Source organism: Sorangium sp. So ce145 (genome assembly GCF_051525985.1).
GTDB lineage: Bacteria > Myxococcota_A > Polyangia > Polyangiales > Polyangiaceae > Sorangium > Sorangium cellulosum_B.
Genome location: NZ_CP150315.1, coordinates 4,417,473 through 4,648,158 on the forward strand (window position 1 = coordinate 4,417,473; position 230,686 = coordinate 4,648,158).

Annotated in this window: 117 protein-coding genes (2 of these 117 only partly in view); 51 read left to right on the forward strand and 66 right to left on the reverse strand. The window is 71.1% G+C overall.

Annotated elements, in window-relative coordinates:
- The 10 genes from WMF34_RS16590 to WMF34_RS16635 all read left to right on the forward strand — a co-directional run.
- Positions 1-4,348, forward strand: the 3' portion of a protein-coding gene (locus tag WMF34_RS16590) for an SDR family NAD(P)-dependent oxidoreductase (protein WP_437993860.1). Its footprint begins 15,545 nt before the window's first position; 4,348 of the gene's 19,893 nt are visible here — the last part of the coding sequence; its start codon lies off the left edge, out of view; the stop codon is at positions 4,346-4,348.
- Positions 4,345-15,801: an SDR family NAD(P)-dependent oxidoreductase gene (locus WMF34_RS16595; protein WP_437993861.1), complete on the forward strand. Its 11,457-nt coding sequence runs from the start codon at positions 4,345-4,347 to the stop codon at positions 15,799-15,801. Before WMF34_RS16590 ends, WMF34_RS16595 begins: the two co-directional genes overlap by 4 nt.
- On the forward strand, positions 15,789-26,690 hold the full coding sequence (locus WMF34_RS16600) for an SDR family NAD(P)-dependent oxidoreductase (RefSeq protein WP_437993862.1): 10,902 nt from the start codon (positions 15,789-15,791) through the stop codon (positions 26,688-26,690). Before WMF34_RS16595 ends, WMF34_RS16600 begins: the two co-directional genes overlap by 13 nt.
- An 11-nt stretch (positions 26,691-26,701) precedes the next feature.
- Positions 26,702-41,899, forward strand: a complete 15,198-nt coding sequence (locus WMF34_RS16605; protein ID WP_437993863.1) for an SDR family NAD(P)-dependent oxidoreductase — start codon at positions 26,702-26,704, stop codon at positions 41,897-41,899.
- Entirely contained in the window at positions 41,896-52,632 is a 10,737-nt protein-coding gene (locus tag WMF34_RS16610; protein WP_437993864.1) for an SDR family NAD(P)-dependent oxidoreductase, read from the forward strand. The genes WMF34_RS16605 and WMF34_RS16610 overlap by 4 nt, the downstream gene beginning before the upstream one ends.
- Positions 52,633-52,690: 58 nt before the next feature.
- A complete protein-coding gene (locus WMF34_RS16615; protein ID WP_437993865.1) occupies positions 52,691-70,573 on the forward strand; it encodes an SDR family NAD(P)-dependent oxidoreductase in 17,883 nt (5,960 codons plus the stop codon).
- Positions 70,570-71,946 (forward strand): MATE family efflux transporter, encoded by a 1,377-nt coding sequence (locus WMF34_RS16620; RefSeq protein ID WP_012235825.1) that lies wholly within the window; start codon positions 70,570-70,572, stop codon positions 71,944-71,946. The genes WMF34_RS16615 and WMF34_RS16620 overlap by 4 nt, the downstream gene beginning before the upstream one ends.
- Before the next feature lie 37 nt (positions 71,947-71,983).
- Entirely contained in the window at positions 71,984-74,062 is a 2,079-nt protein-coding gene (fabD, locus tag WMF34_RS16625; RefSeq protein ID WP_080598893.1) for an ACP S-malonyltransferase, read from the forward strand.
- Between the two features lie 314 nt (positions 74,063-74,376).
- A complete protein-coding gene (locus tag WMF34_RS16630) occupies positions 74,377-75,102 on the forward strand; it encodes a hypothetical protein (protein WP_437993866.1) in 726 nt (241 codons plus the stop codon).
- A 620-nt stretch (positions 75,103-75,722) separates the two neighbouring features.
- On the forward strand, positions 75,723-76,838 hold the full coding sequence (locus WMF34_RS16635) for a hypothetical protein (protein ID WP_437993867.1): 1,116 nt from the start codon (positions 75,723-75,725) through the stop codon (positions 76,836-76,838).
- A 232-nt stretch (positions 76,839-77,070) separates the two neighbouring features.
- Here the strand turns inward: WMF34_RS16635 and WMF34_RS16640 are convergent, their stop codons facing one another.
- From WMF34_RS16640 to WMF34_RS16660, 5 genes are all read right to left on the reverse strand, one after another.
- Entirely contained in the window at positions 77,071-78,117 is a 1,047-nt protein-coding gene (locus WMF34_RS16640) for a cytochrome-c peroxidase (protein ID WP_437993868.1), read from the reverse strand.
- The gene (locus WMF34_RS16645; protein ID WP_437993869.1) at positions 78,114-79,019 is read right to left on the reverse strand and encodes an MbnP family protein; all 906 of its coding nucleotides are present in this window, start codon (positions 79,017-79,019) and stop codon (positions 78,114-78,116) included. Before WMF34_RS16645 ends, WMF34_RS16640 begins: the two co-directional genes overlap by 4 nt.
- 582 nt (positions 79,020-79,601) lie before the next feature.
- Positions 79,602-80,594, reverse strand: coding sequence for an alpha/beta fold hydrolase (locus WMF34_RS16650; protein WP_437993870.1), 993 nt, complete (start codon positions 80,592-80,594; stop codon positions 79,602-79,604).
- A gap of 30 nt (positions 80,595-80,624) precedes the next feature.
- Complete coding sequence (locus tag WMF34_RS16655) at positions 80,625-81,233, reverse strand: TetR/AcrR family transcriptional regulator (RefSeq protein WP_012235845.1); 609 nt, start codon at positions 81,231-81,233, stop codon at positions 80,625-80,627.
- Positions 81,234-81,367: 134 nt separating this feature from the next.
- On the reverse strand, positions 81,368-82,141 hold the full coding sequence (locus tag WMF34_RS16660) for an MBL fold metallo-hydrolase (protein ID WP_437993871.1): 774 nt from the start codon (positions 82,139-82,141) through the stop codon (positions 81,368-81,370).
- 536 nt (positions 82,142-82,677) lie between these two features.
- On the opposite strand from WMF34_RS16660, the gene WMF34_RS16665 reads away from it, so the two are divergent.
- The 3 genes from WMF34_RS16665 to WMF34_RS16675 all read left to right on the forward strand — a co-directional run bounded on the left by WMF34_RS16665 (position 82,678) and on the right by WMF34_RS16675 (position 90,395).
- Positions 82,678-84,168: a hypothetical protein gene (locus WMF34_RS16665; RefSeq protein ID WP_437993872.1), complete on the forward strand. Its 1,491-nt coding sequence runs from the start codon at positions 82,678-82,680 to the stop codon at positions 84,166-84,168.
- A 10-nt stretch (positions 84,169-84,178) separates the two neighbouring features.
- Positions 84,179-89,011, forward strand: coding sequence for a sigma 54-interacting transcriptional regulator (locus tag WMF34_RS16670; RefSeq protein ID WP_437993873.1), 4,833 nt, complete (start codon positions 84,179-84,181; stop codon positions 89,009-89,011).
- A gap of 271 nt (positions 89,012-89,282) precedes the next feature.
- Entirely contained in the window at positions 89,283-90,395 is a 1,113-nt protein-coding gene (locus tag WMF34_RS16675; RefSeq protein ID WP_437993874.1) for a hypothetical protein, read from the forward strand.
- Positions 90,396-90,692: 297 nt separating this feature from the next.
- Here WMF34_RS16675 and WMF34_RS16680 read toward each other — a convergent pair whose 3' ends face one another.
- Together WMF34_RS16680 and WMF34_RS16685 are read right to left on the reverse strand one after the other, a co-directional pair.
- Entirely contained in the window at positions 90,693-92,174 is a 1,482-nt protein-coding gene (locus tag WMF34_RS16680; protein ID WP_437993875.1) for a glycosyl hydrolase family 8, read from the reverse strand.
- A 439-nt stretch (positions 92,175-92,613) separates the two neighbouring features.
- Entirely contained in the window at positions 92,614-92,784 is a 171-nt protein-coding gene (locus WMF34_RS16685) for a hypothetical protein (RefSeq protein WP_437993876.1), read from the reverse strand.
- A 432-nt stretch (positions 92,785-93,216) separates the two neighbouring features.
- On the opposite strand from WMF34_RS16685, the gene WMF34_RS16690 reads away from it, so the two are divergent.
- On the forward strand, positions 93,217-97,401 hold the full coding sequence (locus WMF34_RS16690) for a TOMM system kinase/cyclase fusion protein (RefSeq protein ID WP_437993877.1): 4,185 nt from the start codon (positions 93,217-93,219) through the stop codon (positions 97,399-97,401).
- 301 nt (positions 97,402-97,702) lie between these two features.
- Here the strand turns inward: WMF34_RS16690 and WMF34_RS16695 are convergent, their stop codons facing one another.
- On the reverse strand, positions 97,703-98,614 hold the full coding sequence (locus tag WMF34_RS16695) for a LysR family transcriptional regulator (protein ID WP_437993878.1): 912 nt from the start codon (positions 98,612-98,614) through the stop codon (positions 97,703-97,705).
- Between the two features lie 131 nt (positions 98,615-98,745).
- Between WMF34_RS16695 and WMF34_RS16700 the strand changes: the two genes are divergently transcribed.
- Positions 98,746-99,438 (forward strand): O-methyltransferase, encoded by a 693-nt coding sequence (locus tag WMF34_RS16700; protein WP_437993879.1) that lies wholly within the window; start codon positions 98,746-98,748, stop codon positions 99,436-99,438.
- A gap of 81 nt (positions 99,439-99,519) precedes the next feature.
- Here WMF34_RS16700 and WMF34_RS16705 read toward each other — a convergent pair whose 3' ends face one another.
- From WMF34_RS16705 to WMF34_RS16715, 3 genes are all read right to left on the reverse strand, one after another.
- Positions 99,520-100,959: a PLP-dependent aminotransferase family protein gene (locus WMF34_RS16705; RefSeq protein WP_437993880.1), complete on the reverse strand. Its 1,440-nt coding sequence runs from the start codon at positions 100,957-100,959 to the stop codon at positions 99,520-99,522.
- Between the two features lie 3 nt (positions 100,960-100,962).
- The gene (locus tag WMF34_RS16710; RefSeq protein WP_437993881.1) at positions 100,963-101,550 is read right to left on the reverse strand and encodes a LysE family translocator; all 588 of its coding nucleotides are present in this window, start codon (positions 101,548-101,550) and stop codon (positions 100,963-100,965) included.
- A gap of 224 nt (positions 101,551-101,774) precedes the next feature.
- Positions 101,775-102,623 (reverse strand): oxidoreductase, encoded by an 849-nt coding sequence (locus tag WMF34_RS16715; RefSeq protein ID WP_012235856.1) that lies wholly within the window; start codon positions 102,621-102,623, stop codon positions 101,775-101,777.
- 124 nt (positions 102,624-102,747) lie between these two features.
- On the opposite strand from WMF34_RS16715, the gene WMF34_RS16720 reads away from it, so the two are divergent.
- Positions 102,748-103,707, forward strand: coding sequence for a LysR substrate-binding domain-containing protein (locus WMF34_RS16720; protein ID WP_437993882.1), 960 nt, complete (start codon positions 102,748-102,750; stop codon positions 103,705-103,707).
- Here WMF34_RS16720 and WMF34_RS16725 read toward each other — a convergent pair.
- Positions 103,655-105,562, reverse strand: a complete 1,908-nt coding sequence (locus WMF34_RS16725; RefSeq protein WP_437993883.1) for a M6 family metalloprotease domain-containing protein — start codon at positions 105,560-105,562, stop codon at positions 103,655-103,657. The genes WMF34_RS16720 and WMF34_RS16725 overlap by 53 nt on opposite strands.
- Before the next feature lie 315 nt (positions 105,563-105,877).
- Between WMF34_RS16725 and WMF34_RS16730 the strand changes: the two genes are divergently transcribed.
- Together WMF34_RS16730 and WMF34_RS16735 are read left to right on the forward strand one after the other, a co-directional pair.
- Positions 105,878-107,320 (forward strand): sigma 54-interacting transcriptional regulator, encoded by a 1,443-nt coding sequence (locus tag WMF34_RS16730; RefSeq protein WP_437993884.1) that lies wholly within the window; start codon positions 105,878-105,880, stop codon positions 107,318-107,320.
- A gap of 8 nt (positions 107,321-107,328) precedes the next feature.
- On the forward strand, positions 107,329-110,739 hold the full coding sequence (locus WMF34_RS16735; RefSeq protein WP_437993885.1) for a protein kinase domain-containing protein: 3,411 nt from the start codon (positions 107,329-107,331) through the stop codon (positions 110,737-110,739).
- Positions 110,740-110,761: 22 nt separating this feature from the next.
- On the opposite strand, the gene WMF34_RS16740 is transcribed toward WMF34_RS16735, so the two are convergent.
- Positions 110,762-111,655 carry a hypothetical protein gene (locus tag WMF34_RS16740; RefSeq protein WP_437993886.1) on the reverse strand — a complete coding sequence of 298 codons (894 nt, stop codon included), beginning with the start codon at positions 111,653-111,655 and terminating at the stop codon, positions 110,762-110,764.
- Positions 111,656-112,130: 475 nt separating this feature from the next.
- On the opposite strand from WMF34_RS16740, the gene WMF34_RS16745 reads away from it, so the two are divergent.
- The 8 genes from WMF34_RS16745 to WMF34_RS16780 all read left to right on the forward strand — a co-directional run bounded on the left by WMF34_RS16745 (position 112,131) and on the right by WMF34_RS16780 (position 120,812).
- Positions 112,131-112,853: a hypothetical protein gene (locus tag WMF34_RS16745; protein ID WP_437993887.1), complete on the forward strand. Its 723-nt coding sequence runs from the start codon at positions 112,131-112,133 to the stop codon at positions 112,851-112,853.
- Between the two features lie 382 nt (positions 112,854-113,235).
- Positions 113,236-114,093, forward strand: a complete 858-nt coding sequence (locus WMF34_RS16750; protein WP_437993888.1) for a hypothetical protein — start codon at positions 113,236-113,238, stop codon at positions 114,091-114,093.
- Between the two features lie 298 nt (positions 114,094-114,391).
- Positions 114,392-114,550, forward strand: coding sequence for a hypothetical protein (locus WMF34_RS16755; RefSeq protein WP_437993889.1), 159 nt, complete (start codon positions 114,392-114,394; stop codon positions 114,548-114,550).
- A gap of 100 nt (positions 114,551-114,650) precedes the next feature.
- Entirely contained in the window at positions 114,651-114,791 is a 141-nt protein-coding gene (locus tag WMF34_RS16760) for a hypothetical protein (protein WP_437993890.1), read from the forward strand.
- A 21-nt stretch (positions 114,792-114,812) separates the two neighbouring features.
- Positions 114,813-115,076 (forward strand): hypothetical protein, encoded by a 264-nt coding sequence (locus WMF34_RS16765; RefSeq protein WP_437993891.1) that lies wholly within the window; start codon positions 114,813-114,815, stop codon positions 115,074-115,076.
- Positions 115,077-115,367: 291 nt separating this feature from the next.
- A complete protein-coding gene (locus WMF34_RS16770) occupies positions 115,368-118,460 on the forward strand; it encodes a DUF3427 domain-containing protein (protein WP_437993892.1) in 3,093 nt (1,030 codons plus the stop codon).
- 406 nt (positions 118,461-118,866) lie between these two features.
- Entirely contained in the window at positions 118,867-120,102 is a 1,236-nt protein-coding gene (locus WMF34_RS16775) for an AAA family ATPase (protein ID WP_437993893.1), read from the forward strand.
- Positions 120,099-120,812 carry a hypothetical protein gene (locus tag WMF34_RS16780; protein ID WP_437993894.1) on the forward strand — a complete coding sequence of 238 codons (714 nt, stop codon included), beginning with the start codon at positions 120,099-120,101 and terminating at the stop codon, positions 120,810-120,812. The genes WMF34_RS16775 and WMF34_RS16780 overlap by 4 nt, the downstream gene beginning before the upstream one ends.
- A 75-nt stretch (positions 120,813-120,887) precedes the next feature.
- On the opposite strand, the gene drmC is transcribed toward WMF34_RS16780, so the two are convergent.
- From drmC to WMF34_RS16805, 5 genes are read right to left on the reverse strand one after another with little or no spacing between them, the layout of a single operon-like run.
- The gene (drmC, locus tag WMF34_RS16785) at positions 120,888-121,685 is read right to left on the reverse strand and encodes a DISARM system phospholipase D-like protein DrmC (RefSeq protein ID WP_437993895.1); all 798 of its coding nucleotides are present in this window, start codon (positions 121,683-121,685) and stop codon (positions 120,888-120,890) included.
- Positions 121,682-123,562 carry a DrmB family protein gene (gene drmB, locus WMF34_RS16790; protein WP_437993896.1) on the reverse strand — a complete coding sequence of 627 codons (1,881 nt, stop codon included), beginning with the start codon at positions 123,560-123,562 and terminating at the stop codon, positions 121,682-121,684. The genes drmC and drmB overlap by 4 nt, the downstream gene beginning before the upstream one ends.
- The gene (drmA, locus tag WMF34_RS16795) at positions 123,562-126,936 is read right to left on the reverse strand and encodes a DISARM system helicase DrmA (RefSeq protein ID WP_437993897.1); all 3,375 of its coding nucleotides are present in this window, start codon (positions 126,934-126,936) and stop codon (positions 123,562-123,564) included. The genes drmB and drmA overlap by 1 nt, the downstream gene beginning before the upstream one ends.
- A 49-nt stretch (positions 126,937-126,985) precedes the next feature.
- A complete protein-coding gene (locus WMF34_RS16800; protein WP_437993898.1) occupies positions 126,986-127,660 on the reverse strand; it encodes a hypothetical protein in 675 nt (224 codons plus the stop codon).
- Positions 127,657-128,928 (reverse strand): AAA family ATPase, encoded by a 1,272-nt coding sequence (locus WMF34_RS16805; RefSeq protein ID WP_437993899.1) that lies wholly within the window; start codon positions 128,926-128,928, stop codon positions 127,657-127,659. Before WMF34_RS16805 ends, WMF34_RS16800 begins: the two co-directional genes overlap by 4 nt.
- 411 nt (positions 128,929-129,339) lie before the next feature.
- Between WMF34_RS16805 and WMF34_RS16810 the strand changes: the two genes are divergently transcribed.
- Together WMF34_RS16810 and WMF34_RS16815 are read left to right on the forward strand one after the other, a co-directional pair.
- Positions 129,340-130,053, forward strand: a complete 714-nt coding sequence (locus tag WMF34_RS16810) for a hypothetical protein (RefSeq protein ID WP_437993900.1) — start codon at positions 129,340-129,342, stop codon at positions 130,051-130,053.
- A 10-nt stretch (positions 130,054-130,063) separates the two neighbouring features.
- Entirely contained in the window at positions 130,064-130,567 is a 504-nt protein-coding gene (locus WMF34_RS16815; protein ID WP_437993901.1) for a hypothetical protein, read from the forward strand.
- 24 nt (positions 130,568-130,591) lie between these two features.
- On the opposite strand, the gene WMF34_RS16820 is transcribed toward WMF34_RS16815, so the two are convergent.
- From WMF34_RS16820 to WMF34_RS16835, 4 genes are all read right to left on the reverse strand, one after another.
- Complete coding sequence (locus tag WMF34_RS16820; protein ID WP_437993902.1) at positions 130,592-134,788, reverse strand: type IIL restriction-modification enzyme MmeI; 4,197 nt, start codon at positions 134,786-134,788, stop codon at positions 130,592-130,594.
- Positions 134,785-138,429 (reverse strand): DISARM system SNF2-like helicase DrmD, encoded by a 3,645-nt coding sequence (gene drmD, locus WMF34_RS16825; RefSeq protein WP_437993903.1) that lies wholly within the window; start codon positions 138,427-138,429, stop codon positions 134,785-134,787. Before drmD ends, WMF34_RS16820 begins: the two co-directional genes overlap by 4 nt.
- Positions 138,430-138,798: 369 nt before the next feature.
- Positions 138,799-140,583, reverse strand: a complete 1,785-nt coding sequence (locus tag WMF34_RS16830) for a tetratricopeptide repeat protein (protein WP_437993904.1) — start codon at positions 140,581-140,583, stop codon at positions 138,799-138,801.
- A 64-nt stretch (positions 140,584-140,647) separates the two neighbouring features.
- On the reverse strand, positions 140,648-140,812 hold the full coding sequence (locus WMF34_RS16835) for a hypothetical protein (protein ID WP_173427417.1): 165 nt from the start codon (positions 140,810-140,812) through the stop codon (positions 140,648-140,650).
- Positions 140,813-141,858: 1,046 nt separating this feature from the next.
- On the opposite strand from WMF34_RS16835, the gene WMF34_RS16840 reads away from it, so the two are divergent.
- From WMF34_RS16840 to WMF34_RS16855, 4 genes are all read left to right on the forward strand, one after another.
- Positions 141,859-142,578, forward strand: coding sequence for a PD-(D/E)XK nuclease family protein (locus tag WMF34_RS16840; protein WP_437993905.1), 720 nt, complete (start codon positions 141,859-141,861; stop codon positions 142,576-142,578).
- On the forward strand, positions 142,575-143,180 hold the full coding sequence (locus tag WMF34_RS16845) for a hypothetical protein (protein WP_012235878.1): 606 nt from the start codon (positions 142,575-142,577) through the stop codon (positions 143,178-143,180). The genes WMF34_RS16840 and WMF34_RS16845 overlap by 4 nt, the downstream gene beginning before the upstream one ends.
- A 372-nt stretch (positions 143,181-143,552) precedes the next feature.
- Positions 143,553-145,853, forward strand: a complete 2,301-nt coding sequence (locus tag WMF34_RS16850; RefSeq protein WP_437993906.1) for an McrB family protein — start codon at positions 143,553-143,555, stop codon at positions 145,851-145,853.
- Positions 145,850-147,436 carry a DUF2357 domain-containing protein gene (locus WMF34_RS16855; RefSeq protein WP_012235880.1) on the forward strand — a complete coding sequence of 529 codons (1,587 nt, stop codon included), beginning with the start codon at positions 145,850-145,852 and terminating at the stop codon, positions 147,434-147,436. The genes WMF34_RS16850 and WMF34_RS16855 overlap by 4 nt, the downstream gene beginning before the upstream one ends.
- A gap of 182 nt (positions 147,437-147,618) precedes the next feature.
- Here WMF34_RS16855 and WMF34_RS16860 read toward each other — a convergent pair whose 3' ends face one another.
- Entirely contained in the window at positions 147,619-148,641 is a 1,023-nt protein-coding gene (locus WMF34_RS16860; RefSeq protein ID WP_437993907.1) for a zinc-dependent alcohol dehydrogenase family protein, read from the reverse strand.
- A gap of 104 nt (positions 148,642-148,745) precedes the next feature.
- Here WMF34_RS16860 and WMF34_RS16865 point away from each other — a divergent pair, with 104 nt between their 5' ends.
- Positions 148,746-149,681, forward strand: coding sequence for a LysR family transcriptional regulator (locus tag WMF34_RS16865; protein ID WP_437993908.1), 936 nt, complete (start codon positions 148,746-148,748; stop codon positions 149,679-149,681).
- Positions 149,682-149,709: 28 nt separating this feature from the next.
- Here the strand turns inward: WMF34_RS16865 and WMF34_RS16870 are convergent, their stop codons facing one another.
- The 3 genes from WMF34_RS16870 to WMF34_RS16880 form a co-directional block, all read right to left on the reverse strand.
- On the reverse strand, positions 149,710-151,047 hold the full coding sequence (locus tag WMF34_RS16870; RefSeq protein ID WP_012235883.1) for a hypothetical protein: 1,338 nt from the start codon (positions 151,045-151,047) through the stop codon (positions 149,710-149,712).
- A gap of 355 nt (positions 151,048-151,402) precedes the next feature.
- Positions 151,403-151,831: a hypothetical protein gene (locus tag WMF34_RS16875; RefSeq protein ID WP_012235884.1), complete on the reverse strand. Its 429-nt coding sequence runs from the start codon at positions 151,829-151,831 to the stop codon at positions 151,403-151,405.
- Positions 151,832-152,099: 268 nt separating this feature from the next.
- Complete coding sequence (locus WMF34_RS16880) at positions 152,100-152,960, reverse strand: SDR family NAD(P)-dependent oxidoreductase (protein ID WP_012235885.1); 861 nt, start codon at positions 152,958-152,960, stop codon at positions 152,100-152,102.
- A gap of 183 nt (positions 152,961-153,143) precedes the next feature.
- Between WMF34_RS16880 and WMF34_RS16885 the strand changes: the two genes are divergently transcribed.
- On the forward strand, positions 153,144-153,362 hold the full coding sequence (locus WMF34_RS16885) for an MbtH family protein (RefSeq protein ID WP_012235886.1): 219 nt from the start codon (positions 153,144-153,146) through the stop codon (positions 153,360-153,362).
- A 48-nt stretch (positions 153,363-153,410) separates the two neighbouring features.
- Here WMF34_RS16885 and WMF34_RS16890 read toward each other — a convergent pair whose 3' ends face one another.
- The 7 genes from WMF34_RS16890 to WMF34_RS16920 form a co-directional block, all read right to left on the reverse strand.
- Entirely contained in the window at positions 153,411-154,133 is a 723-nt protein-coding gene (locus WMF34_RS16890; RefSeq protein WP_012235887.1) for a hypothetical protein, read from the reverse strand.
- A gap of 7 nt (positions 154,134-154,140) precedes the next feature.
- A complete protein-coding gene (locus WMF34_RS16895) occupies positions 154,141-155,229 on the reverse strand; it encodes a hypothetical protein (RefSeq protein ID WP_437993909.1) in 1,089 nt (362 codons plus the stop codon).
- Positions 155,230-155,231: 2 nt separating this feature from the next.
- Complete coding sequence (locus WMF34_RS16900) at positions 155,232-156,611, reverse strand: hypothetical protein (RefSeq protein ID WP_437993910.1); 1,380 nt, start codon at positions 156,609-156,611, stop codon at positions 155,232-155,234.
- Positions 156,611-159,340: a TonB-dependent receptor domain-containing protein gene (locus WMF34_RS16905; RefSeq protein WP_437993911.1), complete on the reverse strand. Its 2,730-nt coding sequence runs from the start codon at positions 159,338-159,340 to the stop codon at positions 156,611-156,613. The genes WMF34_RS16900 and WMF34_RS16905 overlap by 1 nt, the downstream gene beginning before the upstream one ends.
- Positions 159,341-159,476: 136 nt before the next feature.
- Positions 159,477-160,160, reverse strand: a complete 684-nt coding sequence (locus tag WMF34_RS16910) for a potassium channel family protein (protein WP_012235891.1) — start codon at positions 160,158-160,160, stop codon at positions 159,477-159,479.
- A 126-nt stretch (positions 160,161-160,286) separates the two neighbouring features.
- A complete protein-coding gene (locus WMF34_RS16915) occupies positions 160,287-162,245 on the reverse strand; it encodes a TrkH family potassium uptake protein (protein WP_437993912.1) in 1,959 nt (652 codons plus the stop codon).
- A gap of 132 nt (positions 162,246-162,377) precedes the next feature.
- On the reverse strand, positions 162,378-163,958 hold the full coding sequence (locus tag WMF34_RS16920; protein WP_437993913.1) for a CotH kinase family protein: 1,581 nt from the start codon (positions 163,956-163,958) through the stop codon (positions 162,378-162,380).
- A 249-nt stretch (positions 163,959-164,207) separates the two neighbouring features.
- Between WMF34_RS16920 and WMF34_RS16925 the strand changes: the two genes are divergently transcribed.
- A complete protein-coding gene (locus WMF34_RS16925) occupies positions 164,208-165,491 on the forward strand; it encodes a hypothetical protein (protein WP_437993914.1) in 1,284 nt (427 codons plus the stop codon).
- Between the two features lie 19 nt (positions 165,492-165,510).
- Here WMF34_RS16925 and WMF34_RS16930 read toward each other — a convergent pair whose 3' ends face one another.
- Positions 165,511-165,969: a hypothetical protein gene (locus WMF34_RS16930; protein ID WP_012235898.1), complete on the reverse strand. Its 459-nt coding sequence runs from the start codon at positions 165,967-165,969 to the stop codon at positions 165,511-165,513.
- A gap of 341 nt (positions 165,970-166,310) precedes the next feature.
- Between WMF34_RS16930 and WMF34_RS16935 the strand changes: the two genes are divergently transcribed.
- A complete protein-coding gene (locus WMF34_RS16935) occupies positions 166,311-168,551 on the forward strand; it encodes a bifunctional alpha,alpha-trehalose-phosphate synthase (UDP-forming)/trehalose-phosphatase (RefSeq protein ID WP_437993915.1) in 2,241 nt (746 codons plus the stop codon).
- Between the two features lie 52 nt (positions 168,552-168,603).
- On the opposite strand, the gene nhaA is transcribed toward WMF34_RS16935, so the two are convergent.
- The gene (gene nhaA, locus WMF34_RS16940) at positions 168,604-170,013 is read right to left on the reverse strand and encodes a Na+/H+ antiporter NhaA (RefSeq protein WP_437993916.1); all 1,410 of its coding nucleotides are present in this window, start codon (positions 170,011-170,013) and stop codon (positions 168,604-168,606) included.
- Positions 170,014-170,251: 238 nt separating this feature from the next.
- Here nhaA and WMF34_RS16945 point away from each other — a divergent pair, with 238 nt between their 5' ends.
- Entirely contained in the window at positions 170,252-171,262 is a 1,011-nt protein-coding gene (locus WMF34_RS16945; RefSeq protein WP_012235901.1) for a phosphotransferase family protein, read from the forward strand.
- Here WMF34_RS16945 and WMF34_RS16950 read toward each other — a convergent pair.
- Both WMF34_RS16950 and WMF34_RS16955 read right to left on the reverse strand, forming a co-directional pair.
- Positions 171,231-171,878 carry a histidine phosphatase family protein gene (locus tag WMF34_RS16950; protein WP_437993917.1) on the reverse strand — a complete coding sequence of 216 codons (648 nt, stop codon included), beginning with the start codon at positions 171,876-171,878 and terminating at the stop codon, positions 171,231-171,233. The two genes, WMF34_RS16945 and WMF34_RS16950, sit on opposite strands and share 32 nt — an antisense overlap.
- Positions 171,879-172,549: 671 nt before the next feature.
- Entirely contained in the window at positions 172,550-173,482 is a 933-nt protein-coding gene (locus WMF34_RS16955; RefSeq protein ID WP_437993918.1) for an AraC family transcriptional regulator, read from the reverse strand.
- Positions 173,483-173,634: 152 nt separating this feature from the next.
- On the opposite strand from WMF34_RS16955, the gene WMF34_RS16960 reads away from it, so the two are divergent.
- The 5 genes from WMF34_RS16960 to WMF34_RS16980 all read left to right on the forward strand — a co-directional run bounded on the left by WMF34_RS16960 (position 173,635) and on the right by WMF34_RS16980 (position 180,685).
- Positions 173,635-174,486: an SDR family oxidoreductase gene (locus tag WMF34_RS16960; protein WP_012235904.1), complete on the forward strand. Its 852-nt coding sequence runs from the start codon at positions 173,635-173,637 to the stop codon at positions 174,484-174,486.
- A 534-nt stretch (positions 174,487-175,020) separates the two neighbouring features.
- Complete coding sequence (locus WMF34_RS16965; protein ID WP_437993919.1) at positions 175,021-176,349, forward strand: DUF2403 domain-containing lipoprotein; 1,329 nt, start codon at positions 175,021-175,023, stop codon at positions 176,347-176,349.
- 23 nt (positions 176,350-176,372) lie between these two features.
- The gene (locus WMF34_RS16970; RefSeq protein ID WP_437993920.1) at positions 176,373-177,458 is read left to right on the forward strand and encodes a glycoside hydrolase family protein; all 1,086 of its coding nucleotides are present in this window, start codon (positions 176,373-176,375) and stop codon (positions 177,456-177,458) included.
- A gap of 557 nt (positions 177,459-178,015) precedes the next feature.
- Positions 178,016-179,086, forward strand: a complete 1,071-nt coding sequence (locus WMF34_RS16975; RefSeq protein ID WP_012235907.1) for an alpha/beta hydrolase family esterase — start codon at positions 178,016-178,018, stop codon at positions 179,084-179,086.
- A gap of 228 nt (positions 179,087-179,314) precedes the next feature.
- Complete coding sequence (locus WMF34_RS16980) at positions 179,315-180,685, forward strand: extracellular catalytic domain type 1 short-chain-length polyhydroxyalkanoate depolymerase (RefSeq protein ID WP_012235908.1); 1,371 nt, start codon at positions 179,315-179,317, stop codon at positions 180,683-180,685.
- A 21-nt stretch (positions 180,686-180,706) separates the two neighbouring features.
- Here WMF34_RS16980 and WMF34_RS16985 read toward each other — a convergent pair whose 3' ends face one another.
- From WMF34_RS16985 to norR, 3 genes are all read right to left on the reverse strand, one after another.
- Positions 180,707-182,026 (reverse strand): PQQ-dependent sugar dehydrogenase, encoded by a 1,320-nt coding sequence (locus WMF34_RS16985; protein WP_437994640.1) that lies wholly within the window; start codon positions 182,024-182,026, stop codon positions 180,707-180,709.
- A gap of 195 nt (positions 182,027-182,221) precedes the next feature.
- Entirely contained in the window at positions 182,222-182,632 is a 411-nt protein-coding gene (locus WMF34_RS16990; RefSeq protein WP_437993921.1) for a VOC family protein, read from the reverse strand.
- Between the two features lie 109 nt (positions 182,633-182,741).
- Positions 182,742-184,301 (reverse strand): nitric oxide reductase transcriptional regulator NorR, encoded by a 1,560-nt coding sequence (gene norR / locus WMF34_RS16995; RefSeq protein ID WP_437993922.1) that lies wholly within the window; start codon positions 184,299-184,301, stop codon positions 182,742-182,744.
- A 206-nt stretch (positions 184,302-184,507) separates the two neighbouring features.
- Between norR and WMF34_RS17000 the strand changes: the two genes are divergently transcribed.
- The 3 genes from WMF34_RS17000 (at position 184,508) to WMF34_RS17010 (ending at position 189,588) form a co-directional block, all read left to right on the forward strand.
- Entirely contained in the window at positions 184,508-186,826 is a 2,319-nt protein-coding gene (locus WMF34_RS17000; protein WP_437993923.1) for a nitric-oxide reductase large subunit, read from the forward strand.
- A 156-nt stretch (positions 186,827-186,982) separates the two neighbouring features.
- Positions 186,983-188,497 carry a flavin-containing monooxygenase gene (locus WMF34_RS17005; RefSeq protein WP_012235913.1) on the forward strand — a complete coding sequence of 505 codons (1,515 nt, stop codon included), beginning with the start codon at positions 186,983-186,985 and terminating at the stop codon, positions 188,495-188,497.
- A 227-nt stretch (positions 188,498-188,724) separates the two neighbouring features.
- The gene (locus WMF34_RS17010; protein ID WP_012235914.1) at positions 188,725-189,588 is read left to right on the forward strand and encodes a hypothetical protein; all 864 of its coding nucleotides are present in this window, start codon (positions 188,725-188,727) and stop codon (positions 189,586-189,588) included.
- Between the two features lie 84 nt (positions 189,589-189,672).
- Here the strand turns inward: WMF34_RS17010 and WMF34_RS17015 are convergent, their stop codons facing one another.
- From WMF34_RS17015 to WMF34_RS17040, 6 genes are all read right to left on the reverse strand, one after another.
- Entirely contained in the window at positions 189,673-191,193 is a 1,521-nt protein-coding gene (locus WMF34_RS17015; RefSeq protein ID WP_012235915.1) for a hypothetical protein, read from the reverse strand.
- 123 nt (positions 191,194-191,316) lie between these two features.
- On the reverse strand, positions 191,317-192,234 hold the full coding sequence (locus WMF34_RS17020; RefSeq protein WP_231864887.1) for a fibro-slime domain-containing protein: 918 nt from the start codon (positions 192,232-192,234) through the stop codon (positions 191,317-191,319).
- Between the two features lie 61 nt (positions 192,235-192,295).
- Complete coding sequence (locus WMF34_RS17025; protein WP_044965088.1) at positions 192,296-192,862, reverse strand: hypothetical protein; 567 nt, start codon at positions 192,860-192,862, stop codon at positions 192,296-192,298.
- A 365-nt stretch (positions 192,863-193,227) separates the two neighbouring features.
- Positions 193,228-194,598: a sensor histidine kinase gene (locus tag WMF34_RS17030; protein ID WP_012235918.1), complete on the reverse strand. Its 1,371-nt coding sequence runs from the start codon at positions 194,596-194,598 to the stop codon at positions 193,228-193,230.
- Positions 194,595-195,266: a winged helix-turn-helix domain-containing protein gene (locus WMF34_RS17035; RefSeq protein WP_044965090.1), complete on the reverse strand. Its 672-nt coding sequence runs from the start codon at positions 195,264-195,266 to the stop codon at positions 194,595-194,597. The genes WMF34_RS17030 and WMF34_RS17035 overlap by 4 nt, the downstream gene beginning before the upstream one ends.
- Before the next feature lie 28 nt (positions 195,267-195,294).
- The gene (locus WMF34_RS17040) at positions 195,295-195,897 is read right to left on the reverse strand and encodes a hypothetical protein (RefSeq protein ID WP_012235920.1); all 603 of its coding nucleotides are present in this window, start codon (positions 195,895-195,897) and stop codon (positions 195,295-195,297) included.
- A 202-nt stretch (positions 195,898-196,099) separates the two neighbouring features.
- Here WMF34_RS17040 and WMF34_RS17045 point away from each other — a divergent pair, with 202 nt between their 5' ends.
- On the forward strand, positions 196,100-196,588 hold the full coding sequence (locus WMF34_RS17045) for a hemerythrin domain-containing protein (RefSeq protein ID WP_012235921.1): 489 nt from the start codon (positions 196,100-196,102) through the stop codon (positions 196,586-196,588).
- 42 nt (positions 196,589-196,630) lie between these two features.
- On the opposite strand, the gene WMF34_RS17050 is transcribed toward WMF34_RS17045, so the two are convergent.
- The 5 genes from WMF34_RS17050 to WMF34_RS17070 all read right to left on the reverse strand — a co-directional run bounded on the left by WMF34_RS17050 (position 196,631) and on the right by WMF34_RS17070 (position 204,322).
- A complete protein-coding gene (locus WMF34_RS17050; protein WP_012235922.1) occupies positions 196,631-199,549 on the reverse strand; it encodes a biotin/lipoyl-containing protein in 2,919 nt (972 codons plus the stop codon).
- Positions 199,550-199,551: 2 nt separating this feature from the next.
- Positions 199,552-201,285, reverse strand: coding sequence for an acyl-CoA carboxylase subunit beta (locus WMF34_RS17055; protein WP_012235923.1), 1,734 nt, complete (start codon positions 201,283-201,285; stop codon positions 199,552-199,554).
- Between the two features lie 196 nt (positions 201,286-201,481).
- Positions 201,482-202,828, reverse strand: a complete 1,347-nt coding sequence (locus WMF34_RS17060; RefSeq protein ID WP_012235924.1) for an acetyl-CoA hydrolase/transferase family protein — start codon at positions 202,826-202,828, stop codon at positions 201,482-201,484.
- Positions 202,829-202,928: 100 nt separating this feature from the next.
- Positions 202,929-203,339, reverse strand: a complete 411-nt coding sequence (locus tag WMF34_RS17065; RefSeq protein WP_012235925.1) for a CBS domain-containing protein — start codon at positions 203,337-203,339, stop codon at positions 202,929-202,931.
- Between the two features lie 191 nt (positions 203,340-203,530).
- A complete protein-coding gene (locus tag WMF34_RS17070; RefSeq protein WP_012235926.1) occupies positions 203,531-204,322 on the reverse strand; it encodes a CBS domain-containing protein in 792 nt (263 codons plus the stop codon).
- A 416-nt stretch (positions 204,323-204,738) separates the two neighbouring features.
- Here WMF34_RS17070 and WMF34_RS17075 point away from each other — a divergent pair, with 416 nt between their 5' ends.
- On the forward strand, positions 204,739-205,413 hold the full coding sequence (locus WMF34_RS17075) for a universal stress protein (RefSeq protein WP_012235927.1): 675 nt from the start codon (positions 204,739-204,741) through the stop codon (positions 205,411-205,413).
- 231 nt (positions 205,414-205,644) lie between these two features.
- Entirely contained in the window at positions 205,645-207,006 is a 1,362-nt protein-coding gene (locus tag WMF34_RS17080; protein ID WP_012235928.1) for a sialate O-acetylesterase, read from the forward strand.
- 220 nt (positions 207,007-207,226) lie between these two features.
- Here the strand turns inward: WMF34_RS17080 and WMF34_RS17085 are convergent, their stop codons facing one another.
- Positions 207,227-208,840: a hypothetical protein gene (locus WMF34_RS17085; protein WP_437993924.1), complete on the reverse strand. Its 1,614-nt coding sequence runs from the start codon at positions 208,838-208,840 to the stop codon at positions 207,227-207,229.
- Between the two features lie 861 nt (positions 208,841-209,701).
- Between WMF34_RS17085 and WMF34_RS17090 the strand changes: the two genes are divergently transcribed.
- Together WMF34_RS17090 and WMF34_RS17095 are read left to right on the forward strand one after the other, a co-directional pair.
- Positions 209,702-210,694 (forward strand): hypothetical protein, encoded by a 993-nt coding sequence (locus WMF34_RS17090; protein ID WP_012235930.1) that lies wholly within the window; start codon positions 209,702-209,704, stop codon positions 210,692-210,694.
- A 72-nt stretch (positions 210,695-210,766) separates the two neighbouring features.
- Positions 210,767-211,909 carry an aromatic ring-hydroxylating oxygenase subunit alpha gene (locus tag WMF34_RS17095; protein WP_012235931.1) on the forward strand — a complete coding sequence of 381 codons (1,143 nt, stop codon included), beginning with the start codon at positions 210,767-210,769 and terminating at the stop codon, positions 211,907-211,909.
- Positions 211,910-211,953: 44 nt separating this feature from the next.
- Here the strand turns inward: WMF34_RS17095 and WMF34_RS17100 are convergent, their stop codons facing one another.
- The gene (locus WMF34_RS17100) at positions 211,954-212,865 is read right to left on the reverse strand and encodes an SGNH/GDSL hydrolase family protein (RefSeq protein ID WP_012235932.1); all 912 of its coding nucleotides are present in this window, start codon (positions 212,863-212,865) and stop codon (positions 211,954-211,956) included.
- Positions 212,866-213,394: 529 nt separating this feature from the next.
- Here WMF34_RS17100 and WMF34_RS17105 point away from each other — a divergent pair.
- On the forward strand, positions 213,395-214,213 hold the full coding sequence (locus WMF34_RS17105) for a hypothetical protein (RefSeq protein ID WP_044965097.1): 819 nt from the start codon (positions 213,395-213,397) through the stop codon (positions 214,211-214,213).
- A gap of 36 nt (positions 214,214-214,249) precedes the next feature.
- Here the strand turns inward: WMF34_RS17105 and WMF34_RS17110 are convergent, their stop codons facing one another.
- The 13 genes from WMF34_RS17110 to WMF34_RS17170 all read right to left on the reverse strand — a co-directional run.
- On the reverse strand, positions 214,250-215,410 hold the full coding sequence (locus WMF34_RS17110) for a zinc-binding metallopeptidase family protein (protein WP_012235934.1): 1,161 nt from the start codon (positions 215,408-215,410) through the stop codon (positions 214,250-214,252).
- Between the two features lie 488 nt (positions 215,411-215,898).
- Positions 215,899-218,058: a family 43 glycosylhydrolase gene (locus WMF34_RS17115; protein ID WP_231864888.1), complete on the reverse strand. Its 2,160-nt coding sequence runs from the start codon at positions 218,056-218,058 to the stop codon at positions 215,899-215,901.
- Positions 218,059-218,445: 387 nt separating this feature from the next.
- A complete protein-coding gene (gene yjfF / locus WMF34_RS17120; protein WP_080598898.1) occupies positions 218,446-219,495 on the reverse strand; it encodes a galactofuranose ABC transporter, permease protein YjfF in 1,050 nt (349 codons plus the stop codon).
- Entirely contained in the window at positions 219,492-220,550 is a 1,059-nt protein-coding gene (locus WMF34_RS17125; RefSeq protein ID WP_012235937.1) for an ABC transporter permease, read from the reverse strand. The genes yjfF and WMF34_RS17125 overlap by 4 nt, the downstream gene beginning before the upstream one ends.
- On the reverse strand, positions 220,547-222,070 hold the full coding sequence (locus tag WMF34_RS17130) for a sugar ABC transporter ATP-binding protein (RefSeq protein WP_012235938.1): 1,524 nt from the start codon (positions 222,068-222,070) through the stop codon (positions 220,547-220,549). The genes WMF34_RS17125 and WMF34_RS17130 overlap by 4 nt, the downstream gene beginning before the upstream one ends.
- 46 nt (positions 222,071-222,116) lie before the next feature.
- Positions 222,117-223,088 (reverse strand): ABC transporter substrate-binding protein, encoded by a 972-nt coding sequence (locus tag WMF34_RS17135; RefSeq protein WP_012235939.1) that lies wholly within the window; start codon positions 223,086-223,088, stop codon positions 222,117-222,119.
- An 83-nt stretch (positions 223,089-223,171) separates the two neighbouring features.
- Positions 223,172-223,870, reverse strand: coding sequence for an L-ribulose-5-phosphate 4-epimerase (locus WMF34_RS17140; RefSeq protein ID WP_044965100.1), 699 nt, complete (start codon positions 223,868-223,870; stop codon positions 223,172-223,174).
- Positions 223,871-223,880: 10 nt separating this feature from the next.
- Positions 223,881-225,386 (reverse strand): L-arabinose isomerase, encoded by a 1,506-nt coding sequence (araA, locus tag WMF34_RS17145; RefSeq protein WP_012235941.1) that lies wholly within the window; start codon positions 225,384-225,386, stop codon positions 223,881-223,883.
- A gap of 11 nt (positions 225,387-225,397) precedes the next feature.
- The gene (locus WMF34_RS17150) at positions 225,398-227,092 is read right to left on the reverse strand and encodes a ribulokinase (protein ID WP_437993925.1); all 1,695 of its coding nucleotides are present in this window, start codon (positions 227,090-227,092) and stop codon (positions 225,398-225,400) included.
- Between the two features lie 180 nt (positions 227,093-227,272).
- Positions 227,273-227,428 (reverse strand): hypothetical protein, encoded by a 156-nt coding sequence (locus tag WMF34_RS17155; protein ID WP_157906724.1) that lies wholly within the window; start codon positions 227,426-227,428, stop codon positions 227,273-227,275.
- Positions 227,429-227,500: 72 nt separating this feature from the next.
- A complete protein-coding gene (locus tag WMF34_RS17160; RefSeq protein WP_231864890.1) occupies positions 227,501-227,869 on the reverse strand; it encodes a hypothetical protein in 369 nt (122 codons plus the stop codon).
- Between the two features lie 194 nt (positions 227,870-228,063).
- Positions 228,064-229,488, reverse strand: a complete 1,425-nt coding sequence (locus WMF34_RS17165; RefSeq protein WP_012235945.1) for a M64 family metallopeptidase — start codon at positions 229,486-229,488, stop codon at positions 228,064-228,066.
- A gap of 342 nt (positions 229,489-229,830) precedes the next feature.
- Positions 229,831-230,686, reverse strand: the 3' portion of a protein-coding gene (locus tag WMF34_RS17170; protein WP_012235946.1) for a DUF1552 domain-containing protein. The gene runs 581 nt beyond the window's last position; 856 of the gene's 1,437 nt are visible here — the last part of the coding sequence; its start codon lies beyond the right edge, outside the window; the stop codon is at positions 229,831-229,833.

Below are 230,686 nucleotides of genomic sequence, written 5' to 3' on the forward strand. Positions count from 1 at the left end.
GAAGACCTTCGGTCCGCTATCGAAGACGCTCTTCTTCGAACACCAGGACATCCGGTCGCTGAGCCGGTATTTCGCGGAGGCGCATCGCCGTCGGCTCATCGAGGTGCTCGGCGGCGACGACGAGCCGGCGAAGAGCGCCGCGCGCCGGCCGCAGGAGCCGGCATCGGCGAGCGCTCCGCGCAGGGACCGCCTCGTCACGCAGCCGCGCGGAGGCGCTGTCGCGCGCCCGCTTCGGCCGCACGACATCGCGATCATCGGCGTGAGCGGGAGATACCCCGGCGCCGACGACCTCGAAGCGTTCTGGGAGAACCTCAAGTCCGGCCGGGATTGCATCACCGAGATCCCGGAGGACCGCTGGAGCTTGGAGGAGTTCTTCGATCCGCAGAGGGGGAAGCCGGGGAAGACCTATAGCCGCTGGGGCGGCTTCATCGACGGCGTCGACCGGTTCGATCCGCTCTTCTTCAACATCTCGCCGCGCGAGGCGCAGATCATGGACCCGCAGGAGCGGCTCTTCCTTGAGTGCGCGTACGAGACGATCGAGGACGCCGGCTACACGCGCGACGCGCTGCGCGGGCCTGCGGTGCGTGGCCGTGTAGGGGTGTTCGTCGGCGTGATGTACGAAGAGTACCTGCTCTATGGCCTCCCTTCGCAGGACACGGAGCAGCTGCTGATGCCGAGCGTCAGCCCATCGTCGATCGCGAATCGTGTCTCTTACTTCTGCAACTTCCAGGGGCCGAGCGTGGCAGTGGACACGATGTGCTCGTCGTCGCTCACCGCGATCCACTTCGCCTGCCGCAGCATCCTTGAAGGCGAATGCGAACTGGCGATCGCCGGTGGGGTGAACGTCTCGATTCACCCGAACAAATATCTGGCGCTGAGCCAGGCTCAGTTCGTGTCGAGCCGGGGTCGCTGCGAGAGCTTCGGGGAGGGCGGGGACGGCTACGTGCCGGCCGAAGGCGTCGGGGCGGTGCTGCTCAAGCCGCTGCAGCGGGCGATTGACGACGGCGATCACATCTACGCCGTGGTCAAGGGGACGAGCATCAACCACGGCGGCAAGACGAACGGCTACACCGTGCCGAATCCGGCGGCGCAGAGTGAGGTGATCTCGGCGGTGCTCGAGAGGGCCAACGTCGACGCGCGTGCCGTGAGCTACGTGGAGGCGCATGGGACGGGCACGCCGCTCGGGGATCCCATCGAGCTGGCGGGCCTGACGCAGGCGTTTCGTCGTCGGACGGAGGAGCGAGGGTACTGCGCGATCGGGTCTGTGAAGTCGAACATCGGGCACTGCGAGAGCGCGGCTGGGATAGCGGGTGTGACGAAGGTGGTGCTGCAGATGAAGCACGGGGTGCTGGTCCCATCGCTGCATTCGGAGCGGCTCAACCCGCACATCGACTTCGAGAACAGCCCGTTCTTCGTGCAGCGCGAGCTGTCGGCGTGGCGGCGGCCGGTGGTGAAGGTGGATGGGAAGGAGCGAGAGCATCCGCGCATCGCCGGGGTCTCGTCGTTCGGGGCGGGCGGCGCCAACGCCTCCGTGGTGCTCGAGGAGTACGTGGAGCGCGCGGGCGAGCGGGGTGCGCTCGCGAGCGGAGCAGGACGAGGCGCGGTGGCGGTGGTGCTGTCGGCGCGGAGCGCGGAGGCGCTGCGTCGGCAGGCGAGCCGGCTGAGACGAGCGCTGGAGCGGGGGGAGTACGGGGAAGGGGATCTGGAGGACATCGCGTACACGCTGCAGACGGGGCGAGAGGCGATGGAGCACCGTCTCGGGTTCATCGCCTCCAACCTGGACGAGGTGAAGTCGAAGCTGTCGGCGTACGAGCGCGGCGGAGGCAAGATCGAGGAGCTCTGGCAAGGGGAGGTGAAGCGAGAGAAGGAGGTGCTTTCGCTGCTCGGGTCGGACGAAGAGCTGCAGGAGGCGATCAGCAAGTGGGCATTGCGCGGCAAGTACGCGCGGCTCTTGGAGCTGTGGGTCAAGGGGCTTGCTTTCGACTGGTCGCGAGTGCACGCGGGGCGCAGGGCGAGGCGAGTGTCGCTGCCGACGTATCCGTTCGAGAGGGAGCGATACTGGCTGCCGTCGTCGAGGGGGAGGTCTGGGGCGGCGGGAGCGGGTGCGGGGCGTATTCACCCGCTGGTGCATGCAAACACCTCGAGCCTGTCGGAGGAGCGGTTCACGTCGGAGTTCACGGGGCAAGAGCCGTTCTTCGCGGACCACGTGGTGGATGAGGAGCGGGTGCTGCCTGGGGTCGCGTACCTGGAGATGGCGCGGCGTGCGGTGCAGGAGGCGGTGGGAGGCGAGGGGGAGGTAGGCGAGCACGGGATCGAGCTGCATCACGTGGTGTGGTCGCAGCCGATCGTGCAGCGAGGTGCGGAGGCCGTGCGTGTGCACGTGCAGGTCGAGAGCGCGGAGGGGTCTGAGCCAGCCGAGGGCTGGACGCTGCGCTACGAGATCTACTCTGGGGGAGCGGGCGTGTCGGGCGTGTCGGGCGAGCGTGTGGTGCACTCGCAGGGCTACGCGCGGCTGGTGGAGAAGCAGCCAGCGCCGCGGGTTGACGTGAGCGAGCTGCGTTCGCGGTGCGAGCAAGAGCGGAGCGGTGCGTCGTGTTACGCGGCGTTCGATGCGATGGGCCTGCACTACGGGCCGTCGCATCGAGGGCTGGTGAGCGTGTGGCGCGGGGAGGAGACAGGCGGAGAGCGCTTTGCGCTGGCGCGTGTGCAGCTGCCTGCGAGCGCGGTGTCGGGGCGGGAGGAGTATGTGCTTCACCCGTCGGTGCTGGACAGCGCGCTGCAAGCGACGATAGCGCTGAGCGATGGTCAGACGCTGACGCTGCCGTTTGCGCTGGACGCGGCGCAGGTGTTCGGAGCGAGCCCGCCGTCCGGGTACGTGGTGATCCGCGAGGAGCGTGGAGGCGAGAAGCTGACGCTGGAGCTGTGCGACGACGGGGGTGTTGTGTGCGTGCGGCTGGCCGGCTTCGCGAGCCGGGCGCAGCACCGGAGCGGGGTAGAGCTCTTGCGGCGGCGCTGGCGGCACAGCCCGGTGGAGCATTCGGCGCAGAGCGGGCGTTCTGGGGACGTACAGCGATGGGTGCTGCTGGACAGCGCCTACGGCTCGCAGGTCGCAGCGCTGAGCGAGCGGCTGCCGGGAGCACAGATTACGACGCTGCGCGCCGGCGGCGGCGTGGCGGAGGAGTTCGAGCAGGTCGTCGAGCAGGTGATGACGACGGTGCAGACGATCCTGCGGGAGCGACCCCGGGGTGAGGTGCTGCTGCAGGTGGCGCTGTCGCGGGGTGAGCGAGGCGAGCGGCTCGGTGCGGTGTCCGGGCTGCTGAAGAGCGCGAGCCAGGAAAACCCGAAGCTCGTGGGTCAGGTGCTGGAGCTTGAGGACAGCGCGACGCTGCTGGACAAGCTCGAGGAGAACGCGGCGGCGAGAGGTGATGTAGAGATCCGCTACCAGGGTGGGGAGCGGCAGACGTCGGCGCTGGAACCTGTGGTGGAGTCGCGAGCAGCAGCGGCCGAGGTGCCGTGGAAGCAAGACGGCGTGTACCTGATCACGGGGGGAGCGGGGGGCCTTGGGCTTCTGTTTGCGAAGGAGATCATCGACCGAGCGCCTGGAGCGACGCTGATCCTGACGGGGCGCTCGCGGCTGAGCGGCACGAAGCAAGCGGCGGTGGAGTCGCTGCGCGGTCGAGGTTCGCGCGTGGAGTACATGCAGCTCGACGTGAGCGACGGAGCAGCGGTGTCGCGAGCGGTGGAGCAGCTGCAGTCGGAGCACGGAGGGCTGAACGGGCTAGTGCACGCGGCGGGGGTGCTCCAGGACAGCTTCGTGGTGAACAAGACGGAGGCGCAGTGGCGCAGCGTGCTGGGGCCGAAGGTGCGTGGCCTCGTGCACCTGGATGAGGCGACGAAGCATCTGGCGCTGGACCACATGGTGGTGTTTTCGTCGGTGGCGGGGCTCGTTGGGAATGTGGGGCAGGCGGACTACGCGGCGGCGAACGCGTTCATGGCGCGGTTTGCGGAGCAGCGCAGCGAGCTTGTGCGCGCTGGCCGTCGCCAGGGCCGGACGGTGTCGATCGACTGGCCGCTGTGGGAGAGCGGCGGCATGCAGATGGACGCCTCGACCGTGCAGCGGCTGCGTCAGACGCATGGTGTGATCCCGCTCGCGACCGAGCACGGCATCGCGGCGTTCTACCGGACCATGGCGAGCGGCCTCGCACATGTCGGGGTCTTCGCGACCGAGGCGTCACGAGAAGCGCTCACGGACGCGGACGACGACTCCACGCTTTACATGGAGCTCTTCGAAACGATGGTGGAAGGCGTCCTGTCGGAGGACGAGTTCCGGGAGTGGCTCGTAGCATGACGCAGGGGTCGCACGACGCGGATGCGCGGGACGAGATCGCCGCGCTGTTCTCGCTGATCAAGGAGCAGAAGCTGACGCGCGCGGAGGCGCTGGACCGCCTTCGCGCCGTCCGCGCTCGCCTCCGCTCAGAGCGAGCCGCCGCGCCGGCGGCCGCGCAAATCGCCGCGACGCCCCCGTCAGGCGGTGCAGTCGAGCTCGTCGAGGCCGAGGTCGTCGATTACTTCCGGAAGCAGGTCGCATCGGCGCTCAAGCTGCCGCTCGATCGGGTCGATGCCGACACACCTCTCGAGCGGTACGGGATTGACTCGGTCGTCGTCATGCACCTGACGAGCGCGCTGGAGAAGCACTTCGGCCCGCTGTCGAAGACCCTGTTCTTCGAGTTCGACACGATCGACGCTGTCGCGCGGCACTTCCTCGAGAACCACCGCGCCGCGCTGTCCCGGATCCTCGGGAAAAGCGCTCCTAGCGCGCTCGACCGTCCGGTCAGCGCGCCTCCGCGCAGCGCGCGTCCCCTCGGCCGTCCGGTTGTGGCCGTGCGCAAGGCCGTCTCTGCCAGCGTCGATTCGCCTGTTGCAGCGCCGCCTGTCGCAGCGCCGCCCGTTGCAGCACCGCCCGTTGCAGCGCCGCCTATTGCAGCGCCGCCCGTTGCGGCGCCTCCTGGCGTATCCGCTCGTGGCGCCGGCCCGTATGACATCGCGATCATCGGCGTGAGCGGCCGTTACCCGCAGGCGAACGATCTCGGGGAGTTCTGGGACAACTTGAGGTCGGGCAAGGACTGCATCACCGAGATCCCGCCCGACCGCTGGGACTACCGCGCCTATTTCGACGCGCAGAAAGGGCGGATCGGAAAGAGCTACAGCAAGTGGGGCGGATTTATCGACGGTGTGGACCGGTTCGATCCGCTCTTCTTCCACGTCTCGCCGCGCGAGGCGCAGCTCATCGACCCGCAGGAGCGGCTCTTCCTGCAGTGCGCGTACGAGACGCTCGAGGATGCCGGTTACACGCGCGATTCGCTGAGCGGGCCCGCGGTGCGCGGCCGTGTGGGCGTGTTCGTCGGGGTGATGTACGAGGAATACCAGCTCTACGGCGTCCCTTCACAAGGCGCCGAGCAGCCGCTGGTGCCGAGCGGCCGCCCATCGTCGATCGCGAATCGCGTCTCGTTCTTCTGCAACTTCCACGGGCCGAGCGTGGCGGTGGACACGATGTGCTCGTCGGCGCTCACCGCGATCCACTTCGCCTGCCGCAGCATCCTCGAAGGCGAGTGCGATCTGGCGATCGCCGGCGGGGTGAACGTCTCCGTTCACCCGAACAAATACCTCGCCTTGAGCCAGGGGCAGTTCGTTTCGAGCGCGGGGCGGTGCGAGAGCTTCGGCGAGGGAGGAGACGGCTACGTTCCTAGCGAAGGGGTCGGCGCGGTGCTGCTCAAGCCGCTCTCCCGCGCCATCGCCGACCGCGATCACATCTATGGCGTGATCAAGGGGACCAGCGTCAACCACGGCGGCAGGACGAACGGCTACTCCGTCCCGAACCCGAACGCGCAGAGCGAGGTAATCACCGACGCCCTGCAGAGGGCGGGCATCGATCCGCGCGCGATCAGCTACATCGAGGCGCACGGGACGGGGACGAGCCTCGGCGACCCGATCGAGATCGCCGGCCTGAGCAAGGCGTTCCAGAAGGCCAGCGGCGAGGCGCTCGTGCAAACGTGCGCGATCGGCTCGGTGAAGTCGAACATCGGCCATGGCGAGAGCGCGGCCGGCATCGCCGGCGTGACGAAGGTGCTCCTCCAGCTCGAGCATCGCCAGCTCGCCCCGAGCCTGCACGCGCGGACCTTGAACCCGCACATCGATTTCGACCGCACTCCGTTCCGCGTCCAGCAGGAGCTCGCAGCGTGGCCGCGGCCGCGCCTCCGCATCGACGGCGTCGAGCGCGAAGTCCCGCGGCTCGCGGGGGTGTCGGCGTTCGGCGCGGGTGGCTCGAACGCCCACGTGATCATCGAGGAGTACGTCGCGCGCGACGAGGCGCCGGCGCCGCCGGCCGAGCTACCGGTGGTGATCGTCCTGTCGGCGAAGAGCGAAGCGCAGCTCCGCGCGCAGGCGCGCAACCTCGTCGCGGCGATCCGCCGTGAGGGCTACACCGAAGCCGATCTGCCGTCGATCGCGTACACTCTCCAGGTCGGTCGCGAGCCGATGGAGGAGCGCGCCGCGACCACGGTGGCCAGCCTCGCGGCGCTCGTCGAGCGCCTCGAGATGCTGTGCGCCGAGCCGCCCGATGAACGCGACTGGACAAGAGGGTCGGTCGAGACGAGCAAGGCGGCGATCGCGTTCTTCAAGTCGGACGACGAAGGCCGCGAGCTGCTCGCGAGCTGGGTCTTCAGGCGGCACTACGACCGGATCGCAGGGCTCTGGGTGAAGGGCCTCCCCTTCGACTGGGAGAGGCTCTACCCGGCCGGGGGGCCGGGGCGCGTCCGGCTGCCGAAGTACCCCTTCGCGAACGAGCGCTACTGGGTGGAGACCCGGCCTGCTGCGCGGCCCTCGGGCGCGGCGCGCCTGCACCCGCTCCTGCACGAGAACGTGTCGACGGCGTTCGAGTCGAAGTTCGTCTCGACGTTCACGGGCGACGAGCCTTTCCTCCGCGATCACCGCGTCCGGCGCGACGCGGTGCTGCCCGGCGCCTGCCACCTCGAGATGGCGCTGGCGGCCGCTAAAAGGAGCCTGGACACGGATCGCGCGGTCACGCTCGCGGGCGTCGCGTGGCTCCGGCCGCTGGCCGTGGCCCAGGGGGGTCGCATGGTGCAGATCGACGTGATCGCCAGCAGCGAGACGGAGGCGGAGTTCGAGATCCACAGCGGACCCGGCGACGACGCGGACGTCGTGTACTGCCGCGGCCTCGCGCGCGTCGTCGCTGCCGCACGTCCACCGGCGCTCGACCTCTCGCGCCTGCGCGAGGCGTGCTCGCGCGCCGAGCTCGCGCCCGAGCGCGCGTACGAGGCGCTCGGGGCGGCCGGGCTCGAGTACGGCCCCGCGCATCGTAGCATCGAGGAGCTCCGCGTCGGGAGCGACGCCGCGGGGCGCCCGCAGGTGCTCGCCCGGCTGGCGATCCCGGAGTGCGTCGCCGGCGCGGCGGGGGAGTTCCAGCTCCACCCGAGCATCGTCGACGGCGCGATCCAGGCCGCGGTCGGCCTCGCGCTCCCCGCGGGAGGAGCGAGCGAACGAGCGAGCCGTCCCGCGCTTCCCTCAGGGCTCGCGGCGCTGTCGCTCTACGGCCCGACGCCGCAGCGCGCGTACGCCTGGCTCCGCTTCCGCGACGGGAGCAGCCCCGACGACGACGTCAGGGCGATCGACATCAGCCTATGCGACGAGCTGGGCGAGGTCCGCGCGCAGCTCGATGGGCTGACCCTGCGCGTGATGAGCGACGCGCCGCGCGCAGAGACGATGCTCCTCGAGCCGCGATGGGCCGAGGAGCCCGCGCGCGGCGCGCGTGCCCACGCGGCCATCGCCGACGAGGACCGGAGGCTCTTTGTCGTCGGCGCGCTCGGCTCGGAGCAGCGAGCGGCGCTCGAGCGGCAGCTGCGCGGAGGCGAGCTTCACTTCATCGCGCCGGGCACCGGCTCGCTCGCCGAGAGGTACGAGCGTGTTGCCGCTGCGCTGCTCGGGGTCCTCCGCGCGCTCCTGGTGCGCGCGCCAGCCCGGCGTCGCCTGCTGCAGGTCGTCGTCGCGTCGAGTGACCCCGAGGAAGGCGCGCTCTACGCCGGCCTCAGCGCGATGTTGAAATCGGCGAGCCGGGAGAACCCGCACCTCGTCACACAGCACATCACGATCGGCGAGCCGGCGTCGGCGAACGGGTGGTTCGACGTGCTCGACGACGAGGCAGCGCGCCTCGACGCGGACGAGATCCGGTACCGAGGCGAGCGCCGCGAGGTGCGGCGGCTCGTGGAGCTCGCTCGCCTCGACGCCAGCGACGGGGCGGCTCCCCCCTGGCGCGACGGCGGGGTGTACTGGATCACCGGCGGCCTGGGTGGGCTCGGGCTCGTCGTGGCGACGTCGATCGCGCGCGCGAGCCGCGGCGCGGCGCTGGTCGTCACGGGCCGGTCGCCTGTCGTGGGCTCGGATGGCCAGTCGAAGCTCGCCGAGCTCCGCGCCCTCGGCGCGCGGGTCGAGTACCGGAGCGTCGACGTCGCCGACCGCGCCGCCGTCGAGGATCTCGTCCGCCATGTCCGGGCGACGTACGGCCAGCTCGACGGAGTCGTCCACACCGCCGGCGTCGTCGAGGACAGCTTCCTCGTGCGGAAGACAGACGACGAGCTGCGCCGGGTGTTCGCCGCGAAGGTGGCGGGGATCGCCAACCTCGACGAGGCCACACGAGGCGAGCCCCTCGACTGCTTCGTCTGCTTCTCGTCCGTCGCAGGGGCGATGGGGAACGTTGGCCAGTCCGACTACGCGGCGGCGAACGCTTTCATGGACGCCTACGCGAGGCGTCGCGCCGAGCAGGTGGAGCGGGGCGCCCGCTCGGGCCGAACGATCTCGATCGGCTGGCCGCTGTGGGCCGAGGGCGGGATGCACGTCGACTCCGCCGTCGAGGCCAGGCTCCGGCGCGATGGGCTCACCCCGCTCGGCACCGCCGCCGGGCTCGCAGCGCTGGCGCGATGCATCCGCGATCCCGGGCGCCCGAGCCACGTGGTGGTCCTGTTCGGCGACGCGCGCGCGATCCGCGGCGCGCTCCTCGCCCGCTCCAACCGGCCGTCGCCCGGCGATCTTGCGGCCGCATCGCCGGCGAACGCGTCCACTCCGGCGATCCGCGAAGAGGCGCTGAGGCAGGTGAAGAAGCTCCTCGCCCCGGTGATCAAGCTTCCGGTCGAGCGGATCGACGCGGCGGCGTCGTTCGAGACGTACGGCATCGAATCGGTGATGGCGGTCGAGCTCACGGATCGGCTCGAGGCGGTGTTCGGCCCGCTGTCGAAGACGCTCCTGTTCGAGGCGAAGACGGTCCGCGAGCTGGCGGACTACTTCGTCGAGCACCACGCGGCGACGCTGGGCTCACTGCTCGGCGGGGCGACCGCCCCGGCCGCGCCGGCGACGGCGGTCTCCGCCGGAGCAGGGCCGGCGCGCCGCCGTACGCGCCGCCTCCCGTCGCGCGGCCGCGCTGGCGAGGAGCGCGAGGCGGCCATTGCGATCATTGGCCTGAGCGGCCGCTACCCGCAGGCGAACGATCTCGCGGAGTTCTGGGAGAACCTGAGGTCGGGCAAGGACTGCATTACCGAGATCCCGCGCGACCGGTGGGACCACCGCGCCTATTTCGACGCGGAGCGAGGGAAGCCCGGAAAGAGCTACAGCAAATGGGGTGGCTTCCTGGAGGGGATCGACCAGTTTGATCCGCTCTTCTTCAACATCTCGCCGCGCGAAGCGCAGCTCATGGACCCGCAGGAGCGGCTCTTTCTCCTGTGCGCGTACCAGACGCTCGAGGACGCGGGCTACACGCGCGAAGCGCTGAGCGGGCCCGCGGTCCGCGGCCGCGTGGGCGTGTTCGCCGGCGTGATGTACGAGGAGTATCACCTGTACAGCACGCCGTCGGCGGAGGTCGCCCAGCCCTACATCCCCGGCGGCACCTTGTCGTCGATCGCGAACCGCGTCTCGTACTTCTGCGACTTCCACGGGCCGAGCCTGACGTTGAGCACGATGTGCTCGTCGTCGCTCACCGCGATCCACCTCGCCTGCCAGAGCCTCCAGCAGGGCGAATGCGAGCTGGCGCTCGCGGGCGGCGTGAACGCGTCGATTCACCCGAACAAATACCTCGGCCTCAGCCAGGGGCAGTTCGTCTCCAGCACGGGGCGGTGCGAGAGCTTCGGCGCAGGCGGAGACGGCTACGTCCCCGGCGAGGGGGTCGGCGCGGTGCTGCTCAAGCCGCTCTCCCGTGCGATCGCCGACCGCGACCACATCTATGGCGTGATCAAGGGGACCAGCATCAATCACGGCGGCAAGACGAACGGCTACACCGTGCCAAACCCCACGGCGCAGACCGACCTGATCCTCGCAGCGATCGAGAAGGCGCGGGTCGATCCCCGCGCGATCAGCTACGTCGAAGCGCACGGGACGGGGACGAGCCTCGGCGACCCGATCGAGATCGCCGGGCTGAGCAAGGCGTTCCAACGGGCGAGCGGCGAGGCGATCGTGCAGACGTGCGCGATCGGCTCGGTGAAGTCGAACATCGGTCACTGCGAGAGCGCGGCGGGCATCGCTGGCGTGACGAAGGTGCTGCTCCAGCTCAAGCACCGTCAGCTCGTCCCGAGCCTGCACTCGCGAACGCTGAACCCTTACATCGATTTCGGCAGCACTCCGTTCCGCGTGCAGCAAGAGCTCGAAGCGTGGCGGCGGCCGCGCCTGCGCGTCGACGGCGTCGAGCGCGAAGCCCCCCGGATCGCGGCGATCTCTGCATTTGGGGCGGGCGGGTCCAACGCGCACTTGATCATCGAAGAGCACGTCGAGCTCGACGACGCGCCGACGTCCGTCAGCGACGCCCCGGTGGTCATCGTCCTTTCGGCGGCGACCGAGGCGCAGCTCCGCGCGCAGGCGCGCAACCTCCTCGCGGCGATCCGGCGCGAGGGGTACACGCAGCGCGATCTGCCGTCGATCGCGTACACGCTCCAGGTCGGCCGCGAGCCGATGCAGGAGCGGATGGCGACGACGGTGACGACGATGTCGTCGCTCCTCGAGCGCCTCGAGCGCGCGTGCTCGGAGCCGCCCGACCTCGGTGACTGGGTTCGAGGCGTGGCGGAGGGCCGCGGTGAGCTCGTGTCCGTCTTCGCGCAAGACGACGATTTCCGCGGCCTCGTTCGCGCATGGCTCGAGCGAGGGAAGCTCTCCAGGCTCGTCGAGCTCTGGGTCAAGGGGCTCACGTTCGACTGGGACCAGGTGCCGCCGGCCGGCGTCCGGCCGCGACGCGTGAGCCTGCCGCCGTACCCGTTCGCGATGAAGAGGTACTGGGGCCCGTGGCCGGCGCCGAGCGCGGCCCCTCCGGCGACGGCGCCGAGCCGGCCGGCTTCGCCTCCTACCTCGATCGCGCTGGCTGGCGCGGACGCGGCGGTCCGCTCCGACGCGGCGAGCCCGCCGATCGCCCGGAGCGCGCCCAAGGAGCGCGCCGCGGAGATCCGAGCCGACGCGGCGCCGATCTCGCTCGTGGCGCTCGTTCCGCCCGCTGCCATGGACACCGCCGCGTCCTCCGCGGCGCGCAGCGCGCCCGTCGCCATCTCGCTGAGCCCGCTCCGCGCGGAGCCTGCTTCCGCCGCCGTGGCTCGCCGCGCTTCGGACGAGCCGCCTGCGTCCGGCGGAGAGCCGCTGACCGGTCGGTTGCGCGCCAGCCTTGCGCGCGCCCTGTGCACGGACGAAGCGGACCTCGATCAGGACGCTGTCTTCAACGACCTTGGGCTGGACTCGGTCATCGGCGTAGAGTGGGCGCGGTCGATCGAGCGCGAGCTCGATGTCCCCCTCACCGCGTCGACGCTCTACGACCACCCGACGCTCACCCGGCTATCGGCGCACGTGTCGGGCCTGATGACGTCGGCCCGCGCGGACCTGCGAGCCGCGCCCGGGCCAGCGCCTGAGGTCCCCGAAGCGCCCGCGAGCCCGGCGCTGCCCGCGCGTGGCGCCCAGCATGAGATCTCGATCCCTGAGGTCGCGCCGCGCCCGGTGGAGGAGCTGGTGGCGGGGCTGACACAGACGCTCGCCGCCGCGCTGTACGCGGACGCGTCCGACATCGATCCGGACAGGCTCTTCGTCGATCACGGCGTCGACTCCGTCATCAGCGTCGAGTGGGTGCGCCGGATCAACGCGACATTTCACCTGGATCTGAAGGCGACGGTCCTGTTCGACCACCCGACGATTCACCAGCTCGCCGAGCACCTCGCGACGCTCGACGCGACCGCTGTGCGAGCCGCCGTCGACGGTATCTCCGCGGCGGAGCGCGCCGGCGCGCACGAGAGCACGGCGCGGCGTGAACGCGAAGGCGCAGCCGAGCGCGAGGCCGCGGCGCGGCGTGCGCGCGAAGACGCCGCAGAGCGCCAGGTCGCGGCGCGCCATGAGCCCGAGGCCAGCTTCGAGGTCGAAGCGCGCCGCGCGTCCGACGCGGTCGCGTGCGTCGCAGTTCGCGAGCGCGTCATCGCGGCGGGACCGGGCGAGGCCGCGTGCAGGATCGCGGTGATCGGCGCGTCGGGGCGGTACCCGAGAGCCGGAGATCTCGACGAATACTGGAGCAACCTCGCCAGGGGCGTCGACGCCGTGGCAGAGGTGCCCGCCTCGCGATGGAGCGTGGAGCGCTACTACGACCCCGCCGTGCCCTCCACGGGGAAGGTGTACTGCAAGTGGCTCGCGGCGCTCGAGGACGTCGACCGCTTCGATCCGCTGTTCTTCAACATCAGCCCGGCGGAGGCCGATCTGATGGACCCGCAGCACCGCCTGTTCCTCGAAGAGAGCTACAAAGCCTTCGAGGATGCGGGGTATTCGCCGTCGCGCTTGGACGGCGCGCGCTGCGGTGTCTACCTCGGCATCATGGGGAGCGAGTACACGCAGATCGTCGCGCAGAGCGGACGCAGGAGCGCGACCGCGAACAGCGCCGCGATCGGCGCCGGGAGGGTCGCATATCACCTGAACCTGAAGGGACCTGCGATTCCTGTCGATACCGCGTGCTCGTCGTCGCTCGTCGCGATTCACCTGGCCGTCCAGGCGCTGCGGGCGGGGGAGATAGAGATGGCGCTCGCAGGCGGGGTCACCCTCTACCTGACTCCGGACGCCTATATCGCGATGTGCGAGGCCGGAATGCTGTCGCCCGACGGACGTTGCAAGACGTTCGACGAGGCGGCGAACGGCTTCGTTCCAGGCGAGGGCGTCGGCGTCGTCGTGCTCAAGCGCCTTCCGGACGCCGAGCGCGACGGCGACTTCATTCACGGCGTCATCATCGGCTCTGGCGTCAACCAGGACGGCAAGACGAACGGCATCACCGCGCCGAGCGTGCAGAGCCAGACTGCGCTCCTGAAAGACGTCTACGCGCGCTTCGGGATCGATCCCCGGACCATTTCGTACGTGGAGACCCACGGCACCGGCACGAAGCTCGGCGATCCGATCGAGCTCGCGGCGCTGTCGGCCGCCTTCGGAGCGCGCGACGGGCGCCGTTGTGCGCTCGGCTCGGTGAAGAGCAACGTGGGGCACACCACCGCCGCGGCAGGCGTCGCCGGTGTCCACAAGGTGCTCGCCTGCATGCAGCACGGGCGGCTCGTCCCCACGCTGCACTTCACCCGACCCAACAGCCATTTCTCGTTCGAGGATTCGCCATTTTACGTCAACACCGAGGTGAGGCCCTGGGAGCGGGACGGTGCTTCCCCGCGGCGCGCGGCGGTCAGCTCGTTCGGCTTCAGCGGGACGAACGCGCACCTCGTGATTGAGGAGTACGTCGCCCCGACGCGGCGGCCCGGGCGACGCGTCACGCCGAGCAACCCCGCGCTCGTCGTCCTCTCGGCCAAGACCGAGGCGCAGCTCCAGACGCTCGCGGGCCGGCTTCGAGATGCGCTCTCGTCGCCGCGTTGGACCGACGATGACCTCCTGGACATCGCGTACACGCTTCGCGTGGGGCGCGCGCACCTCGAGGAGCGGCTCGGTATCGCCGCCAGCTCGCTGGACGCGCTGCGCAGCGGCCTCCGCGCGTTCCTCGACGGCGGCCCGCTCTCGCCGAACCTGGCGCGCGGGCGGGCGAAGAACGCACGTCCGGTGGGGGCGGCGCGGCGGGAGACAGCGGGCGGCGCCACACCGACGGAGCTTCTCGCGCGCTGGGTCGACGGCGGCGCCTGCGCGTGGAGCGAGCCGTACGGCGACGGAGCCACGCCGCAGCGTGTGCGGCTGCCGACCTATCCGCTCTCGAGGCAGAGGTGCTGGGTCGACAGCGGCGCCGCGCCGGAGGTGGCGCCGCCGGTGCCGGGCCGCGTAACGCCGCTCGAGATGCTCGCGCCGCGCTGGGAGATCGTGGAGCAGGCGCCGGCTCGAGGCGCCGGGCTCGGACCGGAGCGTGGGATCGCCGTCCTCGGCGCCCGGCCCGGCCCGCTCCGAGATGCGCTCGCGGCGCGCGCGCCGCGCGCCCGCTTCGTGGACGCGCCGTGCGACGCGTCGATCGATGAGCTCGTCGAGGCGCTGCGCGCGGCCCCGATCGACACGGTGATCTGGCTGCTCCCGGAGGAGAGCGCGAGCTCCGTCGCGGCGGAGGAGCACATCGCCGCGCAGTCCGCGGGGGCGCTCTTCGGGTTCCGATGGATCAAGGCGCTCCTCGCGCTGGGGTACGGCGGGAGACCGCTCCGGATCGACGTCGTGACCTGGCAGACGCAAGGCGTCCACGGCGAGTTCGTGTACCCCACGCACGCGAGCGTGCACGGCCTGATCGGGTCGCTCGCCAAGGAGCTGCGGAGCTGGTCGGTCCGGCTCGTGGACCTGCCGCTCGCCGTGGACCGGGCGGCCCGCATCCTCATCGACTCACTGCACCTCGAGGCGGACCCCGACGGCGACGCGTCCGCGTGGCGCGACGGCCGATGGTACCGGCAGAGGCTCTTGCCGTTCGAGGTCCCCGCCGAGCAGGCGTCGGCCGCCTTCCGTCGCGGCGGCGTCTACGTGGTGATCGGCGGGGCCGGCGGGCTCGGGGAGGCGCTGACCGAGCACCTCGTCCGCGAGTACCACGCGAACGTGGTGTGGCTCGGCCGCCGCGCCCTCGACGCCACGATCGACGCCAAGGCGGATCGCATCTCCCGGCTCGGCCCCCGGCCGGTGTACATCCAGGCCGACGCGGCCGATGCGTCGGCCCTCGCGCGCGCCCGCCGCGACGTGCTGTCCCGCTTCGACCGGATCCACGGCGTCGTGCACGGTCCGCTCGTCCTGAGCGATCGGAGCCTCGCCCGCATGGAAGAGCGGCAGTTCGAGGCGGGGCTCCGCGCGAAGGTCGATACCGCGGTGCGGCTCGCGCAGACGTTCGGCGAGGACGACCTCGACTTCGTCGCCTTCTTTTCCTCGATGCAGACGTTCGTCAAGGCGCCGGGGCAGAGCAACTACGCGGCTGGCTGCACGTTCAGCGACGCCTTCGCGCAGCGCCTGGGCCAGGCGTGGAAGTGCCCGGTCAAGGTCGTGAACTGGGGCTACTGGGGCAGCACCGGCAGCGTCGCGGACGAGGGACATCGGAGACGAATGGCGGGCGCGGGGATCGGGTCGATCGAACCTGACGAGGGGATGGACGCGGTGGAGACGCTGCTGCGGCTGCCCGTCCGGCAGCTCGCGGTCGTGAAGTGGATCGGGGCGACGGAGCGCTCGGCGGCCGCCGCCGTGGAGACGACGCCGGCGCCGCAGGAGGGGCCGACGATGAGAGCGATGGGGGTCGTGGAGACGACGCTGGCGGCGCAGACGGCGCCCGCCATGGAGGCAATGTGGGCCGAATAACCGTGCTCGCGCCGCCGCTCCCCAGCTCGGAGCAGGACGCGGCGTACGAGGAGATCACGACGCTGCTGCTCGCGATCGTGTGGAGGCAGCTCGACAGGACCGGGCTGCGGCTCACCGGCGACGGCTGGCGCGAGTCGGCGCGCGCCCGCCCGCTGTACGCGCGCTGGCTCGATGAGACCGAGCGCCTCCTCCGTCGCCACGGATACCCGGCCGCGGGAGCGGCCGTCGGCGACCTCGACGCGCTCTGGGCGCGCTGGGAGCGATATCGCACGGAGGGGCGCGTCGAGCAGGCGGGGCTGGTCAAACAAGCGGACCTGGTCCAGGCGACGCTCGAGGCATTGCCGGACATCCTCACCGGGCGGCGCCGCGCGACGGATGTCCTCTTCCCCGGCGCGTCGATGTCGAGGGTCGAGGCGGTCTACAAGAACAACCCGCAGGCCGACTATTTCAATGGCGTGCTCGCGCAGCGCGTCGCGTCGCTGATCGAGGCGCGGCGGGCGTACGGCCACACAGAGCCGCTGCATATCCTGGAGATCGGCGCGGGGACCGGCGGCACCAGCGAGGTCGTCTTCGAGGCGCTCAGACCGCTCCAGGACCTCGTCGGGACGTACACCTACACGGACGTCTCGAAGGCGTTCCTCCTGCACGCCGAGGATGCCTATGGCGCGGGCCGGCCCTACCTCCGGTATCGGCTGCTCGACATCCAGCAGCCGCTCGAGGCCCAGGGGCTCTCGCTTGGGACCTACGATATCGTCATTGCGGCCAACGTCCTGCACGCGACGAAAGACATCCGGACGACGGTGCGCCACACGAAGGCGGCGCTCAAGCGCAACGGCGCGCTGCTGATCAACGAGATCGTGGCAAAGAGCCTGTTCGCCCACCTGACCTTCGGGCTCACCGAGGGGTGGTGGCTGGTCGAGGATCCGGAGCTGCGGATCGAGGGGTGCCCGGCGCTGTCGATCGACGGCTGGAACGCGCTCTTGACCGAGGAAGGGTTCGATCGCGTCCGCTGGCCGGCCGCCGAAGCGTCGGCGCTGGGCCAGCAGATCATCATGGCGCGGAGTGATGGGGTGATCCGCCCAGCGTCGGCGCACGCGAAGAAGATCGCGCCGAGCACGGAGGCGCGCCGCCCCGAGGCGCAGGCGCCGGTGCCGCGGGAGCCGGTCAATGTGGACGACGACGCGCTGGCCGATGAGGTTCGGCGAGCGATCGCCGCGCAGCTTTCGATCAACCTGCGCGTGCCGATCTCCCAGATTGGATATCACGATGCGTTCGGCGATTACGGGGTCGACTCGATCTCGGGCGTGCGGCTGATCCAGCAGCTCAACGGCGCTTTCGGCATCCGCCTCGAGACGACGCACCTCTACGATTTCAGCTCGATCCAGCGCCTAGCCGAGCACATGCTCTCGGCGTGGGGCCCCGAGCTCCGCGCGCGGCGGGCCACGAACGACGGCGGCCGGGCCGCTGCGAGCGAGCCGCGGCGCGCGTCCTCGATGAACGGCGGCGCTGCCATCGCAGCGTTCGCGAGCGCGCCCGACGCGTCCGGGAGCGCGGCGAGCCACGCGCGCGAGCGCGCCGCCGCGTCGACGGTGTCCTCGCAGGGCCACGCGCCGTCACCGGAGCCCGCGTACCGGCGCGAGCCGATCGCAGTCATCGGCATGAGCGGCCGCTTCGCCGAGGCGGATGATCTCGACGCGCTGTGGAGGCACCTCGCGGCCGGCGCCGATCTCGTCCGACCCGTCACGCGCTGGCGGCTGCCGGAGCAGACCGCCACTGGAGAGCCTTTCTGCCGCCACGGCGGGCTCTTGAACGGCATCGACCGATTCGATCCGCTGTTCTTCAATATCTCGGTCACTGAAGCGACGACGATGGATCCGCAGCAGCGCTTCTTCCTCGAGGAGGCGTGGAAGGCCCTCGAAGACGGCGGCTATGCGGGAGACGGCCTGAGCGGGAGCCGCTGCGGGGTCTACGTCGGCTACAACGTGACGGACTACCAGACGCTGCTCGGTGAGGACGCGCCGCCGCAGGCGATGTGGGGCAACGCAGGGTCAATCCTGTCGGCGCGGATCTCGTACTATCTGAACCTGCAAGGGCCGGCGATCACGGTCGATACGGCCTGCTCCAGCGCGCTCGTCGCGACCCACCTCGCCTGTCAGGGGCTCTGGAACCACGAGACGGAGATGGCGCTCGCGGGCGGCGCGTTCCTCCAGACGACGCCCGGGTTCTACCTCCTCGCGGGGCGTGCGGGGATGCTGTCGCCCTCCGGCCGCTGCTACACGTTCGACGCGAGGGCCGACGGCTTCGTCCCCGGCGAGGGCGTGGGCGTCGTCCTCCTCAAGCGGCTGTGCGACGCGATCTCCGACGGCGATCACATCCACGGCGTGATCTGCGGCTCCGGCGTCAACCAGGACGGCAACACGAACGGGATCACCGCGCCGAGCGCCCTGTCCCAGGAGCGGCTCGAGCGGCAGGTGTACGACACGTTCGGCATCCACGCCGAGAGCATCCAGCTCGTCGAGGCGCACGGCACCGGCACGAAGCTCGGCGACCCGGTCGAGTTCCGCGCGCTGACGAGCGCGTTCCGCAAAGACACGTCGAGGACGCGCTTCTGCGCCGTCGACTCGATCAAGACGAACATCGGCCACACGGCGGCTGCGGCAGGGATCGCCGGGCTGCTCAAGGTGCTCCTCGCGCTCCGGCATCGGCAGCTGCCGCCCGCCGTCCACTACGCCCAGCCGAACCCCGCGATCGATTTCGAGGCGAGCCCCTTTTACGTGAACACGACGCTCACCGACTGGGGCTGCGACGCGGGCAAGAAGCGCCGCGCGGCCGTCAGCTCGTTCGGCTTCAGCGGCACGAACGCGCACCTCGTCGTCGAGGAGGCCGACCCGGTGCGCCGCCCGGAGCGCGTCGAGCGTCCCGGCCACCTGCTGGTGCTCTCTGCGCGCACGCAGGAGCAGCTCCGGACCCAGGTGCGCAACCTGCTCGACCACGTGGCGGCGCGCCCGCACGCGGACCTGGGCGACGTGTGTTTTACGCTGATGGTCGGTCGGAAGCGCCTCGCGCACCGCCTGGCGTGCGTCTCGCGGAGCCTCGACGAGCTCGTCGGCGCCCTGGGCCAGTGGATCGAGAGCGAGAGCGCGCCGGGCGTCCTGGCGGGGCACTTCAAGGACAACGAGAGCCGGGAGCGCCCCTCGCTCAGGCGGTATGGCAATCAGTGCATCCTCGAGTGCCGCCGGGGCGAGGTCGCGGGGCGCGACTACATCGAGCGGCTCGAGGTCGTCGGCGACCTGTTCGTCCAGGGGTACGCGCTCGACTACGCGGACCTCTTCGCACCCGGCGCCTACCGGCGCGTGCCGCTCCCGACATACCCGTTCGCTCGCGAGGCGTACTGGGTCAAGGCGCGCGGCCGGGCAGGCGCGGCGTCGGCGCTGGAGGGGGCCACCCAGGCGGAGCGCGCGACGACGCTCCTCGCGCTCCCCGCCTGGAGGGCGCAGCCCGCTGCCGGGGACGGCGCGCGCATGCGCGACGTCGACTTCGCGGCGCACCGGGTGCTCATCGCGGGCGAGCTCCCGGAGGCCGCTCTCCGTGCGCTCCGCGAGCAACTACCGCGCGCGCGCTGCGAGGTCGTGGCGCCGCGGGAGGGCTCGCTCGCGCAGCGGTACGAGCGCGCGGCCGTGGCGGCCCTCCGGAGCGTGCGGCTCGCGCTCGAGGAGGGCGGAGGGCGATCGTCGCTCGTGCAGCTCGTCGTCGCGACCGGCGGTGATCGCCGCGAGGCGTGCTTCGCCGGGCTCTCGGGGCTGCTGAAGACGGCGAGCCGCGAGAACCCGCGGCTCGCGACGCAGACGCTCGAGCTCGGCGACGCAGGCGCGGTCGACGTGCTCCCGCGCGCGCTCCTTGAGGACGCGCGCGACGTCGACGAGCCGGAGCTCCTCTACCGCGACGGCCGCCGGTGGGTGCGGCGGCTCGAGCGGGCCGCGCGTCTCGACGATCCCAGGACGATCCAGGCGCCTTGGCGGGACGGCGGCGTCTACCTGATCACCGGCGGCCTCGGCGGCCTCGGCTACCTCTTCGCCACGGCCATCGCGGAGAGCACGCGAGGTTCCACGCTCGTCCTCGTCCACCGATCCGCGCCGAGCGGCGAGCAGCGAGCCCGCCTCGACGCGCTGCGGTCGCTCGGCGCGCGCGTGGACGACCAGCGACGCGACGTGGGCGACGCGCGGGACGTCGACGGGCTCATCGAGCACGTACGGGCGAGCCACGGCGCGCTCACGGGCGTCCTCCACGCGGCCGGGACGACGCGCGACGCGCTCTTGCCGAGAAAGACGCCGGAGGAGGTGAACGACGTCCTCCGCCCGAAGGTCGCCGGCCTGGTCCACCTCGACGAGGCGACGCGCGACCTTCCGCTCGACCACTTCGTGTGCTTCTCCGCGTTCGCCGGTGTGTACGGCAATCCGGGGCAAGCCGACTACGCCGCGGCGAACGCCTTCATGGACGCCTATGTCGAGTATCGCCGCGGGCTCGTCGAGGAGGGGCGCCGACACGGGACGAGCCTCGCGATCGCCTGGCCGCTGTGGGCCGACGGCGGGATGAAGATGACCGACGCCGGCAAGGCGAGGATGCACGCCGCTGGCCTCCGGGAGCTGGATACGCGCGACGGCCTCGCGGCTTGTTCCGCGGCCGTCGCGCGGAAGAGCCCGCGCGTCGTCGTGCTGACCGGCGACGAGGGCAAGCTCGAGGCGTTCTTCGAGCCCTCCTCGCCGCGCGCGCCGCGCCGACCCGAGCCGACCGGCGGTGTCGCCAGGGAAGGCGCGTCGCTCCTTCATGCGACGCTGGCGCGCCTCAAGGAGCTCCTGGCCGTCGTCACGACGATCGAGGCGGAGCGCATCGACGGCGCCGAGCCGTTCGAGGCGTACGGCCTCGACTCGATCATGATCACCCAGCTCAATCAGCGGCTGGAGGCGATCTTCGGCGCGATCTCGAAGACGCTCTTCTTCGAGCACCGGACGCTCGAGGGCCTGGCGCAGCACCTCGCCGAGGAGCACCGCGAGGCGTGTCAGCGCTGGGCGGGAGGCCCGGGCGACGGCGCGCCGGACGATGTCGCCCGCGCTGAGCCGCGGGGGCCGTCGCGCGCCGCGCAGGAGGCCCGATCCGGCGAGCGCGCGCCGGCGGAGGCGGCGCTGCCTGCGCAGGAGCTCGACGTGGCGATCATCGGGCTGGCCGGCCGCTATCCGCACGCGCGCACCCTCGACGAGTTCTGGGAGAACCTGCGCGCGGGGAAGGACTGCATTACGGAGGTCCCCCCGGACCGCTGGCCGATCGAGGGTTTCTATGACGGCGCGGCCGAGTCGTCGCCGGGGAACGGGAAGAGCTACAGCAAGTGGGGCGGCTTCCTCGAGGGATTCGCGGATTTCGATCCGCTCTTCTTCGGGATCTCTCCGGGCGAAGCGGAGAGCCTGGATCCCCAGGAGCGTAGCTTCCTCGAGATCTGCTGGGAGGTCATCGAGGACGCCGGCTATACGCGGCGCACGCTGCAGTCGCGGCACGGCGGCCGCGTGGGCGTGTATGCGGGGATCACGAAGACCGGGTTCGACCTCTACGGGCCTGCGCTCTGGGCGACGGGAAAGGACGCCTATCCGCACACGTCCTTCAGCTCCCTCGCGAACCGCGTGTCGTACCTCTTCGATCTCCGCGGCCCGAGCATCCCGGTCGACACCATGTGCTCGGCGTCGCTGACGGCGATCCACGAGGCGTGCGAGCACCTGAAGCGCGGCGAGTGCGAGCTCGCGATAGCGGGCGGCGTCAATCTCTACCTGCACCCGTCCAACTACGTGATCCTCTGCAGTCACCGCATGCTGTCGCCTGACGGCAAGTGCAGGAGTTTCGGCGCGGGGGCCAACGGGTACGTGCCCGGGGAGGGGGTGGGCGCTGTGCTGCTCAAGCTCCTTCGGCGGGCCGAGGCGGACGGCGATCACATCTACGGTGTCATCAAGGGGACAGCGATCAACCACGGCGGGCGGACACACGGGTACACCGTGCCCAACCCGAATGCCCAGGCGGAGGTGGTCGCGATGGCGCTGGCCCGCGCCCGGATCGACGCGCGCGCGGTCAGCTATATCGAGGCGCACGGGACCGGCACGGAGCTCGGCGATCCCATCGAGATCACGGGCCTCACCAAGGCATTCCGCGCGAGCGCCGCGGGGCCGCTCACGCGCCGGTGCGCGATCGGCTCGCTCAAGAGCAACATCGGCCATGCCGAGAGCGCCGCGGGCATCGCCGGCGTGACGAAGGTCCTCTTGCAGATGAAGCACGGCCAGCTCGTGCCGAGCTTGCACGCGCGGACGCCGAACCCGAACATCGACTTCGATCGCACGCCCTTCGTGGTGCAGCAGGAGCTCGAGAGCTGGGGGCGTCTCACCCAGGTCGTCGACGGCCGCACCGAGGAGCTCCCGCGGATCGCGGGGATCTCGTCGTTCGGCGCGGGCGGCGCGAACGCACACGTCGTGATCCAGGAGTACGCCCCGGCGCCCGAAGAGCCGTCCGCCGATGGGGAGCAGCCCCCGGCGATCATCGTCCTGTCGGCGCGTACCGAGGCGCAGCTCGCGGAGCAGGCGCGGAACCTCCTGCGCGCGATCCGGGTTCAGCGCCGCACCGACGGCGATCTGGCGAGGATCGCCTGGACGCTGCAGACGGGGCGCGAGGCGATGGAGGAGCGCCTCGCGTGCGTGGCATCGAGCCTCGATGAGCTGGTCGCGACGCTGGGAGCGTTCGTCGCGTCGCCTTCAACCGCGCCGGGGATCTATCGAGGTTCGGCGCGGAAGCGAAAGGACGTATCGGCGTTCGCGGCGAACGAGGAGCTACGCGAGGTCGTATCGAGGTGGATCGAGCGGCGCCGCTACGCGCAGCTCCTCGAGCTGTGGGTCAGCGGGCTGGAGGTGGACTGGGAGCAGCTGTACGGCGAGCGCAAGCCGCGGCGGATCAGCCTGCCGACGTATCCGTTCGAGCGGGAGCGTTACTGGCTGCCGCAGGGCGAGGGCGCGGTCGTTGCGGGAGCTGCGTCGCCGGTCGAGGCGTCGGGCGCAGCGGCGGGCGGCGGACGGCTGGAGCAGGGGCCCGGCACGGCCGAGGTGTCGCGAGTGGAGGCGGGCGAGGCTGCGGAGGTGGTGGAGTACGAGGAGGCCTGGGAGCGGCTGGGGTGGGAAGAGCGAGAGCGGCGCCAGGAAGGCGTGCGCTGGGTGGTGGTCGGCGGAGACGAGGCGTGGCGGGCGTCGGTGGTGGAGGCGCTGAGGAGGGAGGAGCCCGGGAGCGAGGCGCTCGGGGTGAGCGTGGGCGGCGCGTACGGCTGGGAAGGAAGCGCGCGGTGCACGGTGCCCGAGGCGAGCGAGGTCTGGTTCCGGTCGGTGTTCGAGCGGCTAGGGGCGTGGGAGGCGGCGCGTGGTGGTGGGGGCCGGCCGTGCGGCGTGGTGTACGCGTGGGGCAGGGGGCTGGAGCGGCTGCGCGGCGTGCACGCGCTGGTGCGAGGCGCGAAGGGGAGCGGAGCGTTGCTGCGCCGTCTCGTGCTGACGGGTCGTCAGGTCCGGGGCGAGGTGAGCGGGTGCTACGACGCGGCGCTGATCGGGGTCGAGCGGTCGCTGGGCCTCGTTTTGCCGGAGCTGAGCGTCGGTGTGGTGCTGGGGGGCGCGGAGGGGATAGAGGCGGGCGCGCTGGCGCGGGAGGTGTGGAGCGGGGGAGTGATCCGTCACGAGGGAGGAGAGCGTCAGCGGCTCGGTGTCCGTCGAGCGTTGCCCAGCGGGAGGAGCGAGGCGCCGCTGCGGGACGGAGGCGTGTACGTGATCACCGGTGGAGCCGGGGGGCTTGGGCGGCTGTTCGCGGAGCACTTGGCGCGGCGCTGCGCGGGTCGGCTTGCGCTGGTGGGTCGGCGTGGACGTGACGAGCAGATCGAGGGTGTGCTGTCGCGGCTTCGGGGCGCTGGAGCGAGGGAAGCGGAGTACTACGAGGCGGACGTTTCGGACGCGGCGCAGATGCGGTGCGTGGTGGAGGCGCTGGAGTCGAGGTGGGGTTCAATCCACGGCGTTCTGCACGCGGCAGGAGTGGAGTCGGGTGGAGCGTTGTTGGACAAGAGGTGGGAAGAGGTCGAGGAGATAACGCGGCCGAAGATGGAGGGCACGCGTGTGGTGGATGAGGTGACGGCGGGGCATCCGCTGGACTTCATGTGCCTGTTCTCATCGACGGCGGCGGTGCTGGGGGACGGAGGGTCGTGCGACTACGCGAGCGCGAACCGGTTCCAGGTGGCGTACGCGCAGATGCGGCAAGAGCTGAGAGAGAGAGGGGAGCGGAGCGGAGCGACGGTGGCGGTGTGCTGGCCGCTGTGGCGCGCGGGTGGAATGGGCACGGCCGAGCGAGAAGGCATGGCGGTGTACCTGCGGAGCAGCGGTCAGCGTTACCTGGAGAGCGATGAGGGGCTGGGGGCGTGGGAGCGCGCGATGGGCGCGGCCGTCAGCCCGCGGCTCGTGTTCGCGGGGCAGCCGCGCCGCGTGCACGCCTTCCTCTCGCGCATCTACGCCGGCGCGCGCGCAGACGGCGCGTCCACGGACGGCGAGCTCACCCGCGGCGCGCCGCCGCGCAGGGATCTCCCGGCCCGGCCTGCCGGCGCGCCGTCGACGTCCACCGCGGAGCGCGTCCTGCGCGATCTGAAGTCGTGCGTCGAGGCGGTGTTGAAGGTCCCCGCGTCGCGGCTGAGCGAGGACACGAGCTTCGCCGATATTGGCTTCGACTCGATCGGGCTCACGCGCGTCGCGCGCCTTCTTTCGAAGCATTTCGGCTTCGAGATCGTGCCGAGCGTCTTCTTCAGCTACACGACGCTCGAGAAGTTCTGTGGTCATCTGCTCGAGCAGCACCGCGACGCGCTGGAGCGCCTCTATGAATCCGCACTCCCGCCCGACCCGGGCGCCGCCCGCGCGCCGGCGCGCGACGCCCACGGGAGCTCGGACGATTCGGCGGCCGTCGCCGCCGAGCCCGGCCGCGAGCCAGAAGCGCAGCGCCTCCACGGCGCGCGCGCAGCCTCAGCCAGCCGGCCGGCGCTCGCGCCGTCGTCGCCGGACGAGCCCGTGGCGATCATCGGGATGTCGGCGCGCGCCGCGGGGGCCGGCGACGTCGACGAGCTGTGGCAGCTCCTGATCGAGGGCCGCACGCATATCGAAGAGATCCCGGGTGAGCGCTGGGACGCTCGCCCGTACTACGCGGGCCCCGGCGCGCCGGGCAACCGGATCGTCACGAACAAGGGGGGCTTCATCCGGGGGCTCGACCGCTTCGACCCGCTCTTCTTCGAGATCTCCCCGCGCGAGGCGCAGTCGATGGATCCGCGCCAGCGGCTGATGCTCCAGGAGGCGTGGCGCGCGTTCGAGGACGCAGGCTACGCCGGCGACGCGCTGCGCGGCACGCGCGCCGGCGTCTTCGTCGGCGTGGAGGAGGGGGTGAGCGCGCAGGACGGCACGGAGGGGCTCGCGACGAGCCACCACAACGCCATCCTCGCCGCGCGCATCTCCTACGTCCTCGACCTGCGCGGCCCGAACCTGGCGATCAACACGGCTTGCTCCTCCGGGCTCGTCGCGCTGCACACCGCGTGTCAGAGCGTTCGACGCGGCGAGTGCTCGATGGCGCTCGTCGGCGCGGTGAACGTCCTCGCCTCGCCGCTGATGTACGTCGCGCTCAGCCAAGGCGGGATGCTCTCCGCCGACGGCGAGTGCTACGCGTTCGACCAGCGCGCCAACGGGCTCGTGCCCGGCGAGGCCGCCGTTGCCGTGGTCGTGAAGCGGCTCTCTCAGGCCATCACGGACGGCGACACGGTCCTCGGCGTGATCAGGGCCAGCGGCGTGAACTACGACGGCAGGACCAACGGCCTCACCGCGCCGAGCGGCCTCGCCCAGGCGTCGCTCCTCGAGGAGATGTACCGGGACCACGCGATCGACGTCGAGGACATCACCTACATCATCGCGCACGGCACGGGGACCAAGCTCGGCGACCCCGTGGAGGTGAACAGCTTGATGGATGTCTTCGGCCGGCGCACCAGCGCCCGGGGCTTCTGCGCGGTGGGATCGGTCAAGCCCAACTTCGGCCACACGTTCGCCGCCTCCGGCCTCGTGAGCCTCGTCGCGATGCTCATGGCGATGCGGCACCGGCAGATCCCACCGTCGGCCAACCACGCGCAGAACAACGAGTTCATCGACTTCGCGAAGGGGGCCTTCTACGTCAACGACCGTCCGCGCGCGTGGCTGGCGCGCGGAGGGGCGAAGCGGCTCGGCGCGATCAGCGCCTTCGGGATGAGCGGCACGAACGCCCATGTCGTGATCGAGGAGCACGTGCCCGAGGCGGCCGCCGCCGGACACGCGGCCCTGCCCGCCGGGGCCGTCGCGATCGTCCCGCTCTCCGCGCGGAGGGGCGACGACCTCGTTGCGTACGCGGAGAGCCTGCGGGCGTTCCTGGCCGACGGCAGGCGCGCCGGCGCGGAGGCGCCCGACCTCGCGAGCGTCGCTTACACGCTGCAAACAGGGCGCGAGGCGATGCGGCACAGGGCGGTCTTCTGCGTCCGCGATCTCGACGAGCTCGAGAGCAAGCTCCGCGCGTATGCGGCCGCGGGGCCCGGGCGCGGCGCGGACGATCGCGACGCGGACGAGCTGGCCGCCCGGTGGGCGCGCGGGGAGGCGGTCGACTGGCGCGCGATGGTTCCAGGCGCGCGGCCGGTGAAGACGCGGCTCCCGACCTATCCCTTCCACGCCGCGGCCCGCCTCTCGTCCGCGAACGGCTCGCGCGAGCCGCGGCCGCCTGCCGAGCGCGCCGCGCCGACGCCACGCGCTCTCCACCCCCTGGTTCACCGGATCGTGTCGGTATGACGAGCGGCCTCATGGAAAGCAGTCAAACGTTCGAGACCCTGCTGGACGGACGGGAGTTCTTCCTCGATGACCATCGTGTCCTCGGGGAGGCCGTCCTCCCCGGCGCCGCCTATCTCGAGATGGCCAGAGCGGCCACGGTCCACAGCGGGCGCGCTCGCGTGCTCGGCCTGCGGAACGTGGTGTGGCTCGCCCCCGTGGTCGTCAACGGGACCCCCCGTGCCGTGCGGATCGAGATCGCCGCGAAGGCCGGCAAGACGCGCTTCTCGGTGCGCAGCGCGCGCGGCGGAGCGAGCGAGCCGGAGGTCCTCCACGGGCAGGGCGAGGTCGTCACCGCCGAGAGCGGCGGCGCGACCGCACCGGCCTCGCGCGTCGAACTCGACGAGATCCGCGCGCGGTGCGCGTCGACGTTGTCTGGCGCCGACCTGTACGCGCTCTTCGAGCGGCAGGGGCTGACGTACGGGGAGACGTTCCGCTGCATCGAGGAGCTCCGGCGGAGCGACGCGGAGGTGCTCGCGAGGTTCCGCCTGGCTCCGCCGGCGATCCAGGTCGGCGCGCCCTTCGAGCTCCACCCCGGCGTGACCGACGCCGCCCTGCAGTCGACGGTGGGGCTCCTCGTCGGCGATGGGCGCTTGCCAGCAGGCTCCGTGCACGTGCCGTTCTCGCTGAAGGAGCTCGTGCTCCACACGCAAACCCCCGCCGCTGGGTACGTCGTCGCGCGGTGGAGCCCGGGCGCGTCGCCCCGGAGCAACGTCCTGAAGTTCGATATCGACATCGTCGACGAGGCGGGCGTCGTCTGCGTGTCGATGCGCGAGTTCGCGAGCCGGCGGTACGACAAGGCGCCGGCCGCGGGCGTGCTCTTCGGCACGACCACGTGGCTCGCGGAGCCGCTCGCGCCGCCGCGTCCGGCCGAGCGAGGCGCGCCAGCGCGCCGGGACGCGCTCGTCCTCCTCGCTGGCGAGAGCGACGAGCTGGCCGCGCTGGTCTCGGAGCGGGCGCAGACGGTCCGCCTCCCGCGCGTGCTCGACGCCGGGGGCGCCGTCGAGCACGCGCGCGTCGTCGCGGCGGCGCGGCAGGCCCTCGAGGCGATCCAGCGCGTCGTGAGCGGGCGGCCGAGCGGCCCGCGCGAGGTCGTCGCGCTCGCGTCGGTGCGAGATGAGGCGTTCGCGCACGCGCCCCTCGCCGGGTTGCTCAAGACGATGCGCCGCGAGCACCGCGACCTCCGCGGCAAGCTCGTGCTCGTCCCCGCAGAGCTCGGCCCGGAGGCCCGCGCGCGGCTCCTGTCGCTCGAGCTCGATGCCGCGTACGACGACGTCGAGGTCCGGTACGACCGGAGCGAGCGCCGCGAGGTCCGGCGGTTCATCGAGATCGAGCTGGCCGGAGGGGCCGCGCTGCGGCCGACGTTCGAGGCTGGCGGTGTGTACTGGCTGACGGGCGGCCTTGGCGGCCTCGGGCGAATCTTCGCGCGCCACATCGCCGGCACCGCCGGGGCGACGGTCGTCTTGACCGGCCGCTCGCCGCTCTCCGAGGAGAGCCGCGCGTGGCTCGATGCGCTGCGGGCGACGACCGGCGCGACGATCGACTACCTCCCCGCCGACGTCGCCGACGAGCGGAGGCTGCGGACGGTGCTCGCCGACATCAAGGAGCGCCACGGGAGGCTGACCGGAATCCTCCACGGCGCGGGCGTCCTTCGCGACAGCACGATCGCGAAGAAGACCGCCGCTGAGCTCGAGGCCGTCTTCGCCGCCAAGGCGCTCGGCCTCCTCGCGATCGACGAGGCCACGCGGCACGAAGACCTCGACTTCCTGGTCCTGTTCTCGTCGGCGTCGGCGGTGTGGGGCAACGCCGGGCAGGCCGACTACGTCGCGGCCAACGCGCTGCTCGATGAGTTCGCCGTCCACCGGAACGAGCTGGTGAAGGCTGGTCGGCGCTCCGGGCGGACGCTGTCGATCGACTGGCCGCTGTGGCGCTCCGGCGGGATGAAGGTCGACGACGCCAACGAACGGATGGTGGAGCGCGCGTACGGCCTCGTGCCGCTCGACGAGGCGGCCGGGCTCTGGGCGTTCGAGGTCGCGATGCGATCGTCGCTGGCCCAGGTGGTGGTCCTCTCCGGCCAGGCGGAGAAGCTGCGGAGCAAGGTCATCGGGGCGGAGCGCGAGGTCGCCGACGCCGCGGCCCGCGTCGCCGCGGAGCCCGTGGGCGCCACGCCGGCGAGCGAGCAGCCCGCGCCTCTCGCGGACGGTGCAGGCGAGGCGAGCGGCCTCCGCGATCTCGTGGAGCGCACGCTGGTCCGCGCCGTCTCCCGCGTCCTGAAGATCCACGAGGCGGACATCGAGCTCGACGCGGAGCTGAGCGCGTTCGGCTTCGACTCGCTCAGCCTGACGGAGCTCAGCAACCGGCTGAGCGCCGAGCTCGGCGTCGAGCTCCTCCCGACGGTCTTCTTCGAGCACCCGTCGCTGGCCGCGCTCGAGACGTTCCTCCTCGCGACCCACCTCGGCGCGCTGGCGAGGACGTTCCGAGCGGAGGTCGCGGCCCGCGCGCCGCGGCGGGAGCCGGCGCGGCCGCCGATCGAGCGCCCCGCCGCGATCATCGACCAGGCCGGCGCGCACGACGCGCCGGCCGCAGCCGTCGTCGACCGGGCGGACGCGCGCGACGCGCGCCCCGCCGGGACAGCGATCATCGGGATCAGCGGCCGGTTTCCGCGGGCCAGCGACGTCGACGCGTTCTGGAGCAACCTGATCGAGGGGCGCGACTGCATCGAGGTCGTCCCGGAGGATCGCTGGGATTGGCGCGCGATCTACGGGGATCCGCACGCCGAGGCGAACAAGACGAACGTGAAGTGGGGCGGCTTCATCGACGAGCTGGCCTCGTTCGACCCGCAGTTCTTCGGGATCTCGCCGAAGGAGGCGGAGCTCATGGACCCGCAGCACCGCCTGCTCATGGAGCACGTGTGGTCCGCGATGGAGGACGCCGGGTACTCGGCGAAGGCGTTGTCGGGCACGCGCACCGGGGTGTTCCTCGCGATCGGGCCGGGCAGCTATCGCCAGCCGGCATCGCAGCCGATCGAGGCGTACAGCGCGACCGGCGCGGTGCCGTCGATGGCGCCGAACCGGATCTCGTTCTTCCTCAACCTGCGCGGCCCGAGCGAGCCGGTGGAGACGGCGTGCTCGAGCGCGCTGATCGCCGTGCACCGCGCGGTGCAGGCGATCGACGCGGGCGTCTGCGATCAGGCGTTCGTCGGCGCCGTCAACGTGATGTACAGCCCGGAGCTCCACATCTGCTTCAGCAAGGCCGGGATGCTGAGCGTCGACGGCCGGTGCAAGACGTTCTCCCGCCGCGCCGACGGGTACGTGCGGGGCGAGGGCGTGGGCGTGATGCTGCTGAAGCGCCTCCGGCAGGCGCAGGCGGATCGCGACGCCATCTACGGCGTCATCCGGGGAACGAACGTGAACCACGGCGGGCGCGCCGCGTCGCTCACGGCGCCGAACGCGAGCGCGCAGGCCGAGCTCCTCTTCGACGCGTATTCCAGGGCTGGCGTGGATGTCCGCGCGGTGACGTACGTCGAGACCCATGGCACCGGCACTCCGCTCGGCGATCCGGTCGAGATCAACGCGCTGAAGAAGGCGTTCGGCGCCCTGTACGAGAGGCAGGGGGGCGCGATCGAGGCCCAGCGCTGCGCGCTCGGCAGCGTCAAGACGAATGTCGGTCACCTCGAGGTCGCCGCCGGCATCGCGGGGATCTTCAAGGTGCTGATGGCGATGCACCACGGCGAGCTGCCGAAGACGCTGCATTGCGAGGAGACGAACCCGTACATCGAGCTCGAGGGGAGTCCGTTCTTCCTGCTCAAGGAGCGCCGGCCGTGGCTGCGTCCCGCCATGCCGGACGGCGGCGTCGCGCCGCGCCTCGCGGGCATCAGCGGTTTCGGGTTCGGCGGCGCCAACGCGCACGTGATCGTGGAGGAGCACGCGGAGGGCGGAGGGGGCGCGCTCGACGAGATCGCCCGAGAGCGGCCCCTCCAGATCGTTCCGCTCTCGGCGCGCAGCGAGGCGCGCCTCCGCGCCTACGCGGGGCAGCTCCTCGCGTTCCTCCGCGAGGTCACGGCCAGCGCGGGCGCGCAGCCCGGCTCGGTCCCCGATGAGGTCGCGGAGCAGCTGCGGCGCGATCTCGTCGGCGTCGTGGCCGCGACGATGGCGATTCAGGCGTCGGACGTCAGCGCCGACGAGCGCTTCGCGGACTACGGGGCGGATCTCGGACTGCTCGCCAATGAGGCCCACCGCGCGCTCGGGATCCACATCACGGCGCAGGCCATCGGCGAGGCGGGCTCGATCGACGCCCTCGTCCCGTACCTGTTCGAGCGGCACCGGGAGTCGCTGTGCGCGCGCTACCCCGTCGCCAGCCGCGCGGAGAGCGCCGAGACGAGGCGCGCCGGGGCGCCGAAGCGCGTTCGTCCGGGGCCGGCGCTCCTCGTCGACGTCGCGTACACGCTGCAGGTCGGTCGCGACGCGATGGACCACCGGGTCGCCTTCCTGGCGCGTGACGTCGAGGAGCTCGAACGGAAGCTCGAGCGCTTCCTCGCGGGCGCCGAGGAGACGGACGGCGCCTTCACGGGCCAAGTTCGACGCGAGCGCGACAGCATGAAGGTGCTCAACGCCGATGCGAGCGCCAACGAGATGGTCGCGACGTGGATGCGGCAAGGCAAGCTCGCCAGCCTTTGCGAGCTCTGGGTGCGCGGGTTGGAGGTGGACTGGGAGCGGCTGTACGGCGAGCGCAAGCCGCGGCGGATCCACCTGCCGACGTACCCGTTCGAGCGGGAGCGTTACTGGCTGCCGCAGGGCGAGGGCGCGGTCGTGGCGGGAGCTGCGCCGCCGGTCGAGGCGTCGTGCGCAGCGGCGTGCGGCGGACGGCTGGAGCAGGGGTCCGGCACGGCCGAGGTGTCGCGCGTGGAGGCGGGCGAGGCTGCGGAGGTGGTGGAGTACGAGGAGGTCTGGGAGCGGCTGGGGTGGGAAGAGCGTGAGCGGCGCCAGGAAGGCGTGCGCTGGCTGGTGGTCGGCGGAGACGAGGCGTGGCGGGCGTCGGTGGTGGAGGCGCTGAGGAGGGAGGAGCCCGGGAGCGAGGCGCTCGGGGTGAGCGTGGGCGGCGCGTACGGGTGGGAGGGAAGCGCGCGGTGCACGGTGCCCGAGGCGAGCGAGGTCTGGTTCCGGTCGGTGTTCGAGCAGCTCGGGGCGCGGGACGGGGCGCATGGGGGTGGGGGCCGGCCGTGCGGCGTGGTGTACGCGTGGGGCAGGGGGCTGGAGCGGCTGCGCGGCGTGCACGCGCTGGTGCGAGGCGCGAAGGGGAGCGGAGCGTTGCTGCGCCGTCTCGTGCTGACGGGTCGTCAGGTCCGGGGCGAGGTGAGCGGGTGCTACGACGCGGCGCTGATCGGGGTCGAGCGGTCGCTGGGCCTCGTTTTGCCGGAGCTGAGCGTCGGTGTGGTGCTGGGGGGCGCGGAGGGGATAGAGGCGGGCGCGCTGGCGCGGGAGGTGTGGAGCGGGGGAGTGATCCGTCACGAGGGAGGAGAGCGTCAGCGGCTCGGTGTCCGTCGAGCGTTGCCCAGCGGGAGGAGCGAGGCGCCGCTGCGGGACGGAGGCGTGTACGTGATCACCGGTGGAGCCGGGGGGCTTGGGCGGCTGTTCGCGGAGCACTTGGCGCGGCGCTGCGCGGGTCGGCTTGCGCTGGTGGGTCGGCGTGGACGTGACGAGCAGATCGAGGGTGTGCTGTCGCGGCTTCGGGGCGCTGGAGCGAGGGAAGCGGAGTACTACGAGGCGGACGTTTCGGACGCGGCGCAGATGCGGTGCGTGGTGGAGGCGCTGGAGTCGAGGTGGGGTTCAATCCACGGCGTTCTGCACGCGGCAGGAGTGGAGTCGGGTGGAGCGTTGTTGGACAAGAGGTGGGAAGAGGTCGAGGAGATAACGCGGCCGAAGATGGAGGGCACGCGTGTGGTGGATGAGGTGACGGCGGGGCATCCGCTGGACTTCATGTGCCTGTTCTCATCGACGGCGGCGGTGCTGGGGGACGGAGGGTCGTGCGATTACGCGAGCGCGAACCGGTTCCAGGTGGCGTACGCGCAGATGCGGCAAGAGCTGAGAGAGAGAGGGGAGCGGAGCGGAGCGACGGTGGCGGTGTGCTGGCCGCTGTGGCGTGCGGGTGGAATGGGCACGGCCGAGCGAGAAGGCATGGCGATGTACCTGCGGAGCAGCGGTCAGCGTTACCTGGAGAGCGATGAGGGGCTGGGGGCGTGGGAGCGCGCGATGGGCGCGGCCGTCAGCCCGCGGCTCGTGTTCGCGGGGCAGCCGCGCCGCGTGCACGCCTTCCTCTCGCGCATCTACGCTGGCGCACGCGCCTCCGCCGTCAACGGCGCGCCGTCCGGCTCGCGCAGCGCGGTAGCGCCGTCGATCTCGACCGCGGCGGCGCCCGGCCTCCCGAGCGGCGGCGCTCCCGCGCGACACGAGCGAGGCTCGGCGTCGCTTCCGGAGCGTGTCGTGCACGATCTGAAGGTGCACGCCGAGGCGGTCCTGAAGATCCCAGCGGGCAGGATTGACGAGGAGACGAGCTTTGCCGACATCGGATTCGATTCGATCGGGCTTGCGCAGTTCGCCCGTCTTCTCACGACACAACTCGGCTTTGACGTCCTCCCGAATGCCCTCCTCAACCACAGCACGATCAGAAAGCTCGCAGGTCATCTCGTGAGGGAGCATCGCGAGGCGCTGGAGCATCTGTATCGAGCGAACGGCGAGCCAGCGCGGGCTCTCCCAGCTCACCCGGCGCTCGACGACGCGCCTCCCAGCCCTCTCGAGGCGGACCGCGCGGCCCCGCGCGCGGCTGCTCCCTCGCCCGCGCGCGACGAGGTCGCGATCATCGGCATGTCTGCGCGTGTCGCCGGGGCGGATGACGCCGACGCCCTGTGGGCGCTCTTGCTCGAGGGGCGCAAGCAGATCCAGGAGATCCCCTCGGAGCGCTGGGACTTTCACGCCTACTACGAGGGCCCGGGCGCGCCGGGAAACCGGATCACCACGAACAGAGGGGCCTTCCTGCGCGGCCTCGACGAGTTCGATCCGCTCTTCTTCGAGATCTCCCCGCGCGAGGCGCAATGGATGGATCCGCGGCAGCGGCTGATGCTCGAGGCGGCGTGGGCTGCGTTCGAGGACGCGGGCCACGCCGGAGCGCGCCTGCGCGGCACGAATTGCGGGGTCTTCATCGGCGTGGAGGAGATGGCACATACGGGCGACGGCGCGCCCGGGCTCGCGACCAGCCACCACAACGGCATCCTGGCGGCGCGCATCTCCTACGTCCTCGATCTGCACGGCCCGAACCTCGCGCTGAACACCGCGTGCTCGTCGGGCCTCGTGGCGGTGCACTCCGCGTGTCAGAGCCTTCTGCGCGGCGAGTGCTCGATGGCGCTCGCCGGAGGGGTGAACGTCCTCACCTCGCCGCTGACCTACGTCGCGCTCAGCCAGAGCGGAATGCTGTCGGCCGAGGGCGAGTGCTATGCGTTCGACGAGCGAGCGAGCGGAATGGTCCCGGGCGAGGCCGTCGCCGCGGTGGTGCTGAAGCTGCTCTCGCAGGCCATTGCGGACGGCGATCCGATCCACGCCGTCATCAAGGCCAGCGGGGTGAACTACGACGGCAAGACGAACGGGATCACCGCGCCGAGCAGCGTCTCGCAGCAACACCTCGTCGAGAGCGTCCTCCGGCAGGCGGAGCTCCGCCCGGCCGACGTCCAGTACGTTCTCGGGCACAGCGTGGGCTCGCAGCTCGGCGATCCGGTCGAGGTGCAAGCGCTCCGCGACGCCTTCCGCGCCGAGCCGGGTGAGCGGCAATGGTGCGCGCTGGGCTCGATCAAGCCGCTGATCGGCCACACGTTCGCGGCGTCGGGCGTCGTGAGCCTGATCGCGATGTGCCTCGCGATGAAGCATGGGACGATCCCGGCGACGCGCAACTACCGCCGGGCGAACGAGTACATCATCGACATCGCGCGCAGCCCCTTCTTCGTGAGCGACGTCGAGCGGCCCTGGATCGGCTCGGGTCCTGAGCGGCGGCGCCGCGGCCTCGTGGGCGCGACGGGGATGAGCGGGACGAACGCCTTTGCGTTGATCGAGGAGCACGCGCCGAGCCGGGCGACGCCGCTGCCGCGGCGCGCGGCCGGGGCCGCCGATCGCGCCCTGATCGCGCTGTCGGCGAAGAGCGACGGGGCGCTGCGCCAGTACGCGCAGCGTCTCCGCGCCCACCTCGTGAAGCACCCGGCCGTGGACCTCCACGGGCTGGCCTACACGCTCCAGACCGGGCGCGAGGCCATGCCGTGCCGGCTGGCGATCGTCGCCCCGTCGGTGGGCGCGCTCATCGAGCAGCTCGACGTGGTTCTCGACGCCGCCGACGGTCGCGCGCTCTCGGACCGCGCGATCTGGACGAGCGCCTCGAGCGCGGTGCCGGCTCCGAGCGCCGACGGCGACCCGCTGCACGACGCCGCGCGCGCCTGGGCAGCGGGCGGGGTGCTGGACCCCGCCGCGCTCTACCCTGCGGCGAAGCCGACGAGGCTCGCGGGGCTCCCGACGTACCCCTTCGCGAGGCGCTCGGTCTCGCAGGGCGAGCGGGGCGGCGCTCCGGCGGCCCCTGCGCCGCCCGCGCGACCGCAGGACGCAGCGCCCGGCGACAAGGCCGCCGAGTACTACACGTTCGATGCGCAGCGCCGATCGGACGAGTACCGGGAGGAGTACCTGACGTTCTGCCCGTTCGAACGGGAGGTCCCCGGATTCTCGATGACACGTGTCCTCAGCGCGCCCGAAGCATTTCCGGACGAGTACCGGCTCGTGATCGAGAAGCAGCTCGAGATGCGGCGGGTGATCTTCCGGCACGAGCGGCTCGAGTCCGTGCGGAAGGTCCTGGATATCGGGTGCGGTTGCGGGACCGACCTCGTGGAGGTGGCGAAGCGTTGTCCGCACGCCAAGGCGCACGGGTTCACGATCACGCGGGCTCAGGCCGACCTGGCGAACCGGCGGATCGGGCGCCTCGGCCTCGCCGAGCGCGTCCGGGTGTTCCACGCCGACAGCTCGAAGGATCGTTTCCCGGACACGTACGACCTGATCCTCGGCTTCGAGGTCACCTGCCATATCGCGGACAAGACCGGCGTCTTCGGCAATATCTCGTCGGCGCTCTCGCCGCACGGGAGCGTGCTGCTCATGGACTTCGTGTCGAACCTGCGCGGGGCGATCGTCGACGGGAACGTCGATATCGCGATATCGACGCAGGACGAGTGGATCAACGTGCTCACGGCGAGCTCGCTCGTCGTCGACGACATCGTCGACCTGAGCCCGCAGATCGCCAACTACGTCTTCGATCCGGACGTGGAGAAGAACATCGCGCATTTCCCCGAGGCGGCGCGGCGCTCGTCCCGCAACTTCGCCAACATGGCCGTCTCGCTGCGGGAGGAGTGGATCTCCTACTGCCTGCTCCGGTTGACGAAGGCGGGCCCTGGCTGGACGGCGGACCGGCTCCGCGCCCACAACGCGTCGAAAATCGCCAAGAAGACGCCGTACGCCGCGGCGCTCGCCGAGCTCCAAGAGGCGCCCGGGTCTCCGCGCCCTGAGGCGGCCGCGGAGGACGAACGCGCGCCCCGGCAGGGGGCGTCCGTCGATCACGTCCGGCGGCGGCTCGAGCAGATCTTCGAGGAGGCGCTGCAGCTCACGCGCGACGAGCTGGCCGCGGCGACGACGTTCTCGGCGATGGGGGTCGGCTCGCTCATCGCCGTCCGTCTGCTCCAGACGATCAACACCGCGTTCGATCTCCGCGAGCCGACGAGCGTGATGTTCCAGTTCCACGACCTCCAGTCGCTCGCCGAGCACCTGGCCTCGAAGATCGTCGTGGCCGCGCCGCCCGCGCGCGCCACCGCGGCGGCGCTCGCGCCGCCCTCCGCGCGGGTGCAGGAGGCCGCGACAACCCGGCAGCCCGCAGCGCCGGCCGAAGGCATCGCGATCGTCGGGATGTCGTGCCGCTGCGCCGGGGCGCGCGACAAGCGCGAGCTCTGGGACGTGATCGTCGAGGGGCGACAGCACGTCGAGCGCGTCGAGGAGCGATACCCCGAGTGGCGGGAGGCGTGCGTCGAGCAGGGGGTTGACCCGTCATCGCTCCACGCCGGCTTCATCGACGACGCGGATTGTTTCGACTCGCTCTTCTTCGATATCTCTCCGGTCGAGGCGGACCAGATGGACGCTTCGCAGCGCCTCGTCCTCGAGGGGATCCACGCTGCGCTCGAGGACGCGGGCTACGACCCTCGCTCGTTGAGCGGGCGCCGCGTCGGGACGTTCATCGGATCGATGGGCACCGGCGCGCCGCGCGGGACGTCGCACCTCGCGATGCTGGGGAGCGACGGCGCGATCCTGTCGTCGCGCATCGCGTACCACCTGAACTTCGCCGGGCCGGCCATCACGGTCAACTCCGCGTGTTCGTCGTCGCTCGTCGCCGTCGAGCTGGCGTGCCAGAAGCTTCGCAGCGGCGACATCGACATGGCGGTCGCGGGAGGCGTGACCCTGTACTCGCAGCCTGCGTCGTTCGTGATGATGCACAACGCCGGGATGCTCTCGCCCAGCGGGCGGTGCCGCCCCTTCGATGATGGCGCAGATGGCATCGTCGTGGGAGACGGCGTCGGCGTGGTGGTGCTGATGCCGCTCTCGAGGGCGATTGGCGAGGGCGCGCACGTCTACGGGGTCATCCGCGCGATCGGGACGAACCAGGACGGCAAGACGTCCGGGATCACCGCGCCGAGCTTCCTCGCCCAGAGCCGCCTGGAGCGCGAGGTCTACGAGAAGGCCGGGATCTCGCCGGAGCAGCTCCAGGTCGTGGAGGCCCACGGCACGGGGACGAAGCTCGGCGATCCGGTGGAGATCCACGCGCTCACGGAGGCCTTCAGGGCGTCGACCCAGGCGCGCCAGTTCTGCGCGATCGGGTCGCTCAAGGCCAACATCGGCCACACCACGGCCGCGTCCGGTGTGCTCGGGCTGATCAAGGTGCTCCTCGCCATGGAGCACGGCTGCATCCCCCCCGCGATCAACTTCACACGACCCAACCGGCACATCGATCTCGCGGACAGCCCGTTTTACGTGAGCACGCGCCCCGCCCCGTGGCCCGAGAACCCCGGCGGCTCGCGGCTCGCGGCGGTGAGCGCCTTTGGCTTCAGCGGGACCAACGCGCATGTCGTGATCGAAGGGCTCGCCCGGCGCGAAGCGTCCGCGCCGCGGGCGTCCGCGCCGCCGGAGGAGCAGGTCGTGGTGCTCTCGGCGAAGAGGCCGGAGCTGCTCCATGAATACGCCCGACGCCTCCTCGCGTTCACGCCCGCGGCTGGCACATCGCTCGCCGACGTCGCGTGGACGTCGCAGATCGGTCGCGCGGCGATGGATTACCGCTTGGCGATCGTGGCGGCGACGTTCGAGGAGCTGCGGGGGCGACTCTCCGCGTACCTCGCCGGTGCGGAGAGCTCGCAGGGGTGCTTCTCGGGGCACGCGACGGGGCGCCGCGAAGGGCGGCCCGCCGGGAGCACGCCGGCGCAGCTCGCCGCGTTCTGGGCCTCGGGCGGCGCCGTGGACTGGGAGGCCGAGCTTCACCGCCCCGCTGGCGCGCGCAGGCGTGTGCCTCTGCCCACGTACCCGTTCGAGAAGGTTCGTTTCGCGCGTGCCGGGACGGAGGGGCGGCGCGACGCCGCGCCCCGCCCGACGTGCCTGGTGGAGAAGACGTGGCTTCCGGCGCGCGCCCAGGTCGCGACGGCGGAGGTGGACCTCGCCGGGCGCTGCTTCGCGATCCTGGCGACGCCGGGGACGCGAGCCCCGGCCGACGAGCTGCTGCGCAGGCTGCCGCGCTCCGAGATCCTGATGCCCGAGGACGTCCACGCGGCCGTGCGTGGAGGCGCGGCGCCGTGGGACGCCTACGCGGGGTGCGTCGATCTCACCGGGCTCGACCCCGGGCACCGCGACGAGGATCTCGGCTGGATCGAGTGGCTCCAGGAGCTGGTCGGCCGAGCGGACGCGCGTCGCGCCGCGCCGCTCGTCGTCCTCCAGGTGACGTCAGGCCTCGAGCGCTTTCGCGGTGAGCGGGCGCGGCTCGCGGGGGCCAAGCGGGCCGGGCTCTATCGCATGCTCCAGAGCGAGTACAGCAAGGTCCTCTCGCGGCACGTCGACACCGACGCCACGCTCGACGGCGAGCGACGCGATCTCGTCGCGCAGGTGGTCGCCGAGCTCGGCGCTGCCAGCGAGGCGGGCGAGGTCTGCTACCGCGACGGCGTCCGGTACGAGGCCGCGCTGGAGCGTTTGGACGAGGCGGCGCGCGCGCGCGAGCCTGGCGCGCAGCGTCCGGCGCAGTACCCGCCCGCTGAAGTCCTCTGGATCACCGGCGGCACGCGTGGGATCGGCATGCTGTGCGCGAAGCATTTCGTCGACGCGCACGGGGTCCGGAAGCTCGTCCTCATGGGGCGCGAAGCGCTCCCGGAGCGCGATGCGTGGGACGCGTACCTCACGTCCGGCAGCGATGAGATCTGCAAGCGGAAGATCGAGGACATCCTGTACCTAGAGGCGCGCGGCGCGCAGGTGCGCGTGAGCACGACGCCGCTCACCGATGAGGCGCGGATGGCGAGCGAGGTCGCCCGCGTTCGACGCGAGATGGGCGAGGCGCTCGGGGTGGTTCACTGCGCCGGGAACACCGATTTCACGAATCCAGCCTTCGTCCGCAAGACGCGCGCGGGGATCGAGGGCGTCTCCGCGCCGAAGATCCGCGGAGTCGACGTGCTGCGCCAGGTCTTCGCCGACGTGCCGCTGCGCTTCGTCCTGCTCTTCTCGTCGGTCGCCGCGGCGGTGCCGCGCCTGGCCGTCGGCCAGAGCGAATACGCGATGGCGAACGCGTACCTCGACTACGTCGCCGCGGCGGGCTTCGGACCCAAGGTGGCGCATTGCGCGAGCATCCAATGGCCGAGCTGGAAGGACACGGGGATGGGCGCCGCGAGCAGCGCGGCGTACCGGAGCACCGGCCTCCAGACCTGCGCCGACGACGAGGGGCTGCGCTTCCTCGACGAGATCCTCGCGCGGCGCCTCGGCCCCGTCGTCATGCCGCTCGTGATCGACGAGGCGCGCTTCGATACGCGCGCTCTCCTGCGCCGCGCCACGCCCGCGAAGGGGCAGGCCGGCCCCTCACCCGAGCGCTCCGCGGATCCCGTCGGCCACGCCGCCGAGGCGAGCCGCCGCGCGCCTTCGGCTGACGTGGCGCGCGACATGAACGCGCATCACGCCGGTTCCTCGACGGATACCGCTTCTGCCGTAAACGAGTGGCTCCGGCGGCTCGTGAGCCAGGAGCTCAAGGTCAAGTACGCCGACGTCGACGCAGCCCGGTCCTTCGATCAGTACGGCGTCGACTCCATCATGCTGGCGCAGATGATCCGGCAGATCGACGCAGGCCTCCCCGGCATCAAGGTCGATCCCACCGTCGTCATCGAGAACCCCAGCATCGAGCGCCTCGGCGCGTACCTCGTACGCACGTACCGCGATCAGCTCGACCGGCAGTTCGCTTTCGCGAAGGGCGCGGCTGGCCGCGTCACGGAGCGGCAGCTCGACCGGCGCTCCACGGAGGCTCAGGGCGCGGCTGGCCGGGTTACGGAGGGGCGGGCGGACAAGGTGGCGATCGTCGGAATGGCGTGCCACTTCCCGGGGGCGCCCGACATCCAGCAATTCTGGAAGAACCTGTGCGAAGGGAAGGACGCGATTGGCCCCGTCCCGGCGTCGCGGTGGGACGCCGAGCGCTACCACGGCGATCCTGAGCGCGAGCCGGGGCGGAGCGTCAGCAAATGGGGCGGCTTCCTGGAAGACATCGAGTCGTTCGACCCGTCGTATTTCGGGATCCAGGAGTCGATCGCGATCGGCGTCGATCCGCTGGCGCGTCAGTGGCTGGAGGTGTGCGCAGAGGCCCTCGCCGACGCCGGATACGGCAAGACGGACCTGTGGGATCAGCGGGTCGGCGTCTTCTGCGGCACCCGCAGCAGCAACTATGCGAGCAAGCACGGTCAGCTCGACAGCAAGGCTGTCATCGGCGTGGGGCAGAACTTCATCTCCGCCCACCTCTCGCACTCCTACAACTTCGCCGGGCCGAACGTCATCGTCGACACGGCCTGCGCCAGCGCGCTGACCGCCGTGCACATGGCGGTGCAGAGCATCGAGCGCGGCGAGTCGGCGCTCGCGATCGCGGGCGGCGTCGATATCCTCCTGGACGAAGGGCCGTTCGTCCTTCTCAGCAGCGCGAAGATCCTGTCCTCGGAGGGGCGCTGCAAGGCGTTCGACGAGACCGCGGACGGGATCGGCATCGGTGAAGGCTGCGGCGTCGTGATACTGAAGCCGCTCTCGGCCGCCCTGCGCGACGGAGACAAGGTATACGGCGTGATCGACGGCTCGGCGATCAACTGCGATGGCCACACCATGGGGATCACGACGCCGAACCCGCGCCGCCAACAGGAGCTGATCGAGCGCGCCATCGCCGCAGCCGGGGTCGACGCCCGCACGATCAGCTACGTCGAAGCGCACGGCACCGGCACGCTGATCGGCGATCCGATCGAGCTCCGCAGCCTGACGAACGTCCTCGGGAGAGAGTCGCGCCACGTGTGCGGTGTCGGGAGCGTCAAGAGCAACCTCGGACACCTCCTGAGCGCCGCCGGCGCGGCGGGGCTGGTCAAGGTGCTCCTGTCGATCGTCCACCGGCGCCTCCCGCCGACGCTGCATTGCAGCCGGCCGAATCCGCGGTTCGATTTCGAGCAGTCGCCGCTCTATCCCGTGCTCCGGAACGAGGAGTGGGCGGGGGTCGACGGCGTTCATCGCGCCGGCGTCAGCGCGTTCGGCCTGGGCGGCCACAACGCCCATGTCATCGTCAGCGACGAGGGGATACCCGAGGAGCGGCGGGCGACGATGGATCCGCGCGGCGCGCCGGTCGTCTTCGAGCGGAAGCGCTACTGGCCGGACGCGGCGGCTCCGAGGCCGTCGCCCGGCGTGTCGGGCGGCGCGGACAGCGCTTTCGCGGCGCGCGTCACCGCGGACGCCCCGGGCAGCGTGACCGCCCAGAGGGCGATGCCGAAGTACTTTGCCGTCAAGAGGATCGAGCGCGACGTCGCGACGCGCGCTCCGTCGCTCGAAGCCAGCCAATCGAAGAGCCGTCCATGACCGTCCGCGCGAACGAAACATTCGAGATCGAGTTCGACAACGATAACCCCATCGTGCGCGATCATCGCGTCTATGGGGTCCACATCGTCCCCGGCGTCACGCTGATCGACGTGGTGTACAGGCTGGGCGCCCACGTCGTCGGGCACGACCGCTTCGAGCTCGTCAACGTGCTGTTCAAGGTGCCCATCGCCACCACGAGGGAGTTCGCGCGGAGGATCCACGCCTCGTTCACGCCGCTCCAGCAGGGCGAATGGAGGGTCGAGATCTCGAGCGTGCGCGTGTCCAGCGCAGGCGGGGTGTCGGATCGGGTCGACGAGAACGCGGAGTGCCTCCTGAGGTGCACCGACGAGGAGCCGCGGGCCGCGCGGGGCTTCGACTGCGCCGCGTTCATCCGCACGGCGGAGCGGCGCTGGAGCGTCGACGAGATCTACCGCGGCGTCCGCGAGGTGGGGGTCGTCCACGGGCCGTTCATGCAGACGCTGGGCGACGTGTACCAGCGGGGCGACGAGGAGCTGATGCGCCTGTCGCTCGGCGACGAGGCGGAGGCGCTCCGGGAGATGTTCCACGCCCACCCGGCGTTCCTCGACGGCGCGACGTTCGCGGGGAGCTCCTACAAGCTCGCCGGAGGATCAGCGGCCGACTACCGAGACGTTCGGCCGTACATCCCGTTCGCCATCCGGCGCGTGCGCTTGCACCGGCCGTTCTCGTCGCAGATCTTCGTGTACAGCAGGCACGCCGACAAGCTGGACGTCAAGCGCGGCGCCGCGCCGCGCGAGGTCACCGCGTCGGACCTGACGATCTACGGCGAGGACGGGGCGGTCCTCGCGGAGCTCGAACGGCTCTCGTACAAGCGCGTGCGGCAGGAGATCGACGTCGAGAAGCTGATCGCGACGGAGCCCGTCGCCGCGGGCGCCGAAGCGGAGCCGGCAGGCGAAGCGGGGGACGACGCGAAGCTCTTCGCGTCGAGCGTCGCCCGGTTCGTCGAGGAGCAGCTCGTCGGCCTGAAGGGGCCGGGTACGCCGCCGCTCGATCCCGACGCCCTCTTCTTCGACGCCGGGTTGGACTCGACGCACCTCCTCCGCCTGGTGCGCGCGCTGGAGAAGCGGTGCGGGCACGACCTGTATCCGACGTTGCTCTTCGAGTACCAGACGCTGAACGCGCTGATCGGGTACCTGTACGAGCACGAGCGCGCCCACTTCGCGCCCTCGCGCGCGCTCGTCGCGAGACCGAGCGGCGCGGGCGCGCCGGCGGACCCCATCGTTGCGCGGGGCGCCGGCGCGGCGCGCGTGAACGGCGTGGCGCGGAGCGCGCCCGTCGAGGTCACCGGCGCCGGGCGCCCGGGCGCAGCGCTAGGCGACGCCCGGCGCGCCGCGCGCGACATCGCGGTCGTCGGTCTGGCCGGCCGGTACCCCGGCGCTTCGACGCTGGAGGACTTCTGGGATGTCGTGGTCGAGGGGCGGATCTGCACGCGCGAGCTGCCGTCCGAGCACTGGGGGCGCTTCGCGGGCCCCGACGCGGCGCCCGCGCGCGCTGCCGGGGCGCCCTCGCCGCCGTGCTTTGGCGGCGTCCTCGACGACGTCGACGCGTTCGATTCGCTCTTCTTCCAGGTCACGCCCGTCGAGGCTGACGCGCTCGACCCGCAGCTCCGGCTCGTCCTCGAGACCGCCTGGCACGCCATGGAGGACGCCGGCGTCACCGTCGACTCGCTGCAGCGGTCCCGGACCGGCGTTTACGTCGGCGTCATGAACGACGACTACACTTGGATAGCCGCCGAGCGTCTGGCGAGGACGGGCGAATACGCCAGCGCGGGGAGCTATGCGCACGAGCTCGCGAACAGGATCTCGTACCACCTGAACCTGCGCGGCCCGAGCATGACGGTCGAGGCCGCGTGCGCCAGCTCGATGGTCGCCCTCCACCTGGCGCGCGTCGCGCTGGCCCACGGCGAGTGCGACGCGGCGTTCGCGGGGGGGGTCAACCTGAGCCTCCACCGGAGCAAGTACCTGTTGCTCGCCGGCCTCGGCGTCATGTCTCCCGACGGCTCCGAGAAGACGTTCGACGCCGCGGCGAACGGCTACGTTCCGGGCGAGGGGGTCGGCGTCGCGCTGCTGAAGCCGCTGGAGAGGGCGGTGGCCGATGGCGATCGCATCTACGGCGTCATCACCGGCAGCGCGGTCAACCACTCCGGACGCGGCGGCGGGAGGTACAGCCCGAACCTGAACGCCTTGACCGACGTCATCGGGCGCGGCCTCGCCGACGCCGGCGTCGACGCCGAGGCGCTGACGTACGTCGAGGCGCACGGCACCGGCTCTCCGGTGGGGGATCCGATCGAGGTGCAGGCGCTCGCGAAGGCGCTCGGTCGCACCGACGCGGCGGCGCCGCGCTGCGCGCTGGGGTCGAAGGCGAACCTGGGCCACCTCGAGTCCGCGTCGGGTATCTGCTCGCTCACCAAGGTGCTCCTGGCCATCCGGCACGGCCGGATCCCGCCGTGCGCCAACGTGCAGACGATCCACCCGGGCCTGCGCCTGGAGAGCACGCCGTTCGTGATCCCCCGCGAGCCGGTGGGCTGGCCCGCGCCGGAGGGGCGGCGCGTCGCTGGCATCCACTCGTTCGGGATCGGCGGGACGAACGCGTTCATGGTCGTGCGCGGCCACGACGCTGGCGCCGACGCGAGGGCCGCGGCAGCGTCGGCGCCGCGGAGCGAGATCGTCCCGCTCTCAGCGAAGACCAAGTCGGCGCTGGAGCGGTACTGCGCCGACCTCCTCGCGCATCTGGAGAGGGGCGGCGACGAGCACAGCGCCGCCCTCGCGGATCTCGCGTACACGCTCCAGACGGGGCGGACGGCGATGCAGCACCGCGTCGCCTTCGTGGCGGCGAGCGCCGCTGAGCTGCGCGACGCGCTGCGCGACCTCTGCGCGGGCCGCGGCGCGCACGAGGGCGTCTTCTCGGGGAGCGCCGGGCCGGGCGCGGTCGCCGCCGTGGCGCCGCGCGCCGAGGACGTCGGGAGCGCGCGGGCCCTCGGCCGGATCGCCGAGGCGTGGGTCCGAGGCGCCGACGTGGACTGGACGCGATTGCACGAGGGGCGCGCGAGGCGCCGCGTCGCCGCGCCGATGTACCCGTTCGAGCGGAGCCGCCACGCGATCACGACGTCCGGCGAGGCGCGGGAGCTCACCGCGCCCCGCGCCGCCGTGGTCCACGGGACCGCGGCCTGGCGGGAGAAGGCGGCCGCCTCCGTCGCGCCCGAGCGGGCCGAGAGCGCGGCGCATGGGTCGAGCGTGCTCCTGCTGGCGGGGGGGCTGTCGGACGAGGTCGTGGCCGCCGTCGAGCGGTCGATCCCGCTCGCCTCGCGCGAGCGGCTGCCGCGGTCCGAGGGCGGCTCGCTCGCGGAGAGCGCGACCCGCGCCTTCCTGCACGCGCTCGGGATCGTGAAGGACGCGCTGGCGCGACGGGCGCCGGAGGTGCGGCAGCTCGCCGTGATCGTGGACGAGCGCGCGCCGGAGGTGGTGTACGCGCCGCTGTCCGCGCTGCTGAAGTCGGCGAGGCGCGAGAGCCGCGATCTCCGGGTCAAGGTGATCACGATCGCCAGCGCCCTCGACCCCTCGCGCGCCGCTCGCGCCGTGCGAGACGAGCTCGCCTCGAGCGACGACGACGTCGACGTCCGCTACACGAGCGAGGGCCGGCGGGAGGTGCGAGTCCACGAGGAGGTCGAGCCCGGCGCCGTGGAGGGCACCGTGTTTCGACCCGGCGGCGTCTACTGGATCACGGGCGGCCTCGGCGGCCTGGGGAGGCTCTTCGCGCGTTACATCGCGAGCGTCGAGGGCACCACGGTCATCCTGAGCGGACGAACCGCCCCCTCCGAGGCGCAGCGCCGCGAGCTCGAGGCGCTCGGCGCCCCCGCCTCGCGCGTCGAGCTCGTGCCCTGCGACGTGAGCGCCAGGGACGACGTGGAGCGCGCCGCCCGCGCGATCGAGGAGCGCTTCGGGCCGCTGACGGGGGTCCTCCACTGCGCCGGCGTGACCAGGGACGCGCTCCTCCTGCGCAAGACAGTGCGTCAGGCCGAGGAGGTCCTCGCGGCCAAGGTCCTCGGGGCCGAGGCGATCGACGAGGCGACGCGGCGCTCCCCGCTCGAGTTCGTCGCGTTCTTCTCGTCCGTCGCAGCCATCTGGGGGAACGTCGGCCAGGCGGACTACGCGGCGGCGAACGGCTTCCTCGACGCGTACGCGGCGCTCCGCGACGCGCGCGTCGCGCGCGGCGAGCGCCGCGGAAAGACGGTGTCCATCGCGTGGCCTCTGTGGCGTGACGGAGGGATGCGGATCGACGCCCGCGACGAGCTCGTCCTGAAGGAAAAGACGGGCATGATCCCGCTCTCTCGGGGGGACGGGCTGCAGGCGTTCGAGCAGGCGATCCGCGGGGCCGAGAGCCAGCGGATCGTGTGCGCGATCGACGGCGGCCGACAGATATTCGCCCCCCGGCCGGCGGTCCGCGCGGAGAACGCGAGCGCGCCGGCGGCGGTCCGCGCGGCGCCCGACAGAGGCCCGGCCGAGGCGACGCGCGCCGGGGCCGAGCCGCTGAGGCGTCACGCCGTCCGGTACCTGAGCGACGCGCTCTCGCGGGTCTTCCGGCTCCCTCCGGAGCGGCTCGATCCCCGCGCCCCGCTCGACGCGTTCGGGATCGACTCGGCCAACGTCCTGGCGCTGACCGCCGCGCTGGAGGTGGATCTCGGCCCGTTGCCGAAGACGCTCTTCTACGAGTACCGGACGCTCGACGCCTTGGCGGAGTACCTCGTCGCCGAGCACGGCGCCTCGCTGGAGCGCGCGCTGCGCCTCCCCGGGGCGGCCGCGTCCGCAGGGGCGCCGCCCAGCGCGCGCGAGCCGGCGGCGGGCGACGCGGGGGCGGCGGCCTCGGCGCGGAGCGCGCCCCCGCCGGTCCGCGCCGCCGCGGAGAGGCGAGGGGGCAGCGGCCCGCTGGACATCGCCATCATCGGGATGAGCGGCCGGTTCCCGCGCGCGCGCAGCGTCGACGAGTTCTGGGACAACCTGCGCGCCGGGCGCGACTGCATCACCGAGGTCCCGGCGTCTCGCTGGGACGCGGACCGGTACTACGACCCCGACACGTCGGCCGCCGGCAAGGTGCACTGCAAGTGGGGCGGGTTCATCGACGGCGTTGACGAGTTCGATCCGCTCTTCTTCAAGATCTCGCCGCTCGAGGCGGGGATGATGGATCCGCAGGAGCGGCTGTTCCTGCAGGCCGCATGGGAGACGCTGGAAGACGGGGGGTACACGCGCGCCGCGCTCGGCGCGGGGCGGGCCGAGAGCCTGCGCCCCGAGGAGCGCGTCGGCGTCTACGTGGGCGTCATGTACTCGGAGTACCAGCTCTACGGCTTCGAGGTCGAGGAGGACCGTCGCATCTTCGGCGTGGCCGGGAACATCGCCGGCGTCGCGAATCGCGTCTCCTACGTCCTCGATCTCCACGGGCCGAGCATCGCCCTCGACACCATGTGCTCGTCGTCGCTTACGGCGATCCACCTCGCGTGCCGCGCGCTGAGGAGCGGCGAGTGCGGGCTCGCCCTCGCGGGCGGCGTGAACGTCAGCATCCACCCCAACAAGTACGCCGTCCTCAGCCAGGCGCGGATCATCTCGACCCGGGGGCGCTGCGAGAGCTTCGGCAAGGGGGGCGAAGGGTACGTCCCTGGCGAGGGCGTCGGCTGCGTCCTGTTGAAGCCGCTCGAGCGCGCGCGCGCCGACCGCGATCACATCTACGGGGTCATCAAGGGATCGGCGCTGAGCCACGGCGGCAAGGCGAGCGGGTACACGGTCCCGAGCCCGGTCGCGCAGGCGTCGACGATCGCGCTCGCGATCCGCGAGGCGGGCGTCGATCCGCGGGAGATCAGCTACATCGAGGCGCACGGGACAGGCACGAGCCTCGGCGATCCGATCGAGATCGCCGGGCTGGTCCGCGCGTTCGGGCGCGCGAGCGACGACAAGCAGTACTGCGCGATCGGCTCCGCGAAGTCGAACATCGGCCACTGCGAGTCGGCGGCCGGCATCGCCGGCGTTTGCAAGGTGCTCCTCCAGATGAAGCACCGGACGCTCGCCCCCTCGCTGCACGCCGCTGAGCTCAACCCGTACATCGACTTCGCGAGCACGCCGTTCGTCGTGCAGCGCGAGCTCGCCCCGTGGCGGGCCCCGACGATCCACGGCGAGCCGCGCCCGCGCGTCGCCGGCGTCAGCTCCTTCGGCGCTGGCGGCGCGAACGCGCACGTCATCATCGAGGAGTGGACGGAGGACGACGCGCCTCTGGCGGACGCGCGGAGCGCGCGCGGCGCGGCGGTGATCGTCCCGATGTCGGCGCGCACCGAGGAGCGGCTCCACGCGGTCGTCGGCGCGATGCTCGACGTCATCGCGCGCGCGGCGGCGGGAGAGGGATCCGCGATCGAGCTCGCCGACGTGGCGTTCACCCTGCAAACCGGGCGTGAGCCGATGCCGTACCGCGTAGCGTTCGTCGCGGCGGACCTGGGCGGCCTCGCGGCCGAGATGAGGCGCTTTCTCTCGCGGGAACAAGGGGGCTACCGCGCGGGGCACGCGAGCGAGGACGGCCTCGACCTCCTCGCCGACGAGGACGTGAAGGGCGCCGTCGTCGCGAAGTGGATCGGCGCGGGGCGGCTCGACAAGCTGGCGGCGTTCTGGGCCAAGGGGCTCGATCTCGACTGGGATCTCCTGTCCGGCTCGGGGGCGCCTGGTGGGCGCCGGCCGCGCAGGATCTCGCTCCCGACGTACTCGTTTGAGCGAAAGCGATGCGGGCTGCCCGTGCAGCGGCCCGCGAGCCGCGCCGCCGGCCGCGAGGTCGCCGGCGGCCTGCTGCAGCGCATGCTGCCGGCGGCCAGCCTCGGGGAGGCGCCCAGGGTCGTCTTCGAGGCCGAGCTCGAGGCCAGCGACCCGCTCGTCGCGCACCACCGCGTGCAGGGCCGCCGCGTCCTCCCGGGCGTCGCGATGATCGAGATGGCGATGGAGGCCGCGCAGCGCGTGCACGCGGAGCGCCGCGCCGTCCTGAAGGACGTCGTCTGGATGAAGCCGGTGGACGTACCCGACGGCGGGCGGACGCTGCTCGCGCAGCTCGAGCCGCACGGCGGCCAGCTCCGGTTCGAGATCCGCGCCGTCGTGGAGGGAGCGCAGCAGGTCCATGCGCAGGGGCTCGTCGCCTTCGACGAGGTCGACACCGACACGCCGGCGATCGACGTCCAGGCGCTCATGCGCACGCTGACGCCGCGGTGGGGCGACGACGCGGGCCACGACGGCTTCTACGAGAAGCACCGCGCGAACGGCGTCGACTACGGGCCGTACTTCCGCGGGCTCCGTCGCCTCTGGGGCTCCACGAGCGAGAGCCTGGGGCTCGTCGAGCCGCCGCGCGAGGCGCAGGACGACCCGCGGCGGTACGCATGGACGCCGTGCGTCGCCGACGCCGCGCTCCAGAGCGTCGCCGGCATCGCGGCGAGCGATGTCGCGCCGCAGGGGGATGGCGAGGTCTACCTGCCGTACTCCATCGGGCGGGTCGAGCTCCTGGGGCCGATCGAGGGGCGCGCGTTCGTGCACGCGCGCAGGCTCGCGCCCGGGCGGTTCGACATCGTCGTCGTCGACGGCGCTGGCGCGCCGCTCGCGGCGCTGCGCGACTTCGTCGTGCGCCCGGCGAAGGCCGCGCCTCCGCGGCAGCTCACGTACGTCGGGCGATGGCGCCGCAGGGGGCTCGCGCCGGCCGCGCCGGCGCGCGAGGGCGCCCGCGCGCTGATCATCCACCGGCAGAACGGCTTTCGCCTCGAGGACGCCCTGAGCGAGCTCGCGCCGGGCAGCGTCAATGTGTGCCTGGGCGACCGCACGGAGCGGACCGGCGAGCAGGGGTGGATCATCGACGTCCGCGATCCAGGCGCCATCGCGCGCGTCCTGCGCGACGTCGGGCGCGTGGGGCGCGTGTACTTCCTCGCGGCGCTGCTCGGCGACCGTGACTATCGCCTGGACACGGCGTACGTCGAGGAGGAGCAGGAGCGCACGGTCATCCCCTGGCTGCGGACGATCAAGGCGCTCATCGAGCAGGGGTACGACCAGGCCTCGCTGGACGTCACGGTGCTCACGCAGGACGGCGAGTCGCTGCCGCTGCAGGCGGAGCTCAACGCCGGCGGCGGTGCGTTGCCAGGGCTCACACAGTCGCTCGCCCGGGAGTACCCGCACTGGAGCGTGCGCCACGTCGACATCGGCAAGGCGGACATGTCCGGGCCAGGCGCGGCCCGGCAGATCGCGGAGCTGCTCCAGCGCGAGGCGGCGGGCTCGCCGCTCCCGGTCGCGTACAGGGCGGGCGCGCGCTACGAGCGCGAGATCGCGCCGCTGGTCCTGCCGCGCGACGAGCGGCCGGCCTTCACCGAGGGCGGCGTCTACGTCATCGCAGGGGGCGCGGGGGGGCTCGGTCGGGTGATGACCGAGCACCTCGTCCGGCGGTACGGCGCGCACGTCGTCTGGTGGGGGCGGCGGCCGATGGACGAGGCGATCCGCGACCAGCTGAGCCGCCTCGCCGACGGCCCCGGGACGGTCGCGTACGCGACCGTCGACCTCACGAGCCTCTCCGACGTCGCGCGAGCCCGCGACGTCATCAAGGAGAAGCACGGCCGGATTCACGGCGTGATCCACTCGGCGATCGTCCTCCGGGACCGGAGCCTCCGCGAGATGGACGAGCCGCGCTTCCGCGAGGCGCTGGATCCGAAGGTCAAAGGGAGCGCCGTGCTCGGCGAGGCCTTCGGGCGCGAGGACCTCGACTGGATCTGCTTCTACTCGTCGATGCAGTCAGTGTACGCGGGCGCGGGGCAGAGCAACTACGCGGCCGGCTGCACCTTCAAGGACGCGTACGCGCGGGCGCTCTCGATGGCCTGCTCGTTCCCCGTCCACACCATCGACTGGGGGTACTGGGGCACCGTGGGCGTCGTGGCGAACGAGGCCTACCGGAGCCGGATGGCCTCGCTCGGCATCGGATCGCTCGAGCCGCGCGACGGGATACGCGTGCAGGAGGCGGTGATCGCGCACCGGGTCAGCCACGTCCTCGCCGTCGACCTGGCGCCTGCGACGCGCGACGCGCTGGGGATCCGCCCGGACGGAGAGGAGCTGTACGCCGCGACGCAACCCTCGTGCTTCGAGCGGGTCCAGGCGGCGGTCGGCGCGGGCCGAGCGCTGCGCGACGTCGACGCCGCGCAGCTCCGGGAGCTCGACGCCGCGGATGCGTGCCTCAACGAGTACGTCGTCGACCGCCTCCGGGCGGTGATGGGCGCGGCCGGCGTCGGCGATCCGCGGGCAGAGGCGGCTCCGGTCGAGGCGCTCGCGGCGCGCGCCGCGGTCGTGGACAAGCAGCGGCCGCTCTTCGAGGAGATCGTGAGGATCATGCGCAGCGACGCGCCCTCGCCGGGCGCGCCTCGCCGCGCGGAAGACGTGACGTCGCGGTACCCCGAGCTCGCCCCCCACGTGGCGCTCGCCGACGCGTGCCTCGGGTCGCTCCCGCAGGTGTTGCGCGGCGAGGTGCTCGCGACGGAGGTGCTCTTCCCGGGGTCCAGCACGTCGCTCGTCGAGGGCATCTACAAGAAGAACGCCTACGCCGACTTCCTCAACGGCCTCGTCGCCGATGCCGTCGAGGCCGCCGTCACGGCGCGGAGCGAGGCGCCTTCGGGGCCGGCGAAGGTCAGGATCCTGGAGATCGGCGCCGGCACCGGCGGGACGAGCCAGGGCATCTTCGAGCGCCTCGCCGCGCACCGCGATCGCGTCGAGTACGTCTACACCGACGTCTCCAGGAGCTTCCTTGGCCTCGCGCAGGCGAAATACTCCGAGATCGCGCCGTACATGAGGGTCCGGCCCTTCGACGTGGAGCGCGCGCCGGTCGAGCAGGGGATCGAGGAGGGGGGCTTCGATGTCGTCGTCGCCGCCAACGTGCTGCACGCGACGAAGGTCATCGCGAGCACCCTCCGCAACGTGAAGCGCTGCATGAAGCGGAACGGGCTGCTCGTCCTCAACGAGATCGGCGGCAAGCGCCCGTTCACGACGCTGACGTTCGGCCTCCTCGACGGGTGGTGGGCCGCAGAGGACCGCGAGGAGCGGCTCGAGGGCAGCCCCGCGCTCTCGCGCGACCAGTGGACGCGCTGCCTCGCCGAAGAAGGCTTCGGGCGGGCCTGGGCGTCGGCGCCGGCGTCGTCCGCCGCGCAGGAGTTCGTGATCCTCGCGGAGAGCGACGGGCGGGTGCGGCGGGCGGACCCGGGGCCGCGAGCGGCGCCCGCGGCCCCGGCGCGCCCGCCGACGAGAGCGTCGGGCGCGCGCAAGGCGCGCGACACCCAGGGCGATCTGCCGGCGTACGTCGAGGCGCAGGTGCGCAGAGCGGTCGGCGACGTCCTCAAGCTGTCGGACGACGACCTCGATCCCGGCCTCGCGCTGTCGGACCTCGGCGTCGACTCGATCGTCGCGGTCGATCTCGTCCGCCGGATCAACGCATCGCTGGGGCTGTCGCTGAAGACGACCGTCATCTTCGACTTCCCGAACATTCGACGGCTGGCCGCGCATCTGTGCGCCGAACATCCGGACGACCTCGCGCGCCGTCAGGCGGGAACGCAGGCGAACGGAGGCGCCGTCCTCGAGAGGCGCGCCGTCGAGGCGCTCGCCGAGGAGCTGGCCCTGGGGCGGATCTCGCTCGACCAGACCTTGGATCGCCTCAGGGCCTGATCGGCCCGTCGGCGCGCGCATGCCTGAGCATTCTTACGAGCCACGTGGAGAGAGCACAGTGAAGAGCCAAATCGAAGCGCTGCTGCGCGAGTACCAGTCCGGGCTGCTGTCGGAGGCGGAGCTCAGGGCGCGCTACGCGCAGCTCGTCGCCAGCGGCAGCGACGGCGCGCCGGCGCGCCCCGCGGACAGGGCCGGCGCGACGCAGACCGTCCGGCGTCGGAGGGTGGTCCTCGACGGCCCCGGCTCGATCGAGGACATCCGGGTCGTCGAGGACGAGGTCGGCGCGCCGGAGGAGCACGCGATCCACGTCGACACCGTGGCGATCTCGCTCAACTTCGGCGACCTGCTGTGCGTGCAGGGGCTCTATCCCACGATGCCCGCGTACCCGTTCACGCCCGGCTTCGAGGCGTCGGGGATCGTCCGGGCGGTCGGCAGCAAGGTGACCCGCTTCGCGGTCGGCGACGAGGTGATCGTCTCCGCGAGCGTCCGGCTCGGGATTCAATCCACCCTGATCGTGGCGGACGAGTCGCAGCTCGTCGCGAAGCCTGCGCGGCTGTCCTTCGAAGAGGCGGCCTCGTTCCTGACGGTGGGGCTCACGATCGTCGAGGCGTTCCGCCGGCTGCGGCTGGCCAAGGGGGAGACGATCCTCATCCAGAGCGCCACCGGCGGCACCGGGCTCGTGGCCGTGCAGCTCGCGCAGCGCGCCGGCGCGACGATCATCGCGACCGCCAGCTCCGACGAGAAGCTCCGCTACCTGACCGCGATGGGGGTGCCCCACGTCATCGACTACGTCCGCCGCGACTTCGAGGCCGAGGTCATGGCGATCACGAAGGGGAAGGGGGTGGACGCGGTCATCAACACGCTCGCGGGCGAAGCCATCCAGAAGGGGATCAACTGCCTGAGCCCGCGGGGGCGCTACGTCGAGATCGCGATGACCGGGCTCAAATCGGCCCGGAGCATCGATCTCAGCAGGATGTCGAACAACCAGAGTTTCCACAGCCTCGATCTGCGGAAGCTCTTGCTCGACGTCCCCGAGCACGCCGCGGACCTCGGCGAGGAGCTCTTCTCGCTCGTCGAGCGGGGGGAGCTCCGGATCGTGGTCGGCAAGACGTTCGACTTCGACGCCATCGGCGACGCGTACCGGTACCTCGCGGACCGCCGGAACATCGGCAAGGTGGTCGTCACCGTGCCTGGGCCGAAGACGGCGAGCGTGCGCCGGGAGGCGCCAATGCGCGCGCGGCCGGCGGCGCGCCCCGCGGACAGGGCCGGCGCGCGCGGCGAGCAGCCGATCGCGATCGTCGGGATGTCGGGGCGCTTCGGCGCCGCGAAGGACATCGACGAGCTCTGGCGATGCGTCGTGGAGATGAGGGGCCTGATCACCCAGCTGCCCGAAGGGCGGAAGCGTCTGTTCCAATCGCTGGAGCTCCCGGCGGCGCAGCGCGGAGTCGAGATGGACCCGTGGGGGAGCTACCTCGACGACATCGAGTGCTTCGATCCGCTCTTCTTCAGCATCTCGGGCCAGGAGGCGCAGCACATGGACCCGCAGCAGCGGATCTTCCTGCAGGAGAGCTGGAAGGCGCTGGAGGACGCGGGGCTGACGCTGGCGCGCCTCGACGGAAGCCGCACCGGGGTCGTCGCCGGCGTCGTCGACGGCAAGTACGCGAGCTACATCGAGGAGGACAAGGTCGGCCACTCGTTCTGGGGTACGGCGGGCTCGATCCTGCCGGCGCGGATCGCCTATTTCCTCAACCTGAAGGGGCCGGCGATCGCGATCGACACCGCGTGCTCGAGCTCGCTCGTCGCGGTCCACATCGGCTGCCAGAGCCTGTGGAGCCGCGAGACGGACGTGATCCTCGCGGGCGGCGCGTTCATCCAGGCCACGCCGCACTTCGGCGTCGCCGCCGGCCGCGCGCAGATGCTGTCCGCCGACGGCAAGTGCTTCACGTTCGACGACCGCGCGAACGGCATGGTCTCGGGCGAAGCCGTCGCGGTCTTGGTCCTCGAGCGGCTGGACGACGCGATCGCGAACGGCGACCGCATCCACGGCGTCATCGTCGGCAGCGGCATCAACCAGGACGGCGCTACGAACGGGATCACGGCGCCGAGCGCCGCGTCACAGCGTCAGCTCGAGCTCGATGTCTACAATCGCTTCGGGATCGATCCCGGCGTGATTCAGTACGTCGAGGCGCACGGGACGGGGACGAAGCTGGGCGATCCGATCGAGGTGCGCGCGCTCACCGAGGCGTTCCAGCGGTTCACCGATCGGCGCCGGTTCTGCGCGATCGGCTCGGTCAAGCCGAACGTCGGGCACACGGTGACGGTCGCGGGGGTCACCGGCGTCATCAACGTGCTGCTCGCGCTGAGGCACCGCCTCCTGCCTGGCCTTCTCAACTACGGCATCCCGAACCGTCACATCGATTTCGAGAACAGCCCGTTCTACGTCAACACGAGCGCTGTCCCGTGGGTCGTGGAGGGCGGAAAGCGCCGCCGGGCCGCGGTCAGCTCGTTCGGCTTCAGCGGGACGAACGCGCACGTCGTGATCGAGGAGTATGTCCCGCCGTCGCGCGACGGGCACGGCACCGCCGATGACGGGCCATCGCTGCTCCCGATCTCGGCGAGGACCGGCGATCAGCTCCTCCAGTATGTGTCGGATGTCCTCGCGCACGTGAACGCGCTGTCCGCGGCGGAGGCCGACAGGACCACCCGGCACGAGCGGTTGGCCGACCTGGCCTACACGTTCCAGGTGGGGCGCGAGGCGTTCGAGCACCGGCTCGCCGTCATCGCCGACAACCTGGAGTCGCTTGCGAGCCGGCTGAGCGACGTCGTGGCGGGCAAGGAGCGGGTCGAGGGGTGCTTTCGCGGCAAGGTGAAGAAGGCCAAGGCGCCCGAGCGTGCCTCCGGTTCGGACGGGGGCGACGGCGCCGTTGGCGCGCCCGGCGATGCGCTGCGCCGGCTGGCGGAGCGGTGGGTCGAGGGATACGCCGTGGACTGGAGCTCGCTCCACGCGGGCGCGCGGCGGTCCAAGGTGAGCGCGCCGACGTACCCGTTCGCGCGCGACCGGTACTGGAGCGAGGCGACGCCGCGGGCTGCGAGCCGCGAAGAGGCGGGCGACCGCCGCGCGCGGGGCGCAGGGCCGCAGCGGCACGCGGGGGAGCGGGCGCGGGTCGAGATGGCTCCGGCGGAGGCGGCGACCGCGCGTCGCGCGTCCGTGGAGGCGGCAGTGGAGGGGAGCGGAGGCGGCCAGGCGCTGCGGCTGGTGCCGGTATGGGAGCCGGTGGAAGCGCGAGCGGTGGGGCGTGTGGAGGCGCCGCGGGGCGCGGTGTGGGTGGTGGGTGGGAACGAGGAGCAGCGAGCGCTGCTGGGCGCGTCGTGGCTGCCGGTGGCGGGAGGGCACGAGGCGAGCGTCGAGCAGCTGGCGGAGCAGCTCGGCGCGGGCGGCGAGGTGGGGGAGGTGGTGTGGATCGCGCCGCGGAGCCGGTACACGGCGATCGAGGGCGAGAGCGTGCTGGAAGAGCAGCGGGCGGGGGTGGAGAGCTGCTTCCGGCTGGTGAAGGCGCTGCTGGCGCGGGGCTACGGGTCGAGGGAGCTGGCGCTGACGGCGGTGACGGTCAGGGCGCAAGCGGTGAGGAAGGGAGAGGAGATCGACCCGACGCACGCGAGCGTGCACGGTCTTTTGGGCACGGTTGCGAAGGAGTACCCGAGGTGGAAGGTCCGTGTGGCGGATCTGGAGGGCGAGCGGGGAGCGGGCTGGTCGGAGGTGCTGACGCTCGCGCCCGCGGGCGAGGGCGACGCGTGGGCGAACCGAGGGGGTGAGTGGTTCCGGCAGACGCTGCTGCCGTGCGAGGTGTCGCCGTCGAGCGGAGGCCGAGGCTACCGCGAGGGCGGTGTGTACGTGGTGATCGGGGGAGGGGGCGGGATCGGCGAGGTGCTGAGCGAGCACCTGATCCGCCGTTACCGGGCGCAGGTGGTGTGGATAGGCCGGCGGGGGGCGACGGAGGAGCTGGAGTCGAAGCGAAAGCGGCTCGGGGAGCTTGGGCCGAGGCCTGAGTACGAGCAGGCGGATGCGGCGGACCGTGAGGCGCTGGAGCAGGCGTACGCGAGGATCAAGGCGCGGCACGGAGCGATTCACGGGGTGGTGCACTCGGCGGTGGGGACGTTCGACAAGAGCGTGGCGAACACGACGCCGGAGCAGTTCGCGGAGGTGCTGAGGGCGAAGGTGGATGTGAGCGTGCGGCTGGCGCAGGTCTTCGGGAACGAGCCGCTCGACTTCGCGATGTTCTTCTCGAGCCTCAACGCCTTCGCCAAGGGCGCGGGCAAGTGTGGCTATTCGGCCGGCAGCACGTTCGAGGACGCGTACGCGCACCAGCTCGGCAAGAGCCGGCCGTTCGCGGTGAAGACGATGAACTGGGGCTGGTGGGGCGAGGTCGGCTCCGCCGGCGTCGTGCCGCAGTCGTACAAGAACCGCATCGCGCTCGCGGGGATCGGCGTGATCGACGCCGAGGACGCCATGAGCGCGCTCGAGGCGCTCCTCGCCGGCCCGTTCGATCAGCTCGGGCTGACCAAGACCACAGGGGCGCAAGCCCTCGGTCCGAGCGCGCCGGCGACGGACCCCGCGCGGCCGGAGGACCGGCTGCCGCCGGCGATCGCCGCTCGGGGCGAGCCGGAGCGCCTGCCTGCCGAACGCGCGCGCCACGGCGTCGAGGCGGAGGCGGCCGCGCCGGACGAGCAGCTCGACGAGTCGCTCCTCCGCGCCAAGAGCGTGGCGTACCTGCGCGCGTTGGTCAGCCGGACGCTGAGGGTCAACGCGGCGCTCATCGACGTGACGGAGCCGCTAGAGCGCTACGGGATCGACTCGATCCTGGTCATGCAGCTGATCGACGCGCTGAAGGAGGCCATCCCGGACGTCGGCAGCACGCTGTTCTTCGAGCACCAGACGATCGACGCGCTCGCCGATCACCTGGTGAGCACGCACCGCGAGGCGATGCGCCAGCTGACCGGGCTCACGTCGTCCGCGGCCGCGTCAGCTGCCGAGGGGCCTCGAGCGGCGCACGGCGCCGAGGGGCCTGCGCCTCCGAGCCTGGCGAGCGCGCGCAGCGCGCCGCGCGCGAACGGCTCGCCGGCGGCCGGACCGGCGCGCGACGCCCTCGACGACCGCAGGATCGCGATCATCGGCCTGAGCGGGCGGTACCCGCAGGCGCGCACCGTCGATGAGTACTGGGAGAACCTGAAGGCGGGCAAGGACAGCGTCGTCGAGATACCGCCCGAGCGATGGTCGCTGGACGGCTTCTATTGCGATGACGTCGAGGAGGCGGTTACCCGGGGCAAGAGCTATTGCCGGTGGGGCGGCTTCCTCGACGGGTTCACCGAGTTCGATCCGCTCTTCTTCCACATCTCACCGCTCGAGGCGGAGGGGATCGATCCCCAAGAGCGGCTGTTCATGCAGGCGAGCTGGGACGTGCTCGAGGACGCGGGATACACCCGCGAGTCGCTCGCGCGCCGGCACGGCGGGCGGGTCGGCGTGTTCGCCGGGATCACGCGGGGCGGCTTCGAGCTCCACGGCCCCGGGCTCTGGCAGCGCGGCATCGCGGCGTTTCCTCGCACATCGTTCAGCTCGGTGGCCAACCGGGTCTCGTACTTCCTGAACCTGCACGGCCCGAGCATGCCGGTCGACACGATGTGCTCCTCGTCGCTGACGGCGATCCACGAGGCGTGTGAGCACCTCCTCCGCGACGAGTGCGAGCTCGCGATCGCTGGCGGCGTGAACCTGTACGTGCACCCGAGCTCGTACGTGATGCTTTGCCTGGGCAGGATGCTCTCGCCGCGAGGGCGGTGCAGGAGCTTCGGGGTCGACGGAGACGGGATGGTGCCCGGCGAGGGGGTGGGCACGGTGCTGCTCAAGCGCCTGTCGCGCGCGGAGGCCGACGGCGACCACATCTACGGAGTCATCCTCGGCACGAGCATCAACCACGGCGGCAAGACGAACGGGTACACCGTGCCGAACCCGGCGGCGCACAAGGCGCTGATCCTGAGCGCGCTCGGCAAGGCGGGGGTCGACGCCCGCGCAGTGAGCTACGTCGAGGCGCACGGGACGGGGACGGAGCTGGGCGATCCGATCGAGATCGCCGGGCTGACGCAGGCGTTCCGCGCGTCGACGCCAGACGTGCAGTTCTGCGCGATCGCGTCGGCGAAGTCGAACATCGGCCACTGCGAGGCGGCGGCGGGGATCGCGGGGCTGACGAAGGTGCTCCTGCAGATGAAGCACGGCCAGATCGCGCCGAGCCTGCACGTCGACGAGCTGAACCCGCACATCGCGTTCGAGAAGACGCCCTTCGTCGTGCAGCGGCGGCTCGGCGAGTGGAAGCGCCCGACGCTCACGGTGGGCGGCCGCTCCGTGGAGGCGCCGCGGATCGCCGGGATCTCGTCCTTCGGCGCCGGCGGCGCGAACGCGCACGTGATCGTCGCGGAGTACGTCGACGAGCGCGCGGCCCTCGGAAGGGCGAGCGCGGCGTCACCCGCGCCGGTCGCCGTCGTCCTGTCCGCCCGGACCGAGGCGCAGCTCGAGGCGAGGGCCGCGCAGCTCCTCGCCGCCGTGCGCAGCAGCGAGTACGGCGACGCCGAGCTCCCCGACATCGCGTACACGCTGCAGGTGGGGCGCGAGGCGATGGACCACCGCCTCGCGTTCACGGCGGCGTCGGTGAGGGAGCTGTGCGGCAAGCTCGCCCGCTTCGTCGCGGGGGGCGAGCCGAGCGAGGATATCCATCGCGGCGAGATCAAGCGCGCCAAGGACGGGATATCGCTCTTCGCCGAGGACGAGGACCTGCGGCGCGCGGTCGACGCTTGGATCGGCAAGAAGAAGTACGGCCGGCTGCTCGAGCTGTGGGTCAGGGGGCTCTCCATCGACTGGACGAGGCTTCACGAGGGCGGCGCGCCGAGGCGGGTCCCGCTCCCCACGTACCCGTTCGCGCGGGACCGCTACTGGCCCGCGGGCGGCGCGATGGGCGCCGCTTCGGCCCTCCAGGCGAGCGACGGCGCCGTCGCGGCGCTGCACCCGCTCCTTCATCGAAATACGTCGGACTTCGCGGGGCAGCGCTTCACGAGCGAGCTCACGGGGAGCGAGTTCTTCCTGAAGGAGCACGTCGTCCAGGGGAGGGGCGTGCTCCCGGGGGCTGCGTACCTCGAGATGGTGCGCGCGGCGCTCGAGCTCTCGAGCGGGGACGGCGCGGGCGACGTCGCGCTCCACGACGTCGCGTGGCTCCAGCCGTTCACGGTCGTGGACGGGCGGTCGGCGCTTCACGTCTCGCTCGATGTGCCGGACGAGCATGGCGCGTCGCGGTTCGAGGTGTACAGCGAGGGCGAAGGGGGCTCGGAGATCGTCCATTGCCGCGGCGAGGCGGCGCTCGTCGAGAAGAGCGCGCCGCAGCGCCTCGACCTCGGCGAGCTGCGCGCGCGCTGCGCGGCCGGCGAGGTGGACGGCGCCGGGTGCTACGAGGCGTTCGACGCGGCCGGCATCGCGTACGGGGCTGCGTTCCGCGTGCTTCGGCGCGCTCACCTCGGCGCGCGCGAGGCGCTCGTCGAGCTCGAGCTCCCCGAGGAGCAGCGAGCGTCGTCGGCGTTCGTGATCCATCCGAGCGTCCTCGACGGGGCGCTCCAGGGGACCGCCTGTGTGAGCATGGGCGAGCCGGAGGGGCCCGGGGCAGCGGGATCGGCGCCGAAGGCAGCGCTCCTGTTCTCGGTGCGCGACGTCGACGTCGTTCGGGCCAGCGCGCCGCGGATGTGGGCGTGGATCCGCGTGAGCGCGGCCAGCACCGAGCGCGTGCGGCAGTTCGACATCGACGTGTGCGACGAGGAGGGCGTCGTCTGCGCGCGCCTGTCCGGCGTGAGCGCGCGTGTACACGACGGCGCCCCGGCGCGTCGCGCGTCCGTGGAGGCGGCAGTGGAGGGGAGCGGAGGCGGCCAGGCGCTGCGGCTGGTGCCGGTATGGGAGCCGGTGGAAGCGCGAGCGGTGGGGCGTGTGGAGGCGCCGCGGGGCGCGGTGTGGGTGGTGGGTGGGAACGAGGAGCAGCGAGCGCTGCTGGGCGCGTCGTGGCTGCCGGTGGCGGGAGGGCACGAGGCGAGCGTCGAGCAGCTGGCGGAGCAGCTCGGCGCGGGCGGCGAGGTGGGGGAGGTTGTGTGGATCGCGCCGCGGAGCCGGTACACGGCGATCGAGGGCGAGAGCGTGCTGGAGGAGCAGCGGGCGGGAGTGGAGAGCTGCTTCCGGCTGGTGAAGGCGCTGCTGGCGCGGGGCTACGGGTCGAAGGAGCTGGCGCTGACGGCGGTGACGGTCCGGGCGCAAGCGGTGAGGAAGGGAGAGGAGATCGACCCGACGCACGCGAGCGTGCACGGTCTTTTGGGCACGGTTGCGAAGGAGTACCCGAGGTGGAAGGTCCGTGTGGCGGATCTGGAGGGCGAGCGGGGAGCGGGCTGGTCGGAGGTGCTGACGCTCGCGCCCGCGGGCGAGGGCGACGCGTGGGCGAACCGAGGGGGTGAGTGGTTCCGGCAGACGCTGCTGCCGTGCGAGGTGTCGCCGTCGGGCGGAGGCCGAGGCTACCGCGAGGGCGGAGTGTACGTGGTGATCGGGGGAGGGGGCGGGATCGGCGAGGTGCTGAGCGAGCACCTGATCCGCCGTTACCGGGCGCAGGTGGTGTGGATAGGCCGGCGGGGGGCGACGGAGGAGCTGGAGTCGAAGCGAAAGCGGCTCGGGGAGCTTGGGCCGAGGCCTGAGTACGAGCAGGCGGATGCGGCGGACCGTGAGGCGCTGGAGCAGGCGTACGCGAGGATCAAGGCGCGGCACGGAGCGATTCACGGGGTGGTGCACTCGGCGGTGGGGACGTTCGACAAGAGCGTGGCGAACACGACGCCGGAGCAGTTCGCGGAGGTGCTGAGGGCGAAGGTGGATGTGAGCGTGCGGCTGGCGCAGGTCTTCGGGAACGAGCCGCTCGACTTCGCGATGTTCTTCTCAGGGATGAACTCGTTCTCGAAGGACGCGGGCAAGTGCGGCTATTCGGCCGGCGGCACGTTCGAGGACGCGTACGCGCACCAGCTCGGCAAGAGCCGGCCGTTCGCGGTGAAGACGATGAACTGGGGCTGGTGGGGCGAGGTCGGCGCCGCCGGCGTCGTGCCGCAGTCGTACAAGAACCGCATGGCGCTCGCGGGGATCAGCGCGATCGGCGCCGAGGACGCGGCGAGCGCGCTCGAGGCGCTCCTCGCCGGCCCGTTCGATCAGCTCGGGCTGATGAAGTTCGAGAAGCTCGGGCTGAACAAGGTGGCGCGCGCGGGCACGTCGGGCTCGGTCGAGGCGGAGACGCCGTGGCTCGTGGCTCCCCCGCCGCGGGATCCGTCCGTGATCGGCGCCATGTCGCTCCGCGAGGCGCCGCCGCCGGCCCTGGACGCGGACCGCGCCTCGCGGAGGATGTTCGAGCAGCTCGACGAGCACCTGCGCGAGATCCTCTCGATCCATCTGCGCGATCTCGGCCTGCTGGACGAGGGAGGAGCGTCGCTCGTCGAGAAGAGCAGGGCCATCGGCATGCCGCCTCTCTACGACCGGTGGCTCCGCGAGAGCCTCCGGCTCCTCCGCGCTCGCGGCGCGGCGCGGAGCGACGTCGACGCCGCGCAGGCATGGCGGCGCTGGGAGCAGGAGAAGGTGGCGTGGTCGGCCGAGCCCAACCTCCGCGCCCAGGTGCGCCTGGTCGAGGCCACGCTGCGCGCGCTGCCGCGGATCCTCACCGGCGCGATCCCCGCGACCGAGGTGATCTTCCCGCGCTCGTCGATGGCGCTGGTCGAGGACGTCTACAAGAACAACGGCCCGGCCGACTACTTCAACGCGGCGCTCGCCGATCAGGTGCTCGCCTTCGTCGGCGCCCGGATCGCGCGGGACCCCGCGGCGCGCATCCGGATCGTCGAGATCGGCGCCGGCACCGGGAGCGCCAGCGCCCACGTGTTCGAGAGGCTGTGGAGCCGACGCGAGCACGTCGAGGTGTACCGCTACACGGATCTGTCGAAGGCGTTCCTGTTCCACGCCCAGGAGCACTACGCCACGCGCGCGCCGTACCTGAAGTGCCAGATCTTCGACGTCGAGCGCGACCCGTCGGAGCAGTCGATCGAGATCGGCACCTACGACGTCGCGATCGCCGCGAACGTGCTCCACGCGACGAGGAACGTGCGCCGGACGCTGCGCAACGTGAAGGCGATGCTGAAGCCGAACGGCGTCCTCGTGCTGAACGAGATCACCAGCCACGCGCTCCTCGTGCACCTGACGTTCGGGTTGCTCGAGGGCTGGTGGCGGTACGAGGACGACGCGCTGCGGATGCCCGGCACGCCGGGGCTGAGCGCGCAAACCTGGCGACGCGTGCTGGAGGACGAGGGCTTCCGCTCGGTGCTCTTTCCGACCGAGCGCGCCGCGGAGATCGGGCAGCAGGTGATCGCCGCCGAGAGCGACGGCATCGTCCGTCGGCCGCGGCCCCCGGAGCCGATGCCGGCAGCGCAGCCCCTGCCGGCGGCGCAGCCCCCCCGGAGCCCGGCGCGCTCCGGCGCGGAGATCGCGGAGTCACGGCGCGCTCGGCCGACCGAGCGCGCCGCGACGCCCGCGGTCGACGCCACGCCGCCGGCGGCCGGAGGGCGCGAACAGCTCCTCCGCGAGAGGACCGTCGCGCACCTCCTTGGCCTCGTCGGGAAGGCGCTGAAGATCGACGTCGCGCAGCTCGACCCGGCGGAGTCGCTCGAGAGCTACGGGATCGACTCGATCCTGGTCGTGCAGCTCACCGACGCGCTGAAGGAGGCCATCCCGGACATCAGCAGCACGCTGTTCTTCGAGCACCAGACGATCAACGCGCTCGTCGACCACCTCCTGCGAACGAAGCGGGACGTGCTGCGCCGCCTCACGGGCGTCGGCGACGCCGCGGCGGCCGCGCCGTCGACGACGGCGCCCGCGTCGTCGGTCGCGGCGCCGCCGGTGCGCGCGGGGCGGCGCGCCGGCGCGCGCGTCCGGCCGAGCGTGTCGCGCGGAGGGCGCGTCGAGACGGCGGCGGCCGAGCGCGCGGCGGACGATCGCAGGATCGCGATCATCGGCCTGAGCGGGCGGTACCCGCAGGCGCGCACCATCGACGAGTACTGGGAGAACCTGAAGGCGGGCAAGGACAGCGTCGTCGAGATACCGCCCGAGCGGTGGGCGATCGAGGGATTCTACTGCGAGGACCCGCGCGCCGCGGTGGAGGCTGGCAAGAGCTACTGCCGCTGGGGCGGCTTCCTCGACGGGTTCGCCGAGTTCGACCCGATGTTCTTCAACATCTCGCCGCTCGAGGCGGAGGGGATCGACCCCCAGGAGCGGCTGTTCATGCAGGCGAGCTGGGACGTGCTCGAGGACGCGGGGTACACGCGCGAGTCGCTCGCGCGCCGGCACGGCGGGCGGGTCGGCGTCTTCGCCGGCATCACGAAGACGGGGTTCGATCTGTACGGCCCGGAGCTCTGGCGGCGAGGGGCTGCCGCGTTCCCGCACACGTCGTTCAGCTCGGTGGCCAACCGGGTCTCGTATTTCTTGAACATCCGCGGCCCGAGCATGCCGATCGACACGATGTGCTCGTCGTCGCTGACGGCGATCCACGAGGCGTGCGAGCACCTCCTCCGCGGCGAGTGCGAGCTCGCGATCGCCGGCGGCGTGAACCTGTACCTGCACCCGAGCAGCTACGTGCTCCTGTGCATGGCGGGGATGCTCTCCAAGCAGGGGCGCAGCAGGAGCTTCGGCCGCGGGGCCGACGGGATGGTGCCCGGGGAGGCGGTGGGCGCGGTGCTGCTCAAGCCCCTGTCGCGCGCGGAGGCCGACGGCGACCCCATCTATGGCGTGATCCTCGGCACGAGCATCAACCACGGCGGCAAGACGAACGGCTATCTCGTGCCGAACCCTGCGGCGCACCGGGAGCTCATCCTGAGCGCGCTCGCCAGGGCGGGGGTCGACGCCCGCGCGGTGAGCTACGTCGAGGCGCACGGGACGGGGACGGAGCTGGGCGATCCGATCGAGATCGCCGGGCTGACGCAGGCGTTCCGCGCGTCGACGCCGGACGTGCAGTTCTGCGCGATCGCGTCGGCGAAGTCGAACATCGGCCACTGCGAGGCGGCGGCGGGGATCGCGGGGCTGACGAAGGTGCTCCTGCAGATGAAGCACGGCCAGATCGCGCCGAGCCTGCACGTCGAGGAGCTGAACCCGCACATCGCGTTCGAGGAGACGCCCTTCGTGGTGCAGCGGCGGCTCGGCGAGTGGAAGCGCCCGACGCTCACGGTGGGCGGCCGCTCCGTGGAAGCGCCGCGGATCGCCGGGATCTCGTCCTTCGGCGCCGGCGGCGCGAACGCGCACGTGATCGTCGCGGAGTATGCCCAGGCGGAGCGTCGAGACCGCGACGCGAACGCGCCCGCCGCCGCCCCGGTGCTCATCGCGCTGAGCGCGAAATCGAGCGACGCCGTGGTCGAGCGCGCGCGCGATCTCGTCGCCGCCATCCGCTCGCGCGGGCTCACCGACGCGGACCTGCGCGACGTCGCGTACACGCTGCAGGTGGGGCGCGAGGCCATGGATGAGCGCCTCGCGGTGATCGTCGGCAGCGTCGCGGATCTCGAGGAGAAGCTGCGCGCGTTCGTCGCGGGATCGGCGGCGCCGGGCGAGGTGATCCGCGGACGAGCGCGGCTCGAGAAGGACGCGCTCGGCGTCGTCGCGCACGACGACGACTTCGAGGAGACGATCGGCAAGTGGATCCAGCGCGGCAAGCTGCGGAAGCTCGCCGAGCTCTGGGGGCGCGGCCTCGATCTGGACTGGGAGCGGCTCTACGGCGAGCGCAAGCCGCGGCGAATCAGCTTGCCTGCGTACCCGTTCGCGCGGGAGCGGCACTGGCTGCCGCTGGGCGAGGGAGCCGTGACCGCGGCGGCGCCGGCGGTCGAGGCGTCGCCCGAGGCCGCGGCGGTCGTGGAGTACGAGGAGGTGTGGGAGCGGCTCGGAAGGGAGGAGCGCGCCGCGGGCGAGCCGGGGCTGCGCTGGCTGGTGGTCGGAGGGGACGAGCCCTGGCGGGCGTCGGTGGTGGAGGCCCTGGGCAGGCACGAGCCCGGGTGCGAGGCGATCGGGGTGAGCGTGGGGGGCGCGTTCGGGTGGGACGGCGGCGCGCGGAGCGCGGTGCCGGAGGCGAGCGAGGCGTGGTTCCTGTCGCTGTTCGAGGAGATGGAGAGGCGAGACGCCGCGCGGGGAAGCGCGGGTCGAGCGCTCGGTGTGGTGTACGCGTGGGGCCGAGAGCTGGAGCGGCTGCAGGGCGTGCACGGTCTGCTTCGAGGGGCGCGCGGCAGCGGCGCGCCGCTGCGTCGCCTGGTGCTGACGGGTCGTGTTGCCGACGGCGAGGTGAGCGGGTGCTACGACGCGTCGCTGATCGGGGTGGAGCGCTCGGCGGCCTTTGCGCTGCCGGAGCTGAGTGTGGGGGTGGTGCTCGGGGGCGCGGAGGGTGTCGAGGCCGACGCGGTGGCGCGTGAGGCGTGGATGGCGGGGGTGATCCGCTGCGAGGCGGCAGAGCGATACCGCCTGGGGGTCCGGCGCGCGTCGTCGAGCGGCGCGGCGCAGGCGCAGCTCCGGGACGGCGGCGTGTACGTGATCACGGGCGGGGCTGGAGGTCTGGGCCAGGTGTTCGGCGAGCACCTGGCGCGGCGCTGCGCGGGTCGGATAGCGCTGGTGGGACGGCGGAGGCGAGACGAGCGCATCGAGGCGCAGCTAGGGCGGCTGCGCGAGGCGGGTGCGACGGAGGCCGAGTACTTCGAGGCGGACGTGGCGGACGCGGCGCAGATGAGCGGGGCGGTGGCTGCCATCGAGGCGAGGTGGGGAGCGATCCACGGGGTGCTGCACGCGGCGGGGGTTGAGTCGAGCGGCGCGGTGGTGGACAGGAGCTGGGAGCAGGTGGCGGCGGTCGCGCGGCCGAAGGTGGAGGGGACGCGCGTGATCGACGAGGTGACGGCGCGGCAGCCGCTGGACTTCATGTGCCTGTTCTCGTCGACGGCGGCGGTGCTGGGGGACGGCGGGTCGTGCGACTACGCGACCGCGAACCGCTTCCAGGTGGCGTACGCGCAGCACCGCGAGCAGCTGCGGAGGCGCGGGGAGCGGAGCGGGGCGACGGTGGCGGTGTGCTGGCCGCTGTGGCGCGACGGGGGGATGGGAGCGGTGGGCTCCGAGGGGATCGAGATGTACCTGCGGACCAGCGGCCAGCGCTATCTGGAGCGCGCCGAAGGGTTGGCGGCGTGGGAGCGGGCGATGGGCGCGGGGGTGAGCCCGCGGCTCGTGCTGGCGGGGCAGCCGCGGCGCGTGCACGGCTTCCTCTCGCGCATCTACGCGGGCACCAGCGCGGCCCTCCGCTCGCCGCCGAGCGCGGAAGGGGGCGTCGGTGCGTCGATCGCTCGACGAGAGCAGCGGGGCGCCAGCGCTGCGGCCGCGCCGCTGGCCGCCGCTGCGCCTGGGTCGGCCGCCCGGTCGCCGGCGACGCTGCGGGAGCGGGTCGCCGCCGAGGTGAAGGCGCGCGTCGAGGGGGCGCTGAAGCTCCCCGCGGGGCGCCTGGACGAGGACGCGAGCTTCGCCGATATCGGCCTCGACTCGATCGGCCTGGCGCAGCTCGCGCGGCTCCTCACGAGGCATTTCGGCTTCGAGGTGATGCCGAACGTCTTCTTCAGCTACAGCACGATCGAGAAGCTCGCCGCGCACCTCGTCGAGCAACACCGCGACGCGATCGAGGCGGCGTATCAGCGCGCCGACGCGCCCCTTGCGCCCGCGGAGCCGCGCCAGGCGGACGACCGCCGCGGCGCGGCGATCGCGCGCGCCCCGCTCGTGAACGGCGCGCATCATGCCGCGCGACCCGACGTCCCGCGCGAGGGCCCGCGTCGCCTGGGCGCGCGCGTGTCGCCTTCGGTGCAGGAGCCGGTGGCGATCATCGGGATGTCGGTGCGCGCCGCGGGGGCAGACGACGTCGACGATCTGTGGGAGCTGCTCCTGAAGGGCCACAAGCAGATTCAGGAGGTGCCGCAGGAACGCTGGGACTGGCGGCCCTACTACAGCGGTCCTGGCGCGACGGACAATCGGATCGCCAGCAACAGGGGCGCGTTCCTCCGCGGGCTCGACCACTTCGACCCGCTGTTCTTCGAGATCTCGCCGCGCGAGGCAGAGTGGATGGAGCCGCGCCAGCGGCTGATGCTCCAGGAGGCGTGGCGCGCGTTCGAGGACGCGGGGTACGCGGGCGAGCGGCTGCGCGGGACCGATTGCGGCGTCTTCATCGGCGTGGAGGAGGCCCTCCCCGCGCCGGACGCGGCGCCGGGGCCCGCGACGAGCGCTCACAACGGGATCCTGGCCGCGCGGATCTCGTACGTGCTCGACCTGCGCGGGCCCAACCTGGCGCTCAATACGGCGTGCTCTTCCGGGCTCGTCGCGGTGCACACGGCCTGCCAGAGCCTGCTGCACGGCGAGTGCTCGATGGCGCTCGCCGGGGGGGTGAACGTGCTCACGTCGCCGGCGACGTACGTGGCCCTGACCCGGAGCGGCATGCTCTCGGCCGAGGGCGAGTGCTACGCGTTCGACGAGCGGGCCAGCGGCATGGTCCCGGGCGAAGCGGTGGCGGCGGTGGTGCTGAAGCGCCTGTCGCAGGCCGTGGCGGACGGCGACCCGATCCACGCCGTGATCAGGGCGACCGGCGTCAACTACGACGGCAGGACGAACGGGATCACGGCGCCGAGCGGCCTCTCGCAGCAGCGCCTCATCGAGAGCGTCCTGCGCCGCGCGGAGATCGGCCCGGAGCGAATCCAGTACGTGCTCGGGCACAGCGTGGGCTCCGCGCTCGGCGATCCCATCGAGGCGCAGGCGCTGCGCGACGCGTTCGACCAGCGGACCGAGGGGCGCCGGCCCTTCGCCCTCGGATCGATCAAGCCGGTGATCGGACACACCTTCGCCGCGTCCGGGGTCGTCAGCCTGATCGCGATATGCCTGGCCATGAGACACCGCCAGATCCCCGGCACGTCGAACTATCGCCGGCCGAGCGAGTACATCGATCTCGCGACATGCCCGTTCACCATCAGCGACGTCGCGCGGCCGTGGACGGTGTCGGCGGCCGGCGAACGCCGGTGCGGGATGGTCGGGGCGACGGGCATGAGCGGGACGAACGTCTTCGCCGTCGTCGAGGAGCACGAGCCGGAGCGAGCGAGCGCCCACGCGCCGGGCGCGCTGGGCGCCGCCGCGTCCGGGCGCGCCGTGATCGTCCTGTCGGCGAGGAGCGACGCGGCGCTCCGGTCCTATGCGCGGACCCTCCGGGCGCGCCTCGCGAGCACGCCGCTCTCCGACCTGCACGACGTCGCCTTCACCCTGCAAACCGGGCGTGAGGCGATGCCGTGCCGGCTGGCCCTCGTCGCCTCCTCGGTGAGCGCGGCGATCGAGAAGCTCGACGTCTACGCGAGCGCGTCGGGCGACGAGGGCCTCCAGTCGCGATCGATCTTCACCACCGGCCAGGAGCGCACGATCGCGACGGCGGACCCTTCCCGCGCCGCCGAGCTCGCGGAGGCTTGGGTGCGCGGCGCCGCGGTCGACTGGAGCCAGGTGCACGAGCGAGCGCAATCGAGGCGGGTCTCCCTCCCCGCGTATCCGTTCACGGCCGGCGGCCGCTCGCGCGAGGCGGCGTCCGGGGCGCTCGACCCGATCCTCGAGCTCATCGCGGGGTATTCGAAGCGCCCTATCGACGCCATTGACACAGCGCGGCCGCTCGCCGACCTCGGGATTGACTCGCTCCTCTTGATGAACATGATCGGCGCCCTTGAGGATCGGTATTCCATTCATGTGTCGCTGGAGGACGTGACGAGCTGCGCGTCGATCGCCGCGCTCTGCGCGATGTTGCGCGGCAAGGCCGGGGCGCGCGCCGGCGCAGGGACCCTGCCGAGGAGGTACAAGGAGCTCGAGGTGCTCCAGTCCAAGGGGGACCTGCCGCCCGTCTTCTGGTTCCACGGGTCGCTGGGCACCGTCCAGACGTACCTCGGGTTGTCGCGGGGCCTCGGGCCGACGCTGCCGTTCTACGCGGTCCAGTCGAGGGGGGTGAAGGCGAACGAGGAGCCGATCGACGATCTCTCCGAGATGGCGAAGTACTACGCCGAGATCCTGCTCGCCGCTCGGGGCGGCGCGGGCGCCGCGTTTCAGCTCGGCGGGTACTCGGAAGGCGGCTTGATCGCCTACGAGGTGACACGGCACCTCCAGCGAATGGGTCACGACGTGAGGAGCCTCGTGATGATCGACACGCCGTACCTCCACGGCGGGGTTCATCTCTTGAAGGACGAGGACACGCGGAAGCTGCGCTACGCGATGGTCTACGCCAATATCCTGATGATCAACAAGCTGGGCGGCTTCACCGACATCGGTGCCCTGCCGCTCCAGGGAGCGAGCGCCGAAGACGTCTTGCCTCTCCTCGTCCGGCATGGCCTGGAGAGAGGGTTGCCTTACTCGCCTGACGAGCTGCGCGAGACCATCGAGCGCTTCCACCGCATCGCCGAGGCGAATGAGAGGGCCGCGGAATCCTACGAGATCGCGGATCTGCCGCGGCCTGGCGCCGTCGAGTGCCACTACTTCCAGCGGAGGACGGCCGGCGTGTACTTCGATCCCAGCCGCTTCGCCGGGGCCATGGTGGAGCGGACGAACGATTACTTCCGGGACAAGGGGTGCGCCGAGGCGTGGATGCGGCGCCTGCCGCGCTTCTCCCTGCACCTCACCAGCGCGACCGATCACTTCTCGCTGCTCTCCGAGGCGGATCCGTTCGAGAGGATTCGTGATACGTGTCGCCGCCTCTACGGCGTGAGCGCCGAGGGGACGAAGCCGTTCGCCGGAGCCGCGGCGGGCCGAGCTTCCACATCGCTTAGCGAGGAGATCTCATGAAGGACCTGACACAGGGCTCGATAGCCCGTCACATCGTGACGATGGCGGTGCCCATCGCGGTGGGGATGATCTTCCAGACGCTCTACTACATGATCGATCTGTATTTCGTCGGGGAGCTCGGCGATGTGCCGCTCGCCGGCGTCAGCGCGGCGGGTAACGCGACGTTCCTCGTGCTCGCCCTGACACAGGTCCTCGGCGTCGGCACGGTGGCAATGATATCGCAGGCCGTCGGTCGGAAGGACCGCGACGAGGCCAACGTCGTCTTCAATCAGTCGCTCACCCTGGCCGCGGTCAGCGGCCTGGCCGTGCTCGTCCTAGGGTACCTGACGACGACGCCTTACATGCGCTCGGTCGCCGCCGACGCCGCGACGGTCGAGGCCGGACGCACGTACCTGTTCTGGTTCATGCCCGGCCTTGCGCTCCAGTTCGCGCTCGTCGCCATGGGTTCAGCGCTCCGCGGCACCGGTCTCGTCCAGCCGACGCTCGTCGTTCAGCTCCTCACGATCGTCCTCAACGCCATCCTCGCGCCGATCCTCATCGCGGGGTGGGGGACCCACCGCCCGATGGGGGTCGCCGGGGCGGGTCTCGCGAGCACGCTCTCGCTCGTCGTCGCGGTCATCGCGCTGTGGGCCTATTTCCGGCGGCTCGAGCGCTACGTCGGCGTGTCCGCGCCGCTCCTCCGGCCGCGCCTGCCCATCTGGCGGCAGCTCCTCGCGATCGGGCTCCCGTCGGGAGGCGAGTTCGCGCTCATCTTCGTGTACTCCGCGATCGTCTACTGGACGCTCCGCGAGTTCGGCTCGGCGGCGCAAGCCGGCTACGGAGCCGGCTCGCGCCTCATCCAGGGGCTCATCTTGCCGGCGATGGCGGTCTCCTTCGCGGCGGGGCCCATCGCCGGCCAGAACTTCGGCGCGAAGCTGGCCGACCGCGTGCGGAGCACGTTCAGCATCTCGGCGGCGATCATCAGCGCGCTGATGGTCCTTCTGACGCTGTTCGTCGGCTGGCGCGCCGAGGCCCTGATCGGCAGCTTCGCCAAGAACGCGGACTCCATCGCCGTGGGCGCGCAGTTCCTCCGCTTCGCGTGCTGGAATTTCGTCGCGCAGGGGCTCATCTTCACGTGTTCGAGCATCTTCCAGGGGTTGGGCAACACCACACCGTCGTTGCTCAGCTCCGGCGCGCGACTGGTGACGTTCGCCGTGCCCGCGATCTGGCTGTCCACGCTGCCCGGCTTCCGCATCGAGCTCGTCTGGTACCTGTCGATCGCGAGCACGACGCTCCAGGCGATCGCCAGCGTTCTCTTGCTGCGCGCCGAGTTCAAGCAGCGCTTCGTCCCCGGGTTTGTCGCCAGCGGCGCCGGTCTCGGCGCGAATTCTTGAAAGGAGCACGAGCTTGTCGACGCCGAAGTTAGCCTTCATGTTCTCCGGTCAGGGCTCGCATTACTTTCGAATGGGCGAGGGGCTCTACGCCCGGCACCCGACGTTCCGTCGCTGGATGGACCGCCTGGACGTCCTGGTGCGCGATCTCGCGGGGAGCTCGGTCGTCGAGGCGCTCTACCAGGAGGGCCGCGGCAAGGGGGACGTGTTCGATCGGACGCTGCTCACGCACCCGGCGCTCCTCATGATGGAGTACGCGCTCGCGGAGTCGCTGATCGAGGCCGGCGTCGTGCCGGACGTCGTGATCGGCGCCAGCCTGGGGACCGTCGCCGCCGCCTGCGTGGCCGGCTGCCTCGACGTCGAGGCAGCCCTGGAGATGACGATCCGGCACGCGCGGTCCCTGGAGGCCTGCTGCGAGCGAGGGGCCATGATCGCGGTGCTCGGGCCGACGAGCCTGTACGACGACGCCGGCTTGAGCCGTCACGGCGAGCTGGCGGCGGTCAATTTCGACGCGCATTTCGTCGTGGCCGCCACGATGCAGGGAGCAGCGGAGATCGAGAAGATCCTGCGCGTGAAGGACATCGTCTTCCAGCGTTTGGCGGTCTCGTTCGCCTTCCACTCGCGGTGGCTCGACGCCGCGGAGGCGCTCTTCAAGGAGCGATCGAGATCGATGCGCGCCCGTCCGGCGCGCCTGCCGCTGGTCTGCTGCGCGCGCACGAGGGCGATCGACACGTTCACGGCCGACCATGCGTGGTCCGTGGCCCGTGAGCCGATCCGCTTCTTCGAGACGATGAAGCGCCTCGAGGAGAGCGGACCCTATCGCTACGTGGACGTTGGTCCGTCGGGCACGCTGGCGACGTTCATGAAGTACATCCTCTCGAAGGGGGGCTCCCGATCCACGCATCACACGGTGCTGTCCCCGTTCGGCCGCGATTTCGAGCGTTTCACCGCTGCCGCCACCGAGCTCGGCGCGCGCCCCCCGCGTCCCGGCACGGACGAGCGCGCCGAGGCGCCGTCGCCTTCGGGCGCCGCCGCGGACGCGCGTGCCGCCGGGCCGTCGCCTCGGGGCTTCGAGGCGGCCTCGCGCCCTGCGGCGCCTGCGGGTGCGAGCTCGAGCGATCGCGCCGTGGGTTCTGAGCCATCCGGCGCGCCGGCGCGCGCCCCGAGCGACGGGCCGCGGCCGCTCCGCGCGGAGGCGAGCGGCGCGGCCGCCACGAACGGCGTGCACGCTGGCCCGCGGGCGACGGTCGCCTTCATGTTCCCTGGGCAAGGGTCGCAGAAGCGCGGAATGGGCGCGGGGCTCTTCGACTCGGTGCCCGAGTACGCGGCGGTCGAGCGGGAGGTCGACGCGTTGCTCGGCTACTCCATGCGCGCGCTCTGCCACGAGGATCCCGACGGGCGCCTGAAGGAGACACAGTACACGCAGCCCGCGCTCTACGTCGTGAACGCGCTCCACTACTACGACGCGATCGCGCGAGGGCAGCGGCCGGACTACGTGGCCGGCCACAGCCTCGGCGAGTACAACGCCCTGCTCGCGGCGGGCGCCTTCGACCTCTTGACCGGGCTGCGCCTCGTGAAGAAGCGCGGCGAGCTGATGGCGGCGTCCGTGAGCGGAGGCATGGCCGCCGTGATCGGGATGGACGAAGGTCGCATCAAGCAGGTCCTCACGGAGAACGGGCTGGGTACGATCGACGTCGCGAACTTCAACTCTCCCTCGCAGATCGTCATCTCTGGCCCAGTCGCCGACATCGCCCGAGGCCACACGGTGTTCGAGGACGCTGGCGCGCGCACGTACGTGATATTGCCGGTCAGCGCCGCATTTCACTCGCGCTACGTCGAGGAGACGGGGCGCGCCTTCGCCGACTTCATCGCTCCGATGAGGTTCGAGGCACTCCGGATCCCGGTCATCAGCAATGTCTCCGCGAGGCCCTACGAGGCGAAGGACCCATCAGCGACCATCAAGTCGCTGCTCGTCCAGCAGATCACCCGTCCCGTGCAGTGGGTGCAGAGCGTGAGCTTCCTGATGGCGCAGGGGGTGAAAGAGTTCAGGGAGATTGGCCCGGGGAACGTGCTGACGCGCCTCGTCCAGCAGATCGAGCGGCAGCCATCGGGGGCGTGAGCGGGCGGTGACGATCCGGAGACGCCCTGCCCGTTCCACCTGGCCGACGGGAGGACCGTCGCCAGAGGCATCTACCACTGCAAGCTGGAGTTCGGAGAGGATGGATACGTCGAAGTCGCGGACTCCATCACGGTTCATCGCTGCTTCGGGAACCGCTTCGGCAAGCTCGACAAGGCTTCTCGCACTGGGACCGGTGGCTCCTGCGGCTCGCGCTGGCGGAGCCGCGCGGTCTCGATGCGATCGCGTGTGAGCTCCGTGCGCGCGCGGCGAGTCGACGCGTCAGCGGTGAGGCCGCCGAGGCGTTGCTCGCGCAGGTGGTCGACCTGCGTGGCCGGCTCGCGCGCCTCGCGCGAACTCCGGAAGAGGTCCTCGATGCGGCAGAGCGAGCGAGCGGGTGGCTGCTGAAGAAAGCCTGGAAGCGGGTCTGGCATGACGGTCCGAACCGCCGCACGGACGCGATGCGCAACACGCCTCGCCGGCGGCTCGAGGCACACGCGCTCCGGGGGAACTGGCCGCGCTTCCCGGTGTCGCCCGCGCGCTTCGAGCCCGAGCTCCGCCGCGTCGTCGGTGACCACGCGTACTACGATCAGCGCGCCACGGATCTGGTCGCGCACCTCCTCGAGAGCCATGTCGACCTCCTCGCAGCGATGGCAGCCTCGGATCTGGAGCGGCTGGCGCTACATCGGGCGGCGATGACCGTGATCATTGAGATGATGGACCGGGTCGACGACTCCCTCGCCGACATGAGCGAGGTGTTCGCGGCGAGCGAGCGCACGTACCTTGCGCTCGCCCGCGACCATGCCGGGCTCGACGGGATCGTGCGCGACCTCCTCGAGCTCGCCGTGTGGGAGGATTACGGGTTGCTCCGTAGCGTCGGCGACTTCCTGGGGGCGCTCCAGGAGGAGCACGCGAACCTCGCCGTCCGCGAGCTCTCCGGGATTATCGCGGACCTCCGGCGAGAGCGCCTCGATGACCAGCTCGCCCGTGCCCTACGCCAGAAAAGCGAGCACCATCGTCACGTTGGCGATCACCGGCGCTAGAGGTTCGAGTCCCTGTCGACCCACTGAATGATTCCGAGAGGTTAGATGCGAAACCTCCGGAGGAATCGAGGGCGAGGTGGGCAGCGGCGCTGCCCACCCGGGCGTCTGGCGGACGGCGCCCTTGACGGCCGTCCCGCTCAGGTGCGCGTAGCGGTGCGTCGAGGCGATCGCCGTGTGGCCGAGGCGCTCGCGGACCTCCTCCGAGCGTCCTGCGACGGCCCCAGCCGGCGACCAGCGAGCGGATACGTGGGGCCCGCTCCTCGCGCGCGAGCGGCCGGCGTGAGCCGACGCCTGAGCCGAGCCGCACGCTCGAGCGCGACGATCCGCAGTGCGCGCCACGTCGGGACGTCCTCCACGAAGTCGCCGTCGGTGCGTTCGCCTTCTCGCTCTCGGGGTCGCGCTCGCTGACGAGGTGGTGCGCGAACAAGGATGCGAGCTCGCGGCCCCTGGTGCTGCTCGGCCGCGTCGTCCCCGTGCGGCTGTGCGGTGGGGCTGCTCTCGTCATCAACGCACCAAGCGAACGCGAACATCGAAACCCAGGTTGCTCACGACCTCCGCACAGGGAAGCACGTGACGCCGCACAACATCGAGGCGCTCCTCGCTGAGACGACCTGGCACAGATGAGCGAGTACCAATGGTACGAGTTCGTCGCGCTCGATCGTCCCCTCACGCCCAAGCAGATGGCGGAGCTCAGGGACATCTCGACGCGCGCCGACATCACGCCCACGCGCTTCTGGAACGAGTACCAGTGGGGTAACCTCAAGGCCGACCCGGCGAAGCTGCTCGAACGCTACTTCGACGCGCACCTCTACTTCGCCAACTGGGGTACGCGGCGGCTGATGTTCCGGCTGCCGGCGGCGCGCGCCGACGAGAAGCAGCTCCACCCGTACTTCCCCGGCGGCGCCGCGCGCATGACGAAGGCCGGCGAGCACGTCGTGATCGAGCTGGTGAGCGACACCGAGGAGCCCGAGGACGACTTCACGAGCGGCGTGTCGCTCGCGTCGCTGGCACCCGTGCGGAGCGAGCTCCTGCGCGGAGATCTGCGCGCCGCGTACCTCGCCTGGCTCCTCGCAGTCGAGGCGGGCGATGTCGAGGACGACGAGACGGAGCCGCCGCTGCCGCCGGGGCTCCGCGAGCTCTCCGCGCCGCTCGAGGCGATGGTCGGCTTCCTCCGCATCGACGGCGATCTCCTGGCGGCCGCGGCGGAGCCGAGCGGCGCGGAGCCGGAGGATACCGACGCGCTCCGCGCGTGGGTCGGCGTGCTCCCCGCGCGCACCAAGGATCAATGGCTACGGCGCGCGGTGGACGAGCCGGAGCTCGCGCTCGGCGCCGAGCTGCGCCGCGCGTTCCGTGCTCGGGTGAAGGCGAAAACAACCAGGGTTCCACGGACCGTCGCGGAGCTGCGTGCCGCGGCCGAGGCGCGTCGCGAGAAGAGAGAGCGCGCCGAGGCGCTCCGCGCCGAACGGTCGCGCAAGACCGCAGAGGCCGCCCGGACGAAGCGGCTCGACGCGCTCGCCAAGCGGCTCGACGCAGCGTGGAGCGAGCTGGAGGCCCTGGTCGCGAAGAGCGCCTACGACGAGGCGCTGAAGCTGGCGATCGACCTTCGCGACCTGGCCGCCCGAGACGGCACGAACGCAGCGTTCACGGAGAGGTTCAAGGCGATGCGGAAGCGACAGTCGCGGCGCCGCGCCTTCTTCGAGCGCTGGAAGCGGGAAAGCTCGCTAAGGCGATGGTGAAAAGAGACGTTGGCCGAGTGAGGCGCCTGCCGCAGCCAGCGGACCGCCTAGAGGGCCAGTTCGACCTCCTCGGAGCGATGGCAGCCTCGGATCTGGAGCGCCTCGCGCTACATCGGGCGGCGATGACCGTGATCATCGAGATGATGGATCGGGTCGACGACTCCTTCGCCGACATGAGCGCGGTGTTCGCGATGAGCGAGCAGCGCGCGTACCTCGCGCTCGCCCTCGCCGCTCACGGACGGTACCGCGGATCGTCGAGGAAGGCGGGATCGGTCAGCGACCGCAGGAACGCCACCAGATCGGCCTTCTCGTCCGGAGAGAGCCCCAGCTCATCGATCTGCGGATCGGTCGAGAAATGGCCCAGGCCGCCGCGATCGTAATGGTCGACCACCTCCTCCAGGGTCGCCAGCGATCCGTCGTGCATATAGGGGGCGCTCGCCGCGATGTTCCGCAAACCGGGCACCTTGAATTTGCCAAGGTCTCCCGTGCGACCGGTGATTCTCTGCCGCCCGACGTCGCCGCCGTCGAGGTAGGTGCCGTTGTTGAAGAAGCCTTCGTTGGTGAGCATTCCGGACGGGTGGCAATGAAAGCAGCCAGCCCGCTCGGTCAGGAACAGCGCCTCGCCGCGGCGCTCGGCGTCTCCAAAGCTCGTGTCGTCTCCGCGCCGGTGCCGGTCGAATGGGCTGTCGGCGCTGACGATCGAACGGACGAAGCTGGCCAGGGCATGGCGCAAGGGCTCCTCCCCGGGAGGCCCGCCATAGGCATCCTTGAACGCCTTCACGTAGACGTCCTCGCCGGCGACACGGGCGACGGCCTCGGCGAGCGGCAGATCCATCTCATCGGGGTTCTCGATGGGCTTCCCCACCTGCTCTTCCAGGGTGGCCGCGCGGCCATCCCAGAAAAAGCTCTCGCCCCAGGCCAGGTTCACCAGCGCGGGCGCGTTCCGCTGTCCGAGGCGGCCGTCGACCCCCCGGGAGACGGGGTCCGGATCGGCAAAGGCGTACTCCTGGCGGTGGCAGCTCGCGCACGCTACCTCGCCGGTGCGAGAGAGGCGCTTGTCGAAGAAGAGCCTCTTGCCGAGCTGGGCCCTCGCCTCGGTGAGCGCGTTGTCGGCCGGCGCTCTGGCCGCCGCGGTGCGCGCCGGAAAACCGGCGGGGATGGCGTCCGTGACGAGCGGCGGCAAAGGTCCAGCGGCCGCCGGCCCGTCATCGCTGCATCCGCCCGCAAGGAGCAACGCCGCCAGGCTGATCGCCCCGCCACGGTTGGAGCTCGACGTCACGGACCGAAGGAGAACACCGTCAGGTCGGGGAGGCCCCGCCGCAGGCGCTCACCCGCGTAGAGCTCGTCTCCCACGGGGCCGGGCGGCGGGACATACCCGGTCAGGTCGATGTCCGCCGTGGCGCCCGCGAAGACCTCATCGAGGACGACCCGGACGACCTTGCCCGTCGAGCCGCTCGCGGGCACGGACAGGGCGCCTCGTACCTCGACCCTGGGGGCGAGATCCATGGCCAGGTTGCCCCCCATGTGGACCGCGGGCGGAACCGTGGCCGTCTCTCCGTCCGGATCGCCGGAACCACCCTCACCCTCGGCCGGCGGAGCCACGCTGCCCTCGTAGCGCAGGAAGAGGTAGCCGGTGTGCGGCCACGTCATCTGGGAGGCTTCCGACAGAGGCGCGACGTTGGTTTCGGGCCGGGAGGTGTTGCAGGCCTGGTGCAAGCCCCAGACGAAGCTGACGCCTTCATAGCTGCCAGCCGGAGCGCGCAGCCGGAGCGTGGCCGAGCCCGGGTCTTCGGCGTTGTAGAAGTGGACCCCGTAAGGGGTGGCGGCGCCTTCCGGGCCGACGATATCGACGGGCACGAGATCGCCGTCCGCCCCGATCAGCGCCGCGTGCGAGACGTAGAAGCGAACGTTGAGCGGCGTGACCGTGCTGCCGTCCGGCGCGACGTTCGGCTCGCCGAACAGGAACGGCTCACCGCCGAGGACGAGCTCGAACGCGAGCTCGACGATGGCGCCCTCGCTCCTGATGGACGCCGGCTGCTCTGCGCAACCGGCCGGCCAGCCGGCATCGGCCTGGCCGCCGGCACCGCCCGCGCCGCCCTGGCCGCCCGCTCCACCCGTGTTGCCCGCTCCACCGGACCCGTGGAGCTCGCCGCCGCCCGCCCCGCCGGTCCCGGACGCCATTTGCTGCGGCTTCGAGGACGTGCCGCAAGCGGCCGCGGCGCCCAAGAGCAACCCGATCAACGGGAACAAGCCAGGAGATTTCATCGTGGGATCGAGTGTACGCGATGACGCACCACACCGGAACAGATGAGGCATCGCCGGGATCTTGCTGGGCGAGACGCGATCAAGGCGCGAGCGATGGCGTGACGAGCGGTAGCGAAGATTCCGGACGGCTCATGCGGAGGGCAGTACGGCGAGATCGACCAGGATCCGCCGGAGCTCCTCTGTCCGCGCCTTGTCGAGGGGCTGCAGCGGGGCCCGGAGCGGCCCGACCCGCGTGCCCATCAGCTCGAGGGCTGCCGAGATGGCCCGCGGCAGGCCATGCGCGACCCTCTCCCTCCAGGACGTAGAGGATGGTCTCGTAGGTGTGCCCGAGGATTCCCCCGGATCGAGCCATCCAGTCCCGAGTCACCCCGCCCGTTCCGGTCACCACATCCCCTGGTCGAGGCGCCCCAGCACGAGCGCTTCCTGTTCTATCGAGGGCTCGGGAGGCCAGGACGAGCCGGCCGGATCATTCCCACCCGCTCGTGGTCAGCGACCGCGTCACACCGCGCGCCGGCGGTCGCGCTCGAACAGCTCGCGCTCCAGCTCGAACGTCTCGAGCCCTGTCCGGACCGGCCACGGGGTGCCGGTCACGACCTCGACCACCTCGGCGATCACCTCCGGCGCGCGCAGGACGCGCCTGTGGCCGAGGCCGCGGGTCGACATGAGCCGCGCGCCCGGCCAGCGATCGGCGAGCGCCGCGCCTGCCTCGAACGACACCTCGCGATCGTCGCGATCGTGCACGACGAACAGCGGCGCGTTCATCCGCGGGGCCGCAGAGAGCGCGTCGAGGTCCGCGAGCGGCACGCCGTAGCGCGCCTCGAGGCGGGCGACCATGCGGCGCCGGACGGCCTCGTCGATGCCGAGGAGCTTCGCGAAATGCTGGGTGTAGCGGACCGCGCTGATCGGCGGCGCGATGAACACGAGCTTCGGCGCCGGAGCGCCCGCGCGCCGGACGGACGCCGCGCGGGACAGGGCATACGTCGTCGCGGCGCCCCCGAGCGAGTGCGCGACGATGGCGTGGACGGGCCCGACCTCGTCCATCGCGACGGTGACCGCGCGGGCCAGCTCCACGAGCGTGGCCGACCGGCTCGGCCCATCGCCGTGCCCCGGCGCGTCGAAGGTCACCACGCGAAAGCCCAGCTCCACGAGCGGCCTCACGAACGCGCCGAGCTGGCTGCCCCGCCCCTCCCAGCCGTGCACGAGCAGCACGGTCGGCCCGTGCCCCCACGACCACGCGGGCAGCGCCTCCGCGCCCCACGGCAGCGAGAAGCGCGCCGCGCCGGCGAGGATCTCCTCTTCCCAGGCCGGGCGCGCGTGCCGGCGCGGAGAGCGGAACAGCCGTTCGGCCGCCAGGGAGGCCAGATCCGGCGCGGCCTTGTTGAGGAGCTTGAACCCGAACCGAATCCCACCGCGCAGGAGGACCTGCCGCGGATCAGTACGAACGATCGTTCTTTTATTGGGCGACGATTGGACCTGATTGGCTTCCTGCATGGGGGACCTCCTCGGGGGTTGCGAGACGGATCAGGCAGAGCGGCAGGGCGAACGCCGGGCGTCGGTCACGAGCCTCTCGAAGGCGGCGCGGGCCCGGCGCTCCGACGCCGTGTCGCGCATCAAGCGGCCGAGCGCGTGGGAGCCGGACGCGATGGCATAGGCCTCGAAGGCGAACTGCGCCAGGTCGAGGTCCGAGCGGAAGTGGCCCTCTTCGACGGCGATGCGCGCGGCGGTGGCGAGCGTGGCCAGCCAGTCTTTCTGCGACGCGACGAGCGCGTCGCGCGCCGGACCGGGCTTGTCGTCCAGCTCGGCCGCGGCGGCATGGAAGACGCAGCCGCCTGGCATGAAGTCCTGCTCGGTCCAGACGAACCACCGATCGATGAGCGCGCGCACGCGGGGCTCGCCGCGCGGCTCGCGCAGCGCGGGCGCGACCACGAGGTCGACGAAGCGGCGCTTGGCCTCTTCGAGGATGGCGACGTCCAGGTTCTCCTTGGAGCTGAAGTGCGCGAAGAGGCCGCTCTTCGACATCTTCACGCGCTCGGCCAGGGCGCCAACGGTCACGCCCGAGAGCCCGACCTCGCTCGCCAGCGCCAGCGCCTCGGCCAGGATGGCCTGCCGGGTATCTTCACCTTTCGCCACCTCGACTGGATAGAACGACCGTTCTATTTTGTCAAGCGACGGGGCAGCCGACCCAGGTTGGGGTCGACGGGGCAGCCGACCCAGGTTGGGGTTCAAATCCCTGCTCTTTCTGGGGTTTCAACCCGGTTGTCGCACTAGGTGCGCTTCGCCAGGTAGGCATCGACCAGCTCGATCAGCCGTGCCCGGCCGAAGCTGGGGTCGTGGCCTGCATGCACGATCTGCACTGGGAGCTCCCGCAACCGCTTCATGGTGCGGACGTAGGCGGGAATGTCTGCGCCCTCGATCTCATCCAGCAGCGGCCCGTCATAGATCGCATCGCCCGAGAACAAGGTTCCGGTCGCCGCCTCCCACAGACCGATGCTGCCCGGCGAGTGACCGGGCAGGTGCAGCACCTCGAAGTGACGGTCGCCGAGATCCACGATGTCGCCTTCGACGACGACCTCCGTGACCGGCGCGTCCTGCAGGGCGTAGCTTGCCATGTCGTACTCCGCGTAGGGCAGGGCGGTGATCACATCGCCCTCGATCGGATAGCCAGCGTCGCGCAGCGTGCGTATCTCCGCGGCGCTCATCATCGAGGCCAGCAAGGTGCCGCGGTCGGTCGGTGAGCGCAGGTTCGCCGCCTCGAGATCGTGCACCAAGGTGTGCTCGAACTCATGGTGGCTGCCCACATGATCGGTGTGGGTGTGGGTCGCGACCGCCGTCACCGGCTTGTCGATCAGGTGCTTTATGGCCTCCCGCAGGCTGACGATGCCCATACCCGTGTCGATCATCAGGTCGCGATCGCGACCGCGCACATGCCAGATGTTGCAGCGCATCAGCGGCACCACGTGCGGCTCGGTAAGCAGCGTGATGTCATCGCTGACGCGCGTGATCTCGAACCAGCGGTCGGCAATCGGCAAAGTGGCCATGGGTTTCACTCAGCCGCCCGCCTGATTCGCGAGCAGCACCAAGACGAGGCCGATGGCCGGCGTGACGACCATCCGAGGCGCGATCCGCATGCGGCGCACGTTAACACGCGTGTCTGGGTGGTGGCCCAATTTGAACATGAAGGCGGTAAGGCGGGAAGAAAAGATCGATGATCTTCCCGCTTTACCACCTTGATGTGAATCACTCCGGGGCAAATCAGGCCACCACCGGGGACGGGAGCGTTCCTCGTCGTCCGCCTCTGCGAGGGGGACGCCGTCCTCGTCGAGGCGCACAGAGGTGCCGCCGAGCCGAAGAGCGACAGTTGCATGCACGCTTCGAGCGGGGAGAGCTCGGGGACCTCGTTGGAGCGCTCCTCGCTCGGCCGGTCGTCCACGGTTACCAGCTCCTGGTCACCACGCCGTTCCGGTTACCACCTCCTCTGGTAACGGCGTCGGTGCGACGCTCGCAATCCATTGAAATTCAACGGATTGGCGTGATGGCCCGAGAGATGCCTCAAGGCCGGGCAGGAGATCTTGCCATGGTAACCGCACCGACATCCCACCGCCTGACGCTTTCCGTCCTCCTCGCCACCCTGATCGCCGCGTGCTCCGGAACGACCGACAGCGGCAGCTCGACCGGCGGCGTGGCGCCCGATCCGCCCGGTCCAGCGCCTCACGATGGCGTGGCGCCCGATCCGCCCGGTCCAGCGCCTCACGAGGGCGTCCCCTCCGACCAGCAGGCCGCGCCCGCTGTGCCGTCGGCGCCGGATCTCGCGTACCCCGGCAAGGGCTTCATCGTCCACGAATGGGGCACCGACACCGTGGTCGTCGGCTCCGACGGCTCGCTTCAACCGGGGCTGCACCACGAAGAGGAGGACCTCCCTTCCTTCGTCTATGACCGGCTCGAAGCCGGCTCGCTCGATGGCTCGATATCGACGAACGTCAACGTGAAGATGGAGACGCCGGTCACTTACTTCTACGCCGAGGAGCCGCTCACCGCGCACGTCCAGATAGCGTTCCGCAAAGGGATCTTCACGCAGTGGTACCCCGCCGTCCGCGACTTCTACCCGCCCATCATCGCGCCCAACACCGTTGCTGGCGTGACGACGTACGCGGACCCGGCGTTCGACCCCGAGTTCCCCTTTGGCTCGCCGATGTGTTCAGAGATGTACGGCCCGAGCGTGAACGGCCTCCTCCAGTGGAGTACGTTCGAGATCCTCGGGCGCGACAGCGACGTCCCTCTGCCCGAGGCGCCGCTCGATCGGTTCACGTGGGCTCACGCGCGCCAGGTCGGCGCCAACCCGCTCCGCGTCGCAGGCGTCCCCGGCGCGACGGAGGCGCCCCAGCACGAGCGCTTCCTGTTCTATCGAGGGCTCGGCAACTTCGACCTGCCCGTCCGCGTGACGGCCGGCACCGGCGGGGCGATCTCCGCCGAGAATACCCTCGACGAGGCGATCGGCGCCGTCTTCGTCCTCAACGTCGGCGCCTCGGCGGGGGCGTTCGTCGCGCACCCCCAGGGCATCACCACGGGCGGCACGCTCGTCGAGCGCGCCCCGTCGCTCGACGGAGCGCCGCCCCTCGACGAGTTCGTCGCGTCGCTCGGCGCGAGCATGATCGACGCCCTCGACGCGACAGGCCTGTACCACGACGAGGCCGTCGCCATGGTGAACACCTGGAAGCGCCAGTGGTTCCGGACGCCCGGCGTCCGGGTGCTCTACCTCGCTCCTCAGGCGTGGACCGACGCCTCGATCCCGATCCTCATCGATCCCGCGCCAGCCGACATCGTGCGCGTCATGATGCTCCGCGTCGAGGTGCTCTCGCCCGAGATCGAGGCAGCGGACGTCGGCGCGGCGCGGCGGCTCGCAGATCCGTCCCTCGCCGCCGGCGCCGCGCGCCACTTCGACGATCTCGGGCGCTTCGCCGAGCCGCGCCTCCGCCGCGCGCTCGCGCTCCTCGGCGAGCCCGCGTACGGCGAGCCCCTGCTCGCCCGCATCGCAGCCGGAGCGACGGCGAGCGCCGCGCGCGAGTAACCTCTCGGCCATGCACGCCCCGCGGCGCGAGCCCTTCGTGGCCCATGCTCGGTACGAGCCCGGCGAGATCCTCGGGCAGGGGGCGCAGGGCGTCGTGGGGCGCGTGATCGACCGCGAGGCGCGGGGGCGCGAGCTCGTCGCGAAGGTGTTCCGACAGGGCGCCTTCCGCGAGGACACCCTGCTCGGCGAGTTCGCGCTGCTCGCGCGCCTGCGCGTCCCCGGCGTGGTGCGGGCGCACGATCTCGGGCGGGACGAGCGGACGGCAGCGCCCTTCCTCGTCGAGGAGTACGTGGCCGGCGACGACGCCGCGGCGTGGGTGCAGCGGGCCCCGGCCGGCGAACGCCCGGCGCGGCTCGCGGGCGTGCTCGCCGGCGTCGCGAGGACGCTCGCCGCCCTGCACGACGCGGGGTTCGTGCACAGCGATCTCAAGCCGGCGCACGTCCGGATGCGGCCCCTCGGCGGGGGCGGCGCCGAGGCCGTGCTCCTCGACCTCGGGGCGGCGGTGTCGAGGGCGCGCGCGCCGGGCGGCGCCGTCGCGTTCACCTCGGCTTTCGCCGCGCCCGAGCTGCTCGCCGGGGGCGCGCCGTCGGCCGCGTCCGACCTCTACAGCCTGGGGGCGCTCGCGTGGTGCTCGGCCGCGGGCCGCCCGCCCGGGCCCTTTCGCGCGCGGCGACCGCTGCGTGACGCCGCGTCGTGGGTCCAGCCGAGCGTGGCCGAGGTGATCGAGGCGCTGCTCGCGCTGCACCCGCGAGACCGCCCTGCCGAGGCGCGCGAGGTGCTCCGGCAGCTCGGCGTCGCGGCCGCGGAGGCGGGCATCGCCGTCGGGACGCCGCCCGCGCCCATCGGGCGGGAGCGCGAGCTCGAGGCGCTGCAGCAGGCGCCGTCACCGCCAGGCCGCGTGCGCTACGTCACGGGGCCGAGCGGCGCCGGCAAGAGCCACCTCGGCCGCGAGCTCGTGACGCGGGCGCTGCTCGCCGGGCGGAGCGCCCGCTACGTGGCGTTCCCGCGCGAGGCCGACCCGCTCCTGCTGCGGCTCATCGCGTTCTTCCGGGGCGCCGAGCGGGCGCCGCCGTTCGTGACGCCGCCCGGCGAGGGGCCCCCGCTCCTGCTCTTGCTGGACGACCTGGATCAGGCCCCGGCCGAGCTCCGCGCCGCGCTCGACGCGTACCGGTGCCGGCCGGCGGTGCCCGGCGGCGCGGCGATCGAGGTGGTCGCGACGGCGCGGAGCGCGCCCGAGGGCGCGGCGTGCGTGGCGCTCGGGCCGCTCGGCGACGCGAGCTTCGGCGCGCTGTGCCGCGCGCTCGGCGTGGACGACGAGGCGAGCGTGCGAGAGGCCGCCGTGGCGTCGGGGAAGAACCCGGGGTGGCTCTTCGCGTCGCTCGGCCGCGTGCCGCTCACGAAGGACACGGCGATCGAGCGCGTGCGCGGGCTGTCGGCCGGCGCCTGCGCGACGCTCGCCGCGATCGCGATCGCGGGCGGCGCCCTGCCCGAGGCGCGCTGCGCTCTCGGGTTCGGGCGCGGCGGCCGGGCGGACGCGCGGGGCGGCGGGCAGCCGCGCGCCTCCGGCGAGCGAGCCCTCGGCGAGCTGCTCGCGGGCGCGCTGATCGCGCGGCGGGAGGCGGCGGCCGGCGCGCTCTGCACGCTGTCCGCTCCCGCCCTGGCGAGGGATCTCGCCGCGGCGCTCGCCACGCCGGAGGTCGCCGAGGAGGTCGCCGCGGCGCTGCTCGCGGATCCTGGCGCGCCCGCGTCGGCGCTCCTCTCGGCGGCGGCGGCGCCGTGCACGAAGGCCCGGCGCGCAGAGCTCCACGAGCGGGCCGCGGCGCAGGCGCGCGAGGCCGGGCTGCGGTCGGAGGAGATCCAGGCGCTGCTCGCGCTCGGCGAGGACGCGGACCGGAGGACCCCGGCGCTCCTCTGCAGGCTCGAGCGGCTGACGCGCGACGCGGGCGTGGGCGCGGCGCACCCGCAGGTCGTGGCGTGGCTCGACGAGGCGGCGCAGCGCGACGAGCGGGTGCTCGTGCTCGCGCTGCGGCGGCGCGCGGAGAAGCGCGCGCGGGATGGCGACGCGACGGCGGCGAAGGAGCAGGCGCTGGCGGCGCTCGCGGCGGCGCGGAGGCTCGGCGGCGGCGCGGCCGAGGCGTTCGCGCTGTCGACGCTGGGGCTCGTGGCGCTGATGCGCGCCGACTGGGGCGAGGCGGAGGCGTGGCTCGCGGGGGCGCAGGCGAAGCTGCCCTCGGCGGGCGAGCGCGTGGACGACGTGGAAGGCGAGCGCGTGGACGACGTGGAAGAGGTGGCGCGGCTCCACCACAACGCGGGCATCGTCGCCCTGTACCGCGGCCAGGTGGACGGCGCGGTGCGGACGTTCGAGGCGTCGCTCGCGGTCAAGCGGACCCTCGGGGACCGCGCCGGCATGCGCTCGTGCCTGATGAACCTCGGGATCGCGCTCGGGAAGGCGTCGCGCTACGAGGAGGCCTTCGGCGCGCTCGACGAGGCGATGCACCTCGCGCGATCGCTGGGGCAGGTGGCGGGGCGCGGCTGGTGCCTGTCGGCGCGCGCGGACATCGAGGTGCGCCGCGGCGACGCGCGCGCGGCGGAGCGCTGCATCGAGGAGGCGTGGGCGCTCGCGGCGTCGCTCCCTGCGGCGATCCAGGCCGATCTGGTGATCGCGCGGGCGAACGTCGCGCTGCTCGACGGCGACGGGCGGCGGGCGCTCGCGGCGCTCGCGGCGCTGGACCCGGGCGTGCGGGCGAACGACCCGCTGGTGGACGCGCGGGCTCAGGTGGCGGAGGCGCAGGCGTACCTTACCAAGCTGCCGGCGGAGCCCCGGCGGGCGGCGCGGGGGGCGATCCGGGCCGCGCGGCGGGCGCGCGCGGCGATGCTCGCGGAGGTGGAGGCGCAGGCGCTCGACGTGCTGCGCTCGGCGCGGCCGGGCGCACGGCGGGCGCCGGCCGCGGCGACGGCGCGGGGCGGCGCGCATGGGGCGCAGGGCGCACCGGCGGCGGCGCAGGGCGCACCGTCCGCGGCGCAGGGCGCACTGGCGGCGGCGCAGGGCGCGCCGGCGGCGGCGGGCGGCGCGTATGCTGGCCCAGGCATGACCGCGGCGGCGAGCGGAGAGGACGGCGCGCTCTGGGCGTGGCTCGCGTCGGTGGCGACAGCGGACGGCGCCGCCGAGGCCGCCGTCGGGCTCGCGCGCGCCCTCGTGCAGCAGTCGGGGGCCGAGCGCGCGCTGCTCGCCGTGGTCGACGAGCAGGGGCGGGTGGTCGCGGCCTGGGGCGCCGACCTCGACGGGCTGGAGATCGCCGAGGCGGCCCGGCGCGTCGCGCCCGACCTGGCGCAGCTCGCGCTGAGCCAGGCCGCGCCCGTCCACTACCAGCGCGACGTGGAGACGCCGGGCGGCCGCGGCTCGCGGCTCGTGCTGCGCGCCGGCGCGGGCCACGCCTCGATGGGCGCGCGCGTCCTGGCGGCGAGCGCGGCCTCGCCAGGTCCGGCGCTCCCCGGGCCTCCGCGCGCGCTCATCGTGGTCGAGCACCGGTTCCGCCCGGCGTGCTTCGACGCCGTCACGGAGGCGCGGGCCGCTCGCTGGGCGTCGCTCGCGGGGCTCTTCCTGCGGCTCTTCGCCGGCCCCGGAGCGCCGGAAGATCTGCGGCTCTTCACCCGCCCCGGAGCGCCGGAAGATCTGCGGCTCTTCACCCGCCCCGGAGCGCCGGAAGAGCCCCGCCGCGAAGGCCTGGCGCCTCCCTGCGTCGCCTCGCTCGCGGAGCCCGCGCCCGATCTCCGTCGCGCCGACACGACCGTCGTGCCCGCGGCCCAGCCGCGGAGGAGCTTCCCCGACATCCTCGGCCAGAGCGCCGCGCTGGGCCGGGCGCTCGCGCGCCTCGACGCGGCCATCGACAGCGATCTGCCCGTGCTCCTCATGGGCGAGACCGGCACGGGCAAGGAGCTCTTCGCCCGCGCGCTCCACGATCTCGGCCCGCGCCGTTCGCGCGATCTCGTCGCCGTCAACTGCGGCGCCGTACCCGACGCGCTCTTCGAGGCGGAGCTCTTCGGCCACGCGCGGGCGTCGTTCACGGGGGCCGAGCGCGCGCGCCCCGGCCTGCTCGCCCGGGCCGAGGGCGGCACGCTCTTCCTCGACGAGCTGGGGGAGCTGCCGCTCGCGCGACAGGCGGCGCTGCTGCGGGCGCTGGAGTCACGGCGCTACCGCCCGGTGGGCAGCGACGACGAGCGGCCGTTCGACGTGCGGATCGTCGCGGCCACGAACCGGGATCTCGCGCAGGCGATCGCCGAGCGGGCGTTCCGGCAGGACCTGCTCTTCCGGGTGAACGCCATCGAGATCCACCTGCCGCCGCTCCGCGATCGGGAGGGCGACGTGCCGCTGCTGCTCGCCGGGTATCTGGCTCGGACGGGCGCCCCCATCGAGATCGCGCCGCGCGCGCTCGCGGCGCTCGATGCCTACGCGTGGCCCGGCAACGTGCGGGAGCTCGCGCACCTGGCCCAGCGCCTGGCCGCGCTGGGCGTGCGCCGCGTCGAGCTGGAGCACCTCCCGCGCGGGATGCGGGCGAGCGCGCGCCGGACGCCCGACGCCGCCGGGCCCCCCGCGTCGCCGGCCCGACCGCCGACGGCCGGACCCGTCCCGCCGCCGGCCACGGGGCGGGGAATCTCGGGCGAGGCGCGCCACGCGCTGGCCGACGACGACGAGCGCGAGCCGATCCGGCGCGCGCTCGCGGAGACCGGCGGGAACATCAGCCGCGCGGCCGCGCGCCTCGGCATCACGCGCCAGGGTCTGAAGAAGCGCATGGCGCGCCTCGGCATGCGCGCCCCCTCCGGGTCGCAGAGGAAAGCGGAGTGAATCCCCTCGAGAAGGCGCCACTGACGACAGAGAGGCAAGCAGACGCGGTAGTGGAGGACTCTTTATGAAGGGCAGCGGTTCCGGAGCACTGAACACATCGAGGCTCGAGGAGGAGCGCCGACAGGGCCGCGCGGCAGGAGAAACGGTCTTTCCGATCTCCCCGCGCCCCGACCATCGAGGACCGAGCTCTCGCCGTGGATGGAGCCGGCGGTTCGCGCTCGCGCTGCTCGTCGCGGGCTGCTCGCCTGCGGTCGTCGACGAATCGCGGGCGGTGGTCGGAGAACCGCCTGCGGTCGTCGACGGATCGCCGGCGCTCCTGCCGGACGGCGGAGGCGGCGCCCCCACCGCGCCGCCTCCGCCCGCCGCGTGCGACGCCTCCGCGGCCGATGGCGTCGCCGTCTTCGCCTCGAACGTCGATACAGGCGCCCCGCAGGCGCCCGGAGCTCCCCCCTACGCGATCGACGGCTGCTTGCTGGCCTACGTCGCGCCGCGCGAGGCTGGCGACGCGAGCGGCGCCCTGAGGCTGCGTGATCTCGGTACGGGCGAGGAGCTCCTCCTCGCGCCGGCCGCCGAGGCGCCGCGCCGGCCCGCGCTCGCCGGCGACGTCGTGGTCTGGGAGGCGACGGACGATGGAACACGCGTCGTGCGCGTGCGCCGGGGCGGCCAGACGCAGACGATCCGCGGCCCGTTCGATCACGCGGGCGAGCCGCGCGTGGAGGGAGACGCCGTGGTGCTGACGGGCTGGCTGACCGCGGACGAGAGCGGCGACACGGACGTCTTCCTGTACGAGATCGGCCAGGCGGAGGCGGTCCAGATCGCGTCCGGCCCGGGGCAGCAGCGTTTCCCGGACATCTCGGCGACGCACGTCGCCTTCGCTGATTTCTCGGAGGATCCCGACGGCCGCTTCGACGAGGACGCGCGCGATCTCGCGGACATCGTGGTCTATGACCGGCGCACGAGGCGCGCTATCCCGCGATCCCGGGAAGGCAAGCAGTCCTTCCCGATGCTCGGCGCCGGAGAGAGGGTGGTGGCCTATCTCGAATGGGCGCCGTCTCATCCGGAGCCCAAGTTCGAGCAGTTCGATCTGCGGATCGGGGACATCACCGCGCCTGCCGACGGCGACGCCCTGGCCGCGAGCATCGAGCAATCGGGCCGGCCGTACGTGCTCCCCGAGGTCCGCGGCGAGCTCATCGAGTGGGTGCAGCGGCCCGCGGACGGCAACGCGTCCTTGCGGCGGAGGCCGGCCGATCTCTCGGCGCCCGCGGCCGACGTCCCCGGGCTCTCGGCGTCCGAGCTGTTCGGGCCGTCGGCTTCCGCGACGATCACCGTGGTCGCGGCGCGCTCGCCGGGAGGCGAGCTGGAGCTCCGCGGCGTCGCCCGGTGATCCGGGGGGCGCAGGCTAGAGCGACAAACGGGCTGAATTTGCCTGAAAAGCGCGGAATTTCGAACCGCCGAGACGCCAGGAGCGCCAAGAGCGCCAAGAAGAGAATCTTCTCTTGGCGTCCTTGGTGTCTTGGCGGTTCATTTCTCGCTTGAACAGCGTGAACGCTATTCCAGGCCCGCTGCGACGCGGTGCAGGTCCTGGAACGCCACCTCCCGGCGGGCCATGCCTTGCGAGGGGCGTCGGCGTCGGGCGCCCGCGATCACCGGCGTGATCCCGAGCGCCCCCACGCCCGCCGAGCTACTTCTTCGCGGCAGCGGCAGCAGGCGCCTTCGCTGCAGCGGCCGGCGCCGCGGCCTGCGCCTGCGGCGTGATGATGCGGAATTTCCCGCTCAGGTGCAGCAGCGACATCGTGTACAGCATGCCGTCGTAGTACCGCCACTTGCCGGTGGGCGCCTCGCGCTGATACAGCTCTTCGACAAAGCGCCAGGCCCGCGGATGGGTGGCGGCCAGCGCCGCGACGGCGTTCGCCGCCACGAGCCCGAGCGAGTCGTAGTCGACGATGGGCTTGCCCTCGAGGGTGAAGTTGCCCTTGTACTTGGGGCCCTGCGCCTCGAAGAACGCGAGGAGGCGATCGCTCAGCTCGGTCTGCCGCGGATCCTTCGCCCACCACGCCGCGTCCACCGACCAGTTCATCGCGGTGCGGAACGCGTCCTGACGGAAGTTGGCGGTCCCCGCGTCCCAGGAGGCAGCCTTGGGGGTGCCATCGAAGTTGGCGTAATCCGGAGCGAGCCCGGTCTTCGGGTGGGTCACCTTGACGAAGTAATCGCGGCTCACCTTGGCCGCCTCGGCCCAGAACGCGCGGTCCGCCTCGGGGCCCCAGGCCGCCCAGAGGTCGTAGAACGCCGGCAGGTGATACGACGGATCGGTGTGATCGCCGTTCTTCGCGAAGTTGTCCGCGTCGGGCGTGAACCGCACCATCTTGTGCTCGGTGTTGAAGAGCGAGTGCAGCGTCGTCTTGCGCTTGTCCTTGTTGACCGGCCCGGTGATCGGCTTCCGGTTCTTCATCGCGTCGAGGATGGCGAAGGCTTCCTTCTTGTAATCGTAGATCCCCTTGCCGTTCCCCCAGCGGTTGGACGCGAACAGGAGCGCGGTGGCGAAATACTCCTCCGCGTCCGGGGCCGGATTCTCATCCATGGCCGTGCCGTCCGGGCGCATCTGCCACGAGAAGTAGCCGAAGCCGGGGTGCTTCGGATCCGCGCGGTACATGTGGGACTTGGCCCAGTTCCACAGGGCGTCGAAGTCGTCTTTGCGATCGACCTGCACGGCGATCATCATGCCGTACGACATCCCCTCGGAGCGGACGTCGTTGTTGCCGATGTCCATGATGTACGCCTTGGGGCCGTTCGCGTTCTTTCCCGCGGGGAACAGGACGGCCTGCTCCTTGGGATCGCCGTGGAACAGCTGCTCGTAGGCCTTCGCGATCTTCGCGTCGATCTCGGCGGGCTTGTGTCCCAGCTCGGCGAACAGGTTGCGGTACTCCCCCGTGACGAACGCCCCCGTGGCAGCGGGCTTGAGCGGCGGACCGAGGGGCGCGGGCTCCGCCGGGGCGGGCGTCTGGGCCGCGGCGCTGGGGCTCGCGGTGCTGGCCGGAGCGGCGCTGCCGGCCGGGTTCGCGGAGCTCGCCGGATCGGGCGAGCCGACCTGGGTGCCTTGGTTGCTGGGCGCGCAGGCGATCACCGTGACCGCAAACCATGCCGATGCGACGGGAGACGTTAGCATTCGCAAGTTCATCGCTGTCCTCGTGTTCGAGCTCGCATCCTGCTGAGGACGCGCTCGGCGTGAACATCGCCGGGTGATGTCCACGTGGTTTATGCTCGCAAGCAGGGGTGATGCGCCGAGTCGCCGACCTCGAGCAGCTCCGGAAAGATCGAAACCTGGCCCGGGGCTGCTGGTCGTGAGGGGCACCTGAACCGTGGCATTCTTGATTCGTCTAAAACTGACGTGCTCGTGGGTCCATCAGCCATCGTGTCCGGGCTGACGACCCGACCTTGAACGACGCGGAGCGCCGCGATCCAGATGACGCTGCTGGGGGAGAAGGAAATCCAACCGCTCCGAGGCGTCAAGCCCCAACTGCCGGGCTGCCCCGGGGTGAGAGGACACCGTTCCAACGGCGATCCGGTTCTCCTGAAAAATTTGGGTGATTCGAGCATCTTGTTCTTCATGCAGCGAAGGGGCCGCCTTCGGCGACGCCGAGCGCGCTGCGTTCGCGGAGGACCGCGCCGGCCGAGGCGACCACCGCGCGCACGCGCGGGCGCGGGCGCAGCTCGGCGGCGCGCGGCGTGGGCACGCGCCGCCGGCCGGAGCGCACGGCGACTTGCCGTACATGCACATGAGATCATGCCTTCTCGAGCGCAGATCCGGTGTCGAACAGGGAAGCAGCGAGGGCGCGCAGCAGCGCTGTCGCCGTCGACCTGCCCGGAGGAGACACGCCATCATGAGCACCACGCTCGATTCGCCGCGCGTTCAAAGGACCCTCGAACGCCTCTTCCAGGACGCCGGCGGCGGCTATCCGCACATCATCGCCCGCGTCCGCGGCGACTGGGCGCGTCGCGGGCCGAGCTCCAGCGCTCGCCGCCGACGACGGCGTCGCCGATGCGCCGCGGACCGAGGGCCGCCGCCGCGCACCGTCCTCAACGTCGAGGCCCTCGCATCCAGGAAAATTGCTCCGCTCACCGCGGAAAAGGTGTACAGGTGTAAGCTGCACCAGATCAGAACACCGGGGTGGGGGAGCGACATGGTGGACGTCGATTCAACGGTGGCCATGAGCGCGGTCTTCGGGGAGCGGTACCAGCTCGTCTCTGCGCTGGGCGAGGGCGGATTCGGCACCGTCTTCAAGGCGCGGCAGCTCGCCACGGGGCAGCACGTGGCGATCAAGGTGCTGCGGCTCCCGAAGGAGAGCACGGCGCAGGCGCAGGAGCAGCGCATCGCGCGCTTCCACCGCGAGATGCAGCTCTGCGCGCAGCTGCACCACCCCAACATCGTCCGGCTCATCGACTCGAGGCACGCGGAGGGCTCCGTGGTCTGCTCGGTCTTCGAGTTCGTCCCCGGGAACAACCTCGCCGAGGTGCTCGAGAGGGAGGGCCAGCTCGATCCCGTCGAGACCCGGCACCTCATGATGCAGATCCTCGATGCGCTCGCGTGCGCGCACGCGCAGGGGGTGGTCCACCGCGATCTCAAGCCGGCGAACATCATGATCGTGCCCACCGGAGCCCGGAGGAACGCGCTCGTGCTCGACTTTGGCATCGGGGGGTTCATCCACGAGGCCCGCCACGAGAAGGAGGCCCGGATCACCCTGACCGACGAGTCCGTGGGCACGCCCTCGTACGCCGCGCCGGAGCAGCTCCGCAGCCAGCACACGACGCCGCGCTCCGACTTCTACGCCTGGGGCCTCCTCTTCCTCGAGTGCCTCACGGGCAAGCGCGTGGTCGAGGGAGCGACGGTGGCCGAGGTCGTCTTCAAACAGCTCTCCGCCGAGCCGATCCCCATCCCGCCGGAGATCGCCGACCACCCCCTGGGCGACATCCTCCGCCGCGTGACCGCGAAGGATCCGGCGGCGCGCCAGGTCACGGCGGCGTCGCTCCTCCGCGAGCTCGAGGCCTGCGACGTGGCCGGGCTTCGCCCGGGCGCGCGCGACCGTCACCCGGGCCGGGCGGCCCAGGACGCGGAGACTCCCGTGAGCCCGGGCAAGCCGGGGAGCGACGGGCGCCACCTGCGGCTCGTCCAGGGCGAGCGTCGGCAGATCACCGCGGTGTGCTGCATCCTCAGCGCCGCGGGCGTCGGGTCACGGGCCGCCGACCTGGAGGAGCTCGACCATGTCCTCGGCCTCCAGCAGGAGGTGTGCGCCGAGCTCGCGCGCCGCTTCGGCGGCCATGTCGCCGGCGGGCTCGGCGACGCCGTGCTCTTCTATTTCGGCTACCCGAAGGCGCGCGAGGACGATGCCAGGCGCGCGGCCCGCGCGGCGCTCGCGATCGCATCCGAGGTCGCACGTCGCAGCGCCGCGCTCGAGGCGGCCCGCAAGCTGCGCGTCGATGTCCGGATCGGCATTCACACCGGGCTCGTGGTCGCGCGTGAGCTGCGCAATCCCGCGTCCGCGGGTCTCGGTTACGTCGTTGGCACCACCCCGAAGCTGGCGTCCCGCCTCAGCCACCTCGCCGAGCCGGGCGGCATCCTCGTCAGCGGCGGCACCGAGCGGCTCCTCCGGAAGCAGTTCCTCCTCGAGGAGACCGGCATCCGCGTCACGGACGACTCCACGATGCCGGTCTCGGCCTTCGCGCTGCGCGACGGTGCCCCCTCCGCCGCGCTCCGGGAGGTGCCGCTCGTCGGCCGCGACCGGGAGATCGAGGCGCTGCTCGAACGCTGGGCGCGGGCCTCCTCGGATGGCGCCGGGCAGGCCGTGCTGATCAGCGGCGAGCCGGGGATTGGAAAGTCCCGCCTCGCCCGGGCGCTCGAGGAGCGGATCGGCACCCGCCCGCACGCCTGGATCGCGTGCCGCTGCACGCCCGACAGCGTGCACAGCGCGTTCTATCCCATCATCGAGCTGCTCGAGCGCATGCTCGACCCGCGGCGCGAGGCGAACCCCGAGGGCAGGGTGGACAGGCTCGAGGCCCTGCTCTCGCTCTATGGCTTCGAGCTGCGCGAGGCGGTCCCGCTCTTCGCGTCCCTCCTCTCGCTCCCGCTCCCGAAGCGGTGGACGCCGCTCGACGTCTCGCCGCAGAGGAAGCGCGAGATGACGCGCAACGCGGTCCTCTCCCTGCTCTTCGAGATGGGCGAGAAAGAGCCCGTCGCGCTCCTGGTCGAGGACCTGCACTGGGGCGATCCGAGCACGGTCGAGCTGCTCGGTCAGCTCGTCAGCGAGATCGGATCGAGCCGCCTGCTCGGGATCTTCACCGCGCGGCAGGAGTTCGTTCACCCGTGGTCGCCTGGCTCGTTGCTCCAGATCCAGCTCGGCCGCTTCGGCAGGCCGGAGGTCGAGCGGATGACGGCGCAGATTATGGGCGGCCGGAGCTTGCCGGCGGAGGTGCTCGATCACATCACGAGCCGGACCGACGGCGTCCCGCTCTTCATCGAGGAGCTGGTCCTGGCGATGATCGAGGCGGGCGCGCTCGCCGAGCGAGAGGGCGGCTGCGCGCTGGTGCGGCCGCTCTCGGATCTCTCGATCCCCGCCACGCTGCGCGATTCGCTGGTGGCGCGCCTCGACCGGCTCGGCCGGGCCAAGGAGACCGCCCAGGTCGCGGCGGCGATCGGGCGGGAGTTCACGTTCGAGCTGCTCGGGGTCGTGAGCCCGCTCGAGGAGGCCGAGGTGCAGGAGGATCTCGACAAGCTCGTCGCCTCGGAGCTGGTGTACCGCAAGCGGCGGATCAAGAACCCAGCGTACGTCTTCAAGCACGCGCTGGTCCGGGACGCTGCGTACGAGTCGCTGCTCGAGCGCACGTGCCGCGAGGTGCACCTGCGCATCGCGAGGGCGCTCGAGGAGCGGTTCCCGGAGATCGCGAGCAAGCGGCCCGACCTCCTCGCGCACCACCACGCGGCCGCGGAGCAGCGGCGGGAAGCGGTCGGGTACGCGAGGAAGGCCGGGATGGCCGCGCTCCAGCGCTCGGCGTACGCGGAGGCGATCGCGGCGGCCCGGCAGGCGCTCGGGTGGATCGCGTCATCGAAGGAAGACGACGAGCAGGTCGCGGCGGCCGCGGCGGCCGCGCCAGGGTCCGCGCTGCAAGGGCAGCCGATGACGGCGTCGGAGCGGATCCAGGCGGAGCTCGAGCTGCACGGCGTCGTCACGCCCGCGCTGATGGCCAGCCGGGGCTGGGGCGACGACGAGCTCAAGAGCGCCCTGGATCGCGCCCAGGCGCTGCTCGATCGCCTCGGAGACAGCCCTGGAGCGATACCGACCCTGTGGGCCCTGATCACCTACCACCACGCCCGCTCGCACCGGGTGGAGGCGCAGTCGCTGGCCGAGCGCGCGCTGCGGCTCGCCGAGCGGTCCGGCGACGCGGGGAACGTTGTCGCGGTCCTGCCGATCTACGCGCAGTGCCTGTTCTTCTCGGGCAAGCACGCCGAGGCGAGGGCGTGCCTCGACCGCGCGCTCGCGAGCTACGATCCGGCCGTCCACCGCGCGCACGCCAGCACCTTCGGTCAGGACTCGAAGGTCCACGCGCTCGCCCTGTCGGGGCTGCAGTGGTGGCTGCTCGGCTACCCGGAGCGGGCGCTCGAGGCCGGGACGGCGGCGGTCGCGTTCGCCCGCGAGCTCGACGACGCGAACAGCCTCGGCATGGCGCTCGGCCACCTGCTCGGCGTCTGGCACTACCGCGGCGAGCGGGAGCCGGCGCGCGAGGTCGCCGCGACGCTCGCCGCCGTCGCAGAGCGGCACGGTCTGCCGCAGTGGGCAGGGCTCGCGGCCATGTTCCAGGGTTGGATCGACGGCGATCCGACGGTGCCTCGGCAGCTCCTCTCCGGGTTCCGGGCGATGGGCGCCGAGGTCGCCTTCCCGTACTGGGCCTCGATCGTGGCCGAGTGCGAGGCGCTGGCCGGCGACCTCGACGCGGCGATCACGCGGATCGACGAGTGCCTCGAGAAGGCCGAGCACGACGTCGAGCTCTACTACGTATCCTTGCTCCACCACGTCAAAGGAGAGTTCGTCCTGAAGCGGGATCCGCGCGCCCTCGACGCGGCCGAGCGCTGCTTCCGGGACGCCATCGCCGTGGCGCAGGCGCAGGACGTGAAGATGCCAGAGCTCAAGGCGGTGACGTCGCTCGCGCGCGTCCTCCGGGACCGCGGGCGGCGCGAGGAGGCGTGCGTGTCGCTCGCGCCGATCTACGCGTGGTTCAAGGAGGGGCTCGACACGCCAGCGCTGGTGGAAGCCAAGGCGCTGCTGAAGGAGCTGGCGGGGCCGAGCTTCGCTGAGCGCGCTGCGCGGTCCGGAGCGGCTCATCATGGCGCTCTGGCCGGATGAGCTTCTAGAGCGACAAACGGGTTGAAACCGCCAGAAGAGAGCAGAATTCGAACCGCCAAGGCGCCAAGGACGCCAAGAGAATCACAAAAATCTTGGCGTCTTATGGCGCCTTGGCGGTTCACTTCTCGCTCGCTCAACGTGATCGGTGCCCTACGGTGAATGCGCCCTGGCAGGCAGGGGATCGAAGCGCGAACGACGATCACAAGAAGCGCCCGACCATGGAACCGATGCATCGCGTGGAGGCATTCTTCGGCGGCAGCATCGCCGCAGATGGTGTGCCCGCGGAGAGGCGTTAGCGCGGCTACGCCCCGAACTCCGCGAGCGACCGGAAGACGCGGCGGAGCCGGTCGCGCAGCCACCGGTGCGCGGGGTCGGAATCGAAGCGGGGGTGCCATGCCTGCGAGATGGTGATGGCCGGCGTGGTCACGGGCAGCGGGAACGTGACGAGATCGAAGCGCGGGGCGGCGTGCGCGAGCCATTTCGACGGGAACGCGCCGACGAGGTCGGAGCTGGCGAGGAGGCACAGCGCCGCGTAATGGCCTGACGCCACGGCCGCGGTGGTCCGGGCGAGCCCTTTCTTCTTGAGGGCCTCGTCGATGGGGCCCCAGGTCTTGCCCAGCCTGGAGACACCGAGGTGGGCGTGCTCGACGAACCGCTCCAGCGTCACCTTGCCGGACGCGAGCGGACTGCCGCGGCGCACGACGCCGACGAAGCGGTCCCTGGCGAGCGCCTGCACGCGGATCTCCGGGCCCATGTCGCCGATGATGCCGAGATCGAGATCGATCCGGCCTTCGCGGAGCGCGGCGACGTCCTCGTCGCCCTCGGGCAGGAAGCGGACGGTGACGCGCGGGGCCTCGGCCCTCAGCGCGTCGAGGAGCGGGGCGCCGACGAGCCCGAGCATGCCATCGCTGGTCCGGACGGCGAAGCTGCGGGTGAGCGCGGCGACGTCGAGCGCGCCCCGCTCGCGGAGGACCGCGCTGGCCGAGGCGACCACCGCGCGCACGCGCGGGCGCAGCTCGGCGGCGCGCGGCGTGGGCACGAGCCGCCGGCCGGCGCGCACGAGGATCGGGTCGCCCACGGCCTCGCGGACGCGCGCGAGCGTGCGGCTCATCGCCGAGGGGCTGAGGTGCATCCGCTTCGCGGCCAGGAGGACGCTCTCCTCCTCGAGGAGCACGTCGAGCGCGACGAGCAGGTTCAGATCCATGGAGTGCATGGGACGCAGCAATAACTTACCGTACATGCACTGGAAGTCATGTCTGTTCGGGCGCAGGTTCGGTGTCGAACAGGGCAGCCGCGAGGGCAGGGGAGCCGTTGCCCGTGCCTGCCCGGAGGAGACATGCCATCATGAGCACGACGCTCGATTCGCCGCGCGTTCAAAGGACCCTCGACCGCCTCTTCCAGGACGCCGACAGCGGCGATCCGCGCATCATCGCCCGCGTCCGCGGCGACTGGGAGCGCCGCGGGCCGAGCCCCGACCCCGAGACGCTGGCTCACATGCTCGCCGACGCGTATCTGCCGGTCTCCCGCGAGGTCGGGCGGCTGCTCCATCTGCTCGCCTTCGCGGCGCGGGCGCGCACGGTGGTGGAGTTCGGCACGTCGTTCGGGATCTCGACGGTGTTCCTGGCCGCGGCCATCCGCGATGGCGGCGGCGGGCGGGTGATCGGCAGCGAGCTGCACCCGGAGAAGGTGCGGCGGGCGCGGCAGAACCTCGATGAGAGCGGGCTCGGCGATCTCGTCGAGATCCGCGAGGGAGACGCGCTGGTGACGCTGCGGGACGTGGAGGGGCCGATCGATCTGGTCCTGCTGGACGGATGGAAGAACCTTTATTTGCCCATGCTCCGGATGCTCGAGCCCCGGTTGCGGAGGGGCGCGCTCATCGTCGCGGACGATCTCGACATCGCCCCGGATGACCTGCGGCCGTACCTGGAGTACGTGCGCGGCGCGGACAGCGGCTACGGGTCGGTGGAGATCCCGCTGGGGGACAGGCTGGAGGTCTCCTGCTGGCACGGCCGCGACGGGTGCGAGCGCGAGGCGTGAGATAGGCCGCCTCGTTCCTCGCGCGAGGGCGAGCGGCGCGGGCGTCTGTGATCGAACGAGCCTGGTTAACGCCCATGCCCGCTACACCCCTACTACCGCCCTCTCCATCGCCCCCCGCGCGCTCGCCATGGCCGCAAACCGCTGTCCCAGGTACTCCGCCACCCGCACATTCTGGCTGAACACCACATTGAACCGGATATGCGGATCTCCCGCCCCATCCGCCATGAACGTCGCCCCGCGCGCCAGCAGGATCTTGTTGAGGTACGCGTCCTGCACCAGCTCGTCGACGTCCACCCCGCGCGGCGCCGCGCCCCAGAGGAACAGCCCGCCTTCACCCGGGTGGTCCAGCAGCACGCCGGCGTCGCGCAGCCGGCGCGCCGCCGCGTTCCGGGCCGCGCCGAGCTTCTGCTGCAGCCGGTCGATGTGCTTGCGCCACCTGCCGGCCGACAGCACCTCGAGGAGCACGAGCTCGTTCAGCGCGCCGCTCGTCAGCACCGAATAGATCTTCTCGCGCAAGAGCGGCTTCAGCCGCCCTGGCTCGGCCGCGACGTAGCCGAGGCGCAGCGCCGGGCTCAGCGCCTTGCAGAAGCTGGAGTAATAGATGACCCCATCCAGCCCCGAGAGCTGCGCCAGCCGCGTGGGATGCCCGGGGTGGAAGTGGCCGTGCACGTCGTCCTCGGCGATGAGGACGCCGTGCTGGTGCGCGATCGTCAGCACGCGGTGCAGGTTGGCGGCGCTCGAGCCCCAGCCGGTCGGGTTGTGCAGAACGCTCTGGAGGAACATCAACCTGGGCCGGTGCTCGCGGCACGCAGCTTCCAGCGCCCCCAGATCCACGCCGTCCGGCCTTCGCGCCACCGGGACGAGGCGGTAGCCCGCCTGCCGCAGGCGGCCGAACAGCAGGAAATAACCCGGGTCCTCCACCAGCACCGCGTCGCCTGGCTGGAGGTAGCCCCGACAGATCAGGTCGATCGCATGCGTGCCGCCCCAGGTCGTGAGCACGCGGCCCGCGTCGGCCGCGATGCCCTGGGAGCGCATCAGCATCGCGATGCGCTCCCGTAGCTCGGGCAGCCCCTGCGGCGGACAGCGCGCCGCCATGCCGGCGTCGCTCCTGGCGAGCGCGCGCTGGAGCACGGTCGCAGGGATGGCGTCGCTCAGCCAGCTCGCCGGCAACGCGCCGCTGCTGGCCAGCAGCACGCCGGCGCGCTGGTCGTTCGATTGCTGCGCCAGCCACACAGGTTCCTGCTCCTCGCCGGCTTCCAGCCACGCCTCGCTCGGCATGGCCGAGGCCGCCTCACACACGAAGAACCCGGCCGTGCCGCGCGACTCGAGCAGCCCGGCCGCCACCAGCCGATCGTAGGCCGTCACCACGGTGTTGGGGCTCACGCCGAGCTGACCCGCCAGCTGGCGGATCGACGTCAGCCGCGCGCCGGGCGGCAGCCGCGCGCCCTCGATCAGCGCGCGCAGCCGCGCCTCGATCTGGTCGGCCAGGGGAACGGCGGAGTCGCGGTCGAGCGAGAACATGGGTCAACGCAGGAGCAGGATGGCCAGCACCGCCAGCGCGCCGGCCATGATGCCATTGAACAGCCGGTGCCGTCGCGGATCGGTCAGAAATCGCCGGATCGCCACGCCGAACAGCGCCCACGCCGAGGTGCACGGAAAGGTGATGGCGAGGCCGACGACGGACACGAGCAGGGCGCCGCTCGCCACGCCCATGCTCGCCGGCATGAACACCGAGGCCACCGTGATCGCCTTGACCCAGCTCTTCGGGTTGACGGCCTGGAACAGCGCCCCCTGCGCGAACGACAGCGGCCGCGGCGCCTCGGCGCCCTTGACCGCGGCGCCGCCGGTCAGCTTCCACGCCAGCACCAGCAGGTACACCGCGCCGGTCACTCGCAGCACGGCGTGCAGCGCCGGGTAGGCGGCGAAGAGCGCGCCCAGGCCCAGGCAGGCGACGAAGGTCTGGACCGCGCCGCCCACGCCGATGCCCAGGAGATGCGGCAGCGAGCCGCGGTAGCCGAAGTTGGCGCCCGAGGCGGTGAGCATCATGTTGTTCGGCCCAGGGGTGCTCGACATCACGAAGCAATAGGTCAGGAGGGGCAGCAGCTCGGTCATCACAGATCGCTCCGGTCGGGGATGGACCGGAGCGTAAGGAGACGGTGCTGGCCGGTGAAGGCACAGGGGGCGCGCCGCGCGAAAGCACTGTGTCAGTCGCGCGACCGGTACAGCGAAGGGCGCGGCGCCCGGCGTGGCGCCCCTGGTGGACGATCCGGAGGCGGCGGGCGCGTGACCTCCGTCTCCCCCTGCGCGCTCGCGCCTCCGGGGGCATCAACCTCGCTTCACTTCGGAAAATCCGTCGACTCGGCGACGGCGCGCCACGCGGCGAGCTCCTGCGCCACGAGCGCGTTCTTCGCCTCGATCGCGGCGACGGCGTCGCTGCCGAGCGGGAGGCGGAGCGGGGGATTCTTCGCGCGGGTGAGCTCGACGACCACGCGCGCGAGCCGCTCCGGGTCGCCGGGCTGCTGGAGGCTGACCGCCTTCGCACGGCTCCGGACCCTGCCCGCGGTGTCCGCATAATCGGCGATGACCTTGCCCGTCTCGACGACGGACTTCGCCTCCAGGAACTCCGTCCGGAAGTAACCCGGCTCGATGACCGTCACCGCGATGCCGAGCGGCGCGAGCTCGGCGTGGAGCGCCTCCGAGATCCCCTCGATGGCGAACTTCGTCGAGCAGTAAACGCCGAACCCGGCTCCCGCCCGGTAACCGCCGAGCGACGAGATGTTCAGGATCTGGCCGGCGCGCTGCTTCCGGAGCTGCGGGAGCACGGCGCGCGTCACCGCGAGCAGGCCGAACACGTTCGTCTCGAAGACGCGCCGGACCTCGTCGCCCGAGGTCTCCTCGATCGCGCCCATGACGCCGTAACCGGCGTTGTTCACGAGGACGTCGATCCGGCCGAACCGAGCGACGGCCGCCTCGACCGCGGCGGCGACCGACGCCTCGTCCGTCACGTCGAGCGCGACGGGGAGGAGCGCCTCGGGCCGCCCGAAGCGGTCCGTGATGCTCTTCGGATCGCGCGCGGTGGCGACCACCCGATCGCCGGCGGCGAGCGCCGCCTTCGCGATCTCCGCGCCGATGCCGCGCGACGCGCCCGTGATGAACCACACCCGCTCGTGCTTGCTCGTTTCCATGGGGATCTCCTCTTCGTTGCCCGGGGCGCCGCGCCCCTCACACGACGGAAGATGCAACATCCCGAGCATGAAGAAAATGCGCGAAGAGGTTGATGCTTTATGAACCTTTTGTTCATAATCCAGCATGACCGACGCGCTCGACGGGCTCACGACGTTCCTCGCCGTGGGCCGCCACAAGAGCTTCACCGCCGCGGCCGCCGCGCTCGGCGTCACCCCCACCGCCGTGAGCCAGAAGATCAAGCTCCTCGAGCGGCGGTGCGGCGTCGTGCTGTTTCAGCGGACCACGAGGCGCGTCGCGCTCACGGAGCCGGGCGAGAGCCTCTTTCAGCGCCTGCGGCCCGCGATCGCCGACGTCGAGGACGCGCTCGCCGCGCTCGGCGACTACCGCGGGCGCCCCTCCGGGAACCTCCGCATCACCGCGCCGCGCGTGAGCGGCGCGTGGCTCGTCGCCCCGCTCGTGGCGCAGATGCGGGAGGCGTACCCGGAGCTGTCGATCGAGGTCTCGCTCGACGACGCCTTCGTCGACCTCGTGGCGTCCGGCTTCGACGCGGGCATCCGGCTCGGCGACGCGGTGGAGAAGGACATGGTGCGGGTCCCGATCTCGAGCCACTCGTCGTGGTCGATCGTCGGCTCGCCGGCCTACCTCGCGAAGGCGGGGCGGCCGCGCTCGCCGGAGGACCTCGTCCGCCATCGCGCGATCCGCCAGCGCCTCCTCGCGAGCGGCGTCGTCTATCGCTGGGAGCTGGAACGCCGGGGCAAGACGATCACGGTCGACGTCCCCGGCGGCGTCGTCACCGACGATATCGGGCTCATGGTCGCGCTCGCGTGCGCGGGGGCGGGCCTCGCGTACGTGCCGGACCAGGCCATCGAGCGCGACCTCTCGGAGGGGCGGCTGGAGCGCGTGCTCGAGGCGTTCATCACGAAGGGGCCTGGCTTCTGCCTCTATTTCCCCGCGCGCACGCAGGAGCAGCCGAAGCTCCGCGCGCTGATCGAGACGGTCACGCGCTTCCGCGGGCAGGAGGCCAGGCCGCTCAGTCGCACTCCCCGACGCTCCACATCCCGGGCGCCTCCACGTGGAGCGTGACGATCTCGTCCTCGTCGAACCCGAGCGCCTGCTGCACGCCCGTTGTGCGGTATCCAAGGAAGATCTGGTCGTCCCCGAGGTCCACGATCTGCTTGTGGGCGCGGCCGTGGATCTCGTGCTCCGCCACGGACGCGGTGATCGCGTTGCAGGCGAAGGGGACGTAGCTCACGTGCGCGAGCATGATGGGCCCGGAGACGTTGAAGTCCGTGACCGAGAGCCCGGTGAACTGCCCGTCCGCGTCGTCGCTGCTCGGGTCGGTGAACGGCGTGAAGGTCCGGCCCCCCTCCTCGTTGTAGAGGTTGGCGATGGAGCTCGGCGAGCTCGGGTTGCTCGCCATGACCGCGATCTTCCCGGCGCCCGCCTTCCTGGCCTCGTCGACGCGGTAGATCGCCACGCCGCCGGAGGCGTCATCGAAGTCGAGCCAGCGCTGCAGGCCGCGGTCGTATCCCTCGTTCTGGCGGTTGTCGATCAGGAAGTACTGGTCCGGATCCGAGGTCTCGACCTTGTAAATCGTCGGCGCGACGCCCTGCCCGAGGAACTCCGCGCCGGCCGTCCGGACGATGGCAATGTCCTGCGGCGGGGACCCGGGCTCGATCACCGTCGGCGCCAGGAATCCGGCCTTGATCCGGCTCCAGGCGCCCATCGCCACGGGCACCGAGCCCGCGGGCGAGCCGCTCGTGCTCCCCCAGCTCCCGCTCGCCATCACGCACCATGACCCGAGCGGGGTAGGGCCCTTGTAGAGATCCGGCAGGCCGACCGCCGCGTGCCCGAGCTCGTGGACGATGACACCCACCGTGGCCGGCATCGTGGTGGGCACGCCGCGGACGGCGTGGACCTGCCGTTCGCCGAGCGCGGCGTAGCCGGTGAGGACCTTGCCGTCGAGGGTGATCGGGTCCTCGAAGCCCTTCGCATGGGCCCAGATGGAGGGCGTCTTGCTCGTGTTCGCTGTCTCGTAGCCGGCCACGATGAAGACCGTGTTGAGCTCGTCGCCGCGGACCTTGCCGTCCGCGTTGGTGTCGTAGGAGGCGAAGTTGACGAAGGGATCCGCCATCACCAGCGCCTCCTTCAGGTAGAGCTGGAGGAGGGAGAAATCCTTCTTGCTGTTGGGGTGCGCGAACGGGAGCTTGATCCGGACGATGCCGTCGTTGGCGGTGCCCTGGGTCTCCTTCGCGCGGGTGAAGGAGAACTTCCCGCGCGACATGTCGGCGTAATAATGGTTCACCGAGCCCGGGAGGCTCCCGTACATCGTCTGCTTCCAGTACGCGAGGTCGGTGCTGAAGTTGCCGGTGAACGCGCCTGGCGCCGCGAGCCCGCCCCCCTGGGTGAACTCCAGCAGGATGGTCAGCAGGGGGCGCCGGATCCCGGAGATCACGGTCGGATTCGCCGCGAACGAGAGCGCGCCCCGGGAATGTGCGATCTCCGCCTCCCAGAGGGTATCGAGCGCCTCGTCGTCGATGCGCTGGAGCAACGCCGGATCCACGGGGCCGCCCTGCCCGCGGAGATCGCGGACCAGCACCCCGGAGGGGACGAGCCTGAGGGCGCCGCGCGCGTCCGAGCCGAGCTCGGCGACCTCGTAGTCGCCCGAGAGCTCGTTGAGCACGACGGCCGTGCCGTCCGCCATCCGGAGGTAATCGAAGTGCTCGTCGCCGATCACCTCGGCGCGGAAGGTCGCGCCGGTCGTGTCGAGCGGGATCTCGCGCAGCCCGGGCTCGGCGCTCACCGCGGCCGCGGGGCGGCTCGCCGAGACGGCGCTCGCCAGCGCGGCGAGCGCGACGAGCCCGAGCCGCGCCGATCGGCGCGCGCCGGCGATCCCCTGGTGATCCACGTTGCCCGCGCCGCTGTTTCGAGACGTCATGTCCGCATCCTCCTCAATCCGCGTTTCGCCGCGTTCGAGGGGCGCATCGCAACGCGTGTGCCGGAATCGGTTTGCAGCGCGAATCGCCGCGTTTCCAGGCGGATCCGCGCGTCTCCGGCGAGCGCTTCGCCCCGCGCCGACACGCCGCCGGGACAGCTGTCACGCGCGCGCGACGGGCGCTGTCGCGGCGGCGTGACAGCGGTCCAGCAGAGAGGTCCCGCAGGCGCGCCGGCGGTGAGCTGCAGGCGCCGGTGTGGCCCGCGGGCGCGCCGGTTCCTGGTTGACGCGGCCCCCTCCAGGGGCACCATGGCGATCATGGGCGACGATCCCGGGGAGGCCTGCACGCTCACGAGCTTCGATGAGGGGCGCTCTCTCCGGCTCCCGTCCGTCTCGGTGACCGTCACCCTCCCGGACCGCCGCACGCTCACCGCGCCGCTCGATCTGCGCCCCCTCCTCGTGGGCGCGGGCGCCGACTGCGATCTGGTCCTCGCCGATCCGCGCGCCTCGCGCCGGCACTGCGAGATCCGGTTGACCGAGCAGGGCGTGCTCCTGCGCGACCTGGGCAGCAAGAACGGCACGCTGATCCGCGACGTCCGGATCCGCGAGGCCTTCCTCCCGCCGCGCGTCCCCGCGACGGTCGGCGGCTCCGAGATCGTCGTCGGCCCCGCGGGGCCCGCGGCCGTCCTGCCGCTCTCCGCCGCGGACGCGTTCGGCGAGGCGGCGGGGCGGAGCCTCCCCATGCGCGCGCTGTTCGCGCGGCTGGAGCGCGCGGCGCCGACCGACGAGACGCTGCTCCTGCTGGGCGAGTCCGGCACCGGCAAGGAGGTGCTGGCGCGGGCGATCCACGCGCAAAGCCGCCGCAAGGACGGCCCGTTCGTGGTCGTGGACTGCGGCGCCATCGCCCCGAACCTCGTCGAGAGCGAGCTCTTCGGCCACGCCCGGGGCGCGTTCACGGGCGCCGCGGCGGCGCGGCCGGGCCTGCTCGAGCAGGCGAGCCGCGGCACGCTCTTCATCGACGAGATCGGTGAGCTCCCGCTCGAGCTCCAGCCGAAGCTCCTCCGCGCCATCGAGGGGCGGCAGATCCGGCGGCTCGGATCGAACGAGTGGCTCCCCTTCGACGCGCGGATCGTGGCGGCCACGCACCGGAACCTGCGCGCGAAGGCCCAGGACGGCTCGTTCCGGGCCGATCTCTACTTCCGGCTCTCGGTGGTGGAGGTCCACGTCCCCGCGCTCCGGGAGCGCAAGGACGACATCCCGCTCCTCGTCGAGCGCTTCCTCGTCGCGCGGGATCCGCCGCGCGCGCTCGCGGACCTGCCGCCGGGCGCGCTCCCGCTGCTGGAGGCGTACGACTGGCCGGGGAACGTGCGCGAGCTCCGGAACACCGTCGCGCGGCTCGTCCTCTTCCCCGAGCTGCTCCACGAGATCCTCGGCGCCGCGCCGCCGGCGCCGCAGGGGAGCCTGAGCGCAGAAGCGACGCGGCCCGATCCCTCGGGCGCGGCGCCCTCCGGAGCGGCTTCGCCGGGCGCGGCGCCCTCCGGCGCGTCGCCGGCAGGGTCCGGGGACGCCCGCCTCCGCAGGCTCCTCGAGCTGCCGCTGCCCGAAGCGCGGGAGGTCGTGCTGGAGGAGCTGGAGCGCGCCTACGTCACCGAGAAGCTCCGCCAGCACGGGGGCAACATCTCGCACGCTGCCGACGCGATGGGCGTCTCCCGCCAGCTCGTCCACCGGCTGCTCCAGCGCCACGGCCTCCGCGCCCGATGATCGTGCCCGTGGACGGCGACGAGCCCCGCGTCGACGCCCCGCCGTGGCCGCGGCGCGGGCGCGACGACGCGACCGTCACCGGCCCGGCCGCGCCTGGGGCATCGCCCGCCGCGCCCGGGGCATCGCCGGCCGCGCCCGGGGCATCGCCCGCCGCGCCCGGGGCATCGCCCGCCGCGTTCGAGGCCACGTCCGATCTCGGCCTCGGCGAGGAGAGCCGGCGCGCCGCCGCGCCCGCCGCGCCCTCGTCGATCCCACCCTCGCCGATCCCGCCCTCGCTCCACGCCCGCTTCGAGGACTTCCACCTCCTTGGCCGCGGCGGCATGGGCGTCGTCTACCGGGCCCGGGATCTCCGGCTCGGCCGGCGCGTCGCCATCAAGCTCCTCTCGGCGGGCGCGCAGATCGACGGGAGCTTCCTGCGCGAGGCGCGCTCCCAGGCGCGGCTCCGCCACGAGAACGTCTGCGAGGTCCACGAGGCAGGCGTCGCCGATCACGTGCCCTTCCTCGTCATGCGCTGCATCGACGGCCCCTCCCTCCAGGACGCCCGCGGCGACCTGACCCTCGAGGAGAAGGTGCGCGTGGCCCGGGCCGTCGCCGCCGCGCTCCACGAGGCGCACCGGCTCGGCCTCGTGCACCGCGACGTCAAGCCGAGCAACGTCATGCTGGAGCGGGGCACGGACGGCGCCTACCGCCCCTACCTCATGGACTTCGGCATCGCGCGCGAGGCCGGGGAGAGCGGGCCCACCCTGACCGGCGCCCTGCTCGGAACCCCCGCGTACATGGCGCCCGAGCAGGCCGCGGGGCGGGTGCACGCCCTCGATCGGCGGACCGACGTCTACGGCCTGGGCGCGACGCTCTACGCGCTGCTCGCCGGCCGCCCGCCGTTCACCGGGGGCACCGTGATGGACGTGCTCCGCCAGGTGCTGGAGGCGGACGCGCCGCCGCTCCGGACCCTGGACCGCGACATCCCCCAGGACCTCGAGGCGGTGGTGATGCGCTGCCTCGAGAAGCAGCCCGGCGCCCGCTACGAGTCGGCGCGCGCGCTCGGCGAGGACCTGCAGCGCTTCCTGGACGGCGATCCCGTGCTCGCGCGCCGCGCCTCCCTCGGCCGCCGCCTCGCCCGGCACGCGCGGCGGCACCGGGCGGCGGTCGCGGGCGCGGCCGCGCTGCTGCTGACGGCGCTCGTCGTCGCCGGGCTCCTCGTCCGCGGCCAGCGCGCCGCCGCGGAGCAGGCCAACCTCGCCCGCGAGCTCGGCGAGACCGTGAAGGAGATGGAGCTCTTCCTGCGCGCCGCCCACGCGATGCCGCTCCACGACGTCGAGCGCGAGCGCGATGTGGTCCGCGCCCGGCTCGGGGCCGTCGAGGCCCGGATGGCGACCGCGGGCGAGGTCGGCCGCGGCCCCGGCGAGTACGCGCTCGGCCGCGGCCTGCTCGCGCTCCAGGAGCCGCGCGCCGCGCTCGACCACCTCCGCGCGGCCGAGCGGGCCGGGTACCGATCGCCGGGGCTCGACCACGCTGCCGGCGTGGCGCTCTCCGAGCTCTACCGCCGCGCCCTGGAGGAGACCCGCCGCATCCGCGACCCGGCGCAGCGCGAGGCCCGGATCGCGGCGCTCGAGGCCGAGTACAAGGCCCCGGCGGTCCGGCACCTCCGCGCGGCGCTGGGCGGCGCCGGCGAGGCGCCGGCGCACGGCGCCATCGAGGCGCCCGCCTACGTGGAAGGGCTTCTCGCGTTCGCCGAGGGCAGGCACGACGAGGCGCTGGAGAGGGCCCGGGAGGCGTTCGCGGCGGCGCCGTGGCTCCACGAGGCGAAGAAGCTGGAGGGCGACGTGCTCTTCGCCCTCGGGAGCCGCCACCGGCACGACGCCGCCTTCGACTTCGACCGCATGAAGGGCTACTTCGACCCCGCCGCCGAGGCGTACCGGATCGCCGCCGAGCACGGCCGGTCCGACCCCTCGGTCCACGCCGCCGCGTGCGAGCTCTGGACCCAGACCATGAACGCCGCCGGCAAGCGCGGCGACTCGATGCGCCCGAGCTTCGAGCGCGCGCGGGCGGCCTGCGAGCGGGCGCTCGAGGCGAGCCCGCGGAGCCCCGAGGCGCTGGTCAAGCTCGCCTGGGTCCACAACTGCTTCGCCTGGTGGGCGGCGAGCGGCATGCAGCCGGGCGAGGACGCCGAGGCCGCCCTGCGCGCCGCGACCGCGCGCGCCGAGGCGGCGCTCGACAGGAGCCCGGACGACGCCTTCGCCCGGTACGTCGCCGCCGCGGTCGCCCGCGCGCGGGCGTACCGCGCCGACATGCTCGGCCGCGACCAGCGCGAGGACCTGGAGCGCGCCATCCAGGGCTACGAGGCCGCGCTCCAGCGCGAGCCCGATTTCGCCTGGGCCCTCGCCGAGCTCTGCTCCGTCCACGCCGAGCTCGGCCGCCATGACTCCCTGCACGGCCGCGACCCGAGCCGCTCCTTCGAGCGCGCGGGCGCCCGCTGCGATCAGGTCCTCGCGCTCGACCCGGGCCTCGACGGCGCGCGCACCTCGCGGCTCGTCACCGGCGTCTACGAGGCAGAGCACCTCGTCCGCGCCGGCCGCTCCCCCGAGGAGGCGGTCCAGCGGACGCACCGGGTGATCGAGGCGATGCATCAAAAGGACCCTTCCTGGGGCTGGGCGCCCTACTGGCGGGTCTGGCTGGAGCACGCGCTCGCGCTGCACGCGCTCGACGCGGGCGCGGATCCCGGCCCGGCGCTCGCGCGCGTCCGGGCGAGCGCGCTGGAGGTGGCGCCGGACGCGACCGCCTTCCCGGAGTCGCTGCGGGCGATGCTGGCGGTGCTCGAGGCGCGCGCCGGGGTCGCGCGGGGTGAGGACCCGTCGCCCTCGATCCGGATCGCGCGTGAGGCGCTCGATCGCCAGATCGCGGTGGCGCCCTGGGACGTGTCGGACCGGCTGCAGCGCGCCGAGGTGGAGCTGCTCGCCTACCGGTGGAGCGCGCAGCGCGGCCGGCCGGACCCGGCGCGGCTCGACGCGGCGCTTGCCGTGCTCGACCCCCTGCTCGGCGGGCAGCGCGCCGATGGCGGGCAGCGCGCCGATCCCCGGTTCCCCGCGCTGCTGGCCGAGATCCACGAGGCCCGCGCCGCCCACCGGGCGGACCGCGGGGGGGACGCCGCCGCCGACATCGCGGAGGGGCTCCGGCATGCGGACGCGGCGCTCGGGCTCCACCCGCGGTTCGACCGGGCGCTCGTGGCCCAGGGCGGGCTCTGGCTGCTGCGCGCCGCGGCCGCGCCCGGCGCGGCGGCCCGGCGGGAGGCCGCCCGGCGCGGGGTTGCGGCCCTGGAGGCGGCCCTCCTGGCGAACCCGCTGCGCGCCCGGACCGAGGGCGCGCGCCTCGCGGAGGCGCGGCGGCTCGCGGGCCAGGCGCCCGACCCCGCCGCGCCCTGACCGCCCCCGCGGCCCGCGGCGCTCACCGGGGGAACAGCGCGCGATCGATCGTGCGCATGCGCCCGGGCTCACGGCACCAGTCGGGCTCGATGTCCTTCAGCCACGTCATCGTGCACGGCTTGTCGTTGCAGATGAACTGGCCGTGCCCCGGGAGCCCGACGGGCTGGCAGGTGCCGTTATCGATGCTGTCCGCCAGGGGCCCCATGTAGTTGAGGCCGCAGGCCCCCTCCTTGTAGCAGTACCGCTGCTTCAGCGCCGACCCAGGGTCGACATCGCAGTGGGCGATGAACGGGGCCGTCGCATAGACGGACACCATGGCGCCGAACGCGGTCGAGGGGACCGCGCACCAGAGCGCCTCGCGGTGAATGTACTCGGTGTGAGGCGCCCCGTCGTCGGTCACCTGGGTGCCCGTGAGCAGGACGCTGAGGCCGTCGGTCACGTCGTTGACGTAGGCGATCACGCACTCCAGCACGTTGCCGATCACGGCATCGGAGAGCCCCTCCTCCGTCCAGGCCGACGCGCTGCTCACCATCCCTCGCCCCAGGTAGACCTCCCCGCCGTGGTGCACGACGGTGCCGGCGGCGGCGGCGCAGCGGACGGTGTGATCGAAGACCTCCTTGCCGTCCACGCCCCCGGGGGCCGCCGCGTCGAGGATCTTGGTGGCGAGGATGACCGGGTGGATCTGGTCGCCCTGGAGCAGCGGGCTCCGCAGCGCCGTGACCACCGCGTACTTCCAGGTGTGCCACGCGAGCTTCGGGGTCCCGTTGGTGTCCGGGATACCGGGCTTCATCCCCGTCGCCTCAAGCCCTGGTTCGTCGAGCTCGACTTCGATCTCCGACTCCGACGCCGGCCCGCAAGCCGCCAAGAGGAGCCCGACGCCCATCACCATCCCGTGCACACCGACTGAGCGCTTCATCGCGATCTCCTCGTCCAGAGAGTTTCGAGCCTTCGTTCACGGCAACGGCGAGCTCGCCGAGCGTGGACACAAGCGGCCATGATCGCCGCGCTGCGTGCCGGGGACAAGAGCATGTGCCGTGCCATGCGTGCGAGCGGCGCGGCGGCGGCGGATCTGGCCGCGTGTCTCCCGGCGAGGTGGTACGGCGGCGTTACAGCTGACCGCCGCGCGGACAGCGGGTGTTGCGCCGCGATGACAGGCGCCCATCGGGGCTGCCGGAGCTGTCGGAGCGAGGGGGGGCGGCGAGAGGGGCGTCGCCCGGCCGTGGAGAGGGGATGTTCTTTTCGCTCCCTGGAGATCCCGGCCAACCCAACGGGAGGAGCTCGGAGAAAAATCGACCGAGGCCGTGTCGGGTCGGCGGGTGCTTTTACGGGAGTAGGGGAAAGAGAGCGCGATCCACGCGTTCCACGATCGCCTTCTGCCCGAGGTACACGCCATGAACAAGCCGTCGTCGCTCGCCCTTTTCCTGTCGCTCCTTCTCGCCGCGGTCGGCTGTGGCAGCACGGAGCCCGTCGAAGCCGAGTCGCGCGGGCCCGCGCAGGAGGCCCTGCGGGGGAGCCGCTACTGCGAGATCCTGCTCGGCGACGCGGATCTCGTCGCGGGATCGGTGACGATCGACGTGTACAACACACAGGGCCTGAACGAGTGCCCCGAGGCGGCGTGGGTCGCGGTCGATGAGGCCGAGGTGAAGGCCGAGACGATGGCGGATGTGGTGGTCATGAACGGCCCGCGCCACTGGATGATCGACAGCTTCGAGGGCTCGAAGGTGCTCGATCCGGAGGTGCGCACGCTCGGCGGCATCGAGATGCGCAAGACGGGCACGCTCACCGTCGCCCTCGCCGAGGCCTCGGGCAAGGCGAAGCCCTACGAGACACGCGCCGTGCGGCGCGACACGACGTGGGGCTACGACGCGGGCAAGAGCGTCTACGAGCTCGTCGATCCGGAGGGCGCGGTCTACGAGTTGCAGTCGTACAGCGTGCAGGAGGTGCAGCAGGACGAGGCGTCGCTCGCGAAGCTCGGCGAGACATTGACGCTTCCCGACGGCTGGGCGTTTCGAACGCGGGTGCTCGACGAAAAGCTCGAGGTGGAGGCGGTGGACGGGCTCGCCGTCGTGGTGCAGGACGACTTCGGGAATACCTACCAGCGCTCGCAGCAATAGCGAGCGGCAGCTTCTCGACCGCCAGCACGGCCCGCGCTTCGTCGGGTAGCACTTCTCGCCATCACGCGGCGTGCTCGATGCGAGGGGCCGCGGCATCGACAGGCGTGCGCGGTGATAGGATCGTGCTCGACAAGCGGTCGCGACGCGCCGGCGGAAGCGTTGCGCAACAGCGCAATCCGTTGCGGGTCATGACGGGGCATTGCGCTCAGCTCCTCGCTGTCTGAGACGTTTTGCCGAGACATTCACGCATCTCGCGCCGGCACGTGGGTTGCCGTGGGCCACGCCGCAACGAAACCATGGCGTGTCGCCACGGCGGCAGGCCAGAACCCATCAGACATCACAGGAGGTTTACCCCGTGAGTGAAACACCGATGTTTTCGACCATGGTCCTTCCCCTGGAGCTCGTCGCGGACGACGTGATCGGTCTCCGAGATCAGATGAGCGCGCGGATCGCGGCGGTGCTCCGGCCGAAGGGCGGCAAGCGCAAGGAGGGCGACGCGCCGCTGCCCAAGGGGGTCGAGCCGGTCGCGGCGCTGCCGCCGCACATCGACAGACCGTGGAAGCGGTTCGAGGCGGCCGCGACGGAGCTTCAGGGGTTCCGCGGCCTGCGGGCGAGCGCGCAGGCCGACCAGCGCCATTCCGGGGCGAGCGAGGCCGAGCGGAGCGCGGCGAACACCGGCAGCGACGACCGATGGCGCGCGCTCGAGCAGTGGAACGCGGGAGCCGCCGGGCTCTCCGAGGATGGGCAGACGCCGTCGCCGTCCGACGCGCGCTGGCTGTACGGGCAGCTCTTTCCGGCGCCCGAGGGGCTTCGCTTCATCACGCGCCGTCCGCGGGTCCAGTGGGCCGCGATGGTGCAGCGGATGAAGACGCTGGAGGAGGAGCGCGCCCAGGCGGTGATCGAGCAGTTCGGCGGGACCCGGCACTACCGGCAGCTCGTCGCCGCCCACGCGCGCTTCGGCGAGGCGTACGGCTTCACGACCGTGGTGCTCGCCAAGGAGGGCGGGCCGACCGATGGCCGGCCGCAGTGGAGCGCCGCCCGGGATGCGCTGCGGAGCCTGATCCAGAAGATCGAGAGCCACGCCGACCCGGAGATCCCGGGGAGCGAGGCGCTCGCCGCGTTCCTGCTGGCGCCCTACGTCGAGATGGTCGACGACCTCGCGAAGCCCCGTCGAAGAGCCTCCGCGACAAAGCTCGAAGCCGTCCCGGCGCCACCGCTCGGGGCGGGCGGGACGCCGTGAACCCATCCGGGTGAGGTGGCGCGTCCACGCGGGAGACGAGTGGGACTCGTCTCCCGGTGGACGTGGCTCCAAGAAAAGACGAGTGGGACTCGTCTCCCGGTGGACGTGGCTCCAGCAAAAGACGAGTGGGACTCGTCTCCCGGTGGACGTGGCTCCAGCAAAAGACGAGTGGGACTCGTCTCCCGGTGGACGAACCTCCAAGAAAAGACGAGTAGCACTCGTCTCCCGGTGGACGCGCGAGCCGCAGGTGGGCGAGCCGCCGCTCGCGCAGGTGACGGGGGGGCGAATGCGGCACGCCGTGAGGCTGCTCGAGGGCGGGCGCCTGAGTATCCAGGACGCGGCGGAGGTGCGCTGCGGGCCCGACGACGCGTTCAACCGCGTGTTCGAGGGCTGGGTCGGCGTCCCGCCCGGCGCGCACCGCCGCCGTCCGAGGCCGGACCCGCGCGATGCGTCCTGATGAACTGGGCCACCGTCGCGAGGGTCGCCTCGCGGGCGCGATGTTCCGGCAGCCGGTCGTGGGATAGGCTCTCGCTGGGAGCGAAGGGAGGAACCACAGGATGGCAGACAGGATCGCCAAAGAACCGATCGTGGCGCCGGCCGACTATGCGACACGACCCCCGGCGCCGGCCGGATCGAGTGAGGCGGCCGCTGCCCTGATTCCGCGCAAAATCGCTGTTGTTGTGAACCTGAAACCCTGATCGACAAGACGAGCGTTCGGCATGTTCCTCAAGATCCTCATCGTCATTTTGCTCGCGCTGCCAACTCTGTTTTCCCTCTACGTCTTTTCGATTGAAGGGGCGAAAATGCTCAAGCCGTTGGCGTTTGCCTTCGCGCTGACTTGTGCGCTCTACGTCCTTGTCATCAGCGTCGTTCGCGTTCGTCACCCTTCCACGCCGTACCTCGGTTTCTGGATCGTATTGCCCATCTGCTCGGCGCTCATTCTCGCTTGCGTGGTGATGGCGCTCTCCGTCGTCGGTCATTGACGAGCGTGAACCGCACGACGCGATGGTCTACTGCCGTCACGGCGTCCGCAGCCAGAACGGAGCCGCCTTCCTCCGGAGCAGGGGAGTCCGCGCCGAGGCCTTGGGCGGCACGTCGCCAAACGTCGCTGAGGCGCAGGTCGCTCCGCTCGTTTCGGGTCGTCCGGTTACCCGTCCAGGCGACCCTCAGAAGGGTCGTTGGGGAGGAAGACCCCTCTCCGGTGCTGGCGCTGCGCCGAGCGACCGGTCGAATGCCTCTTGGACGTGGGCTCGCCTGCCGTAGACTCGCTGGCCATGACGGCGAGCCGGCGCGGTCTCTACCAGGATCTGATCACCGAGGCGTTGGCGTCCAGCCTGCGCGAGCTCGACGCCAGCTTGGAGGTCCGCACCGCGGCGCTCCGGGCCGCTGAGGCCGCCGACCGTATCGCACTGCACCTGGGTCGCCTCGTGCAGCGCGCCATCTCCGGCGTACCCGACGCAGAGCGTGTGGCCGTCGGCGTGGGTCTGGCGCGGAGGCTCGTCGAGCAGATCGACCAGGTGATCGCCGGCGCAGAGCTCCAGCCCGAGGCGCCCGTCGAGCCGGCGACGGTGCTCCACGCCATCGTCGGGCGCCAGCCGGACGGCAAGCCGGAGACGATCCCCGAGCCGCTCATCCCGCTCCTCGACACGGCGCTGCTCACCAACGCGCCTGGCGAGCCGAGGGTGGGCCACCAGCTCCTGACCGAGGTTCGCTCGGCGGACCGCATCGACGTCGTCATGGCGTTCGTCCGCCGGAGCGGCATCGCCCCGCTGCTCGAGGCGCTCCGCGTGCACTGTCAGGAGGGCCGCGCGCTGCGTGTGCTGACGACCACGTACACGGGCTCGACCGAAGCAAAGGCGCTCGAGGCGCTCCGCAAGATCGGCGCCGAGGTGTGCGTCTCGTACGACACGGGGACGACGCGCCTGCACGCGAAGGCCTGGCTGTTTCATCGCGCGTCGGGCTTCTCGACCGCCTATATCGGCTCCTCCAACCTGACGCACACCGCGCAGACGAGCGGGCTCGAGTGGAACGTTCGCGTGTCCGGCGCGCGCAACCCGGATGTCATCGCCAAGGTCGCCGCCGTCTTCGAGAGCTACTGGAACAGCGGCGACTTCGTGCCGTACGACCGCGCGGAGTTCCTTGAGCGCGTCGATCTGGCGACGAACGCGGCGCCATCGGTGATGCTCAGCCCGATCGAGCTCCGCGCCGAGCCGTTCCAGGAGCGTCTGCTCGAGCAGATCGCCCTCTCCCGCGAGCGCGGGCATCACCGCAACCTGCTGGTATCGGCGACCGGCACCGGCAAGACCGTCATGGCCGCCATCGACTACGCCCGACTCCGGGAGGCGCTCCCCCGCGCACGCCTGCTCTTCGTCGCGCACCGCGGGGAGATCCTGGAGCAGAGCCTCGCGACGTTTCGTCACGGCCTGCGCGATCATGCCTTTGGCGAGCTGTGGGTCGGCGGCCGTCACCCGCGGCGCTTCGAGCATGTCTTTGCGTCGATCCAGAGCCTCTCGGCAACAGGGCTCGATGACCTGGATCCGTCCCATTTCGACGTGGTGATCATCGATGAGTTTCACCACGCCGCCGCGCCCTCGTACCGCGCGCTGCTGGAGCGCGTGCGTCCCGTCGAGCTCCTCGGCCTCACGGCCACGCCCGAGAGGAGCGATGGGCTCCCGCTCCTCGGCTGGTTCGATGACCGGATCGCGGCAGAGCTGCGGCTCTGGGACGCGATCGATCAGCACCGGCTCGTTCCGTTCGTCTACTATGGCATCCACGACGGGCTGGACCTGCGCGATGTGCCCTGGCGTCGCGGGCGCGGCTACGACGTCGATGGCCTCTCCAAGCTGCTCACAGCCAACGACGCCTGGGCCCGGCAGGTGGTGGCCCAGCTCGTCGCACACGTCGATGACACGCGAACGATTCGGGCGCTTGGATTCTGCGTCAGCATCGAGCACGCGCGGTTCATGGCGCGCGTCTTTCGCGAGGCCGGTGTCGCGGCGACCGCGGTCTGGGGGGACAGCCCCGATGACGAGCGGCGCGCGGCCCTCGCGGATCTCGGGGCGCGGCGGATCAACGTTGTCTTCTCCGTGGATCTGTTCAACGAGGGTATCGACGTCCCTGCGGTCGACACGCTGATCCTCCTGCGCCCGACCGACAGCCCCACGCTCTTCTTGCAGCAGCTCGGGCGCGGCCTGCGGCGCAGCGCCGGCAAGACCGTTTGCACGGTGCTCGACTTCGTCGGGCACCATCGGCGCGAGTTCCGCTTCGATCGCCGCTTCGCAGCGCTGCTCGGCGGGAGCCGGAAGGAGCTCGTTCAGCAGGTCGAACGCGGGTTCCCGTTTCTACCCGCGGGCTGCCACATGGAGCTCGACCAGAAGGCATCGGAGCTCGTGCTCGAGAACATCCGGCAAGCGGTGCCGTCGGGGTGGACGGCCAAGGTCGACGAGCTGCGGCGGCTCGCCCGCAGCGGCGACGTGAGCCTTGCGCGGTTCCTCGAAGAGACCGGGATCGAGCTCGAGGACGTCTATGCCGGGCAGCGCTCGTGGTCAGACCTCCGTGATGACGCGGGGCTCCCGTCGCTCGGCGTGGGGCCGCACGAGCAGGCGCTGCGGCGCGCGTGCGGGCGGCTGCTCCACGTCGACGACTTCGTGCGGATCGAGGTGGTTCGCCGGCTGCTCGCGTCTGACGCGTGTCCCGATCCGGGGGCGATGAGCCTGCGCGAGCGCCGCCTCCTGCGCATGCTCGTCGCCACCGTGGCCGATCGCGCCATCGACAAGGCGACCACCCTTGCGCAGGCGTGCGCCCTCGTCTGGGCGCACCCGCAGGTGCGCGCGGAGCTCGTCGAGGTGATGGACCTGCTCGCTGCCCGCGTGGACCACGTTCACCGGGGGCTCGCGACCCATCCGGACGTGCCGCTCCAGGTGCACGCGCGCTACTCGCGCATCGAGATCCTGGCGGCGTTCGGCGTCGGGGGCAGCGCGAAGGTCGCGCCCTGGCAGACAGGCGTGTACTGGGCGAAGGACGCCCGCGCCGACCTGCTCGCGTTCACGCTCGACAAGACGAACGGGCAGTTCTCGCCGACGACGCGTTACCGCGACCATGCCATCAGCCGGCAGCTGATCCACTGGGAGAGCCAGTCGACCACCCGCGCCGAGAGCGAGACGGGGCAGCGCTACCAGCAGCACGAGGCGCTCGGCACGGCGGTGATGCTGTTCGCGCGGCTGCGCAGCGACGAGCGGGCGTTCTGGTTCCTGGGGCCGGCGAGCTATGTGCGGCACGAGTCGGAGTTGCCGATGGCGATCACGTGGCGGCTGCAGCATGCGCTGCCGGGGGACCTGTTCGCGTCGTTCGCGGCGGCGGTGGCGTAAAGCGAACCTCGCCCGATCCTGCGGACAAAGTGCCTGCCTGGGGCGCACGTAAGTGAACCACCCGCGGCTGTCTTCTCGGCATTGCTCGGAGCTCGAACCCATCACGCGAGCGCCTCGGCGAGCGCGGCGTCGTCCTTGCCGGCCTCCTTCACCGCCTTCTCGATCGCCTGGACCGGCCCCGGATTCAGGCTGCGCCGGACGTAGTAGACCAGGCGCAGGTGCGCGCCGTTGAAGAGGGAACCGACGGGACGCCGGCGTTCCCGCAGGAGGCGCTCGAGCTTCGCCGTCGGCGGCTGGCGCCACGGCCCGGTCTCGCTCTCCAGCCCGTCGACTCGTCCCCGCTGCTCCGGCGTGCATGAGATCTGGACGACGAACCGTATCCGCGCGATAGACGGCGAGCGCCGCCATGCTCGAGAAGATCCGCATCCAAGGCTTCCGTGCGCTCAAGGACGTGGAGATCTCGCTGCCTCCAGGCAAACCGCTGGTGCTCATCGGCGAGAACGCCAGCGGCAAGAGCACCATCCTGGATGGAGTCGCGATGATCTGCGCGGCCGCGGGCGGGCGGGCCGGGCGGGCGATCCTCGATCGGGGCGGATGGGCCGCTGTCGCGTGGGCCGGGACGAGCACCGAGATCGAGCTGCTCGCCCGTTTCTCGGAGCGCTCGCCCGTCTTTCAGCGGGAGAGGGCGCCGGTCGAATACATGATCCGCTTCGGGAGCGTCCGGGCGAGCCCGACCGTCCTCGACGAGGAGGTCCGGGTTTACAAGAACGGCTTCGACCAGCGCCCGTTCATCGCGCTGAAGGGCGGCGCCGCGTCCTGGGCGGCCAACGTCCAGACAAGGAAGAACGATGTCGTCGCCCCGGTCGAGTCGGACAGCGCGATGCTCACGAACTCCAGCCTCGCGGCCATCTCGGACGAGGTGCGTTACCCGACGCCGATGCACGTCAAGGAGGCGCTGCAGAGCATCGCCTTCTATCCGTCGTTCGCCCTCGGCGCCGCCCCCGACGGCTCGGAGGGCGCGCACGAGCCCATCAACGCGCGGCCCGTGGAGCGGACGCGCCGCATCAAGCGGTCTGGGCGCGACCTCCTCAACGCGCTCCACACCCTCTCGCAGGAATACCCTGACACGTGGAGCGCGCTGCTCGCCGACCTGCAGGCCGTCTTTCCCTGGTGCGAGGAGATGCGATTCCCTCCCGGGCCCGGCCGAGGCGTGATCACCCTGACGTGGCGTGACAAGCGCTCGGGGGCGACCCTCTACCTCGACGACATGAGCGAAGGCATGCGCGTCTACCTTGCGCTGCTCGCCGCGCTGCACGCGCCGGACAGCCCGGCGCTGATCGCGTTCGATGAGCCGGAGCGGAGCCTCCACCCCAGGGCGATGCGGCGGCTCGTGAAGGTGATGGAGTCGCGCGCGGAGAAGACCCCGATCCTGGCGGCCACGCACGCCGACCGCCTGCTCGATCACCTGGAGGACCCCGCCGCGTCGCTCGGCATCACGCGCTTTTCGAGCGACGCCGGCGTCACCGTGGAGACGCTCGACGGCGAGCTGCTCGACGCCTGGCTCAAGGAATATTCGCTCTCGGAGCTGCGCGCCCGAGGCATGCTGGAGTCGCCTCCTCAAGACGGGACGTCCGTGTCGTGAGAACGATCGTCATCGCCTACGAGGACGACTACTACGAAGAGCTGCACCTGCTGGTCAAGGCGTTGCGCCAGGACCGCGTTCTCCCCGGAATGATCGTGGAGGGGAGGCCTGTTCGGGGCACCGGCAACTTCGTGCATGAGACGCCCAGGCTCCTGCGGACGCCGCTCAAGCAGACGAAGCTCCCGCCCGATCGCGTCGTGTGCTTGGCCGACGCCGACCGGCCGCAAGACCTCGTGCCGCGCGCGCCGCCAGCGCCCGCTGGGGCGGACAGCGCGGCGCTCGACCAGTGGGTGCGCGTCTTCGAGGCGTCATGGAAGGATCACCTCGTGAGAGAGTCCAAGCTCTCCGAGGAGGCGGCGTCCAGGTTGTACGTATGCTGTATGCGCTGGAGCAAGGAGAGTCTTCTCGTCGCGTGCCCTGACGCGCTCCTCGAGCATGCTGGAGGTCGCCGCGAGCGGGTTCGAGCGCTGCTGGACGCGTGCGTCCCTGCTCCGGCGACGCTCAGCGCCGCGGATTTCGTCGTCAGCTACCGCAAGCCGACGGAGTGTCTGGATCGTGTGTTCCAGGTCATCGCCGATCGGCATTACAAGAAGGGACGTGATGACGAGGATCTCCTGCGCCTGCGGATCAAACCAGACGCCGCGCGACGCGCTGAGGTGCTGAGCCGTTGTCCGGACCTCGGTCGCCTCCTCGACGTGCTCGGGCCTTGAGCTGGAGCCGACGGGAGCACGCGGCTGGCTGGAGACGTCGCGATCCTTCATGCCATCGACTCCGGCAGCGCTGCGCTAGGGCTGGTCGAGCGTATGCTTTGTGTATTCGCCCACAATGCGCGCGTCGATCAAGCCGAGCCACTGCCCAGCCAGGTAGCTCGCGAAGCTCGGGTCCTCGATGAGGACGCCGACCTCGATGTTTCTCTCCTGACCTCGCTGCGTGAAGTTCGCGCTGGACACGAAGGCCTTCGCGCTGTCCACGACGACGCACTTCGCGTGCAGGCTGCAGTACGGCGGGCCGGGCGCGAGCGCACGCTTGTCGTAGTAGAGGCGCGGGCGAGGCTCGCCGAACGGCCAGCTCTCGGCGAGGAACTTGCTGAAGTACCGCGTGAGGTGCGCATCCGCGGAGGCGCGGCGCTCGATCTGCGGAATGTCGATGAAGAACCGGGCGTCGACCTGGCGGCTCCGCATCGCGCTGTACAGCGGCGCCAGCACATCCTCCGCGTGATCGAAGCTGTAGCCGGCGAGGAGCACGCTCTCCTGCGCGCCCTCGAACAGCGACCGCAGCACGACCGCCGTGTCTCGGGCCGTCCCGACGGGCACGTCAGGGCCCGTCCACACGAGCTCCGGTGCCGGCCGGCGGGCCTCGCGCTCGGCGAGCGCGACGTCGAGGATCGCCAGGCACGCGGCCGCCTTGTGGCCGGCGAGCGCGTGCTCGATGGTCTCGACCTGATGCCGGATGCCTAGGCCGACCAGCGACGCCCTGTCCACCGGGGTCCGCAAGAGCCCCGACGCGATCGCCTCCCGGAGCGCCGCGAGCACCCCGGTGCCGACGTGCTTCAACGTGGGCCGGGAGCCGGCGGCGCCGCTCATGGACGCTCCCGGAAGAAGGCCAGCTCGGGGTCGTTCCCGATCGTGGGCACGACCAGCGCGCGGTCGAGGAACCGGTTGAACCACTCGCAGGAGCACTCGGCGATGTAGAGGCAACCGTGACACGCGGCGCCCTCCGTGCGGCGATCGCTCGACTCGGAGCTCGGGTCGTGCGCCGCGCAGACGGGGTCGTTCGAGCAGAGCCGTCCGAGATCCCACGCCTCGCGCAGGTGATGCTGGATCCTCCGGCCCTCCTCGACGAGCCCGCCCAGGGTGCCCTCGCTGCCGGTCGTGCCCGTCGTGAGCATCACGGCGGCCATGTTGGGCCCATCGACCTCGGCCTGGCCGCAATAGATGCGCTCCCGGATGGCGCTGGCGGCATAGCCGCACTCGAGGCTCACCGCGGTGAGCAAGAGGTGCGAGAGCGAGTGCAGCAGGAAGAACCGGATGCCCGGAAACTCGCCCCTCTTGTCCAAGCCAAAGGCCCGCTCGAGCTGCTTGGTGCGCTCTTTCACGGCGTCACGCTTCTCCCAGTCGGAGAGCGCCTTCTCGTCCAGCTCCACGAAGACGCCCTCGCCGCGGACCTCGGCGGCCGGGAGCCACTTCTCGTTCCCCGTGGGGAGCGTGAGCACGGTCGGCTTTACCTTGCGCCCCGCGAACTCGTACTCCCCCTGCAGGTTGGCGCCGATCGAGTCGAACCGGCTGAAGCTCACCTGCACGCGCACCTCGCGGAGCTCGGGGACGACGACGAGGCCACCAACACCCGGCGGCAGCTCGATGCGCGGCTTCGGCACCCGGTACGCCGCGAACTGGACACCCCGGTCAGGGACCGCTCCAGGCTGCTCGGTCGGTGCGTGGACCAGCCGGTCGTACTCCGCGCTGCGCAAGGGGCGCTCCGACGTCGCGGTCGTGGCCTCGTTCTCGGCGCGGATCGCCGCGAGCACCTTCTCCGCCGGAGCTTCGCCGATCGCGCTCGCGACGTGCTCCATGAGCCCAGCGATCATCGAGAGCTGCTCCGCCGTCTTGACCTTCTGGACGGCCTTCCAGACGTCCTTCTCCCGCAGCCGCTGGTGCAGCGGGTCGGGCTCCGGGTCCGGCAGGCGCAGCGCGCTCACCACCTGCCCGAAGTATGCGTGCGACGCCGTGCGGACGAGCAGCTCGCTGCGCTGGTCGCACGGCTCGCTCGCCGCGCGCCCGCCGAGCCAGGGGCGATCCCCGTTGCAGTTGTAGGGCAGCACCGTCGCCTTGCTCATGGGCGTCGTTGCGTCGCAATTCTTGCAGTGCACGAGGATGCGCGCGATATCGCCGATCGCCCTCTCCTCCAGGTAGAGCTCCGGCCGGTCGCACACGCCCTCTCGGCCCAGGTGCGCGAATGGGATCCACGGGAAATCCGACAGGTGCCCGCGCTTGCACGCGGCGACGAAGCGGACCGGTACGACGCTCGACCACTTGTTCTTCGCGCACTCGTGGCGATAACGACCGCTCTTGTTCTCGAACTGCTCCGACGCCCGCGCCAGGCGGCGGCACTTCTGGCAGACGAACCACCGGGGAAACTCGAGCGCGCGGACGCCGACGCTCGGATGGTGGTTGCGCGCGTCGCCCTCGGGGGCCATGCGGAAATAGCCCTCGCGCGCCAGATCGAGGTCCGGATCGAGCGCCTTCAGGCGGGGGATGAGCGAGCGCCGGAGCCGAGGGTCGTCCAGCGCGACATACCCCTTGGCGCCATAGCTCCAGTGCTCCAGGCCGCCGATGACGACCGCGCGATCGACAAGATCGACCATCGCGCCGGGGCCGAACGTGCTGACGAGCTGGCTCTGCCGGAGCTGTCCGTCCGAACGCAGTGCCCTGCGGGCGTCCTTCCTCTTCTTCGGATCGTTCATCAGCCCCTCTCGTCGAGCTGCTTGAACCGCAGCCAGACATGCACGCTCGGCTCGACGTCACGCATGGACGTCGGGACCTGGAAGTACCGGGCGTCGTGGTCGTCGGGCGGGTCGTCGCTCGCCGTGAACAAGAGGTGGAGGCCCTCCTGGCCGGCGCGGTCGTTCTTGCTGTAGACGCGCCTCGCCGCGCCCGTTCGCGCCTTGTCGACGACGCGCTCCCACGCGTCGAGGAAGCTCCGGCCGCGCGCGCGCACCAGCGCGGCGATGCGGTCCTCGGACTGCTTCTCGGGGAAGTGCCGGTGATGGCTGGCCCGCGCCACCATCCAGGCGACCATCGCCTCGGCCGCGGGCCGCTGCTCGTGGATGTTCATCACGCCCGCCGGGGGCTCCATCCGGGGGACGCCGTGCCGGATCATCGACAGGAGGCTGCCCACGAGGCCTCGATCCAGCGCCTGGCCGCTGAACGGCGTGACGCTCGTCGCCTCGACCTCGCGGTACAGGCTCTCGTGGTATGCGACGAAGCGCTCGTAATGCGAGCGATCGCGCGGCCGCATGACGTTCAGGCAGGTGACGACCAGGCCCGGGTAGGTTCGCCCGACGCGGCTCGTCGCCTGGATGTACTCGCTTGTCGTCTTCGGCTGGCCCGTGACGACCATCAGCCCCAGGCGGTCGACGTCCAGGCCGACCGAGATCATGTTGGAGGCGAGCACCACGTCGAGCGGCTCGGGGTCGGTCGAGGTGCGCCGGGCGTTGAGACGCTGCTTCGTCTGCTTGACGTTCTCGGTCCGCTCGCGGGACGTGAGCTCGGCGGGCATCTCGAGGTTGCGGTCCTTGGCCCACGGGTGCGGCCCGAGGAAGAGCAGCGGTCGCTTCTCCTCCTCGATGTTGTCGACGCGGTTGCGCACCTCGTCCTCGACGAGGCGCCGCATGCCCCCGAGCTCGCGCAGGCTGTTGAAGTACCCGATGAGCGTCATGTAAGGGTCGGCCGGCTGCTTCGGGTCGCCCTTCGGATCGAAGTGCTTTCGCGCGGCAGCGAGCAGGGCTGCGTAGGAGCGCACCGAGACCGCGCGGAGCGCGCGGCCGGGGGCGCCGACGCCCACGTACAGCCGGCCGGGCTCGTCGCGCTCGACCTCGGAGAAGAAGGTGTCACCTTCGGCAATGCCGCGCGGTGGGAAGAGGACCATCGTGCGCCCGAAGAGCGCCTTGATCTGCTCGCGCGCGCGCCGGACCGTCGCCGTCGAGCAGACCACCTTCGGCGGCCGGGGCGCGCCGCCGATGGGGTGCTCGCAGAGGTAGTCGACCGCGGCCTCGTAGAGGCCTACCATGGTGCCGAGCGGGCCGCTGATCAGGTGCAGCTCGTCCTGCACGATGAGCTCGGGGGGCAGGAGCCCCTCGGGGAGCGGCTTCGCGCCGGGCCTGGGATCGTGCATCACGCCGTAGGCCCGCTGCGCGTCGAGGTGCGTCGCGCGGCCGAACAGCATGCCGGCGTCGCCGAGCCAGGGCATCATCGCGAACTTGTCGACGGTGGCGACGAGGAAGCTCGGGACCTCCTGGTAGATCTGCTCGTCGACGAACAGCACCGGGAGGCCGAGGCCCGGCGTCCTCGCCTCGGTGTAAAGGCACTTCGCGTCGTCGCAGTAGACGGCGGCGCGCGCGAAGCTCTTCTTGGTCGGCTTCCCCTCGGCGTCGACGAGCTTGATGTTCTGGATCTTGATCGGCTCGCCGCACCATGGGCAGGTCGTGAGCGGGAAGGGGGAGTCGGTCCTGCCCGGCGTGTAGTCGGAGAGCGCCTCGTGCACGTCCTTCAGCCGGTTGGCGCTGGCGCTCGCGCCGACCCAGAGGCCGATGGTGAACCGGGCGTTGCCGAGCTCCTTGGGGTACCGGCGCCGGAGCTCCTCGAGCGCGCATATCAAGGTGGCCGCGCGCCCCAGCTGGTCCAGGGTGAGGAGCCGCAGCGTGTACCGGAGCAGGACCGCGACCCCGCGCCCCTCGTGCGGCGTCCCTCGCCCGCGCAGGCGTCGGAGCAGGAGCACGAACGCGATGAGGCCCAGGTAGGCCTCGGTCTTGCCGCCGCCGGTAGGAAAGTAGATGAGCTCCGCGAGCTTCCGCTCGGGGTGGCTCGCGTCCACGACCGACGGCAGGTTCAATAGGATAAAGGCGAGCTGGAACGGGCGCCACTCGGGCTGCCTGCCGCCGGTGTAGCGGCGATCCTCGCGGGTTCTGTCCGCTTGCATCGCCGCGACGTGCATCGCCTGGTTCATGTACTTGAAGGCCTTCAGCACCTCATCTTTCTCGCCCAGCAGGGCGATGCCCGCGGCGATGCGTTCCTTGGCCCGCGCCGCTTTGTTCATCAGCTCATCGCGCGTGCCCTCGAGCCGATCGAGCGGTGTGTAACGCTGCTTGTCAATCCACGCGCCGTAAGCCTCGATGAGGGGCGAGAGCGCGTTCGCGATGCCCTTGGCGTCGAGCTTGCCGAGGTCCATCATGCCCAAGGTGGCGTCCTTGAGCTCCCGGTGACCGACGCGCGGCACCTCGAAGCAGGGGAGCTGCGTCGTGCGGAGGCGGAGGACCTTGCCGTTCTTCTCCACCGGGCGCTCGACGCTCGTGTTGTGGCCGACGGCCCACTCCTTGTGATCGCGGAACGCGAGCGCGAGGGCGCGCTGATCCTCGTCGCCTTCCTCGCCGCGCCGGTTCGGGCGGGAGACGAAGCCGCGCTCGTAGCTGAGCTCCATCCGCACCTGGAAGGCGAATTGCGTGTCGCGGTCCTGCTCCACCGCGGTGCGGTCGTTCACGAGGAACAGGCTCAGCACGCGCGTGCCGGGATCGAGGCCGTCCATGGCCGTCGTGCGGAGCTCGCCCTTCAAGATGAGGTTGCGCGAGCCGGGGATGGGGATCCCGTCCTTCTGCTGGAGGACGCTCGGGTCGAGCGGGACCGCGACGCGGACCGGGCCGTACGGCACCCGCTTCCAGCCGGGGACCTTCTTGTCGGTGTGGTCGAGCGCGACCTCGATCTTGTCGTAGTCCGCGTACCAGACATCGACGTGGATCGTGTCGTCCTTGCCCGGGGGCAGGAACACGGACAGGCCCATCGATGCGGGGAAGCGGACCGGCCGCTTGGGCTCCGGCTCCTCGTTGCCTGCGTCCTCGTTCTGGCTCTCGCTGCCGGCGGCGAATCCGGTGTCGGTGGAGTCGCGATCGTCCGGATCGGGGACGCGGCCGCCCTGCGGCGCGAGGAAGCCGGTCAGGTACCAGCGCGACGGCGGGATCGGCAGGATCTCCTGGCCTCCCTGCGCGTGGCTGTCGGGCACGAAGGGGCCGATCAGATCGGCTTCGAGGGCTTCGACGAGGTGACGGCGAACGTCGGCAGGGGTCACCGCAGCAGGATCGCGTCCATGCCGGCGTGAAGGCAACCCTTTGGCGTGCTCACCGGAGCCGCTCCTCGATGACGCCGAGCATCTCGGGGAGGCGCGCGGGCTGCTGCTTCATCCACGTCTGGAAGAACGCGGCCCGCGCGGGGCGGCCGTACTGCTTCGGCGCGTGCTTCTGCTGGAGAGCGCAAAATGCCTTCCACGCCTGCTCCCGCAGCAGGGGGAGGTCTCCAGAGTTCAGGCCGAGCGTCTGCTCGACATCGGCTCTGAGAGCGGAGTGATCCGATGTGATGAAGAGCCCCTCGTGGGTGTCGCGGCGCTCGTACCGAAGCTGAATGCACGAGGCTTGCACGGTCGGGTCGACGGTCAACGCCGTAGATCCCTGCGCGGCGTCGCAGCTCCTCGTCCGCCACCCGGAGCGCTGCCCGCCGTCGCATGAGCCCAGGAGGTTGCGCCACGAGAGGGCCTGCGCTGGATCGACGTCTATCGGCGTGCGGTGGGCGATCTTCATCGTGCGCTCGCCACGAGCATCGGCGGCGTCAGGGGCGATACGGCGCATGCAGAAGGCGCAGAGCCAGCCCTGCTCGTGCGCGAGATTGGCGCGCACGCGACCCTTGTCGATCTGATCGAACGCGGTGCGAGCCCGAGCCACCGTGGAGAGGTCGGTCGTCGATGCGGTGCGTGTCTCCGTGACCGTCGCCGGCTCGGCGCCCTTCGCGATGTGCCTCACGAAGCGGCCTCGGTGGTGTCTTCAGGAGGCAGGAGCTGCTGGTAGAAGAAGACGTCGGGGTCGTCCCCCTCGATCATGGTGGACAGCTCACGGATGAGCTGGCGCGCCTCGTCGTAGCGATCCGCGTCGACTGCGTCGCGCAACAGGTTCAGCTTGGCCGCCACTTCGGGCGGCCGCCCTGGATCGCCGAAGGCCGCCTCGAGGATGCGGTTGGTGTCGCGCCGCCAGGTGCCGCGGTCGAGCGTCCGGAGCTCGAAGCGCTCCAGGACGCGGACGTTCGCCGCGTGCAGCGAGGAGAGCACCTGGGGAGAGTGGGTGGTGATGATGAACTGGGCCCGCGGGAACACCTTCTGGAGCCGCGGCAGGATCACCCGCTGAAGCCCGGGATGGAGGTGGAGCTCGATCTCGTCGATCAGGACGACCGCGGGGTGATCGAGCGGGTTCTCAATCTTCGGCGCCGCGAGCGCCATGCGCCGCGCGAGGTCCCCCGCCATGGCGAGGAGGCACTTTTCGCCGTCCGAGAGCTGGGCGACGTCGAGGCGGGTGCCGTTCAGCTCGACGGTCATGCGCTGCGGTCGCCGCTCGATACGGACCCTACGCGCGCCGGGCAGGAGAGCCTCGATCGCCCTGCGGACGACCGGCAATGGCGACGGTGTGGCGGGCTCGCGGGGGCCCTGCTGCTCGTTCGAGATCTCGAGGACCTTCTGCTCGTTGAGGATGTCTTCTTCTTCGCGGAACCACTCGAAGAAGCCCCGGAAGTTGCTCGCCCCGCGCTCGAGTGCGCCGTCGTAGGCGCTCAGTGCATCGAAGGCGTGGGGGGTGCGGATCCGCTCCGGGATATCGAGCGCGCTCCGGTTCGTGGGGAAGTAGACGACGAGCGGGAGGAGAGGGGAGCCGAGTGCGATCGTGGCCTGCGCGGCCGCGACGGGCTCATGCAGCGCGTCGAGCGCGCTCAACGTCGCAGACGGATGCCCCGGCAGTGTCTTCGAGATGCTCCACTGGACAGGTTGCCCGTTGAACTCGGCGGTCACGGAGAGGCGTGTGCTCGACGCCCCGACCCGGACATCGCCCGCGCTCGGCGTGATAATCACGAGCTTCCCCGAACGGATGCGCTCCACGAGACACGAGAGCAGGAGCGCGAGCGCGTCGAGGATCGACGTCTTGCCGGCGCCGTTGACGCCGACGAGCGCGGTGACGTCCGGCGAAACGTCCAGATCGAGGCTCCTGAAGCCCCGGAAGTCGCGGAGGGAGAGGCGGGTGATCTTCATGGTCCGGACGGCGTGACCATATACCGGAGAACGAACGCGAGGCGAGCCCGGCGGACGCGCTCGTGGCCGTCAAGCACGCGTGCAGGCTCGGCTCAGGAGCGCTCTCCGTGTGCGGTCACGGGTCGCTTGCCCCTGCCGGGTTCCTCCAGCGCCGGAGCTGCCGGGCATCGAGGCGGCGCCGTACCCTCCGCGCGGGGAACGTCTTCAGCGAGACGTCATGGCGGGGATCACCGTGGAGAGACGCACGAAATATAAGGACGATCCAGCGGCTTGCGCCGCGCTCGGCGTCGATCTGGGGAAGGGAAAGGGTCAGGTATACCCCTACATTCGCACCCCGGGAGGGCCGCATGGACGCCGCTGGCGAGCCTGCGTACGGTGCGCCGCGTCAAGGAGGGCATCATGCAGGCATGGATGCATCGTGTGGGTGCGCTCGTGTTGACGGGGGGCATGGTCTCTGCGCTGGTTCCGGCATGCACGATCCATCTACGCCCATCCGATGGTGACGAGATCGAGAGCGAATCCGCGGAGCACCCCCCGCCGGCGCACCCCGACGAGGACAGTGAGACGGACGACGACGTGGAGGACGATCAGGAGAGCGAGACGATGTCGGCCGAGGCCGAGGCAGCCTACGACGAGCTCATGAGCATCGACCCCCACGAGGTCGCGCTCAAGACGATGGCGGCTTCCTACGCGGCGGTGATGGTCGCGAGCCTCGTGGAAACGCAGGTCGTCGATCCAGCGACGCTCGATTTCGAGGCGCTTGACGCGCTGATCGGGCAGCACGCACCGGCCGGATGGGACTCGGCGCGCCTCTGGATCGAGTCGCCCGAGGCGACCACGCTGGCTGCGACCGACGGCATCTACCCCGATTTCGCGTGCTTCAATGAGCCGTATGGGTGCCCTCAGACGACCGAATGTCCATTGAGCAACGGCGAGCAGGCGTTCTGCATGGTGACACACTGTGGAACGGGTGAATGTCCCTGGTGCCCGTGGGGGCTCGGGAACCTCCTTTTCAAGTCATGGTGCGCCTATGGCTGCCTCAAGCAGGGTAGCCTCGTGGCTGGAGCGTACATTCTGAACACGCGCGGCTGGGGCCCCAGCAGACCTCGATGCACGTACTGGTGAGGGAGGAACAATGAAAGTCACGTTCGAGGACGGGAACACCTTCACATTCGCGAGCGACGATGGAAGAGAGGACATCGATGATACGGCGGATGTCATCAATGTCATCTACTGGCTGTCGGTGTTTGCTGCCCCGCGTATCTACCGGACGTTCAGCCGTGTGCCGCCACGCGAGCACATCCTCCGCTTGCTGGATGTCTATACTGCGTACGTGACGAAGGGGGCTCACTATATGGCGCCGCAGTTTCAGCCGGTGCACTACGAACGCCGCCTGCCGCTTGCGACACGGCTGCGTGAGCTCTTCGAGAGCTGGACACAGCCAGAGTTCCCTCAGGAGGTCATCGAGATTTCACGTGCTCTCATGGATCATGAAGGCATCAAGCCACCCGCCTGCGGGTGGGATGCGTACGAAGATCCGGAGGAAGGCGGGATCAAGTTCGAGGACGCGCTCCTGTGGCCTGAAGGCGTGCCGGCCATTCTCAAAGGCCAATGGCCACCGAAGCATGAGAAGGCGTAGCGAGAGCATGCGTCCACGCTCGGCTCAGAAGAGTTTCCCCTGCGTGGTCGCGGATTTCTTGCCCTTGCCCGGCTTCTTCGGTGCCGGTGCTTCCTGCGGCGCGTCCTCGTTCGCATCGCCGTCGACCCTCACCGTGCGGCCCTTCTTGTTCCCCGCGAGCCCGAGCCGCTGCTCCTCGCGCGCGCGCTCGGCGTTGAGCACGTAGAGCCGATCGATGACCTCGTCCTCGAACGCCTGAAGCGTTTCGCGGTCCTTGTCCGTGAGGGGGCAATAGGGCGGCACGGCGATGTCGCTCCAGCCGTAGGCGGCGAGGACGGCGCGGTCCATCTCCTCGTGGAGACGGCGCAGATCGAGGATGAGTGGGTTGTCGCAGGCGGGGTCCTTCAGCGCGTTGTACGTTTTCGTAAGGCCCTGGTCGGTGTCGACCATGAAACGCGCGCGGGCAGCATAGAGGCGCTCGCCGATCGATTCGAGCTCGGGGATTGGCGTGTGCGGATCTGGCTTCGGAAATGGAAAGGTCTCAAAACAATCAGTGGGCGCGTAGCGTAAATCCGTCCTCATCGATGAAGAGAGCAGGCGCGCCCAGCGTTCGTGGATCCGCGATTGAAGGCATGAAAATTGTGTTGCACGGTCGAGCGCGAAAACGAAAACGGCATTCGATAAGACGCGGTCGAGTGGTTGCCATGTGAAGGCGAGGTGCTTGGTTACACTTGATGTTACAAGGCACCTGCTTCGCGACTTAAGAGCTTCATGCAGAAGATCGCATCTGTCCACGAACTGCCACCAGTACTTCTTTCCGTGAGCTCCCGTGCCAGTGTTGTCTCGTGCCGCGTCTCGTGCGGGTTTTACGAGGGTTCGCACTCTCTCGAGGACTTCCGGCCACTGGGAGGCATCTGGCAGATCTCTCTTGCCGAAATTAATCACGAATCGATTGGGGATTTGTGACGGATGTGTGTTAATCTCCTCGCCTCCCAGGTAGGGAAAAATCACGTTTGCGCTGGAGGGACGTCTCGAAACGAATGCGTCGCGCTCGCTGGGCGAAAGAACGAAGCCTGCGCCACTAATCTTGTGTCCTTGGTAGCAGATTTTGTCGTTGGTTCTCAGCGATACCGGATTGTCTTTCTCAGGCTTCGGGCGCAGTAACGAGTTGATGGTGCTGACTTCGCGGCCATCGAGAGTGCATCGCGCGCTGGCATGCGATGCGGGTATGCCGACGGCAAAGTGGACGATGGCGACAGCCACGTTTGCCTCGCCCGGCCAGTAGAGGGTGGATGTGGCATCGTATATGAGCCCTCTGCTTCGAACGATAGCTGCAAGTCCCGTGTCTCGTGTGTCGCCTTGTGAAATTGAGTTTGTTGCGATGAGGCCGGCAGCGCCGTGAGACCCTAGTAAGGAGTGAGTGCGCCAGAAGAAATGTGCGCTGAGATCTCCCCTTCCGTCTGCAGTTGGATGGGTCGCCTTCAACCAATCGCGATAATGTTCACCGAGTGCTCCGCTCACTTTCGATCCGCCGAGAAAAGGCGGGTTTCCGATGAACGCGTCCATGCTAGCTGCACCATTGGTGCGTCCACGGTCGAGCGGATCTGGCCGCTCCTCGAAGAACACCTCGGGGAACTCAATCCACCAGTGAAACGGCGGCAGCTTCTCACGCACCTCGGCCGCGAGCGTCTCCAACTCCTCCCGCGTCGCTGTCGCCGCCGCGAGGTCCGCCGCCCGCTCTTTCTCCGCGCGCGTATCGTCCTGTGCACCGTTCTCCCGCCCCAGCCACGTCTCGACCAGCGCGAGCCTCCGCTTCCGCTCCTTCTCGCGCGCGGCGTCCTTCGTCTCGGCGAAGAACGCGCCCACGCACGCATCCGCGACGATTCGTACGCGCTCGATCGCCTGCTGCGAGAACTCGAACAGCCGCCGCTTCGTGCCCTGCGAAATCGGATCCTCGTGGTCGGCGAGCGCGAGGATCTGCTGCCGCAGCTCCACCGCCTGGTCGAGTGCGTCCCGCAACAGCACCCGGACCGTCTCCGTCTGCTCCGACAGCGCCCAGTGAAACGCCTCGATCTGCTTGAAATTGAGCCCCACGAGGCTGTCCCCGTGCCGTAGCGCGTGATCCACGAACGTGAACGGTAGCGTCCGGCTCAACGTCACCAGCCAGAGCGACAGCTTCGCCAGCTCGACCGCCGCCGCGTTCTTGTCGACGCCGTACAGGCACTGCTGCGCCACGAGCCGCCGCGCGTGCAGGTGCGCGTCGCCGTGCTGCTCGATGACGCGTGCCAGCTCGCCCTGGCGCGTCCACGCGGCGACGATCTCCCCGGCCAGCTCGCGGCACGCGGCGACCAGGAACGCGCCGGATCCCATGGCCGGGTCGCAGATCTTGAGCTGGAGGATCTGCTCCGGCGTGCGCGCGTCGCCCAGGCACGAGAGGAGCGGCTCCAGCGTGCGCCGCACGACCTTCTCGGTGAGCGAGCGCGGCGTGTAGTGGCTGCCCGTGCGGCGGCGCTCCTCGCCGGGCTGCAGCGCCAGCCGGCCGGCGCCCGCGCGGTGGCGGCTCCCCTCGCCGCGGCGGCCCGTGGCGTGCGCCGCGAGCGCCTCCGCGAGCGCACCGTCGTCCTTGCCGGCCTCCTTCACCGCCTTCTCGATCGCCTGGACCGGCCCCGGATTCAGCCCGCACGTCTCCTTGAGGAAGCGCGCCCTGTCGGTCGGGCTCATCGCGCGGAGGGCCCGGGTCTCGACCCACACGCCGTGCTTGCCGAGCCGCACCGCGGGGCTCTCGATCCGGAGCACGTGGTAGCCCATCAGCGACTCGTAGACGCTGCCGATCTGCTCGACGTCGAGCGTGCGGTAGCTGAGCCGCTGCCCGCCGAAGACGATCAGTCGGTGCATCACCTTGTAGACCGTGCCGTCATCGATGCTCGGCGGCCGCGCCTGCGCCCGCGCGCCCGGGTCGGTGACCGCGGCCGTCCACCCCGGCAGACCGCCCTCGAGGAACGGGTACGTGTTCGGGTCGAACAAGCGGCCTCGGCGCGGCGGGAGCTCGAGCGTGCCGTGCTTCACGCCGAAGAAGACGGCCCGGAAGAGCGCGAGGAGCTGCCCGTACGCGCCGAAGCGATGGTGCATGCTCTCGGGGTGGGCGCCGGCGTTGTGGCTGAGCCGCGCGTACAGGCCGCCGAGGCTCAGGTGCTCGGCGTACGTGCGGTGCTCCACCGGCAGGAGCGCCTGGTCCTCCGCGTAGAGCAGGAAGACCAGCCGCAGCACGACCGAGAGCACGCCCTGGTAGAGGTGGTCGCCCTCGGCCTCGATCGCCGGCCTCAGCCAGTCGAGCTGGTCGCGCCCGCAGTCGCGGGCGGCCGCGGCCTCGAAGCCGGCGACGAGCGTCTCGACCGCCTCGAAGACCTGCTTCGCCAGCTCCTCGGTGACGTCGGCCTGCCGGCGCCGGCTCTCGGCGAGCAGCCCCTCGAGCGTGTGCTCGGGCGAGGCGCTGTACGCCCGCCGCGCGTGGAGCAGCAGGTCGAGCGCCGTGAGGAGCGGGCGGCCCTCCGAGCCGCGCAGGTGCTCGACCCGGAACGTGAGGTGGGCCGTCGACTCGCCGGTCGGCGCGTAGAGGAGGCGCAGGTGCGCGCCGTTGAAGAGGAAGCCGACGGGGACGCCGGCGTGCCGCAGGAGGCGCTCGAGCTTCGCCGTCGGCGGGTAGCGCCACGGCCCGGTCTGGCTCTCCGGCTCGTCGAGGTCGACGCCGGCGCCGGTCTCCGTGAGGTCCCACAGGAGCGCGAACCACGGCTTCTGCGCGGCGGAGGCAGCCGTCTGCGCGGCGGTCTCCGAGGAGGCCCGTGACCCGCCGTCGCGCGCCGCCCCGTCCTGTGAGGCGCTCGGCGCCTCGTCGAACGCGGCGAACGGGTCGTCGGCGGCAAATGGGCCGCGCCCGAGGGCGAAGCTCGGACGGATCTCCTGCCCGCCCTCGGCGGCATAGAACGAGAGCTCGGCCGGCAGCTCGGCGCGCGGCACCAGCATCCCCGGCGACGCGTAGCCGAGGAAGTCGCGGAAGAACGCCTCGAGGCTCCGGATGCGCGGCGGCTCGCCCGTGAGCTGCGCCTCGAAGGCCGCCGAGAGCTCCGGCCGCTCCTCGGGGGCGATCTGCGCGTCGGCGAGCGCGGGCACGCTGAAGACGAGGCCCTCGATGGGCTGCGCGAGGCCGAGCCACTTCTTGTGAAAGAGAACGTCGCGATCCTTCATGTCATCGACTCCGGCCATGCGACGACGAGCCCCACCGGCGTGAGGCGCGACATGCGAACGTCGTAGAGCGCCTCGATCGCGGCCGGCTCGGACTCCATCTCGCCCGCGGCCGCCGCGCGCCGCCGCTCGAGGTGCCGCAGATCGAGGTCCACCTGGCGCTTCTGCTCCTTGTCCTGCACGTTGAAGAGGTCCGGCTGGCGGAGGCGCGCCTCCGCCTTGTCGATCGCCTGGCGCTGCCGCGCGAGCAGGCCGCGCATGTCGTCGGCCTCGCGCCGCGCGCGCTCGGCGAGGCCCTGGCGCGCCTCGACCGCCAGCGCGTCGGCCTCGGCCTCCAGGTGCGGCCAGAGGGCCCGGAAGAGGGCGTCGGCGTGCTGCTGGATGCGTTTGCAGATGGTCGCGTTGGGCGCGCGGCCCGAGCCCGCCAGGAGCCGCTCGGTCGAGGTGATCGCGTTCACCGACGTGGCGCGGTCCTTGTACGGCTTGATCTCGCTCGCCTCGCCGGACCACGCGGCCGCGACCGGCACGAGCTGGTCGTGGAGCCTCGCCGCCCCGATGCCGAAGAGCGTGAGGCGGGCGAACCCGACGACGCGCACGACGCTCTCGCCCGGCGCGACGACGGCGCTCACCCGGGTGAGGTCGTGCGCGCCGAAGCCCTGCGCGAGGAAGCGATCGAGGATGCGCTTCACGAGCGGGTGCGCGAGGTGGAGCTGCTCGGCCCCCTCGGAGAGGCTCGCCAGCGGGTGGAAGGTCACCGGCCGCGGCGGCTTCTGGCGCCACTCCCAGAAATCCTCAGTGCGCGCGCGGGGCGGCCTCAGCGTGTCGAGCGTCGCCTCCCAGGAGCGGTCGAGCGCCGGCAGCTCGTACGTCGGGCGGCCGTCGCTCGTCTTGCCCGCGTCCTTCAGCGACGACGCGCCCGCGAGCCGCAGCCCGATCTCGACGACGCCCCGCAGCGACTCGGGCTCGACCTCGAGCGTGCGCCGGGAGCTCTCCAGGCGCCGGCCGGCGCGCTCGACCTCGGCGCGCACGACCTCCAGATCGGTGCGCCGCGCCTCGAGCTCGGCGTCGACCGTGGCGGTCTTCGTATCGGATCCGACCTTCTCCACGGTGGCGCGCGCCTTGTGCGTGATGCCGTTCGCGAGCGCCACCTCGATCTGGCCGAGCAGCACCGCCCCGAGGGAGCCGAGCTCGCGCTGCACCGTGGCGATCTTGCGCACGACGGTCTCGAGCACCTGGTCCTCGCTGCGCTGCGGGTAGACGAAGTAGTGGCAGCGGACCTCCGCGGCCGGCTGGAGCGTGCGGTCGATGCGGCCGTTGCGCTGCTCCATGCGGGCCGGGTTCCAGGGGATGTCGGTGTGGAAGAGGTCGGCGCAGTGCGCCTGCAGGTTGACGCCCTCGCGCGCGGCGTCGGTGGCGACGAGGATGCGCACGGGGTGCTCGTCGGGCGCGCTGTTGAACGCCCGCTGCACCTCGTCGCGGGCGTCGTCGCCCATGCCGCCGTGGAACTGCATGATCCGCTGGTCGCCCTCGTCGGTGTGCGCGACCGCCGCGGTGAGGAGCTCGACGAGGTAGCGCTTCGTGTCGGCGTACTCGGTGAAGAGGATGACCCGGCGCGGCGTCCAGGCGCGGCTCGCGCGCGCGTCCGGGCCGAGGCCGATGGCCGGGCACAGGTGCTCCCGCATCCAGCCGAGCAGGGCGAGCGACTTGGCGTCGGGCTCCCCGCGGGCCTTCTCGGCGAGCGCGCGCATCTCGGCGAGGAGCGCGCGGGCCTCGTCGGTCGGGCTCGGGAGCGCCGCGCTGGCGCGACGGACGGCCGCGTCGCTCTCCTCGGCGAGCGCGTCGTCGGAGAGGCCGTGCGTCTCCGGGTCGGCCTCGACGTCGGTCGCGGCCGAGCCCCTGGCCGCCCGCGCCTTGAGGGCGAGCTTCTGCTGCTGCGGCGCGGCGACCGGGCCGCCCTTCTTCGCGAGGCCCTGCGCGTGGACCTCGAGCGTGCGCGCGAACGCCTCGGGGCTCGAGAGGAGCCGCTGCTGCATGTGGATGAACGGGAGCCGGCCCTGCCCGGACTCCGGCGCGCAGAGCTCCATGTAGCGCTGGAGCTTCTCGCTGAGCGAGAGCTCGATCGGCTGCCCTTGGGCGATGTCGCTCGCCACCGTCTTGCTCTCCGCTCCGGTCTCGGCGTCGTAGCTCGTCCGCTCTAGGCGCCAGGTCCCACCGCGGTTCGAGAGGGCGAGCTGCACGAGGAGGCGGCTGGGGAACCGCTCGACGCCGAGCTGGCGGAGATCCCGCTTGAGCCGGCGCACCATGACCGGATCGAGATCTTTTTTGCCCTCGACCGGGACGCCGCGGGTGAAGCGTACCGGATCGAGGATCTCGAGCAGCGCGCTGAAGCTGTTCGAGTGCCCGTTGTGCGGTGTGGCGCTGAGGAACATGCGGTTGTCGAAGCGGGGCGCGAGGTCGCGGATCGTCCGGGTGATGTCCGTGTCGGTCGCGTACTTGCTGGCGGAGGCCGGCGCGGCGACGTGGGCTTCGTCGAGGATGAGCAAGCCTTTGCGCGCCCGCTCGCCGAGGTGGTGAAGGAGCGGCTCGCGGTACTCGCTCCGGCGCAGGAGCGCGTGCGAGACGATGAAGCGGTTGTGGGTGCTCCAGGGGTTGATACCGAACCCGTGCTCCTGCCGCCGGTAGGCCACGAACTGCCGCGTCATGACCTCGAAGCGCAGGCCGAAGCGGCGCTGCATCTCGCCCTGCCACTGGAGGCAGACCGAGGCGGGGCACACGACCAGGACGAAGCTCGCCTGCTGGCGCAGGAGTAGCTCCTGGAGCACGAGGCCCGCCTCGATGGTCTTGCCGAGGCCGACGTCGTCGGCGATGAACAGGTTGGCGCGCGGCAGCTCGAGCGCCTTCATGAGCGGCGTGAGCTGGTGGGCCATCAGCTTGATGCCCGCCCGGAAGGGGGACTGGAAGCGGGTGGCGTCCGCGGCGCTCACGGCGCTCCACTTGAGGGCGTGCAGGTAGGCGCCGAAGTGCGCGGGGGGATCGAGCCGCGAGGCGTCGCCCAGCCCGTGGGTCTCCGGCTCGACGACGCGCGCGCCGAGCTCGAGGTTCCAGAGCACGTCGAGCTGGCGTCCAGGATCGTCGTCGTCGAGGCAGACGAGGCGAACGAGCGGCGACTCGTCGCCCGCGCCCAGGACGACGTCGTCCACGAGCCACTGGCGGTGCCGGGCGTGCACGATCTGGCCCTTGGCCGGCAGGCTGTCCGCGCTGGCAGCGGGCGGCCGTACCGTCGCCGCGCGCGGATCGAACCCCGCGGCCGCGAGCACGAGCGCCTGGAGGTCGCCGCGCGCCCGGGCGGACGGGTCGAGGCCGTGCCGGCGGCAGACGGCGCGGAGCTCGTCGCGCCCGAGCTCACGGAGCAGGGTAGGGAGCCGCCCGCCCAGGTGCTCGGAGAGCCTGGAGCCGAGGCGGTCCCTGTTGCCGGCGATGTCGCGCACCTCGCAGCCGAGCAGCCGGCAGAGGTCGAGGAGCCGCCCCGCGGAGATGACGGCGAGGACCGAGGGGACCGTGGGCGTCGAGGGGTCCTGGGCCGGAACGAAGGGCTGAAAGGTGGCGATACTCTCGGGCGCTTTGAGCGACTTTTTCGCGGGCATTCCTGCCTCCGGCGGTGCCCGAGCGCGGGCGACGGCCTCAGGGGGCCGGAGCATATCAGGGGATCGCGCGAGGTGTTGGGTGACGAGACGGGTACTCGATCTACCCACCCGGGTGGCCGCGTGGGTCCGGGTCCGGCGCGACGAGCTCGGGCCTGACGAGGCCATAGGTTCGCTGCCGAAAACCTCGCGAAGCCGGACCCTGCGACTGCTTGTGCGGCAGCCCAGTCCGGGAGCACATGGCTGCCTAGCCAACGAGCTCAACGATGAACATCACCCGGCCGAAGCAGGCAAAATCCTCCGCTTTCGCCTGACGTAAGAGGGTGCCGCGCTCACTCGAGACTGTCGCGAGCGTCTTGCGGTCTCGATGCGCTATTGATTCGTGATACCCCCTGCTACGCCGCCGTAGAAGGCAGCTTGTTGCTCCAGCCTGCGCGCTTCGCACTCGTTCCCCAGGGCACGATGGCATCTCGACAGGCCGTCTAGAGACAAGGCGTGGCGCGGGTTCATCTTCAATGCTCGCCGAAAAGAAGCCTCGGCATCAGGTAGACGGTTGAGTTTGATGAGGCACTCGCCATGTATATAGTGGGATAGGGCTGTCCGGCTACCACGCTCAAGCGCGGTCTCGGCCTCGGCGAGTGCTTCGCGAGGCGTTGCGTCGACCAGCAGCAGGGCCAAGCGTTCCCGGGTCTCGTGGGCATCTGGTCTCTCGCCCAGGACAGCGTAGAGGTGCGCGATGGCCTCGTCGGTCCTGCCGTGACGAATAAGAAGATCGGCCAAAAATCCACGGGCGAACACAGAGGAGGGCGAACGCGCCACCGCCTCGCGGAGAAGCGCCTCGCGCGCAGCTTCGGTCAGGTGCTCCCATGGCGCAAGTGCTCGATAAACCAGCGACTCCGCCTCGAGCTCATCGAGGCTTTCATGCAAGCTCCTGAAGGCTACCTCCGTCGCAGTAGAACGCTCCACCGGTCCCTTGGTGAACTCGGTGAAGAGTGCGGCGCTCTGTTCCAAGAACTGTACCAGTAGCCCTGGTGCCTTGGACATCCCCAGGAATTCGTGCTGCTCCAGTTCGCGTCGCACCTGCTGCGCCATGTCCGACGTTTGTGCGGCTATCTCGCGCATCGCCTTTTCGGGTTGCGTTTTGAGGAGAGTATGGATGCGCGCTGCGCGCTGTTCTTCCTGCATGACCAAGCTGTGGATGCTTTCGATTGCGTGCATCTCGGCGACGCGCCGTAGTGCATCGCCATGTGGCGAACGCATGCCTCGGACGACAATCACCGCAAGCTCGTCAGGTGTGTATCTTCGCAGCTCTGAGCGTAGCTGCCGGAGCTGCGCGAAGTGCCCGCCGAGGATGGCGCCCAGCGATGAATCGGCGTGTACATGAGCGCGCACGCGGGCGACGGCACAGGCAACGCGTAGCTCGAGCTCGATCTCGGCGGTCGATAGCCGGCTGCCGGTGCGGCTCGCCACGTCGTACGTCGCGCACGCGCGGGCGAGCTGCACGAGGGTTTCGCCCTGGGGCAGCTCGCCCGTGCCCTTCCGAATGGCCTGCAAGGTGCGCTTGTCCAGGCGGGTGGCTCGGCGGAGGCGTTCCTGGGATGGGATGCCTCTGCGCGCCCGGCGGACCAAATCGTCGTAAACGCCTCGGAGACCAGGTTGCTTGGACCACGCCGGGATCGCCTCGAGAACCGGATGTAGGCCTCGGTGCAGCACGAGGTACGCGGCGCATCGTACGAGGACATCGGCGAGCAGCCCGGTGCGTTGCAGGAGAAACGAGAAGAGGAAGGAGTCGGCCGGGAGCGCGCCGGGATTCAACAGCCGTGCGAGCTCGTCCCATTGATCAAGCACGTCCTCCAAAGCGGTGGCCACGAGCTCATTGTGGATGTGTATCTCGTCGGCTGTGAGACCTCGCGCGGCGAGGTAGTCAGGGGTGAAGAGGGCTTCGATCAGCACGCGAACAACGACGGCCCGCTTTTCGGAGCGAACCTGCGGCTCGTCTCCGAGGACGCGCTTGGCGGTGGCCGTGGACATGCCGCCAGGCCGATCCTGGATGCGCTCGCGCAGCCGGAAGGCTGAGGCCAGCAGGGCTAGGAGACCCCCGCGCATCGGCAAGGGTCCGGGGATGACAGGGGGGCTCATCACTTTGGCCTTGGGCATAGGTCGCGACGTCGAGACTCAGGGAGGCGCCCCAGCAAGGAGCACCGGGGCGCCTCCAATGCCGTCATTTCTTCGTGGGCTGCGACGCCTCGGGTTGCGGCGCAGGTGGGGGCGGCGGGTTGGGGTGGCCCTGGGCGATCCGGTTGTCCCGGTCGGCCCGGTACGCGTCGCTGGTGGGGTTCTTGGTGACGGACCGCTGATCGTTGGGGGTGGGCTTACTCTTGGACATGGGCGCTCCTTTCGATTCTCCGGGATGGCGGCCGTCCGTGAGGGCCGGCCGCAGGAGAAACATGCTTCCGCCCGCGGCACGGTGGCAGGGTGAAAACCGGGCTCATGAGGCGCGAGCGAGTCGGGTGCCGCTCGCCCGCCGGGGGATAGGGCTCGTGCATGGCCGTGCCGGTTCGCAGCCGAGGAAGGAGGGGGTCTCTAGGTCGCCGATGTAGGTTCGGTTCGCCATCGTACCCCACGGCACGCTCCTCTCCCTGGCCACAACCCCGCCCTCGCCCTACCCGGGGAGCGAGGCGCTCGTCGGATTCCTGCTGGCGCCGTACGTCGAGATGGCCGACGACCGGGCGCGATCCCGCCGGAGCGCCCCCGCCAGAAAGCTCGAGGCCGTCCCGGCGCCCCCGCCCTCGGCGGCGTAGAAAAGGCTTCCGCGCGCTCAAGGACGTGGAGATCTCGCTGCCTCCAGGCAAGCCGCTGGTGCTCATCGGCGAGAACGCCAGCGGCAAGAGAGCCTCCCTTGCCTCTCAGCTCGGGGATCGCCTCATCCAAGCAACGTCGCTCAAGCTGAGCTCCGCGACCTTGCGCGCGGCGCGCTTGTCGTGTGGATCTGGCCGCTCGACCTATGCGGTTCCTGACTCGTGCAGTCCGACCATACGAGCTCATTGACAGAACGGGCCTCATGTGATGGGGCAGGTCTTCCACGCCTGAAACGCCTGGGATCACCGCGACGTAGCACCATGCGAAGGCATCCTACCGTATGGCTGTATCCTGCCGAGCGTCCTGCTGCGCCGCGCCACGCTGCCCGAGGTGACGCGCGGGAGGCCGCCGCGCAGCCCGCGAGCGAAGCGACAGCCGTCGAGGTAGGCCGGCAGCCGCCAGGTGCTGACCCCCTCCCCACAATTCCAGCGACCGTACAGAATCGCGAAGGCTCGGTGTTGATTGTTGATTCGGCGCCGGCATAATCTGCCCTCGCCGGAGGCCGACCATGGCCACCCGACCATGAGGCCGTCCAGCGACCCGTGGAGGGCACAGCGAGGAGGAGCTAGGTAGATGACAATCTTCGCGTCGACGCCTGAAGCAGACGAGACCCGGCTCGCCGGCCTCGCCGCGGAATGGCGCGCCATCGTGGCAAGGGAGCAGGAGAATTGCGTGGCGCAGGTCGCCGCGTGGGATGCAAAGCTCGCCGAGCTCCGCGCCGAGCAAGAGGCGCTCCTGAGGGGGGGCCGCTGGGTCGGCGGACCGGATGATCTCCTGAGCATCCTCGGGCAGAGCCGGCAGGAGCGGTATCACTCTGCGCTGCTGGCGTGGCTGCTCGATCCCCAGGGGCGACATGGCTTCGGCGCTGGCTTCCTCGAGGCGTTGCTCCGCCGCTGCACGGCCGATCCGCCGAGGGCCGAGCTGGGCCGCGCCCGGCCCGCGCTCGAGGTGAGCCGGGGCAACGCCCGCGCCGATGTCGTCGTCGCTGGGCCTGGGCTCTGCCTCGTGCTCGAGAACAAGATCGATGCCCGTGAACAGCCCCAGCAATGCGATCGCCTGTATGAGAGCTTCTGTCACGCGCCGGGCGCGCTGTTCATCTTTCTGTCGCCATCCGGACGAGCGCCCGTGACAGCCACGGGCGGCGCGTGGGAGGCGTTCACGCCGATGAGCTACGCCGATATCGCGGCGATGCTCCGCGACGCGCTCGCCTCGGCGCCGGGCAAGGGCGCGACGGCGCGTGGGCGCGAGGCCGCCTCCAACTATCTCGCCACCCTGGAGAGGGAGTTCCGATGAACCGCATTGACGATCCGCGTGCCATATTCTACCTCCGGAACCAGGCGCTCATCGAGGAGTGGGCCGCCATCGGCGCGTCCGTCGCCGACCTCACGCACGCGTTTCTATGCTCGTGCGCCGACGGGATCGCCGAGCTTGCCTCCGAGCTCTCTCCAGACGTCGAAGTTTTCAAATTTCTGAAGGATGACGAGGACTGGCCGAAGATCCTGCTGGTCTTGCCAGGATGGTTCCCGTCGAGCGAAGGCGAGCTCGTCCGCGGGCCCGAGGTCGCCCCCAGGGTCGGGATCGGCCTGGAATGGAACAAGTCGAGACGCCTGAACTTCACGACCGCGCCTGCTTGCGTCTTCACAGGTGTGTGGGTGGACATCGACATCGCCGGCGGCAAGGAGCTGTCGCGGAAGCTTCGCGCGGCCTTCGGAGAGGCCGGCCTCCTCAAGGAGCACAGGCTCACCTCCAGCCCCTGGTGGCCCGCATACCGCTACGAGACCGCGACAGGGGAGTACTGGAACGATCTCGAGCCCTACCGCGCACAGCTCATCGAGTCGGTGCGGTTCCACTGGACGGCGTTCGAGGCGCAGATCCGGAAAGTGCTGGCGACCTGAGCGCACGGCGCGACGAACGGGCTGAGACCGCCTGAAAGGCGCAGATCCATCGCGGCAGCCGGGGCGTGACGCGCTCATGACTGGTGCGCCGCGAGACCAACGCGGCAGGCTCCGTGAAGACGCGTAGCGCGTGCTTCGCCGTCATCACAACCTGAGCTTCACAGGATGGGGAACGCCGAGCGCCTTCGCGATCAGCTCGAACCCGGCTAGCCCCGCAGCGCCGTCGTTCCTGCCACCGGTCGTGGCGGTTGCATCCAGCGGCTCACGCGGAGCCCATGTGCGAGGATGCGCGACCGCGAGCGCCAGCGTCTCTGCGCCCTCCGCGATCTTGCGTGACCTCTCCACGGTCCGCTACCGTCGCAGCGCATCGTCATGCTGACCGACGAACAGCTCACCACCGTATGGAAGGGCTTCACCCCACCTGCTGGGTGGGCGAAGTGGCAGAAAGACTACCTCGACTTCCTGCGCTGGGCGCGCGACATCCCCGAGTCCGAGCTGCGCACCGAAGCTGCGCAGAGGAAGCTCTGGAACGCCCGCGCGATCACCCCTGCCGGCTACGGCGACGCCATCAACATCGACGCGCTCCTCGCCGATCCCGAGTTCGTTGACACCATCGTCGGCCTCCGTGGGCGCGCCTTTTCGCCCGACGTCGCGGTCCGGGCCGCCGAGATCCAGGGCGAGTACGAGCGCATCCTCGGCATGGCCGTGGCGCGTGAGGTCAAGCCCAGGCCGCACGCCAAGCTCCAGCGGCTGGTCGGCGCGCTCGTGCCAGCCGAGCTGAGCTGCGTGCTCAGTTACGATGCCGTCCGGAATATAGCGAAGCTCCTCCTGGGGGACGCGAACGATCCCCCGATCGTTGCCCAGGTGAAGATGCGCGCGCGGCTCCGGGCCGTGCTCGGTGAGGAGAAGACCCTGGCCGAGCACGTGCAGCGCTCGACCTTCTGCTGGTGGCTCCACGAGAACTACGAGCGGCTCTCGGCTGGGCGGATGCCGCCGTGGAAAAGCGACGAGCCTGCCGACGGAGGTGCGATGCCCCCGCCAGACGACAAGCTGCCTCCGCTCCTGGTCTGGCCCTTCGCCAAGCAGTACGTGGGCTATCTCGCGGTGCGCAACTTCGCCGGCGCGTACCGCGCCGTGGTGCAAGCGGCGCTCCCGGGGCTCTCGCAAGACGACCTTGTGGGGGTGCTCCAGGCGAGCGGAAGCTTCGACAAAGTCCCGGCGCCGACGCTGCGCCAGCTCATCATCCGCGCCAAGGGCCTCGGGTTCATCGAGCAGCGCGACGGTCTGCTCTACGCCACGAAGGATGGCGACGAGCTGTTGGGCAGCGAGCAGCCGGACATCCTCATCGACCGCCTCATCGAGCGCGTCTTCGGCTTCGCCCATCTCCTCCGGTACGTCGACGAGCATCGAGGGGCGACCGACGCGGCCGTTGTCGACGCTCTGCAGAAGATCTATCCCGCCTGGACCACCGCGGGGGTTCCCAACGATCTCCGGAACTGGAGCCTCTACCTCGGCCTGCTCAAGCGCGACCAAGACGGCGGCCTCCAGCTGACGGAGTACGGCGCTGCCCGGGCCGCCCGGCTTCCGAAGGAGCTCCCGAAGCCTCCGGCCGGGGAGATCATCGATACCAACCCCCCCGGGGGCACGACTGCCGTCGTGGCGAAGGAGATCCCGTATCCCGCCTTTGACGCGATCCTCACGCACTTCAAGTCCGATCCGGAGATCGCCGACTTCGTCTTCGAAGACCGCCAGCTCGCGAGCCTCCACGCTGCGTGGCGCAGCAATCCACGCAAGCGCTTCGTGCTCCTCTCCGGCCTCTCCGGCACCGGCAAGACCGCCGTCACCCTGTGTTATTCGCGCGCGGTCTGCGAGCTGATGGGGCTCTCCGTCTCCGAGCACCGGGAGATCGTCCCCGTCTCGCCCGACTGGCGGGATCCCTCGGGGCTGCTCGGCTACTTCAACGCACTGCACGCCAATCCGACCTTCCAGGCCGAGCCGGCGCTCCGCCTCGTCCTGCGCGCCGCCGCCGACCCGGGGCGCCCCTATTTCCTCGTCCTCGACGAGATGAACCTCGCCCGCGTCGAGCGCTATTTCGCGCCGTTTCTCTCGGCCATGGAGACGGGCAAGGAGCTCGTGCTCCACGCCAATGGCGCCGAGGTCAACGACGTTCCGCCGCGCGTCCCCTGGCCGGCGAATCTCCACATCGCGGGCACCGTCAACATGGACGAGACGACCCATCCGTTCAGCGACAAGGTGCTGGACCGGGCCTTCACGCTCGAGTTCTGGGACGTGGATCTCAAGCGCTTCTTCGAGCGCGCCGCGACCAAGAGCCCGGGCAAGCGGCTCCCGGACGTGGAGGCGGTGCTGCTCGAGCTGCACGGTGCCATGCGCACGGTCCGTCGTCACTTCGGCTACCGCACGGCCGGCGAGGTGCTCGCGTTCATGCACGCCGTCCCGGAGCTGGGCGGCGCGGCGCAAGAGACGTTCCTCGACCAGGCCGTGTTCTCGAAGGTGCTGCCGCGCCTGCGCGGCGAGGACACGCCGGCGTTCAAGGGCGCGCTCGAGACCCTCCAGGGGATCTGCAAGCGCCGCGGCCTCACCATGTGCGAGGCCAAGCTCGCGACGATGATGGAGCTGCTCAAGCGCACGGGCGTGACCCGGTTCTGGGCATGAGCCTTCAAGTCCGCGACGCGGACGGCCTGGACCAGCACATCGTCGACGGCGTCCTGCACCTCGAAGAGGCGAGGACCTACCACGTCGACGCGCCTCCTGGTGCCGGCGCGCCGCGGGCGTGGCTCGGACCGCTGGAGCTGCCCTGGAGCCAGGAGCGCGGGTCGTTCACGCTCGAGGTGGGCCACTGGGTCGGCTCGGCGGTGCTCAAGGTGGCGCACGACGCCCAGGAGACGGAGGTCGCCGTCCAGGTGGCCCCGCGCGATGAGAAGCTCTCCGACGGGGCATGGCTCGCGCTCCTCGCGGACCTGGAGGCGTGGTCGCCAGGCCTGGCTATCGGCCTCGAGGGCGGCGGCGTCGGCGCCGTCCAGTCGGAGGGCACCACGGCGACTGTTTTAGCCACAGCGCTGCTGCCGCTGGTGCCGGCGCTCGTCCGCGCCGTTCAGGCCATCGCCGCGGCGCCGCGGGAGCTCGCGGCATCCACGCGCGAGGACGTCCCGTTGCGAGGCGTGCGTCGCGCGGATCGGGAGACGCTCCACTGGCTGGCGAGGCATCCGGCGGCTGCACGTGCGGTGGATCCCTGGTTGGCTGCTCACGCCGGCGAGCAGGACCCGTACGTGCCGCAGGACATAACGCACGAGACCGTCGATCACTCGGTGAACCGCTACGTTGCCTGGCTCGTCGGGCGGGTCGCTCGCGTGCTCGGCGACCTCAGCGTCGTGCTTGGCGACGCCGCGGTCAAACGACGCCTGCAGCCGGACACCGCGCAATGGTGCCGTGCACGAGCTCGCGCGGCCGCAGGCGCGGCGGACGAGCTGTCAACCACGCTGCGACGGACGTTTCTCGGGTCGCTGACGCCCATGCCCGTCACCGAGGCCGCGCTCCTTGCGGTGCAGGACGATCCTGTCTACGCCCGCGCCCACGCGCTGGCTCGGCCCTTCCTGTCGCCGCGATTCCGCCTGCGCGAGTCGCTGGCCGGCGGTGAAGCCCCGGTGCGCCCGAGCTTCGAGCTTTACGAGCTGTGGACACTGCTCGCCGTCCAGCGGGCGCTCGCCGGGATCCTCGACGGGTGGACGTGGACCTGGAAGCAGGGGAGGGAGAACGATCTGCTCGCCGGCTTCGGGACGGGGGCCGCGTTCACCGCGAGGCGTCCGAACGACGGGGCGCGGCTCGAACTCCGGTACAATATGACGTTCCCCGGATACCTCGCCCGGGGGACCTCGGACCGATATAGCATCTCCGGCGAGCGTCGACCCGACATCGTGATCTCGTTCGAGTCACCAGATGAGCCGCATTCGTGGATTTGTCTGGACGCCAAGTACCGGGTACGTCGTCAGGCGCTCGCGGATTCCTTCGCCTCGCTCCACATTTATCGTGACGCGCTGAGGTGGGAGACATTTGGCGGTCGATGCAGCGGCGGGCTGCTCCTCGTCCCAGCCATCGATCCCGAATGTCAGCCTTGGTTCGCGGGCGAGTTCCGCGAGCGGTTCGGCATCGGGGCCTGGCGGCTGACGCCCGGGGAGCCACCGGACCTCGATCTGGCGAGGCTCATTCTCGCTATGGGAGGTCAAGCCGTCCGAGCGTAGGCGCCAGCGGCGGGGGCAGGCCGGGCCGCCACAACCGCTCTCGCGGGGAACGCCGCCGCGCACGCCCCACTGCGCAGCTCCGGCCGCGCCGCTGTCAGCCCGTCGTCTCCGGCGCCTGCTCACCGCGCGACGCCGCGCCCTGTCGCGCTCGCCCGCGACGACCGCCCCGCCGCCGCTTCGCCTCAGTCGAGCCCGATCACCACCTTCCCGAAGTGCTTCCCCGCCGCGAGCTTCGCGAGCGCCTCGTTGGCCCGCTCGATCGGAAAGACCTCATCGACCACCGGCCGGATCCCGTGCAGCTCGAGCGCCGCCCCGAGCTCCACGGTCGCCTGCCGCGACCCGACCACGGTCCCCTCGACGCGGATCGCCCGGAACAGGATCGGCATCGGATCGATCTGGCTCCCAACCCCGCTGAGCAGCCCGATCAAGCTCACCACGCCCCCCGTCTTCACCGCCTGCATCGATCGCGGCAGCGTCCCCGCGCCGCCCACCTCGATCACCCGGTCCACCCCTTCGCCGCCCGTCAGCCGCAGCACCTCCTCGTGCCACTCCGGCTGCTTCCGGTAGTCGATCGCCTCGGTCACGCCGAGCGCGCGCAGCCGCTCGATCTTCGCCGCGCTGGACGACGTGGCGATCACCCGCAGCCCCGCCGCGCGCGCCAGCTGCGCGGCGAACAGCGACACCCCGCCGGTCCCCTGGACAAGCACCGTCTCCCCCGGCGCCGGCCGCGGCCCCGACTCGAACAGCGCCGTCCACGCCGTCACCCCGGCGCACGTCAGCGTCGCCGCCTCGTTGAACCCGAGGTGCGCCGGCGCGCGGACGATCGCGTCCTCCCCGAACACCACCAGCTCCGCGAGCACCCCGTCGTTCCCGCCCGCGCCGAGCGTCGTGGTGCGGTACTCCCCGCGGAACGGCCCCGAGGCCCACGTCGGGAAGAACGTCGAGATCACGCGATCTCCCTCCTTCCAGCGCCGCACGCCCGCTCCGATCGCGACCACCTCGCCCGCCGCATCGCTCAGCGGGACAAGCTCGTCCTTGCGCTCCCCGCCGTACCGGCCGCGCACGACCATGAGGTCACGGTAGTTGATCGACGCGGCGCGGACGCGCACGAGCACCTGCCCCGGACCGGGCCTGGGCGCGGGGCGCTCGGCGAGCGTCCATGCGTCCGACTCCGAAGCGTTCTTCCGAATGATGACAGTCTTCATGGCGTGTCCTCCAATCTTCCGTGGACACCCCATCCGTAGATCCATTCCTCCGGGCGCAGTAGTCCGCGCGAGGGAACGTCACCTGTGCTATTTCAGCACAGATCATGATCTCGCTCGCCGCGATCGAGCTGCTCGTCGCCACCGTCGAGACCGGTAGCTTCTCGGGCGCCGCGCGCCGGCTCGGCGTCACGCCGTCCGCGGTGAGCCGGCGCGTGATGCGCCTCGAGCAGGAGCTCGGCGTGGCGCTCCTGGCGCGCACGACGCGGTCGCTCCGCCTGACGGACGACGGGCAGGCCTTCTACGCGCGCTGCGTCCGCATCGTCGAGGAGCTCGGGGAGGCGACCGAGGCGATCGCGCGCGCGAGCAAGAAGCCGGTGGGGCTCCTGCGCGTCGACGCGCCGGTGGCGCTCGGACGGGACGTGATCGCGCCGAGCCTGCCGCGCTTCGCGGCGCGCTACCCCGACGTCCGGATCAACCTGACGCTGCGCGATCAGCACGTCGACCCCGTGGCCGAGGGGCTCGACCTGCTCGTGCGCATCGGCCCGCTCGGCGACTCGAGCCTCGTCGCGCGCCGGCTCGGCGCGAGCCGCCTCGTCCACTGCGCGGCGCCGTCGTACATCGCGCGGCGCGGCGCGCCCGCGACGCCGGCCGATCTCGCGGGCCACGACTGCGTCGGGTACCTGCGCGACGGGCGGCCCACGGGGTTCCGCTTCCTGACCGGAGACGGCGACGCCGTGCTCGAGGTGCCCATCTCCGGGCCGTTCCACGCGAACGACGTGGATGTCCTGAGGCACCTCGCGATCGCCGGGAGCGGGATCATCGCGATGTTCGACTTCCTCGCGAAGGACGCGCTCGCCGAGGGGACGCTCGTGACCGTGCTCGACGAATTCCCGACGACGACCTGGCCGATTCACGCGCTGTACCCGAAGAACCGGCACCTCTTGCCGAAGGTGCGCGTGTTCGTCGATTTTCTCGCGGAGATCTTCGCGCCACCCTCGCCCGAGCGCCGGGGAGAGCGCCGGCGGAGCGGGCGACGTTGAGCGCTCCTCCCGGGGGCCGTCAGCGCTGTCAGAACTGGTAGAGCCCGCCCGCCTCGACGCCCCAGCCGGTGCGGTCGGCGTCATGCTGCACTGCGGCCGCCGGATCGAGCTTGTGGCGCGTGAGCAACAGGGAGGGCTCGAGCACGATCGAGAGCCCCTTCAGGGGCGCGAAGGCATACCCCGCGCGCAGGGTCACGTTGCGCTCGATGCCGGGACCATTGGCGCCCACGCGCGCGGGAGCCGTGGCCGGCGTGCCGCCCGCCGCGGGTGTTCCGGGCGTGTAGCCGAGCTGCATCTCGTCGGTGCTGAGCACCATCGCGGTCCCGGCGACGAGGTGCAAAGAGTGCTTGTCGAACGTGACCTTCCCCGACACCCAGCCGCCTACCTCGGCGACGTCGTCCGTGCGATAGCCCTGCCCGAGCGTCAGGAGACCCAGGTTGGCGAGGTTCTTCCCGCCGTACGCTTCGGCCCGCACGTTCAGCGAACCGCTCGTGATCTCGCCGAACAGGTTGCCGCCGAGCGCCAGCCGACCCTCTTCGGTCGGCAGGTTCGCGTCGAAGGCGAGCCGCGTGCCGATCACCGAGGCGCCCACCCATGCTGTCTTCTCGGCGCGATAGCTCGCGCGCAGCGCGACGGTCGGCGTGCGCGAGTACTCGACGTTGTTGAGGATGGCCGTGACGTTCTGGCTGACAAGACCGAGCGCGGCGCCCACCTCGAGGCTGCCGACGTTCGCCAGGTAGATGAACTGGTGGCGCACGAAGCCCGAGTTTCCGGACTGAAACATCCCGCCCACGAGGTTGTACGTGTGCGTGTTCAGCGGCGAGAACAGATCCCAGGTCTGGCCGAGCGTGAGCTTGTGCCCGTCGGCGGGAGTCCAGTCCAGGAACGCCTGACGCACGCGAAGGCTCGTCCCCTGGGCCGGAGAGGACTTGCCGAAATCGATGAAATCGACCTCGACCTGCCCCTTCACCGGCGTGCCCTCCCCGACGGCCACGCCAAGGCGCGTCTGCTGCGCCTGAAAGGTGAGGCCCACGGCGTCCGGATCGGCGAGGAACAGCGGGTTCACCGCGGCCGTCGGGGCGGTGTAGTTCGGGTTGCCGAAGGACTCGAGGCCGTTCCCCACGACGACCGTGGGCTTGACGATCCCGTAGACACGCACGAGAGGCTTGTCATCGGCCTTCTTCTGCTCGACAGGCGGCGGAGGAGGCTCGGGACGGGGCTCCTCCACGGGCGTCGGCGCGGCCGCGCCCGGCGCAGCCTGCTGAGCCGCCTCCGCCGGCTGCGCATTGCTCGTGGCCGGCGCAGCGACCCCGGCCAGCGCGAGAGAGACGACAAGGGCTGCGCTGGGCGTCTTCCAAGTGATCATGAACAATCTCCTCCGGCGGTGAATCGGCTACGCGGGTTCACGTTCCGACGTCCACGAGGGCTGCATCGGCGCCGCCGTCGACCACGCCACCCGTCATGTCGGTAGTCACGTGGGTCTCCCGAGAGCATGGTCCGCGCAAAGCGATTTCAATACGCCGACAATCTTATCGTGGGCTGTGAATGGCGGGACACCCTACTACCGATCCGTCGGGCTACCAAAAAATACGCCCCAAATCAACGGGGATCCCCGCGGCGAGCGCTCGGCGCGGTGGCGCGGGCCGGAGCGCGTGGACGCCGACAGATAAAGATCAATCCGGATCGTAGCTCCCCGCCAGCCGCGCGGGCCGACCCAGGGACTAGACCGTGCCCTCCGGCGCGCGCTGGCGGAGCGCGTCCTCCAGCGCGCGCTCGAACACCGCGCGCGACGGATGGACGGTCAGCTTCCGGATGGCGGTATTCGCGATCTGAACCCCGAAGATGACCACCCTGGATTGGAGCAGGAAGTGACCTCCCTCGACCGCATGAAGGACGGAAATCGTCGCCGCGGTCAGCCGCGTGCGCGTCACGTGCTCGTAATCGGTCATCGCCTCCCAGTCATTGAAGACCAGCACTCGGCCCTCCGCGGCGACCCGCCGCAAGAACACCTCCTCGATCGCCGCGGCGCCCGCCTCCACCAGCACTCCGGTGACACACGTGACCATCAGCGCCGGCGCGGGACACCAGATCTTTACCGTGCCCTCGTTGCACCAGTGGGTCTGAAGCGGACGGGCAGGGAGCGGGACCATACAGCTGGCGGGTAGACTGGGCCGCGGGCGACCGTTCGTCGAGGACCTCGTCGCAAGATCTGCATCCAGAGGAGGAGCAGCGCAACGGGCCAGCCTCTCTGCACTGTTGTGTTGTGAGAAACCCGACCATCACGCGAAGTGAAACATTCAATTCGGGCGGCTGAAAACAACCTGTGCAGTTCTCCTGTCACAGCGACGGATCTTTATGCTGCCCGGGGCCGAGTCCGCCTCGCTTGCGAGCGGCGCGCGCTCCGGGCAGACTGCCCCGTCAGGGCTTCGCGGCGCCCGCCATGAACGCGGCGAACGCGTCGGCGTACTCTGGATGCCAGCGCGACAGCGCAGGTCGGTTCCGGATCAGGTCGTCGGCCGCCCACTGCACGCGGCGCTCGTCCATCTCGCGCGTCACCGCGTTGTCGGGACAGAGCAGATAGAAGTCGCCGCGGGCCATGCCGCCGATCATCCGATCCACCACCTGATCGGCGGTCCATGCCTCCGCGGGCTTCTCCGGGCCTCGCGCGGTCATCGCGGTGAACGTGTAGCCCGGGATCAGCAGATGGGCGGTGATCTTGCAACCCGCCACGTTGCGCAGCTCGTGGGCGAGCTGCTCTGTCAGCACCTTCACGCCGGCCTTCGAGACGTTGTAGGCAGCGTCGCCGGGCGGGGTGGTGATGCCCTGCTTCGAGCCCGTGTTGACGATGGCGCAGGGGGTTCCCTGCGCGATCATCGCCTCGGTGAACGCCTGCACGCCGTGGATCACGCCCCACAGATTGACCTCGATGAGCCGCCGCCAGCGCTCGATGTCCTTCCACGGCTTGCCGCCGCCGCCGACTCCGGCGTTGTTCATCAGGACCGCCACCTCGCCGAACGCGTCGTAGGCGGCCTGCTTCAACCGATGCACGTCCTCGAGCCTGGCGACGTCGGCCGGCACCGCGCGCACATCGGCCTGGCCGCCGGGCGCGGCGGCGGCGACGCGCCCGGCCGCCTCGTGCAGCGCCGGTCCGTCCAGGTCGGCGAGACAGACCTTCATGCCCATGCGCGCGAAGCGCTCGGCGGCCGCGAGGCCGATGCCGCTGGCGGCGCCGGTCACCACGGCGGCGCGGCCAGGTGTCAATGCGGGATGGTCATTCACAGCAGATCTCCGTCATGTGTTGATGGCGCGCCGCCTCTGGCGCGGCGATCGGGGCGAGCATAGTGGGCGCCGGCGGGTCGGGCCACGGCCATCCGGCGTGAAGTGGCCACCTCCACGAATGGCTTGCATGCCACCGCAGCCGCTCCTACCATGCGCGCTGGCCGACACCCGCGCAGGTGCACGATGAGCGACTCCGAGGACAGCGAGACCATCTTCCGGGTGGTCGTCAATCACGAAGAACAGTACTCGATCTGGCCGGCGACCCGTGATCTGCCGCTCGGCTGGCGTGCCGAGGGCACCGAGGGGACGCGCGCGGCGTGCCTCCAGCACATCGAGAAGGTCTGGACCGACATGCGGCCGCTGAGCCTGCGCCAGGCCATGGACGGTCAAGGCGGTCAATGACCGCCGTCCCGCGCGCGTGCTCCAGGGCGCGCGCGCCGCGAAGCCGCCTCAGCCCGCCGCCCATCCGATCACCAGTCGGCCGACGGCGAGGATCACCAGCAGGCTGACCGCGAAGCAGCCGAGTCCCGGGCGCTTGCCGTTATCGCCTGCTCCCGCCACCTGCAGGCTCACCGCGCCCGGAGGATCCAGGCACTTTTTTTTTACGGTGGGCACCCGCTTCCACCGCGCGGGCGCGGCTTCGCCCTCGAGCAGCGCCACCGGGGGCGTGCGCTTCACGATCGCCATCGCGCGCGCCGCCCGGCTCTCCGGAGCACCCCGCCTCGACGCGCGGATCGCCGCCTCGGGCAGCCCGAACACCTCGCCGGAGCCGTACGTCCCCGCGAGGCCCTCGAGCACGCGAAGGTGCCAGTCGGCGGGGATCGCCCCGGGCAGCGCCTCGATCGCCTCCTCCGGGATCGGCGGGAACCACACGGCGAAGTGCTGGACCTGCCTTCCGGTCCAGTCCTTCCGCGCCGGATCGAGGAACCGCGTCGCCACGTAGGGAAACACGAGAGGGCCTCTCGGCCCGGGCTCGTCGATCTCGAGCAGGCCATAACGGAGCTCTCCGGCGCTCGCGTCGGCGTCGCCGATCATGGCCTCGAGCGCCGTGAGCCAGGCGGGGAGCGCCGGGATCTCGGGCACGCAGATGAACTCGTAGTCCCAGTGCTCGCCGCGCGTCCTCCAGAGGAGGCGCGAGGTCTCGACGACGGGCGCTGGCGCGGGCGCGAGCATGGCTGTCCTACTGGTTCTGGTGGTAGGCCCGCGCCCCCTCGTCGTTGCGCAGGGCCGCGGCCATCGCGCTCAGGACCGCCGTGAACGCGTCGCCCCTCCGGATCGCGTCCTCGCGGGTCTTCTGGAGCCTGTCGAGCCGCGTGGTCGCGAAGTCCTTGATCGAGACGAACCGGAGGATCTTGCTCACGATCTGGTATCGCTTCGGGAGGAAGTCGTCGAGGGAGTCGACGAACGTGACCAGATCGCGCAGGCCCTGGAAGAACGTCTCTCCGGCCGACCTCTCCTTCCGCGTGGCCTGCGCCTCGCGGACCGCGCCCTCGACGGTGCTCACGAGGACCGCGGGCGCGAGCGTGCGCACGCCGAGCGAGGTGCCCGGGTCGACCTGCGCGCCGGCGTCGACCGGCGCGGCGACCGACGAGAGCAGCATGAACCGGTGGCCGAACGCGCGCTCGGCGCGGAGCACGGCGCAGAGCTTGGCGAGCTGATCGTCGGCGTCGCGGCAGACCTCGCGCTCGAAGTCGCTCGCGCTGTACTCCGGCGGGAACAGGTCGGCCTTGCTGAGGGCGAGGATCCACTCGCGCGGGAAGCTCACCTCGTCGCCGGTGGCGGCGCTGGTCCGGCGCAGCCGGTCGCACTCGTCGGCGAAGTGCTCGAAGAGCCACCGGATGTAGCCGGTCCCCTCGCTCCGGTACTTCGCGCCGTCCGCAAGGAGGATCCCCACATGGCTCATGCCGAGCTTGAGCAGGCCCTGGCGCATCGCCTCCCGCTCTTCCGCGTCGATCGGCTCGTCCTCCCACCAGCGCCCGGGGTAGTCGTACCAGTGGATGCGGACCGCCGCCTCCGGCAGGTCCCTCGGGAAGAAGTCGAACTCGTACGCGTCGAAGCGCGTGCTGCCGTCCGGGAACCTGCCCTCTTCGAGGCGGTAGAAGCGCCCGAGGAGCTGGTTGCCCTGCGCCTTGTTGACCGCCTGGATCTTGTACGCGTGCTCGATCTGAAACGAGGGCTGCGTCTGCGCCCGGTAGAAGGCCGCCAGGAGGACCGTCTTGCCTGCGCCGGAGGCGCCGAACAGGGCGACGTGCAGATCGAGCGGCGGCATGACTACTCCTTCTCCCGCACCTCGACCTCCATCTGCCTGACGCTCGATCCGCCCCGCGTGTCGTGGACGACCGCCCACAGCGACACGCGCCCCGGCTTCGAGGGCGGCGTCCAGGTGGTCCCGTGGCGCTCGCCGGGGCCCGTCACCGCGTCGCTCACGAGGCGCCTCGCCCCGTCGAATCCGCCCCCGTCCGTGTAGTAGTCGACCCAGATCGCCTCGCGCGCGGGCGGCCCCCCGAGCCCCGTGGCCTCCACGTCCACGTCGGCGGCGCCCGGCGGCACGATCACGTCGATGTCGTAGGTCGCGCAGTCGTCGGCGTCCGGCTCTGCCGGGCCGCATCCCTGGGCCTTCGTTTCCGGCCGGATGCACGGCTCCACGACGGGCAGGCCGCTCTCGCCGAGCTCGACCTCCTTGTCGTCCAGCTTCAGCGTGAAGTCGTCGATGGGCGGGTTCGTGTTGGCTCGCTGATCCGAATCCTGGAAGACAAACACCTGCGTGTAGCCCACGACGAAGCTGTCCGGACCGAGCACCTTCCCGTCCTCGTCGACGCACTCCAGTGGAATCTCGATGCCGCCGGCCAGCGCCGCGGATATCGCCGCGGACATCGCCGCGAGCGGGTCATCGCCTGCCAGCATCGCCTCCAGCGCTGCGGACAGCGCCGGAGTCGGCCGCATCTTGCCGGCGCACACGGCGAACAACACGTAGGCCGACGAGTACTTCGTTCCGGCCGCCGTGGTTCCTGCGTCCTCCCGCCTGAGGATGTCGCCGGACAGCGTCCACGTAAACGACGCTGCGTTGGGCTTGCCGCTCAGCTCCGATTCGAGCTCCTGGCGCTTGAAGAGAGCGGTCTGCTCCTCCTGGCCGCCATTGCCGTCGCCGTTGCCTCCGTCGCCATCGTTGGCACCGCCGCCGTTGGCGCTGCCGCCGTTGCCACCGTCGCCGCCGCCGTTGGCGCTGCCGCCGTTGCCACCGTCGCCGTTGGCGTTGCCACTGCCGCCGTTGCCGCCGCCGCCGTTGCCGCCGCCACCTCCGCCTCCCTGCGGCGGGATCTTTGCCGCTATGTAGGTGCCTATCCACTGCCCGAGGCACCCGATCTGCGCGTCTATCCCGACAGGCGGGTTCACGCAGCCCCCGATCCACATGACCTCGACGTTCCGCGGGTTGCCGTCGGCGTCGCCCAGCCCGTCGGCGTACGTCATCTGGAACGTCACGGGCGTGCCCCGCGCCGGGTACGGCTTGTCCGCCGTCACGGCGAGGACGCGGAGCCCCTCGACCTCGGACGACGGAGCCAGGTCGCTCCCCGAGCAGCAGGGAATGCCGAGGGCCAGGGTCGAGAGCGCGGCGAGCAGCGCGCGGCGAGAGGGCAGTCGGGTCCGTTTCATCAGAAGTCTCCTCGCAGCCCGAGCGTGGGCAGGAAGGGGAGCCCCGTCACGTACTCCCGCTTCGTGAAGTTGAAGTTGTAGCTGATGCCCTCCGCGGCCTGGTGATTGTAGACGTTCTGCACATCCAGGTAGAGCCCGAGCTGCCACCTCTTGAATCGCCACGTCTTGTCGACGCGGACGTCGAGCTGATGGAACAGCGGCATCCGCTCGCTGTAGTCGCCCCCGAGCGGGAAGGGCGAGTACTTGCCCGAGGAAGCATGGTAGATCGCGTTCACCCGGTTCGGATCACACCCCTTCTGCTCCGGATCGCAGACATAGGGTGTCTCCAGGTTGCCCGACACGAGGCGGAAGCGCGCGCCGACCTCCCAGCCCCGGCCGAGCTGCAGGTTCCCGAGCACGGTCAGCACGTGCGTCTGGTCCCATGGCGTGGGGTGCTCCTCCTCGCCGGGGCCGTCCGTGCGCACCGACCGCGAGAGGGTGTACGCCGCCCAGCCGAAGAAGCGATCGTCAGGCTTGTACTTCAGGAGCACCTCGCCGCCCACCGCGTACCCGGTGCCGTCGTTCGCATATCCGTCCTTCTCGGCCGAGAAGACGACCTGCCGATCGAGCTGCTTGTAGAACCCGTCCACCGTCACGTCGATCTGCGGCGTGATCTCCTGCTCCACCCCGAGGCCGTAGTGGATGGATCGGTTCGACTTGATATCCGGGTTTCCGAACGGCTCGACGCTCTCCTGGAACTGGGGCGCCTGGTAGTAGAGGCCCACGCCGCCCTTGGCCGTCGTCCGCGGGAAGCCGCTCCGGATGTCGTAGCGCGCGTTGATCCGCGGGCTCACGTCGAGCGTGCGCGTGTCGAGCGCGTAGTCGACGCGCACCCCGGGGACGATCCGCGCGCGCGGCGAGGGGACCACCTCGAACTCGGCGTAGGCGGCGGGCCGGGAGTACGGGCCGTCGAACGACTGGTCCTGCGCGGGGAGCGTCGAGAACGGCTGGTTCGACGGGTGGCCCGCGGGCTGCCTCGTCGGCGCGTGGAGCTTGACCGTCGCGATGCCGCTCGTCAGGTCGGTGCCGACGTTCATCGTGAGGAACCTGGCGAACCGGTGCGAGTACTCCAGCCGCAGGTCGAGCGAGGCCGTGGTGATGTTGAAGGCGAAGGGCGCGATCCCGAAGTCGAAGACGTCCCTGCCGAGCGCCAGCGACCAGAGGATCCTGTCCCGGTTCCCCAGGCGGTTCTCGTAGCTGACCTGGAAGCGCTGGAAGGCGGTGTGCAGCCCGAAGTCGCCCGTCAGCGCCGGCTCGTCCTCCGGCGGCTTGTCCAGGGTGATCTTGAAGGCGTCGTCCGATCCGTAGAAGCTCGCGCGCACGCGCTCGCTGGCGGAGGGGCGGCCTTCGAGGACGAACTGGTAGTCGTAGTAGACGGGCGCCTGCGTCACGCTGGAGCCCGCCTCCTTGAGCACGGGCCCGAGCCACGCGTCGACCCAGCTCCGCCGGCCCGCCGCGATGAACTTCCAGTCCTTGAGGTACGGGACGGGCCCCTCGAGGAGCACGCGCCCGTCGATGAGATCGAGCTGGACGACGCCGTGGTACTTGCCGTCCTGCTTCGGCGAGCGGAGCCCGACGTCGACGATGCCGCCCATGGCGCGGCCGTACACGGCGCTGAAATTGCCCGGGTAGAAGTCGATCTTCTCGAGCATCTCGGTGGGCACGACCGAGGAGAGGCCGCCGAAGTGGTAGATGATCGGCACCGGGGTGCGATCGATGAACGTGAGCGTGTCCTGCGGCGCGGACCCGCGCACGATGAGCAGCCCGAACCCGCTGCGCGCGACGCCGGGCAGGCTCTGCAGCGAGCGCAGCGCGTCGCCGCCCGTCCCCGGGATGCGGTCGATCTCGCGGCGCTCGAGCGTCCTCCGGGTCACCTCGCGCGGCGGGCGCTCGCCCTGCACGGTCACCTCGATGCCCGGCGCCGCGCCGTCCTTGGGCTTCGCGAGCGAGATGCGGTAGCGCACCTCGATCGCCTCGCCCTCCGCGATGTCCTCCTCGGCCGTGAACGGCTCGAACCCCGCGGCGGCGACCTCGACGCGGTACTTGCCGGGCGGGAGGTTCTTGAAGCGGAACTTGCCGCGCTGGTCGGTCTTCACGTCCTCGCGGCCGCCGTCGGGCCGGAGGAGGCTGACCGAGATGTCCGGGAGCCCCTCGCCGGTGCTCGCGGACAGGACGGTCCCGACGACCGTCTCGACGTCGGCGGGCGGGGCCGGCGCCGCCGCATCGGCGGGCTTGGGGGTGAGCGTGAACGCGTACCGGTAGAGGATGCGCGCCGGCGCCGGCGTGCCGTCCGGGCGCCGCGCCGGCTCGAACACGAGGCCGGGCGCGGCCGCGAGCGCGGCCTCGTCGAAGCCGTGTCCGCCCGGCGTCTGGACCTCGGCCTTGGTGACGCGCCCGGTCTTGTCGATGTCGAGCTTGAGGATGACGCTCCCCTCGACGCCGGCGCGCTGGGCCTCTTCCGGATACACGGGCGGGGCGTACGTGATCAGCTTCGGCGGGCTGACGGCGGCGGGCTGCGCCGGCTGGGCCGTGCCCGGCTGGGGGACGACGACCGCGCCGGCTCCGCCGCGAGGAACGGAGGCCCCGCCCACGTCTCCCTCGGGCGGAGGGTCGTCGGCGGGCTGCGCGCGCGCCGCGCTGGCGGTCATCGCGACCGCGAGCAGCAGCGCTTCCGAGACAGCGAGGCGCATCGCAGAGGGCGCTTTGAAAGGACGCATGTGCCTGGCGCTCTCGCACATCGAGGACGAGGGGAGAAGCGGGAACGCGCGGCCGGGATGTGCTCGGGTGGCCTGTTCGGGGCGCCTCGACGCGGGGCGCGGAGGCCGATCAGCCCCCGACTTCGGCCACGAACCGGCTCACGTCGTCGGCGTCGCCCACGAGCAGCAGCGTGTCTCCATCCCGGATCACGTAGTCCGGCGTGGGCGCCTCGAGGCGCGGCTTGTCGCCGGGCAGCTTGCTCGTGTGCGGCCGCACGCCGAGCACGTTGATCCGGTACCGCTGGCGGATCTTCGAGCCGGCGAGCGTCTGCCCGACGAGCGGCCCGTGCGCGTTCCAGGGGACCACGCGGTAGTGGCTGGCCAGATCGAGCAGATCCTGGGCGAGCGGCATCGTGATGTCGGCGCCGATGCGGCGGCCCATCTCGGTCTCGAGCTGGATCACCCGGGCCGCGCCCACGGCGCGCAGGATGTCGGCCTGGCGATCGGTGGCGGCGCGGGCGATCACCTCGCGCACCCGCATCCGGACCAGGGAGGCCACGCAGAGCACCGACGGCTCGAAGTGCTCGCCGAACGTCACGATCGCGGTGTCCGCGTACTGCGCGCCGATCCCCTCGAGCACCTTGTGCACCGTCGCGTCGCCGACGAAGGCGGCCGAGGTCTTGTCCTTGACCGCGTCGACCGCCTCGGGGTTGTTGTCGATCGCGATCACCTCCGCGCCGTTCTTCCAGAGGGTCTCGACGATCGACGTGCCGAACCTGCCGAGCCCGATGACAAGGACGCTCTTCGATCTCATGGTCCCGCGGCGCGCGCCGCCGCCCGGCGGCGCAGCGCCGCAAACGTCTCACGGATCCGCGGCAAGCGCCACTGATCCGCGGGCCGGGCGGCGGCGCCGGGGCCGGGCCGCCGCCCGGACGCGCGCTCAGCCGATGCCGACGCGCTCCTCGGGCAGCCGGTAGCTCCGCGCCCTCGCCTGGTTGGCGAGCGCCAGGGCCATGGTCAGCGGCCCGATGCGGCCGATGAACATCGCGAGCGTGACGACCACCTTGCCCGGCGCGCTCAGCGACGGCGTGACGTTCGCCGACAGCCCGGCCGTGGCGAACGCGCTGACCGCCTCCATCGCGAGGCCCATCGGGTCGTGCGGCTCCAGGGCGAGCAGGATCAGCACGAACACCGAGACGAGCACCATGCTGAGGAACGCGACCCCGAGGGCGCGGCGCACGGTGGCCGCGGGGAGCGTCCGCCCGAGCAGGTGCGGCGCCTCGTCGCCGCGCAGCTCGGCGCGCAGCGCCGCGAACAGCGCCGCGACGGTCGTGACCTTGACCCCGCCCGAGGTCGATCCCGGCGCGCCTCCGATGAACATCATCATGGAGGTGAGCATCAGCGCCGCCGGGCCCATGAGGCCGAAGTCGACCGTGGTCAGGCCTGCCGAGCGCGTCATCGCCGACTGGAAGAAGCTGGCCATCACCTTGACGGGCCACGACAGGCCGGCCATCGACCGGCGCCACTCGAGCAGCAGGAAGCCCGCCGCGCCGGCCACGAGCAGCACCGCGGTCGTGAGCAGCACGACCCGGCTGTGCAGCGACAGCCGCGGCGGCCGCTCGCCGCGGAGCCGCAGCCGGAGCCGGCGGACGAGCTCGTCGTGGACCGGGAAGCCCAGGCTGCCGAAGATCACGAGCCCCCCCAGCACGGCGGAGACCGCGGGCGAGCCGACCAGCGGGACCAGCCCGCCGCCGAACAGCGAGAAGCCCGCGTTGCAGTACGCGCTGACCGCGTGGAAGACGGCCGCCCAGAGGTGATCGCCGGCGCCGGACAGGGGCTCGCCGGGCACGGGCCCGGAGGCGATCGCGTGGTACGGCAGGAAGCTGAACAGGAGCGCGATCGCCCCCACGAGCTCGACGCCGAGCGTGAACAGGACGATCGCGGCCACGTTGCGGCGGAGGCGGGCGAACGACTCGGCGTCGATGAGCTCGGCCATCACGGCGGCGTCGCGCAGCCTGAGCCGCCTGCCGGCGAGGATGGCGAAGAACGTCGACAGCACCATGATCCCGAGCCCGCCGATCTGGACCAGCAGGAGCAGGACCGCCTGGCCGAACGGCGTGTACGTCTCGGCGATGCCGTGGACGGCGAGCCCGGTCACGCACACAGCGCTCGCGGACATGAACAGGCCGTCGACGAACGAGGCGTCCTCGATGTTCCGGAGCGACTGCGGCAGCGTGAGCAGGAAGCTCCCGATCAGCGTGGCGACCCCGAACGACACGGCCATGAGCCGCGCCGGGTGCTCCGCGGCGGTGGCCATGAGCCGCTCGAGCGGCCGGCGCCCGAGCAGGCCGCCGAGGGCCAGGGAGAACGCGAGCACGGTGTACGAGCGGTAGAGCACGACGCCGCGATGCCCCGTGTCGCCGGTCGGCTGCCAGACGAGGTGCCACTTCTCGCCGATGCACGCGAGCAGCAGGCCGAGCGCCAGCAGGAACAGCGCGAGCCGAGGCCGGCTGGCCTCGGCCTGCGCGCCGGTGAGCGTCCGGTGCGCGCGCTCCAGCGAGACGACCGCCACGACCCAGGCGGGCACGAGCAGCGTCTCCAGCGCGGTCAGCGCCATCGAGACGCGCGGGCTGATCGCGAACGCGAGGTCGAGCCCCAGGAGGACGGCGCTGCCGGCCAGGAGGGAGGCCGGTCGCATCCACACGGCGCGCGGCCGGGGCGCGACGGCGGCCGCGGCGGCGGCCGCGCCGGCGGCCGCGGAGGGCGGCGGCACGGACGGCGCGCCCGGCGAGGCGACCGTCAGCGCGGGCTCCGCGCGATTGCCGCGACCGCCGGGCTGGGCCGAGCGCGGCGCTCCCGACCAGGATGAGGGGGGAGGCGAGGGATCCACGCGCAGCATTCACGCCGCCATGTCGGTCGGTGTCAACGTCCGCTCCGGCCGCGCGACGAGCGGCCAGCGGCCCCGCGCCGGGCGGGCGCGCCGATCAGGCCGCAGCCTGGCCTCGTCAGGCGCTCCAACCCGGGCAGCCGCTCAGTAGAGCGCGTCCTGGTGCTGCCACCGCTCCGAGATCCACGCCTTCAGGTACGCGATCTCCTCCTCGTACGTCGTGAAGTCGTCGCGCCAGCTCCAGCCCTCGTAGCTCCGGTACGCCTCGCCCCACCTCGCCTCGTCCCGGCGCGCGCTCGCGTCGATGCGCGCCACGTAGCCGTCCACGATGGCCTGGATCTCGGCGTCGGCGAGCGCGCCGCGCAGGACCTCTCCGTAGCGGGCGCGCAGCGGATCGCCGATCGAGGGCGCCTCCAGGAGGCGCTGGAAGAGGAGGTTCACCTGGAGGTACTCGACGCGATCGGAGGCCGGCTCGCGCTCCGTCTCCCACGTCTGGCCGAAGCTCGCGTTGAAGTCCCACGGCGCGTAGCGGAACACGCCGCCTGCGACCGGATCGCGGTAGTGGTAGCTGTTCTTTCCGGCCGAGTCGTCGGCCATGATGAACGTCGCGAAGATCCACCAGTCCTCGTAATCGCGCAGATCGATCCGTGACCCGATCTCGGCGGCGAACGCGGCCTCTTCGGACGTGGCGACGAAGCTCACGAGGTCCTCCAGGTCCGCGAACGCCTCCGGCTCGCCCTCCGGCGGCGTCCCCTCTTTCTTCTCGAAGCCGTCGTGCAGCGTCTCCTTCGGCTCGCCGTTGCGCGTGGTCAGCGCGAAGTTCGCGGCGTGGCTGACCGCCTTGTAGAGGTTGCCGTCCTGCGAGTACCCGTGGTCCTCCATCAGGTAGCCGTCGACGTGATCGGCCACGGTGTAGAGCCCCGTGTACTGCCCGTCGAGGTACACCACGGCGCTGTACGTCTTGATCTGGATGTGCTCCGGATCGAGGCGGTTCCAGAGGTCGTACGCAAGGCGCTGCCGAACATAGGAGTTGTCGTCGAACGTGCTGACGAGCACGACCTTGCGGCGGTCGGTGAACCCGCCGGCCTCGTCGGGCTCGTTGAACTTGTCTTCCTTCGGGAACTTGAGGGTGAAGCTGTTCTTCGGATACCCGAGCGAGCTCTCGCCGCGGAGCTCCGCCTCGGCCGTGTACGTGTGGCCGCGGTAGACGACCGTGGCCGGCGCGTACTCCTTCGCCTCGGGGGTCGGCGAGAGGAAGAGCACCGGCAGGCCGTACTCCTCGGGATAGCGGGCCGGATCGACGACAGGCACGTTCGACGGATCGGCAAAGGCGTCGGCGACGCCGATCTTCACGCGCCCGACCTCCGACGTCTGCGCGACGCGGATCTCGATCTCGTAGACGGCGGCCTGGTCGAGCCCGGGTGAGAACGTCACCTCGCGCGCGACCGGGTCGTAGGTGGCGCCGTCGGGGAGCGGGCCGACCTCGAACGCGCCGTCGGGGAGCGCGAGGCCGGTCGCGCACGTCACGGGGAACGTCACGGTCTCGCCCTCGAGGAGCCAGTGGGGTCCGCCGCCCGACGGCTCGCAGCGCGACCCCTCGGGGCCGGGCGACCCGCCAGCGGTCGCGCCCGCGCCAGCGGGCGACTCGCCGGAGCAGCCGGCACCTTGCAAGGATCCCAGGACCAGGGCCGTCGCCAGCGGCAGAAGAAGGCGGGGGTTGCGCATGCGGGCGATCCTAGCCGAGCGCACGCGGCTCGGCCCCCGTGCTGGATGTGCGCTGGCATCCGCACGCGCGCCGACACGCGCCTCTCCGTTCTCACGTCGGCGCCGCTCGAGGACCGCCGCCGTCCTCCTCGAGCTCGACCCTTGACACACCGCCGACTGGCTATTAAACAACTGTTTGAAACGGTCGATTGACAGGAGCGCTCGCGGAGATGCGGCGCCTGAGCCGGCCGGGACGACAGGAGGCGTGGGATGACGAGGGGCGAAGCTGTGCGCAGGGCACGGAGCGCGGTGGTGTTCGTGCTCGGGGCGGTGGGGATGATGGGGTGTGGGGGCGACGGGGAGGCGCCCGCGTCGCCGGGGCCGGGGGTGACGTGGTTCCGGGACATCCAGCCGCTCGTGGAGCGCTCGTGCGCCTCCTGCCACGACGGCGCGGGCGTCGGCGGGGTGGCGCTGACGGACGCGGCGACGGCGCAGCGGCTGGCAGCGCTCATGTCGCTGCGGGTGAGCGCGGGGGACATGCCGCCGCCGGTGCTGGACCCGAGCTGCCGCAGCTACGAAGGCGCGGAGAGGATGAGCCTCAGTCAAGAGGAGCGCCTCCTCTTCGACGCATGGGCGCGCGACGGCGCTCCGCTCGGCGATCCGGTCGATTCGCCGCCGCCGCGGGGCCGGGCGGACAGCATCGAATCGCCCGACGCCACGCTCGAGATGCCCGAGGAGCACGACGTCTCCCTCGACGACGACGGCAACGAGTACTTCTGCACGATCATCGACAACCCCTTCTCCGAGCCGGCCTGGATCACGGCGTTCGAGGCGGAGGTCGGCAATCCGGCCGTGGTGCACCACATGGCCGTGTACCGGGATCTCGGCGGCGACGCGGGCATCGGTTACGGCGTCGCGCCGGGGACGCGCGCATTCCCGTGCCGCGATCCGGTCATCGAGCTCGACTGGCAGCTGCTCCACAGCTGGGCGCCCGGCGTCGGGGTGACGCGGCTGCCGGACGGCGCCGGGGTCCGCGTCGAGCCCGGACAGCAGCTCGTGATGCAGATGCACTATTTCGGGCGCAGAAACTCGGAGGCGCGCGATCGGTCCGGCTACCGCCTGGAGCTCTCGCGCGAGGCGCCTCGCGCCGAGGTCTACATGGATGTGTTCGGCCCGGTCCCCTTCACGATCCCCGCGGGCGCCGAGGCGCACACCGAGCGGAGCTCCGCGCCGAACGAGGGCCCGCCGCTGCTCGTGTACGGCGTCATGCCGCACATGCACGTGCTCGGCCGCTCTTACCGGGCCTGGATCGAGCGCGACGGCGGAGAGCGCGAGTGCGCCGCGCGCGGCGAGTTCGAGTTCCACCACCAGGCGCTCTACATGTTCGATGAGCCGATGCGCTGGGGGTCGGGCGATCGCTTCGTCACCGAGTGCACATGGGACAACACGGTGGACAGCGAGGGGCAGTTCTCCCTCCCGCCAGTTGACGTGCCCTGGGGGGAAGGGACGAATCAGGAGATGTGCTTCATGATCGCTTATCTATCCAAGGAGTGAGCTCCGGCGAGACTCGCGCTTACAGGTCCATGATCTCGACGTGATCCGACTCGGATGCCCCCTCCGTGATGCGCAAGAGGCCATCGAGCAGGTGGCCGAAGACGTCGTCGAGGCTGTCGCCGCGCGGCGCGCCGAGCAGCGGCACCGAGTCCCCCCAGTCCGTGACGAGCATCGTCTCGAGCCCCTCCGGCGGCGGCCAGCGCAGGCTGAGGACCGCGCGGGTCCGGCCGCTGATCGCCAGGGCGTCGATCGGTCGGCCCGCGAGCTCGGCGCGCGCGCGCCTGAGCTCGTCGTGGAGCTTTCGCGCAGGGAGCATCACGCGCTGCCCGCCGAGCGCCGCGGCGGCGCCGTGGATCGCCGCAAACTCCGCGCTCGGCCGCCCGTCCTCGAGGTGGTGCTGGATGCTGTCGCGCATGAGCGCATACACGATCCAGCGCTGCTCGATCCACCCCTTCGGTCCGGAGAAGGACAGGCTCATCCCAGGATTTCTAGTTCGCCCATCGTTTGAGATCAAAATATTTCAGCGGGGTGCTCGGCCTGAACCGGGATCGATCGACGCGCGACGCCCCCCGACGTGCCGGATCAGCTTGCGCGACGCCGCGCGATATGTTTTGAGTTCAAAGTATTCGTTCCGCCGCTCGCCCGCGGCGATCCCGCGGTGGGCGTCGCGCCCTGTTCATTTCCGACGGCTCGCGGCACCGCGCCTCGCGGCGCGCGGCTCGTCCCTGCGCCGGCGCGCCTCGCGCCCGGCGGATGAGGGACGTGCCGCGCCTCGCGCCCGGGGAGCGGCGCCTCGTCGCCGCCAAGGAGGGGAGTTCCATGGCCCGACTGCTCATCGTCTCCAACCGTCTCCCGATCAGCGTGCGCGTCGACCGCGGCGCGCTCTGCCTCACGCGCTCCTCGGGCGGCCTCGCCGCCGCCATGCGCGGCCCCCACGAGCGGCGCTGCGCGGTCTGGATAGGGTGGCCGGGCAGCGTCACGAGCCTCTCCCCGGAGCAGCGGAGGGACGCCGACGTGGCGCTCGCCGGGATGCGCGCCGTGCCCGTGCACCTCGGCGCCGCGGAGCAGCACCGCTTCTACGACGGCTTCTCGAACGGCGTCCTCTGGCCCCTGCTCCACTACCTGCTCGACAAGGTGAACCTCGACGCGGAGCTCGACTGGGAGGCCTACCAGCGCGTCAACGAGCGCTTCGCCGACGTCGTCGTCGCGCAGTACACGCCGGGCGACGCGATCTGGGTGCACGACTACCAGCTCCTGCTCCTCCCGGCGCTCCTCCGGCGGCGCCTCCCCGGGGCCCGGATCGGCTTCTTCCTCCACGTCCCGTTTCCCTCCGCCGAGGTCTTCCGCATCCTCCCGTGGCGGGAGCAGATCGTCCGGGGCCTGCTCGGCGCGGACCTGATCGGCTTCCACACGGCGGCCTACCGCAGGAACTTCGCGGCGTCGGCGGCGCACGTGCTCGGCGTCGAGCCGGGCGAGGCGGAGCTCGAGCACGACGGGCGCAGGGTCGCGCTGGGGGTCCACCCCATCAGCATCGACGCCGCCGAGATCGAGCGGCTCGCGGGCCACCCCGGCGTGCGGGAGGAGGCGGCGCGCATCCGCGCCGAGGCGCGCGGCCGCAAGATCGTGCTCGGGATCGACCGGCTCGACTACACGAAGGGGATCCCGCGCCGGCTGCTCGCGATCCAGCGGTTCCTCGAGCGCGAGCCGGAGCTGCGCGATCAGGTCCGCTTCCTCCAGCTGGCCGTGCCCACGCGCGAGATGGCCGGCGCGTACGCCGACTTCCGGCGGGTCGTGCACGAGATGGTCGGCCGCATCAACGGGCAGTACGGAACGACGTACGCGACGCCGATCCACTACATGCACCGCTCGCTGCCGCTCGAGCAGGTGGTCGCCCTCTACCTCGCCGCCGACGTGATGCTCGTGACCCCGCTGCGCGACGGCATGAACCTCGTCGCGAAGGAGTACGTCGCCGCGCGGGTCGACGACGACGGCGCCCTGATCCTGAGCGAGTTCGCGGGCGCGTCCTCCGAGCTCGCGGAGGCGGTCTCCGTCAACCCGTACGACATCGGCTCGGTCGCCGCCGCCGTGAAGCAGGCGATCGCCATGCCGCCCGCCGAGCAGCAGCGCCGGATGGCGGCGCTGCGCGGCCGCGTGGCCACGCACGACGTCCACGCCTGGGCGCAGGCGTTCCTCGACGAGCTCGACCGCGCCGCGGCGCCGGAGCCCGAGGGGGCCGCGGCGCCGTCGCGCCGAGGGATGCCCGAGGGCGTCGTCGAGCGCGTGCGCCTCGCGCCGCAGCGCGTGTGGATCCTCGACTACGACGGCACGCTGGTCCCGTTCGCGCCGGTGCCCGACCTCGCCGCGCCGGACGAGGAGCTGCTCGCGCTGCTCAGGGCGCTGTCCGAGCGCGACCGCGTGCACATCGTGAGCGGCCGCCGCCGCGCCGACATCGAGCGATGGCTCGGCGCGCTGCCGCTCCACCTCCACGCCGAGCACGGCTTCTGGTCGCGCCTCGAGGCGAGCGACGACTGGGTCGCGCTCGAGCCGGACGCCGCCGCCTGGAAGGGCGAGGCGCGGGCGATCCTCGAGGGCGTCACCCGGCGCACCCCGGGCAGCTTCATCGAGGAGAAGACGGTGACCCTGGCGTGGCACTACCGCACGGCCGAGCCCGAGCTGGCGAGCCAGCACGTGCGCGAGCTGCGCGCGTGCCTCGAGGAGCGCCTCCCCATGGATACCCTGGAGCTCCTCGCCGGCGCGAAGGTGGTCGAGGTCCGGCCGCGCGGCGTCCACAAGGGCAGGGTGGTGCCGCTCATCCTCGACGAGGTCCCGGCGAGGGCGGCGGTGATCGCGATCGGCGACGACCGCACGGACGAGGACATCTTCGCGGCGCTGCCGCCGTCCGCGTGCACCATCCACGTCGGCAACGAGAGCAGCCGCGCCGCTTACCGGCTGCCCGACCCGGGCGCGGTGCGGAGCCTGCTGCGCTCGGTCCACGCTGGCCACGCCGGCCCCGCTGGCCACGCCGGCCCCGCGGGGCTCGACGCCAGGCTCCACGCCTGACCCGCGCCGGGTTCCACGCGCGTTCCACGTCCGATTCATGCCTTTGCGACGGCTACTGCTCCGTCGACGCCTCGGCCTCCGCGAGCGTCAGCGCCGCGCCGGGCGCCGGGGCCCCGGACAGCGCGAGCCTGCCGACGAGGAGCCCCACCACGGCCGCCACGGCCGAGGCGAGCAGGACGCCCAGCTTCGCCGCGGCCAGCATCGCGGCGTCGCCGAACGCGAGGCCCGCGATGAAGATCGCCATCGTGAAGCCGATGCCCGCGACGCAGCCCACGACCGCGATCCCGCGCCAGCCGACGCCGCGCGGCAGGGCGCAGACGCCGAGCCGGACCATCGCGAAGCTCGCGAGGAAGACGCCGAGCGGCTTGCCGGCGACCAGGCCGAGCGTGACCCCGAGCAGGATCGTCCCCGAGGCCGCGTGGCCCAGCGAGGAAGCATCGATGCGGACGCCGGCGTTGGCGAACGCGAACAGCGGCATGATGCCGTACGCGACCCACGGGTGGAGCGCCGCCTGGAGCCGGACCACGGGCGGCAGCGCCTCGCGCTGGGCCTGCCGGATCCGCCCGAGGGGCTTGAGCAGCTCGTCCGCGCGGTGGCCGTCGCGGCTGGTGAGCGCGGCGACCCTGTCCACCGCGTCGCGCGCCGCGGCGACGAACCCCTGGGTGCCGAACCACGAGCGCACCGGCGTCAGGAGCCCGATGGCGACGCCGGCGATCGTGGGGTGGACGCCGGCGCGGAGCATGCCCCACCAGACGACGGCGCCTGGGGCCACGTAGGCGGCGGGCGAGCGGACGCCGAAGCGCTGGAGCACCCCCACCGCGAGCGCCCCGCCGGCCGCGACGAGCAGGCCGCTCCACACGACGCCCGACGAGTAGAACAGCGCGATGACGATGATGGCGCCGATGTCGTCGATGATGGCGAGCGCGAGCAGCAGCACGCGCAGGGCAGGGGGCACGCGCTTGCCGAGCAACGCCAGGACGCCCACCGCGAACGCGATGTCGGTCGCCATGGGGACGCCCCAGCCGTGCCGCGAGACCGGCGAGGCGTTGAGCGACAGGTAGAGGAGCGCGGGCGCGATCATGCCGCCCACCGCGGCGGCGATCGGCAGCGCCGCGCGCTTGAGATCCGAGAGCTCCCCCTCGTGGATCTCCCGCCGGATCTCCAGGCCGGCGACGAAGAAGAAGATCGTCATCAGCCCTTCGTTGATCCAGAAGTGGAGGGGCTGCGTGAACGCCAGCGAGCCCGCGCCGAGCGAGATCGGCACGTGCCAGAGGTGCTCGTAGGCGTCGCCCCACGGCGAGTTCGCCCACGCGAGGGCGACGGCGGACGCGATCAGCAGGACGATCCCGCTCGCGGCCTCGACGTGCAAGAAGCGCTCGATCGGGCCGAGGACGCGCTCGGCGATGCGGCGCGCGGGGGCCCACGTTCCGGGGGCAAGCTCCTGAGACGGGGATCGACGCAATGGACCACCGAGGCGCGAGCGACGTCGCGCGAGGGGGGAAGGCGGCCCGACCGTCCCATGAAGACCTGTCGCGGCGCTCCGCCGCCGCGACACCCGCACGGGAGAATACTCGTTCAGGCAACCGGATCCAGCGCGAACGGGCGCGCCGGTCGGGCGCGGTCGGGCGCATGGATCGGACTCGAGGCGCAGGGTGGATCGTGAGCTGGCCTCGGCGCATCGTGGGGCCGGGAGGCGACGGATGACGCGAGATGCCCTGGATCGCGCCGCGGTGACGGCCTTTCTGGTCGCCCGCCACGGCGACGCCGTCTGCGACTCGGCCATCGAGATACGCCCGCTCCCCGGCGGGCTCTGCTCGGAGGTCGCGCTCGTCACCGCGCGGCTGCGCGGCGCCGCGGGGGCTCGCCGCGTCACGCTCGTGGCCAAGCTCGTGCACGGCACGGCCGCGCGCGAGGCGGCCGTCTACCGGCGTCTCTCGAGGTCCGTCGGCCGGCGCTTCTCGCCCGAGCTGCTCGGCGCGGAGCGGCTCGGGCGCGGGCGCTGGCTGCTCTACCTCGAGCGGATCGAGCCGGCGCACGCCTGGCCCTGGGCCGACAGCGGGCACACGGCCCGGGTGCTCGAGCGGCTGGCGCGCCTCCACGAGGAGACGCCGCAGGGCGCCGCGCTGCCGGCCTGGGACTACGAGGCCGAGAACCTGGCCATGGCGCGGGACACGCTCTCGCTGGCCGAGCGCCTGCCCCGCGGCGAGGTCCCGGCGCTCGCCCGGGCGCTGCCCGCCCTGCGGCGGGTCGTCTCGGCGCTGCCAGCGATGCGCCGCCAGCTCCTCGCGTTCCAGCCGCTCGGCCGCGCGGTGATCCACGGGGACGTGCACCCGGGCAACGTCATGGTCCGCCGGCGCGACGGCGTCGTGGAGCCGGTGCTGCTCGACTGGGCGCGCGCGCGGATGGGCTCGCCGCTGGAGGACGTGAGCTCGTGGCTCCAGGCCCTCGGGTACTGGGAGCCGGAGGCGCGGCGCCGCCACGATACGTTGCTCGCCGGCTACCTCTCGGCGCGAGGGCTCCCCCCCGCGCTGACCCGGCCGCTGCGCGACGTCTACTGGTTCGCATCCGCGTCCAACGCGCTCGCGGGCGCGCTCGGGCACCACCTCGCGATGGCCTGCGGCGCGAGCGCGCCCGGCGTGCTCGCGGCCGCGGCGCGGAACGCGGCGGACTGGCTGCGCGTCATCCGCCGGGCCGACGCGTGCTGGAGCTGAGGTGCTCGCGGTCGTCGAAGCGCAAGAGGACGCCGCGCTCGCCCTGCCACGAGAGCGACGTGAGGCTGGCGTTGCCCGGTCGGAACGGCTCCCAGCGCGCGGGCGGGACGCCGTGCAGCGCCCCGAGGATCTGGCCGATGACGCCCGCGTGCGTGACCACGAGCACGCGCTGCCCCGGGTGCGCCGCGGCGATCGCCGCGATCGCCGCGAGGCAGCGCGCGCGGAGCTCCCGGTAGCTCTCCCCGCCTGGCCAGCGGAAATCGTCGTCGGCCTGGCGCAGGTGCGCCTCCCAGAGCGGGGCGTGGCGCGCCTTGACCTCCTCGATCGGGAGGCCGTCCACGTCGCCGCAGCAGATCTCGCGCAGCCCGTCGTGGGGGCGGACCGGGCCCCACGCGCCGGCCGCGATCCGCGCCGTCTCGAGCGCGCGGCTCAGCGGGCTGGCGTACACGGCGTCGAGCGCCGGGCCTCCGGCGAGGCGGCGGCGCAGCGCCTCGGCCTCGTCACGCCCTCGCGCGTCGAGCGGCGTGTCGGTCCACCCGCTCATCGGCGTCGCGGGGCCGGCGCGGTTACCGGCGGTGTGGCCGTGGCGCACGAGGACCAGGAGAGAGGGGCGCATGGGTCGGACCGGAGCAGGGGGGCTCGGCCCGGAAGCTAGCGTGAGCCGCGGCCAGATCGAGCGCCGCGCGACGGGCTCACCCTAGCGCAACAAACGGGTTGAAACCGCCTGGAAAGCGCAGAATTTCGAACCGCCAAGCCGCCATGAGACGCCAAGATTTTGTATTTCCTTGGCGTCTCATGGGGAGCGAGGGCGACGCGGAGCATCCTTCCTCCGCCAGGGTCCGGCCCTCCGGCGGGCGCTCTGCGTTGCGGTCCGGAGGGGTCCGGCCGCCCGGCGGGCGCTCTGCGTTGCGGTCCGGAGGGGTCCGACACCCTGGTGGGCGCTCTGCGTTGCGGTCCGGAGGGTCCCGGACCCCCCTTCTGGCACAACCAACGGAGCTTCCAGGGGGTCGGTGGCACAAAAGAACGCGGAGGAAAGCGGCATTTGACACAGATGGACCTTGCTGAGGCGCTCTGCGGAGCGTCTCCAGGGGGTCCGGGACCCGGTGTGTCGCAATGCATTGCAGTTGTGCCGGTGTCGGACCCCCCTGATTTGGCACACATCCACCCCGAGGTGGCACAACTCGGGGGCCCTGGTCGCTCCGGGAGGTGCGGGCGAAGGGGACGTGGCACAGGCCGGCGGCGGCGAGGGCCGCGCCGTCGCGCTCGGCGCCGCTCGTGGCGATGCGATCATTTCGAAGCGCTGATCGCCGCCTGCTGCCGGGCCGACGTCCTGGGCAGCGGCGCGGAACGTGCCCGAAGGGCGTCCCGCTTCGGAGGCGCGCCAAACAACCGCGCGTACTCGCGAGAGAACTGCGACGCGCTCTCGTAGCCCACCTCGAAGGCGGCGGCTGTCGCCGATACGCCTTCATGCACCATGAGCCGCCGCGCCTCCATGAGCCGCAACCGCTTCTGAAACTGGACCGGCGCCAACGACGTGAGCTGCTTGAACTGCACGTGAAACGCCGTCGAGCTCATCCCCGCGCTCTTCGCCAGGCGACGGACCGGGATACGCGTCCGATACTCGGCGCGCAGCATCGCGACCGCGGCCGCGAGCCGGCTGGCGCTGCTCGTGGGCAGCGAAAGGGCCCGCAGCACCGCTCCGTGGGGCCCTGACAGGAGCCAGTAGTGCAACTCTCGCGCGATCCCCGGATGGAGCAGCGGAATCGCCTCGGGTCGACCGAGCAATCGCATCAGACGCAACGCGCAGTCCAGCACCACCTCATCGATGTTCGCGACGAGGAGAGGCGGCGCCTTCGATGCGTCCTCTGCCGTCGAGCTCAACCCGGAGGCGATTTCCCTGATGAGCGCGACATCCAGCTCGACCGCCAGGGCCAGATAGGGCTCTGACTGACTCGCCTGAACGATTCGCCCCGTGACCGGCATGTCTGCGGTGACTATCACCGACTCGCCGCGAGAGACGATCCGCTCCTCGGAGCCGACGAGCATGCGCTTCGCACCTTGGAGGACGAGACATACGAGCGGCCGATAGATCGAGTGGAGCGGGCCGCTCGGCGCATGCACGCACATCATGCGCAGGCCCGGAACCTTGGTGAGCGCCAGCCCGTCTCCATTCGCGTGCTTGCTCGCGTAGTCTCGCACCGCGCGCCGAAGATTGTCCATCGCCTCGCCCTCGCGCCGTCCGACCCCGAGCGCCGGTGGAAACGGTAGCCCGTCTTGAAGGATTAGGCAAGCTTTTGGTGCGACCAGGCAGGACGGGGACCGAGCGCGCGAGCATGCTGAAGCCCGCAACCAACGCAGAAAGGGCATGGAACATGTCGGACTCTGAGAGCGATTCGCGGCGCAGGTTCTTGGCTGGGGCTGCGGCGCTTGCACCGGTGATGGCGGTCGCTGGCGTCGCTGCGGTAGCGTGTGCGCAGACCCAGGGGCCGCGGGCAAACGGAAAGGTGGCGCTCGTGACCGGCTCGTCCCGGGGGATCGGAGCGGCCACGGCGAAGCGGCTCGCTCGCGATGGATTCGCCGTGGCGGTGAACTGCGTAAAGAATCGCGAGCTGGCATCCGCGGTGGTCGACGAGATCAAGGCTGCCGGCGGACGCGCCATCTGGGTACAGGCCGACGTCAGCGAGGCGGACGCGGTACGACGGCTGTTCGACGAGACCGAGCGTGCCTTTGGCGGCATCGACGTCGTCGTCAGCAACGCCGGCGTCATGCGCCTCGCCCCGTTTCACGCGATGAGCGACTCGGACTTCGCGAGGATGCTCGACGTCAACCAGAAGGGCAGCTTCTTCGTCTTGCGCGAAGGAGCGAGGAGGGTACGGAGCGGCGGCAGGATCATCGCGCTGTCGTCGAGCATCACGCAGCTGCGCACGGGCACGTACGGCGCCTACGCTGCGACCAAGAGCGCACAAGAAATATTCGCGAACGTCCTCGCGAGAGAGCTCGAAGGACGCCAGATCTCCGTGAACGCGATCGCGCCGGGCGTGGTGAACACAACCCTGTTCACGGACGGCAAGACCGCCGAGCAGATCGCGAGCTTTGTGCAGCGAACACCGCACAAGCGCCTCGGCGAGCCGTCGGACATCGCGAACGTCATCTCTGCCCTGTGCGGCGATGATTGCGGCTGGGTCAACGGACAGACGATCTTCGTGAACGGCGGCATCGTCTGACCGGGAAGGCAAAGACCAGAAACTGCAGACCTTTGCCCAGCTCGCTCCAGAGCGACAAGCAGGTTAAAACCCCAGAAAAGAGCAGGAATTCGAACCGCCAAGCGCGCCAGGGACGCCAAGATTGTGGTTTGTTCTTGGCGTCCTTGGCGCCTTGGCGGCTCATCTCCGTCTCGCCGCAGGTCGTCCCCGCGGCGGGCTCGGGCCGCGATCAACCAGGCACGACGACGATCTCGCCGGTGCCGAGGTGTCCCAGACGAGCCATGAACCCTGTGTGCGAGCGTGCGAGTCGGCGTCGAGGCGCACCAGGGCGCTACGCCGCGTCAGGCGGGCTCTCGGGGAGCACGGACGCGAGATCGAAGCCCCTGCGGATGTCTGCTCGAGCGACCTCGCTCCGGGATGGGTCATGGCTCGACCGCGCTCGATCTGCTCGGGTCGGGCCCGAGCGGCGCCCATGTGGGCCTCTCGATCACCTATCCGCGCCGACCCCTCTGTTTTCGATCACGGAACGCGCGCGCTCCGGAGACAGTCACGGGCATGAAGCGCTCCTCGTTGATCGTGCAGGCTGCCCTCGTCCTCCTCGCGTGCGCCTGCGGTGACGGAGGCGATGCCGGCGGCCAGGGCGGCCAGGGGGGCCAGGCGAGCGGAGGCCCGTCCACCGGCAAGACAGGCGCCGGCGCAGGCTCGTCCGCCAGCACGGCGGGCGCCGGCGCAGGGCCGTCCGCCAGCACGACGGGCGCCGGCGGGGGCCTCGGCCCCCACGTCCCTGAGCCGAGCACGCCGACGCGCGGCGGGACGATGACGTTCACGAACATCGGCGCGCCCGGCTGGTGGCCCCGCCGCATCGACCGCGAGCCGGGCGACCCGGCGTGCGACTACAAGGACGGCGACGACACCTGGGGCGGGCACTGCTGCATGACCGAGCATCAGACGACGAGCGACAAGCTCGCCCCGTTCGATGAAGAGATGACCCTCATCATGAAGGCGATCCGCGTGAAGCAGCTCGCCGTCTATCAGCCCGGCAGCGACCCTGCCGCATGGCAGATGGTCTCGTCGTGGGACGCGAAGAACGGCGTGGGATCCAATCTGCTCGTCACGGAAGGGCAGACCACCTCCGCCGACTTCACGGGCGACCTCACGAAGAAGGACTGCGTCACGTACTTCACGCAGGACAAGCCCTTCGCGTGCGGTGACGGCAAGGACTATTACTGTCCCGACGATCCGGGCATCATGCACCTCGGCTGGGCGGGCTCGAAGCTGGTGGTCTTCCTGGCGTCGATGACGTTCGACGACGCGGGCGTCGAGAAATGCGACGGCGATGGGCAGGGCCACCCCGGCCCGTGGGTCGCGTTCGTCGCGTCCGAGCTCATCCGCGACGGCGGCCGCAAGTGGAACGGGCTCTGCAACTGCTACTCGAAGACGGGCACCGTCGGCGACGGCTGCGGCGAGATCAACGTGTTCGAGGTCGTGATGGACAACAACGAGTACAGCAACCGCGAGTTCATGAGCACCGGTGTCCGCTCGTACCAGGAGGGGCACATCGGCGGCAGCGTCTGCGGGACGGGCTGTGATCGCGACGAGTTCGCCGAGGATGTCGAGGTGGTGGATGCGTGCGCGCAAAAGGCCTACGACAAGGGGCCCGTCATCGAGGCCGGCGGGCCCTCGGACGGCTGCCCGACGTGGCGCCGGCCCAGCGGCGATCGCTACTTCATGATCCTGCTCGATGAGGCGAAGCGCACGATCCAGGTCGCGGTCATCCACCCCGAGAGGATCCCCTCCGCCGCGGCCGAGATGCTCCCCGATTTACCGGGCGGGCTCTCGCGCGGCTCGATCGACGCCATGCTCTCGATGCGCCTGCCGGAGTGAGCCCCATGAAACCGAGGAACACCATGCACATATTCCGTCAGCCTCCGGCGCGGTGGCTCTTCATCGCCGCTATCGCCTCCTTCGCCGCGGTGCCGGCGTGCTCGAGCAGCGACGACGAGGCACAGGCGTCGTCGGGGTCGAGCGGCGCCGGCGCGGGCAGCGCGAGCGGCAGCGGCGCGGCAAGCTCGAGCGGCGCCGGCGCGGGCAGCTCGAGCAGCAGCAGCGCAGCAAGCTCGAGCAGTGACGGCGCCAGCGCTGGCAGCGCGAGCAGCAGCGGTGCGGGCAGCTCGAGCGGCAGCGGCGGTGCTCAGCCCGCGGGCTGCAAGCGCGGCCTCGCGTATGGCTATCACTCGAAGGCGGACATGGATGTCCTCTCCCCGGCGGTGTCCTGGTGGTACAACTGGACTCATGTGCCGGACGAGGGGGTCCGGCCCGATTATTACAGGACGCTCGGCGTCGACTACGTGCCGATGGTGTGGGGCGGGGGCAACCTCGACAGCGCCGCCGCCGGCCGAATCGCCTCCGAGATCCCCGAGGGCGCGAGGTTCCTGCTGGGGTTCAACGAGCCGAACTTCGGGGCGCAGGCCGACCTCTCCGCGGCCGAAGCCGCGGCGCTCTGGCCACACGTCGAGGCGGTGGCCGACGCGCGCGGCCTCGCGCTCGTGTCGCCGGCCGTGAACTTCTGCGGCGGCGATTGCCAGGAGACCGATCCCTTCAAGTACCTGGACGACTTCTTCGCCGCGTGCAGCGGGTGCCGGGTCGATTACATCGGCATCCACATCTACACCGGCTGCAAGGGAGAAGGCGACAATCAGGCCCAGTGGCTCATCAACCACGTCGAGACGTACAAGTCACGGTTCGACAAGCCCCTCTGGCTCACGGAGTTCGCCTGCGACAGCGCGGGCTCCCTCGCCGAGCAGAAGGAGTTCCTTGTCGACGCGCTGGCGTACCTCGAGAACGAGCCCCGGATCGCGAAGTACGCGTGGTTCTCGGGCCGCGCCGACAACGTCCGGCACGCGAGCTTGCTCGGCGACGACGGCGAGCTCAACGAGCTCGGTCAGGCCTATGTCAGCGCGCCGCAGCACGCGTGCGGAGCCTCGACGGAGTGAGCGTGACGCCGCGGGCAGGCCGGTCGCCTGCGCGCTCTCCCGCCGTGGCCACCGCGCCGCGGCGCCCTGGACCCGCCGCCGCTCGCCCCTCGAGCGGCGTCGGCGCGGCAAGCCCGCGCCGCAACGCGTCGGTGCGGCTGCGGTCAGCGACGCGAGCGTGAGGCTCGAAGGCGCGGTCACGCCGCGCCACCCGCTCCGGTCCCCGCCGGGCGCGCCGACGATCGTCGGCGCTCGCCGCGCCAGTTTGTGATTGACGCCGACAATGTGAGCGTTCACATTCGGCGCTCCGAAACTTCTTTTGCCTTTCCCTGGATGGGCCGCCATGCGCACCGGGTCTTGCGTCCTTCTGCGCGTTCACGTTGACGGTCGCGCCGTGGCTCCGGACGAGGCGCATGCCGGGGGAAAGGAGGAGCAGAGGTTGGGCTCGGCTGGGGTGACATCAGGGCGCACTCCAAGCGCGGAACATCTGGCAACCACCCGTCCGCCAATCTCGCCGTTCGCCGCCGTCGGCCTGGAGTGAGCGCTTCGCGCAGGCGTAACGCAACCAGAGGGGCATCGTGCACTACGAAAAGAAAGCCGTCAGTCGCTTCCATGTCTTCTGTTTGCTCTCGAGCGTCGCGATGCTGGCGTGCGGCGACGAGAGCGGCGACGCGGCACAAGCCGCGGGCGCGGGCAGCTCGAGCGTGTCGGCCGCCAGCGCGGCGTCGACCGGCGTCACCGCTGGGTCAAGCAGCGCTTCCGGCGGCACGAGCAGCGGCGAAGCAGCCAGCAGCGGCGGAGCGACCGCCGGCGCCGGTGGAGCGGGCTCGGGTGGAGCGGGCTCGGGTGGAGCGGGCGGCGCGGGCGGCGCCGGGACAGGCGGCTCCGGCGGGGGCGGAGGTGGAGGTGACGCGGTGAAGTCCGCAGGCTGCGGCAAGATGCGCACGCTCCAGAACGGCGCTGGCACCGTGCAGAGCGGCGGGAAGAGCCGCAAGTACGCCCTGCGCGTCCCCGACGATTACGACAACGGCCACCCGTACCGGCTCATTCTCTCTTTCCACGGGGCCACGGGCAACAGCGGCCAAGTTGCGCCCTCCTATTTCGGGCTCTGGTCGCTCTCCGAAGGGAGCACCATCTTCATCGCGCCCGACGCTGTCGACGGGTTCTGGTCAGCCGACGATGTGACCTTCGTCGACGACATCCTCGAGCAGGTCACGGGCGATCTCTGCATCGACACCTCGCGCATCGAGCTCGAAGGCTTCAGCCAGGGGGGCGCCATGGCGTGGACGCTGGCCTGCGCGCGTCCGGAGGTTTACCGTGCCGCGGTGGTCCACTCCGGCGGCGGTCTCCCCCGGCCGGCGAGCTGTCCGCCGGTCGCCTTCATGTCCTCGCTCGGTCAGCAGGAGAGCGGCGGAGCCGGACAAACCTCCAACAGCGATTTCTTCGCCAAGCAAAATGGATGCACGGTGGAGGCCCTGCCCAAGGCGCCCAGAGGTGGCCACGCCTGCTCGGACTACAAGGGCTGCTCCGCGGGGCACCCCACCCGCTGGTGTGATTACGACGGCGGTCATACCCCGTCGCCGAACGACGCCGGGAAGCAGATGTCGTGGATGCCCGAGGAAGTGTGGGCGTTCCTAAATCAGTTCTAGAATATCAATCGTGTTGAAACCCGGAGAAATTTCACAGGGAGGCGAGGAGGCGGGGAGGAAGACAAAAAGAATCTCTCCTTCTCGCCGTCTCTCGCTCCCCGCCTCCCCGCCTCCCTGTGAAATTTCTGTTTTTCTCGGGGTTTCGACCCGCTTGTCGCTCTAGAGTGCGCGAAACAAAGCGGCGCTGGCTCGCGTGCCAGGTTGTCGTTGACATGGAGTCTCTGTTCGATGGACCAATTCAAAACTCACGTCCTCGGGCTCGCGTCGCTCTCGCTGGCGCTGCTCGTTGCGCTGCCTGCGCGCGGGGCATCGCTGCAGAAAGTCAACCAGAGCGAATGGGGGGCGGACGGCCTCCCCAGCTACGTCAACATGTACATTTACGTGCCTGACAAGCTGGCGACCAAACCTCCCATCGTCGTCGCTCCCCACCATTGCCAGGGAAACGGCCAGGGGACGTTCAGCGAGATGTCGAGCCTGGTTTCCATAGCGAACACCAGCGGCTTCATCATGATCTTCCCCGAGGCCACCGGGCAGAACTGCTGGGACGCGGGATCGACGAGATCGCTCAACCACGGCGGCGGCGGCGACACGGGGGCCATCGTCCAGATGGTGAAATACACGCTCGCGAAGTACGGCGGCGATGCGGGCCGCGTGTACTCGGTCGGCGGGTCGTCGGGCGGCATCATGACCGAGGCGCTGCTCGGTGTGTACCCCGACGTGTTCATGGCCGGCGTCTCGCTCATGGGCGTTCCGTGTGGCTGCTGGGCCGAGGGCTACAACGACGTCACCGGGACGGGGAGCTCGGCCCAGTGGAGCGGGCCCTGCGGGGGCGGCAACGTCACGAAGACCGGACAGCAGTGGGGAGACCTCGTTCGTTCGTACTATCCCGGTTACACCGGCCATCGCCCGCGCCTGCAGCACTGGCATGGCACCGCCGACACGATCCTCAGCTACAAGAACATGGCTGAAGACATCAAAGAGTGGACGAACGTCCTGGGGTTGAGCGAAACCCCGAGCGGGACCGACACGCCAAAGCGCGGAACCACGCGCCAGTTCTGGAAGAGCGCCTGCGGCTACACGGTCTATGAGGCCTTCTCGATGGATGGCGTCGGGCACGCTGTGCCGTTCGACGGACCCGCCGTCGCCGCCTATTTCGGCCTCGACAGGGCCGGTGGTCAGGATCCGGAGACGGCGGCTTGTCCCGGCGCCGTCCCCGGCGGCAGCGACACAGGAGGTGCAGGTGGCGCGACCGGCGCCGGAGGCGCGGGTGGCGAGGCCGGAACCGGAGGCGCGGGGGGCGAGGTCGGAGCCGGAGGCGCGGGGGGCGAGGCCGGAGCCGGAGCCGGAGGCGCGGGCGGGGTCACGGTAAGTGGCTCAGGCGGCAGCGCAGGCAGCGGCGGCGCGATGGACACCGCGTCCGGGGGGGCGAACGGACAGGACGCCAGCGCGGGAACCGGCGACTCGACAGGAGGAGAAGGCTCCAGCTCCGGCTGCAGCTGCGCCGTGGGCAACGACGCGAGAGACGCTGGCGCCCAGGCGGGTTTCCTCCTCGCGGCGCTGGGATTGCTGCTCGGCCGCCAGAAGCGCCGCCCGCGCTGAGCGCGCGGGAAGACCAGGGTCTCACTTGCCGTAGGCCACCCGCCACACGGTGTTGCTCTGGTCGTCGGTCACCAGCAGCGCGCCGTCCCTGGCCACGGCGACGCCGACCGGACGACCCCACACGTCTCCGGTGCTCGTGACGAAGCCGGTCATGAAGTCTTCGTAATATCCCGCCGCCTTGCCGTCCTTGACCGGGATGCGGATCACCTTGTATCCGGTGCGCTGCGAGCGGTTCCACGAGCCGTGCTCCGCCGCGAAGATGTGTCCCTGGTAGTCGGCCGGGAACTGCTGGCCCGTGTAGAAGCAGAGGTCGAGGGAGGCCGAGTGCGACTGGATCAGCACGTCGGGCACGAGGACCTTGTCCCGGAGCTCGGGGCGCTTGCCCTCGTGCCGCGGATCCTGATGCCCGCCGAGGTAGTACCAGGGCCAGCCGTAGAAGCCGCCCTCTTGCACGCGCGTCACGTAGTCGGGGACCAGGTTGTCGCCCAGCTCGTCGCGCTCGTTCACGCTGGTCCAGAGCGCTCCCGTCGCCGGCTCGATGGCGAGGCCGACCGGGTTGCGGATGCCTGACGCATAGAGCACCTCGTTCTTGCCGTCGGGCGTGAAGGCCAGGATGCACGCGCGGCGGATCTCGTCCTCGTCGTCATCGACGTTGGAGCGGGAGCCCACGGACACGAACATCCGCTGGTTGTCCTCGCTGAAGACGATATCGCGGGTCCAGTGGCCGCCGCCGCCCACCGCCTCCCTGCCCGAGGGGATGTTGGTGACAAGCGCCTCGGCCGGGCCGCTGGCCCTGGTGTCGCCCGCCTTGTAAGGGAACCGCACCACGCTGTCGGTGTTCGCGATGTAGACGTGCGTCGGCGCCTCGGTCCCGCTCGGATAGAAGGCGATGCCGAAGGGGCGGTTCAGGTCCTCGGCGTAGACGCTGCGGACGTCGGCCATGCCGTCGCCGTCCGTGTCCCGGAGCACCTGCACCCGGTCCGCCGCGCTCTCGGCCACGAACACGTCGCCGTTCGGCGCCACCTGCACGACGCGCGGCTTCTCCAGGCCCGTGGCGAGCTCGGCGACGGTGAATCCCGACGGGACTTTGGGGAACGCACCGGCTGGACGATCTGCCTTGCTCGGGCTGTTGCTCACCGACTCCCCCTCGTTGGGCGCGGGGAGGTCGGCGACGGTGATCTTGCGCTTCACGCCCGGCGCGTCCGTCGTCCAGTCGCCCAGCGCGTCGGCGCCGGTGAGGATCCTGTCGGTGGGCGCTGGCTGCGGTGTGACCTCGGCGCGCTTGGGCGAGCAGGAGGCCAGCGCGCCCGCGCCGGCGCCGACCAAGAGCACCTGAGCCACCCCACGCCGGACCCAGCAGCGGCCTGATCTTCGGTTGTCCATGGACTCGGGTTGCCACTCGGCTGCTCCTCTGTCCACCGCTCCACCGCTCCACCGCTCCTCTGGACCGATGAGCCCGCCGATCTCCTCGCCTCTCGCCACGAGCAGACGGGGGAGCGCCCCTCCATCCAACCTCGGCTGCCGCACCGGTGCCGGCTACCAGTCCGCCTCGATCACCCCCCCGGTGTACTGCGTGCTGGCCTTCGTGTACTGGTGCACCTCGAACTTGTTCCCGTCGGGGTCCGCCAGCCAGATCTGGTACGTGTTGTCGCAGCCGAGCTTCTTTTCGGTGAACGGGACGCCGCGGCTCTTCAGCGTCGCCATCACGGCGTCCATGTCGTCGGTCTCCAGGCAGAAGTGGGCGATCCCGGTATTGACCACCTCGCCGAGGTTCCGGTCCTCGAACATCTCTACATAGTTGCCGTCGGCGATCTCGAGGTAAGCGCCGAACGGCGCGCCTTCGCGGGTGAAGCTGAACTTGGTGGCGAACCCGAGCTTGCCGTAGAAGTCGACCGAGCGCTGCAGATCCCTCACGTTGAGACAGACGTGCGCGATGCGTTTGAACATGGGGAGAGCCTCCGCGACGGCGCCGGGGTAGGGGAGCGGCGCGCGCGGCCGAGGATACCCCACCCGGAGGCCCCGGCGCGACGGCGGCCCTTCGCCGTCCCCGTCCGCCTCAGCGCAGCCCGAGCCGCTTCGCGAGGTGGTGCAGGTTGCTGCGGTGCATCCCGAGCGATCGCGCCGCGGCGGCCCAGTTGCCGTCGTGCTGCGCAACGGCCCGCTCGATGAGCCCGCGCTGGAACGCGTCGACCTGCTCGTTCAGCGGCGCCGCCGCCGCGGCGGGCGTCGCCTTCTCCGCGTCGTCCTCGCGCGGCGCGGGCTCCGACGCCGCGGCGACGTCGACCCCGAGGTGGGCCGGCTTGACGACCACGGGCGCCCCGCGGGGCACGCCCCGCGACGCCTGCAGCACCATCCGGAACACCGTGTTCTCCAGCTCGCGCACGTTCCCCGGCCAGGCGCCGGCCGCGAGCAGCTCGCGCGCCGCCTTCGTCAGCCGCACCGGCCCGACGCCGAGCCGCGCGCGCGCCTCGTCGCAGAAGTGGCCGGCGAGCAGCGGGATATCGCTCCTCCGCTCGCGCAGCGGCGGCACCGCGAGGCGATAGACGTTGAGCCGGTGGAACAGGTCGGCCCGGAAGCGCCCCTCGGCCACCTCCCGCTCGATATCGCGGTTCGTTGCCGCCACGACGCGCACGTCGACGCGCAGCGACCGATCGGCGCCGACCCGCTGCACCTCGCCCTCCTGCAGCGCCCGCAGCAACTTCGGCTGGATCGACAGCGGCAGCTCGCCGATCTCGTCGAGGAGCAGCGTGCCTTTGTCCGCCACCTCGAGCTTCCCCGGCCGGCTCTGCTCCGCCCCCGTGAACGCGCCGCGCACGTGCCCGAACAGCTCGCTCTCCGCCACCGACTCGGGCAGCGCCGCGCAGTTCACGTGGAGCAGCGGCTCGCCCCGCCGCCCCGACGCCGCGTGGACGGCGCGCGCCACGAGCTCTTTCCCCACGCCCGTCTCGCCCGTGATCAACACCGTGAGATCCGACGGCCCCACGAGCGCGATCTCGTCGCGCAGCCGCTGCATCGCCGGGCTCGTCCCGAGCAGGCTCGCGCCCCGCTCCCGCTCCGCCGCCCGCCGTAGGTCGTCGGCGACCAGGCCGAGCCGCTCGGCGCTGTGCTCGAGCGCGTCGATGAGCTGGCTCGTGCGCACCGCCGCGCCGGCCAGCGCGCCCAGCCAGGAGAGCGTCGCCGCGTCGACCCCCTCGAAGGCGCGCGGGTCGCGCGCGTCGGCCGTCAGCAGCCCGATGAGCGTGCCCTCGACCCGCAGCGGACAGCCGAGGCACGCGTGCACGTGCGCCAGCGCGGTCGCGTCCGACGCGAGCAGCCCGTCGAACGGATCCGGCAGCTCGGTGTCCGGCGCGAAGCGCACCGGCGCCTCGGCGTGGCAGAGGATGTCGAGCCGAGGGTGCGCCTTGGTGCAAAACGTGCGCCCCAGCGCCTCCGGCGCGAGCCCGTGCGCCGCGAGCGGCACCAGCACGCCGTCCTGATACCGCATCAGGCACGCCGCATCACACGGCACCACGTGCCGCACCGCCTCGAGCAGGCGCCGGTACCGATCCTCGGCGCCCAGCGACGTCGTGAGATCGAGCGCGACCGACAGCAGCGCCTCCAGGTTCGGCTTCGCCATGTTGTCGATCGTACAACGTGGTTGTTGATTTGACAACGCCCGGATGTTGCGGAAACCGCAACATCCCCCGCCTGGGAGCACGAAGCGAAGGGGCGCGCGGGAGCGGCACGCCGGCTGCTTCAGGGGCGGGCGTCACGACCGGAGCCCTCGAGGTCGCGCCGCGGAGGCGCGGGCGCGCCGGGGCTCACGCGAACAACGAGGTCGCTATGCATAACCTACGACGACTCTGGCTGGCGCTCGCCGCCGTCATCACCGCTGGCTTCTTGATACTCGGCTTCATGGGTCGGGAGGTGTACCGCAAGGCGCCGCCGATCCCCGAGCGGGTCGAGACGCCGTCCGGCCGGGTGCTGCTCACGAAGGACGATATCCTGGACGGGCAGCTCGTCTATCAGAGCATCGGCGGACAGCAGGTCGGCAGCGTCTGGGGGCACGGCGCTTACCAGGCGCCGGACTGGTCGGCCGACTGGCTCCATCGCGAGGCCGAGGCGCAGCTCGCGCTCTGGAGCGAGCGAGAGCACGGCGCGGCGTTCGCGGAGCTCCCGGACGAGGCGCAGGCCGCGCTCAAGGCGCGGCTCCAGCGGACGATGCGCCACAACGGCTACGACGCCGCGACCGGCGCGCTCACGGTCTCCGAGGATCGCGCGCTGGCGATCGAGCAGACCGCGGCGCACTACCGCGCGCTCTTCGGCGACGAGCCGAGCCTCACCGGCCTGCGCGAGAGCTACGCGCTGCACACGGGCGCGGTCCCCGACGCCGGGCGGCGCGACAAGCTGACGGCCTTCTTCTTCTGGACCTCGTGGGCCACGGCCGCGGAGCGCCCTGGCACCGGCGCCAGCTACACCAACAACTGGCCTCATGAGCCGCTCGTCGGAAACGTCCCCACGGCCGCCAACGTGATCTGGTCGATCGTGAGCATCGTGCTCTTGCTCGCCGGGATCGGCGCGCTCGTCTGGTACCACGCGTTCCGCCGCAGCGAGGAGCCGGCCGTCGCCGCGCCGGCGCGCGACCCGCTCTCGGGGTGGGTGCTCACCCCGTCGATGCGGGCCGTCGGGAAGTACTGCCTCGTCGTGGTCGCGCTGCTCGTGCTCCAGGTCGCGCTCGGCGCCCTGACCGCGCACTACACGGTGGAGGGACACGAGGTCTTCGGCCTGCCGGTCGCGGACTACCTGCCGTACGCGGTGACGCGCACCTGGCACGTCCAGCTCGGCGTCTTCTGGATCGCGACCGCGTTCCTCGCGGCGGGGCTGTTCCTCGCGCCGGCGGTGGGCGGGCGAGAGCCGAGGGGGCAGCGGCTCGGCGTGAACGTCCTCTTCGGGGCGCTCGTCCTCGTGGTCTTCGGCTCGCTCGCCGGAGAGTGGCTGTCGGTGAAGCAGCGCTTCGCGCTCGAGCACTCGTTCTGGTTCGGGCACCAGGGGTACGAGTACGTCGATCTCGGCCGCGCCTTCCAGATTGCGCTCTTCGGCGGGCTCGCGCTCTGGCTCTTCCTGATGCTGCGCGCGCTCTGGCCCGCGCTCTCGCGGCGCGACATGAGCCGGCACATCGTGCTGCTCTTCACTGGCGCGACGGTGGCGATCGGGATGTTCTACGGCGTGGGGCTGTTCTACGGCGCGAAGACGCACCTGTCGGTCATGGAGTACTGGCGCTGGTGGGTCGTCCACCTGTGGGTCGAGGGGTTCATGGAGGTGTTCGCCACCGCGGCGATCGCGTTCCTGTTCACCCGGTTCGGGCTCGTGCGGCCCGACAGCGCGGCGCGGGCCGCGCTCCTGTCGACCTGCATCTTCCTCGTCTCGGGCATCCCCGGCACGTTCCACCACCTCTACTTCAGCGGCACGCCGGTCTCGGTCATGGCCGTCGGCGCGAGCTTCAGCGCCCTGGAGGTCGTGCCGCTCGTCCTCGTGGGGATGGAGGCGCACGAGACCTGGCAGATGCAGCACCGGAGCGGGTGGATGCAGGCCTATCGCTGGCCCATCCAGTTCTTCGTCGCCGTCGCGTTCTGGAACTTCGTGGGCGCGGGGGTCTTCGGCTTCCTCATCAACCCGCCGATCGCGCTCTATTACATGCAGGGCCTCAACACGACCCCGGTGCACGCGCACGCTGCCCTGTTCGGCGTCTACGGGCTGTTGTCCCTCGGCCTCGTGCTGGTGATGCTCCGCCGCCTGCGCCCCGACGCGGTGTGGAACGAGGCGCGGCTCCGGGTGGCGTTCTGGGGGATGAACGGCGGCCTCGGGCTCATGATCCTCCTGAGCCTCCTGCCGATCGGGCTGGCGCAGGCGTGGGCCAGCGTCGAGCGCGGGCTGTGGTATGCGCGGAGCGCGGAGTTCCTGCAGCAGCCCGTCCTCGAGGCGCTGCGCTGGATGCGGCTCGTCGGAGACAGCCTGTTCATCGTCGGTGTCCTGGCCTTCGTCGGGTTCGTCGCGGGGCTCTTCACCCGCCGGCCGGCGGGCGCTGCCTCGGTAAAGCCCGCGCCCGAAGGTGAGGCGGCGGGGATGGCCACGCCGGCGGCGAGCGGCGCGCCGGCGGCCTGATCACCCGCGCGCCAGCGCCCGGCAGCGCGCTGGCGCGCCTCCTCGCCGCCGCCGCGCGGCGCCCAGAAATGTGCTCGTGGTATCGAGCTCAGCCGTGATCCGCCAGGCTATGCTCGGGCCCTGGAGCGCCACGGCGCTCGCCCCCGGGAACCCAGCATGTCCACCGAGCACTTCGACGTCCTGATCGTAGGCGCCGGCCTCTCCGGCATCGGGGCCGCCTACCACCTCCAGACGCGCTGCCCCGGCAAGCGGTATGCGATCCTCGAGGGGCGCAGCGCGATCGGCGGTACCTGGGATCTGTTCCGCTACCCCGGCGTCCGCTCGGACTCGGACATGTTCACCCTCGGCTATTCCTTCCGCCCCTGGAAGGAGGCCAAGGCGATCGCGGACGGGCCGTCGATCCGCGAGTACGTGCGCGACACGGCCCGGGAGCTCGGCATCGATCGGCACATCCGGTTCAATCACCGGGTTCGAGCCGCGTCATGGTCCTCGGAGCAGGCGCGCTGGACCGTCGAGGTGGACGTCGGCCCAGGCGAGGAGCGCGTCCGCATCTCCTGCAGCTTCCTGTACGTCTGCAGCGGCTACTACCGCTACGAGAGCGGGTATACGCCGAGCTTCCCTGGCCGCGACGACTTCCAGGGACAGCTCGTGCACCCCCAGCAGTGGCCGGAGGATCTCGACTACCGGGGCAAGCGCGTCGTCGTCATCGGCAGCGGCGCCACGGCCGTGACGCTGGTGCCCGCGATGGCCGCCGACGCGGCGCATGTGACGATGCTCCAGCGCTCGCCGACGTACATCGCCTCGCTGCCCTCGGAGGACCCGATAGCCAATGCGATCCGCGAGCACCTGCCGGAGCGGATCGCCCACCGCGTCGCCCGCTGGAAGAACGTCGCGCTCAGCCTGCTCATCTACCAGGTCTGCCAGCGCGCGCCGCGGCTGGCCCGGCGGATGCTCCGCGGCGGCGTCGCCCGGCAGTTGCCGCCCGACTTCGACATCGATACCCACTTCAACCCTCGCTACGATCCATGGGATCAGCGCCTCTGCCTCGTGCCGGACGCCGATCTCTTCCGCGCGGTGAGGGAGGGGCGCGCCTCGGTGGTCACCGACGGCATCCGGACCTTCACGAAGAACGGCATTCTGCTCGAGTCGGGCAAGGAGCTCCAGGCGGACATCATCGTGACGGCGACGGGCCTGGAGCTCCTGCTTTGCGGCGGAATCCGGCTCGCCGTCGACGGTGACGTCCTCGAGCCCGGCAGGTCGTTCATCTACAAGGGGTTGATGCTGGGCGGCGTCCCGAACTTCGCGCTCTGCCTCGGTTACACGAACGCCTCGTGGACGCTCCGCGCGGAGCTGGCCTCGACGTACGTCTGCCGGCTGCTAAGCCACATGGATCGCCACGGCTACCGGCAGTGCTCGCCGCGCCCTGAGGAAGCCGTCCTCGATACTCGGCCCCTGCTCGGCCTGACGTCGGGCTATGTGCGGCGCTCGGTGGACCACCTGCCCAAGCAGGGATCGAAGGCGCCGTGGTACTTCCGCCAGAACTACGTGCTCGATCTGCTCGCGATGAAGCTCGGCCCGGTGGACGACGGCACCATGGTCTTTTCCAGGGAGGGTCGGCCGCTGCGCCGCGAGCCCGCGAGCACGGAGCGCCCCCGGGGCGTGGAGGCCTGAACAGAGGCGCGCTCCGCTGGCGACCCAGATCGCTGGGCTCTCCCGTATCGCCATGGCCTGACTGCTGAAAAAGCGAGGAACAGGCGCGCCGACGCGCGTCCACCGCGCGCGCTCATGCTAACAACCGCGCCGGTCGTCCGAACGCAGACGAGCTGGCCATGGACGACCGAAGGCAGCCATCCTCACGGCCGCCTCGACGCGCGGGCCGGCGATGCATGGAGCTTTGAATGAGGTACTGTCTGTTCGTTGGATTGCTTGCCTTGCCCCTCCTGGGTTGCGGATCGGATCCCGCTGACAACGAGGGCGCGACGACGACGGGCGCGACGACGAGCACGGGCTCCGCGGGGACGGGAGGCGCTGGCGGGGAATCGCCGGGCTGCGCTCCGGCCGCGGCCCCGGACGTCACCGATGTCTCCGGCACGTGGGCGTACCGCGCCATCGGGTCGCAGCTCACCCAGGCGCAGGGTCTCCCGCCGTTCCAGACGCGCATCGTCAGCGTGATGCTCATCACGCAGCAGCAGAATGGAGACGCCATCTCCCTGCAGGGCACGTATTGCGATCACTACACCGAGGACCCGGACGCGATCGTGCACGCCGTCATCCCGGACAGCTTCCGCGGGGCGCTCGCGCCGGTGACCCGCGAGGGCACGTTTGCGGCAAACGAAGGGGGGCTCCGCTACAAGCTCGGGCCCCTCCACGAGGTGATCGGCGCGGCGCTCGGCGACCCGGCGCAGGACGAGCTGCCCACGGATCCGGAGGACGCTCGCGTCGTCGATCAGGACGAGGATGGGCACCCGGGGATGACGGTTCAGCTCCAGGGGCTCATCGACGGGTCGGTGTACGTGGCCGAGCGGGCGCGGACCGAGCTCGACGGCGTGGCGGTCGCGACCGATCGCATCGAGGGGCGGCTCGGTTTCGTGTCGGAGCAGAGCGTGCTCGAGACGGATCCTCCGAGCCTGAAGGCGACCATGGCCGCCTCGAGGACGTATCCCGATCCGGAGGAGTGCAACAGCACCTTCGTGATGGTCCGTACCCCTGACGAGGCGGACTGCGCCTGGATCATGGAAAGGGCCGACACGCTCTTCCAGTAAAGCCGCTCCCGGCGCTCGCGGCGCCCCGCGTGACCGAGCGCCTCCGGGTCACCGATCGAGAGGACACCGGCTTCGCTGGGCTGCTCACTCGGGCAGCCGCAGGACGAAGCCGGCGCCGGCGAGCCAGCCGCCGCTGGAGAAGCCGGGATAACCTGGGTTGTTCGTCTGCAGCCCTTCCACGCCGTCGAGCGGCTCGCCGCTCACGATGTCGACAAGGTTGTCGGGGACCTCGTCGAACACGGGGTTCCTGGCGGACGGGCTCTTCGACACCTCCCGCGGCACGAGCAGCTGGCCATGCAGGAACGCTCCCACGCCGAAGTCGGCGCCGAAGAGCGACACCGGCGTCTCGAACGAGGCGCTGGCCGCGAGGCGCGCGTTGTCGACGTAGTTGGTCCTGCCGGTCTGGTCCGGCACGGGAGACGGCGTGAAGGCGACGTCCGCGGAGACCCTGCGACTCCCCAGCACGACCGCGCCGCCGAGCCCCACGGACACCGTGCTCGACCACGGGTCGGGCGGGGTCTCCGCGTGCCGATCGCGGTACTCTGACCACCGCGTCAGGAGCGCGTGCGCGCCGATCTCCCAGACGGGCGGCGCCGGGCTCTTCGAGCGCGCGGCGCGCTCGCCCCCTCGGTCCTCGCTCGGCGGGCCCATGACCGAGGCCCCGACGCCGACGCGGGTCGGCTGATGGCCGAGCGTCAAGCGATAGGCCTGGGGGACCGAGGTCTCGCCCTCCGGATAGGTAGTGTTCCAGAAGCGGATCCTGTTCTCGCCGTCGGTGTCCGACGCCGAGGCGAGGTGGAGCGTGGCCGAGAGGCGCAGCCAGGGGGCTGGGCTGGTCGCGAAGGCGAAGTAAGGAGCGAAGACGCTCTCGACCTCCACGTCGGGGTTGATGAGGGCGGTCCGCTGGTCGCTGGCGTCGGGCACGTGGACGGCGGTCCGCGCGCTGGTGCCGATCGTGACGTCGACGCCCGCCCCGACGGACAGCCAGCGGGTGATTCGGCCAGCCATCGACACGGCCAGGCTGGTGACCGACAACCGATCTCCCAGCAGCTCGAACTCCAGCCGATTCGAGAAGTACTGCGCGCGCTCGTCGGCGAAGAAGGCCCGCTGCTCCTGGAAGCTCCTGAGCGGCAGCAGGGCGTAGAAGCCCAGGACGAGGCGGTCCTCGTAGAGCGGCCGCACGAACCCGAGCGTCGCGTAGCTGTTGATCTGCCGATCGCGCGTGTCATCCCGCGGGCTCGGGAGCTTCGACCCGGGCAAGGGCCGGTGGGTGAGCCGAGAGGTCGAGCCGTCCGGATTCCGGATCTGGCCATCGTACACCGACTCGGGCACGTCGACGCCCGGGGGGCGGGGCGCCAGGGTGATGTCGCCGCGCGTGACGAGCACGAAGAAGCCCGCTTGCGTCGTCGCGGGCGCAAACGGCAGGAGCGCGGGGTTGAAGAACGCGGCTTCCGGTCCCCGCGCGAGCGCCCGTGCGTTCAGCCCGTTGGCGCTCGTGGGAGCGCCGGTGATCTCCAGCGCGCCGGACGCGCGGGCGGCCCCGGCCTGGAGGAGCAAGGCGGACGCCAGCGCGAACGGCGTGGCGACGCAGACTTTGTGCGGCATAGGTGCTCGAGGCGCGGGAGTCTGCCGGAGGGCCGGCCGCGAGGTCAAGCCCTGAGCCGCGCAATTTTCCGCGTCGTCACGGGCTCACCACGCCGATGCATGATCGCATGAAGACCGTCGATGCTACTTCAGGATCGGGTCGCAGTTCGTGAACTTGAACGACGTCATCATCGTGAACACCGCACTGCCGCTGCGGCGCTCCGCGTAGAAGAAGTCGAGCGGATACTCCTTGCCGACCTCGATGCCGAGCGCCTCGGCGTACGCGTCGAGCTCGAGGAGCGCCGAGGTCGGGCTGTGGAGCCCGCCCATGTCGATCGCGAGGCGCCTGTTGATGAACACCCAGAGGTCGTCGTCGCCGTTGAAGAAGAAGACGCCGCCGCGCTGGTAGTCGAACGTCATGTGGAGCTCGTACGTGAAGCCGAAGTTGTGAACACGCCCCTCGTTGCCCCACCCCTGATCGTCGATGGGGAAGAACTGGTCTCCAGAGAAGAGCCCGAGGCCGCTCTCGCTCACCTGGAGCGGGACGTCGTACCGGATCGGTACGTTGACCGTGGGGTCGTCGTGATACCACTGATAGAACGCCTCGGGACCGGTCGTGTGCTCCGTCCCGCCCTCATGGGCATAGACCGGCTTGTCGTCGGGGCCGAGCTCGGGTGCGACGATCCCTTTCAGGCCGTTGCCCGCGAAGTTCTCGAAGTCGGGGTGCCCGCCGTCCGTGCTGAAGGCCTTGAAGTCGCGCACCACCCCCGCGAGCTTCGGCTCGCAACGCTCGTCTCCGCCAGCGCCGGCGCTGCCTTGTGCGGAGCCGCCACCGGCGCCGGGATCGAGGGTGCCGGGGTCATCACCGCCGGCGGTGGACGAGGACGAGGCGGGCGACGACGACGTCGTGGCGCCGAGGTCGCGACCGATGACGGCGATCTCGGTGGTGCACCCCGCGAGCGCCGTGCCCGTCGTGAGAAGGAAGGCCGGGAATCGCGGGGTGCCCGCGCGGGTGGCCGCCGTGGGCTCGGCTGGCTTCATCGAGATCGTCTCCTGTCGCATGGATGCCTCCGAGCTTGCCGGGCCTGCCCGCGATCGCTTCACGGACGCTCTGCACGGAGCCTCAGCTCCAGTGTGCGGTTAACTCGAGGTGATCATCGTTGTCGCCACCGCCCGAGATGATGCGCTGGCGGACGTGGTCTGCGCCGCCGATCACGAGGAGCTGCTCGCAGGAGCCGATGACTTCGGTCCACATGTTCTCATCGAAGCCGTGGCAACCGATCCAGAGAGCGCGGGTGAAGCCGCGGCGGGATTCGAGGACACGGACGTGGCCGGCGGAATAGTAGTTGGAGAAGACGCGCTGGCCGAGGGAGAAGAGGGTGGAAGGGGAGATGAGGCCCGCGATGACCTTGTAGATGCCGCTCATGTCGTCGTGCGTGCACTGACGGCCAATCTGGTGGATGAGCTCTTTGCCTTCGCCGGTCGTGCGCCGGATGGCCTGGAACAGGTCCTTGTACCAGGCGATCGGGTACCAGCCGGTGGAGACGAGGCTGCCGTAGCGGATGCCGTCGCGCAGCGGTTCACACATCTCATCCAGGCTGCGCTTCTGGAGAGGCTCGCCGCGCAGCTTGCCAAAGCTCGCCACCACGGAGCGAAACGCCACCCCCTTGACCTTCGGTTCGTCGGTCATCCCATCGCGCGAGCGCGCTCGGCAAGGAGGGTACCGCATCCCGCGGGAGCAGGCCAGCGCCCTGGGTGGCAGCGACGGGCCCGGCCAGGCGCGAGCCGCGGCTCCGGGCTCCTCTCCAAGACGCCCGAGGATCTCTATCAGAGCGCTCGCGGCCTCCGGCGCGATCTGGAGAGATGTCTCGCCGAGTGGACCCTGAGTGGGACGATCAAACCGTTCACACCGGGGGAGCACGACGCGTCCGATCAGCTCCAGATCCCCCAGAAGCTGTACGCGCGGGACGCGGAGATGGCTTTCCCCTCTCCCCTTGGCGTCCTTGGCGGCTTGGCGGTTTTTCTGCTGATCCGGGGCAACTTCCCCCAGCAGAGCTAAGGCACACGACGCGCGGTCTCCGGCGGCGCGGGCGCCCCGAGGCCTGCCGCGGGGCGGCGCAGCGTGAGCACCGCGCGGCAGCCGCCGCCGGGCGCGGCCTCGAGCCAGCACTCGCCGCCGTGGCGGCGCGCCACCTCGCGCGCGAGCGGCAGGCCGAGGCCGAGGCCGGCGCGGTTGCGGCGCCGCCCCTCGCCGGTGCGCGTGAACCGGTCGAACACCGCGTCGCGCTCGCCGGGCGGCACGCCGGGGCCTCGATCGTCGACCTGGAAGACCACCCGGTCGGGCTCCGGCACGACCCTCAGGACCACTGGCGCGCCCGCGGCGTAGGCGGCCGCGTTGCGGAGGAGATTCGAGAGTGCCGCCTCCACGAGCGCCGGGTGCACGCGCAGATCGGCGTCACCCTGCGCATCGAGCTCGAAGGCGCAGCCCGCGCGGACCAGCCCCGGCCGCTCGCGGGCCGCGGCCTCTTCCGCCAGCGCGACGGCGCCGGCCGGCTCGAGGCCCTGCTCGACCTGGCCCGCGTCGACCCGGGCCAGCGCGAGCAGGCCCTCCACGAGGCCCCGCAGGCGCTCCACCTCCTCGCGCACGGAGTCGAGCACCTCGCGGTACTCCTCGGCCCCGCGGGACCGGCGCAGCGCCACCTCGATCTCGCCGAGCATCGCCGTCACCGGGGTGCGCAGCTCGTGGGCCGCGTCGGCGGTGAAGCGGACCTGGGCGCGGTGCGCTGCGCCCAGGCGGTCGAGCAGCGCGTTCACGGCGGCGAGCAGGGCGCGGAGCTCCGCCGGGCCCGCCTCGGTGAGGCGGTCGCCGCCCGCGAGCGCGGTCACGCGCGCGGCCTCGGCGCACGCGCGATCGAGCGGCGCGAGCGCGCGGCGCACCGTGCGCCGGAGCAGCAGCGCCGCGGTCAGCGCGGCGGCGGCGGCGAGCGCGCCGTAGATGGCGGCGAAAGGGCCGACGCTGCGCGCGAGGGTGACGCGCGGGGCAGCGGCGGCGATGAGCACGTGCTCGCCATGTCCGTCGCGCTCGGCCTCGACCTCGGCCGGCAGGACCAGGAGGCGGAGATCGCCGACGTCGCCCGCGGTTGGGCGCTCCGCGGCGAGCGCTTCCCGCGCCAGATCCGCCGGGACGCGCGGGTCGCTCTGGATCGAGACCCACACCGACGCCGGCGAGCGGCTGTGCTCCACCTCCCACGCGCCGGGGGCCTCCGGGTGGGCGTGCTCGTGGGCCGCGGCGAGCAGCGCCCGGTCGAGCGCGCGCACCTCGGCCTCGTGCAGCAGCGCGGCGGTGCCGACGCCGACGCCTGCGAGCGCGCCGAGCACCACGGTGACCGCGCCCGCGACGAGCGCATCGGCCAGCGAGCGGCTCACCGCGGCCGCTCCTCGAGGACATACCCGACGCCCCGCACCGTGTGGATCAGCGGGCGCGCGAAGCCGCGATCCACCTTGGCCCGCAGCGCGCTGATGGCCACGTCGACGACGTTGGTACCAGGGTCGTGGCCCACGTCCCAGACGCGCTCCAGCAGGCGGGTGCGGCTGAGCACCCGGCCGGCGCTCTCCGCGAGCGCGCGCAGCAGCGCGAACTCCTTCGCCGTGAGGTGGATCTCCCGCCCGGCGCGCTCGACCCGGTGGGCCGCGAGATCGATCAGCAGGTCGGCCACCTCGACGCGCTCGCTGCGCCCGGCGCGGCGCGATACGGCGGCGATGCGCGCCAGCAGCTCCTCGAACGAGAACGGCTTGGGGAGGTAGTCGTCCGCGCCGCCGTGGAGGCCCTCCACGCGCTCGCCGACCCGGTCGCGCGCGGTGAGGCAGATCGCCGGGGTGGCGGCGCCGCCGCGGCGGAGCTCGCGGATGAGGTCCAGGCCGTCACCGTCGGGCAAGGCGCGGTCGACGAGGAGGAGGTCATAGTCGCCCTGGGCGAGCGCGCGCCGGGCGCCTGCGAGGTCCTCCTCCACGTGCACCTGGTGCCCTTCCTCGGCGAGGCCGCGGCGCAGGAAGCCCGCGATCTTGCGCTCGTCTTCGATGACCAGGATGCGCATGGGTCTCCGCCGTACTCGAGCCGGGGGCTCAGTCGTCGTCCTCTTCCCGTTCGCGTCGATCCGCGCCGGCGGCAGGCGTCGCCTCGCTGGCCGGTGCACTCTGGCCTCGGGCAGGCTCGGCGGCCAGGGCGCCGCCGCGCGTCTCTGGGTGCCGGATCTCGCCGCCCGCGGCGCCGGTCCAGGCCATGGCGCCGCTGGTCAGGATCGCGGCTCCGAGGGTGATCACCACCGGCGCGCTGGACACCGTCGGCCGGCGCTCGGGCGCATCGGCGAGCGTGATCGCCGCCGGCGCGCCGGGCGCCGTCCGGCGGCGCTCGGCGAGCAGCAGCGCCGCCATCCCCGCGAGCGCGGTCAGGCCCGCGAGCGCGGTCGCCACGCCGGCCCGCTCCTCGTGGACCTCCATGGCCTGCTCGGAGGTGCCTGGCTGGCGCTCGATGACGTCCTCGGCCGGCTCGCCGCTCAGGTAAGCGGCGGCGGCGCCGGCGGCCGAGAGCACCAGCACGAGCACCGCGGACCGCAAGGCGCCGCGCTCGGCGGGATGGAAGAACGCCAGGATCAGGAGCACCGCCGCGATGGCGAAGCCGACGATGGGGAGGTGGTTGATGATGAGGTGAAGATGCGCTGCGTTCATGAGGACCTCGCTCGGTTCAGCCCTCAACGTCTTCCCGGAACCTGGACCGGACCTCTGGCGATCATGAGAATTTCATGAGAACGCGGCGCCCGGCGCGTTGCGCCGACGCGCGGCGTTTGCACCTCCTGCCGCGCGGCGCCGCGCTGCCGGCGGGGCTCGGCGCTGGTACGTCTCATGCTCGGTCCCTGGATCGGAGGACACCATGAAGAAGGGGCTGTACGACGCGCTGCGCTGGGATCATCAGCGGCTGGACGAGGTGTTCGAGGGCCTGCTCAACCGGATGCATGCCGGCGATGCGGAGGCGGCGCGCGAGATGTGGGGAGCGTTCGAGCGCGAGCTCTCGGCGCACATGGAGGCGGAGGAGGCGGTGCTCCTGCCGGTGCTCGATCGCTTCGATCCGGAGGAGGCGGGCACCGTTCGCGCCGAGCACCTCGGCATCCGCAAGCTGATCGCGGAGATGGGGGTCGCGATCGAGCTCCACACCTTGCGGGAAGAGCGGGTGGAGGCGTTCGTCCGGGCGCTGCGGCAGCACGCCGCCCACGAGGAGGAAGGGCTGTATCCGTGGGCTGACCGGGAGCTGCCCGAGCCGGCCGTCGCGCGCCTGCTCGATCGGCTCGCCGCGGCGCGCGACGCCGTGAAGCGCGCCGCTCACCGGTCCTCGACGGCCGCGGCGGGGCCTCGGGCTCCTTGACCGGGCCGACGCGGCCCGCGGCGCCTCGGCCCACGCGCGGCCTCAGGCGCCCTCGGCGTCGAAGATCGCGTCCACGTAACGCAGCGTCGTCTCGCGCCGGCGGCGCGCGCGCTCGGCCGAGTCCTCCTCCACGAGCACCTCGTCGGGCTTCACGCGGAAGAGCGGCTGGCCCTTCTGCACGATCGTCCCCTCGCCGCCGTCGATGAGCACCTCCTCGACGGTGCCGGAGCACGGCGCGAGCACCTTGTTGAACATCTTCATGACCTCGATCACGTAGAGCGGGTCACCGGCGGCGAAATGGCTGCCCTTCGTCACGAACGGGGGCCGGTCCGGCGCCTCCTGGGCGTAGAACATGCCGCCGGTGACCGCGACGATCTCGTTGGCCCGCATGGCGGGCGGCGGCGCGAGCACCTTGCGCATGCGGGCCGAGAGCTCGCGATCGAGCAGGCGCTCGGGGATGTCGACCGTGCCATCCTCCCGCGCGCGGAGCTCGAAGAAGCGCGCGGCGTCCCCCGCGAGGACCAGCGCGTCGAGCAGCTCCAGCCCCGCCTGGAAGCCGAGGTGCGCGCCGCGAACCCGCCGCCAGAGCTCGGCGTCGTAGCCGTGAGGCGCGGTATCCCCGGACAGGTGCGCTCGCAGCTCGGGCCACGAAGGCGCGCCGCCCGCCTGGCCCATCCGCTCGCCGACGCGCCGGTAGAAGCCGAGCGCCCGCGAGAGCACCTCCTGGTCGTGATCCCAGATCACGTGGGCCGCGGGCGCCTGCGGCTGCGGCGTCATGTTGAGCAGCCAGTACGTGTCCGCGAGTACCTCGATCGGGTTCTTGAGCCAGCGCACCCGCCCCGATCGGATCTCGAAGGACCCCATGTTCCGGCTGAGCCACGCCGACAGGAGGTGCGGCTCCGCGCAGATCTTCTCCACGGGACGGCGCACCAGCGTGTCCTTCAGCGCGAAGACCTTCTTCAGCGCTCCTCCGCCGGTCGCCTCCGCGGCCCCGGCCCGCGCCGCGAGGCGGCGCTCGTGACGGGCGCCGAGCTCGGCCCACATCACGTCGAAATCGAGCCCCCCGAGCTCCACCGCGAGCAGGCCGACCTGCGTGAGGTAGGGGACCACGAAGCCCGTCGTCGGCTTCGCCCACACGCTCCGCGCGAGGAACCAGTGCACGAGCCCGTAATGAAACAGGAGGTTCGTGTGGAGATCGCTGCCGCGCAGCGTGGTCGTGCGCAGGATCTCGCAGATCCGCTGGTAGGCCTCCTCGCGCGAGGCGCCGTAGGTCACGAGGAGCGCGATGTTGCTGTCGTAGGCGCCGGCGACCCGGTAATGCATGAACACCCCCGTGTCGGGGTTCTTCACGCAGATGCCCTGATCGTCGCGGATCTCGTGCGGGTGCGGATCGCTCCAGGACACGATGATGCCGGCCGCGTGGGGCTCCAGCGCGCCGTTCGTCGCGTTGAGGCGCGCCTCCACCGCGGACCCTTCCCGCCGGACGCGGATCGGCCGGGGCAGCCGCTCCCCGTGGCGCGCGAGGAGGACCATGCACTCGACGAGCGAGGTCACCTCGAACGCGTCGGCCGGATCGGCCGGGTTCTCGAAGCGGAGGGCATAACAGAGCTCCGACACCCGGTGCTCGACCTGGATACGGGTGTTGACCTCCATGAAATAGTGGTGATCCCCCTCGACGATGCACTCGAACGTCGAGGCCGAGTTCAGCCCGACCGCCTGCCCGAACCGCTCCGCCTCGGCCTCCATCCGGGCGAGCGACGCGCGCTCGCGCTCGAGCGACGCCGCGCGCGGCGCCTCGCCGGCCGCGCGCGCCCGCTCGATCGCCTCGAGCAGCCCCTCCTGCGTCATCGCCACCTCGAGCAGCTTCTGCTCGTGCATCTGCAGCGAGCAGTCGCGCCCGCCCAGCGCGACGCACCACGCGCCGTTGCCGACGAGCTGGATCTCGTTGTGCCGCGTCTCCTCGACGTTGAGCTCGAGCAGGATGTTCTTGTTGTCGCCGACGCCCGCGGCCTTCACCTCCGCGAGGATCTCCCGCGCCAGCGCGGGGACCTCGGCCGCGCGCGCCCGCGCCGCGGCCTCGAGGGGCGCCGCGTCGGGCGCGACGCCGGCGAGGAGCCGCTGCCCCTTGCCGCCGCCGCCGCCGATGGCCTTGAGCCGGATCCGCCGCCCCGGGTGGCGAGCGAGCAGCTCGGCCGCGCCCCGCTCGAGCTCCTCGCAGAGCTCGTCGGTCGTGTAGAGATCCACGCGCCGCGCGTACGCCGCCGCGAGCAGGGCGTCCGCCGCCTCGGCGAGCGGGATCCCGTCGGCGAGCCGCGCGCCCGGGGCGCCCGCGCCGAGCAGCCCGCGGTCCGCCGCGGCCGCGCGCAGCGCCGCGTGATCGGGCCACTTGCGGAGCACGATCCGCCGGGTCGCGTCGTCGATGCCGGGCGTCACGCTGACCGCGGCCGCGAGCGCCGTCCGCTTCGCCTCGTCCTTGAGCCCGGCGGCGCGCTGCACCGACGAGCGCGGGCCGATGAAGACGAGCCCCGCCTCCTCGAGCGTGCGCACGAACTCCTCGTCTTCGGCCATGAAGCCGTAGCCCGCGAACACGTGCGTGTAGCCGCCGGCACGGGCGATCGCGACGATCTCCTGCATCAGCTTGACGCGCTCGTCCTTGGTGGCGCCGGTATAGTCCTTCACGCGGTGCACGTGCGCCGGGTGGAGACAGCGCAGCTCCGGCGCCAGGGCGTGCGTGTAGACGATCGAGTCCTTCTCCGACAGGAGGATGCCGTAATGCTCGATCCCCATCTGGGCGAAGACATCCATCGCCTCTTTCCGGATCGGGCCCCGGCAGACGATCAGCGGCCGCACGTCGTCGGCGGCGAACGAGCGCGCCCACGCCGAGCTCGAGCGGCCGAGCCTGCGGTCGCGCACCACCCTCGGGTTGCGGTCGTAACCTCGCCTGGTCTCGAATCCATCCATGATCAATGAAACTCCCGCTGAACGCCGGTGAACGGCCCTGGCTGGTAGTGCCGCAGCAGGAACTCGAGGTTCTCTGCGATCACCGAGCGGAGCTCGCGCGGCATCACGAGCCGCGAGATGGAGCCCAGGCTGAGCCCCTCGCGCGGGTTCATGAGCTCCCGCTCGTACCGCGCGCTGAACTCGGCCTCTCTCGCCTTCAGCCACACGGCGGCCTCGTCGCGGGCCTCCGCCTTCGCCTTGGCCTCGTCGAGGCCGCGGGCGAGCCGCTCCTTGACGCCGGCCTTCTCCCTGGCGCTCGCCTGCGCGCGCACCTTGCGGAGCTCGTCCTTGTAGACGAACTCCTTGCCGGCGGGGCCCATCACGGCGACGCGGGTCGTGGGGAGCGCGAGCACGACGTCCGCGCCGGTCGCGTAGTTGTTGAACGAGGCATAGGCGCCGCCGAACGCGTTGCGCACGAGCAGCAGGATGCGCGGGGTGCGGACGTCGATGATCGCGTCGAGCATGGCCCGGCCGGCCTGCACGATGCCCATCGCCTCTTGCTCTCTGCCCGGGAGGAACCCTGTGGTGTCCTCCATGAAGAGGAGCGGGATGTTGTAGAGGTTGCAGAAGCGGATGAAGCGAGCGTTCTTGTAAGCGGCCGCCACGTCGATCTGGCCCGACGCGACAGCGCTGTTGTTCGCCACGAAGCCGACGACGCGCCCGCCGACCCGCCCGAACGCGGTGATCGTGTTGCGCGCGCGCTGCGGCTGCACCTCGAAGTAGTCGCCGTGATCGCAGATGCGCTGGATGATGATGTTGATGTCGAGCGGCGTGTTATAGCCGGTCGGCGACGAGATCGTCCTGCGGAGGAGCGTGTCGATCTCGGTCGTCTCCCTGCCCACCGGATCGCTCGTCCGCTGGAAAGGCGCGCTCTCGCGGTTGTTGCTCGGCAGGTAACCGAGCAGCCGGACGGTGGTGCGCAGCGCGCCCACCTCGTCTGGCACCGTGAGATCGGCCACCCCCGAGGCGCCGTGGACGCGCGGGCCGCCGAGGTCGTCGGGCGAGACCACCTCGCCGAGGACCGATTTGACGACCGCCGCCCCGGTCAGGCCGAAGAACGTGCCGCCCGGCTGGATGACGAAGCTGCCCTGCCGGGGCAGGTAGGAGCCGCCGCCGGCGTTGAACCCGAACATGCACATGATGCTCGGGACCACGCCGCTGATCTTGCGCAGCGCCGCGAACGCCTCGGCGTAGCCGTCGAGCCCGCCGACGCCCGCGGGGACGTAGGCGCCGGCGCTGTCGTTGAGGCCGATGAGCGGGATGCCCCGCTCTCCCGCGAGCTGGAACAGCCGCGCGAGCTTGCGGCCGTTCGTCGCGTCCATCGACCCCGCGCGGATCGTGAAATCGTGGCCGTACAGCGCCACGTCGCGGCTGCCGATGCGCAGGATCGCGGTGACCAGCGAGGCGCCGTCCAGGTTGGGCCCCCAGTTCTCGAAGACGACGCGCGGCGGCTCGGGCGTGAGCACCCGGATGCGCTCCCAGATCGTCATCCGGCCTTTGCTGTGCTGCCGGATGATGTTCTCCGGGCCCGCGGAGACATAGGGGCGCCTGCGGAGCTCCTCGGCCTCCCGGAGCGCCGCGTCGTACGCCGAGGCCGGCGCGGCCGGCGCCCCGGATCCCTCGTCGAGCGGATCGTCGAGCGAGGGGACGAGGGCGGAGGGCTTCACGGCGACATCGTTGTGATCAAGAGGGCTCATGGACGGGCGAGGCGCTCTATATCATGGCAGGATCCGGGGACGCACCTCGCGCGCCCGGCGAGGCGCGCGCCGATGTGTGGGGCGCGGCACGGGGCTCCCCGCGGCGATGCCGGGTCGCCGCGGCCGCCTCGATCGGCTCGCGCGGCGCTCTCCCGTCTGGACGCGGCGAGTCATGCGTGGCTGAGCCCGGCGCTCGTCAGGGGGAATCCGCGCGCGAGACGACAGGATCGCCGAACACATAGCGGCGCTGCTTGGCCGCCGCGAGGAGATCGGCGCGGTGATCGGGGTGGGCGATCTCGATGAGCGCCAGCGCGCGCTGCCGGATGTTCCGGCCCCAGAGATCCGCGACGCCATGCTCCGTCACCACGTAGTGCACGTCCCCGCGGCTCGTCACGATGCCGGCGCCCTGCTCGAACGCCGGCTGGATCCGGCTGATCGTGCCGTCCTTCGCGGTGGACCGGAGCGCGATGATCGGCTTGCCGCCGGCGCTCCGCGCTGCGCCCCGGATGAAGTCGACCTGCCCCCCGATCCCGGAGAAGAAGCGGCCCATCAGCGTGTCGGCGGCGACCTGGCCCGTCAGATCGACGGCGAGGGCCGCGTTGATCGCGATCATCCTGTCGTTCCTCGCGATCGTCAGCGGATCGTTGGTGAAGGCGGACCCGCGCATCTCGATGACGGGGTTTTCGTGGGCCCAGGCGTAGAGGGCGCGGCTGCCGAGGAGGAACGAGGTCACGAGCTTCCCCGGCAGGAGGGTCTTCCTGCGGTTCGTGATGACGCCGCGCTGGACGAGATCCATCACGCCGTCGGAGAGCATCTCGGTGTGCACGCCGAGGTCGCTCCTGCCTCCCAGGGCGGCGAGCACGGCGTTCGGGATCTTGCCGATGCCGGTCTGGAGCGTCGCGCCGTCGGGCACGAGCGTCGCCACGTTGCGGCCGATGGCGCGGTCGACGTCGTCGAGCGGCTCGATCGCGCGCTCGGGGAGCTCGCGGTCCACCGGGACGAGGTGGGTTATCCGATCCACGTGCAAGAACGAGTCTCCGTGGGTGCGGGGCATCCGCGGGTTGACCTCGGCGAGGACCAGAGCCGCCGAGTCGACGGCGGCGCGGACGATATCGACGGAGACGCCGAGGCTGACGAAGCCGTGGGCGTCCGGGGGGCTCACCTGGATGAGGGCCACATCGATGCCCACCCGGCCCGAGAGGATCAGGCTCGGGATCTCGGAGAGGAAGACCGGCATGAAGTCGGCGCGCCCCTCGTGGATCGCCTCGCGGACGTTCTGGCCGATGAAGAACGCCGTGTGGCGGAACCGCCGCTCGAGACCGGGGCGGACATACGGCGCGGGGCCCTCGGTCATCAGGTGGACGATCTCGTTGCCGGCGAGGTGGTCGCCGGACTGAACCATGGCGTTCACGAGATCGGTCGGTTCCGCGGCGCCCGAGCCGACGAGGATGCGCCGCCCCGGGGGGATCGCGCGGATGGCCTCCTCGGCCGTCTTGATCTTGTCGCCGAAGCGCGATCGCCAGTCCGTGATCGTCTGCTGCATCGTGTGCCTTCTTCCGGTGTTCTTGGGGGGATGAACGGAGCGCGTTCGCCGTCGGGGCGGGCGATGGCTGGCCGCGCCGTCACGCGGGTCGAGCCTCGGGTCAGGAGATCTCTCTCTCGGTGAGCAGCGCGGCCAGCACGGCGAGCGCGTCGGTCGTCGTGAAGACGCCGACGACCTGTGCGCCGTCCAGCACCACCGCCGATCCATACTTGTGCTCTGCCATCTCGCGGACCACCTCGGAGAGCGGCGCGCTCGGCGCGACGGCGTAGGGGCACGGCGACATGGCCTCGCTGACGACGAGCTCATCCCCCTCTTGCTCCTTGAGCGTCTCTATCCAGTAGATGTCCCGCTCGGAGAGGATGCCGACCAGCCGGCCGCCGCTCAGCACCGGCAGGTGCCGGATGCGATGTCCGCGCATGAGCGCGCGGGCGAGGCCGACCTTCTGATCGGCGCCGATCGAGTGGGGGCTCCGGGTCATGCAGTCCTGGATGCGAATGGTCGAAGAGCTCATGAGGCCTTCCCTGGCGCTGGACGTCCGCGATGATCGATTCGAGCTGATCGAACCGGCGCCCTTCGATCAAGCTCGGTTTGCCACGATGGGCCACGAGGCGGGTTTGCAAGATGCGGACCGCCTGGATCGGCGTCCGCGCTACGACACGCAGCGGGCGTGCGGCGCGTACGCTTCATCGGCGAGCCATCTCCTCAGGCCCGCTTGCGCGCCGGCGGGATCAGGTACCCGCAGCACCGCCCGAACCACCGCAGCACGTCGAGCGACGACAGGATGCCGACGACCTTGCCGTCGTCCGAGACGACCGGCAGCCGGTGCACGCCCTCGTAGGCCATGAGCGACGCGGCCTGCCGGATGCTCGCGCTCTCGTGCAGCTGCACCACGACGGGCGTCATCACGTCGCGCGCGGTGACCCTGACGGGCTCGTAGACATGGAAGCCCTGGCTCATCTCGAGCGGCGCGACCTCGCCCGACCGCGAGGCCACCCGCCGCGACTCCTCGGTGTCGCCGCGCTCGTCTGCTGCACGGAGCACGTCGGCCCGCGACACCATGCCGACCGGCTTGCCCGCCGCGTCCACGACCGGCATCCCGCTGATCTCGTGGCGGACGAGCAGGGCCGTGATGTCGTCGAGGGAGACCTCCGTTCGGATGCAGATGACGTCCTTGGTCATGATCTCGGCGAGCGGCGCCTCCGGATTCACGGCCACGTCGACGCCCGCGTTGCGCAGCGGATCCGATTCCTCCGTGCCCGGCGCCGCGTGGCTTGCATGGCAGACGACCGACGTCGTGCGCGAGCCCTTGTCGAAGTGCAGCGCATGGAAGCGACTGCACGACTCGCACTCTCGCGCCGCCATCGAACGCTCCCGCAACGGGCAGTAGACGGTCGCCACGACCGATTCCTCGCCGTCGTCTCCAACGATGTGCGCGCTGCGGATCGTGTGGTGCCGGAGCTGGTGCTGTCCGCCGGTAGGTCCAAGGGTTGTCATCGTCGTCTCCCGTTCGCCTCTGCGTCCTTCGCTCGAGGTGCGCCGTGGGATGAGCACCGTTCGTGCCACGCCCGCGAGATCCCCGGCGGGCGGCGGCGGCCCTGGTACGCCGCGGTCGCGTCTGCGCCTCCGCGCGCCGTTTGCGCCGCGGCGCAAACGGCGGCGGGCTGCCTCGCGAGGCGCCCGCCCGCAGCGCTCGCGGCGCGAGGAGCTCGCTCGCGGCTCGCGCGGAGCGTCCAGGTCGCGGGAAGAGCCCCGCTCGTGCCAGGGAGCCAGCGCGCGCGAAGCCCTCCTCTCCGGCGCCCGGAACGCCTGGCATGCAGCGTGCTGGGTGTAGGGCAGACGGGCAAGTGGGCAGATGGATAGAGCGAGGCGACCGCTGGTCGGGGCCTCGCATGGAGGCTGAGGAGGCTGTCATGTCGAGCGCAAACGCAACGAATCGGTTCGTCGTCGTCGTCGGGATCGACTTCTCGGAGCCGAGCAACCGTGCGCTTGATCAAGCGCTCGAGTCCGCTTGCTGTCGCGAGAACGCCGAGGTGCACGGGGTCTACGTCGAGCCCGAGAGCTGGGTCGGCATCGGGCTCGCGCGGGCGCCCATGGTGGCGACCCAGCCCGACGTGGCGCTCCAGCAGCTCCAGCAGCGCGCGAGCGAGCGCGTGAGCGCCATGGGCGACAAGCTCGACGGGGGGCGGCTGAAGCGCGTCGTCGTCCACTTCCGCCGCGGGGATGCGGCCGAGAACATCGCCCAGCTCGCCGCCGACCTGGACGCCGACCTCGTGGTCGTCGGCTCGCACGGCTACCGCGGGCTCGAACGGCTGCTCCTCGGCTCGGTCGCAGAGCGCGTCTCCCGGCTCGCGCGCTGCCCGGTGTGGATCGTCCGGCCGAAGGATCACGCGACCGCCGGCCGGGTCCCCGAGATCGAGCCGCCCTGCCCGGAGTGCGTGAAGCACCGGCAAGAGACGGGCGGCGCAGCGCTCTGGTGCGCGCGCCACGCGGAGCACCACGTCCGGCCGCACCGCTACTCGTATGCGACCAACGGGGTCTACGCGGCGTCGAGCGCGGCCTACCAGTCGACGCCCGACGCGACGTGATCGCGAGGCGAGCTCGACGGGACCGCGCGGCTGTCAGGGACACGAGCGCCCGATACGTGTCCTGAGGACACGAGGCGAGCGCGTCGCAAACGAGGCTCCCATCCTCGTGCGTCGTGGTCTCTCCGCGCGCTCTCCTCGATCGGCTCGCCGACGAGGCGCCGCGCGCTCCCTCCGGTCGATCGCGATCCCGCCGCGTTGACGTTCCACCGCGCGCGGGGGATACACAGCGCCATGAAGCGGTCTTGCATCGCCCTGGCGGCTTTCGCGCTGTCCCTCTCCGCTCCCGCGATCGCGCAGCCGGTGAAGGTGTTCGTCCTCGCGGGCCAGTCGAACATGGTCGGCTACGGCGTGGGCCGCCAGCTCCCGGTCGAGCTCCAGAGCCAGCCGGACGTCTGGTACGACCACTACAACCCCGACGCGCGCGAGGGAGGGCCGTACGCCGCGGCGACGAGCGCCGACTGGGGGCCGCTCGAGCCGAAGGGCGAAGCCCGCCGCTACGGGCCCGAGATCACGTTCGGCCGCGCGATCGCCGCGGCGTACCCGGAGCACCGGATCGCGATCGTGAAGATGGCGCAGGGGGGCACCAACCTCGTCGATCACTGGGGGCGCGGCCTCGCGCCGGATCCCGAGGTGCTCTACAAATCGCAGCTCTACCACGCGCTCCTCGGCAAGCTGGACTCCGCGACGTACGAGGGCGACCGCGCCCTCCGTTATCCCGAGGAGGTGACGCGGCTCGACGGCGCACTGGCGAGGCTCGAGTCGGAGGGGCACCCCTACGAGATCGCCGCGCTCGTCTGGATGCAGGGCGAGAACGAGGCAGGGTGGTCGGCCGCGTTCTCCTATGGCAACACGCTGCGCGGCTTCATCGCGGCGATCCGCGCGGATCTCGGCGTCCCCGGGCTCCCGGTCGTGCTCGGCAGGGTCAGCGACAACCTCTACCCCGCGAACGGCGGGCCCATCGCCGCCGGAAAGGAGGCGAACATCGACGCCGTGCGCGCGGCGCAGGTGACCGTGGCCGAGGAGGACCCGCGGGTCGCATGGGTCGACACGGACGATTTCACCGTGCGATCGCCCGACGACGCGTATCACTTCGACTCCGCCGCGTACCAGCTCCTCGGCGAGCGCTTCGCCGAGGCGTACCTCGCGCTGGTCCGCGAGGAGGGCTCGTCGACCGCGTCGTCGTCGAGCAGCGCCGGGAGCGCGGCTGCAGGGGGAGGGGGCGCCGCGGGGGGCGGCGCCGCCGGGGGTGGCGCCACGGCCGGATCGAGCGGGAGCGCGGAGGCGGCGGGCGGCGCCGGGAGCGCAGGCGAGGGGGGAAGGGGCGCCACGGCCGGATCGAGCGGAAGCACGGCGGCGACGGGCAGCGCCGGGAGCGCAGGTGAGGGGGGAAGGGGCGCCACGGCCGGATCGAGCGGAAGCACGGCGGCGACGGGCAGCGCCGAGGCCGCGGCCAGCTCGGGCGGGGTCGCGCCTGGGAGCGCCGGCGGCTGCGGCTGCCGGACCGCCGCCGGCCAGGGCCCCGTGGCCGCGGCAGCGCTCGCGCTGGTCGCGCTCGCGGGCCTGCGCCGCCGCCGCTCGCGCGGGCAGGGCTGAGCGCCGAGCGGCGCCTCGTGGAGAGCTGGTGGAGCGGGGAAGGAGGCGCGCGCGCGCCGGCTGCGCCAGGAGTGGTGAGCAGCCGCGCCGCGCCTCGTCGGCTCGTCGGAGAGGCCTCGTCGTCGCCTCATGGCGACGCGGAGGTTCATCGCTTCAGGGGAGCCGCAGGGGTCCGTCGTCAGGTCGTACGGACCAGCCTGCGAGCCCCCCCGTCGCCGAGTCACTCCGCCGGGTAGCAGCCCTCCGCCGTGCACTCATAGCCGTCGCGGCAGTCGGCCGACGTCGCGCAATCGCTGTTGCAGTAGCCGTCCACTGTGCAGATCCCGCCGCCGGCGCAGGGGGTCGTGTCGTCACAGACGCCCCAGCAGTAGCCGCCAGGCCAGCCGGACTCGTCGGGAGAGCAGTAGCCGCCGGCGCAGTCGCCGTCGGTGGTGCAGGGGGCGCCGTCGGCGCCCTCGCCGGGCGGCGGCGCGCAGGTGCCCACCTCCATCCTGCAGGTGAAGCCCGGCTCCGTGCACTCAGCGTCGCTGGTGCATTCCGGAAGGCAGAGGCCATTCCGGCACGAATAGCTGCTTCGGCAGTCTCCGGACGTGGCGCACTCGGCGATGCAGAAACGGAAGCCGCTGGCGTTCTCGAGGCAGGCACCGCCGTTGCAGTCGCTGTCCGTGTTGCAGCCGCCCGAGCAGGCGCCACCCGGCCAGCCGTTCAGGGCCTCGGTGATGCAGAAGTCGCCAGTGCACTCGCTATCGAGCGCGCAAGCGCTGCCGTCCGGGCTCGTCTCGATCGGGGGGTAGCAGCCGCCCGACTCCGTGTCGCACGTGCCCACCTCCGGGCACTGCGCGTCGCTGGTGCAGTTCGGCCAGCAGGTGGAGTCGACGTCGCACATGTAGCCGTCGCGGCAGTTGGCCGCTGTCTCACACTCGGCGACGCAGAGGTTGAGGGATGCGTTGATGTAGACGCAGACGCCGCCGCCGGCACAGTCGCTGTCCGTCGCGCACTCGGCGGTACAGTGCCCGGAGGGGAACCCAAATTCCGTCTCACTGAGGCAGAACCCGCTGGCGCACTCGGCGTCGGTGGCGCAGGCAGCGCCGTCGGCGCGTGGCTCGCCGCCGCCCCCGGTGGTGACGGAGGTCGTCGAGGTGGTGGCCGCGACCGTGGTGACCGAGGTCGTGGAGGAGACGCTGCCGCCGCCGTCGCCGCCAGCGCCCGTGGTGGCCGCGGTCGTGGTGACCGAGGTCGTGGAGGAGACGCTGCCGCCGCCGTCGCCGCCAGCGCCGGTGGTGACCGAGGTCGTGGAGGAGACGCTGCCGCCGCCGTCGCCGCCAGCGCCGGTGGTGGCAGCGCCCGAGGTCGAGGAGACGCTGCCGCCGCCGTCGCCGCCAGCGCCGGTGGTGGCAGCGCCCGAGGTCGAGGAGGCGCTGCCGCCGCCGTCGCCGCCAGCGCCGGTGGTGGCAGCGGCCGAGGTCGAGGAGGCGCTGCTCGAGGAGGCCGAGCTCGAGGTGGTGCTGCCGCCCGCACCGCCGCCGCCCGTGTCGCCGCCGCCGGTGCCGCCGCCCGTGCCGCCGGTGCCGCCCGCACCGCCGCCGCCCGTATCGCCACCGCCGGTGCCGCCGCCGGTGCCGCCGGTGCCGCCCGCACCGCCGCCGCCCGTGTCGCCGCCGCCGGTGCCGCCGCCCGTGCCGCCGGTGCCGCCGCCGCCGGTATCGCTGCCGCCGTTTCCTGTCGTGCTGCTGGCCGAGGTGGCGCCTTCGCCGCCGGTGCCGCCGCCCGCACCCCCGCCGCCCCCAGTCCCGATGACCGTCGAGTCGTCGTCGCCGCACGCCGTCGTCGTCATCAGTCCAAGAACGAAGAGACACACCAAAGATCGCATCTTCATCCGCTGTTCTCCAGCCGGTAGGGGTCCAGTGACGCGGCGCCGGCCGCCGGAGGCGAGGAGCCGCAGCGCGATACGCGCGCACGCATCTTCTGTCGAAACGGCGCGGATGCCAACGCCTCTTTACTCCTTCACGGCGCTTTCGGGCGGAGGGCGCCCGCGCTGTCCGCATCCTACCTCGTCCACGCTCCTCCTCGCCCCGGGCCAACGACGAGCGAAGCAGCTTTTCGACGGCCGAGCGCGCGCGATTGTCGCGTCCGCTCCACGTGCGTGGAGCGCGTTTTGGAGGTCGCGAGGCTCTCTTCTCCACTCGTTCTCACCCGTTCCACCCGTCCGGCGAGCCGTCCTTGCCGGCCTGCGCGTTTCTCTTCTCAGCACCTTCCCGAGCCGCAGCGCACCTCCCGATGTCCGTGAGGTTTCGGGCGTCCGCTCCTCAGCTCGTTGGCAAGCCCGAGCGCATCGAGCGCACCTCCTGAGTTCCGTGAAGCGTTGGCCATTCCGCCCCTGTCGCCACGAGCGCAGCGGCGGCCGCTGCCCCGCCCGCTCTCGACCCCAGCGTCGCCTCGCGACGCGCTCTCGACCGAGCGTCGCCTCGCGATGATTGACCGGCCGCCGTCGGAGCTGGTATAGGTAGCCGTTTTCTTTGAGTCGAATTTTCCAGTCGCAGCTGAAGCAAAAGGCGGTCGAGCACCGTGTGCGCAGGTGAAGGGGGCCCTGGTGCTTCCAGTGCCAGCCATGTCGTCTTGCCCTTGCCGCGTCGCGTCGGCGCCCTGCGCCTCGGCGGACGACCTCTCATTTCAGTCAGAGGATGAGGAGACCCCCATGCGTGTCCGACACGTGATGATCACAGCAGCGATCGCCGGTCTATTCGCGGCCTGCGCCGGCGCGGAGAGCGATGGTGGCAAGATCGAGCGGCCGGTCTACGGGACGGTCTGTGAGGCCCGCTGCGCCTGCGAGGACTGCTCTGGCGACAAAGAGGGCCTGTGCGAGGCCGAGGAGGAGGCCGCCGCGAAGCGAGCCGAGGAGCGCTGCCAGGACGAGCACGCGGCGTACATCGACTGTGTCCGGCTGGAGGGCCGGTGCGTGGACGGTCATTACCTGGCGGAGGTCTGCGACGACCATGCGGCGGCCCTCCTGGACTGTCTCGATCCCACGGGCCACTGTCCCAGCGCGGGTGACGGCATCTGCGACGAGCCCCAGGGCACCGGCAAGTGCCCGGCCGGGACCGACCCCGCCGACTGCCTCTCTCCCTGTCCCTTGACCGGCAACGGCACCTGCGACGAGCCCGAGGGCACCGGGCGCTGCGAGGAGGGCACGGACGTCGACGACTGCAAGCTCGCGTCGTGCGACCGCGTGCGGGACGGCGTCTGCGACGAGCCCGAGGGCACCGGGCGCTGCGAGGAGGGCACGGACGTCGCGGACTGCGCGGCAGGCGCGCCGTGCGCTTCCACGAACAACGGCGAGTGCGACGAGCCCGAAGGCACCGGTCTCTGCGAGGAGGGCACGGACCTCGCCGATTGCAACGCCACCCTGGCCTGCGACGACCTCGACGAGTGCGGCAGCGACACGAGCGGGTGCGTCGGATGCGCGGTCCAGGGGAGCTGCGCCGATGAGCTCGATGCGTGCGCCCTCAACGACGACTGCATCCTGTTCGCTCGGTGCGCCGTGACCTGCAAGGACGGGGACGACGCCTGCTTCACCGCGTGCATGGACGGACATCCGGATGGAGCGCAGCTCTATCTCGACTACGACACATGCGTGAACTGCGATGAGTGTTATTACTCGTGCGGCAACGCCAGCATCCTCGGGTGCTGATCCGCAGCCCGCCCCCCTGAGCCGCTCCCGGGCGGCGCGATCCGCGCCCTCGTTCTGGTAGCATCGCCCGCCTTGCCGGAGCTCCCTCTCACCCCCGCCGATCTCGACGCGGTGCTGGCGCCGCTCCCCAGCGCCCGGCCGCTGCCCGCGCGCGCGTACTGGGACGAGGACGTCTTTGCCTTCGAGCAGGCCGAGATCTTCGGGCGCTCCTGGCTCTGCGTCGGCCGCGAGGACGAGATCGCCCGCCCAGGAGAGTGGCTGCTCGCCCCCCTCACGCCGGCGGGCGTCGTCGTCCTCCGCGGCGCCGATCTGGAGATCCGCGCGTTCCACAACGTCTGCCGCCACCGGGCGGCGACGCTGCTCGACGGCCCGTGCGGCCGCCTCGCGCACCTCGAGTGCCCGTACCACGGCTGGACCTACGAGCTCTCCGGCGCGCTGCGCGCCGCGCCGCACGCGCCGCCCGGCTTCGACCGCGGCGCGCACGGGCTCCTCCCGGCGCGCGCCGGCGCCCTCTTCGGCTTCCTCTTCGTGACGCTCGATCCCGGCGCGCCGCCGCTCGAGAGCGCGATCGGCGAGGCGCCGCCCTGGCTCTCGCGCCCCGGGCTGCGCTCGCTCCGGCGGGGCAGGCGGGTGGAGTACGAGGTCGCCGCGAACTGGAAGCTCTGCGTGGAGAACTTCCAGGAGTCTCACCATTTCCCGCGCGTGCACCCCGCGCTGGAGCGGCTGACCCCGTGCGACGACGCCGTGTCCTGGGGCCGGGGGGGCCCGTGGCTCGGCGGCGTCATGGACCTCGCGCCGGGCGCCGACACCGTCTCGACGAGCGCGGCGCCCGGCGCGCGGCCGCTCATCGTCCCCGAGGCGGAGCGGCGGCGCGTGCGCGACGCCATGCTCTTCCCGGGCCTGCTCACGAGCCTCCAGCCCGACTACCTGCTCACGTACCGGCTCGCCCCGCGCGCGCCCGACCGGACGCTCGTGATCGCCGACACGTACTTCCACCCTGCGGCGTTCACGAAAGGCTTCGATCCGGGCGACGTGTTCACCTTCTGGGATGCGGTGAACCGGGAAGACCGCGCCATCTGCGAGCGGCAGCAGCGCGGGATCCGCGCGCCCGGCTACACGCCGTCGACCTACGCCATGGTGGAAGACGGCGTCCACGCCTTCGACTGCATCGTCGCGCGCAGGTACCTCTCGGCGCTCCGCGCGCGGACGGCATGAGCGGGCGCCGCGGCCGGTGGGGTCGCCCGTGGACCGATCCCTCGCTACTGCGCGACGCAGTTCTCCTTCATCACTTCCCAGACTGCATCTCCGGTGGCGATGCTACCGGCAGAGGTGGGATGGATACCGTCTTGCGTGTATTCGTTGTGTCCGTTCCAGGTCGGACGAAGGTCCAGCCAGTAGCACTTCGGCGACGTGAGCCCGTCGCACAACGCCTTCATCTTCGGCCGGAGCGTGTCGAGGCAGCTCTTGAGCGACGAGAAGTTGTTTCCGATGGGGTCTGGATAGAAGAAATAGACCACCTTTTCGACGTTGTCCTTCTCCATGGTCTCGAACAGCGACTCCGCCGCCGCGAGGGCCCCGTCGCCGTCCCCTCTCAACAAGCAGTCGTTCCCGCCCCCATCCATCAGCACGTACTTGATCATGCCGTTCTCCGCGGCTTTGCGGTACTGGCTGGGGATCTGATCGTTGGCCAGCGTCGTGCCGCTGACCGAGTTGTCGATGTAGCGGTCGCTCTGGGCGAGGGAGCCGTTCGCCTTGGCCTGCTTCTCGATCTGCTGCGTGATGCCGTGCGTCGCGGCGATGAACGACTCTCCGATGACCGCGACTTGATTCCCCTTGGTCTGGCCCTTGACGCATTCGGCCGGGTCTCCGCCCGTGCCGACCGTCTCTCCGCCGCTGGCCGAGCTGCTGGCCTCCGCGGTGCTTGCGCTGCTGCTGCTGCTGCTGCTGCTCGAGGTGCTCCCGGCTGTCGCGCCTCCGGCGCCGGTCGTGGCCGCGCCGCCCGAGCCGACCGTGGCCGTGGTCTCCGCGCTGCTGGTGGTGGTCCCGTCAGGGCCGCCTCCGCCGGTCGAGGACGTACCACCGTCATTGGCCTCACCGCAGGCCCAGATGCCGATGCTCAGGAGACCGAGAACGCTCAGTTTCGTAGCAGCGTAGGAAGGTATCGACCTCATTTTATTTCTCCAGTGTCCGCTTGGCGCCGACGTTTCAAGCGGCGAAAGCCATTCATTGCCTTGTATTGACAATTCATCCATGCATCGAAGGGGCCGCGTTCGCCCGATGCAGGTGACTGCCACGACGTCGTACCCAAACCTGCTGACTCGATGTATAGGCATACTCGCCTATGCCTGGATGCGAGACGTCGCGTTCATGTCGGTGGATTGAACATTTCGGGCGAGAGTCGAATTCGGTGTCTGCGCCACGGCCCTTCCTTCTGGGGCGCCGCCGGGGCGTTCGGTCCCGAGCGCTCCACGCCCGAGCGCGCGGCCTCCCGCTCGTCCTGGTTCACGCCAGGCTTCGATCCGGGCCACGTGCGCGCCTCCTGGGACGCCGTGAACCGGGAGGACCGCGCCCTCTGTGCGCGCCGGCACCGAGGGATCCGCGCGCCGGGCCACGCCCCGTCGACCTGCGCCCTGGTGGAGGACGGCGCCCGCACGTTTGACGGCCTGGTCGCGCGCGGGTACCGCTCGGAGCGAGGACGGCATGAGCAAGCTCTGCGGCCTGTGGGGCCGCCCGTACATCGACCTGTCGCCGCTGATCGACGCGGCGTGCTTCCCCGAGCTCGATCGCGAGATCGTGCGCGGGCTCTGCCGCGTCGAGCCCTCGTACACCGGCGGCAGCCTGAAATGGATGGGCGTGGTCGCGCCCTGGGTGCACGACGACCCGTACATGGATTACGGGGAGGTCATCGCGGGCTTCTCGCGCGACGAGTTCTGCGACTTCATCGCGCTCGGCGACGACCCGTCCGCCTTCGATCCCGACCGGCGGCGCGAGTACACGTTCGGAGACGAGACGGATCACCCGCTCACGCGGGCGCAGATGCTGTACCTGAAGTACCGTTACGGCGTCTATTTCCCCTGGAAGGTCTGCTATCATCTGCTCGAGAACGATCGCTGGGAAGACAAGCACTCGGGCGCAGGCAAGGACTTCTCGGCGGAGGCCAAGGCGACGTTCCCCCGGACGGTCGAGTTCATCCGGGGCCTGCCGTTCGTCGAGATCGGGCGGTGCGTGATCTTCGGCCTCGAGGCGAACGATCACGCGCCCGCGCACCGGGACACCGAGCCGGGGAGCGCGATCGGCGCGGCGCAGTCCATCTCGTTCGACCCGCGCGGCGACAAGCGGTTCTATGTCTGCGACAGGGCAGGGGAGGAGCGCACGGTCGTCCGCGCGCCCATCTACTGGTTCAACGACATGGATTACCACGGCGTCGAGCCGGACCCGTTCTTCCGGTACTCGATCCGCGTGGACGGCGTGTTCAAGCCGGAGTTCATGAAGCGGCTCCAGCGCCTGTACGGGCGGTAGGCGCGGGCGAGCGCCGTGCCGTGAGCGCTCCGCCGGCTAGCGCGCCGCCGGCGAGGCCCCGTTCACCACGAGGTGGATGAACTGCAGCTTCGCCACGGCGGGGCGCGGCAGCACGAACGGGTAGAAGTCATGCTGGCCCATGCTGCGCGACATCTCGTTGAGCACGGCCGTCAGCTCCACCCAGGCGTTCAAGAAGCCCAGGAAGGCCCCGGCCCCTCGGTCGTCCGGCCGCCACAGCGCGTCCGCGCCCCATGGTTCGACGTCGAGCTCCACCTCGTCGGCGTCGATGCCGAAGCTGAGCGCCGTATCGACGGTGTCGACCATGTGGAGATAGTGGGCCCAGGTCTCGGCCCAGTCTTCCCACGGGTGCATGCTGGCGTAGGCGCTGACGAAGCGCCCGGGCCAGTCGGCCGGCGGCCCCTGCTCGTAGTTGGCCTTCAGCGCGGCGGCGTAGTCCTGCTGCTCGTCGCCGAACAGCTCCCGGAACGGCGCCAGCCACCCGGTGTCGCGCACCAGGCGATCCCAGTAATAATGGCCGACCTCGTGCCGGAAATGCCCGAGCAGCGTGCGGTAGGGCTCGCGCATCGCGGCGCGGGTGCGCTCGCGCGTGGCGTCGTCCGCCTCCTCGATGTTCAGCGTGATCACTCCATCGGCGTGGCCCGTCATCACCCTGGGCCCGTCGGGCGGCGAGGCGAGGAAATCGAAGCAGAGGCCGCGCTCCGGATCCTCGCCGATCTTGGACTTCACCGGCAGGTTCAGCGCCAGGAGCTGCGACACGAGCCGTCGTTTGGCCGTCTCGAGCAGGCGCCACTGCGCCTGGTGCTCGGCGACGGAGAGATCTGGAATGGTGCGGTTGAGCCGGCACGCGGCGCAGAGCGCGGGCGCCTCCGCCGCCGGGATCAGCCAGTTGCAACCCGACGCCAGGTCGAAGTTGCCGCAGCGCCTGTAGAGCTGCGGCGCGTCCGCCGTGTCGTGCCAGATCTGCCAGGTGCCCTCGGTCGGGCCGGCCTCGAGCGGCAGGACCTGGGCGCGCTCGGGCTCGTAGCCGAGCGGCGTCTTGCAGGCCAGACATTCGCTGTTGCGGAAGAACACCGGCCTTTCGCACTGGCAGCGGTAGGCGCGCGGGGCGGTGGGCTGCTTGGTCCGCTTCCATGCGCTGCGCAGGCGCGCGATCAGACTGTCGAAGCGATTGGTCATGGTGGGTTGAGCGGTCTCGATCGTGTCGGCCTCTGCTCGCGATCACAAGGATCGCAAGCCGTATGCCAGGCCTGCGGCTCGGCGCTCGCGACACGGGTAGGACCCGACGCGCCGTGGACGGACGTCGCGAAGTGTCTCGGTGTGGCAAGAATGCCGGCGACCCGACCCAGGTTGAGCGCTTCAGCCCGACCCAGGTTGGGAATCGACCCAGCGGCCGGGATCTCGTCGAGCGAGACCTGCGGTTCGATCTGGGTGACCCGGCCGATGTCGGCCTTGAGATCGTTCACAACCCGGATGACGCCCGGGTGATCGCTCGAGCTCACGGCGAGCGGCGCGGCCTTGCCCTCCGCGGCCGGGCTTCGGCGCTACACTTCTTGGAGGTTCAGGTCCAGCCGCAGCTTCCTCGCTGCTCGCGGCCGTCAGGCCGACCGGGAAGGGGGCGGCCGCCGGCGACTCCGCCGGCGGCTTTGCCACCCGTGGCGGGCAGGTCAGTTGGTGGCCACGAAACGCAGCGATGCGAGGCGCACGAGCTCGCCCTGGCCGCCCTTCACCTTCAAGTAGACCTCGTGCGTGCCGGACGTGGGCGCCACGTTGCACGTCGTCGTCGTCCACTTCTCCCAGCCGTCGGTACCCGGGAGGGCGCAGGTGCCGATCATCGAGCCGCCTGCCAGCGGATCGATCCAGACCTCCACGCTGCCGCCGTTCCCGGCGCTCGAGGCCTCCAGCGCGATCGCCTTCGACTGTACACCCCCGCTGCCGAGGTCGACGCTCCCGAACATGGCCCAATCGCCGTCCTGCAGATCACCGAGCACCCGTCCCGCCGACGTGCTCGACACGACGTGGGCGCCGGATACCTGGTCCGCCTCCGCGGCCGGGATCGGGGTGAATCCGTCACGATAGGTGAACAGGTCGAAGTAGGCACGGCTATTGGTCGCGAACATGCCGGCCTGGTTGCCAATCCAGGTGTGAGCCATGGCATAGAACCCGTCGAGCGCGGAGATGTCGATCTCGGAGCCTACCTGGGTCCATTCGACTCCATCCGTGCTGAACCAGCCCGTAGCCTTGTGCTCGGAGCGGACCAGCTTCAGCCAGACCGCTTTCCCGGAGGGAGCGGGGACCGACGCGCCCACGACGACCGGCTCGGCAAGCTCGCTGTACGCCGCCCCCGCCTCGGCCGGGGCCTGCACCGAGCGCGACCGGAAGGAGAAGCGAATCACGTCTTCCTCGCCCTCCATGACCCGCGCCACCGAGACGTCCATGATGGCGGGGAGCCTGAACTTCTCGCTGTCGTTCATCCACGTCGGGCAGGAAAGCACCTGCTCGTCCTGCCAGTAGCCGTTGCCCACGCGGATGCCGGCCGCGTCCCCGTCGGCCGTGGGCGTGAACTCGACCTTCGCGACCATGCTGCTCGAGTGCAGCGCGTCCTTCTGAACGACCCACGTGGTCCCTCCGGTACCCGGCGTGATCCGCAGCCACCCCGGGCGATCCACCACCGAGTACTTGTCCTCCGACGGGCCGTAGGTGGTCCACGCGGGGTTGATCGTGGCCGACGAGAAATCGTCGTTCACGGGCAGCAGGAAGGGCACGCCGCTCTGCGGCAGCTTGGGCGCGGACAGATCGCCCTTCTTGGTCGGGTATTGCGGGACCGGGATCGTCTTCCCGTTCACCTCCTGGTCGACCCAGGTCACCTCCAGCAGCAGCCCCTCGCGGCCAAGCCCCTGCCAGTCGCCGTTCTTCTCGGTCTTGGTGTCGTCGGTGCCCACGTTGCTGCAGTCGTACGAGTGGGCAAAGGCCCACCACGAGCCGTCCTCCAGCTCGATCGGCGCCGTGGTGTGCTGGACGCCGGCGTACGGCTCCTCGCCGGTAAGGACGTAGCCGAGCCACGTCCAGTCCTCGGCGGTGCTGCCGACCAGCTTCTTCGACGCCCAGGCGTGCAGCTGGCCGCCGCAGGCCGTGTGCGTCGAGACGAAGTAGTAGTACCACTCGCCGCGCTTGGCCATCGTCGGCCCCTCGGCCCACTTGCTCCAGTCAGGATTCGTGAAGTCGCCGCAGCCGCCGGTCTCCTGGTCCCAGTTGATGAAGCTCATGTCGATGCTCGACTCGGGCAGCAGCATCCCGGTGTCGGGATCGATCTCCGTGACCAGGTTGATGCCGAAGTCGTTGGGGTGATCCGCGTCCCATTTGCACAGACCGTTCTTGATGATCATGTACGTCTTGCCGCTGTCGGGATCGACGAACACCGAATTGTCGGAGCCGGTCCCTCGTTCGTACGAGGTCTCGCTGCCGGGCGGCGTGTAGGGGAAGATGTCGACCTTGGTGGGCTCTGACCACGGGCCCTCGAGGCTCGGCGCCGAGGAGAAATGCTGGGTGGCCCCGATGGAGTAATAGACCCGGTACACATCGCCGGCCTTGACGATGAAGCCGCCCCAGGTGCCCTGGCCCGGGCCGAGCTGCGCCTCCAGCGCGGGAGCGGTGGAGTGGACCACCCGGTTCATGCGCTCCCAGTGGAGGAGATCCGTCGAGCGCAGGATCTCGAAGGCGGGCATCATGTGGAAGTTCGACCCGACCAGGTAGAAGTCGTCGCCTTCCCGGTAGATGTTCATGTCCGGGTGATCACCGGGCAGAACGGGGTTCTGGTAGGTCGTCACCTCGAAGGCCGCGTCGCCGTCGCCGCCCGCGCCACCGCCGCCGGCGTTCGGAGAGCCACCCGTGCCCCCGGAGCCGCCGTCGCCGCCGCCGCCGCCGTCGCCGCCGCCTCCGTCTCCGCCGCCGCCGTCGCCGCCCTGACCCGAGGTTGACCCGGACGAGGTGCTAGATCCCGCCTGGCTGGGATTGGGCTCGTCCGAGCCGCACCCCATCGCGATCAATCCAATGAAAGTGATAATCCCTGCTGCATAAGAGCGCACGATGACCTCTCAGTTCCTTGTTGTGGACCCTTGAATTCCCGATGGCTTCCGAATTGATCAATGAACGGGCACGAAAGTGCCTATCGGAGCCACACGGACCTTGGCGGAACGCACTTCATCCCCGTCGTGTTACGCCGTACGGGCGCGCCGCTCGAAGAGCCGCTGGAGCAGGCAGGCGACCAGGAGGAGCAGGCCGATGACGATCTTGGTCCACCAGGAGCTGAGCGTGCCCTCGAACATGATGAGGGTCTGGATGGTGCCGTAGATGAGCACACCAAAGAGGGTGCCGACGACCGTGCCATGGCCGCCGGTCAGCAGGGTCCCGCCGATGACGACGGCGGCGATGGCGTCCATCTCCATTCCGCCGGCGTGCAGCGCGTAGCCGGACACCATGTAGAACGTGAAGGCGACGCCCGCCAGCGCCGAGCAGAATCCGCTCAAGGTATAGATGAGCACCTTGGTCCGCGGCACCGGCAGGCCCATGAGCAGGGCGGACTGTTCGCTGCCGCCGATCGCATAGACCGTGCGGCCGAAGCTCGTGTAGTGGGCGACGTAGATCGCCGCGGCGAACAGCGCGAGCGCGATGACCACGTTCCAGGTGATCGAGGTGTCGAACAGGAACGGGATGCGGTGCGACGAGACGTCGACGTAGAAACCGTTGCGGATCGTGATGGAGTCGATGCTGATGAGGTAACAGAGCCCGCGCGCCAGGAACATGCCCGCCAGCGTGACGATGAAGGGCTGCACCTTGAAGTACTGGATGACGACCCCCATCACGAGGCCGATGCCCGAGCCCATGGCCAGCACGAGCGGGATGACCACGGCAGGGCTCACGCCGTGCTTCTCGACGAGCGACGCCGAGACCATCGTGGTCAGCGCGATGACCGAGCCGACGGAGAGGTCGATCCCGCCGGAGAGGATGACGAAGGTCATCCCGATGGCGGTGATCAAGAGGAACGCATTGTCGATGAAGAAGTTGAGGAACACCTGCAGCGAGAAGAACCCGTTGAACAGGTACGACCCGGCCGCGAACATGAGCACGAACAGGCCGCTGGTGACCGCGAGCGGCAGGTGCCTCGGGTCGATCCGGACGGCGCGCCCGGTCGCGGCGGTGGTGCCGCTCCGTCCGGTCGCGGCGATGGTGCCGCTCCGTCCGGTCACGGCGGCGGTGTCGATCATGGTGTGACCACCCTCCTCGTCCGTTGCTTTGCGATGAGATCCCTGACCTTCTGCGATTGCACGACGGTGATCAGGAAGACGACGAGCGCCTTCACCACCAGGTTGACCTCGGGCGGCACGCCGGCGGAGTAGATGGTGGTGGTGAGCGTCTGGATGATCAGGGCCCCGATGACGCTCCCCGCCAGCGTGAACTTGCCCCCGGAGAGCGACGTCCCGCCCAGCACCACGGCCAGGATGGCGTCGAGCTCGAAGAGGAGGCCCGCGTTGTTCCCGTCAGCGCTCTTGACGTTCGAGCTCACGATGAGCCCGGCGATGCCGGCGCACAGGCCGCACACGGCGTAGCAGGCGAAGGTGATCGTGCGCGCGCGGATCCCGGCCAGCCGCGAGGCGACCGGGTTCACGCCGATCGCCTCGATGAACATGCCGAGCGCGGTCTTGCGGGTCAAGAGCCAGACGACGGCGCCCACGCCCGCCACGATGAACAGCGAGACCGGGATCCCGAGGAGGAAGCCGTTCCCGATGACGTGATACGGGCTGTAGTAGATGGTGATGATCTGGCCGCCCGTGATGAGCTGGGCGATGCCTCGCCCCGTGACGAGCAGGATCAGGGTCGCGATGATCGGCTGCATGCCGAAGATCGACACCAGCGTGCCGTTCCACATGCCGAGCGCCAGCGCCACGCCCAGCGCGCTCCAGACGACGATCGGCAGCGGGACGCGCGTCGCGTCCGCCATGCCGGTCCCGCCGCTCGGCGAGAGCTCGCCGCCGATCAGCACCGCCGCGACCGCGCCGGAGATGGCCACGACCGCGCCGACGGAGATGTCGATGCCGCGGGTCGCGATCACCAGGGTGAGCCCCATGGCGATGATCATGAGCGGCGACGCGCGGTTCAGGATGTCGATGACGCTGCCGTAGAGGTGGCCGTCCTTGACCGTGATCGCGAAGAATTGCGGATTGCTGACGAGGTTGAACAGCAGGAGGGAGCCGAGCATCGCCAGCGGCCAGAACGCGCTCCCGCTGGCGAGCCGGCGCAGGGAGGCGGCGGCCGCGCTCACGGCTGACCTCCCGCGATGATCTGGTAGACCGCCTGCTCGTCGGTCTTGTCCGTGGCGAGCTCCGCCACCTTGCGCCGGTCGCGCAGGACGACGACCTGGTCCGAGTAGCGCAGCGCCTCGGCCATCTCCGAGGAGACGAGCACCACCGCCATGCCCCGATCGCAGAGCTCCATGACCTGGCCCATGATCTCGCCCTTGGCCGCCACGTCGATGCCGCGGGTCGGCTCGTCGAGGATGAGCATGCGCGGATCGGTCGCCAGCCAGCGAGCCAGGAGCGCCTTCTGCTGGTTGCCGCCGCTCAGCTTGGAGATGGGCACCTCCGCGTCGGCAGCCACGATGCCGAGCCGCTGGATGTAGCGGCGGGCGATGTCGTCCTGCTCGTCCCGGGACAGGTTGCGGAAGATGCCGCGCTTGGCCTGGAGGGCGACGACGATGTTCTCGCGCAGCGACAGGTCGCCGAGGATCCCCTCGACCTTCCGGTCCTCGGGGCAGAAGCCGAGGCCGCGCGCGATCGCGTCGAGCGGCGAGCCGATGCGCGCCGGCTCCCCGTCGATCTCGATGGATCCCTGGTCCGCCCCGTCGAGCCCGAACAAGAGCCGCACCGTCTCCGTCTTTCCGGCGCCCAGGAGGCCGGCGAGGCCGAGCGCTTCGCCGCGCTGCACGTCGAGATCGACATCGCTGACCGAGCCCTTCTTGCCGAGCCCTCGCGCCCGCAACAGGGGCGCCTGCCCGCCCGCCGGCATCGTCGCCCGCGCGCGCTCGGCCCGGGTCGGGCCGTCCTCCGCGACCTCGCGCCCGACCATCCGCGTGACGAGCTCCATGCGCGACAGCTCGGCGGCCGGCGTCTCGCTGACCAGCTGACCGTTCCTCAGCACCGTGATCCGGTCGGAGATCTCGAACACCTGGTCGAGGAAGTGCGAGATGAACAGGATCGCCATCCCCTGCGCCTTGAGCCGCTGGATGACGGAGAAGAGCGTCTTCACCTCGTCCTCGGCCAGGCTCGAGGTCGGCTCGTCGAGGACGAGGATCTTCGCCTGGGCGCAGAGCGCGCGGGCGATCGCGACGAGCTGCTGCACGGCGATCGAGAAGGTCGAGAGCGGCGCGGTGACGTCGACGTGGATGTTGAGGTCCGAGAGCAGGGCGCTCGCCTTCCGGCGCATCTCCCCCCACCGGATCGCGAAGACGCCGGCGTCCTCGCGCCCGAGGAAGATGTTCTCGGCCACGGAGAGGTTGGGGCAGAGGTTCACCTCCTGGAACACGGCGCTGATGCCGAGCGCCTGCGCGCCCTGCGGGCTCGAGGGCCTGATCTCCCGGCCCTCGAGCAGGATCTGCCCGTCATCCGGGGGGTGGACGCCGGTCAAGACCTTGACCAGCGTCGATTTGCCCGCGCCGTTCTGCCCCATGAGCGTGTGCACCTCCCCGGGCAGCATGCGAAAATCGACGGAAGAGAGCGCCTGTACGCCAGGAAATCCCTTGGAGATCCGCTTCATCTCGAGCACGGGCACCGCTCCGCTCTGCATCGCTCACGTCCTCCCCGGCGGCCTCCGCGGCGCCACCGTCACGCGCTCAGTACTTGCGCTTCGGGAACTCCTGGGCGGCGGTCTCCATCGGGAAGACGCCCTCCTCGGTCACGATGCGCTTCGGCAGCTGCTTGCCCGCCATCAGGTCCTTCACAGCGGTCATCAGCTGCGGCCCGAGGAGGGGGCTGCACTCGACCGTCACGTTGAGCTTGCCCGCCATCATCGCCTCGAACGCGCCCTTCACCGCGTCGATCGAGATGATGAGGATGTCCTTGCCGGGGCGGAGCCCCGCCTCCTCGATGGCCTGGATCGCGCCGATCGCCATGTCGTCGTTGTGGGCGTAGAGGACGTTGATGTTCTTGCCCTCCGCCTTGAGGAAGGCCTCCATGACCTCCTTGCCCTTGGCGCGCGTGAAGTCGCCCGTCTGCGAGCGGATGATCTTGAACTGGGGCTTGTCCTTGATGACCTCCTCGAACCCCTTCTTGCGATCGATCGCGGGGGCCGAGCCGACGGTGCCCTGCAGCTCGACGATGTTGACCGGGTCCTTCTGGTCCTTCGTCTTCTCGACCAGCCAGTTCGCGGCGCGGCGGCCCTCCTCGACGAAGTCCGACCCCATGAAGCTGACCCAGAGGCTGTCGTCCTTCGTGTCCACCGCGCGATCGGTCAGGATGACGGGGATCTTCGCCTCCTTGGCCTCGCGCAGGACGGGCTCCCAGCCGGTCTCGACCACGGGCGAGAAGGCGATGACGTCGACCTTCTGGGCGATGAACGACCGGATGGCCTTGATCTGGTTCTCCTGCTTCTGCTGCGCGTCGGAGAGCTTGAGGTCGATCCCGGCCGCCTTGGCGGACTCCTCGATCGACTTGGTGTTCGCGGTCCGCCACTCGCTCTCCGCGCCGATCTGGGAGAACCCGAGCGTGATCTGCTTATTTTCCTTTTGACAGCCCTGCCCGACCAGGATCAGCGCCAGCCCTGCCAGCGCCACCATCCCCGTGGTGACAAAGTTTCTCCTCTTCATGGCGCAGCTCGTCTCCTCTCGTCCATCGCCTCGTTCCATGAGGCACCTGACTCATCCTCGCCGTCGTCCCCCGACGTCCGGCGTCACTTCTGCCCGTAATACGCCCGCTTCCCGTGCTTCCGGTCGAAGTGCTTGCGCACGAGCGCGTCCGGCAGGCGCGCGGCGCCCGGGTGGATCGTGCGGGTGATGAACGCCATCCTCGCGATCTCCTCGAGCACCGCCGCATTGTACACGGCCTTCTCAGCGTCCTCTCCCCACGCGAAGGGGCCGTGTCCCGCCACCAGCACCATGGGTGTGTGAAGCGGGCTACGATCCCTGAAGCACTCGATGATCTGTTTTCCCGTCTCCGTCTCGTAATCGCCCTCCACGGCGTCCGGCCGCATCACCTCGGTGCAGGGTACGTCCTCGGCCAGGTGATCCGCGTGCGTCGTACCGTAGATCGGGATCGGCGTGCCTGTCTGCGCCCAGCCGGTCGCGTAGGTCGAGTGCGTGTGCACAACGCCGCCCAACCCGCGGAAGCTCGCATAGAGAACGATATGCGTCTTGGTGTCCGAGGAGGGGCGGAGGTGTCCTTCTACCACCTTCCCCTCCAGATCGACCACGACCATGTCGTCGGCCGACAGCCGATCGTAAGGGACGCCACTCGGCTTGATCGCCAGGACGCCCCTGTCGCGATCGAACGCCGAGACGTTGCCGAACGTGTAGATCGCGAGCCCTCGGCGCGGGATCTCCATGTTCGCCGTGAAGGCGCGCTCGCGCAGCTCTCGATAGGTCGCGCTCACGTCGTGGTCCTCAGTGCGCCAGCCGGTAGGCGAGATCGTTCCAGCGGAGCTCGTTCTTGAGCGAGCGGATGTCGGTCCCTTCGCCGATGCGGACCAGCTCCACGCCGGCGATGGAGGCGAAGTCCTCCACGTGCGCCATGGTCACGGCGCGGCTGTGGGCACAGTGATGGGCACCCCCAGCCAGGATCCACGCCTCGCAGGCGAGCCTGAAATCAGGCTTCGGGACCCACACCGCGCGCGCCACGGGCAGCTTCGGCATCGCCCTGTCGGGCGCCACCGACTCGAGCTCGTTGGCGACGATCCGCATGCGGCCGCCCATGTCGATCATGGCAACGTTCACAGCGGGCCCGACCCCGGCGTCGAAGACGAGCCGGCACGGGTCCCCCTTGCCGCCGATCGAGAGCGGGTGGATCTCCAGCGACGGCCTCCCGGCGGCGATCGACGGACAGATCTCCAGCATGTGGGCGCCGAGCACGCGCTCTCGCCCCGGGACCAGGTGATACGTGTAGTCCTCCATGAAGGAGACGCCCCCGCGCAGGCCCGTCGCCATGACCTTCAGGGCGCGGACCAGGCCGCAGGACTTCCAGTCGCCCTCCGCCCCGAAGCCGTAGCCGTCCTCCATGAGCCGCTGCACCGCGAGGCCGGGGAGCTGCTTGAGCCCGTGCAGATCCTCGAAGGTCGTGGTGAAGCCGCCGAAGCCGCCCTCCTTCAGGAAGGAGCGCATCGCCGCCTCCTGCCTCGCCGCGTACCGCAAATCCCCGTGGCGATCTCCGCCCCTCCTCAGGGCGGGGGCGATGGTGTACGCCTCGTCGTACTCGGCCACCAGGCGATCGACCTCGCGCTCGTCGACGTCGGCGATGCGCCCCACGAGATCGCCCACGCCGTAGCCGTTCACCGACCAGCCGAACTTGACCTGCGCCTCGACGCGGTCGCCGCCGGTGACGGCCACCTCTCTCATGTTCATGCCGCCGAAGCGCGCGATCTTGAGCCGCCGCCCGTCGAGGATGGCGCAGGCCGCGCGCGCCCAGACGTCGAGCTTGGCGAGGACGTCGCCGTCCGTCCAGTGGCCGACGATGACCCTCCGGTCGATGCGCAGGCGAGCGCCGATGTACCCGAACTCGCGGTCCCCGTGGGCCGACTGGTTCAGGTTCATGAAGTCCATATCGATGCTGTCCCAGGGCAGCTCGCGGCCGTACTGCGTGTGCAGGTGCGCGATCGGCTTCTCCAGGCGCTTGAGCCCCGCGATCCACATCTTCGCGGGCGAGAACGTGTGCATCCACGTGATCACGCCGGCGCACCGCGGCGACGCGTTGGCCTCGCGACAGACGGCGAGGATCGCCTCGGAGCTCTTGAGCGTCGGCTTCCAGACGACCCTGACCGGGAGCTTGCCCGAGGCGTCGAGGGACGCGGCGATCTCGCGCGCGTGTTCGGCGACCTGCTTCAGCGCCTCCTCACCGTAGAGGTCCTGACTGCCGGTCAAGAACCATACCTCGAAGCCTTCTCGAAGATCCTGCATGGCGATCCCGCTCATTGCGTCAACTCCCTCTCCACAAACGATCCCAGCGCGACATAATCCCGGTACAGCGCGTCATAGAGCCTGGCGCGCGTGGGATCCGGCAGATACCGGGCCTCGGTCCCAGGCGACATCGCGCGCTGCGCGTCCTCGACGGTGGCGTGAAGGCCGGCGGCGGTCGCGGCGAACATCGCCGCGCCCAGCGCGACCGGCTGCTCGCCGGCGCGGACCTCGACCGTCATGTCGAGCACGTCCGAGAGGACCTGCATGGTGAGGGGGCTCTTGCGCGCGACGCCGCCGACACCGATGATGCCGTCGATGCGGAGCCCCTCGGATCGGAAGCGCTCGACGATGGCGCGCGATCCGAAGGCGATCCCCTCCACGAGCGCGCGGTAGATCCGCGGCGCGTCCGTGCCCAGATCGAGGCCGACGATGGCGCCCCGGAGCCGCTGATCCGCGTCCGGGGTCCTGCGCCCGTTCAGCCAGTCGAGCGCCAGCACGGAGCTCCGCGCCGGCGGGATCTCCGCGGCCGCCCGTTCCAGCTCGGGGATGATCCGCTCGATCGCCGCGTCGGCGAGCGTCACGTCGGCGATCGTCGTCCGGAGCGAGTGGCCGTCGCCGGGCAGGGCAGGGAGGATGGCGAGGAGCGGCCAGCTAAGGAGCTGCTTGAACCAGGCAAAGACGTCACCGAAGGCGGACTGCCCCGCTTCGTAGCCGATTGCGCCCGGGAGGATCGACCCGTCGACCTGGCCGCAGATCCCGGCGACGAGGACCTCGGGCGCGCCGGTCTTCGGGACGACGAGCATGTCGCACGTGCTCGTGCCCATGACCTTGAGCAGGCGGTGCGGCTGGATGTTGCCGCCGACCGCGCCCATGTGCGCGTCGAAGGCGCCGACCGCGACGACGACGTCGTCCGGGACGCCGAGCGCCGCGGCCCACCCGGGCGAGATCGTCCCGAAGGGCACGTCGGCTGTCCACGTCTGCGAGCCGAGGGTGGCCTTGAGCGCGGGCAGGCGCGGATGGAGCCTCGCCAGGAACTCGTTCGAGGGATAACCGTCGAACTCCGGGTGCCACATCGCCTTGTGCCCGGCGGCGCAGCGGCTCCGCCGGATCTGCCGGAGGTCCTCGGTGCCGGTCAGGACGGCGGGGATCCAGTCGCAGTGCTCCAGGACGGTGACCGCCGCGCGCGCGACCGCCGGATTGGTCTCGAGGACGTGGAGCACCTTGGCCCAGAACCACTCGGACGAGTACACCCCGCCCTCGTACTTCGTGTAGTCCACGCCGCCCCAGGTCCGAGCGACGCTGTTGATCCGCGCCGCCTCGGCCACCGCGGTGTGGTCCTTCCAGAGGATGAACATCGCGTCCGGGTCCTCCTCGAAGCGCGGGCTGAGCGAGAGAGGCCTGCCCTTCGCGTCGGCCAGGACCGGCGTGGATCCGGTCGTATCGACCGCGATTCCGCGCACGTGCGCGGCGACGTCGCTGCCCGCCTGGTCCAGCGCCGCGCGGATGGACGCCTCCATGGCATGCAGGTAGTCGAGCGGGTGCTGGCGGAACCTGTGTGCGCGCGCGTCGCAATAGAGGCCCTGCGCCCAGCGCGGGTAGGGCGCGACCGAGGCCCCCGCGAGCTCGCCGTTCCGCGCGTCTGCGACGACCGCCCGAACGGAGTCGGTGCCGAAATCGATCCCGATGACGAATGTTCCGTTGCGCATGACGACCCGTTGGCCGGACTAAGCCAGTAAGGATGTGACCCGAGTTCAATGTGAACGTTCACAATGTGACTGTCAATCACAATCTGCCGGATCGAGACGCTTCTCGCGTCCCGGAGGATGACCCTGGCTGCAACTCTCTTCTCCTGCGGTCAGGCCGGGAGGGGGCGATGGTCGGTCGGCTCACGCGACGACGGCTGCGGCCGCGTGCACGTGGTCGTGCACGTGGTCGTGCGCGTGGTCGTGCGCGTGGTCGTGCGCGTGGTCGTGCGCGTGGTCGTGCACGTGCACGTGCACGCGCACGACCACGCGCACGACCACGACCACGTGCACGCTCACGTTGCGTGACCAATGGCGGTGGAGGGGTGAGCGTGATCGAACGAGCTTGGCGAACGCCTGTGGGGACGCGGCTCAGCCGCCTTCGAGGCAGATCCTGCGCACGAAGCGCCTCACGGTCGAGGCGCGATGCTCGGCGTAGTAGCCCTCCGCCGCGGCTCTCGACGCCTCGCCCGGCGCGTCGAGGCAGTTTGCGATGATCTCGTAGCCGTCCTGGAGATGGTTCGGGTCGCCGGGATGCGTGCGACGATATTCGTGCACGAGCTCCCGCATGCGCGCGCCGTTCCGCGCGCTCATCGCGTCGTTCAGCAGCCCGATCAGGCCGTTCTCATGCTGGATCTCGACGTGGCGCTGCGTGATGGGGTGGGGGTGGGCGGGGCCGTCGTGGCGGTCGTCGGGGCTCGGCCCGATGACGGGAAGGTCGTCGATCGCCGCGGCGAGCACGGTGCTGCCGGCCGACGCGGGTGGTTCGTTCGACCCACCGCGCGACGTTGTCTCGCGCGGCGCCTCCGCTCGCGACGTCTCTTGCCGAGAGGAAGGCGGCGGTCGCGCGTCGGGCTCTCGAGAGCGATGCACGAGGTAAAGCGCCACGCCGAGGAGCAGCAGCGCGGCGGCGGACCAGCGCCTGCGCGCCGACCTCATGGAATCGTCACCGTCCACGTCACCGTCTCTTGCGAGCGGGGCCAGTTGTCGCGACCCCAGCAGGGATCGATGTAGCGGGGATTGGTCGAGGGAGGAGGATCGAGGCACTCGCCGCTGCGGTAGCGCACCAGCTCCTCGCCGGCGTTGTCGTAGGCCTTGGCGACGATGGTGTGGGTGCCCGAGGCGAGGCCCGCCGCGGCGACGTTGTAGACGGGGCCGCCGTCCGTCGCGATCACCTCGCCGTCGAGCGTCCAATCCACGCTGATGACGTCGGGATCGATCACCTTGACCGCGAGCGTCGCCGGATCGGTGACGGCGCCCGCGGGTGGATCGGCCGAGTCGATCGGCTTGATGCGCATCCAGATGTCCATGATCATCTTCTCGCGCGAGACGGGGTTGAAGCTCGTGTTCTTGTTGTCTCCGAACAGGCTGTTCATCATCGAGTTCGAGGACGGGCGGTACTGTCCGCTATCCACGTAGCGGCTGCCGATGAACGCGCCCTGGACGCCCGTGGCGTCGGCGGCGTCGTACTCCAGCCACTTGTCCCATTTGCCCGCGGTCGTCGTGCAGTTGCCCGTGGTGTTCACCTCGACGTACTCCGTGCCGCTGCCGCTGCAGGTGTTCGCGCCGCAGGCAGAGCCCGTCGCCTTGGCGCAATACTCGTCGGCGAGCTGATGGAAGCCGTGGCCACCTTCGTGCAGGGCCGCTCCGGCAGCCTCCTCATGTCCGCCGGACCAGAGCATCCAGGCCGAGCCCGTGTTCCACCAGCGATCGTTGTTCAACACGATGGCGTGCCAGTCGACCTCGAAGTCCTCGGGGAGGTTCGCCTTGAGCGCCTGATCCGCCGCGCGGGTGTCGCACTCGGCGAGGCGGCTCTCGTCGTCGCCCGTGCAGCCGAGCGCTCCAGGGATGCCGTTCGAGCGGCTGACCAGCTTGACGGCGCAGATGTTGACGAACTTGCGATACCTGCCGTACGGCTCGCCGATCGGGCTGCTGAAGCGCTTGGCCATCGCCTCCTCGATGTGCTGGAGGTACGTGGTGTTCACGGTCGTGGCGTCGTAGCCGTCGCCCACGATGACGTAGTTGATGCGGTTCTCTGGTGGGCCCGCGCTCTCGATGGCCACGCCGTTCGCGCCGCAATCGAGGACGTAAGCGGAGTCGCCTCCGCCTGTGCCGCCGGGCACGAAGCTCCCCCCGGCGCCCGTGCCGGTCGAGCCGCTCTGGGCCGCGCCGCCCGCGCCGCCGGAGCCCGGAGTTCCGCTGCCTGTTGCTCCGCTGCTGGCAGCGCCGCCGGACGCGGAGGTGCTGCCCTCCGACGTGCCGCCGCCGTCGGTCGTCGCCGCGGGGCTGTCCGGTGCCTCGCCGCAGGCGCAGAGCGCCATGAGGCTCACGAGGTGCAGGTGGAAGCTCGACTTCGTCATGTTCACCTCACGACCTTTCGCAGGCCGCGTCCACGCCAAGCTCCACCGTATCCCATCCCCGAGGATCCATAGGCGTCAACCAAGCTCGTTCGATCACGCTAGGCACGAAACCCACCCCCTTCACCCACCATCGTTCACCAGTTCACCAACGTGAACGTTTACGTGGACGTTTACGTTTACGTGGACGTTTACGTTTACGTGGTCGTTCACGGCCGATCGTTGACGACTACGACCACGACCACGTAAACGTTCACGTGAACGTTTACGCAAACGTTCACGTAAGCGTTCGGATGGGGGAGGACTCGGCGCGGGGCTTGGTTGACGGCTACGGCCGGACCACGTTCAGCCGAACAGCCCCTCGATCGCCGTGGTGTGCAGGTCGTTGTCCCCCATCACGAGATCCGGGACCCCGAAGGAGCCCGCGATCGCCATCCACAGGTCGTTGGTGGAGCGGCCGCCGCGGTTGCCGTTGGTCCACACCTGCCCGCCGCGCAGCGCAGTGCCCTCGCCGCCGAACAGCACCCACGCCATCTTGTCCCAGTTGTGATGCCGCGTGCCGACCTCCGTGATGTACGGGACCAGCGTGGTGTCGAGCAGCGTCCCGCCGGCCACGTCCTTCGTCTCCGCGAGCTCCTTCAGGAAGCCGGCGACGTGACCGGCGTAGAACTCTTCCACCCGCGTGAGGAACTCGAGGGTGTCGGGCGTATCGGGATCGTGGCTCGTGGTGTGGTGCACCTTGAAGATGGCGGAGTTGGGCGGCCACAGCTCGCCGAAGCTCACGTGGTTCGTGCCAGGGGACCACTGGAACGTGACCACGCGCGTCAGGTCGCAGCGGAACGCGGCCTTGATCACGGCGAAGTGCAGGGCGCCGATGCGCGCGTGCTTCACGTCGTCGCGCTCGCTCACGACGTGCGAGCTGCCGTAGGGATCGATGTGCCCGCTCACCTCGATCGTCTCGGGCTCCTGCGGCACACCGCAGGACGCGGGATCCCTCGGGTCGGCGTCGAACTCCTTCTCCACCTCGCGGATGGCGGCGGCGTGCCCCTCCAGCGCCTCTCGCTGCGAGCTCGGCGCGAGGCTCTGAAGGCGCTGCAGGTCCTTCAGCGCGAAGTCGAGCACGCTCTTCTTTTGGAGGCGCGCCCGATTCAGGGCGTCCAGGTTCTCGTCCGTCGGGCCGCCCGGCATGAGCGTGCCGAAC

Excerpts from the sequence above, each read along its gene's own strand:
- WMF34_RS16910 (WP_012235891.1), bottom strand. The coding sequence starts at position 160,160 with ATGAGATCGAAGAGCGTCCTTGTCATCGGGCTCGGCAGGTTCGGCACG.
- WMF34_RS16720 (WP_437993882.1), top strand. The coding sequence starts at position 102,748 with ATGACCGACGCGCTCGACGGGCTCACGACGTTCCTCGCCGTGGGCCGC.
- WMF34_RS17065 (WP_012235925.1), bottom strand. The coding sequence starts at position 203,339 with ATGAGCTCTTCGACCATTCGCATCCAGGACTGCATGACCCGGAGCCCC.
- WMF34_RS16815 (WP_437993901.1), top strand. The coding sequence starts at position 130,064 with ATGAAAGTCACGTTCGAGGACGGGAACACCTTCACATTCGCGAGCGAC.
- WMF34_RS16715 (WP_012235856.1), bottom strand. The coding sequence starts at position 102,623 with ATGGAAACGAGCAAGCACGAGCGGGTGTGGTTCATCACGGGCGCGTCG.
- WMF34_RS16595 (WP_437993861.1), top strand. The coding sequence starts at position 4,345 with ATGACGCAGGGGTCGCACGACGCGGATGCGCGGGACGAGATCGCCGCG.
- WMF34_RS17165 (WP_012235945.1), bottom strand. The coding sequence starts at position 229,488 with ATGACGAAGTCGAGCTTCCACCTGCACCTCGTGAGCCTCATGGCGCTC.
- WMF34_RS17010 (WP_012235914.1), top strand. The coding sequence starts at position 188,725 with ATGAGGTACTGTCTGTTCGTTGGATTGCTTGCCTTGCCCCTCCTGGGT.
- WMF34_RS16695 (WP_437993878.1), bottom strand. The coding sequence starts at position 98,614 with ATGCACTCCATGGATCTGAACCTGCTCGTCGCGCTCGACGTGCTCCTC.
- WMF34_RS16945 (WP_012235901.1), top strand. The coding sequence starts at position 170,252 with ATGACGCGAGATGCCCTGGATCGCGCCGCGGTGACGGCCTTTCTGGTC.
- WMF34_RS17035 (WP_044965090.1), bottom strand. The coding sequence starts at position 195,266 with ATGCGCATCCTGGTCATCGAAGACGAGCGCAAGATCGCGGGCTTCCTG.
- WMF34_RS16885 (WP_012235886.1), top strand. The coding sequence starts at position 153,144 with ATGAGCGACTCCGAGGACAGCGAGACCATCTTCCGGGTGGTCGTCAAT.
- WMF34_RS16925 (WP_437993914.1), top strand. The coding sequence starts at position 164,208 with ATGACGAGGGGCGAAGCTGTGCGCAGGGCACGGAGCGCGGTGGTGTTC.
- yjfF (WP_080598898.1), bottom strand. The coding sequence starts at position 219,495 with ATGATCGACACCGCCGCCGTGACCGGACGGAGCGGCACCATCGCCGCG.
- araA (WP_012235941.1), bottom strand. The coding sequence starts at position 225,386 with ATGCAGGATCTTCGAGAAGGCTTCGAGGTATGGTTCTTGACCGGCAGT.
- WMF34_RS17075 (WP_012235927.1), top strand. The coding sequence starts at position 204,739 with ATGTCGAGCGCAAACGCAACGAATCGGTTCGTCGTCGTCGTCGGGATC.
- WMF34_RS17100 (WP_012235932.1), bottom strand. The coding sequence starts at position 212,865 with ATGAGGTCGATACCTTCCTACGCTGCTACGAAACTGAGCGTTCTCGGT.
- WMF34_RS16710 (WP_437993881.1), bottom strand. The coding sequence starts at position 101,550 with ATGACCGAGCTGCTGCCCCTCCTGACCTATTGCTTCGTGATGTCGAGC.
- WMF34_RS17085 (WP_437993924.1), bottom strand. The coding sequence starts at position 208,840 with ATGACGACGACGGCGTGCGGCGACGACGACTCGACGGTCATCGGGACT.
- fabD (WP_080598893.1), top strand. The coding sequence starts at position 71,984 with ATGTTCTCCGGTCAGGGCTCGCATTACTTTCGAATGGGCGAGGGGCTC.
- WMF34_RS17060 (WP_012235924.1), bottom strand. The coding sequence starts at position 202,828 with ATGCAGCAGACGATCACGGACTGGCGATCGCGCTTCGGCGACAAGATC.
- WMF34_RS16725 (WP_437993883.1), bottom strand. The coding sequence starts at position 105,562 with ATGACGTCTCGAAACAGCGGCGCGGGCAACGTGGATCACCAGGGGATC.
- WMF34_RS16965 (WP_437993919.1), top strand. The coding sequence starts at position 175,021 with ATGAAGCGCTCCTCGTTGATCGTGCAGGCTGCCCTCGTCCTCCTCGCG.
- WMF34_RS16830 (WP_437993904.1), bottom strand. The coding sequence starts at position 140,583 with ATGCCCAAGGCCAAAGTGATGAGCCCCCCTGTCATCCCCGGACCCTTG.
- WMF34_RS16915 (WP_437993912.1), bottom strand. The coding sequence starts at position 162,245 with ATGCTGCGCGTGGATCCCTCGCCTCCCCCCTCATCCTGGTCGGGAGCG.
- WMF34_RS16670 (WP_437993873.1), top strand. The coding sequence starts at position 84,179 with ATGCACGCCCCGCGGCGCGAGCCCTTCGTGGCCCATGCTCGGTACGAG.
- WMF34_RS16760 (WP_437993890.1), top strand. The coding sequence starts at position 114,651 with ATGGCAGACAGGATCGCCAAAGAACCGATCGTGGCGCCGGCCGACTAT.
- WMF34_RS16665 (WP_437993872.1), top strand. The coding sequence starts at position 82,678 with ATGGTAACCGCACCGACATCCCACCGCCTGACGCTTTCCGTCCTCCTC.
- WMF34_RS16920 (WP_437993913.1), bottom strand. The coding sequence starts at position 163,958 with ATGCGCAACCCCCGCCTTCTTCTGCCGCTGGCGACGGCCCTGGTCCTG.
- WMF34_RS16705 (WP_437993880.1), bottom strand. The coding sequence starts at position 100,959 with ATGTTCTCGCTCGACCGCGACTCCGCCGTTCCCCTGGCCGACCAGATC.
- WMF34_RS16900 (WP_437993910.1), bottom strand. The coding sequence starts at position 156,611 with ATGAAACGGACCCGACTGCCCTCTCGCCGCGCGCTGCTCGCCGCGCTC.
- WMF34_RS16950 (WP_437993917.1), bottom strand. The coding sequence starts at position 171,878 with ATGCGCCCCTCTCTCCTGGTCCTCGTGCGCCACGGCCACACCGCCGGT.
- WMF34_RS16875 (WP_012235884.1), bottom strand. The coding sequence starts at position 151,831 with ATGGTCCCGCTCCCTGCCCGTCCGCTTCAGACCCACTGGTGCAACGAG.
- WMF34_RS17015 (WP_012235915.1), bottom strand. The coding sequence starts at position 191,193 with ATGCCGCACAAAGTCTGCGTCGCCACGCCGTTCGCGCTGGCGTCCGCC.
- WMF34_RS16845 (WP_012235878.1), top strand. The coding sequence starts at position 142,575 with ATGAACCGCATTGACGATCCGCGTGCCATATTCTACCTCCGGAACCAG.
- WMF34_RS17105 (WP_044965097.1), top strand. The coding sequence starts at position 213,395 with ATGAGCAAGCTCTGCGGCCTGTGGGGCCGCCCGTACATCGACCTGTCG.
- WMF34_RS17000 (WP_437993923.1), top strand. The coding sequence starts at position 184,508 with ATGCATAACCTACGACGACTCTGGCTGGCGCTCGCCGCCGTCATCACC.
- WMF34_RS17040 (WP_012235920.1), bottom strand. The coding sequence starts at position 195,897 with ATGAACGCAGCGCATCTTCACCTCATCATCAACCACCTCCCCATCGTC.
- drmC (WP_437993895.1), bottom strand. The coding sequence starts at position 121,685 with ATGAGCGGCGCCGCCGGCTCCCGGCCCACGTTGAAGCACGTCGGCACC.
- WMF34_RS16890 (WP_012235887.1), bottom strand. The coding sequence starts at position 154,133 with ATGCTCGCGCCCGCGCCAGCGCCCGTCGTCGAGACCTCGCGCCTCCTC.
- WMF34_RS16635 (WP_437993867.1), top strand. The coding sequence starts at position 75,723 with ATGAGCGAGTACCAATGGTACGAGTTCGTCGCGCTCGATCGTCCCCTC.
- WMF34_RS16700 (WP_437993879.1), top strand. The coding sequence starts at position 98,746 with ATGAGCACGACGCTCGATTCGCCGCGCGTTCAAAGGACCCTCGACCGC.
- WMF34_RS16765 (WP_437993891.1), top strand. The coding sequence starts at position 114,813 with ATGTTCCTCAAGATCCTCATCGTCATTTTGCTCGCGCTGCCAACTCTG.
- WMF34_RS16955 (WP_437993918.1), bottom strand. The coding sequence starts at position 173,482 with ATGGACAATCTTCGGCGCGCGGTGCGAGACTACGCGAGCAAGCACGCG.
- WMF34_RS17020 (WP_231864887.1), bottom strand. The coding sequence starts at position 192,234 with ATGCGACAGGAGACGATCTCGATGAAGCCAGCCGAGCCCACGGCGGCC.
- WMF34_RS17005 (WP_012235913.1), top strand. The coding sequence starts at position 186,983 with ATGTCCACCGAGCACTTCGACGTCCTGATCGTAGGCGCCGGCCTCTCC.
- WMF34_RS16750 (WP_437993888.1), top strand. The coding sequence starts at position 113,236 with ATGGTCCTTCCCCTGGAGCTCGTCGCGGACGACGTGATCGGTCTCCGA.
- WMF34_RS16810 (WP_437993900.1), top strand. The coding sequence starts at position 129,340 with ATGCATCGTGTGGGTGCGCTCGTGTTGACGGGGGGCATGGTCTCTGCG.
- WMF34_RS16860 (WP_437993907.1), bottom strand. The coding sequence starts at position 148,641 with ATGAAGACTGTCATCATTCGGAAGAACGCTTCGGAGTCGGACGCATGG.
- WMF34_RS16980 (WP_012235908.1), top strand. The coding sequence starts at position 179,315 with ATGGACCAATTCAAAACTCACGTCCTCGGGCTCGCGTCGCTCTCGCTG.
- WMF34_RS16895 (WP_437993909.1), bottom strand. The coding sequence starts at position 155,229 with ATGCCGCCGCTCGATCTGCACGTCGCCCTGTTCGGCGCCTCCGGCGCA.
- WMF34_RS16775 (WP_437993893.1), top strand. The coding sequence starts at position 118,867 with ATGCTCGAGAAGATCCGCATCCAAGGCTTCCGTGCGCTCAAGGACGTG.
- WMF34_RS16990 (WP_437993921.1), bottom strand. The coding sequence starts at position 182,632 with ATGTTCAAACGCATCGCGCACGTCTGTCTCAACGTGAGGGATCTGCAG.
- WMF34_RS16660 (WP_437993871.1), bottom strand. The coding sequence starts at position 82,141 with ATGGCCACTTTGCCGATTGCCGACCGCTGGTTCGAGATCACGCGCGTC.
- WMF34_RS16690 (WP_437993877.1), top strand. The coding sequence starts at position 93,217 with ATGAGCGCGGTCTTCGGGGAGCGGTACCAGCTCGTCTCTGCGCTGGGC.
- WMF34_RS17070 (WP_012235926.1), bottom strand. The coding sequence starts at position 204,322 with ATGACAACCCTTGGACCTACCGGCGGACAGCACCAGCTCCGGCACCAC.
- WMF34_RS16850 (WP_437993906.1), top strand. The coding sequence starts at position 143,553 with ATGCTGACCGACGAACAGCTCACCACCGTATGGAAGGGCTTCACCCCA.
- WMF34_RS16745 (WP_437993887.1), top strand. The coding sequence starts at position 112,131 with ATGAACAAGCCGTCGTCGCTCGCCCTTTTCCTGTCGCTCCTTCTCGCC.
- WMF34_RS17050 (WP_012235922.1), bottom strand. The coding sequence starts at position 199,549 with ATGGATGGATTCGAGACCAGGCGAGGTTACGACCGCAACCCGAGGGTG.
- WMF34_RS17090 (WP_012235930.1), top strand. The coding sequence starts at position 209,702 with ATGCGTGTCCGACACGTGATGATCACAGCAGCGATCGCCGGTCTATTC.
- WMF34_RS16805 (WP_437993899.1), bottom strand. The coding sequence starts at position 128,928 with ATGAAGATCACCCGCCTCTCCCTCCGCGACTTCCGGGGCTTCAGGAGC.
- WMF34_RS16905 (WP_437993911.1), bottom strand. The coding sequence starts at position 159,340 with ATGCGCCTCGCTGTCTCGGAAGCGCTGCTGCTCGCGGTCGCGATGACC.
- WMF34_RS16620 (WP_012235825.1), top strand. The coding sequence starts at position 70,570 with ATGAAGGACCTGACACAGGGCTCGATAGCCCGTCACATCGTGACGATG.
- drmD (WP_437993903.1), bottom strand. The coding sequence starts at position 138,429 with ATGCCCGCGAAAAAGTCGCTCAAAGCGCCCGAGAGTATCGCCACCTTT.
- WMF34_RS16960 (WP_012235904.1), top strand. The coding sequence starts at position 173,635 with ATGTCGGACTCTGAGAGCGATTCGCGGCGCAGGTTCTTGGCTGGGGCT.
- WMF34_RS17055 (WP_012235923.1), bottom strand. The coding sequence starts at position 201,285 with ATGAGCCCTCTTGATCACAACGATGTCGCCGTGAAGCCCTCCGCCCTC.
- drmB (WP_437993896.1), bottom strand. The coding sequence starts at position 123,562 with ATGAACGATCCGAAGAAGAGGAAGGACGCCCGCAGGGCACTGCGTTCG.
- WMF34_RS16865 (WP_437993908.1), top strand. The coding sequence starts at position 148,746 with ATGATCTCGCTCGCCGCGATCGAGCTGCTCGTCGCCACCGTCGAGACC.
- WMF34_RS17110 (WP_012235934.1), bottom strand. The coding sequence starts at position 215,410 with ATGACCAATCGCTTCGACAGTCTGATCGCGCGCCTGCGCAGCGCATGG.
- WMF34_RS16870 (WP_012235883.1), bottom strand. The coding sequence starts at position 151,047 with ATGATCACTTGGAAGACGCCCAGCGCAGCCCTTGTCGTCTCTCTCGCG.
- WMF34_RS17130 (WP_012235938.1), bottom strand. The coding sequence starts at position 222,070 with ATGCAGAGCGGAGCGGTGCCCGTGCTCGAGATGAAGCGGATCTCCAAG.
- WMF34_RS16645 (WP_437993869.1), bottom strand. The coding sequence starts at position 79,019 with ATGGCGTCCGGGACCGGCGGGGCGGGCGGCGGCGAGCTCCACGGGTCC.
- WMF34_RS17135 (WP_012235939.1), bottom strand. The coding sequence starts at position 223,088 with ATGAAGAGGAGAAACTTTGTCACCACGGGGATGGTGGCGCTGGCAGGG.
- WMF34_RS16650 (WP_437993870.1), bottom strand. The coding sequence starts at position 80,594 with ATGCAGGAAGCCAATCAGGTCCAATCGTCGCCCAATAAAAGAACGATC.
- WMF34_RS16740 (WP_437993886.1), bottom strand. The coding sequence starts at position 111,655 with ATGAAGCGCTCAGTCGGTGTGCACGGGATGGTGATGGGCGTCGGGCTC.
- WMF34_RS16610 (WP_437993864.1), top strand. The coding sequence starts at position 41,896 with ATGACCGTCCGCGCGAACGAAACATTCGAGATCGAGTTCGACAACGAT.
- WMF34_RS16930 (WP_012235898.1), bottom strand. The coding sequence starts at position 165,969 with ATGAGCCTGTCCTTCTCCGGACCGAAGGGGTGGATCGAGCAGCGCTGG.
- norR (WP_437993922.1), bottom strand. The coding sequence starts at position 184,301 with ATGGCGAAGCCGAACCTGGAGGCGCTGCTGTCGGTCGCGCTCGATCTC.
- WMF34_RS17045 (WP_012235921.1), top strand. The coding sequence starts at position 196,100 with ATGAAGAAGGGGCTGTACGACGCGCTGCGCTGGGATCATCAGCGGCTG.
- WMF34_RS16680 (WP_437993875.1), bottom strand. The coding sequence starts at position 92,174 with ATGCTAACGTCTCCCGTCGCATCGGCATGGTTTGCGGTCACGGTGATC.
- WMF34_RS17025 (WP_044965088.1), bottom strand. The coding sequence starts at position 192,862 with ATGACCGACGAACCGAAGGTCAAGGGGGTGGCGTTTCGCTCCGTGGTG.
- WMF34_RS16820 (WP_437993902.1), bottom strand. The coding sequence starts at position 134,788 with ATGAAGGATCGCGACGTTCTCTTTCACAAGAAGTGGCTCGGCCTCGCG.
- WMF34_RS17150 (WP_437993925.1), bottom strand. The coding sequence starts at position 227,092 with ATGCGCAACGGAACATTCGTCATCGGGATCGATTTCGGCACCGACTCC.
- WMF34_RS16770 (WP_437993892.1), top strand. The coding sequence starts at position 115,368 with ATGACGGCGAGCCGGCGCGGTCTCTACCAGGATCTGATCACCGAGGCG.
- WMF34_RS16970 (WP_437993920.1), top strand. The coding sequence starts at position 176,373 with ATGCACATATTCCGTCAGCCTCCGGCGCGGTGGCTCTTCATCGCCGCT.
- WMF34_RS16935 (WP_437993915.1), top strand. The coding sequence starts at position 166,311 with ATGGCCCGACTGCTCATCGTCTCCAACCGTCTCCCGATCAGCGTGCGC.
- WMF34_RS16855 (WP_012235880.1), top strand. The coding sequence starts at position 145,850 with ATGAGCCTTCAAGTCCGCGACGCGGACGGCCTGGACCAGCACATCGTC.
- WMF34_RS16840 (WP_437993905.1), top strand. The coding sequence starts at position 141,859 with ATGACAATCTTCGCGTCGACGCCTGAAGCAGACGAGACCCGGCTCGCC.
- WMF34_RS17080 (WP_012235928.1), top strand. The coding sequence starts at position 205,645 with ATGAAGCGGTCTTGCATCGCCCTGGCGGCTTTCGCGCTGTCCCTCTCC.
- WMF34_RS16730 (WP_437993884.1), top strand. The coding sequence starts at position 105,878 with ATGGGCGACGATCCCGGGGAGGCCTGCACGCTCACGAGCTTCGATGAG.
- WMF34_RS16605 (WP_437993863.1), top strand. The coding sequence starts at position 26,702 with ATGGAAAGCAGTCAAACGTTCGAGACCCTGCTGGACGGACGGGAGTTC.
- WMF34_RS16835 (WP_173427417.1), bottom strand. The coding sequence starts at position 140,812 with ATGTCCAAGAGTAAGCCCACCCCCAACGATCAGCGGTCCGTCACCAAG.